Source organism: Billgrantia tianxiuensis (assembly GCF_009834345.1).
Lineage (GTDB): Bacteria > Pseudomonadota > Gammaproteobacteria > Pseudomonadales > Halomonadaceae > Halomonas > Halomonas tianxiuensis.
The window spans coordinates 2271341-2502026 of record NZ_CP035042.1 but is presented as its reverse complement, the minus strand read 5'-3'; the positions used below and the strand labels follow the sequence as shown (position 1 = coordinate 2502026).

The following is a 230686-nucleotide window of genomic DNA, read 5'->3' as shown; positions in this document are numbered from 1 at the left end:
CATAGGCCACTCCCAGACGCTCGAGCAACGGTTCTTGGATCGCCGGGAAATGCTCGTCGGTAAAGCCGACGAAACCAGTTTCGTACTGCTGCGGGTTGGTGCCGGGAATCGGCGTGTACTGGGCGTGGAAGAGGGTCCCTTCATCGAGTTCGCCGCGTTTGATGGCGCTGTCGAGCAGCGCGCCGATCTTGGCCGCGGCCTGGCGCGCCGCTTCGAAGACCTGCTGGTGACGTCCTTCGAGCCGCTGCTGGGCGAGAGCCGCGTCCACCGCTTCAGCGCCTGCCATCAAGGCCCGTGCCTGGCTTGCAAGGCCATGCATGTCACGATTGCCCTGCTCGGCATCCTCCTCCAGCGTACCCAGGGTACCGGCAACCCGCTGGGAGTGCCGGTTGGTGTCTTCCATGGCCTCGGCGATGGAGCGAATCTCCCCCTCCACCTGGTCGAAATGGCCAGTCATCTCGGTGAGCTGTTCACCCACCTTGCTCATTTCCTTGGCACGGTCGCCCACGCGTTGCATCAAGTGGCCGATGGTATCGACCACTCGGTGGCTGCTGTCGCCGATGTCACCCACCAGCGCCTCGACGTTGCGAGTGGCATCGGCGGTGCGGCCGGCAAGCTGACGCACCTCGCCGGCCACGACGGCAAAGCCACGCCCATGCTCACCGGCCCGAGCCGCCTCGATCGACGCATTGAGCGAAAGCAGATTGGTCTGCTCGGCGATCTCTTCGATCAACGCGGTAACGTGACGCACGCTATCCGCTTTCTGGCTCAACATGTTGAGCAGCTCGAGCGCCTCCTCGGAGCGCTCTGCCAGTGCCTGCATCTCCTCAATGACCTGGCCGAGCGATTCGCGACTGACATGACTGGCATCACGCGAGCGGCTGGCCAGCGTGGCCACGTTGGCGGCGCTGGCGGCCACCTGCTCGATCGCCGAAGTGATCGCTGCCATGCTCGACGAGGCTTCACGAACGGTCTGCTCCTGACGCTCCAGCCGCTGGTCCATCCTGTCGGCGTGGTGCGAGACCTCAGCGGAGGCAATCGCCGTGGTGCTGGCCTGACGGATCAGGCCATGCGCCATACGGCGCAGCGAGAGATAGTCGCGCGTGACCGGCAGCCAGGCCTGGAGGCGTCCCTCTACCAGTCCACTCGCATCGGCCCGATACACGGCCACCATACCGCTAAGGGCCCATGCGGCCCCAGACACCAAACCGAACCCAAGGCCGGCATAAGCCTGCCAAGCTGAATCGTTCAAGTACATAAGGAAGAATCCACCGGCCAGTGTAGCTGCGGCCAATAGAAGCATCAGAGTCCGCATGGCGTCAGATCTCTATGTTATTGGAGAAGTTGTTCGAGATTAACGCCATGTAAGCGGCATGCGCATCACCACTTTGGCCTGACATACCAAAGCACGACTCAAGTCGCGAACCTTGCGGCCGATAAGAAGAAAATTGGGCTGTGCTCCGAGCCGGAAAGGAACGAGCCGCCCCGGTCAGGAGCAGCTAGTGTCTGTGTCTTCAGGCCTGGCTCGCGGCGAGTGCCTGGTCGAGATCGGCGATGATGTCATCGACATGCTCGATGCCGATGGAGAGCCGCACCATGTCGGCAGTCACGCCGGCGGCCGCCAGCTCCTCTTCGTTGAGCTGACGATGTGTGGTCGAAGCCGGTATCGATGAGCAGGTCTTGGCGTCACCGATATTGACCAGGCGCAGGATCATGCCCAGCGCATCGTAGAAGCGCGCCCCCGCCTCACGGCCACCCTGAATGCCGAAGCTGAGAATACCGGAAGCGTGACCGTTCATATAGCGCTGCGCCAGCGCGTGATCCTTGTGGCCGGGCAGGCCGGCGTACTGCACCCAAGTCACTGATGGGTGCCCTTCGAGATACTCGGCCACCCGGCGCGCGTTGGCACAGATCCGCTCGATCCGCAGCGACAGCGTTTCCAGCCCCTGCAACAAATTCCAGGCAGCCTGAGCGGAGAGCGCCGCCCCCATGTTGCGCAGCGGTACCACACGGGCGCGGGCGATGAAGGCGGCCTCGCCCACGTCGCGGGTATAGCTCACCCCATGGTAGGAAACGTCCGGCTCGTTGAGCAGCGGGAAGCGCTGCGGATGTTCCGCCCAAGGGAACTTGCCGGAATCGACGATCACACCGCCCACCGTGGTGCCGTGGCCCCCGATATACTTGGTCGCGGAGTGAATGACGATATCCGCTCCGTGCTCGATTGGTCGCCACAGGAATGGCGTGGGCACGGTGTTGTCGACGATGACGGGCACGCCGTGGCGATGGGCGACCTCGACCAGCCTGACCATGTCGACCACGCTCCCCGAAGGATTGCCCACGCTCTCGCAGAATACCGCCTTGGTGCGCGCATCGATCAGCGACTCGATGCCCTCGATGTCATCCTTGTCGGCGAAACGTACCTCGATGCCTTGTCGCGGCAGGGTATGCGCAAACAGGTTGTAGGTTCCCCATACAGCTCGCTGATCGAGACGATATTGTCGCCTGCCTCGGCGATGGTCTGGATCGCGTAGGTGATCGCCGCCATACCCGACGCCACCGCCAACCCGGCGATGCCACCCTCCAGCGCCGCGATACGCTGCTCCAGCACCGCGCAGGTGGGATTCATGATGCGCGAATAGATGTTGCCCTCGACCTTGAGATCGAACAGGTCGGCGGCATGCTGGGCACTGTCGAAGGAAAATGAAGTGGTCTGATGAATGGGCACGGCCACGGCGTGCTGGTCGTTGGGGGCATAGCCATGGTGCAGGGCGATGGTTTCAGGCTTCATGACGTGTCCTGTGAGGTCGAAGAAACATTCGGTTTATATCACTCGATGCTAACCAAGACTCAACCCATCCACCAATATCGTTTAGTCTGGTCGTTCCTACCCCCTGATACGAAGAGACGGGATGCTCAAGCGCTACCTGCCGATCCTCACTTGGTTGCCCCACTATAATCGTCGTCTGGGTGGAGCCGACGTGCTGGCGGGCCTGATCGTCACCGTGATGGTCATACCCCAATCGCTGGCCTACGCCGTGCTGGCCGGCCTGCCGGCCGTGGTAGGCCTCTATGCCAGCCTGTTGCCGGCCATTGCCTATGCCATGCTGGGCACCAGCCGGACCCTGGCCGTGGGGCCGGTGGCCATCGTCGCACTGATGACCGGCGCGGCACTGTCGGGCGTCGCCACTCCGGGCACGCCCGAATACCTGCAAGCAGCGCTGGTGCTCTCCCTGCTCTCCGGCCTGATCCTGCTCGTCATGGGACTGCTGCGCATGGGCTTCGTGGCCAACTTCCTCAGCCACCCCGTCATCGCCGGCTTTCTCACCGCATCGGGAATTCTCATTGCCGCCAGCCAGGTGGGCTACCTGGTCGGCGTCGGGCTCGACGCCCGCGACCTGCTACCTAGGTTGGCGCAACTCATCCGAGCACTGCCTGACGTTCATCTGCCGACGCTGGTCATCGGCATCGGCACCCTGCTGTTCCTGCTACTGCTGCGTCAGTATGGGAGGCCGGTCCTGCGCCGCATCGGCCTCTCCCAGCCCTTGGCCGACCTGATCACCCGGGCAGGTCCCGTCTTCGCCGTCGTGGCGACCACGCTGGTTACCTGGCATTACGAGCTGGCTTCAGCCGGTGTCGCGGTCATCGGCGACATCCCCCAGGGCTTACCACCGCTTACCCTACCCGGCTTCGACGCCACCCTATGGCAGGCACTACTGGTGCCGGCACTGCTGATCAGCGTGGTGGGCTTCGTCGAGTCGGTTTCCATGGGCCAGATGCTGGCCGCACGCCGGCGCGAACGCATCTCGCCCAACCAGGAGTTGGTCGGCCTGGGCGGCGCCAATGTCGTCGCCGCCTTTTCCGCAGGAATGCCGGTCACCGGTGGGCTGACGCGCACGGTGATCAATTACGACGCCGGTGCACAGACTCCGCTTGCCGGTCTGTTCGCCGCGCTCGGCATCGGCGCGGTGACGCTGTTTCTCACCCCTGCGCTTCATCACCTTCCCATTGCCACCTTGGCAGCAACGATCACCGTGTCGATCATTACCCTGATCGACATTCCCATGATCCGCCAAACCTGGCGCTATTCGCGCAGCGATTTCTCGGCCATGGCGATCACCATCCTGCTGACCCTGGTCGAAGGTGTCGAAACCGGCATCATCAGCGGCGTTGCTCTCTCCATCGGCCTGTTCCTCTACCGCACCAGCCGCCCCACAGCGCACTGGTCGGACGTATTCCCGACACCGAACATTTCCGCAACGTCGAACGCCACGAAACCGAGACCGCCAACCACCTGGCCCTGCTGCGCATCGACGAAAGCCTCTATTTCGCCAATGCCCGCTATCTGGAGGACACCGTCTACGACCTGGTGGCCACACGACCGGAGCTGGAACACGTGGTGCTGATCTGCTCGGCGGTGAACCTGATCGATGCCTCGGCCCTGGAGAGCCTGGACGCCATCAATGCCCGCCTCAGGGACTCCCGCGTTACCCTGCACCTGGCCGAAGTGAAGGGGCCAGTGATGGATCGTCTGAAACGAAGCGACTTTCTCGACGACATGACCGGACGCGTGTTTCTCAGCAGCTACGCCGCCTGGCGAGAACTCTCGCGCCCTCCAGAATGACACTGCGGCCGACGGCGAGCAGTGATGCGGGTTCTTCGGCCGCTGAGCTTGCCTAGACCTTTGGTCGTACGAGGCATTTCAGCTCGCAGCTAAAACCACGCCAAGCCTTTATTTTTCTTCACCTATTGCTTACTCCTTGGGCGCTATTTCGCCTAGCGGAAAGCCTATGCCGCCCCATTCGCGAGCATTCGTTGACACCGTCGCGGTGCCTTTCTAGTATCGACTGCAGTTTCGGAATCAAATACCGCATAGCAAAACAACAACCGATACAAGGAGACTCCCATGCGCCAGCTGTCCCAATCCCTCGCGCTTATCGCTCTTCCGCTTTCGCTACTCTCGGCCGGCGTGACCCAGGCCGCCGAGGTCGAGCTGCCGCGCACCATGGCCTGGACCGCCTACGGCACCAACTCCAGCGGCTATGCCCAGGCCGTGGCCATCGGCAACATGCTGCAGAACCACTACGGCACCTCGGTGCGCATCCTGCCCGGCGACAACGACGTTTCGCGCATGACGCCGCTCAAGCAGGGCCGCGTCGATCTGTGCGCCTGCGGTATCGCCAGCTACTACGGTGCCGAGGGTGTAATGATGTTCGCCCACCCCGACTGGGGCCCCCAGCCCATCCGGGTGCTCACGACCTCCACCGCCTCCTTCGGCCTGTCGCTGGCGGTGGCCGGCGATCTCGGCGTCGAGACCCCGGCTGACCTGGCCGGCAAGCGCATCGCCTATATTCGTGGCGACGACGCCCTCAACAAGGGCACCGAGGCCTACCTGGCCTTCGGCGGACTGACCTGGGACGACGTCGAGCGTGTCGATTACCCCGGCTATGCACGCTCCTTCGACGGCATCATCGCCGGCGACGTCGACGCCTCCTTCACCACCACCGTCACGCCACCCGCCCAGCAGCTCGCCAGCAGCCCCCGCGGCGTCAGCTGGCCGGTGCTCGACCCTGACGATGCCGAGGGCTGGGAGCGCATGCTGGCGGTGGCGCCCTACTTCCAGCCCCACGAGGTAACCGCCGGGGCGGGCGACGTCAGCGCCGACAATCCCGTGCCCAGCGCCAGCTACCCCTACCCGATCGTGGTGGCCAACCAGGATCTCGACGACAAGGTCGCCTACGGCCTGATCAAGGCGCTGCAGGACAACTACGACGACTACAAGGATGCCGCTCCAGGCGCGGTGGGCTACGCCCTGGAATACCAGGACCTGACCTGGGTGCTGCCGTTCCACGACGCCGTGGTCGAGTACTACAAAGAGATCGGCGAATGGACCGATGAAATGCAGGCACACCAGGACTCGCTGATCGAACGACAGGAGTTGCTGCTCGAGACCTGGAACGCCTTCATCGAGGATGCACCCTCGGACGAAGAGGCGTTCCGCGACGCCTGGATGCAGGCGCGCGCCACGGCCCTGCGCGACGCCGGCTTCGATCCGGTCTTCGAATGATCGCGTCACCAGCGACTGATTCCGGGGCGGCCATGCCGCCCCTTGCCGCCTCACGGATGCTGCCATGACCACTGCTACTTCGCCCCCGAGTCGCCACGCCAGCTCAAGGAAAAGGTCACCCACGTCCGCCCGCTGCCCACCGCCCTGCGCTGGATACCCGGCGCGGTGACGGTCGTGCTGATGGCCATGACGCTGGACTACCTGTTCAACCTGGGCTGGTTGCGCTTCGTGACCGGACTGGAGACGCAGTTCTACTACGCCGTGGTGGCCCTGCTGTTGCCACTGGTCTATCTGCTGTGGCCGATCCTGCCTTCGCGGCAGCACCAGCCGGTGCCGTGGTACGACTACCTGCTCAGCGCCGTCACCCTGGTCGTCGGTGGCTACTTCGTCTATCACGCCGAATCGATCCTCGAGCGCGGCTGGGCCTTTGCCGCTCCCGATACGGCCATCCTGGCCAGCTATGCCTGGTGGCTGCTGATCGTCGAGGCCGCCCGGCGTGCCGGCGGCTGGCCGATTGCGGTGATCGTGGCGACGTTCTCGCTCTACCCGCTGGTGGCCGATATCGTGCCCGGGCCGATCCAGGCGTTTCCCTCCACTTTGGAGGAGACCGCCATGTACCACACCATGAGCACCGAGAGCATCATGGGCGTACCGCTGCAGGCCTTCGCCGGTCTGGTCATCGGCTTCCTCGTCTTCGGCGTGGTATTGCAGAAGAGCGGCGGCGGCAAGTTCTTCATCGACCTGGCCTTTGCCCTGCTGGGCCACGTACGCGGAGGCCCGGCCAAGGTGTCGATCTTCTCCAGTGGCCTGATGGGCTCGATGAGCGGCAGCGTGATCAGCAACGTACTGACCACCGGCGTGCTGTCGATACCCGCCATGCGCCGCATTGGCATGGGCCGCTCGTTCGCAGGCGGCGTCGAGGCGTGTGCCTCCACCGGCGGCGTGCTGATGCCGCCGGTCATGGGCGCCACCGCCTTCGTCATGGCGATGTTCCTCGACGTGCCCTATGCCGCCGTGGCGCTGGCCGCGGTGATCCCCTCGATCCTCTATTTCCTCGGCCTGTTCATCCAGATCGATGCCTATGCGGCGCGCCACGACATCAAGGGCCTGCCCGCCGTGGAACTGCCCTCGGTGGTGCAGACCCTCAAGGAAGGTTGGTACTTCATCTTCGTCTTCGCCCTGCTGGTGTGGATGCTGCTGGTGATGCAGCGCGAGGCCGTAGCGCCTTTCTATGCCACCGCGCTGCTGCTGGTGCTCAACCAGTTCTCGCGTCGCAACCGCTGGGGGCTACGCGAGCTGGGCGAATCGCTCTCCTCGGCGGCCAAGCTGTTCGCCGAGTTGATCGCGATCCTGGCCGGCGTCGGCATGCTGGTCGGCGCACTGTCGATGACCGGGCTCTCCGGCACCATCGCCAACGACTTCATTCATATCGCTGGCGGCAGCGTGCCGCTGCTGTTGATCATGGGCGCCCTGACCAGCTTCGTGCTCGGTATCGGCATGACCGTCACTGCGGCCTATATCTTCCTCGCCGTGGCCTTGACGCCGGCGCTGATCCAGGGGGGCGGGCTCGATCCCATGGCAGTGCACATGTTCATCCTCTATTGGGGCATGCTCAGCTTCATCACCCCGCCGGTGGCGCTGGGCGCCTTCGCCGCGGCCACCGTGGCCGGCGCCCGCCCCATGGCCACGGGCCTGCAAGCCATGCGCCTGGGTAGCGTGATCTATTTCATTCCCTTCCTGTTCGTGCTCAACCCCGCCTTGATCATGCAGGGGGAGGCATGGCAAATCGGTTTGGTCTTCATTCAGGCCGTGATCGGCATCGTGCTGTTCGCCTCCGCCATGCAGGGCTACCTGATCGGCGTCGGCCGGCTCGGCATCGGCGCCCTGCATGAGATCCCGGCCCGCGGGCTGGTGCTGGTAGCCGGCCTGCTGTTCGCCCTGCCCGGCGGCGGCATGGTGCCGCTCAGCCAGATCGAACTGCTGGGTAGTGCGATGGCCGCCCTGCTGCCTGCCGTGCTTCTGGCGCGCTGGAGCCAGCGCCACGCAGGACCGCGTGTGGCGAAGATGGCGCCTCCCGTCGATTCATGAGGTAGCGTACATGTACCATCCATTCGAACCGAAGCCTGACACAGGGAGCCATACCGCATGACATCCCCCGTCGCCTACCAGCGCCACGACGAGTTTGGCGTGATCACCATCGACAATCCGCCGGTCAATGCCCTGGGCCAGGCCGTGCGCCAAGGACTGATGGAGGCCGTCAGCCAGGGCAACGATGATCCCCAGGTTCAGGTACTGGTGCTTCACGCCCGCGGCCGCACCTTCATCGCCGGGCCGACATCCGAGAGTTCGGCAAACCGCCCCAAGCGCCCCTCCTGCCGGAGGTAATCGCCCATCTCGAGGCCAGCGCCAAGCCCATCGTCGCCGTGCTGCACGGTACGGCGCTGGGCGGCGGGCTGGAGGTCGCGATGGGCTGCCAGCTGCGCGTGGCGCTGCCGGGCACCAAGGTGGGCCTACCCGAGGTCAAGCTGGGGCTGCTGCCCGGTGCCGGCGGTACCCAGCGGCTGCCGCGACTGGCCAGCGTCGAAGCCGCCCTGGATCTGATCACCAGCGGACGCTTCGCCCCCGCCGACGAGGCCCTGTCGCTGGGCATCGTCGACGCCGTGCTCGAGTTCGACGACCCGTTGGAGGCGGGACTGGCGGCGGCGCGCGACGTGCTGGCAGGCACGCGCAGGGCGCGAGTCACCGGCGAACTGCCGCCGCCAGCGGCCGATCCCGAAGCCATCGAACGCTACCGCGCCAAGCTGGAAAGCGAGGTGCCGGAGCTCTACTCCCCCTTCCGCTGCCTCGAGGCCATCGCCGCCAGCAGCGAGGGCAGCCTGGCCGAAGGGCTGCGCCGCGAGCGCGAGCTGTTCCTTTCCTGCATGAAGTCGCCCCAGCGCGCCGGCCTGATCCACGCCTTCTTCGCCGCCCGTGCGCCACACAAGGTGCCAGAGGCGGGCGAGGCCCCCGCCCTGACACGCCTGGCCCTGCTCGGCGAACATCCTCTGTACGTCAAGCTCAAGGACAAGGCCGAGCGGGCCGGTATCGAACTCAGCGAGCGGGCCGACGACGCCACCCAGGCCTGCTTCATCGCTGCCGGAGCCGATGCGACCTGCCCGGCCCACTGCCTGCGTATCGCCTTGCGTGATCTGGAAGAGGCGCACGATCTCGACAGCCTCGACGCCGACCTGGCGCTGATCTTACCTGCCGAGGGCAGACTGGCCGAGCTGGTGGCACTGCGCGCCGATGCCGCTCGCCAGCAGGCCGTGGCCAATCTGCTCAAGGCGCTACGCCAGGAAGTGGCGGTCAGCTGGCAGGGCAGCCTGCTCGCCACCCTGGCGCAAGCCGCATGGGACGACGACGCTAATCCTCACGCCGCCATGGAAGCAGCGAGCCTGATGCTGGCCGAACGTGGCTGGGCCTACCGCACGAGCGACATCGACCTGCTCGCCATCGAGGCACTGGGCTACCCTCGCCACTTGGGCGGCCCACACCGACAGGCCAGCTTGGCAGTAGAAGAGCGGCGCGGCTAAAGGCAGCACAAGTCATTACCAGGCCGCGAGCAGGAACCAACCGGCCAGCAGCGGGATACAAGCGAGCAAGAAGCGCGCATTCCAGCGATAGCCGATGCGGCTCGATGCGACCCCGGTGAAGCGCGACAGGATCAGCATCGAGGCCGTCATCGGCGATGACATCATCGCCAGCGCCCAGCCCACCATCAACGATGCCCCGAGCAGTGCCGGCGGCAGCCCTTCGATGGGCAGCGTCGGCACCAGTCCCACGAGCAGCGTCACGGTGACGATGGGATTGATACCGACCTGCGCCAGCCCCATCACCAGCAGCATGGCCAGCACGGCGTTGGCCGCCCCCAGCGGCTGCACCGCAGCCATCAGCGGCCCAAGGCTCTCCACCGGCACCAGCGCCACGCACAGGTGGCCAAGGTAGCCTGCCGCCCCCAGCACCACGACCTCATTGGCACTCGGTGCCAGAAGCCACGGCAGCTGGCGATGCAGGCTGGCCAGCGCCGCCGGTGCGCCCAGCATGCCAAGCCGCCGCCTCTGCCAGGCGAGCCAGGTGATCGCCGCGAGCGGTGCGCCCATCAGCACGGCGATGGGCAACCGCACCTGCAGCGCCCAGGCCAGCAGGAACACCAGTGAGACGACACCCAACAGCAGCAGGCAGAACTGCCCCAATGGCGCCGCCGAAGGAGCCGGGTGCGACGAGCGTCGCGAGGCAGGGTCCGGGGCGATGACATGAGCGGGATGCGGGCCGGTGACATGATCGACGCCCCACCCCACCAGGAAGATGAGCAGCGCGGCGCCGATCACATAGGGGGCGAGGTCGAGCCAACGCAGCTCGGGCAGGTTGGAGAGCACTACCGCCACACCGATGCCCATGGGCGAGATCAGCGGGGCCAGCGAGAAGCCGCGCAGCAGGGCCAGCATCATCCGTCGCTGGCGTACCTGCCGCACCCAGGCGCGGCCCTGGGCCGCCGCCAGGGTATTGCTCTTCTCGATCATGCCGGCGAACAGGTTGAGTACGCCGATATTGAGGATGATGCCGAACAGCGCCGAACCGGCCGAGAGGATCGGGTAGCGCCGTCCCGGAGGCTGCAGCAGCATCGCCTCGCCGCAGCGGCGCACCAGACGTGAGCGATAGGCGGGCAGGCGCAGCAGGCTGAGCGCCACCACGAAGGTGGCAAAGAAGGCGAAACGGCCGGCCGCCTCGAACAGCAGTCTGCCGGGAGTATCGCTACGCCATAGAACGACCACGCTCAGCGCGGCAGCCGCGGCAAGCAGCCAGCGCGCCATGGACGACAGGTGCCGGGTCACGCCGGCCAGATAGAGGGCCAGCGCCAATGCCGCGATACCCTGCAGCCAGGCGCTGGTGAATATCAGGTGACCGAGGGTCGTCAGGGTCACCAACACCAGCAGGCTGGCACGCAGCCGTGCCGGTGTCACTCGGGGACACCCTCCGGCGACTCGCTGCCAGCGCGCCGACGAAACGCACCTTCGGCCATGGCCATCAGCTCGCCCCCGCTGCCGGTGACCTCGCCACTGGCCATGTAGATCTTGCGCCCGCCGCCGCGCACCCTGCCGGTAGCACGCAGCAGGCCTGGACCGGCAGGCCCGACGAAGGTAGTCGTGAGCGACAGGGTCATGCCGCGCCTTACTCGGCCAGGCAGCTCGCAGTGGAGCCCGGCGAGGCTCAGAGCGCTGTCAAGCATCGAAGTGAGCACCCCACCGTGCACGATGCCGCTGCGGTTGAGGTGACGCTCATCGGCCACCAGCTCGACCACGGCGACCCCTTCCGACCACTCCACCACCCGCATGCCGAGCAGCTCGTGGTAGCCCATCAGGGGCGACTGGCTGGATTCGCTCATGCCGTCCCCTCGCGGTTGGCCAGCTCGCGCAGACGCCCCTTGAGGATCTTGCCGCTGGCGGTGGCCGGCAACGCGTCCATCAATACCAGCCGCGTCGGCCGCTTGTAGGGTGCCAGGCGCTCGGCGATGAAGGCCTTGAGCGCCTCTTCGTCAGCCCTAGCACCGGGTTCGCACTGGATGAAGGCAACCACTTCCTCGTTGCCCTCCACCTGGCGCCCGACCACGGCCGAGAGAGTCACGTCGGGGTGCTCGTTGATCACCGCCTCGACGTCGGGCGGATAGATGTTGAAGCCGGAGCGGATGATCAGCTCCTTGCTGCGGCCGACGATGTAGAGCTGATCGTCGTCGTCGAAGCGGGCGATGTCGCCGGTATTGAGCCAGCCGTCCTCGGTCAGGCAGGCACGGGTAGCCGCCGGCTGGCGGAAGTAGCCCTTCATCACGTTGGGACCGCGCACCCACAGCTCGCCGGCGCCGGCATGGTCGGGTTCGTCCTCGCCGGCATCGCCCAGCGGCTCGAGGCGATACTCCAGCAGCGGCAGCACGCGCCCCACGGTGTTGCTGTCGAAGCTGTCGTCGATGCGGGTCTGGCTGATGGTCGGACTCGCCTCGGTGAGGCCGTAGCCGTTGTGCAGCGTCAGTCCGAACAGCGCCTGCACCCGGCGCTTGAGGTCGCCGTCGAGCGGCGAACCGCCGGCAGAGATGTAGCGCAGCGCAGGGGCCACGAGCGAACGCTTCTCCCGACGCAGCGTCTCGAGCATGCGCGCGAACATGGCCGGTACGCCCTGCAGCACGGTGATGCGCTCCTGTTCCAGGGCCGCCAGCATGGTGGGAGCATCGAAGCGCGGCACGCAATAGAGGCAGGCACCGTTGTAGAGCGAGCCCATGCACACCGACGACAGGCCGAACACATGGGACATCGGCAGCACGCCGTAGACCCGCTCGCCTTCGCACAGGTGGCGCATGCCGCCGGAGAGCGCAGCGATGTAGAGAATGCCGCGATGCGTCAGCATCACGCCCTTGGGTGTGCCGGTGGTGCCCGAGGTGTAGATCATCGCGGCGACCTGGTCGGCGCCATCGGCCGCAACCGGCTCGGGTTCGACCTCGGCCAGCGGTGACAGCCCGAGCCGGCCCAGCGACGGGTGTGCGAACGGCTCGGCGCCATGCCGCCGGGCGTGGGCCTCGGCGTCGGGAGACGCCTCGCTGGTATAGAAGATCCGCCGCGGCTGGCAGTTGTCGCGAATGGTATCGATCTCCTGGGCCGAGAGCCGCGAGTTGACGATGGCCACCCAGACATCACGCTCGCTCGCCGCCAGCAACAGCACGACCAGCGCCCGACAGTTCTCGCTCACGGTCATGATGCGATCGCCAGGGCGAATGCCCAGCGCATCGAGCCACTCGGCGGCGGCGCGTATCTCGCCGCCCAGCTCGGAATAGCGCCAGCGCACCTCGCCGTCGACCAGCGCCGGCCACTCGGCCAGCCGCTCGGCGTTGTCCAGCACGCGGGTACTCAAGCGCTCGGGCAGCTCGGCCACCCGCTCGCTCGCCAGGCGGCCGAAGATCGCCTCATCGGGTGCCTGACGGGGCACTGAGAGAGAGTGGCGCTCAGTTGCGTGAGCCCCCCGCTCGCCATCGAGCGCCATCAGGTCACCTCCCGCACCATGTTGCGTGCGATCACCAGCTGCTGGATCTGGGTGGTACCCTCGTAGATGCGGAACAGCCGCACATCGCGATAGAAGCGTTCCACCGCATACTCCGCCATGTAGCCGGCGCCACCGTGGACCTGAACCGCGCGATCGGCCACCCGGCCCACCATCTCGGCGCAGAACAGCTTGCAGCACGACGCCAGGGTGGAAACGTTCTCGCCGGCATCCTTGCGCCGGGCCGCATCGAGCACCATGGTGCGGCCGGCGTAGGCCTCGGTCTTGCTGTCGGCGAGCATCGCCTGCACCAGCTGGTGCTCGGCCAGCGGCACGCCGAACTGCTTGCGTTCGATGGCGTAGTGGAGCGACTCCTCGACGAGGCGTTCGGCCACGCCCACGCACACTGCCGAAATGTGCAGGCGCCCGCGGTCGAGCACCTTCATCGCGGTCTTGAAGCCCTGCCCCTCGCGCCCGCCGATGATATTCTCGGCCGGCACCCGGCAGTCCTCGAAGATGATGTCACAGGTATGCGCCCCTTTCTGGCCCATCTTGTTGTCGGCCGGTCCGCGCTTGAGCCCTGGCGTGTCGCCCTCGACGATGAAGGCAGTGATACCTCCGGCGCCCTTGTTGCTCGGATCGGTCCGTGCCATCACGGTGAAGACATCGGCTTCGGGGCCGTTGGTGATGAAGCGCTTGGTGCCGTTGAGCACGTAATGGTCGCCATCGCGTATCGCGGTGGTCCGCAGACTCGCCGCGTCGGAGCCGGAGTCAGGCTCGGTGAGGCAGAAAGCGCTGAGCAGTTCGCCGGTGGCCAGGCGCGGTACGTACTTCGCCTTCTGTTCCGGGGTACCGTCGATCAGGATGCCCTGGGCGCCGATGCCGTTGTTGGTGCCGAACACCGAGCGGAAGGCTGGCGAGGTCTTGCCGAGCTCCATCGCCACCAGCGCCTCCTCCTCCATGGTCAGCTCCAGGCCGCCGTACTCCTCGGGGATCGACAGGCCGAACAGGCCGATCTCCTTCATCTCCTCGAGCAGTTCCTGTGGCACCGCGTCCTCTTCCGCCAGGCGTGCCTCGTTGGGAATCAAGCGCTTGCGCACGAAGCGGGAAATGGTATCGATGAGCTGATCGAGCAGTTCGGGGTCGCGAATCATGGCATGTCCTCACGCAGGTGGCGGCTGGCTGTCAGATACTGTGGTTAAGAGCTACGGAATGACCAAGAGCAACGAAGCCCTTGAAGTGACAGGTCTCACCTGCCTTAATTTCGCATAGCAGAATGAAAAACCGCATTAAGTTGTCAGGCAATGTTGCATAGCCTAGGATGGCAGTCAATATACGGAATATCGTTCCGCTAAGCGAAATAAAAGCGATAAAGAGGATTGACTCATGCCGAACGACACGCCAACCCCCTCTTTCCGGACGCTGGGTATCGTCGGTACCGGTGCCATGGGGCGTGGCATTGCCCAGATCGCCGCCCAGGCTGGGCTGACCGTCTATCTCCACGATCTGCGCGAAGGCGCCGTCACCGAAGCTCGGGATTTCATCGGCGGCATGTGGTCACGCGGCGTGCAGAAACAGCGTCTCAGTGAAACCGAGGCCGAGCGCTATCGGGCCAGCCTGAGAGAAGCGTCGACGCTCGCCGACCTGGCCGGCTGCGACATCGTGATAGAGGCTATCGTCGAGAAGCTCGAGGCCAAGCAGGCACTGTTCCAGCAGCTCGAGGAGATTCTCGACGATCGCGCCGTGCTCGCCACCAATACCTCTTCGCTCTCGGTGACCGCCATCGCTGCGAGCTGCCGCCGGCCCGAGCGCGTCATCGGATTTCACTTCTTCAACCCGGTGCCGCTGATGAAGATCGTCGAGGTAATCCCGGGGCTGCGCACCGACGCCGACGTGGCCGAGCGGGTCGAGGCATTGGGCCGAGCCATGGGACACTTCACCGCCCGAACCACCGACACGCCGGGATTTCTGGTCAACCACGCCGGACGCGCCTTCGGCACCGAGGCGCTGCGCATCCTCGGCGAGAGCGTCGCCGACCACGCCACCATCGACCGCATTCTGGTCGACCAGGGCGGCTTTCGCATGGGACCGTTCAGCCTGCTCGATCTCACCGGGCTCGACGTCTCCCATGCGGTGATGGAATCGATCTATCACCAGTACTACGAGGAGCCGCGCTTCCGCCCCTCTCCGCTGACCCGCCAGCGGCTGACGGCCGGCCTGCTCGGGCGCAAGAGCGGCGAAGGCTTCTACCGCTACGTGGAAGGCAAGCCACAGCTGCCTGCTGAGCCACCGCTGCCCCAGGCCGCGCCACGTCCGGTATGGATCGGCACCGAGGACGACGAGGCCCGCCGGCAGCTCAGCGAGCTGACAACCGAGGCGGGTTGGCCGCTGGAGAGCAGTGCGGCCCCCTCGGCCGAGGCGCTCTGCCTGGTCGCCCCGCTGGGCGAGGATGCCACTGCCTGCGCCCTACGCCTGGGCCTGCCCGCAGAACGCTGCGTGGCCGTGGATCTGCTGGCCGGCCTCGATCGTCGCCGCACCCTGATGACCACGCCGGCCACCCAGGCGGACTACCGCAATGCCGCGATGGCCCTGCTGGGCCACGACGGCACCCCGGTCAGCGCCATCGGCGACAGCAACGGTTTCGTGCTGCAGCGGGTGGTGGCATGCATCGTCAACGTGGGCTGCGAGATCGCCCAGCAGGGCGTGGCCGTACCGCACACCATCGATCGTGCCGTGGAACTGGGCCTGGGCTACCCCCATGGACCTCTCGCCATGGGCGACCATTACGGCAGCCGCCGCATCCTCACCATCCTCGACAACCTGCTGGCCGCCACCGGCGATCCACGCTACCGCGCCAGCCCGTGGCTGCGCCGTCGCGCCACCCTTGGCCTGCCGCTGACCGCGGCCTGATGCCTCATAGGAGCTTTGCCATGCGAGACGCCTATATCTTCGACGGTTTGCGCACGCCCTTCGGCCGCCATGGCGGCAGCCTCGCCGCGGTGCGCCCGACGACCTGCTCGGCCTGGTGCTCAAGGCGCTGGTCGAGCGCAACGCCTTCGCCGCCGAGGCTTATGAGGAGGTACTCGCCGGCTGCACCAACCAGGCCGGTGAAGACTCGCGCAACGTGGCGCGCCACGCGGGGCTGCTGGCCGGGTTGCCGGTCGAGGTGGCGGCGCAGACGGTCAACCGGCTGTGCGGCAGCGGTCTCGCCGCGGTGATCGACGCCGCCCGCGCCACCCGCCTCGGTGAAGGCGAGCTGTTCCTGGCCGGGGGCGTGGAGTCGATGTCCCGTGCGCCCTACGTACTGGGCAAGGCGGAGTCACCCTTCGCCCGCAACCAGCCGCTGTACGACACCGTGATCGGCTCGCGTTTCCCCAACCCCTGGATCGCCCGCGAGTACGGCAGCCACAGCATGCCGGAGACCGCCGACAACGTGGCCCACGATCTCGACATCGGCCGCGAGGTAAGCGATGCCTTCGCCGCCCGCTCACAGGCACGCTACGCCGAGGCCCAGGCCCGCGGCTTTTATGACGACGAGCTACTCGCCGTCGAGGTGCCCCAGGGGCGCAAGCAGCCGCCGCTGACGGTGAGCCGCGACGAGCACCCGCGTCCGGGCACCGACGCCGACAAGCTGGCCCGGCTGGGGCCACTGTTCGAAGGCGGCGTGGTCACCGCGGGCAACGCTTCGGGCCTCAACGACGGCGCCGCGGCGCTGATCGTCGGCAGCCTGGCCGCCGGGGAACGCGCCGGCGTCGCCCCTCGGGCGCGTATCGTGGCCAGCGCCGTGGCCGGAGTGCCTCCCAGGGTGATGGGCCTGGGGCCGGTGCCGGCCAGCCATAAGGTGCTGGCGCGGGCCGGCCTCTCCCTCGAGCAGATGGACGTGATCGAGATCAACGAGGCGTTCGCCGTGCAGGTGCTTGGCTGTATCAAGCAGTTGGGCATCGCCGCCGAGGACGAGCGCCTCAACGCCAACGGCGGCGCCATCGCCATCGGTCACCCGCTCGGCGCTTCCGGTGCGCGACTGGTACTGACAGCGCTTCGCCAGTTGGAGGCCAAGGGCGGCCGCTATGCCCTGGTCACCATGTGCATCGGGGTCGGCCAGGGCATCGCCTGCATCATCGAGCGCCTTGACGCCTGACGGCAGCGTTGCCCGGGCCGGCGTCGCCAACGGACCCAGCCCGGGCGATATGCGATACTCCGCCACAACGATCTCGCGACAGGGAACCCGCCATGAACAAGCCTGCACCGCTCGATGACGACCAGACCGCACCGGCCAAGGATCGCAACTTCGTCACCGCCCTCGCCCGCGGCCTGGAGCTGCTGCGCGCCTTCGGCACCGGCGAGGAGTACCTGGGCAACGCCGAGCTCTCCAGCCGTACCGGCATACCGCGACCGACGGTCTCACGCCTGACCTACACGCTGACCCAGCTCGGCTACCTGCGCCACAACACCCGGCTGGAGAAGTACCGCCTTGGGCCCGGCATCCTGGCGCTGGGCTACCGCTTCCTGGCCAACCAGGGCATTCGCGAAATCGCCCGCCCCTTCATGCAGCAGTTCGCCGAAGCCACGGACTGCAACGTCAGCCTGGGGGCGGCCGACAACACCGACATGGTCTACATCGAGAGCTGCCATGGCAGTGGCCCGCTGATCGTGCGCCTCGACGTGGGTTCGCGGCTGCCGATGGCAACCACGGCGATCGGCCGCGCCTGGCTCTGCGGCCTGCCGGAAGTGCGCCGCGAGGCAATCCTGGCGGAACTTGCCAGAGAGCACGGCAGCGATTGGCCCACGCTCGAAAAAGGCATCAGGCGCAGCCAGGAGGAGTACGCCCGCTACGGCTTCTGCCTCTCTGAAGGCGACTGGCAGTCGCAGATCAGCGCCGTGGCCACGCCGCTGATCCTCGAGGATGGCGCCGAAGTGATGGCGATCAACTGCGGCGGTGCCGCCCATCGCCTGAGTCATTCGATCATGGTCGACAACCTGGGGCCGCGACTCAAGGAAGTGGCCAGGCGCATCCTCGGTGAATTGCAGCACGGCAATGCCAGGTAGGCCGCCGCCCGCTGTCGCCTAACGGTGTATGACGATATAGTGATGGGGAGATGCCCAAGGGCACCATTTTGAGGTTTTGAGGGAGAGATGGACGACTCGCCATGCCCGACACCGTTTCCCGTCCCGGCAGGCTGGAGCAGGATGCTCATCGCCTGAGTGCCATAGGCGACTGGACGCTGCCGCACTATGCCAGGCTGCGTGACGCCGTGGCCAGGGTCCATGAGGCCGAGTCGCTAGACCTGGAGCGCCTCGGCGAGCTCGACACCTCCGGTGCCGCCCTGCTGGTCGACCTGCTGGGCCCCGATACCGTACGCGACGTCGCCCAGTGGGCACCGAACCTGCCGGCCGAGCGCCAGGCGCTGCTGAGAGCGGTGGCCGACGCCTCCCGCACTCCCCTGTTCGCGCCTCCTGGGCCTGACAGGGGCCTGTTTGCAGCCTTGGCCGCACTGGGGCAAATCGTCGAGCAACTCGCCCGCCAACAGCTGCAGCTCATCGCCTTCATCGGCCTGACGCTCAGCACGCTGTTGGCCACGCTGGTCACACCCTGGCGCTGGCGAATCACCTCGCTGGTGGCCCATGTCCAGCAGACTGGACTCAACGCCATTCCCATCGTCGCCCTGCTTACCTTTCTCGTCGGTGCGGTGGTGGCGTTCCTTGGCGCCACGGTGCTGCGCGACTTCGGTGCCACCATCTACACGGTCAATCTGGTGACCTACTCCTTCCTGCGCGAATTCGGCGTGCTGCTCGCGGCCATCCTGTTGGCGGGCCGCACGGCCAGTGCCTTTACCGCCCAGATCGGCTCGATGAAGGCCAACGAGGAGATCGACGCACTACGCGCCCAGGGGCTCGATCCCATCGAGCTGCTGGTACTGCCACGAGTGCTGGCGATGACGATCAGCCTGCCGATACTGGCCCTGATCGGCATGCTCAGCGGCATGCTGGGCGGCGCACTGGTATGTGCCCTGGCGCTCGACATTCCACCCAACCAATTCCTCGCCATTCTGCAGCGCGACATTCCGCTACGGCACTTTCTGGTCGGCATGATCAAGGCCCCGCTATTTGCCTTCCTCGTCGCCGTGATCGGCTGCCTGGAAGGCTTCAAGGCCAAGGCCAGCGCCCAGTCGGTGGGCGAACACACCACCTCCAGTGTGGTGCAGTCGATCTTCATGGTGATCCTGCTCGATGCGCTGGCCGCACTGTTCTTCATGGAGATGGGCTGGTGAATCAGAGGGGCGAGGCTATCGTCGAGATCCGTGGGCTGGTCAACCGCTTTGGCCAGCATGTGGTGCATGACGGCCTGGACCTGGACATTCGCCGCGGCGAGATCCTCGGCGTGGTGGGCGGCTCCGGCACCGGCAAGTCGGTACTGCTGCGCAGTATCGTCGGCCTCAAGCGGCCAGACGGTGGCACCATCCGCGTCTTTGGCGAGGAACTGCAGCGCCTGCCTTCCGCCCAGCGGGCCCGGGTCGAGCGCCGCTTCGGCGTGCTGTTCCAGCGCGGCGCCCTGTTCTCCTCGCTCAATCTACAGGAAAACGTTGCCCTGCCGCTGATCGAACATGTCGGACTGTCGCGGGCCGATGCCGAGCGCCTCGCCCGGGTCAAGCTGGCATTGGCCGGGCTGCCGCCAGACGCCGCGCGCCTCAACCCGGCGGAGCTCTCCGGCGGCATGATCAAGCGCGCCGCACTCGCCCGCGCCCTGGCCCTCGACCCCGAAGTGCTGTTTCTCGACGAGCCCACCGCCGGTCTCGACCCGATCGGTGCCGCCGCCTTCGACCGCCTGCTCCTGACGCTGCGCGATGCCCTGGGCTTCAGCGTCTTTCTGGTCACGCACGATCTCGATACGCTGTACTCGAGCTGCGACCGAGTGGCTGTCATTGCCAACAAGCGTGTTCTGGTCGCCGACTCGCTGCCAGTGGTGGAGGATACCGACGATCCCTGGATACGCGACTATTTCCACGGCCCAAGGGGCCGAGCCGCCAGCCAGGCGGCACGACACCATTCGTCACCTAACGGGGAGGAACGCTGATGGAGACCCGCGCGCACCATGTCGTGATCGGCCTGTTCGTCGTGCTGGCGGCCGTCGGCGGCCTTCTGTTCGCACTTTGGCTCAACCAGAGCACACGCGACCAGGCCTATACCCAATACGAGGTTCTCTTCCACCACGGCGTCAGCGGCCTCTCGGAAGGCAACGCCGTGGAGTACAGCGGCGTGCGGGTCGGCGACGTGGTCAGCCTGCGCCTCGACCCCGCCGACCCTCGCAATGTCCTGGCTCTCATTCGCGTGGAGAGTCAGGTTCCCATTCGCCAGGACACTCGCGCGCGGCTCGCCCTGGCCAACATCACCGGGAGCATGTCCATCCAACTGCAGGGAGGAGCGCCGGAAAGTCCGCTTCTGGTCACCCGCGGCGACACGCCGCCACGCATCACCGCCGACCAGTCACCGCTCAGCGCCATGCTCAGCGATAGCGAGGAACTGCTGGGCAACGTCAACCGCGTGCTGACGAGGCTGGAGGAGGTATTGTCAGAGGAGAACGTGGCCAGCATCGAGCGGATCCTGGCCAACCTGGAGCGCACCACGGCGCAGTTCGCCGCTCTCGGCGATGCCCCAGGCCAGCTGGCCGAGCGCATGCTCGAGGTGTCCGAGGAGGCCGCACGCGCCCTCGCTGAAATTCGCGCCCTGGCCGGTCGTACGGGTGGCTTGGTCCAAGGTCAGGCGGAGGAAGTGCTGGGCAATGCCCGTCAGATCACCAGCAGCCTGGCCCGCACGGCCCAGAGTCTGGAGGCGCTGCTGGACGACAACCAGGGGGCACTGGAAAGCGGCCTACGTGGCGTGCAGGGGCTGGGACCGGCCACCCTCGAGTTGCGCAACACCCTCTCCTCGCTCAACCGGCTGGTACGCCGCCTGGAGGAGAATCCACGCGACTTCCTGCTGGGGCGCGAACGCGTCGAGGAGTTCACGCCATGACCCAGCGTGCCCTGCCGCTCCTGGCCATCGTGATAGCGTTCGCCCTGCCCGGTTGCAACCTGGTACCGGAGCGCACGCCCGTCACTCTCTACGAGCTGCCCGCCCAGGCTCTCGATCCCGCCGCGCATGGCAGTTCCTGGAACGGAACTGCCCTGCGCCTGGCCACACCGGATGCCAGCGGGCTGCTGGATGGCGCGCGAATCCTTGTCGTACCTATGCCCAATCAGCCGCAGGTCTATGCCGGCGTACGCTGGGCCGACACCATGCCGCAGCTCATCCGCAACCGTTTGCTCGACGCCTTTCAGGACGATGGCCGCATCCCTAGCCTGGTCCATGCCGACAGCAACGTATCGGCCGATGTGGAGCTGCTGAGTGACCTGCGCTCCTTTCACAGCCGCTATCGCAACGGCCTGCCCGAAGCGACGCTGCGCCTGGACGTCAGGCTGATCGACACCCGGTCCCAGCGGCTTCTGGCCAGCCGGCGCTTTACCCAGCACCAGCCGGTGGGCAGCGAGTCCATCGACGCAGTGGTCGATGCCTTCGGCATGGCAGCGGACAGGCTGGCTCGCGAATTGGTCGATTGGACCGTGAATCGGCTCGAGGACCGCTGATCGCGTCGCTCGGCGGACTGCATCGAATATAGATACTTGGTATAAATGTCGCGCGGTTACCGGCAACGGTAGCGTTTGGTTATCATGCTCGGCAAATACAAGGGAACGACGACAATGACGATGGATAGCTCGCCTCGCCAGAATCTCGGCATCAGCGCCTATAGCTGGCTCAAGCGCGACATTACGCGCGGCGTGTTCCAGCCGGGCGAAAAGCTGCTGATGAGCCGGCTCAAGGAGCGCTATGGCCTGGGCATCGGCCCGCTGCGTGAAGCCCTGTCGCAGCTCGTTGCCGAGCGCTTGGTCGTCGCCATCAGCCAGCGCGGCTATCGGGTTGCCCCGATGTCGCTGGCGGAGTTGGCCGATCTCTACGACGCCCGGGCCCAGCTCGAGGGGTTGATCCTGAAGCTTGCCATCGAGCGCGGCGACGATGCCTGGGAGGCCGAGATACTGGCCAAGGCGCATACGCTATCGAAGATCATGGAGGTCAACAGCCCGGACGAGCTGCTCGATGTCTGGGACACCCGGCACAAGGCATTCCATACCGCCATCGCCAGCGGCTGTCGCTCGCCGCACCTGCTGCAGGTGCGCGAGAGCCTGTTCGACCAGGTCGAACGTTACCGACACCTGTGGCTGCGCGAGACGGTATTCTCCGAAGAAGCCCTCGAGCGCAAGCGCCAGGAGCATGCGGCGCTGGTCGAGGTGATTCTCGAACGCCGCGCCGAGCGCGCCGCCGACATGATGCGCGAGCACCTGATGACCCCGGTGCCGATCATCACCGAAGTGATGACCCGCCGCGGCCTGGCCTGACATTTTCACCAGGACGTCATCCCAGCGTCACCGTGTCGTCACGCCTGGCCGGCAACATCCAGGTGACAGCCTGCACCCGGCGGCTTATGTTGAGAAGAGAGGCCCCGCATGCAACCAATGCTGCCACAGGGCCTAAGGGAGGGGGGAATGCCACATCTGCTTCGGTTTTCACGCGACGTCGAGTCTCGCCTCGAGCGGCTCGCCCAGCGCACCGGCAAGAGCAAGGGAGAGCTGATCGAGAGCTGCCTTGCCGTGGGCATGCACGACCTCGAGGCCCAGTACCTGCTGGAAGAGGCCGTCAGCGCCCCGCTGCCGAACCGGCGCCCGGCGCTCGACCAATTGCTGCGCGAGAGCGGGCTGGGCGCCTGATCGTCCCGGTTCAGTAGTATCAGTTCAGTGGTGCCGGCTCAGCGGAACGCATCCAGGCAACTGCGATAGGATGCCAACGCCCGCTCACGAGAGATCGCCATCAGGCCGACCTCCTTGCCCGGCAGGCACTGCGCCAGGCGTGCGGCAGCCAGCGGTGTCAGCGCCCCCAGGCGTGGGTAGCCGCCAATGGTCTGACGATCGTTGAGCAGCACGATGGGCTGACCGTCCGGTGGCACCTGCACCGCTCCCATGGGAATGCCTTCGGAGACCATGCTACCCAGCCGACAGCGCAGCTCCGGTCCCAGCAGTCGGACTCCCATGCGGTCGGCACGGGTGTCGATGCGCCAGGTCGCATTGAACGCACGGTAGAGACTGGTACCGGAGAAATGGCCGATCTGCGCACCGGGCACCAGCGCCAACCGATTGCCGCGCAGCGTTATTCCCTGGGCTGGATCGAACGGCAAACGACGCCCCCTCACCTGGCGCGGGTTCCACTCCAGCCGGTCGCCACTGCCCAGCGCACTGCCATCCCCACGCTGTCCGCCCAGTTGCTCCCGCGGCGTGGCACTGCGACTGCCCAGCACGACCGGCGTAGCCAGCCCACCAGGCACGGCCAGGTAAGCGCGCAGGCCATCGCGGGGCTGGTGGAAGCTCAGCCGCTGGCCCGCCACGACGGCAAAGGCCATCCCTGGCGCCAGCGGGCGGTCGTCGAGCCGGGCATCGAGATCGGCGCCCGCCAGCGCCAGGGTCGCATCCTGCTCCACCTCCAGCGTCAGGCCGCCGCCAAGCACGATCTCCAGTGCCGCGGCATCCAGCGCGTTGCCGAGCAGCCAATTGGCCCAGTGGAACGAGACCCAGTCGGCGGCGCCCCCCTGGGTCACGCCCAGGTGGCGCACACCGAAGCGTCCACCATCCACCACGAGCGCCAAGGGGCCCGCCTGTACGACACGCAGCAGCGTATGCGTCATATGGCTCACAGGGCGGCCTCCAGCGGTGTGGTGTCGCCACCTTGGCGTTCGAACTCGGCCCGGGAAATCGCCATGAAACGCACCCGATCCCCCGGCAGCAGCAGCGGTTCGCCGCGCCGCGCATGTTCGAACAGGGGCACGGCGGTGCGCCCCAGGATGTTCCAGCCGCCCGGAGACAGCAACGGGTAGATCGCGGTCTGTCGATCGGCGATGCCCACGCTACCGGCCGCCACCCTGCGACGCGGGGTCTTCAGCCGCGGCGTGGCCAAGGTCTCCTCGACCATGCCCATGAAGCTGTACCCCGGAGCAAAACCGAGGGCGAATACGTGATAGTCGCGGCCACAGTGGCGCTGCACGACCTCCTCGACCGACAGCCCGGCGCGCTCGGCCACCCGGCCCAGCTCGGGGCCGACGCTGGGGTCGTACCAGACCGGGATCTCGTGGCGGCGCCCCAGCCCGGCGGCAGCCGGCTCGAGCCGTGAAAGTACGGCCTCGATTCGCGCCAGTGCCTCGTCATGCGTCAGGCGCAGGCAATCGTAGTGCAGCATCAACGTGGTATAGGATGGCACCAGGTCGATCAGCGAATCCCCGAAGGCGTCGCGTAGCGCCCGGTCGGCAGCCACGATCCAGGACATGTTCGACTCGTCGATATCATCGAACAGACGCACCATGAGCACGTCCATGGCCGCCAATTCGATGCGTGCCTCGTGCGTCATGCCGTTTCCAGCGCCTGGAAGGCATCACGAATCGCGCGCACCGCCGCCACCGATTCGGGATTGTCCCCGTGGACGCAGAGCGTGTCGCAGGGCAACTGCAACAGCGTGCCATCGCTGGCCTCGAGCGGTTCACCGCGTGCCAGACTGACGGCCTGGGCCACGATGGTCGCCTGGTCGTGATGCACCGCTCCCGGCAAGCGGCGGGAGACGAGATGACCCTTGGCGTCATAGGCCCGGTCGGCAAAGGTCTCGAACCAGATCGCCATATCCATCTCTTCCGCCAGCCGCCGGCTCGGTTCGGGATCAGCAGTTGCCATCAGCATCAGCGGCAGGTTCGGGTCGAAGCTACGCACCGCTCGCATCACCGCACGCAACAGCTCGGCATCGCGCGCCATGTCGTTGTACAGCGCGCCATGCGGCTTGACGTAGCGAATGCTCGTCCCCTCCGCCTGGCAAATTCCCGCCAGCGCACCGACCTGATACAGCACCAGGTCCTCGACCTCCGCGGGGGAACAGGCCATGGAGCGACGCCCGAAGCCCATCAGGTCGGGATAGGCCGGGTGCGCGCCCACTCTCACGCCATGCTCTACCGCGAGCCGCACCGTTCGGCGCATTACATGAGGATCCGAAGCGTGAAAGCCACAGGCGATGTTGGCGCAATCGACATAGGGCATCACTTCACTGTCGAGCCCCAGCGAATAATTGCCGAAGCTTTCTCCCATATCGCAATTGAGCAGGGGGACGGCCATGCGCTTCTCCTGAACATCGATAACGGTTGTTGTAGTGGAATTCACTATATGGAGGGGCGGTTTTCATCGCCAATCGTTTTTTACGATACTCTATATCGGTATCACCTATCATATTGTTATTAAGTAGAAAAATGGTTGACGAGCCCTCTCTTGAGGATTATCAATGAAACAAAGCGCGACCCTATAACTTCAACAAGAGGTGTCTCCTCATGGCAGTAAAAGATCCGTTCCATTTAGCCGTCCAGGTGCGCGATATCGACGAAGCGCGACGCTTCTACGGCGACTTCCTCGGCTGCCCCGAAGGCCGCTCGTCGGAGAGCTGGGTCGATTTCGATCTCTACGGGCACCAGTTCGTCTGTCACCTCAATCCGGCCCTCAGGAACAACCCGGTTTCCAGCCACAAGAATCCCGTCGATGGGCATGGCGTACCCGTACCGCACTTCGGCGTCGTGCTGGAGATGGAGGCCTGGGAAGCGCTGGCACAGAAGCTGCGCGACAATGGCGTGGCGTTCGAGATCGAACCCTACATCCGCTTCAAGGGCGAACCCGGCGAGCAGGCCACCATGTTCTTCTATGATCCTTCCGGTAATGCCCTGGAGTTCAAGGCATTCAAGAACCGCGAAGAACAGCTGTTCAAGAAGGCTTGAGCCGGTATCAGCATGCTCGATTTCAAAGAGTTGGAAGCGTTCGTCTGGGCAGTCAGGCTGGGTTCCTTCCGCAAGGCGGCCGACCGCCTGCACCTGACCCAGCCCTCGATCTCGGAGCGTATCCTGCGCCTCGAGACGACCGTCGGCGAAACGCTGCTGGAGCGCTCGGCGAGACCCATTCAGCCCACCATGCGCGGCCGTGAGTTCTTCTTGCATGCCGAAGGCCTGCTGCGACAGCGGGATGAAGCCCTGAGGTTGTTCGACGACAAGGAAACGTTCTCCGCTCCGCTGCGCCTCGGTGTCATCGAGACCATCGCGCACAGTTGGCTGACCGAATTCATGCGCGACCTGACCCAGCGCTATCCGCAGCTCACCATTGAGTTGAGCGTCGACTACTCGCCGGCGCTCAACCAGCGGCTGGCCAGGAACGACCTCGACATCCTGTTGGCCATGAACGGCTATCTCGACCCCGAGCGCATCGACCAGGTGCCGCTCAGCCCCTACGAGATGGGCATGTTCGTCTCGCCGGATCATGTCGAGATGCTGGCCAGCTGCGGTGAAGAGTGGCTGACCCGCCTGCCCTTCATCTCCTTCGGCAAGAAGGCCAGGCCTTACGAGGAGCTGCTGGCTTACCTGGCCATGCAGGGAGTGGAATCGCCGCGCATCCATAGCGTGAGCACCTTGATGACTATCGTGCGGATGACCATGGAAGGGCTCGGCATCGGCGCCCTGCCCACCGCCACCGTGCTCGACGAATGGCGCTGCGGCAAGCTGTACCGCATCGAGCTGCCGCTGCCTCTGCCGGAGATGCACTACGACGTGATCTGGCGCAGCGCCAATCATCCGCGTTTCTGTCGCAGCGTCGGGCTACTGGCGCAGCAGTGCGCCCAGCGCTATGCCCAGTCGCGTATCGCGACCATGGCGCAGAGCGACTTTTCCGGCCGTTGGGTGCGGCCAAGACGTCCCACTACACACCCACTGGCAACATGAAGCCAACCTGGCAAATCCAACAAGAGAGAAAAACATGAACAAGTTCCTGTCCCGCTCCGTACTGCTTGCTACCGCCTGCGGCCTTTCCGCCGCGGCCAGCGCCGCCGAATGGACCATGGCCACGCCCTATGGCGATGCCAGCTTTCATACCAAGAACGTGAAGCAGTTCGCCGAGGACGTGGCGGAAGCCACCGGCGGCGAGTTGACCATCAACGTTCACAGCGGCGGGTCGCTGGTGGCCCATGGCGAGATCAAATCCTCGGTACGTCGCGGCACCATCGAAGCCGGCGAGGTCTTCCTCTCGACCCTTTCCAACGAGGATCCGATCTTCGAGGTCGACACCCTGCCGGGCGTGGCTGGCAGCTACGAGGAGGCCTTCGCGCTGTGGCAGGCCACCAAGCCGGTGATCAGCGAGCTGTTCGCCAACCAGGGGTTGATGCCGCTCTACGCCGTCGCCTGGCCGGCCCAGGGCATCTACACCGATTTCGAACTCGACGACCCGGAACGCTTCGAGGGCCTGCGCGTGCGTGCGCCGAACATCAATACCCAGCGCTTCGTCGACTATCTCGGCGGCAACCCCACCGAGACCGAGGAGTCGGACATTCCCACCGCCTTCAGTACTGGCCGGGTGGATGCCATGATAACCTCCAGTTCCACCGGCAACTCGATGACGGCGTGGGATTACGTCTCCCACTACACCGATGCCAACCTGTGGCTGCCGAAGAACATCGTGTTCATCAACCAACGCGCCTTCGATCGCCTCGATGAAGCCACCCAGGAGGCCCTGCTGGAAGCGGCGGCACGCGCCGAGGAGCGTGGCTGGCAAATGAGCCGCGACGACAACCAGGCAAGCCTCGAGGCATTGCAGGCCAACGGCATTACCGTTTCCACGCCCAACGAAGAGGTTGCCGCCGCCCTTCAGGCCGCTGGCGACCGTCTGTTCTCCGCCTGGCAGGATCGTGCCGACGAGCAGGCCCAGCAGGTGCTCGAAGAGTACCAGCAGCAGCGCGGCAACTGAGCGCACCATCCTGACATGACAGCGTGGTGGGCAACTGCCACGCTTCTCTCAGTTCGCCATGAGGCTCCTGTCATGATCTTTAAGTTCAATGCGCTCTATCGCCTGGGCGCCTGGGGTGCCGCTGCCTGCATGGTGGTGATCTGCGCCCTGGTCGCCCTTCAGGTCACCTTCCGCCTGGTCGACGCACTGCTGGTACTGGTGGGCATGCGCCGCCTTGGCCTGGGCATCACCGGCGTGTCGGAGATTGCCTCCTACCTGCTGGTGGGGGCGACGTTCCTCGGTCTCGCCTACACCTTCGTCCACCATGCGCACATACGCGTCACCCTACTGATTTCCCGGCTGCCATCGGCACTGCGCGCCTGGTTCGAGGTGTTCTGCCTGCTGGTGGCGCTCGTCATCAGCCTGTTGCTGGGCTATGGGCTGGTGGAACTTGCCCGGGAGAGCCGTGAATTCAACGACGTCTCCTCGGGCTTCCTGTCGATTCCACTGTGGATTCCCCAGACGGTGCTGGCCACCGGTGTCGGCCTGCTTTGCCTGGCACTGGCCGAGGCCCTGGCGACCACCTTGCGCATCGCCATTCGCGAGCCCCACCGCTTCCGCGAAGAGGCGGCTGTCGACGACAGCGATCTTCCTTGAGCCGCGTCTCAACCACACGGAGACATATCACGTGTTGATACTCAGCCTGGCCACCATCTTCACGCTGGCGATCCTGCTCGGCAGCGGAGTATGGATCGCCTTCGCCCTGATCGGCACCGCGTGGATCGCGCTGGCCTTCTTCAGCCCCTTCGCACCGGGTCCGATCCTCGCTTCCGATTTCTGGGGTGCCAGCTACGGCTGGGACCTGACCGCCCTGCCGATGTTCATCTGGATGGGCGAGATCCTGTTCCGTTCGGGGCTTGCCGACAACATGTTCCGCGGCCTGTCGCCCTGGCTCAACCGCATTCCCGGCCGCCTGCTGCACACCAACATCATCGGCAGCGGCATGTTCGCCGCCGTATGTGGCTCGTCGGCAGCCACTTGCGCCACGGTAGGCAAGATGACGCTGCCAGAGCTGGAACGACGCGGCTACGACAGCAACATGGCCATCGGCACCCTGGCCAGCGCCTCGACGCTGGGACTGCTGATTCCGCCTTCGATCGTGCTGATCGTCTATGGCGTGGTCACCGAGCAGTCGATATCACGGCTGTTCATGGCCGGAATCGGCCCAGGCCTGATGATTTTGGCACTGTTCATGGGTTACCTGGTGGTCTGGTCGCTGCTCAGGGGCAACCGCCAAGGCTTGACCGGTCAGGACGAGTCCTCCGTGTCGCTCGCCCAGAAGCTGCGCCATACCCTGGAGCTGATTCCCATCCTGCTGCTGATCGGCGGCATCATCGTATCGATCTATGGCGGGTTCGCCTCACCCACCGAGGCCGCCGCGGTGGGCGTGGTACTCTCGATGCTGATCGCCCGCTGGAACGGCAGCTTCGGCATTGGCGTATTCAGAGAGTCGCTGTTCGCCGCCGTGCGCACTGCCTGCATGATCGCCTTCATCATCGCCGGCGCCTCGTTCCTGACCTCGGCCATGGGCTTCACCCAGGTGCCGATGCAGTTGGCCCGCGCCATCGGCGAGATGGGCCTGTCACCCACCATGCTGCTGGTGGCGCTCACCCTGCTGCTGCTGGTGATGGGTTGCTTCCTCGATGGTATCTCGCTGATCCTGCTGGTCACCGCCATCATCATGCCGCTGGTCAGCGCGGCGGGGTTCGACCTGATCTGGTTCGGTATCTACCTGGTGATCGTGGTCGAGATGTCGCAGATCACTCCTCCCGTTGGCTTCAACCTGTTCGTCATCCAGGGCCTGACGGGCAAGGACATCGTGACCATCACCAAGGCCACGCTGCCCTTCTTCCTGCTGATGCTGGCGGCGATCGCACTGATGCACGCCTTCCCCCAGATCGCCCTCTATCTCCCCTACAGCATGACGCGCTAAGCGCTGACACCGTTACAGGTGGCGCCCGGCGACTTAGGCCCGGGCGCCACCGTCCCGGGCCTCCTCGCGTGGATTGCGCGGGTAATAGCGCTCGGGCTGACGCTCCACGTGAGCAAAGAAGCGCGTGTCCTTGTAGGGCATCTTCATGAAGCCCGACACCCCCAGTCCCTCGATCAGCCCGACGGCATCGAGAATGTCGTCGAGCCGGTCGCGGAATTCCACCTCGCGTGAAGGATCGAGCAGGCGGTAGTAGCTGTGGATCTTGAGGTGCTGGGGCAGCGCCTCGAAGATGATCATGCCGGTGTGATGGATGTCGTTGAGCGCCTCCAACGAGGTGATGATCGGCTCCGGCAGGACCAGGAACTCCTCGGGATCTGGGCCATCCTCGAAGTAGCTGTGAAGACGGCTGCGATCCTCCAGTTCCGGCACGCCGCTAACCTCGTAGCGCAGCCGCATGCCGGGCTCGATCACGAACGGATGCGCCGGGCTCTCGCGATCCAGGTGCAGGGTGTCGCGCGCATTGAACAGGCAACTCTTGAAGATACCCTGGCGATAGATGGCCCGAGCCAGATTGACCATGTTGTTGACCGCCGCGACGAAAGCCGGCTTGAGCGTGGTGTCGTGCAGATTGAGCGAGGTATCGATATACACGCCCTCGCTTTCCCAGCGCACCGCGAGCCCGCCCACCACCGGGTACTTGCCAAGGCGACTCACCGCCGCCAGGAATGCCTTCTCGGTCTCGCCCATGCCCTGCATGAAGTTCTTGTAATAGCGGTCGAGCTGCACGTCGTTGACGTCGCTGAGCGTCTCGCGGCCGCCCTCCTCGCGCAGGAAGGCCTTGCGCGAACTGTAGACCACGGTGTCGATCTCCCGCGTCGATGGCCTGACCCAGGTCGGCACCAGTGGCGCTTCCGGTGCCTCGGGCAGATCGATCATCACCACCCGGGCCAGGCGCGGCATCTCGCGAATGAAGTGATCCCCGGCCTGGAGCCGAATCCTCGGGTCCGGGTCGAGCATGCCGTCGAGCATCCGCGCGAACTCCATGGGCAAGCCCAGCGAGGTAGCGGGGATGGCACGGTGGCCGAAGCGGCACGATTGCGCGGAGGCCAGCGCATAGAGGGTACCGGCGGCACCCTGCTCGTCGAAGCGCGGCGATGACAGCGCCCCGTTCAACTGCTCCTCGCCGATGAAATAGACGTCGCCGAGGCGGGCATTGGTCTGCTGCAGGTTGTCCGACATCAGCTCCATGACGTTGGCGGCGACGAACTGCTGGTTGGCGTCTAGCTGGGCGAATACCGACGATCCCCAGTCGATCAGTGCAATCGACTCGCGGCGGGCATCGAAGACGAGGTTCGAGGGCTTGATATCGCCATGTACGATGGGTCGCCCCGCCTGCCCGGTCTCGTGGCGCAAGCTGCGCAGGATGTCGGCGAGCTGATCGGCGATACGCACCACCAGGCGTGGAGGAAGGCGCCCTTCACGCAGCGAGACCTCCTCCAGGTTGAGCCCCGGCGCCCGCTGCATTACCAGAATCGACTGGTTGCGCACGCGCTGGTAGGCGATCAGGCGTGGCACCCGGGATGGTCGACCTGTTCCAGCATGAACGCCTCCTCCTCGAGGCGGTCCTGTAGCTGCTGGGGCAGGTTGACCCGGGTGAACTTGAACACGTATTCCTCGCCATGAGCGGTAATGCCGGCGAAGACGAAGCCGTAGGCGCCCTTGCCGATCAGCTCGATGTCACGGTAGCCCAGCTGCTCGAGCTGGGCGCGGCACAGCGCCACCCACTCCTTGAGCTTGCGTGCGTCATCGTGGCTAAGCAGATAGATCGACTGCTCTTCGGGAATGTAGAACTGCTGCAGCGGCGCCTGGGACATGTGGAATTGCCCATCGAAAGGGAGCCGTCCGGACAAGCTCGCCCGGACGGCTCTGCCGGACTAGCCGAGATGCAGGAGCATGGTCTCGGGGCTCTCGAGGTAGCCCTTCCAGGCGTTGCAGAAGCGCGCGATGGTGCCGCCGTCGATGACCCGATGATCACCCGCCCAGGTTACCGTCATGATCGCCCGCTTGACCACTTCGCCGCGCGCGTCGAAGCGCGGTAGCCATTGGCTCTTGCCGATGGCGACGATGGCCAGCTCCGGCGCGTTGATGATCGGCGCCGCGTAGGTGCCGCCAAAGGCGCCGATATTGGAGATGCTGATGGTGCCGCCCTTGAGGTCCTCCTGTGCCACCCGGCCTTCGCGCGCATCGGCCGTCAGGCGCTGGATCTCGCGGGCTACTTCGAGCACGCTGCGCCGCTCCACCTGCTTGACGTTGGGCACGATCAGGCCCGACCGGCTATCCACGGCCATGCCGACATTGACCGAAGGCAGGTAGTGGATCTCGGTGACTTCGGCGTTGAGCCGGGCGTTGAGGATCGGCTCCTTGCGAACCGCCAGTGCCAGTGCTTTCATGAAGAACGGCATCAGCGTCAGGCGTACCTGCTGCGCCTCGGCCACCGGCTTGAGCCGCTCGCGCAGTGCCAACAGCTCGGTGACGTCGATCTCCTCGCCATAGTGGAAATGCGGAATGGTGCTGGCCGATTCCACCATGCGCCGCGCCATTACCGCGCGCACGCCGCGAATCGGCTCGACCCGCACTTCACCCTCCTCTGGCTTCGACGCAGCCGTTCCCTGTTGAGGTATCTCGCTGCGGGCGAACGACGTGACGGCTCGTGCGGGGCGCGCTTCGCCGCCCTCGACCTGGCCGTGCTCCAGTTGCCTATCCAGATAGCGCAGCACGTCCTCCTTGAGCACGCGGCCGTCCTTGCCAGAGCCATCTATCGACTCGAGCGACAGGCCATGCTCGCGCACCAGGCGGCGCACCGCTGGGCTGGCCGGGATGCGCCCATAGGGACCGCGACCGCCGCTGGCCACCGGCATGACGCCCTCCTTGCGACCAGGCGTTTGCGGCACGCCGGGTTCGGCATCAGACACCTCAGCGGTAACGGTTTCTTCGCCCTCCTCGGCATGAGCCGGCACATAGGCGAACAGCGGGGCGTGCACCTTGGCGATGTCGCCCTTGGGCACGTAGAGCTTGCTCACCGTGCCCGCCTCGGGGGCGGTGATCTCCACCAACGCCTTGTCGGTCATCACGTCGACCAGCGGCTGATCCTCCTCGATCGCCTCACCTTCGGCCACGCGCCACTCCACCACTTCGCATTCGACGATACCCTCGCCGATATCGGGCAGTATGAAGTCGCGGGCCGGAACCGCGGCAGTGGGCCGCGCCTCGGCCGAGGATTGCCGTGGCCCAGGTGCCTCGGCCGCCGGGCTTGCCACTTCGTCATCTTCACCAGCGGCGGGACGCGGCGGATCGAGCGTCTCGGTGCTCTCGCCCTCCTCGCCATGCGCCTCATAGGCGAACAGCGGGGCATGCACCTTGGCAATATCGCCCTTCGCCACGTACAGCTTGGTGACGCGGCCCGCTTCGGGAGCGGTGATCTCGACCAGTGCCTTGTCGGTCATGACTTCGACCACCGGCTGGTCCTCGGCGATCTCATCGCCTTCGCTCACGCGCCATTCGACCACTTCGCACTCCACGATACCTTCGCCGATATCGGGCAGCATGAAATCGCTCATCGTTCTCTCCTGTCCTGATATCGGGCGTCAGTACGCCACGGATGCCTTGATCGCCTCGAATATCTTGAGATGATCGGGCAGGTACTCCTTCTCCAGCGTCAGCGGGAATGGCGTATCCAGGCCCGTCACCCGCTCGATGGGCGACTCCAGGTACAGGAAGCAGCGCTCCTGGATAGTGGCGGCGATCTCACCGGCGAATCCGCCGGTGCGAGGCGCCTCGTGAGTGATCACCAGGCGGCCGGTCTTGAGTACCGACTCGACCACGGTATCCTCGTCCCACGGCAGGATGCTGCGCAGGTCGATCACTTCGCAGGAAATACCCTCCTTCTCGGCGAGTTCCACGGCGCGGTCGATCACTTCCATCTGCGCGCCCCAACCGAGCACGGTGACGTCGCTGCCCTCCTTGGTGACCTCGGCCTCGCCGATGGGCAGCTGGTAGTCCTCCTCGGGCACCTCGCCCACCGCAGCACGGTAGAGCCGCTTGGGCTCGAAGAAGATCACCGGGTCGGGATCGCGAATCGCCGACAGCAGCAGCCCCTTGGCCTGATAGGGATTGCGCGGCACCACGATCTTGAGTCCCGGAGTGTGGGCGAAATAGGCTTCCGGCGATTGGGAATGATAGTGACCGCCGGAGATGCCGCCGCCGTATGGAGTACGAATGGTCAAACCACCGACGTTGAACAGATCGCCGGAGCGATAGCGGAACTTGGCCGTTTCGTTGACGATCTGGTCGAAGGCCGGAAAGATGTAGTCGGCGAACTGGATCTCAGCCACCGGTACCGACCCCTGGGCCGCCAGGCCATTGGCGAAGCCGATGATCCCTTGCTCCACCAGGGGCGTGTTGAAGCAGCGCTCGCGGCCGTACTTCTCCTGCAGATGGCTGGTGGCACGGAAAACGCCGCCGAAAACGCCGACATCCTCACCGAAGCAGAGCACCTTGTCGTCCTCGGCCATGGCGATGTCCAGCGCATTGTTGATCGCCTGAAGCATGTTCATCTTGGGCATGTCAGGCTCCTCCCTGTTCGTCGCCGGCCTTGTACTCGCCAGCTGCCGCCTTGACGTCGGGGTCGAGCGACCGCGCCCCCTTCGGATAGGCATCGGGATGCTTGCGGATATGGGTCTTGAGCGCGTCGAGCTGGCGCTGCAGCGCCGGCGTCACGTCGGCGTAGACGTCCGTGACCAGGCTTTCGAGCGGCGGCGGCGGTCGCTTCTCGGCACGCTTCATGGTTTCGAGCACCTCGCGGCGCAAACTGTCCTGGAGTTCTTTCTCTTCCTCTTCGCTCCACCAGCCGCGCTCGATCAGCCAACGCTGCATGCGCAGGATAGGGTCCTTCTCACGCCACGCTTCCTCCTCCTTGCGCGAGCGGTAACCGGAGGGATCATCGGACGACGAGTGCGCCGCCAGTCGATAGGTCATTGCCTCGATCAGCACCGGCTGGTTCATCTCTACGGCAAGCTTGCGCGCTTCCTGCGTGGCGCGATATACCGCCAGCACGTCGTTACCGTCGACACGAATCACGTGCATGCGGTAGCCGAACGCCCGCGGGGCGATGCCGTCGGCGGCGAACTGCTCGCTGGCCGGCGTGGAGATCGCATAGCCATTGTTGCGACAGAAGAAGATCACCGGCACCTTGTGCACCGAGGCCATGTTCAGCGCTGCATGGAAGTCCCCTTCCGATGCGGCCCCTTCGCCGAAGAAGGTGATGGTGCAGTGCCCTTCTCCGGCCAGCTTCTGGCCATAGGCGTAGCCGGTGGCCTGGGGGATCTGGGTGGCCAGCGGTGAGGAGATGGTCATGTAGTGCAGCTTGCGCGACCCGTAGTGGATCGGCATCTGCCGTCCCTTGCCGTAGTCGAGTTCGTTGCCGAACAGCTGGTTCATGAACTCGTCGTAGCTGAAGCCACGGTAGACCAGCGCGCCCTGCTCGCGGTACTGAGCCATGATCATGTCGGCATCGTCCAGTGCCGCGGTGGCGCCGATCACCGCCGCCTCTTCACCGGTACACTGCATGTAGAACGACAGCCGCCCCTGGCGCTGTGCCGCCATCATGCGCTCGTCGAGTACCCGCGTGACGAGCATGGCGCGGTAGATCTTGAGCGCCTTTTCCTCGTCGAGCTCGGGCGCCTCGGCGCCCTCGAACAAGGTGCCATCCTGCTGGAGCAGACGAAACGTGGGGATGTGGAACTCATCGCCGGTCATGAAGCTTGGCGAGTGGACGTCGTGTGTTGTTGTCATCTTCCTGATCCTTGGGTGGTGGCAGGAGGAAATACCGCCCCTCGTGAGGGCAGTGTTGTCTCTAATGTAGCCGTCTGCCAGAGGGTCACTCCAGCAAGTCGCTAACGCTGGAGGAGTTGACGTTAACGTAAGATGAATCTAACCGCATCCATTTTGCCAGCCTATAAGCACTTCGTATAAGAAATTCCCTAGCGAAGCGGCTGCCTGGCGACATGATGCACCAAAAGACACCACCTTCCCGGAAGGATCATCCAAACCAGGAACGGCGCTAGATTAGCGACATCAGGCGTCGGGACGACGCTGCATTCGCTCGAACATGCTGTCGACACACAGGGCAAGCAGCCCAATCAACAGCGCACCCTGCACGATATAGGCGGTATTGCCATTGACGATGCCGGAAATGATGGGATCGCCCAGATTACTGGCACCGACGGTGGCCCCCAGCGCGGCAGTGGCGATATTGATGGTGACGGAGGTACGAATGCCGGCGAGGATCACCGGCGCGGCCAGCGGTAGCTCCACCTGGCGCAGGATCTGCCCTGCCGTCATGCCCATGCCGCGCGCCGCCTCGCGCACCTCGGGGTCGATGCCATCGATCCCGGCCAGGGTATTGCGCACGATCGGCAACAGTCCGTACAGCAACAGGGCGACGATGATCGGCAAGGTACCGAAGCCGAGCGCGGGTACCGCCAGCGCCAGCACGGCAACGGGAGGGAAGGTCTGGCCAATGGAAGCGAGCTGCGACACCAATGGCAGGAAGTCCCGGCCGGCCGTTCGCGTGACGGCAATTGCCGCTCCCACCCCCAGGATCACGGCCAGCAGCGAGGCTGCGCCCACTACCAGGACATGCTGTGCCAGCAGAGTGAAGAAACCGGCACGGCGATAGATCACTTGACGCATGTCCGGCTCGATCAGGCGAAACAGCCATTCCAAGTGGGTCATCCCAACCGTCAGCAGCAGCAACAGCGACAACCAGGCCAGCGGCGCCAGCCAGCGGCGCAAGGAGGCCACCGGCATTCCCGTCACGGCTACCGCCGCCTGGCGATTCATGAAGCCTTGGCCCCGAGCAGGCGGCGTAGCGACAGCTCGCCGATGGGGATGTCCTCTTCGTCGACCACCGTCAGGCGATCCACGCGGTGCCACAGCATTACCGACAGCGCCTGGCTGAGCGGCGCGCCGTAGGCAATTCGCTCACTGGCCAGCAGGCGGGGGCCCAGCGGCAGCATGCGCTCGGATACCTGAATCAGCGCCGCCTCCTTGAGGCCGCGATCCAACCCACCCAGCAGCGACTCGACGAAGGGGTTGGCAGGCTCGTGCAACAGCTCGATGGGCTTACCCTGCTGCACGATCCGGCCCTGATGCATCACCACCAGCCGATCGGCCAGGGCCAATGCCTCGTCCATGTCGTGAGTGACGAAGACGACCGTCTTGTGCAGGCGGGCCTGAAGCTCGCGCATCTCCTGCTGCAGGGTTTCACGAGTGATCGGGTCCAGCGCCCCGAAGGGCTCGTCCATCAGCAGGATGTCCGGATCGGCGGCCAGCGCCCGGGCGACCCCTACCCGCTGCGCCTGCCCGCCGGAAAGCTGACGCGGATACTTGTCGGCGAACTCGGCAACCGACAGGCCAAGCAGGTGCATCAGTTCCTCGACCCGTTCGCGCACCCTGGCCTTGGGCCACTTCAGCAGGCGCGGTACCAGCCCGATGTTACGTGCCACCGTCCAGTGCGGAAACAGCCCGGTACTCTGGATGACATAGCCGATCCGCCGACGCAGCTCGACTTCGTCGAAGTTACGCACCGGCTGGCCATCGAGGTGAATCTCGCCGCCGTCATGCTCGATCAGGCGGTTGATCATGCGCAGCGTGGTGGACTTGCCGCAGCCCGAGGTCCCGACCAGCGCACATAGCTCGCCCTTCTCCACACGCAGCGAGATGCCATCGACCGCGGTCTCGCTGCCGAAGCGCTTGGTCACGTCGAACAGTTCGATCATGCCGCCCCTCCCGGACGCAGGCGTTCACTCAGGGAACCGAACAAGGCATCTGCCACCAGTGCCAGCACGATGATCGGCAAGGCGCCGAGCAGGACCATGTCCATGGCCGCCTGGCCCAGGCCCTGGAAAATGAAGGTGCCAAGCCCGCCGGCTCCGATCAGCGCCGCCACCGCGGTCAAGCCTATCGCCTGGACCGTGGTGATGCGAATTCCCTCCAGCACTACCGGCAGCGCCAACGGCAAGCGAACCTGCAGGAACACCTGGCGCCGGCTCATGCCCATGCCCCGGGCCGATTCGATCACCGCCGGCTCCACTTCCTCCAGCGCCACATGAATGTTGCGCACCATGGGGAGCAGACTGTAGCCGAGCAACGCCAGGAATGCCGGTGCCCAGCCGATACCGCTGACGCCGAACGCCGCCAGCCAGTCAAGCCGCGAACCGAGCCAAGCAAGCGGTGCCAGCAACAACCCGAACAGCGCCAGGCTGGGAATGGTCTGGAGAAAGTTGAGCACAGCGAACCCCGTACGGCGGATTCCGGCATGCCGCCGCATGGCCAGAGCCAGCAGGGATGCCAGCACCAAGCTGGCGCCGACAGCCGCACCGACCAATATCAGATGCACCAGCAACGCACTCATGAACTGGTCGCTACGCGCCTGGTACTCGCGCAGCAGAGCCAGCGGCTCCAGCCATAGCGCGAGCGACAACCACCAGCTCGAGACCATCGGCACCAGCAGCAGCCAGCCCAACGGGCGCGACAACCCGAGCCGGGTGCGCAGCTCGATCGTTGCCAGCAGCAGCAGGAACAGCACCAGCCAGAGGGAGCGACCGATGGCGACACGCGCCTGCGGCATGTCCGGCTCGACCAGCACCGCCGTCGCCGCCGAAAGCCACAGCGGCAGCAGCGCCAACAGCGTCACCACGGCAACCAGCGAGAGCCTCAGCTCCTTGCGACCGGGCTTCCAGGCCAGCACTGCCACGGCCAGCATGGGCAGGGCCAACAGCCAGGCCGGCCAGCCTCCCATGACGCCCAACGCCATGTGGGGAGTGCCGGGTACGATTCGGTTGGGTGCCACGCTCACCGCGTCGAGCGATAGCCACGCGGCTACGGCAGCAAGCATCAGACTCAACAGAACCCAATTGGGAGATTGCCTGCCCTCACCCACGCGTCAGTCCTGCAGCCCGGACAGATACTCCTCGGCAACCTGGCGCGGATCGAGGCCCTCCACCGCGACCCGGGCGTTGAGCTCCTGCAGCGTCTCGAGATCGAGCGACTGGAACAGTGGTTCGAGCAGCTCGGCAATCTGCGGGTAAGCCTCGAGTACTTCCTCACGCACCACCGGCGCCGGCTGGTAGACCGGCTGCACGCCGAGCGTGTCCTCCAACACCACCAGGTCCAGTGCATTGAGCCCACCGTCGGTACCATAGGTCATGGCACCATTCACGCCGCTGGTCTGCTGGGCGGCGGCACGCATGGTGGCAGCGGTGTTGCCGCCGGACAGCACCAGCAACTGGTCGGCGCTCAGTTCGAAACCATAGGCTTCCTGAAATGCCGGTAGCGCCTGCTCCGATTCGACGAACTCCGCGCTGGCGGCGAACTTGAATTCCCCGCCGTCACCAAGATACTCGGCGAGATCCTCCAAGGTCTCGAGGCCATGCTCACGGGCCAGGTCGCCGCGCACGCTCATGGCCCAGGTATTGTTGGCCTGCGCCGGCATCAGCCAGACCAGACCGTTCTCGGCATCCCGCTCGCGCACCGTCTCAAAGGCCTGGTCAGCGTCGTGCCAGACATCGCTGTCGGCCATGTCGAAGAAGAAGGCACCGTTGCCCGTATACTCGGGATAGAGGTCGATTTCTCCGCTCAACAGTGCCTGGCGCACGATGTTCGTGGCACCGAGCTGCAGCCGATCCTCGGTCTCGATGCCACCCTGCTGCAAGCGCTGGATGATCAACTGACCCAGTACCGAACCTTCGGTGTCGATCTTGGAGGATACCGTCACCGGTTCATTGGCCTGCACGCTCGCGGCGAGCAACAGGGAACCGGCAGCCAACGCCGCCAGGCTGGACAAGGAGCGTTTCATCGTCACCACCATCCGTTGTGAATGTCAGTAGAGTATAAGGCGTGTACAGTTTGACTGTCAGACACGATCTCAACGCGGAGCTACACGCCCACCATGTCCGAGGACGATGCCGCCCTGCTCGCCCGTTGCCATCACCCGCTGGTGCGCGATCTGGCCTGGATCGTGCTGGCGCCAGACCTGATCCGCACCCCTTGGCCAGGCAGGCCCAGCCGCGCGGACCTAGGCCTGGAAGGCGATGATCTCCTGTACGACTGGCTCGGCGAGCTCGAGGCCAATCCCCAAGGGTTGGAGCGCCGGGTGGGCGATACGGTCGACGGCCGCATGGGCATTACCACGAGCGCCTGTGGCAGTTCCTGCTCGATACCGCGCCGGGCACTCGCCTGCTCGCCAGCAACCTGCGCGTGCATCAGGGCAAGCGCACCCTGGGCGAACTCGACCTGCTCTATCGTCGACGAGACGACCCCACGCCGGTTCATCTGGAAGTGGCGATCAAGTTCTACCTGGGGTTACCGGAAGGCCCAGGCCCACTTCATGGCCAGGCCCGCTGGATCGGTCCCGGCGGCGCCGACAGTCTGGCCACCAAACGCGAGCACCTCGACCGCCATCAGTTGCGCCTGACGGAGAGAGTCGAAACGCGCACGGCGATCCGTCAGCACACCCATCCTCGCGACATCGGCCCAGCCCCGGAGATCGCCATCCTGCGTCAGCTAGCGATACCCGGCGTGCTGTTCTATCCCTGGCAGGCGCCCATGCCGAAGCCACACGAAGCGGCTTCCGATCACCTGCGCGGTCATTGGCTGCACTGGTGCGACTGGCGGCGACTGCGCGACGGCCTGGCCCGCAACACTCGCGCCGTCTGGCTGGTCAAGCCTCACTGGCTGGCGCTACCGCGGGACGAAGCGTTCCTGCCGCTACATCAGGTCGAGGCGCGCCTCGCCCAGCATTTTTCCCGTCCCTCCGCTCCGGTGCAAATCGCCCTGCTCGGCCCCCGTGCTCGCGACCGCCGTCATCGGCGCCTGTTCATCGTGGATGACAGCTGGCCACTGCAGATACCGCTGCCCCCTCGGCCGCTTGCCTGACCCAGACACGACTGCGCCCGGCCGAAGCCGGGCGCACAGACCTTGAAGCTCCGTTATGGTTTCGGCGACTCGAAGACCCAGCTCGTCCCCTCTCGGGAATCCTTGAGCACGATGCCGAGTGCGGCGAGTTCATCGCGGATGGCATCGGCGGCAGCGAAGTCCCTGGCTTTCTTGGCTTCGGCCCGTTGCACGATGCGCGCCTCGATCTCTTCTTCGCTCAACGGCAGCGCCGCCTGGCCGCCCTTGAGGAAGGCCTGCGGATCCTGGCCGAACAGCCCCAGCACGCCGCCCAGACGACGCAGCTCGGCAGCCAGTGCCGGCGCCTCGTCGGGCGTTTCCTTCCTGGCACGGTTCAGCTCGCGCACCAGCTCGAACAGCACCGAAAGCGCCTCCGCAGTGTTGAAGTCGTCATCCATGGCGGCGGTGAAGCGCTCGGCGAAGCGGCTGTCGACCGTGCCCACGGCGCTCCCGGGCTCAAGACCCTCGAGAGCGGTGTAGAAACGCTCCAGCGACTTGCGCGCCTCGGCCAGCGACTCGGGGGCATAATTGATCGGGCTACGATAGTGGCTGGCCACCAGCAGGTAGCGCACCACTTCCGGATCGTGAACCTCGAGCACCTCGCGGATAGTGAAGAAATTGCCCAGCGACTTGGACATCTTCTCCTGGTTCACCCGCACTGCCCCGGCATGCATCCAGGTGTTGACGTAGGGCTTGCCGGTAGCTGCTTCGGACTGGGCAATCTCGTTCTCGTGGTGCGGGAAAGTCAGGTCCGGGCCGCCGCCGTGGATGTCGAAGGTATCGCCCAGGCAGCAGGTCGACATCGCCGAGCACTCGATATGCCAACCGGGGCGTCCCTCACCCCAGGGCGAGGGCCAGCTCGCCTCGCCTGGCTTGGCAGCCTTCCACAGCACGAAGTCGAGCGGATCCTCCTTGTACTCGTCGACCTCGACCCGGGCGCCGGCACGCATCTCGTCCAGGTTGCGGTTGTTGAGCTTGCCGTAGCCCTCGAACTTGCGCACCCGGTAGTAGACGTCACCGTTGGCGGCCGGATAGGCATAGCCCTTGTCGATCAGGGTCTCGACCATGGCGATGATCTCGGCCACGTGGCCCGTGGCACGCGGCTCGTGATCGGGACGCAGCACGCCAAGACGCGTCTCGTCCTCGTGCATGGCATCGATCATGCGCTCGGTCAGCGCCGCGATGCTCTCGCCATTCTCCTCGGCGCGCTTGAGGATCTTGTCGTCGATGTCGGTGATATTGCGTACGTAGGTGACGTCGAAGCCGCGCCAGCGCAGGTAGCGGGTCACCACGTCGAAGGCCACCATCACCCGGGCATGGCCCAGGTGGCAGTAGTCATAGACGGTCATGCCGCAGACGTACATGCGCACCTTGCCCGGCTCGATGGGGGTGAACGTCTCCTTGCGCCGCGTCAGCGTATTGTAGATCTGCATGTCAGCCCTTCTTCTGGCCATCATTCTTCTGGGCTTCTTGCTTCTGAACCTTGGCCCAGCTGTCCTTCAGCCCAACGGTACGATTGAACACCAGCTTGCCGTCACGACAGGCGTGGCGGTCGGCACAGAAGTAGCCTACGCGCTCGAACTGGAAGCGCGACTCGGGTGCCGTGTCGGCCAGGCTGGGCTCGCCCATGGCCTGACAGACCTTGAGCGACTCGGGATTGAGATGCTCGAGGAAATCGGCGTCCTTGTCCTTGTCGGGTTGCTCGACCAGGAACAGGTTGTCGTACAGGCGCACCTCCATGGGTACCGCATGGGTGGCACTGACCCAATGGATCACGCCCTTGACCTTGCGCCCCTCGGGATTCTTGCCCAAGGTGTCGAAATCCACCGAGCAACGCAGCTCCACGACCTCGCCGCTGTCGTCCTTGATCACCTCGTCGCAGCGGATCACGTAGGAGTTGCGCAAGCGCACCTCTTGACCGGGCGCCAGGCGGAAGAACTTCTTCGGCGGCTCCTCCATGAAGTCTTCCCGGTCGATGTAGAGCTCGCGGGTGAACGGCACCCGGCGCAGGCCCATGTCCTCCCGAGCGGGGTGACCAGGCACTTCGTACACTTCTTCGTGGCCCTCGGCTACGTTGGTCAACACCACCTTGAGCGGGTTGAGCACGCACATGGCGCGCGGCGCATTGTCCTCGAGGTCCGAACGGATGGCATGGTAGAGCATGGCGATGTCGACCAGCCCGCCATCGGCCCGGGTCACGCCGATCATCTCGCAGAACTTGCGGATCGATGCCGGGGTATAGCCGCGGCGGCGCATGCCCGAGATGGTCGGCATGCGCGGATCGTCCCAACCATCGACGATGCCCTCGTCCACCAGCAGCTTGAGCTTGCGCTTGGAGGTCAGGGTGTAGTTCATGTTGAGCCGGGCGAACTCGATCTGCCGCGGCTTGGCCGGCACCGGCAGGTTGTCGAGGAACCACTCATAGAGCGGGCGGTGATCCTCGAACTCCAGGGTGCAAATGGAGTGGGTCACCCCCTCGATGGCATCGGACTGGCCGTGGGCGAAGTCATAGGAAGGATAGATCTTCCACTTGTCACCGGTCTGATGATGGTGGGCATGACGAATTCGGTAGAGGATCGGGTCGCGCAGGTTGATGTTGGGCGACGCCATGTCGATCTTGGCACGCAGCACCTTCCCACCCTCGTTGAACTCGCCGGCGCGCATGCGCTCGAGCAGATCGAGGTTCTCCTCCACGCTGCGCTCGCGCCAGGGGCTGGGCCGTCCTGGCTCGGTCAGGGTGCCGCGGTACTCGCGAATCTCGTCGGGCGAAAGGTCGTCGACGTAGGCCTTGCCCTCGCGAATCAAGTGCTGCGCCCAGGCGTAGAGCTGATCGAAGTAATCGGAGGCATAGCGAACCTCGCCGGCCCACTCGAAGCCAAGCCAGCTGACGTCCTCCTTGATCGCATCGATATAGGCCTGCTCCTCCTTGGCCGGATTGGTGTCGTCGAAGCGCAGGTGACAGTCCCCACCGAACTGCTCGGCCAGGCCGAAGTTCAGACAGATCGACTTGGCATGCCCCACGTGCAGGAAGCCATTGGGCTCCGGCGGAAAACGGGTGACGATCTTGTCGCTACGGCCGGCCTGGATTTCGTCGCGGATCTGGTTGCGGATGAAATTCGGCGCACTGGCGGTCTCGGTGGTCATGTTGGAGCGAAAAGCCTCTGGTTGGAACGCGAATCCGGAGCGCGGGCAAAGCCTGAAAAAACAGCACCGCCCCCAGCCTCGGCAAGCCGATGAATCCGACGCGCTTCGCGCATCGATACAAAACCGCTATTATAACGCCACGCCCTGCACGGCGCCAAGGCGCGCAGCTTTCGAAAAGGAAAACTTCGATGATCATTCTCGAGACCAGCTTCGGCGACATCACCATCGCCCTGAACCATGACCAGGCGCCCAAGACCGCGGCCAATTTCGAGCAGTACGTGCGCGACGGCCACTACGACGGCACTCTCTTTCACCGCGTCATTCCCGGATTCATGATCCAGGGCGGCGGCTTCGACCAGGACTTCAACCAGAAGCCCACCCGCGACCCGATCGAGAACGAAGCCGACAACGGCCTGAAGAACCTGACCGGCACCCTGGCCATGGCCCGCACCCAGGACCCGCACTCCGCCACCGCGCAGTTCTTCATCAACGTGGCCGATAACGACTTCCTCAACCACAGCGGCAAGTCCATCCAGGGCTGGGGCTACTGTGTCTTCGGTGAAGTGGTCGAAGGCATGGACGTGGTCGAACGCATTACCGCCGTGGACACCACTCGCCGCGGCATGCACGCCGACGTGCCCGCCGAGGACGTGATCATTCAGCGCGCCTACGTCAAGGACGAAGCCAGCGACAGCTGATTCCCGTAGGCCTGCACGCCCGCATGGGGCGGGCGTGCGGCGGCTCGCTCCCCCAAGCCGAGAGACATGGCCATGAGCACAACCCTGTTGATCTCCGACCTGCACTTGCACCCCGGCGCTCCTGAGGTCACCGAAGGCTTTCTCGACTGGCTCGACCGGCGCGCCCGCGGTGTCGACACGCTCTATATCCTGGGAGACTTCTTCGAGGCCTGGATCGGCGACGATCTGCTCGATCATGTCGATCAGGATCCCAGCGGCAACGCCGCCCTCGCCCTGCGCGTGGCCACGGCACTGCGCCAATTGACCGACGACGGCACCGCGCTCTACCTGATGCATGGCAACCGCGACTTCCTGCTCGGCCACCGTTTCGCCGATGCCATCGGCGCCAAACTGGTCACCGATCCTGCCGTCCTGCGCTTTGCCGACGAACCGGTGCTGCTCATGCACGGCGACAGCCTGTGCACTCGCGACGAAGCCTACATGGCCTTTCGCGAGCAGGCACGCAACCCGGCCTGGCAAGAGCAGGTCCTGGCCATGCCGCTGGCCGACCGCATCCAACTGGCTACGGCCCTGCGTCAGCAATCCGGCGAGGCGACCTCCAACAAGGCCGAGGACATCATGGATGTCACTCCCGAGGAGGTCGAACGCGTCATGCGCGATCATGGCGTCACCACGCTGATCCACGGCCATACTCACCGCCCTGCGGTGCACGAGATCGAGATCGACGACCAGCCCGCCCGACGCATCGTACTGGGCGACTGGCAGCCCGGCAGGGGCTGGGAGGTCGAGATCGGCCCCGACGGCGACCCGGTGTTGCGCGAGATTGCGCTCCAGCCAGGCCGCTCATGAACGCATGCCGTCCCCGTCCTGTAGGCGGCATGCCTGCAATGCGGACAAAGTCTCCTCGGCGGGCGGCATGAGCTCCAGCTCGCCGATCAGCTCCAGCCGTGAATCCTTGCGCCAGGCACTTGCCGCAAGACTCGTACTCCCCTCACCGCGATTGTAGAGTCGCCATCCCGCGTCCGTGTGCCAGACCCCTTTTACACGCAGCCCGGTAGGCAGGCGATCCAGCACCTGGGTCAAACGGTCGAGATCGAAGACATCCAGCGGATGCCAGCGCCAGCTCAGAGTCTGGTAGCCCAGGGCCCGGCCGCTCTCCTGCTGAGGCTGCCCGGGAGATGGCAAGACTGCGGCAAAGTCATCGAGCAACACTGCTGGCTTCGCTACATCACGCAATGCGGCGTGAGGATCGCTCTGCGGTGCGCCCCCGGCGTCTACCCAATGCCGGCCACCATCCACCAACAGCGCGATCGGCAGCTCGCCGAAAGGCGCTTCTCTCACCCACTTCTTGGGTGGCCACAACGCCTCGGCATGACGCCGGGCAGCGCTCAACTGATCCGGCCCTACCCTGTCGGGCATGGTCAACGCCACCGCATCGGCCATGGTCAATTGGTCGTTGAAGGTTTCGTGCTCACGCGCCCGGGGGTCGTCGAGCCGGGCCGGGTCGAGCAACACGATGACATCGCGTATCTCGAGAACCCCGGCAAAAGCCTCGCCCTGAAGCACATCGAGCAGGCCGGCCGGATGACCAAGCCCCGAAGGTTCGATGATGAGACGGTCGGGCGGTGGCGATGCAGCAGATTGACCAGGGTTGCCTGTAACACGAAGGAGAGCTGGCAACACAGACACCCGCCGGGCAGTCCCTTCACGATCACATCGTCACGCGCCTCGAACATGGCCTGGTCGATGCCGACCTGGCCAAACTCGTTGATCAAGACCGCCCACCGTTCCTCCTCCGGCTTTTGCTCGATCAAGCGTCGAATCAGCGTGGTCTTGCCGCTGCCAAGGAAGCCGGTAAATAAGTGAACGGGTATCGTCGAGAGAGGTGCCGTCCTCATGATGCGCCCTATCTATGGAATTCGTTATAACATAACATATTAGGCGCACCGCTTTTAGCCCTGATTGGTGCTTCGCCTTGAAAAGATAACGGTATAAATGTCGAATAAAAGAGAAAGGGGCTTTTGCCCCCTTCTCTTGCTGCGAGCCCTTCCTTCAACGCCGAGTGATATCGGCCGTCTCACGCAGGTGGGTTCTCAGCCCCTGGATGGTGGCCTGAGCACGCAACTGCTCCGCCATGCGCGCCACGAAGGCTTCGGTTTGCTCGTCCACTTCGCCGACCTCGACCTCATCGAGCGCTATCAGCGCGACGCGGCTGCCATCGCTGGCGTGACCGTAAACGGCAGTGCCGTCTGCGGGCTGCGGCAAACGGAAGGCTGCCTGCAGCACGGTGCGCGGCACGTTGCCCTGCTGGCGGGTTGCTCGCTCCACCTGCTGCCACTCGAGCTCGAGGTCCTCACCGCTACGCAGGCGTTCGAGACGCTCACGAGCAACCTCCAGCAGCGCCTCACGTTGCTTGCGCTGTTCGACTGAAGCCGCCACACGCTCACGCACTTCCTCGAGCGGCAACACCGTCGCCTCGCGGTGCTCCGCCACGCGCAACACCATGCGGCGATCCTCGTCAAGCTCGATGACCTCGCTATTGAAACCTTCGACAAGAACATCCTCGCTGAAGGCCTCGTTCATGATACCGGGCTCGGATAGCACACCCTCGCCGCCTTCACGTGAAACCCACTCGCTCTCGCGCAGCTCCAGGTCCAGACTATCGGCCACGCTGGCCAGATCGTCGGCAGCAAAGCTCTCATCGATGAGCGCCTGGACACGACGATTGAACGCGTCGTTTACCTGGCCTAGCGCAAGCTCCCTTGCAAGGTCGTCGCGCATCGCTTCCAGCGGCGCCTGATCCAGCTCCGTAACCTTGACCAGGTGCAGGCCGTTACTGGTTTCGACAATACCTGACACCTGCCCCGGAGAGAGCGCGAAAGCAGCGTCGTCGAAGGCATCGCCAAAGAAACCGCGGCTGATCACTCCCAGGTCGCCGCCCTGTTCGGCTGTCGAGGGGTCATCGGAGAACTCGAGCGCGAGGTCTTCGAATGACTCGCCGGCGGATAGTCGTTCGCGCACCTCTTCCAGCCGCGCCACGGCCTCGTCGCGACTGCGCTCGCCGTCGAACGTGGCCATGATGTGCGACACGCGACGATCGGCATCCCGGCCGCGCTCTTCCCATGCCTGGCGAATGGCTTCATCGCTGACCTCGACCTGTTCGGCCATTTCCTGACGGTCGACAATGACATACTCCAGACGCACCTGCTCAGGGCGCTGGTAGTTCTCGCGATGCTCCTGGTAATAGGACTCCAGGTCCGCCTCGCTGACTTGCACAGGCTCGGCGAGTTCCTCCGGGCTCAGGACGTGATAGCGGAAGCTGCGTACCTGGCGCTGCAGCGCGGCCAGGCTCTCACGCTCGCTGTCGAGAACGAAATCGCTGACTGCGAGCCCCTGCTGCAGTTGCTGGCGCTTGAGATCGACGCGCAGCGCAGCCCGGAACGAGTTGGGCGTGAAGCCAGCGCTGGCCAGGCGGTTGCGGAACAGGTCGGTATCGAAGCGTCCGTTCTGGTCCTGGAACTCGGGCAGCGTCACGATCACCTGATCGAGCTGCTCGTCGGAGAGGTAGAGTCCACCATCCTCGGCAAAAGCCAGCAGCAGGCGCTCACCGATCATCTCGTCGAGCACCTGCCCGCGCAGAGCCCTTTCCTGCTCGGGCGGCACCTGACCGGAACGGATGGCACGCTGCACTTCCATTTCCAGCTCCTGACGGGTGATGCTCTGCCCGTTCACCTTGGCGACTTCATCGCCTCCGCCACCGAACAGCCCCACCAGGGACTCGATGCCGAACAGCGCCATGGTAACCACCACGGCACCCACGATGATCTTGGCACCCCAGCTTCTGGAGCGATCACGAATACTTTGCAGCATGCAGGCCTCGGTTGCTGATTGTTGGCTGGCTGTGGCGCCACATTATACGTTGGCGGGTCGCCATGGGCCATCTCGACCGCCCTGTCGACCGGTTCATGGCACGGAGCCGCCAAAAAGAAAGCGCACCGCCGAAGCGGTGCGCTCGATCGTTTGCTGCCGATGCGGGACCGTCCCTAGCTGGGACTATATCGGCGCAAATAATCCGTTGACTCAGTTCACAGAGTCTTTCAGAGCCTTGCCGGCCTTGAAGGTAGGCACCTTGGCTGCGCTGATCTGGATCGGCTGGCCTGTCTGCGGGTTGCGGCCGGTGCGGGCGGCACGCTCCTTCACCGAGAAAGTACCAAATCCGACAAGAGATACACTGTCGCCTTTCTTGAGGCTTTCGGTGACGGTGTCGACCATGGCATCCAGTGCGCGAGACGCAGCGGCCTTGGGAATGTCGGCAGACGCGGCGATAGCTTCGATCAGCTCGGATTTGTTCACACTTCACCCCTTGACTGTTTCAGAAAATGGCTCTAATCGGCGTGCCTTTCGCCCGGCAACACGATCACAGCATGGCTGGCAGTTTATAGCAATGCTGTAAAAGAGGTGTCAAGCAACTGCGGCGCCAAACCGCGTCATGTCGGGAATTCCGACCCCGACATGACACAGCAATTATCGTTAATGTGTACTGATCATGCTGGAAGAAGAAGCGGAATCTTCCGTTCGTGTTTCTTCTCCACCATTGCCGGCCCTTTCTGCCAGGGCCGCCTCCAGTACCTCGTCGATCCAACGAACGGGCCGGACATCCAGCGCGTCCTTGATATTATCCGGTACCTCCTTGAGGTCCCGGCGGTTCTCTTCCGGAATGAGCACGATCTTTATACCACCGCGCCGTGCTGCCAGCAATTTCTCCTTTAGCCCCCCGATCGGCATCACCTCGCCCCGCAGGTTCACTTCGCCGGTCATGGCCAGGTCGCAGCGTATCGGACGGCCGGTATACGCGGACACCATGGCCGTGACCATGGCGATACCGGCGCTGGGGCCATCCTTGGGCGTGGCGCCTTCCGGCACGTGGATATGCAGGTCTTCCTTCTCGAAGCGCTCCGGGTCGATACCCAGCGTACTGGCACGCGCCCGCACCACGGTGTGGGCGGCACTGACGGACTCCTTCATCACGTCGCCCAGCGAGCCGGTCTTGTTGATCCTTCCCTTGCCCGGCGTGACCACCGATTCGATATTGAGCAGCTCGCCGCCCACCGAGGTCCAGGCCAGACCGGTCACACGCCCCACCTGGTCCTCCTTGTCGGCCAGGCCGTAGCTGTAACGCCGTACGCCGGCATAGGTCTCGATATCGGCCGCCGCCAACATCACCGGCGCCTGAGCCCCCTTGCCCTCGTGCTCAAGCCGCTCGCGCAGGACCTTGCGACACACCTTGGCGATCTGCCGCTCCAGCTCACGCACCCCTGCCTCACGGGTGTAGTAGCGGATCAGCTCCAGCAGCGACTCATCGGAGAAGCTCAGTTCCTCGTCCTTGAAGCCGTTGGAGTTCAACTGCTTGGGCACCAGGTAGCGGCGCGCAATGGCCAGCTTCTCGTCCTCGGTATACCCCGGCAGACGAATGACCTCCATACGATCCAGCAGCGGGCCGGGTATGTTCATCGAGTTGGCGGTACAGATGAACATCACCTCGGAGAGATCGTAGTCCAGCTCCAGGTAGTGATCGTTGAACTTGTCGTTCTGCTCCGGATCGAGCACCTCGAGCAGCGCCGAGGCGGGATCGCCACGGTGATCCATGCCGATCTTGTCGACTTCGTCGAGCAGGAACAGCGGATTCTTGACTCCGGCCTTGCTCATGCGCTGGATCAGCTTGCCCGGCAGCGAACCGATGTAGGTGCGGCGATGACCGCGGATCTCGGATTCGTCGCGCACGCCACCCAGAGCCAGGCGCACGTACTTGCGGTTGGTGGCCCGAGCGATCGACTGGCCGAGCGAGGTCTTGCCCACCCCCGGCGGCCCCACCAGGCACAGCACCGGCCCCTTGAGCTTCTTGACCCGCTTCTGCACCGCCAGGTATTCGAGGATGCGTTCCTTGACTTCCTCGAGACCGTAGTGGTCCTCGTCCAGCACCTTGTGGGCGTGTATCAGGTCATGCTTGACCCGGGTACGCTTCTTCCATGGCACCGACACCAGCCAGTCCAGATAGGAACGTACCACCGTGGCCTCGGCAGAACTCGGCGACATCATCTTGAGCTTGCCGAGCTCCTGCACGGCCTTGTCGCGCGCCTCCTTGGGCATGCCCGATTCTTCGATCGCACGCTCGTACTTCTCGGCCTCGTTGGGCACGTTCTCGAGCTCGCCCATCTCCTTCTGGATGGCCTTCATCTGCTCGTTGAGATAGTACTCACGCTGGGACTTCTCCATCTGGTCCTTCACGCGGGAGCGAATGCGCTTCTCCACCTGGAGCAGATCGATCTCGGATTCAATCAGCGCCATGAGATGCTCGATGCGCTCACGCACACGATCCATTTCCAGCAGTTGCTGCTTGTCCTGTATCTTGAGCGAGAGATGAGCACAGATCGTATCGACGAGGCGACTCGGGTCCTCGATGCCCGAAAGCGAGTTGAGCACCTCGTTGGGGACTTTCTTGGAGAGCTTGACGTACTGCTCGAACTGATTGAGCAGCACCCGCACCAGCGCCTCCTGCTCACGCTCGCTCAGGGGCTCGCTGTCGCGCAATACCGCCTCGGCCACGCTGTGGCCCTGATCGGTATGGTGAACTTCACGCAAGTCCGCCCGCGACACGCCCTCGATCAGCACCTTGACGGTGCCATCGGGCAGCTTGAGCAGCTGCATGATCTCGGCAACGGTACCGATGGTGAAAAGATCGTCGGTCCCCGGGTCATCCTGCCCAGCCTCGCGCTGGGCAACCAGCAGCACGCGCTTGTCGGCCGCCATGGCCGCATCGAGGGCCTGGATCGACTTCTCGCGGCCGACGAACAGCGGGATCACCATCTGCGGATAGACGACCACGTCCCGCAGTGGCAGTAGGGGCAGACTCAGGGTCTGAACGGCGTTCTGCTGCATCGCAGACGTTCCTCAAACAGAAATCGGTGGATACAGGGGGGATTGGGGCACGGTACCCCCATTACAAGGGGGTGCTGGAGAACATGGAAAGGGGCCGCCCGAGCGACCCCTTTTCGTCATGGGCTGGCAGCGGCTCGCCGCCCAGCTTCAGCCGTCAGTACCGTCGACCCGCTGGTCCTGCTGCGAATAGATCAGCAAGGGGTCGCTCTCACCGGCGATGACCGATGCATCGATGACCACCTTCGAGACTCCCTCCATCGAGGGTATTTCGTACATGGTATCGAGCAGTACCGACTCAAGGATGGAGCGCAGCCCACGGGCGCCGGTCTTGCGCGCCATCGCCTTGGCCGCCACGGCACGCAGGGCGTCCTCGCGGAACTCCAGCTCGACGCCCTCCATGTCGAACAGGCGGGCGTACTGCTTGACCAAAGAGTTCTTGGGCTCAGTGAGAATCTGGATCAATGCATCCTCATTGAGCTCGGTCAGGGTAGCGATGACCGGCAAGCGGCCAACGAACTCCGGAATCAGGCCAAACTTGACCAGATCCTCCGGCTCGACTTCGGCAAGCAGATCACCCACCCCCTTGGTCTCGTCCTTGCTCTTCACCTCGGCGCTGAAGCCGATACCGCCCTTCTCGGCACGATCGCGAATCACCTTGTCCAGCCCGGCAAAGGCACCGCCAACGATGAACAGGATGTTGCCGGTATCGACCTGCAGGAACTCCTGCTGTGGATGCTTGCGGCCACCCTGCGGTGGCACGGACGCCGTGGTGCCTTCGATCAGCTTGAGCAGGGCCTGCTGCACCCCCTCGCCCGACACGTCGCGGGTGATCGAAGGATTGTCCGACTTACGCGAGATCTTGTCGATTTCATCGATGTAGACAATACCGCGCTGGGCCTTCTCCACATCGTAATCGCACTTTTGCAGCAGCTTCTGGATGATGTTCTCGACATCCTCGCCGACATAACCCGCCTCGGTGAGGGTGGTGGCATCGGCGATGGTGAAGGGCACGTTGAGCAGGCGCGCCATGGTCTCGGCCAGCAGCGTCTTGCCACTACCGGTAGGCCCGATCAGCAGAATATTGGATTTGCCAAGCTCCACGTCGTCGCCCTTGATGCCGGCACGCAGACGCTTGTAGTGGTTGTAGACCGCCACGGACAGCACCGTCTTGGCGCGGTCCTGACCGATCACATACTCATCCAGGGTGCGACGAATCTCGCGGGGAACGGGCAGACGCTCCTCATCGCTCTCGGCATCGGCATCGAGAACTTCCTCGCGAATGATGTCGTTGCAGAGATCGACACACTCGTCGCAGATATAAACGGACGGGCCCGCAATCAGCTTGCGCACTTCGTTCTGGTTCTTGCCGCAGAACGAGCAGTAAAGCAGCTTGCCGCCTTCGTCCTTGCCTTTGCCGTCGGCCATTCGCGTACCTCTGTCACTTCGGCGGCCAGATCGGCCGCCGCTAAATCACGTAGTTGAAGCGTGTTTGATTTCACGCTATCAGGATGTGGGCCGCTTATCCAGTACAGCATCGATCAGACCGTATTCCACCGCCTGAGTGCCGCTCATGAAATTGTCGCGGTCGGTATCCCGAGCGATGGTGTCGATATCCTGCCCGGTATGGTGGGCCAGGATACGGTTCAGCTTGTCCCGAATCCCCAGGATCTCGCGGGTATGAATCTCGATGTCCGCCGCCTGGCCCTGGTAGCCGCCCAGCGGTTGGTGGATCATCATGCGCGAGTGTGGCAGCGAATAGCGCTTGCCCGCGGCACCGCCCGCCAACAGCAGCGCACCCATGCTGGCCGCCTGGCCGATGCACACGGTGGAGACATCGGGTTTGATGAACTGCATGGTGTCATAGATCGCCATACCGGCAGTCACGGCACCGCCAGGGGAGTTGATATAGAGGTGGATGTCCTTGTCCGGATTCTCGGATTCAAGGAAGAGCAGCTGCGCCACGATCAGGTTGGCCATATGATCTTCCACCGGCCCTACCAGAAAGATCACACGCTCCTTCAGCAGCCTGGAGTAGATATCGTAGGCCCGCTCGCCACGCGCGCTCTGCTCTACGACCATCGGCACCAGGCCGCCGGCGTTTCGGGTCTCGAACTCGTTGCTCATCAGTGTGATGTCCTTGCATCCGATGAATGGAAAGCGGCGTCTCCGCCGGCCACCAGCGAGGTGGCCGGCAAAAACCTTCAGGCCGCCAAAATCAGCCCTTGGCTTCCTCGCCTTCGCCTTCTTCGCTCTCCTGGTCACCCTGCTGGGCGGCGGCCAGGGCCTGCTGATAGCTCATTTCGACATCCTTGACCGAGGCCTGCTCCAGCAGCTTGTCGACGGCCTTCTCTTCGAGGATAGCCGACTTGACCTGAGTCTTGAGCTGGTCGTTGCCCATATAGTAGTCAATGACCTGCTGCGGCTCCTGATACTGTTCGGCCAGTTCCTCGACCTTGGCGCGGATCTCGTCGTCGCTGGCATCGAGCTCATTCGACTTGATCACCTCAGCCAACAGCAGACCGACCTGAACGCGGCTCTTGGCCTGCTCGGAGAACAGCTCGTTGGGCAGCTGGGAAACGTCGAAATCTTCACCCAGCCCAAACTGCTGCGCTGCCTGACGCTTGAGCGCATCGGTCTCCTGCTGGACCAGTGCTTGGGGCACCGGAATGTCGTTGGCCTTCTTCAGGGCCTCGAGAACCTGCTGCTTGACCCGATTGTCGACGGCCTGCTTGGCCTCGCGGGACATGTTCTTCTTGACCTCGGCGCGGAATTTCTCGACGTCGCCGTCTTCAACGCCGAAGCGCTTGATGAATGCCTCGTCGACCTCGGGCAGAGTCTGCCCCTTGACCGCATGCACCTTGACCTTGAAGGTGGCGTCCTGACCGGCCAGGTGTTCAGCCTGGTAATCCTCGGGGAAGGTGACCTTGATCTCCTTCTCCTCGCCAGCCTTGGCACCGACGAGCTGATCCTCGAACCCGGGAATGAAGTTGCCGGAACCAAGCACCAGATCGTGCCCTTCGGCACTACCGCCCTCGAAGGGCTCGTCGCCCAGGAAGCCCTGGAAGTCGATCTTGACCTGGTCGCCCTCTTCGGCAGCCCGCTCGACCTCTTCCCAGGTGGCGTTCTGCTTACGCAGGGTCTCGACCATCTCCTCGAGATCGGCATCGCTCACTTCCACCACGGGGCGCTCGACCTCGGTACCTTCGATCGAGGCCAGCTCAACCTCGGGATAAACCTCGAGGGAGGCCACGAACTCAAGATCCTTGCCCGCCTCGTCAACCTTGGGCTCGATGCTCGGGAAGCCGGCCGGATTGAGGTTCTGCTCAGTGATGGCACGCACATAACGCTCACGCATCAGCTCGCCCACGACCTCGTCGCGCACGCCGCGGCCGTAACGCTGGCGCACCACGGACATGGGTACCCGGCCCTTGCGGAAACCGTTGAGGCGAATGTTCTTCGCCGTGTCCTTGAGGCGGGCTTCGACGGCCTCGTCGACCTCGGCGGCCGGCACCTGGAACGTGACACGGCGCTCGATCTGGGAGGTCGTTTCGACGGAAACTTGCATGAATGGTCCTCTACCGACTGGGGCGTTCTAGGAAAGCGTGGAATGTAAAAGAGAGATTCTAAGAATCCCGCCCTACGCTGGCAAGCGTTACGCCATACAGAGTGGGGGCGATTGCGGGTTTTACAAGGGGTCGGCAACCTGTTGGACAAGCTCACCGCCAGGCAAGCACATGACACACGAGCATCAACGACCGACACCCGGGCAAGGCGACTCGACCGGGCAGACAGGAAGCACGAAAGGAAACCAGGCAAAGATTGGGTGCAATGGGGTGGATGATGGGGATCGAACCCACGACCACCGGAGCCACAATCCGGGGCTCTACCACTGAGCTACATCCACCATTGCAGCATTAAGCGCATCGCTCAAAGAGATATCGGTCGATTGGGGTGGATGATGGGGATCGAACCCACGACCACCGGAGCCACAATCCGGGGCTCTACCACTGAGCTACATCCACCATATCGACGCTGCGCCACTTACTAATGACGCCTTCAAGTAACGCCACTTCAAGAACGGCACTGCTCGAGCAAACAACACCCGAGACACCACCCTCGAACCGGAGGCCGCCCTGCCTGGAAGCGTGGCACGCCCAGCAGGACTCGAACCTGCAACCTACGGCTTAGAAGGCCGTTGCTCTATCCGGTTGAGCTATGGGCGCATTCTACGTTCCATGCCAACTGACCGCAACCCCGTTTCGCCTTTTTCCCAGCACAAACAAAAGGTTGTGGTCGGGGTGGAGGGATTCGAACCCCCGACATCCTGCTCCCAAAGCAGGCGCGCTACCAGACTGCGCTACACCCCGCCGGCCTTCGCTCGACCTCGGCACCGCAGAGCGGGCCTCACCGAGCGCTGCGTATTCTACGCGAGAATCGACTGCGGTCAATAGCTTCCTGACACAGCGGGGCTTTTGCGCTTTGCCTGGGAGGCGCGTCATGCGAAAATCGGCCCCCTTCGAATTCACCGCCGGCCTCGCCAGCGCCGCACACATCACTCGTCAGGGGGAGACACGATGACCGCCCAACTCATCGATGGCAAGGCCATAGCCGCTCAGGTCCGCGAACAGGTTGCGCGCCAGGTGGAAACGCGCCGCAGCGAGGGCAAGCGCGTCCCCGGTCTCGCCGTCGTCCTGGTGGGCGACGACCCGGCCTCCCACGTCTACGTGAGCAACAAGCATCGCGCCTGCGAGCAGGCCGGCATTCTCTCCTTCCGTCATGCGCTGCCCGGCGACACTTCGCAGCAGGCGCTCGAGCAACTCATCGACGAGCTCAATGCCGACAAGCGCATCGATGGAATTTTGCTGCAGTTGCCGTTGCCCGCCCACCTGGATGCCCGCCCGATCCTCGAGCGCATCCTGCCGCACAAGGACGTCGACGGCTTCCACCCCTACAACCTAGGCCGCCTGGCCCAGCGTCTACCGGTCCTGCGCCCCTGTACGCCCAAGGGCATCATGACGCTGCTACAGGCGAGCGGATTGAAGGTACGTGGAATGGACGCCACCGTGGTTGGTGCATCCAACATCGTCGGACGCCCCATGGCGCTCGAACTGATGCTGGCAGGCTGCACCACCACCGTTTGCCACCGCTTCACGCGCGACCTGGAATCGCACGTACGTCGGGCCGAGCTGCTGGTCGTCGCGGTCGGCAACCCCGGTCTGGTCAAGGGCGAGTGGGTCCGCGACGGGGCGATCGTCATCGATGTGGGGATCAACCGGGAGGAAGACGGACGACTGGTTGGAGACGTGGAGTTCGGCCCAGCCTCCGAGCGCGCTGCCTGGATCACTCCGGTACCGGGAGGCGTGGGACCGATGACGGTCGCCTCGCTGCTGGAGAATACCCTGTTCGCGGCCGAACGCCATGACGCCATGGAGCTGGAAACCGCCTCTTCCTGAACCAGGCCTGACATGAGCCTGCGGCTCGGATAGAATGCGCGCTCCGTCAATATCGGAGAATCGGGAACAAATGAAACGCATTGGCATCATTGGCGCCATGGCCCAGGAGGTCGACCGCCTCGCTGCACGGCTGGAGGGGCGCAGAACTCGTACCCACGTGGGCTGCACCTTCCACCAAGGCAAGCTGCACGGCGCCGATGTTGTGGTGCTCCAGTCGGGCATCGGCAAGGTCAACGCCGCCATCGGCACTACCTTGCTGCTCGACATGTACCAGCCCGAGGCCATCATCAATACCGGTTCGGCCGGCGGTTTTGGTGAAGGGCTGGAGATCGGCGACGTGGTGGTATCGAGCGAGGTGCGCCACCACGACGTGGATGCCGTGGCATTTGGCTACGAGCACGGCCAGGTACCGCAGATGCCGGCCGCCTATCTCCCCGACGAGCGCCTGGTCGCCCTTGCCAGGGAGTGCGTCGAGGAACTGGGCGAGGTCAAAGTGACCGAGGGCCTGATCGCCACCGGCGATGTCTTCATGGCCTGCCCCGAGCTGGTGGCCAAGACCCGCTCGCGCTTCCCCACCATGCTGGCAGCCGAGATGGAGGCCGCCGCCATCGCCCAGACCTGCCATCTGTACGGTTGCCCGTTCGTGGTCATTCGCGCGCTTTCCGACATCCCCGGCAGCGGCGACAACCACATATCCTTCGAACAGTTCCTCGACAAAGCTGCCGCGCACTCGGCGCGCATGGTCGAAGCCATGATTGCACGGCTTGCTCCTCAGGCGGAGCCTGAACTCACCACAGACTGAAGCGAGCGCGGTCCATGGCTGCCGGCCTTACCCTGGTGCATGTGGCAGCGGGCCGCCGATACTTCAGTGGCTCACCAGCCTCCTCCTGTTCAGGTGGCGCTTGATCGTGGCGCGCAGCGAGCCGTTCAGCGTGTGAAAAGCTATCTTCAGACACATCCAGCGATTTCTGAACCCCAGGATCAGCGACAGCAGCAACGACATATCGTAGGGCTCGCGGACATCGCGACAAACATTCATGTACTGGCCGGTATACTGGATGGCCCGCTTCCTGATATGGCGCCGGCAGTCGCGATACGCGGGGTCGCGATACAACGCCAGTAGGGATTCCAGTAACACATGCAACCCCCTCACATGCTTTCTGTTCTTGGACATGGTCATGGTGGAGCCCTGCCGGATCCGGCGCTGGAAGAAGACCTCATCGACCACCACGTAGCGTTCGGCAGCAAAGATCAATGGGTAGAAGACCTCTTCATCCTCGTGGTAATACGCCTTGAACCTGAGCTTGCCCGACCATAGCCGGCGCTGGCTGAGATAGAGGCAGGGACTGCAGGAGCCACCGCCGTGCCTCTCGAATGCCGCGAGGAGGCCGGCAGCGGTGAGATACTCCCCTGCACAGCCACGCCGGTAGGTGCGGACGAAATCCACCCCCTGCGCTCCTTCGTCGAAGAAAGCATCGCCCGAAAAGAAGATGATGTCAGGATATTGCCGGGAGATGATGATTTCCTGCATTTTCTCGATGAAGTCGGGCTCCAGCAGGTCGTCCGCATCGAAGAAGTAGAGATATTCTCCAGAACTCCTGGCGATGGCCAGGTTCCTGGCCCTGCCCTGTCCCTGGTTGTCGGTCGAGATCAGCTCCACTCGGTAGGGATGCGGAAAAGCGCACATCCGCTGCCAAGTATCGTCCTCACTGCCGTCATCGACGATGATGACCTCATGCGGCCGAACCGTCTGTTGGGCCAAGCTGTTCAGTGCGGCATCGATATAGGGAGCCACATTATATGCCGGGATGACGACGCTGATGGTCGGTTCACGCATGTCCATGTCAACATCCGAATTCGCTGAAAGGAAAGGCGGCGACAAGCCGTGCGGGATCGCCGAGATACTTGGTTACCCTGCCCTGCGCCAGCAACTCAGCCATGCAACCGTCGGCTGCCTCCCGATCCATGATCGGCACGATACGAGTGCCGGGAGCCTCCGTGGTGCTGTAGTAATCGTGGAACTTGAATTCGCCCCCGATGAGCCCATCGCTGAACCGCACCCAGAGATTGGGAATGCAGTAACCATCCGAGAGAATCAGCCCATGCAGGGAAGAGGAAACGACCGTTTCGCACTCGCAAATGGCGTCGATAAAGGGCTCGGGCTGCTGCCTCACGTCGATCAGCCTGACACCGGACTGGCTCGCCATGTAGCGCACCATCGGAGCCTCCCGATCCGCATAATGGGGCACCAGCCCTATGCGATACTTCGTGCTGCGTCGCTTGGGGCAATACAGTTGGGGCATCACTAGCGCGGGATCTCCCAACGCCACTGTTGCCACATCCGCCCCATTGGCCGCCAGCAGTTCCAGCGTGAGACGTCCTCTCACGGCAAAGAATCGGGCACTCTCGAGCACATCCCGTCCGGGCAACCATTCAGGGTCGATGATGCCGCTGCCCCACACCAGGCTTCGACGCTTCGCCAGGTGCATGATGCTTCCCACTCCCAGGAGATGGTCGACCGTGTTGGAGCGGACTCGATACGCCACCTTGCCGGTAAGCTTTTCGATCAGATAGGGCGTGAGCGCATCGCCGACATTCAGTTGCCTGTCGAAATACACGGCCGGCACCTTTCCCTTCGCAACGGTCAACAGCAGCGCGAACTCCAGGAATCCTCGCGATGCCTCACGCGCATGCTTGGGAATCAGCTTTGTCATTGCAGGCCATGTCTCCGGGCACGATCCTCAGCCAGCACGCAGCTGGCCGACTGGCAATGCGGTTACAACGGAGATTGCGATAGAGGAGCGCCTCCAGCGCTCCTCCTCACCATAGCCTACCCTCGGACGCTTCGCTGAAAGAATGACAGCTAAATGTCAGCCACCATTGGCGAACAACGCAACGGCCGCCTCAAGGGCGGCCGTTGCGTCAAGAAAGACAAAGGAGTCGTCACTCCTGCAGCTTCCAGGCGAGCGCCTCCCCCGCCTTGAGCGGTACGATGCGCTGGCTGCCGGCATAGGGCAGCGAGTCGGGTAGCGTCCACTCCTCACGCACCAGGGTGATCGTGTCGCCATTGCGCGGCAGGCCGTAGAAGTCAGGCCCGAAATGACTGGCGAACCCTTCCAGCCGACCCAGCGCCCCGGCCTGCTCGAAGGCCGTGGCGTACAGTTCGATCGCCGCTGGAGCGGTATAGGCACCGGCACAGCCGCAGGCCGACTCCTTGTCGCCCTGGGCATGAGGGGCACTATCGGTGCCGAGGAAGAACTTACCGCTGCCCGAGGTGGCAGCAGCCAGCAGTGCCTCGCGGTGGCGCTCACGCTTGAGGATCGGCAGGCAGTAATAGTGGGGCGAATGCCGCCGGCCAGCATATGGTTGCGGTTGAACAATAAATGGTGAGCCGTGATAGTCGCTGCCACATTGGCCGGTGCCTGGGCAACGAATTCAGCAGCGTCCGCCGTGGTGATGTGCTCGAACACGACCTTCAAGGTGGGATGACGTTCGAGCAGCGGCTTCATCACTCGCTCGATGAAAGCGGCCTCGCGGTCGAAGATGTCGATCTCGGCATCGGTGACCTCACCATGCACCAGCAGCGGCAGCCCCAGGCGCGCCATGGTGGCAATCGTTGCGTCGCAGTGCGCGACGTCGGTCACACCCGAGTCCGAGTTGGTCGTGGCACCTGCGGGGTAGAGCTTCACTGCATGCACCCTGCCACTCGCCACGGCACGTTCGATCTCTTCGGCCGGCGTGTTGTCGGTGAGATACAGCGTCATCAACGGCTCGAAGGCTGAGCCTTGCGGGCGCGCGGCCAGGATCCGCTCACGATAGCTCAAGGCCTGCTCGGTCGTCGTGACCGGCGGCTTGAGGTTGGGCATGATGATCGCACGTCCCATCTGACGGGCAGTGGCAGGCACCACGGCCTCGAGCGCCTCACCATCGCGCAGGTGCAGGTGCCAATCGTCGGGGCGGGTCAGGGTGATTGCGTTCACGGCGTATCCTGTGGCTCAGCTGGAATGTCGAAGCCAGAGTATACCGGAAGGTCGCGTCCGGTTGCCCGGATGGCGGGCACTGAGCCGACAATTTCGGCGCGACGGCAGCAAGTCGAGTCGATTTGCCGTATCATCGACGCCGTTTTTACCGCATGAGACCTTGCCAATGCCCCGGGTTCGCCACTACGCCGATATCGTCGCCATCCTGGCTGGGCTGATGTGGGTCGTGTTCTTCTGGTCGATCAGCGTCTCGGCCAGGATGGACAGCGTCGAGCCCACCCTGGCCGCCATCCTCGCTCTCGGCGCCATGATCCTGGTCAGCTTCATGCATCGCCCGTTTCGCGTTCATCTCAGCCGCTACCACGTACGCAAGCGGCGCACCGAAATGTGGATGCATATTCTCGCCCTGCCGATGGCGCTTGCCCTGCTTCTCGGCATGCTCATCGAGACCCTGTTCGCCCCCATGAGCGGCCAGCAGAAGATGCTGCTGTTCAACGTGCTGGCCACCGCCGGCTGGGTGGTCTATGTAATGACCCTGTTGATCAAGTCCATCCACCACCAGTGGCGCCGGCGGCGCAATCGCGCCGGGTGAAAACAAGGGCCAGGACCTAGAAGCGGTCCGCACGGAACGGCGCCATATCGATCGCCGTCGGCTCCCCCTCCATCATCTCCGCCATCAGGCGCCCGGTCACCGGCCCCATGGTAAAGCCCTGGTGGCCATGCCCGAAGGCGAGCCACAACCCCTTGTGGCGCGGCGCGGGACCGATGATCGGTTTCATGTCCGGCAGACAGGGACGCGCGCCCTTCCACGGCACCTCCTCCAGCCGCTCGCCAAGAGCGGGATAGAGCTCTCGAGCCCGGCGTTCGGCGGCATCCAACTGACCTTGAGAAGAGGGCGCATCGAGGCGAGCCAGCTCGGCGCCCGTGGTAAGCCGGATGCCGGCGCGCATCGGCGCAAGGATATAGCCGATGTCGGCGTCGGCGATCCAGTGCCGCAACCGCCTCTCCGTTCAGCGCCGTAGTGCATGTGATAACCCCGCTTGACGAACGCGGGCAGGCGATAGCCCAGGTCCCTGAGCCATCCTCCCGACCATGGGCCCAGCGCTACCACCACCTCGTCGGCCTCGTGGCTGCCGCTGTCGGTCTCGATACGCCAGCCCTGCCCCGCCTGGCTCACCCGCTCGACGTTCGCCTGCAGGAACTCCCCACCCTGGCGCTTGTAGCTTTCGGCATAGGCCGCCACCAGCCCGCCCGGATCGGCCACGCTCCAGGCGTTGGTCCAGTGAATGGCTCCAGCGAGGCCAGGCTTGAGCTCCGGCTCGAGCCTGGCCAGCGCGGCGGCGTCGAGCGCCTCGTGAGTGACACCGAAGCGTACTGCAGCATCCTCGGCCTCCCGCTGGCGACGCTCGAGTTCGGCCTGGCTACGGTGCACTTCCAGCCAGCCCTCCTTGCCGATCAGCCCCGCGGCACCGGCCGCCTCGATCATCGGCGCGTGCTCCTGGGTAGAGAGCATGATCAGCGAAGCGTACTCGGCAACGATACGCTCGTAGTGGCGCGGCGCCGAGTAACGCCAGTAGCCGTACAGCGCTCCGGCAAACTGCAGCATGCCACTCAGCCGGTAGCGGATGTCGACCCGTCGGTTGGGTAGTGCGCTGAGCAATTTGCCGAACTCGCGGGGAAAGGTATAGGGTCGCACCGCCTCGCGCTGGATCAGCCCACCGTTGCCGTAGGAGGTCTCCTGCCCGGGCGGGCGGCGATCGATCAGCAGTACTGAGCGGCCGCGACGAGCCAGGTGCCAGGCGATGGAGACGCCGATCATGCCGGCTCCCAGTACGACGGTTTGACGCGACATGCCACTCCTCCCTTTGCGACCGGCCCTGCCGGAAAGAGCGCATAGTCTAGCAGTGCGACCAGGGCGACGCCGCCCAGAAATCCACCACTTCATGCCCCGGATCAAGGCAACCTACTCGACCTGCCCCTGGACCTGCAGCTTGGTGCGGATGAAGTCGGAATGGCTGACATGCAGCAGCTCGGCCAGACGGCGGATGCGATGCTCCTCGAGCGCGTTGTGGTTGGCATCGGCATTGGCCAGCGTCCACATCATGCGCACCAGCTCGCAGCGCTGGGCATAGTCGTAGTGCTGCTTGATCAGGCTGACGAACTGGTAGTGATCGACCGAGTGCTCCACCTCCTCGCGCGCCATCTCCATCAACTCCTCCACGTCGGCGGCGGGAAGCTGGAAATGGCTCATGAGCAGCTGGCGCAATGCGTCGAGCTGCACCTGATCGGTGTGGTAGTCGGCACGCATCACCTCGCACAACAGCGCGGCGGTGGCACGCTCCAGGGTCGGGGCCGGATCGTCCGAGCGCTCGGGCTCGGCCAGGGCCTGCTGGAAGAAACGTTGGATGGTGTCGAGCATGGCGGATCCCCTGCGACGTTAACGCTTCAGACCCACGGCGGCGCCGGGCGTTCAGTCCCGGGCCGCCGGTTCGTTCCTCTCAATATCCTGTCAGGCGAGGCAGCCAGGTCGCCAGAGCAGGCGTGGCGATGAGGATCAGGATGGTCAGCAGTATCGGAATCAGAAACGGCAGAATGGCGATGACGATCTGCGAGTAGCGCAGCCGCGTGATCCCAACCATCAGGAACAGCACCGTACCGAACGGCGGTGTGATGACACCTACGACAAGGTGATCACCATGACGATGCCGAAGTGAATCGGATCGAGGCCGGCCGCCAGGGCGGCAGGCACGACGATGGGCGTGAAGATCAGGATGCTCTCGATCACCGACATGAAGCAGCCGATCAGCAGGAAGAAGAGCGCGAAGGCCAGCAGCAGCATGAACGTCGGCATGTCGATGCCGGCAACCTGGGCCGCCAGGGCCTGGGGAATGCCGATGCGCACCAGGATCCAGCCATAGAAGCTCGATACGGCGATGATCAGCAGGATCGCGGCACTGAACATGAGCGTGCGCCGGAAGGCATGGAACAGGTCGCGCCACGACAGATCGCGATAGACCAGCCCACCCAGCACCACGGCGTAGAGCGAGGCAATGGCACCGGCCTCGGTAGGCGTGAAGAGTCCGGTCCAGATACCGCCCACGATGATTGCCGGCATCATCAGCGGCAGCAGCGCCCGCCTGCCGGTACGTAGCACTTCCTTGCCGTCGAACGGCACGGGCGGTGGCATGGCCACGCGCTTGCCGGCACCGAGCACCACCGTCATCCCCATGAACAGCAGCGCCATCAGGATACCCGGCACCAACCCCGCCATGAACAGGGCGCCGATGCTCACGTTGGCCAACCAGCCATATACCACCAGCGCAATGCTCGGCGGCAGGATCGGCCCGATGACGCTCGAGGCCGCGGTGATACCGGCCGAGTAGCCCAGGTCGTAGCCACGCTCCTTCATGGCCTTGATCTCGATGCTGCCGAGCCCGGCGGCATCGGCCACCGCAGTGCCCGACATGGTGGCGAAGATCGAGCTGGCGACCACGTTGGCATGGCCCAGGCCGCCTTTGGTAAAGCCTACCAGCGCCGTGGCGAAATCGAAGATCCGCGTGGTCGTCGAGCCGGTATTCATGATATTGGCGGCAAGGATGAACAGCGGTATCGCCAGCAGGGTGAAATTGTTCAGCGTCTGCACCATGCGCAGCGACATCAACTCCACCGGTAGGCCGCCGGTACCGGTAACCGCCAGCGCAATGAAGGAGGTGATACCGATCGCCACGACGACGGGCAGGCCGATGGCCATGAGCAGCAGCAGCCCGCCGACGAAAACCATGAGCTCCTGCATCAGTTGGCCTCCTGCTCGGCCTGAAGGGACTCCTGCCACGACACCGGTCCGCGCAGCGCCTGCCATAGCGCCAGTACGGCCATGCCGGCGAAGGCAATGAAGATACCGTAATAGAGGTAGCTGAAGCTGATGCCCAGCGACACGGTGCGGTTATTGGCGCTGACCGTAGACATCGTGAGAGAGCCATAGGCCGCCAGCACGAAGAAGCCGAATGAGAGCAGCGCTACCAGGCGGTACTGCAAGTGGCGCACCAATGGGCTGAGCCTATGGCTGAAGAGATCGACGACGAGGTGCTCGAAGCGCACCCAGGCCGACAGCGAGCCGAAGGCGACGGCATAGATTGCCAGCATGGAGGCGACTTCCTCCGTCCAGGGCATGCCCAGGCCGATCACGTCACGCGCCAGCACGGCGGCAACGATCAACAACAACACGCCGGCCAGCAGCAGTACGCCCACGATGTCGCAGACCAGGGTAATGCCCCGCAGCAGATGAAACGCAACCCGGTCCAGCCCACTCTCGGGCGGCGTTGAAGAAGACGTCAAGATGCTTTCCTCCAGGCAGGAAACGCCAGCGGCGTCCCGGATGGGGCGCCGCTGACCGTTCGATTCGACACGCGGGCGTCAGTCGGCCGCGCCATTGCCCATGGCATCTTCCATCACGCCATCGGCCATGTCGGCCATGACGCGTTCGATGGCCGGCATGGCCGCCTCGCGGAACAGCGACACATCGGGCTCGATAATGGTCATGCCCGCTTTCTCCAGCTCTTCGAGGTAGTACTCGTCGAACTCACGCTCCACCTCGGTACCATGCTGGCGAGCCACATGGATGGCCTCGGTGATCAGTTCCTGGTCTTCGGCATCCAGTCCGTTCCACCAGCGCGAGCTTGCCACCCAGTTCCACGGAAACATGACGTGGCTGGTCAAGATGATGTGATCCTGCACTTCCCACAGACGCCGGGTATAGGGCGATGACAAGGAGTTTTCGTGGCCATCGACCTGGCGAGTCTGCATGGCCAGGTAGATTTCCGGTGCCGGCACGTTGACCACCTGGGCACCGATCTCCTCCCACACCTCAAGCCATACCGGCAGCGACGGCAGGCGCAGGCGGAACCCTTGTAGGTCGTCGGGGGTGTGAATCGCCTTGTTGGCGGTCATGTGGCGCGGGCCGCGATGCTGGGTGCCGAAATACTTGAGTCCGCCCTTCTCTTCGGCCAGCTCTACCAGGCGCTGGCCCGACGGGCTCTCCATATAGGCATCCACTTCTTCCCAGGTAGAGAAGACGAAGGGCACGGTGATGGCGTCGTATTCGGGAGCATACTGCTGGCGCCAGTTGCCGCCGGTGATGGAGATCTGGGTCTGCCCCAGGTTGAGCAGTTCCAGCACCGCATCCTCGCCGCCCAGGGAGCCGGCCAGGAAGGGGCGTACGTTGAAGCGTCCCGGCGCCTGCTCTTCCAGATACTCGGCGAAGCGCTCGACGGCAGCACTCTCGGAGCCGCCTTCGCTCATGGTGTTGTTGACCTGGATCTCGATGGTATTGGCGAGCGCGAACGGGGCGCTCAACATGCCAAGCGTGGCCAGCGAGGCAAGGAGGGACTTGCGCATGGGTGCTCTCCTGATCGTTATCGTTATGTTGATTGTCGTGATGGCGTGCTGTGATCTTGAAACATGCACCCGCTACGCTCAAATCGATTTTGATGAAGGCTGCCTTCGCCATTGACGATGGCTCTGAAGCCCATCAGGCAAGGCATTCTTCAGTCGCATGAACACAACGCTGCGACTAATGGCTAATATCTTGAGAAAGACGAGCGTCCGTCAATGAAGCTTCACTTCATGAGGGTTCATCATGCACGAAACCGCACCCATCGCTTTCATCACCGGTGCTACCTCGGGCATTGGCCAGGCCTGTGCCGAGACCTTCGCCTCGGCCGGCTGGGGGCTGGTGCTCACCGGCCGCCGCCAGGAGCGCCTGGAAGCACTGCGCCAGCGCCTCGGCAATTCGGTCCCGATCCATGTCGCCGCCCTTGACGTCACCGACCGTCAGGCCATCGAGCGCGTCGTCGACTCGCTGCCCGCCCCCTTCGACGACATCAGACTACTGCTCAACAATGCCGGCCTGGCGCTCGGCAAGGGACCTTCCCAGGATGCCGATCTCGACGACTGGCACGCCATGATCGACACCAACATCAAGGGCTTGGTCACGGTCACGAGACTGCTGTTGCCAAGGCTGATCGCCCATGGCGAGGGCGCCACCATCATCAATATCGGCTCCATCGCCGGCCACACGCCCTACCCTGGCGGCCATGTCTACGGCGCCTCGAAGGCCTTCGTCGAACAGTTCAGCTACAACCTGCGCTGCGATGTGAGCGGCTCAGGCGTACGAGTTACCGACCTTGCCCCGGGCATGACCGTGAGCGAATTCACCGAGGTCCGTATGAAGGGCGACCGGGACTTCGCCGAACGCTACTACGCCGGCACCCGAGCGCTGCAGCCCATTGACGTGGCCGTACAGGCGTTGCATATCGCCGAACTGCCGCCCCACGTCAACATCACCCGGCTCGAAGTCACTCCGTTGTGCCAGCAGTGGTCACCGTTCACCATCCTGCGCAATGGGTGACGCCTCGCGGCCGACCAGATGATCAACCAGGTGCCGCGCGATCACCGGCAACCCTTCGTACTGGCGTATGCCGATCACCAGCTCGCGCCGGGCCCAGGGATCGCTCAGCGGGATGCTGCGCAGCTTGAGGTCGCGCAAATCGCGATAGATGGTCTTTTCGGGCAATACGCCGACGCCCATGCCGTGATGGATCATGCGGCAGATGGCATCGAAGCTGCGTACCTGGATGCGCATGCGCAGGGTCTTGCCCGCCTGACTTGCCTGTTCGTGCAGCAGTGTCTGCAGCGAGGCATCCTGCTGCAGGCCGACGAAATCGTATTGGGTGGCTTCAAGCAGCTGCAGCGACTCGCGCCCGGCCAGGGGATGGTCATGTGGCGTCATCAGTACCAGCCGGTCACTGCGATAAGGCAGGATCTGCAGACAATCGCAGGGCACGTGTCCAGCGAAAATCCCCACGTCGGTCAGGCCGTCGCGCACCGCGGCGATCACTTCGGAACTGACCCGTTCCTGGAGATCGATCTTGATCTGGGGGAACTGGCGGGAGAAGGCGCTCAGGTCCTGCGGCAGGAAGGCGATGATCGCCGAGGTATTGGAGTGGATGCGCACATGGCCGCGAACGCCCTCGCCATACTCGCTGAGTTCGGCGGAGAGCCGCTCGATGTTCTCGAGGATGCGTCGCGCATGATGCAGGAAGGCATGCCCGGCAGGCGTCAGCTCGACGCCGCGGGGACGTCGATAGAGCAGCGCCGTTCCCACCAGCGACTCGAGATCGCTGATGCGCTTGCTGACGGCCGCCAGCGCCATGTGCTCGCGTTCGGCGGCAGCGGTCAAACGCCCCTCGTCGGCGATCGAGACGAACAGCTTGAGGGTGACGAAGTCGAATCGACGCACGGCAGCATCCCCGTGAGTGGTGAAAGCGCCCATGTTACGCCAAGGCTTCGTCATAAACGAATCCAGACTTCCCCTTTCCTTAATTGTTGTGCCCGGTGTTCTCACGCATCCTGACCCCATTCCGCACAAGGAGTCGCTGCCATGGCATTATCGGAAGACCGGCGCCTGCCGCTGGATGGCTTGAAGGTACTCGAGCTGGGCCAGCTGATCGCCGGCCCCTTCGCCACCAAGCTACTCGGCGAATTCGGCGCCGACGTGATCAAGGTCGAACCTCCCGGTACCGGCGATCCTCTTCGTCGTTGGCGAATGATCGAGGACGGCACCTCGCTGTGGTGGCACGTCCAGACCCGCAACAAGCGTTCGGTCTCTCTCGACCTGCGCAGCCAGGAGGGGCAGGATCTGGTGCGTCGTCTGGTTGCCGAAGCGGACGTGCTGGTCGAGAACTTCCGCCCCGGCACCCTGGAGGGCTGGGGGCTCGGCTGGGACGCGCTCAGCGCCATCAACCCGGGTTGATCATGGTGCGTGTCTCGGGCTACGGCCAGACCGGCCCCTACCGCGACAAGCCGGGCTTCGGCGTGATCGGCGAGGCCATGGGCGGCCTACGCTACCTGACCGGTCATCCGGATCAGCCCTCGGTGCGGGTCGGGGTCAGCATCGGCGACTCGCTGTCGGCGCTCTACGCTGTCATCGGCACCCTGCTGGCCCTGCAGGAGCGCACCCGCAGCGGCCAGGGCCAGGTGGTCGACATCGCGCTCTACGAGTCGGTCTTCGCCATGATGGAAAGCCTGCTGCCGGAGTACGACGCCAGCGGCGAGATTCGCCAGCCCAGCGGCAGCGCGCTGCCCGGCATCACGCCTTCGAACGCCTACCGCACGCGTAGCGGCGACTACGTACTGATCGCCGGCAACGGCGACAGCATCTTCAAGCGCCTGATGCAGGTGATCGGGCGCCCGGACCTTGGGACGATCCTGAGCTGGCCCACAACGACGGCCGCGCCCGGCAGGCAGAGCGCATCGATACCGCCATCGAAGCCTGGACCCTCGAGCGCGAACGCGACGACATCCTCGCCCAGCTCGATGCCGCCCGGGTACCGGCCGGCTACCCCTATACCGCCGCCGACATCGCCCGCGATCCTCACTATATCGCGCGCGAAATGATCCAGAGCATCACCCGCCCCAACGGCAAGCCGCTCAAGGTGCCGGGCGTGCTGCCCAAGCTGAGCGCCACTCCCGGACGGCTCGGCGATGGCGGCCCGGAACTGGGCCAGCACACCGACGAGGTGCTCGACGAACTGGGCATCGACGCCGACACACGGGAGAAACTGCGTCAGGCCGGCATCATCTGATCGAGACCGGACAGCCGCCAGGAGAGCTGCATGACAACGCTGCAAATCAATGAAGTGGCGCCCCGAGATGGACTGCAGATCGAGGCCGAATTCGTGCCCACCGAAGCGAAGATTCGCCTGATCGACGCCCTCTCGGCCACCGGGCTGGCGCGCATCGAGGCGACCTCCTTCACCTCGCCCAAGGCGATTCCCAACCTGCGTGACGCCGAAGAGGTGGTGCGCGGCATAAAGCGGCGGCCGGGCGTGGGCATTACCGTGCTGGTGCCCAACCTGCGCGGCTGCGAACGGGCGTTGGCCTGCGGCGTCGACGAGATCAACCTGGTGATGTCGGCCAGCGACTCCCACGGCCTGGCCAATCTGCGCATGACCCCCGAACAGTCGCTCGAGCGCTTCGCCGAAATCCTCGCCGCCACCCGGGGCAGCGGCGTCTTCGTCAACGCCTCGCTGTCGACCAGCTTCGGCTGTCCATTCGAAGGCGAAGTCCCGGAAACACGAGTGCTGGGCCTGGTAGAGCGCCTGCTCGAACTGGGTGTGGAAGGAATCACCCTGTGCGACACCACCGGGATGGCCAACCCCGCCCAGGTCGGCAGGCTGTGCGAAGCGGTGCTGGAACGCTGGCCGGAAGCGCCCTTCACCCTGCACTTCCACAATACGCGCGGCATGGGACTGGCCAATGCGCTTGCCGCCTGGCAAACCGGCATCGTGCGTTTCGATGCCTCGCTGGGCGGCCTGGGCGGTTGCCCCTATGCGCCCGGCGCCACCGGCAACGTCTGTACCGAAGATCTGGTGCACATGTTCGAGCAGATGGGGGTGGCAACCGGTGTGGACCTGGATGCCCTGCTCGCAGTATCGGCAGGCCTGCCCGAGCTGGTGGGTCACGCCACGCCAGGCCAGGTGGTCAAGGCCGGCAAGGCGGATCGCCGCTATCCCATGCCTGCACGGTAGGCTTGGGCGGGCGTCATGACGCCTCGCCGATGCCCTGCACCACGTAGTCCCGTGCCACACCGATGTGGTAGTCGACGGCCTCGCGACACTGCTCTCGATCGCCGCTGGCCAGCGCATCGAGCAGCGCCCAGTGGCACGTGGCAATGCTGTCGGGATCGGCATGGGTCTTGCCGATCAGCGCCATGCACAGCCGCAGTTCGTGGGTGATGTCGTCGAACGCCTTGAGCAGGCGCCGGTTGCCGGCGAAGGCAATCAGCATGCGATGGAAAACGAGATCCTCTTCGATCTTGCGGCTGTCGCTGTCGTTGAGCGCCACCTCGCACATCAACTCGACCTGTCGGCGCAGGGCTTGCTCCTTCTCGGCGTCGTAGTTCTCGACCAGCCGGGCTAGCGCATGGCGCTCCAGGCACAGGCGCAGGTCGAACACATCATTGAGCTCCGCGGCATCCAGGGCCCGCACGAAGAAACCCCGTCGCGGTTGCGACACCAGCAGACCGCGGCTTTCGAGCAGCCGGGCCGCTTCGCGGACCGGCGCACGGCTGACGCCCAGGTCGCGGGCCAGCTGCACTTCCGACAGTCGCTCACCGGGCGCGTAGTGCTGGCTGATGATGGCCTGGGTGAGGAAGTCGGCGACCTGCTCCACCAGATTGCGCTGCTGGATGACCATGCCGCTACCGAAAGCATTGGAAGCTGTCATTCTTCGGGGCTCTTGCAGGTTGACACCGCTAGAGTATGACGCAAGACCAGTTATGTCGACCGTCGATTGACGACTGTCGACAGTTTAGTATCGCACTGCTAAGGTCATATTGCTGATAGACGGCAACTATCCATTCAAGAACAAATCGCCGAGACAACAAGAAGGAACCCGATAATGAGAAAGACGCCCTTAGCCTTGGCCGTCGCGACTCTGGCCTTCACTTCCGCTTTTGCCATCGCCGACGAGCCCAAACGCGGCGGTGTCATCGACACCATCATCCAGCCCGAGCCCCCCGGCCTGGTATTGGGCATGGTACAGAACGACCCCACCCGCAAGGTCGCCGGCAGCATCTATGAGGGCCTGCTGCGCTACACCAACGATCTGGAGCCGATTCCACAGCTGGCCGAGTCGTGGGAAGCCAGCGACGACGGCCTGACCTGGACCTTCCACCTGCGCGAAGGAGTACTATGGCACGACGGTGAGCCCTTCACCGCCGAAGACGTGGTGTTCTCGGCCGACGTCTTCCACCGCGAACTCAATCCCAGTGCCCGTGCCGTGCTGCAGCACGTCGAAAGCATCGAGGCCACCGATGATCACACCGTGGTCTTCACCCTGGCCGAGCCGTTCGGGCCGTTCCTGATCTCGTTCGAGGCTGGCACCTTCACCATGGTGCCCAAGCACATCTACGAAGGCACCGACTTCCGCGACAACGAGGCCAACAACCACCCCATCGGCACCGGCCCGTTCAAGTTCGACAACTGGGATCGCGGCACCGTGATCCAACTGGTACGCAACGACGACTACTACGAGGAAGGCTTGCCCTATCTCGATGGTGTGAATTGGCACGTCATTCCCGACGGCGCTTCCCGGGCGGTAGCCTTCGAGAACGGTACCGTCGACGTACTACCCAACGGCACCGTGGAAAACTTCGACATTCCGCGCCTCTCCGCCATGGAGAATGCCTGTATCACCGACGAGGGCAATGAGTACTTCAGCCCCTTCGCCATGCTTTGGATGAACAACCGCGAAGGTTCCACCGCCGACAAGCGCTTCCGTCAAGCGGTGATGTACGCCATGGATCGTGAATTCGCCCGTGACGTGCTGTGGAACGGGCTCGGCCAAGTTCCGCTCTCCGCCTTCGGCTCCAACGCCAAGTTCCGCCATGACGGCCTCGACCCCTACGATCACGACCCGGATCGCGCCCGCGAACTCCTCGAAGAAATGGGCTACGACGGTGAGGAAGTTCGCCTACTGCCGCTGCCCTACGGCGAGACCTGGAATCGCTGGGCCGAGGCCGTACAACAGAACCTGCGCGAGGTGGGTGTCAACGTGCGTACCGTGGCCACCGACGTGGGCGGCTGGAACCAGCGTCTGGGCGACTGGGACTTCGACCTGGCCTTCACCTACCTCTACCAGTATGGCGACCCGGCGCTGGGTATCACCCGCTCCTACCGCTCGGACAACATCGAGAAGGGTTCGCCGTGGAACAACGTGGAGGGCTACGAGAACGAGCGCATCGACGAGCTGTTCGACCAGGCGGCAACCGCCTACCCGGAGGAGGAGCGCGAGGCGTTCTACCACGAAGCTCAGGAGATCCTGCACGAGGACGTGCCGGTAGGCTGGCTGATGGAACTCGGTTTCCCGACCATCTATCGCTGCGACGTGCAGAACCTGATCACCTCCGGTGTCGGGATCAACGACGCGTTCAGGGATGCTTGGCTCGACCGCTGATCGCTCTAGCGTAACGGGGGCGGCCCCTGCTGGCCGCCCCGCTTTGCACGACAACAAATCGCCGAGCGAGATCGAGCCCCGCGTAACGCAGCGATTCGCTCGCCCAGGCATTTGCGTACCCTCAAGTACCCAGAGGCTTGCTGCATGCTCTATGCCCGCTTGATCGTGATGCGGCTGCTCAAGGCCGTCGTCGTACTGTTTCTGATCATCATCTTCAATTTCGTCCTGATCCAACTGGCACCAGGCGACCCCGCCGCCATCCTGGCCGGTGAAGCCGGTGCCACCGATCAGGAATTCCTGCGCCAGCTGCGCGAGCGCTTCGGTCTCGACCAGCCGCTCTACGTCCAGCTGTGGCGCTACGTCTCGGGCATCGCCACGCTCGACTTCGGCTGGTCCTATCGCCAGGGCATGCCGGTCCTCGACCTGATCCTGGCACGACTGCCGGCCACCCTGCTGCTGACCGGCACCGCCTTCGTCCTGTCGCTGGCGCTGGGCATCGTGCTCGGCTCTATGGCCGCGGCCCGGGTCAAGAAGCCCTCGGGTTCGCTGATCATGGCGCTGGCGCTGATCTTCTACGCCACCCCTCTGTTCTGGGTTGCACTGATGGCCGTGGTGTTGTTCTCGGTCTATCTCGGCTGGCTGCCGGCCTATGGCATGGTCACGGTGGGTGCCGGCCATACCGGCTTCGCCCTGGTACTCGACGTGGCCAAGCACCTGATCCTGCCGGCCACCACGCTGGCGCTGTTCTTCATGGCCATCTATACCCGCATGACCCGCGCCTCGATGCTCGAGGCGAGCCAGCAGGACTACGTCAAGACCGCTCGCGCCAAGGGGCTAAGCCCCCGCGTGATCCAGCGTCGCCACATTCTTAGAAACGCCCTGCTGCCGATCATTACCCTGGCCGGCTTGCAGGCGGGCCAGATGGTCGGCGGTGCCATCCTCACCGAGACGGTCTTTGCCTGGCCCGGCATCGGCCGGCTCATGTTCGAGGCGCTGCAACAGCGCGACTACAACCTGCTGCTGGGGATCTTCTTCTTCTCCGCCGCCCTGGTGATCGTGTTCAACATCATCACCGATCTGGTCTATCGCCTGGCGGACCCGCGCATCAAGGAGGCCTCATGAGCTTCTTCGCCCGATTTGCCCAGAACCGCGGCGCCTTGATCGGACTCGTCATTCTGCTCGCCATCGTGCTGATGGCGATTCTCGCGCCGCTGCTCTATCCCGAGTCCCCCTGGCGTATGGTGCAGCGCCCCTTCCTCGCGCCGATGGAGGTCGAAGGCTTCTGGCTGGGCACCGATACCATGGGTCGCGACGTAGCCGCCGGGTTGATGCACGGCGCCTGGGTCTCACTATTGATCGGCCTTATCTCGACCACGGTGGCCCTTCTCATCGGCGTGCCGCTGGGCGCCGTGGCCGGCTACTACGGCGGGTTGATCGACGACGCCCTGATGCGCTTCACCGAATTCTTCCAGACCATCCCCAACTTCGCCCTGGCCATCGTGCTGGTGGCGATCATGCAGCCGAGCGTGGTTTCCATCGTGCTGGCGATCGCCATCGTCAGTTGGCCACCGGTAGCGCGTCTGGTACGTGCCGAATTCATGTCGCTGCGGCATCGGGAGTACGTGGAGGCCGCACGCCTCGTCGGCCAGACCAACCGCACCATCATCCTCAAGCAGATCCTGCCCAATACGCTATCGCCGATCATCGTGCTCGCCTCGTTGATGGTGGCGACGGCGATCCTGCTGGAATCGGCCCTCTCCTTCCTGGGCCTGGGCGACCCCAACGTGATGTCGTGGGGTTACATGATCGGTGCCGCACGCACGGTGATCCGCCAGGCCTGGTGGTTGAGCTTCTTCCCCGGGGTGGCGATCCTGCTCACGGTATTGGCGCTCAACCTGGTCGGCGAGGGGCTCGACGACGCCCTCAATCCCAAGCTCGCCCGCGAACGCTCATAGGAGAGGGACCATGAACGACAATACCCCGGTACTGAGCATCCGTGGCTTGACCCTGGCCCTGCCCAAGGGAGCGGATCGCGACTACGCGGTGGAGGACGTCAGCTACGACGTGGCGCGTGGCGAGATCATGTGCGTGGTGGGCGAATCCGGTTCCGGCAAGTCGATGGCCGCCAATGCCGTGATGGGCCTACTGCCCAAGGGGGTCCGCCCCACCGCCGGCGAAGTGCTGTTCGACGGCCAGGACCTGCTCGCCCTCAGCGAGAAGCAGCACCGCAAGCTACGTGGCCTGCGCATCGGCATGATCTTTCAGGAGCCGATGACCGCACTCAATCCATTGATGCGTGTTGGTGCCCAGATCGCCGAGGTCTTCGAGGCCCACGGCAAGTACACGAGCCGCGAGCGTCAGGCCAGGGCACTGGCACTGCTCGAGGAGGTCGGCATTCCCCAGCCCGACAGGGCCATTCGCGCCTATCCCTTCCAACTTTCCGGCGGCCAGCGCCAGCGGGTGATGATCGCCATGGCGCTGGCACTGGAGCCGGAGCTGCTGATCGCCGACGAGCCCACCACGGCACTCGACGTCACCACTCAGGCACAAATCCTCGAGCTGATCCGCGACCTGCAGAAGCGCCGCGGCATGGCGGTGATGTTCATCACCCACGACTTCGGCGTCGTGGCGGAGGTCGCTACCCGTGTGTGCGTGATGCGCTACGGCCAGATCGTCGAACTCGGCATGGCCGACGAGGTACTCGACAATCCGCGCCACGAATATACCCGGGCCCTGCTCGAGGCGATCCCCAGCAACGTGATACCCGAAGCGAGAGGCGGCGAACGCCCCGCGCCGCTGCTGGAAGTGCGCAACCTGAACAAGATCTTCCGCTCCCGTGGCGGCCTGTTCAAGCCGGCGCGCGAGGTACGCGCGCTGGACGACGTCTCCTTCACCCTGGCCCCCGGCGAGACAGTGGGCATCGTCGGCGAGTCCGGCTCGGGCAAGTCGACCCTGGGACGCTGCGTGGTGCGTCTCGAGCGGCCCGACAGCGGTACACTCGCGCTGGCGGGTACCGACTTCTCCTCACTTCGCGGAGACGCACTGCGCCGCGAGCGGCATCGCGTGCAGATGATCTTCCAGGACCCCTACGCCTCGCTCAATCCGCGCCACCGGGTCGGCTATGCCATTGCCCAGGGTCCCATGGCCAACGGCGTGCCACGCGACAAGGCCATGCGCCAGGCGGAGGAACTGCTGGAGCTGGTAGGGCTCGGCGCCGTGGCCGTGGATCGCTTTCCGCACGAATTCTCCGGCGGCCAGCGTCAGCGAATCGGCATCGCCCGCGCCCTGGCGCTGAATCCGGAACTGATCGTGGCCGACGAGGCGGTGTCCGCACTCGACGTATCGATCCAGGCCCAGGTGCTCGAACTGCTCGAGGAGCTCAAGCAGAAACTGTCGCTCTCTCTGCTGTTTATTACCCACGACCTACGCGTCGCGGCCCAGATCTGCGACACCATCATCGTCATGCAGCAGGGTCGCATCGTCGAGCAGGGCACGGCCCAGGAAGTCTTCCTCAGCCCGCGAGAGGCCTATACGAAGCAGCTACTCGAAGCCATTCCCGGCCGTGCGCACGAAGCGGCCATGGCCTGAAGTCCAGGCTCGAAGGCCCAAGCTCGAAGGCCCAAGCTCGAAGAACAAGCTCGAAGAACAAGCTCGAAGAACAAGCTCGAAGAACAAGGAAAGCAAAGGATACCGAATGCAAGCACTGCTGAAGGATATCGCCGCCATCGTCGGTCCAGGCAACGTACTCACGGGTAACGACGTGGCCCAGCGCCAGGTCGACTGGATGAGCGGCGCGAGCTGCCGTGCTGGCGCCATCATACGCCCCGGCACCACTGCCGAGCTCGCCGAGGTGATGCGCCTGTGCCATGCCGCCCGTCAACCCGTAGTGACCCACGGCGGGCTCACCGGCCTGGTCCATGGTGGCGAGGCGGCACCCGACGAGCTGGTGATTTCGCTCGAGCGAATGAACGCCATCGAGTCGATCGACCCGGTCGGCGGCACCATGACCGTGCTGGCCGGCACGCCCTGCAACGGGTGCAGGACGCCGCCGCCGAGCATGGCCTGCAGTTCGCGCTCGATCTCGGCGCACGGGGCTCCTGTACCATCGGCGGTAACATCGCCACCAACGCTGGCGGCGTGAGGGTGATTCGCTACGGCATGATGCGCCAGCAGGTTCTCGGCCTCGAAGCAGTACTCGCCGACGGCACCGTGGTCAGCTCGATGAACCGCATGCTCAAGAACAACGCCGGCTACGATCTCAAGCAGCTGTTCATCGGCAGCGAAGGCACGCTGGGTATCGTCACTCGTGCCGTGCTCCGCCTGCACCCCAGGATGGCCAGCGAGCGTACTGCCCTGGTGGCCTGCCCCGACTTCGACGGGGTAGCCGGGCTGCTGGCCCATCTGGGGCGTGAACTCGGCGGCAGCCTTGGCACCTTCGAGGTCATGTGGCGCAACCACTATGCCCTGCTCACCGAGGAGAGCGGACGCAACACGCCTCCCTTGCCGCCCCGCTGGCCCTACTACGCCATCGTGGAGTCGCTGGGCAACGACGACGCGGTCAATACGGCGCAGCTCAGCGCCGCCCTGGAGTCGGCTCTCGAGGCCGGCCTGATCGAGGATGCGGTGCTGGCTCAGTCCGACACCCAGCGCCAGGGCATCTGGAATATACGAGAGGACATCGAGGGGCTGATCCAGCATCTGGCTCCCCTGTTCACCTTCGACGTCAGCCTGCCCATCCCGGACATGCCAGGCTATGCCGCGGAACTCGAGCGGGCCGTGCAGCAGCGCTGGCCGCAGGGGCGCGTCGTGGTGTTCGGTCACCTGGGCGATGGCAACCTGCATGTCTCGGCCAGCGTCGGCGACGACAAGCCGGAGACCCGCCGTGACGTGGAGCGCATCGTCTACGAGCCACTGGCCGAACTGGGCGGTTCGGTTTCCGCCGAGCACGGCATCGGCCTGGAGAAGCGCGACTACCTGGCGCTGTCGCGCACGCCCGAGGAGGTCGCCCTGATGCGTACCCTCAAGCGTGCGCTGGATCCGCTGAACCTGCTCAACCGCGACAAGGTACTGGCCCTGGAGGAGTGACCCCCGCATGCGGACCCAGGCTCCCTCCTCCGCCTCGACGCTGCCGCGTCGCGATCTCACCACGCTGCTGTTGATTGCGGCGATCGGGCTGTTCTGGGGTGGCAATTGGCCGGCGGTGCGCTTCAGCCTGATGGACATCCCGCCCTTCAGCCTGCGCGCGATCGGCTTCAGCGCCGGTGCGCTGATGCTGCTGGGGTGGGCGTGGCTGAAGCGCTGGCCGCTCACCATCGTGCCGGAGGAACGCCTATGGCTGGCCGTGAGCGGATTGTTCACCATCCTTGGCTTCAACCTGGGCACGGCGTTCGGCCAACTGCACATGCCGACGTCCCAGGCCGCCATCGTCGCCTTCACCATGCCCTGCTGGGCGCTGCTGCTGGCCATCGGGCTGCTCGGCGAACGGGTGACGGCGCGCCAGTGGCTCGGCCTTGGCCTGGGGCAGGCGGGCCTGCTGGTACTGCTCGGCCCGGCCGCCTGGCGGGCCGGTGTCGAAGGTCTCGCCGGCCCTGCGTTCGTGCTCGGTGCCGCGCTCTCCTGGGCGTTGGGTACCGTGCTGACCAAGCGCCGCGGTGGCTGGCAGGGCCATCCCGTGGTGATCACGGGCTGGCAGTTCGCGCTCTGCGCCCTGCCGATGATCGTGCTGGCCGCCCTGCTCGAATCGCCGAGTGCACCCGCCAACTGGCAGGACTCGACCTGGATCGGCCTGGGTTATCATCTGGTCTTTGCCATCTGCCTGGCGCAGATGCTGTGGTTTCGCAACGTCAATCGCCTCACCATCGGCCAGTCCACCATCAGCACGTTGATCATTCCGGTGGTTGGCGTTTCCAGTGCCGTGGTGCTGCTGGACGAGCCGCTCACGTTCAGGTTGCTGCTGGCTCTCGCACTGATCCTTTCGGCCGTGGCCATCGTCATGACCCAGCGCAAGCCACCGCCTTGAGTCTGCGACAGCCTTGAGCCAATAAGCAGCCTTGAGCGAATGGCAGCCTGCTGCGACGATCCCTTACATTGCTTCTTGAGTATTGGAGTCTTCCATGCCCCGTTTCCCCGACCACTTGACCGGCCCCGGACCCAGCAACCCCTTTCCCGGCATCAAGGTGCTGGAACGGCGTATCGGCCGGGAGATCCCCCATCGTCTGGGCTCCAACGAAGGGCTCGACATGCCCCACCGGGCACTGCGGGAGCGCTTCGGCGACGCCATGGTGGAGCACGTCTACTGCTACGGCGATTCGGAAGCGCTCGGGGTACGCCAGCGGCTTGCGTCCCTTTATGGCCTGCCGCTGGAGACCACCCTGGTGGACGCCGGCGCCGACAGCCTGATCGCCCTGGCGCTGCGCACCGTGGCCATGCCCGGTTGTACGGTGGTGAGCGCCAGCGGCACCTATCCCACCTTCGGTTACTTCGCCCGTGGCCAGGGCTGCCGCCTCGTCGAGCGGCCCTATCGGGAAGCGCCGGGCCTGCTCTCGCCCGACCTCGAGGCGCTGCTGGCCAGCGCCCACGAGCACCGGGCCCGGCTGGTCTACGTCGCCAACCCCGACAACCCCAGCGGACATCTTCACAGCGACGAGGAGATCCGCCGGCTGCGTGCCGAACTTCCCGATGACTGCTGGCTGCTGCTCGACGAGGCCTACCACGACTTTCGCGACGACGCCGACTCGCCGTTCAGTCGCGAGGTGCTGCCCGGGGTGATCCGGCTGCGCACGCTGTCCAAGGCCCATGGGCTGGCCGGGATGCGCATCGGCTACGCCATTGCCGAGCCGGAAACCCTGGCCATGATGATGAAGGTGCGCATCCACTACGCCGTATCCGCCCTGACGCTGGCCGTCGCCGAAACCGTGCTCGATCACCACAGTGAGGTGGAAGCGCACATTCGTGACGTCAAGCAGCGCCGCGAACGCCTTGCCCGGCATTTTCGCGACCTGGGTGCCGACGTTCTGCCCAGTGCGACCAACTTCATCGCCATCCGCCTGCCCAGCGCGGAGCTGGCGGGGCGACTCAATCAGGAGCTGCTCGAAGCCGGCCGTCTCATCGCCCGCCCGCGCATCCGGATCTCGGCCACGTGCTGCGTATCACCGCCGTGGAGGATGCCCTGGTGCCCGGTCGCTTCGAGATCCTCGAGCGTGCCATCACCACGAACGGGGCCGACTAGGCTTTGTCTGAAAAGTCGACGAGCGATGGTCAGACAAGGCAAAAATCGGTGAAAAGACGGAGTTTACAGGTTGTAAATGAGTACTTTGAGCCGATTTTTAACGCCGTATGGCCGAGCGCAGGCACTTTTCGGATAAAGCCTAGCGTTCGATCCTGAGGCCGTGCCGCTTCAACTTGCGCACCACGCTGGGCTGGCTGACCCCAGCCGCTCGGCAATGGCATAGGTGCTCGCTAGCGTACGGCACATCTCCTCCAGCACGCTGCGTTCGGCACGGGCCAGATAATCGTTCAGGCCTTCGCCCTGAGTCATTGTCGGAACAGCCGCCGTGGCCTGATCGAGCGACGAGACCGCCACCGGAGCCGCCGTCTCGGCGCGGGTCGGTGAGTGAATCAGGTCGCCCGGACTCGACAGCCAGGCGCGCTCCAGCCAGTTCTCGAGTTGGCGCACGTTGCCTGGCCAATCGCCGCCCATCAGCTCGGACCAGGTGCTGCCATGCAACAGCTTGCGCTGGCCATAGCGCTGGTTGAGCCGCTCCAGGCACGCCTCGACCAGGGCCGGAATGTCCTCGCGACGCTCGCGCAGGGGCGGCAGGGTCACCGGAATGACGTTCAGCCGATAGTAGAGGTCGAGGCGAAAGGCGCCGCTCTCCACGCGCCTGGCCAGGTCCTGGTTGGTGGCCACCACCAGGCGGAAGTCGACCCGCCGCGGGCGAGTGTCGCCCAGCCGGGTCACGCTGCCGTCCTGGATCACCTTGAGCAGTTTGGTCTGCATCGGCAGCGGCAGCTCGCCGATCTCGTCGAGAAACAGCGTACCGCCCTCCGCCTGTTCCAGCAGCCCGGCCTTGCCCTGTCGCGCCGCCCCGCTGAAGGCGCCCGGCTGGTAGCCGAACATCTCCGACTCGAACAGGTTCTCCGGTATCGCCCCGCAGTTGACCTCGACGAACGGACCTGCGTGACGCCGGCTCCAGCGATGCAGCTGGCGGGCGAAGGCGGTCTTGCCCACACCCGACTCGCCAAGCATCAATACCGTGGCATCCGACGGCGCCACGCGCTTGAGCAGCAGGGCCAGCTCCCGCATCACGCCGCTGCGCACCTGGAGTTCGTCCAGCGCCGCCTCGAGCTGGCCATCCTCGGCATTGCCGCCGCCCTGGCTGCGCTTGAGGTGCTCACTGAAGCGCTTTTGCAGCAGTGCGTATTCGTCCTGCAGCAGTTGCAGGTCGGTGAGGTCGCGGGAGCGGCTGACGATACGTGCAAGTTTGCCCTCGACGTACACCGGATGGGCCTCGGCAATGACCCGCCTACCCGTACCGGTCACCTGCATCAATTGCGCCGGCTTGCCGCTGCGAATCACCTCCAGGCTGATGGAGGGCTTGAGCACCCCCTCCGCCTCGAGCCGCTGCACGGTACTGCCAATAAGGCGCTCCCGCGCCATGCCGTAGACCGCCGCCGCTCCTGGGCTGACGTCCAATACCAGCCCCTCACCGTCGACGATGAAGAAATGGTCGTTGGCCGTTTCGACGATGGTCCTGATCACTTCCCGGTCGATGTCGCTCATGCCTTCCTACCGATGCAAATATGAATCTCGATTCAATCATGCATCACATGAACGGCGATGGCGATTCAATCATGCATCGCATGGCGCGGCAAAATCCCATGATGGCGGGCCGCACGGGGTTGGCACGAAAGCTGCTATATGCAGGAGAGAGACGTTCACAGACCCAACGTTACGCAAGGAGCCGACCATGCCCGACTTCAACCAGCCGCTCGGCGGCAACGAGATGCCGCGCTTCGGCGGACCCGCCACCATGATGCGCCTGCCCACCCAGCCTACCGCCGCAGGTCTCGACGTGGCCTTCATCGGCGTACCGCTGGACATCGCCACCTCAAATCGTCCCGGCACGCGCCTGGGCCCGCGCCAGATCCGCGACGAGTCGCGCATGCTGCGCCCCTACAACATGGCCACCCGCGCCGCGCCCTTCGACAGCCTGCAGGTGGCCGACATCGGCGACGTGCCGATCAATACCTTTCATCTGCCCAAGACGGTGGACATCATCAGCGCCTTCTACGACGAGGTGCTCGGCCATGGCTGCACACCGCTGACGCTGGGCGGCGACCATGTGATCACCCTGCCGATTCTGCGCGCCATCGCCAAGAGGCACGGTCCGGTGGGGCTGATCCATATCGACGCCCATGCCGACGTCAACGAGCACATGTTCGGCGAACCCATCGCCCACGGCACGCCATTCCGACGCGCCCAGGAGGAAGGGCTGCTGGCCCACGGCAAGGTGGTGCAGATCGGCCTGCGCGGCACCGGCTACGCCGCCGAGGACTTCGACTGGTGCCGCCAGCAGGGCTTCCGCGTAGTCACCGCCGAAGCGTGCTGGTATCGCTCGCTCGAGCCGCTGATGGCGGAAGTGCGCGAGCAGATGGGCGACACGCCGGTCTATGTCACCTTCGATATCGACGGCCTCGACCCCTCCGTGGCTCCCGGCACCGGCACCGTCGAGATGGGCGGGCTGACCTCGGCCCAGGGGCTGGAGATCGTGCGCGGCACCGCCGGGCTCAACATCGTCGGCGGCGACCTGGTCGAGGTCTCGCCGCCCTACGACCCGAGCGGCAACACAGCGCTGATGGGCGCCACCCTGCTCTACGAAATGCTCTGCGCCCTGCCCGGCGTGAAGCGTCGCGACTGACACAAGAGAGCCGCGATTGACACAAGAGAGCCGCGACTGACACAAGCGTCGCGATTGACCCGACACCACCTGATCCTACAACGACAACCCAAAGGGAAACCCCATGTCCTCCACTGATACCACCCAGCGAAACGCTGCCGCCCAGGCGCCTTTCGAGCGCGGCAGCCTGCTGAAATTCCTGCTTCCCTCCGCGCTCGGTGTCGGCCTGTTCCTGATTCCGTTCCAGGTCGGCGACACCATCAACATCGGCATGGGGCTAATGGCCGACGGTCTCAAGGCGCTGCTCGCTGGCGCCCTGCCGGCCATCGCCGTGGTCGTGCTGGTGCTCTCGGTCCTGGCCACCAGCTGGGTCAAGCTGGCCCGCCCGGGCTGGGCCGAGAAAGGCGTGCTGCGCGACATGTTCCACGTCGGACCGGTGTGGTTCGGCATGCGTATCCTGGGGGCCGCCTTCGCCCTGATGACCTTCTTCCAGTTCGGCCCCGAGTTCGTCACCGCCTCGTTCACCGGAGGCGTGATGCTCAACGACCTGGCCCCGGTGCTGCTGACCTTCTTCTTCTTCGCCGCCCTGTTGCTGCCGTTCCTGGTCGAATTCGGCTTCATGGAGTTCATCGGCAGCCTGGTGCGCAAGCCCTTCCGAGCCATCTTCAACCTGCCCGGCCGCAGCGCCATCGACGCCACCGCCTCATGGATGGGCTCGGGCACGGTCGGCGTGCTGATCACCACCCAGCAGTACGAAAAAGGCTATTACAATCGTCGCGAGGCGGCGGTGATCGCCACCAACTTCTCCATCGTCTCGATCGCCTTCAGCCTGCTGATCACCAGCTTCGTCGACATCAACCATATGTTCGTGCAGTTCTATTTCACCGTGGTGGTCGCCGGACTGATCGCCGCGGTAATCGTGCCGCGCCTGCCGCCGCTGTCGCGCAAGCCGAACACCTACTACGAGCCGGTGGGCTGTCAGCTGGCCGAGAAACGCACCGAGGAGATGGGCCTGCTGCGCTACAGCCTGACCCAGGCCGTACGTCGTGCCGAACATGCACCCGGCCCCAGGGAACTGGCGCGTAACGCACTGTTCAACGTCGCCGACATCTTCCTCGCCCTTTTGCCGCTGGTGTTCGCCATCGGTACCGTGGCGCTGATCCTGGCCGAGTTCACGCCGCTCTTCACCTGGCTCTCCTACCCCATGGTGCCGGTGCTGGAACTGCTGCGCATTCCCGAGGCAGAAGCCGCCGCTCCCGCCACCCTGGTGGGTTTCGCCGACATGTTCCTGCCGGCGGTACTGGCAACCAACATCGAGAGTGAGCTGACCCGCTTCGTCATCGCCTGCCTGTCGCTGACCCAGTTGATCTATATGTCGGAAATCGGCGCGTTGCTGCTCAAGTCGAAGATCCCGCTCAAGCTGTGGGAGCTGGTGGCCATCTTCATGCTGCGCACCGCCATCACGCTGCCGATCATTGCCTTCATGGCCCACACTTTCTTCTTTTGATACCGCAAGCAACGGTCTTCGAGCATCGAGCAGTTCGTAGCCCGTAGCCCGTAGCCCGTAGCCCGTAGCCAGAGAGGTTTACCCATGACTTGTGCCCAGTTGCTGTTGCGCCTGTTACGCGATACCTATGGCGTCGACACCGTGTTCGGCATTCCCGGCGTGCACACCGTGGCGCTCTATCGCGGGCTGGAGAATGGCGGCGTGCGCCACGTCACCCCGCGCCACGAACAAGGTGCCGGCTTCATGGCCGACGGCTACGCCCGCGCCACCGGCAAACCCGGCGTGTGCCTGATCATCACTGGGCCCGGCATGACCAACATCGCCACCGCCATGGGTCAGGCGCTGGCCGACTCCATCCCGATGCTGGTCATCTCCAGCGTCAACCGGCGCGATACCCTGGGGCGCGGTCAGGGCCGCTTGCACGAGCTGCCGAGCCAACAGCAACTGATGGCGGGGGTTTCGCGCTTCAGCCATACCCTGCTCGACCCCGTCGCACTGCCGGAGGTGCTGGCCCGCGCCTTTGCGGTGTTCGAGAGCCAACGACCGGGGCCGGTGCATATCGAGATTCCCATCGACCTGTTCGATGCTCCAGTAGCGTTGGTCGAACTGCCGCCACCGGCTCGCCTGTTCCGTCCGGTACCGGATCCCCAGGGGTTGGCCCTGGCCGCCGCTTGGCTACGTGAAGCGCAAAGGCCCCTGGTGCTGCTGGGCGGCGGTTGCGTCGAGGCACCCGCGGCGGTCCGCACCCTAGTGGAGCGGCTCGACGCACCCACCGTTACCACCATCAATGCCAAGGGCGTGCTGGGGCGCGACCATCCTCTCGACCTGGGCGCCAACGCGGCTCTACCCGCCGTGCGCGAGCTGGCCCGCAATGCCGACGTGATCCTGGCGGTGGGCACCGAGCTCGGCGAGACCGACTACGACGTGGTCTTCGACGATGGCTTCGAACTGCACGGCAGGCTGATCCGCATCGACCTCGATGCCCAGCAGCTGGTGCGCAACCAGCAGGTCTCGCTGGGCCTGGTGGGCGAGGCCGGGCGCAGCCTGGCATTGCTCGCCGAGCACTTCCTCGAGCCTCTCTCACGCGCCGGCAGGGAACGCACCGCGGCCACCCTCGCGGCGCTGGGACTCGCTGCCGACCCGGCATTCGCCCCCTTCGTGCCCTTCTATGCCACCCTGCGCGAGGTACTGCCCGAGGCGATCCTGGTCGGCGACTCCACCGCCCCGGTCTATGCCGGCAATCACCTGGTCTCGCAGCCCGAGCCACGCCGCTATTTCAACGCCTCCACCGGCTACGGCACCCTCGGCTACGGGCTGCCTGCCGCACTTGGCGCCCAGTTGGCCCAGCCCACACTTCCCGTGGTGGCCCTGGTCGGCGACGGCGGTGTGATGTTCACCCTCAGCGAGCTCGCCACCGCCGTGGAAGAGCGCCTGCCGGTAGTGATCGTGCTGTGGCACAACCAGGGCTATGAGGAGATCCGCCGCTACATGGATGCCCATGGCGTCGCGCGTTGCGGTGTCGACATCCAGGCGCCTGACTTCCAGACCGTTGCCGCCGGCTTCGGCTGCCTGGCCACCCGGATCGGCAATCCCGCCGAGCTGGCCAGGGCCCTCGCCGCCCGCCCCAGCGACGGCCCCTTGCTGATCGAAGTCGATGTCAACGCCTGGCTCGAGGTCATCAATTCATGAAGGGACTTTCCATGCAGCAACTCGACAGACAATTCATCGACAATCGTTGGGTGTCATCGCGAGGCGAGCGCTACCTGCCGGTGATGAACCCTTACCGCGAAGAGACGATCGCCGAGGTCACCGCTGGCCATCCGGACGACGTCGACGATGCCGTTGCCGCAGCACGTCGCGCCCTACCAGCCTGGCGGGAACTGTCAGGCGCCCAGCGCGCCATCTACCTGGAGGGTTTCGCCGATGGCCTGAGCCGGCGCCGGGAGGAGCTGGTCAGGCTCTCCTCGACCAACAACGGCAAGGTACTGGCCGAGGCCGGCATCGATCTCGATGACGCCATCGCCTGCTACCGCTACTACGCCGGCCAGGCCCGCGCCCTGGACGAGCGCCAGGGCCGGCCCGTCGAGCTGGAGACGGCGGGCGTGGAGGCACGCTGCTATCACGACCCGGTGGGTGTGGTCGGGCTGATCACGCCGTGGAACTTCCCGCTGGTGACCAGCGCCTGGAAGCTTGCCCCGGCGCTTGCCGCCGGCTGCACGGTGGTGCTCAAGCCTTCCGAGGTCACCCCGCTGCCCGAGCGGGTCCTGGCCGAGATCGCCCAGGAGGTCGGCCTGCCAGCCGGCGTTTTCAACCTGCTGTTCGGTGATGGCGGGGGCATCGGTGCACCGCTGGCCGCCCACCCCGGCATCGACAAGGTCTCGTTCACCGGCAGCAACCGGGTCGGAGAAGCGGTGATGCACGCCGCCGCCGAACGCGCCGCCGACATCTCGCTGGAACTCGGCGGCAAGTCGCCGATCCTGGTAATGGAAGATGCCGACCCCGAGCAGGCCGCCGACTGGGTCATGGCCGGTATCTATTTCAATGCCGGCCAGATCTGTTCGGCCACCTCGCGGCTGATCGTCCACCAGGCCGTCGCCGAAAGCCTGTACGACGCCTTGGCGGCACGTATCGACGCCCTGGTGCTGGGCGACCCCCTGGATAAGGCTAGCGACATGGGGCCGCTGACCAGCGCCCGCCAGCGCGAGAACGTCCAGGCCTATCTCGCCGTCGCCGAGCAGGAGGGGCTCAGGGCGGTGCGCGACGCCAGCCACCGCACACTGCCGTCACGGGGCTATTTCCTCGCCCCCACTCTCTACCGCGACGTGCCGGCACATAGCCGCCTGTGGCGCGAGGAGATCTTCGGCCCGGTGCTGTGCGCACGCAGCGTCGCGAGCGAGGAGGAAGCGATCATGTTGGCCAACGACAGCGACTTCGGCCTGGCCGCCACGGTGGTGAGCGCCGGCCGGGAGCGAGCCGCGCGCATCGGCCGAGCCCTGCAGGCCGGCAGCGTCTGGCTCAACAGCGAACAGCTGGTGCTGCCCGAAACCGGCTGGGGCGGCTTCAAGCGCAGCGGCATCGGTCGCGAGCTTGGGCCCTGGGGGCTTTCCGCCTACCTGGCAGTCAAGCATCTCGTTGGCCCGGCCTGACATTGGAGGACGCCCTTTCCACGCTGACATGCCGTAGAATCGGGTCGATGCCAGGTATCAAGGAGGACACCGATGATCCGCATCCGCCCCTACCAGTCGGGTGACTGGCCCGCCATGTGGGATTTCATTGCCCCGGTGCTGCACGCCGGCGACAGCTACGCCGTACCGCGCGACATCGGGAATCCGACGCCTATCGCATGTGGGTCGAGCTGCCGCGCGCCGTGCGCGTGGCCGAGGACGCCCGCGGGCGCGTTCTTGGCACCTATTTCCTCAAGCCCAACCAGCCGGGCCCCGGTGACCACGTGTGCAACTGCGGCTACCTGGTGGCCGAGCAGGCCCGCGGCCAGGGCATCGCCAACAAGCTGTGCGAGGATTCGCTACGTGTCGCGCGCGAGCTGGGTTTCACCGCCATGCAGTTCAACATGGTGGTCTCGACCAACGAAGTGGCGATCCGTCAGTGGCAGAAGCACGGCTTCGAGATCGTCGGCACCCTGCCCTGCGCCTTCCGCCATCCCCAGTTGGGGTTGGTCGACGCCCATGTGATGTACCGCCTACTGTGACACGTCCTACTCTGGCGCATGGGGCTGACGCCCTGTCGGCCAGATTGTTAGCCTATTACTTGATAATGGTCTAATGATTGACCCTGTCGGGCTGGCTGGGGCATCCTCCACAACGGTTTGACCCGACAAAGGAAAATTAATAATGAAAACGTTCGCACGCAGCACGCTGGCACTCGGCATCTCTCTCGCCCTGGTTTCCGCTGCCCAGGCCTCCGATTTCGAGGACATGGATCCCGTCACCCTGCGCCTGGCCCATGTGGTCAACGAGCAGGACGGTTTCCACATCGCCGCGGTCAAGTTCCAGGAACTGGTCGCCGAGCGCACCGATGGCACCATTTCCATCGACATCTACCCCAATGCCTCGCTGGGTGACGAGCGCACCCTGCTCGAGGGCATGCAGATCGGCACCGTCGACATGGGCGTGATCACCAACGGCCCGGTGGCCAACTTCGTCGAGGAGATGGCGGTGTTCGAACTGCCGTTCCTGTTCCCCTCGCCGGAAGCCGCCTACGAGGTTCTCGACGGCGAGATCGGCCAGGAACTGCTCGACAAGCTCGCCGACGTCAACCTCAAGGGGCTGGCCTACGCCGAACGCGGTTTCCGCAACCTGACCAACAGCGAACGGGCGGTACGCAGCCCCGACGACCTCGACGGCCTGCGCATCCGCGTAATGGAAAACCCCGTCTATACCGACACTTTCCGTGAACTCGGCGCCAACGCCATCCCCATGGCCTGGACCGAGGCCTTGACGGCCATGCAGCAGGGCACCATCGACGGCCAGGAGAACCCGGTCAACGTCATCCACTCGTTCAAGCTCTACGAGACCCAGGACCACATGACGCTGTCGCGCCACACCTACGCACCGGCCATCTTCGTCATGGGCATGCCGGCCTGGAACCAGCTGCCGGAAGCCGCCCGGGAGGTGCTGATCGAAGCCGCCCAGGAGGCCGCCGAGCACGAGCGCCGCATGAACGCCGAGATGGAGGCCGACCAGCTCGACGAGCTGCGCGCCGCCGGCATGGAGATCGTCGAGGACCCCGACCTCGAGGCGTTCCAGGCTGCCGTGGAGGGGGTCTACGAGAAATACGGCGACCAGTTCGGCGACTACCTCACCCGCATCCGCGAGGCCCTGCAATAAGTGAACGCTCCGCTGCACGCTCTCACGAGCTTGCTGCAGCGTAGCGAGCGCGCCCTCGACGCCGTCATCCAGCCCATCGTGTTCCTGGGCATGGCGGCGTTGATCGGCGTGATCACGCTGCAGATCGTCTCCCGCGTCTTCTTCACCGCGGTGGGCTGGACCGAGGAAGTCGCGCGCTTCCTGCTGATCTGGATCACCTTCCTCGGCGCCACCCTGGCGTTCCAGCGTGGTCGCCATATCGCCGTGACCTTCGTCGTCGACGCCCTGCCCCCGCGCCTGGCCCAACTGGCGCGTATCGCCGCGGTACTGGTGGCACTGGGCTTCATGATCGCGCTGGTCGTGATCGGCTATCGCTACATGCAGGTGCAAAGCTTCCAGCGCTCGGCTTCGCTACGGCTGTCGATGACCTACGTCTACGCCGTGATACCCCTCGCCGCCGCCATCATGGCCTGGTACGCCCTGGTCGACATCGTCGAGTTCATCGTCAAGGGCCCTCAGGCAGGCGAGACCGGCAGTGGCACCGCCGAGGAGCCGCCGCCATGACCGCCCTGCTGTTCGTGCTGTTCTTCGCCTTCATGCTGCTGGGCGTACCGATCGCGCTCGCCATCGGTGCCAGTTCATTGCTCGCCCTCAACGCCCAGGGTGTGCCGCTGATGGTGGTGACCCAGCAGATGTTCCAGGGCATCAACTCCTTCGCCCTGGTGGCCGTACCGATGTTCATCCTGGCCGGCGACCTGATGGCCCAGGGCAAGGTGAGCGAGAAGCTGGTCGATTTCGCCGACTCGCTGTTCGGCTTTCTCAAGGGTGGCCTCTCCATCGTGTCGGTGGGCGCCGGCATGTTCTTTGCGGCCATTTCCGGCTCCGGCGCCGCCACCACCGCCGCGGTGGGCTCGAGCCTGGTGCCCGAGCTCAAGCGCAAGGGCTACGATCCGGCCTCGGCGGCCAGCCTGATCGCCGCCAGCGGCACCATCGGCGTGGTGATACCGCCTTCGGTGCCGATGATCATCTATGCAGTCATCGCCCAGCAGTCGGTATCGAAGCTGTTCCTGAACGGCATCGTGCCAGGCATCCTGATGGGGATCGGGCTCGCCGCCATCGCCATCGTTCAGGCCTATCGGCGCAACTACCCGCGCGGTACCGCGCTGTCACCGGCGACGATCTGGCGCACCTTCAAGGGGGCGAGCTGGGGCCTGATGACGCCAGTGATCATTCTCGGTGGCATCTTTTCCGGCATTTTCACGCCGAGCGAAGCGGCCGTGGTAGCCGTCAATTACGCCCTGCTCGTCTCGCTGTTCGTCTATCGCAATCTTTCCTTGGCCGACGTCTATCGCATCCTGATCCGCTCGGCGATCACCACTGCGGTGATCATGCTGGTCATCGCCACCTCGGCGGTGCTGAGCTGGACGCTCTCCAGCTGGCAGGTCCCCGGCGCCATCGCCCAGGCGGTGCTGTCTCTCTCGACCAACCCCTACGTGATCATGCTGCTGGTAGTGGCAGTGATCCTGCTCACCGGCGTGTTCATCGAAACCGCCAGCGCCCTGATCATCCTTACGCCGGTGCTGCTGCCGCTGGTCGGCCAGCTCGGTATCGACCCGATCCACTTCGGCATCATCATCGTGATGGGCCTGGCAATCGGCATGATCACGCCGCCGGTGGCCATCAACCTCTACGTCGCCTCGTCGGTGACCCAGCTACCGCTGGAGCGGATCACTCGCGCCATCCTGCCTTACCTGCTGGGCCTGATCGCGGTCCTGCTGCTGGTGGTCTATGTCCCGATCCTGCTGGGCTGGTCGGGATGAAGCCGCTTCAACCACTTGACGACCTTGCGGTCTGGCCTCAGGCTGGCCGCTGAACCACCCATCGAAGGGATTCCACGTGATTACCATGCTGCGCCTCGCATTTCCTCTTGGTCTTGCCCTTGGCCTCGCCCTGCTCGCGGGCTGCACCACCTACACCTACGAAGACGGCAACCGCGAGACCCTATGGGGCGTCCCGGCCGAGGAGGAAACCCGGCGCTACGAGGACGATCGCCAGGCCGAAGGCGTACGCTATCGCGTACCGGGACAGGTCGACGAGACCCGCAGCGAAGCGGAGCAGTGACACCGCTCAGGCATGCAGGCGCAGCACCACGCTGAGGTTGTTGGCCGGCATCTCGACAGTCTGCTCGAGCATGAAGCCATGCGGCTGGGCCTCGCCAACCACCTGTTCCAGGTCACGCACGCCCCATCGCGGATCGCGCGCCTTGAGATCGGCATCGAAGGCGGCGTTGCTTGCTGCGGTATGGCGACCGTCACGGCGGTACGGTCCGTAGAGATAGAGTACCCCGCCCTCTCGCAGCCGCTGCGCCGCTCGCGCCATCAGCGCTTCGGTCACTTCCCACGGCGAGATGTGCACGAGGTTGATCGCCACCACGGCGTCGAAGGGACCGGCCGGCCATATCCCACCGACATCCAGCGGCAAGGGCGCTTGCAGGTTGGCGAGGCCGGCGTGTTCGCGCCAAGCCGAAATCGAATCGCGCGCCTCGGGATTGGGGTCGCTGGGCTGCCACTCCCAGCCAGGTCTTGCAGCGGCAAAGTGCACCCCGTGCTCGCCGCTGCCGCTGGCCACCTCCAGGATCCGGGCCCGTTCGGGCAGGATCACGCTCAGGACATCGAGTATCGGCTGGCGATTGCGAGCCGCGGCTGGGCTCATCATGCGGCGGCTCATGGTCTCGGTCGGCCTCGCTGTTCATGGTTGGTTAATGGATACGAACAAGGCCCCGGTAACTGCCGGGGCCTGAATTTCACGGATGACGACTCACGGATGACGGCGACGCTGGTGCTCTGCCGTCGAGCGCGCCTGACGACCACGAAAGCCGTCGATCATCTGTTTGCCCTTGCGCCTGAGCCTCTCACGATTTTCCGGTTTGCGCAGCCACCATGCTGCCGCGAGTCCTATCAGCTTCTTCATACCTGACCTCCTGTTGTCGGGCGGGTGACTCTTCCTGTATGGACCGCGGCACGAGTCAGGTCAAGCGTAGCGGCCCCTTCCGGCCAGGTCCCGGCCACGCCGTCATTCGCCAAGCATGGCTTCCTCTGCCATGGTTAAGGTGGTCAACCACCATGGAGGAAGTCATGACGCGAACGGCACGTGTCGAGCCGATCAGGGAAGAGAGTCGCGAGGCGGTTCTGGTAAGCGGTTGGCGGGTGCTCGACGTCACCGACCCCGACCTGCCGCAGGAGATCTCGCGCCACGATACCGAACCGGAAGCCATCGAGGCCGCCCGGCAGTACGAGCACGAGACCTCGCTCGAACCCGGGTCACCACCCGACGACACCCAGGATTACGACGCCTCCGATCCCCACGGCGGCAAGGATCTACCTTGAACCTTCACCGAGCCTGAGCCCAGGCCCGGCATGGCCAGTCGTGTTTGCCGGGCCGCTCTTATCGCCTGAAGGGCTGAGCGCGTCGATAAGTCAGGCTGCGCCACAGCCACTCCAGCGGTCCGTACTGGAAATGGCGTAGCCATAGCGCTGCCAGCCACAGCTGCAGCAGCCAGATCGCCAGCACGATGCCCAGCTGTTCACTGCGCTCTACCCGGCCGAACCAGCCCAGGCCATACCCCTGGAAGATCAGGCTGCACAGTACGCTTTGCAGGATGTACTGGCTGAAAGCCGTCCGCCCTACCGCAGCCAGCTTGCGAGTGAGCCCGGGGAGCCACGCCGCCTTGAGCGCCAGCATGACGCATGCGACCCAGCCCAGGCTGACCAGGACGCTGCCCCAGTAGTTGAACTGGGTGCCGACGAACAGCGAGCTCGGCCCCCAGCCGTTGGCGAAATTCCAGTAGATGCCATAGGCAACCACTGGCAGCCCCAGTGTCAGGGCGGCGCCGAGCATGGCCACATAGGTTCGCCTGCCAGCCTGGCCACTCAGCACGCCAAGGCGGTACAGCGCCATGCCTATCAGCATCAGGCCCGCCGCCCGCCACAAGCCCCACACCAGCAGTGTGAAGGTCTGCACCTCGAAGGCCAGCTCAGCGCGGTAAGGGAACTGCTCGAACCAGCCGCTGCGATAGCGCGCTATCTCGGTCTGCAGCTGTTCGACGGGAGGGTGCCACTCCGCCTGCAAGGCGAGCCGCTCGGCCTCCGGCCACATCGACATCGTGCCGCCGAGAAAGAGGAAGATCGCCGAGGCCACCGACAGCAACGTCAGCCCCAGGATCAATTGAATGGCGGGCGATAGTCGGCGACAGGGATACAGCAGCATGCCGCAAACGGCGTAAGTGAAGAGTATGTCGCCGTACCAGATCAGGTACGCATGAACGACGCCGAAGAGCAGCAGCCAGCCTTGGCGGCGGAAATGCAAGGAGCCCACCGGGCGCCCCGCAGCCTCCGCCCGTTCGGTGAACAGCACGATGCCGGCGCCGAACAGCATGGAGAACAGCGCCATCATCTTCTGGTCGGCAAGCAGATGCGAGACCAGCCAGGCGGCCAGGTCGACTCCCTCCAGGCGCCCCCAGGCAGTCGGGTTCATATAGGCGGCCTGGGGCATGGCGAACGCCTGCACGTTCATGACCAGAATGCCAAGCAGCGCTACGCCGCGCAGCACGTCGAGTGCCTCGATACGATCACTCATCTTCGCGCTTGCTTCGAACCTCCGATCGCGGCATGCGCCGCTTGAAGCCGGCGGCGGGCCGCGATCGGATCTCAATCATTCGGTCGCGGCCCGGCATACTCATAGCGCGGTGGGTTGCCCGTCCGCACCTGTCTGGCTGGCCATGGCCTCGGCCATGAACGCCTCGCAGCGGAGATTGGCCGGGCGATCCTTCAAGCCGGCCCAATACGCCTCGAATTCGGGGCGCTTCTCCAACGTACCGAATTGCATGCCCCAGCCGATATGCGAGCCGACATAGACATCCGCGGCGGTAAAGGTATCGCCCGCGATGTACTTGCGCCCCGCCACTGCCCTGGCGAGGGTATCGACGACGGCTTCATAGGAGCCGCAACCGAACTGCATCTCCTGCTCCGCCGTAAGCGAGAAACCGGCATGCTTGAGCGACAGGGCCATCTCCACCGGCCCGGCGGCGAAGAACAGCCAGCGGTAGTAGTCTCCGCGAGCCTCGGGTGCCGGCAGCAACCCGGCTTCAGGGAAGGCCTCGGCGAGGTAGGCGCAGATCGCCGCAGCTTCAGTCACCACGCTATCGCCATGGCGGATCGCCGGCACCTTGCCCATCGGATTGACGGCCAGGTAATCCGGCGACTTCATCGGCGACCCGAACTCGAGCACCTCCATGCGGTAGGGCTGGCCGATCTCCTCCAGCATCCAGTGCACGATGGCGGCCCGCGACATAGGATTGGTATAGAAAACGATGTCGTGTTTCATGGGGTGCTGCTCCCTTCGGTTTGAGGTAGCGACAGCCTACCGCTCGACACTGACAGATTCTGGCAGTAGGGTGTCCAGCCACTCCTTCTCCAATAGCGCTCGCGGCCTTGGGTAACGTTCATCCAGCGAATCGCCCGCTTCGATTCGATCGGCACGAAAGCTGCGAAAGTCCCGTCTCAGCTCACACCAGGCAACGACGAGGCGAGTCGACTCGAAGAAGGCAATGGCGATGGGCCAGATCACGCGCGTAGAGCGCTCCCCTTTCTGGTCGCGATACTCGATGCGCAGCTTGCGCTCGCTGCGAATGGCATGACGCAGCACCTCGAGATCGACCACCTGGGGCTTGTCCCACCCGGGCCCCACCAATAGCGCCGAGTCCTGCATCCTGTGACGCAGTTCGCCGGTAGCACGGCGGCCACCTTGGCCAGGGCATCCCCAGCCGCACGCGACAGGCCATCGTCCGCGCGGCGCTCCACCCACCTGAGCCCCAAGGTCAGCGCTTCGAGCTCCTCTTCCGTGAACATCAGCGGTGGCAGCATCAAGCCGGGGCGGAGCAGGTAACCCATCCCCGGCTCACCCTCGATTTCGGCGCCAATGGCACGTAGCGAGGCGATGTCGCGATAGAGGGTACGCAACGAGACGTCGAGTTCTCGGGCCAGCGCGGTACCGCTGACCGGACGACGATGGCGTCGAAGCACTTGCATGAGATCGAAAAGCCGCGTCGTCCGAGACATGGGAGCAGGTCTATTCCTGGTTCATGGAGACAAAGTTCACCCGCCTGGCTGCCGATCGGCTTGGGCATCACGACGCCGGTTGGCGAAATGCCCGCGCAAGCATCAATCTCCTACGCCCCCATTACGTTCGGAAAACGTCGCCGTTGCAAGCCTCAGCCGGTAAAGAAAGTCAGGCGGGAACTGAGCGTATAGTTCGCTTCCAACGCCATCAAGACTGCCAGGAACAGTAGCGCCGCCGGCGGCAGCAGTACCGTGTAGATGATCGACAGGCGCTCCCAAGCCATGTGCATGAAGAAGGCCACGATCAGCCCTGCCTTTAGCAACATCAACAGAGTGATCAGGCCCCACTTGAGAATACCCTCGAGACCCGAGAGGTCCACCAGGTACGAGAGCACGCTAAGCACGAATAGCCACAGCCAGACATGCAGGTAGACGCGCAATTCGGGCTGCTGATGGCTGCCTTGGTCCATGATGCCTCCTACCACAGATAGAAGAACGCAAAGATGAAGACCCATACCAGATCGACGAAGTGCCAGTAGAGCCCCAGGCTCTCGATCATTCCGTAGTTGCCCTTGCGACCGGTGAGAAAGCCAGGGCGTCCCCCTCCAGGGAACCGCGCATAACCTTGGCCGCCATGATCACGATGAAAATGACGCCGATGGTGACATGAGTGCCGTGGAATCCGGTGATCAGGAAGAACACGGCCCCGAACTGAGCCGCTCCCCAAGGATTCTCCCAGGGACGTACCCCCTCGCCGATGAGCATGGTCCACTCGAAGGCCTGCATGCCGACGAAAGTCGCCCCGAGCAGCGCCGTGATCAGCAGCAGCGCAGCCGTGCGGCGGCGCTCGTTCGCATAGCCGTACTTGACAGCCAAGGCCATGGTGCCGCTGCTCGAAATCAGGATGAAGGTCATGATGGCGATCAGCAGCAGCGGGATCGAATGACCGCCAACACTGAGCGCAAACACTTCGCCGGCATCCGGCCAGGGTTCCACGGTCGACATGCGCAACACCATGTAGCCGACCAGGAAGCAGGCGAAGATGAATACATCGCTGAGGATGAAGATCCACATCATCGCCTTGCCCCAGGGCACATCGAAGACACGGCGCTCCGACGACCAGTCGCTGACCAGGCTGGCCAAGCCCTCCCGAGGTATCGGGCGGGTCAATTTCTCAGGCGTCGACGGATGACCGGGATGCGGGTGTGCCATGATCCTGTCCTCAAGTGGTCAACAGCAGTGCGAAGAGAATCCCCCACACCACCAGCAGGAAATGCCAGTACAACGCGCACAGCTCGACGCTGGCCAGCATTTGTCGCGGTGTAGCGCCCCGGCGCAGGCGAAACAAACTGCGCGACCAGGCAAACAAGCCACCCAGCAGGTGCAGGACGTGCAGGGCGGTCAGCAAGAAGAAGAAAGCATTGGCCGGGTTGGCGGAGAGGTAGATCCCCCTGGCTTGCAGCTGCCACCAGGCCAGCGCCTGGCCCAGGATAAAGGCGATGGTGAAACCACCTCCCACCAGCAGGCCCCGCCGCAACTGCGGCCCGTTGTCACGACGAGCCGCCCCCCAGGCGGACTGCAACGCTATGCTGCCGAGCACCAGGCAGGCGCTGTTCCACCACAGCAGGCCGGGTACCGCCAGCGGCTGCCAGTCATGCCCCATCTCATGGCGCATCAGATAAGCACTGATGGTCAGCGCAAACAGCGACGTGGCCACGGCCAGGAACACCGCCAGCCCCACACGGGAGGCAGTCAGCGCGGGTGGCAACTGGCTGCTCCGTGCATCGGTCTGTGCCACCCAGGGACGAGCGTTGATCGAGTGACTGAACAGCCAGCCGCCGAACAGCGCCATCATCACCGCCAGGAACACCAGCGTCACGCTCATGACGGCAGCCTCCCTTGCGCAATCTCCCGGTCCACCGGATCGGCCATCTCGACCTCGTCGGGCGCCATGTTCTGGGGAATGAAGTCATGCTTGGCGCCAGGAACCCCATAGTCGTAGGCCCAGCGATAGACCACCGGCAACTCGGCACCGAAGTTGCCGTGGCGAGGCGGGGTGTGCTCCGTCTGCCACTCGAGGGTGGTCGCCCGCCAGGGATTGGGCCCCGCCTCGCGGCCACGGAAGTAGCTGCGCACCAGGTTGTAGAAGAACACCAGTTGCACCAGCGCCACGACGATAGCCGCCACGCTCATGAAGGCATTGAGGGTCTGGATCGAATCGGGAATGTAGCTGGTCTCGCCATAGCCGTAGTAGCGGCGCGGCACGCCAGCGAACCCCATGAAGTGCATCGGATAGAAGATCGCGTAAGTGCCCAGGAACGTGACCCAGAAGTGGATCTTGCCCAGGAAGTCGTCGAGCATGCGCCCGGTGATCTTGGGATACCAGTGATAGATCGCGCCGAACACCACCAGTACTGGCGCCACCGCCATTACCATGTGGAAGTGGCCGACCACGAAGTAGGTATCCGCCAGCGGCACGTCGACGGTGACGTTGCCCAGGAACAGGCCACTGAGCCCGCCATTGACGAAGGTAAAGATGAAGCCGATGGCAAACAGCATGGGCACGGTCAGGCGGATATTGCCACGCCACAGCGTGAGCACCCAATTGTAGACCTTGATTGCCGTGGGCACGGCGATGATCAAGGTGGTGGTGGCGAACAGGAAGCCGAAGTAGGGATTCATGCCGCTGATGAACATATGGTGAGCCCAAACCACGAAGCTGAGCACGCCGATGAGAATGATCGCCCAGACCATCATGCGATAGCCGAAGATGTTCTTGCGGGCATGGGTGGCGAGAATGTCGGAGACAATGCCGAAGGCCGGCAGCGCGACGATATAGACTTCCGGGTGCCCGAAGAACCAGAACAGGTGCTGGTAAAGCAAGGGACTTCCCCCCGCGTGGGTCGACTGCTCACCGAGGTTGAGCATTTCCGGCATGAAGAAACTGGTGCCCAGCAACATGTCGCAGAGCATCATCAGGATCGACACCAGCAGCGCTGGAAAGGCCAGTAGCGCCATCACCGTGGCCATGAAAATCCCCCAGATGGTCAGCGGCAGACGCATCAGCGTCATGCCACGGGTGCGTGCCTGAAGCACCGTGACCACATAGTTGAGCCCACCCATGGTGAAACCGGCGATGAATACCCCTAGCGAAGCGAGCATCAGCAACATGCCGCCGTGGATTCCCGGAGTACCGGGGCTGATCGCCTGGGGCGGGTACAGCGTCCAGCCGGCGCCCGTCGCCCCACCGGGCACGAAGAAACTCGCGACCAGGATCAGGACTGCCGCCAGGTAGAACCAGTAGCTCAGCATGTTGAGGTAGGGAAACGCCATGTCCCGTGCGCCACACATCAAGGGGATCAGGTAGTTGCCAAAGGCGCCCAGGAACAGTGCGGTGAGGAGATAGACCACCATGATCATGCCGTGCATGGTCACGTACTGCAGATAGCTGGATGGGTCGATCAGCGAGAAGGTGTTCGGAAAGCCCAACTGCAAGCGCATCAGGATCGACAGCACCAGCGCCACCAGCCCGATGGCAATGGCGGTCAGTCCATATTGGATGGCGATTACCTTGGCATCCTGGCTCCACACGTACTTGCCGATGAAGGTCTTGGGGTGAACCAGCTCCACATTGTCGAATTCGCCCGCCTGGGCATGCGGTACGCTGTGCTGACCGTGCTCCGACATGATTCACTCCTCCACGCCGCCTGGGTTCGCTGCCGCCATTTCCACCCTGGGCTGCGGCAGGGTCATGATGTATGCCACCACGTCGCTGACTGCCCGGTCGTCGACCAGCACCTGGGCCATCTCGACCATCTGGTTGCCATAAGGGTCCTCGCGGTGTCGCCCGCGCACCCCCTGGCGGAAATTCTGCAGCTGCCGCTCCAGATACCAGTCCGATAGGCCCGCCAGGCGTGGCCCATTGGTAGCGCGTATGCCCTGCCCCTGCTCGCCATGACAGTTGGCGCAGGTGCGGTAGCGCCGCGCGCCCCGCTCGGGATCGCCACCGGCAAGGCTGGCCTGAACGGGCTGGTCGGGCAGAGACCCTATATAGGCCGCCACGTCGGCGATCGCCTGACGGTCGGGCAGCATGGTGGCGAACGGCCGCATTTGCTGGCCATGAGTATCGTCCTCGTGGCTGCCGCGGGCGCCGGAGCGGAACAGCCCGAGCTGGCGCTCGAGATACCAGGGATCCAATCCGGCGATCTTCGGCGCATTGAGAGCCTGGTTGCCCTGCCCCTCCGGGCCATGACAGGCGGCACAGCTGGCATAAAACTCACTTCCCGCCTCAGGGTCGCCGGGTGACAGCTGGGCAAGTTCGGCATGGGTAGTGCGTTCGCTCAGCCAGGCATCGAAGGCCTCCTGTTCGACGACCTCGATGCGCCCGCGCATGGCGAAATGAGCAATACCGCAAAGCTGGGCGCAGACGATCTGATACTCGCCAAGCACAGTGGGCGTGAACCAGAAGTAGGAAGTCTGCCCCGGCACCATATCCATCTTGGCGCGGAAGTTGGCCACCTTGAAGTTGTGCAGCACATCCTTGGATCGCAGCACCATCTTGACCGGGCGATCGACAGGCAGGACGAGATGCGGCGTCGTGATCAGGATGTCGTCCTGACCGGCGGGATCGTCGGCCATGCCGAAAGGGTTATGCTCGTCGATGAGGCGATTGTGGACCGTCCCGAATCGGCCATCCTCGCCGGGAAAACGAAAACTCCAATGCCACTGCTGCCCTACCACCTCGACCTCATGGGCATCTTCCGGGGGTGAAACGAAAGAGCCCCAGACAAGCAGTCCGGGAGCTAGCAGGCCAGCGATTCCCAGCGTGGTCAGGCCGGTCAGCCACAACTCGAGCCGCTTGTTCTCGGGGTCGTACTGGGAGCGCCGCCGCCTGTTGAATCGATAGCGGACGACCACATAGGCCAGGAACAGGTTGACGGCCAGGAATACCGCCCCTGTCACCCACAGCGTGATCGTAATGGTATCGTCGATAGTCCCCCAGTTGGAGGCCAGCGGCGTGAGGTACCAAGGGCTGAAGAAGAAGAACAGTACCGACCCCATCGCCAGCGCGATGACCGCAACCGCAATAGCCATGACTGTCTCCTTCCTTCGGCCAAGGAGTAGAAAGAACGGCGATAACGGCGATTCGTGGCCCTAGGAGGCCATCGAATTTGACCGATCATCGCGAGGGAGTCGGTTTTCATTGCAGATCAGCGTCAAGTCTGACGTCCTCCTAGATACCGGTTCCGCAATGATGTCGGCGCTCTTCCGGCGTGACCTTGTCGATGATGACCTCGGGGTGATGGCGATGAATCACTGAGTAGATCATCGACTCACGCTCGTTGGGACGTCCACCATCATCAGATAAGCACCGTGCTCGATCTCTTCCTCGTACTTGTCGACCTTCACGTCGTGCACCGACACTCCCACCATGGTGCTCGTCCAGACACCGAACAGGCCGCCAAAGATGCCCATTGCGATGATCAAGGTGGCGATACCGGCGGTGGTGAAGTCTTCGCCCAGCACGTAGTAGACCACTACCCCGAGCACACACCCCAGAGGAAAGCCGAACAACAGGCCACGCACCGCGGCATGTGCCACATCTGAAGTCTGGAGCAGGGAGGCGCTGTTAACGCCGTTCTCCTCGAGTTTCAGCCACTCACGGCCAGTCACATGAACTTCCTTCTTGGATAACCCCAGGTCGGTCAGTTCATGGGCGATATTGATAGTGGTATTCAGGTCAGGGGTAAGAAAATAGAGGCGCTGCATGGCATGCCCTCCTCGATATGTCAGGGGAGACGCACGCGATTGGGGCGCACTTTCAACTGTGCAGCACTCTTCCTTAATTAACAACTCCTAACCCACCACGGCGTCTTTTTTATAGACCCGTTCCGTTGGGTAATCCCTTTATCAAAGTTGTCTATATTTCGTTTCTAGGCAAGTTTCATTCCGCTTAATTAGCGACACCCGGTTTCCGAGGGACATGTCGAGCGCCTGTCAGGCTAAGGAAGCGCTGAACAAATCGATGAGCGAGATGAAGCGGCTATGGATACCTGGCGGCAGGTGCCTTGTCTCCGCCATCCGGTTAGACTGGGTGCCTAGACAATTCGTTTTTGCCTGAAGGACTCAGCACAGCATGGGCAGCACGCTCCCGCTCTACCTGCAGATTCAGCAGCACCTGCTAAGGAAGATCAACGACGGTGAGTGGCCGGCGCATCACCAGATCCCTCCCGAAGAGCGCCTGGCTCGCGATTTCGGCGTCAGCCGCATGACCGCCAACAAGGCGATCCGCGACCTGGTGCAGCAGGGCTACCTGACTCGCCAGCCGGGGCTCGGCACCTTCGTTACCGATCGCAAGGCGGAGTCGTCGCTGGTCGACGTACACAACATCGCCGAGGAGGTGCGCGGCCGCGGCCACCGTTACGGCAATGACGTGCTGCTCGCCGAAGCCATTGCCGCCGACGATGAAGTGGCGCTGCGCCTGGGCGTTCGCCTCGGGACCCGAGTCTTTCATACGCGCATCGTGCATCGTGAGAACGGCGTGCCGATCCAGCTCGAGGAGCGCTTCGTCAATCCGCGCTGGGTACCCGATTACCTGGAGACCGATTTCAGCCGCCACACGCCCAACGAGGTCCTGGTGGCGGCCTGCCCCATCACCGATATCGAGCACGTGGTCGAAGCGATACGGGTCGACAGCGTTACCGCGGAGTACCTGGAGATCGATGTCTCGCTACCCTGCCTGAGCATGATCCGGCGCACCTGGTCGGGCGAGCACCTGATCAGCTACGCACGGCTGATCCATCCGGGCGATCGCTACAAGTTGCGCTCCGCGGTGCACCGCAGCAACGCCTGAGCGTTGCAGAATGTCGTGACCGGGTGGGTGCCCGGCCACGGAGCTGGGTCGGATCAGGCGCCGCTCATGGCCTGGACCAGGTAACCTGCCGGCACGGCAAGCATCAGGCTCAACGCCACGCGCAGGAACCACACCGCCACGATGCGCCCTACCGAGAGCGGAATGCTGGTCGCCAGGATGCAGGGAATCGAAGCGGAGAAGAACAGCACCGCCGAGACCGATACCACGCCGGCAGCGAAACGGGCGACGAACTCGGCTTCCGTCATCAGCAATGCGGGAAGGAACATTTCTGCCAGTCCTGCCGCGGATGCCTGGGCCAGTGCCATGCCGTCCTCGAGCCCCCAGATCGCCACGAAGGGGTAGAACAGCAGCCCCAGCCACTCGAACAGCGGGGTGTACTTGGCCACCAGCAGCCCAAGCAATCCCACCGACATGATCGACGGCAGGATGCTGATCGCCATTAGCAGCCCTTCCCGCACGTTCAACGCCACGCTTCGATGCAGCCCCGGCGCCCTGTCCGCCACTGCCAGGCCGGTCTTCCACGCGGTGGCCAGCCGCTTGCCGGGTATTGCCTCGGGTTCACCGTCGCTCCGGGCATTGTCCATTCGAGCGAGCGGCGGCAGGCGGACGGTGACGGCGGTGACCACGAAGGTGATCGCCAGCGTCAACCAGAAGTAGAGATTCCATACGCTCATCAGCTCCAGGGTACGCGCCACGATGATCATGAATGTCGCCGAAACCGTGGAGAAGCCGGTGGCGATGATGGCCGCTTCGCGTGCCGAGTACTGCCCCGCCTGGTAGACCCGGTTGGTAATCAGCAGTCCAATCGAGTAACTACCCACGAACGAAGCCACCGCATCGATGGCACTGCGTCCCGGCGTGCGCCAGATCGGCCGCATGACCGGCTGCAGCAATACACCGACCAGCTCCAGCAGCCCGTAGCCGATCAGCAGCGCCAGGAATACCGCACCGATCGGTACGATCAACCCCACCGGTATCACCAGTTTGTCGAACAGGAACGGCAGCATGTCCGGCTCATGCAGTAGCGCTGGCCCCCAGCCCGTCAGCGCCATCACGGCTACCGCCACGCCGGCCAGCTTCAGCACGGTGAAGATGCGTTCGGTCAGGTTGCGCTTCCAGGTCCCCTTCCACAATGGATAAGCCGCGCCGGCCAGGATCAGCGCCAGCGCATACAGGCCGGCGGCTTCGCCCAGCAAGCCTCGGGCCGCGGTGACCATATGGTCCAGCAGGATGGTCTGGCGCCCGCCGAGGGTGACGGGAACGAAGAAGATCAGGATGCCCAGTGCGCTGGGCACGAACAGCTTGGCTGCCGTGATCCAGGCGCCACCATGCAATTTGCGGGTGGCCGGTTCCGGTATCGCCATGGTCGTTTCCTCGCGTTGTGATTGTGGTCGTGGGGCTTGTCCTGCGGGTAGGCAGGGACATGATTATTTGTATATACAATAAAGCTCGACCAAGCACCAAAAACGATTTGCCGAAGCCTCTCATGCTTTAGTCTAAAAACCACACCGCCGCTGCTAAGCAGTCAAACAACAGTCTCCTGTTTCTATTGAATTTAATGGACCTATTGGCGAGCTGGCTACGGTTCGTCGCCGGTGTCGTGCCGGGAGCGGCTTGACCTCACGGCTATGACGATTTAAATGTATATACAATACGAATGACAGGAGCCACCATGACCACGTCCCCACCGATCCGCCGACTCTGGCGCGACGTCACACTGTTCGATGGCATGGATACCCTACCCGAGCCGATGGCGGTCATCGTCGAGGGCGGGCGCATCGTGCGCGTCATGCCTTCCGCCCGGCTCGCCGACGACGAAGCCGCAAACTGCACGCTGCAAGGGACGGGTGGAGTGCTGACCCCCGGCCTCGTCGACTGCCATACCCACCTGGTGTTCGGCGGCTCGCGGGCCGATGAGTTCGAGAGCCGCCTGGAGGGTGCCAGCTACGAGGAGATCGCCCGGCGCGGTGGCGGGATACTGAGCACGGTGCACGCCACACGGGCCGCTAGCGAGGAAGCCCTCTTCCAAGCGGCGAAATCCAGGCTCGAAGCCTTGATGCGCGAAGGCGTGACGACCGTGGAGATCAAGTCCGGCTACGGACTGAGCGTGGCCGACGAGCTGAAGATGCTGCGCGTGGCGCGCCGCCTCGGTGAGGCACTGCCGGTGCGGGTGGTGACCACACTGCTGGGAGCCCATGCCTTGCCGCCAGAATTCAAGGATGACAGCAACGGCTACATCGATCTGGTATGCCGCGAGATGATTCCCGCTGCCGCCGAACAGCGCCTAGCCGATGCCGTGGACGTATTCTGCGAGAAGATTGCCTTCTCCGTCGCCCAGTGCGAGCGCGTCTTCGAAGCCGCCGAAGCCCACGGCCTGCCGATCAAGGCTCATGCCGAGCAGCTCTCGAACCTGGGCGGCAGCGCCATGGCCGCCCGCCACGGTGCACTTTCCGCCGACCATATCGAGTACCTCGACGAGGCCGGCGTCGCCGCCCTGCGTGAGGCCGGCAGCGTCGCGGTGCTGCTGCCCGGCGCCTTCCATACCCTGCGCGAGACGCAGCTGCCACCCATTGCTGCGCTACGTGAGGCCGGCGTGCCCATGGCCATCGCCACCGATGCCAACCCCGGCAGCTCGCCACTGTTCATGCCGACGCTGATGCTCAATTTCGCCTGCACCCTGTTCCGCCTGACACCCCGCGAGGCCCTGGCCGGCATGACCGCCCACGGTGCGCGCGCCCTCGGCCTGCATCGGCAATCGCTCGGACGCATCGCCGAGGGTGCCCCGGCGGACCTGTGCCTGTGGGACGCCAAGACGCCTGCCGAGCTGGCCTATGCCGTGCAGCCCGGCCGGCTTCGCCAACGTATCTACCAGGGAGTGCTGACCCATGGTCAAGACCAGCACTGATCCACATCTGGCCGATCCGGCCATCGACATGTCCATCTGGGCCGGACGCGAGGACCCGGAACCCGACAGCCTGCGCTGGCACCAAGTGATGACTCCGCTGAAGCGGGGCGCCAGCACGGGCATCGCCCTGCTCGGCTTCGCCTGCGACGCCGGAGTGGCACGCAATCAGGGTCGTATCGGCGCTGCCGAAGGGCCGCGTGCCATTCGCCGCGCGCTGGCCCCACTGGCCTGGCATCGGACCGCCCCCGTCTTTGATGCCGGCGACGTGAACTGCCATGGCAACGACGATCTCGAAGCGGCGCAGCAGCGCCTGGCCGAACGGGTCGCCACCCTGCTGGCGGCGTCGCACCTGCCGCTGATTCTCGGCGGCGGTCATGAAGTCGCCTTCGGCAGTTGGTCGGGCCTGGCCCGCCATCTCAAGGCTCAGGGCGAGGCGCGGCCACGCGTCGGCATCATCAACCTCGACGCCCATTTCGACCTGCGCGACCCGGGCCGGACGGCCTCCTCCGGCACGCCCTTCGCCCAGATCGCCGCCGAGTGCCACGCCCGCGGCTGGCCGTTCCGCTACGCCTGCCTGGGGGTCAGCCGAGCCAGCAATACCCGGGCCCTGTTCGCCCGCGCTCGCGAACTCGGCGTGCTGGTACGTGAAGACCGCGAGTTCACGGCGCAGCACCTGGACGCCATCGTTCGCGACTTGCAGCGCTTCATGGCGCACTGCGACCACCTCTACCTGACGGTCGACCTCGACGTCCTGCCGGCCGCCGAGGCGCCTGGCGTCAGCGCGCCCGCCGCCCGTGGCGTATCGCTGGCGCTGCTCGAGCCGCTGCTCGAAGCGGTGCGCGACAGCGGCAAGCTGCGCCTGGCCGACATCGCCGAGCTCAACCCCGGTTTCGACATCGACACCCGCACCGCCCGCGCGGCGGCGCGCCTGATCCACCAGCTCACGCTGGATAGCTGAAGCTAACGCCAAACGCCCATAACGGCCAAACGACACGTAACGAGAGAAGACACGCCCATGAACAGCCACTCCCAGATCGCCACCGACCCGCGCCACGACCCCAACCGCCGCATCGCCGCCCCCACTGGCAGCACGCTCAACTGCAAGAGTTGGCTGACCGAAGCGCCGCTGCGCATGCTGATGAACAACCTCCACCCGGACGTCGCCGAGCGCCCCGAGGACCTGGTGGTCTACGGCGGCATCGGCCGCGCGGCCCGCGACTGGCAGTGCTTCGATACCATCGTCGCGACACTCAAGCGCCTGGAAGACCACCAGACCCTGCTGATCCAGTCCGGCAAGCCGGTGGGCGTGTTCGAGACCCACAAGGACGCCCCGCGGGTACTCATCGCCAACTCCAACCTAGTACCGGCCTGGGCCAACTGGGAACATTTCAACGAGCTGGATCGCAAGGGCCTGATGATGTACGGCCAGATGACCGCAGGCTCGTGGATCTACATCGGCTCCCAGGGCATCGTCCAGGGCACCTACGAGACCTTCGTCGAGGCCGGGCGCCAGCACTACGGCGGCGACCTCACCGGCCGCTGGATCCTCACCGCCGGCCTTGGCGGCATGGGCGGCGCCCAGCCGCTGGCGGCGAGCCTGGCCGGCGCCTGTTCGCTCAACGTCGAGTGCCAGCAGTCGCGCATCGACTTCCGCCTGCGCACCCGCTATCTGGACGAGCAGGCCGACGACCTCGACGACGCCCTGGCGCGCCTCGAGCGCTACACCGCCGAGGGCAAGGCGGTCTCCATCGGCCTGTGCGGTAACGCTGCCGAGGTGCTGCCGGAGCTGGTCAAGCGTGGCGTCAAGCCGGACATGGTCACCGACCAGACCAGCGCCCACGACCCGCTGCATGGCTATCTGCCCGCCGGCTGGCGCTGGGACGAGTACGTCGAGCGCGGCAAGGCCGAGCCCGAAGCGGTGGTCAAGGCCGCCAAACAGTCCATGGCGGTGCACGTGCAGGCCATGCTCGACTTCCAGAAGATGGGCGTGCCCACCTTCGACTACGGCAACAACATCCGCCAGATGGCCAAGGAAGAAGGCGTCGTCAACGCCTTCGACTTCCCCGGCTTCGTGCCAGCCTACATCCGCCCGCTGTTCTGCCAGGGTATCGGCCCGTTCCGCTGGGCGGCGCTCTCCGGCGACCCGGAGGACATCTACAAGACCGATGCCAAGGTCAAGGAGCTGATCCCGACGACCCGCACCTGCACCGCTGGCTCGACATGGCCCAGGAGCGCATCAGCTTCCAGGGGCTGCCGGCGCGCATCTGCTGGGTGGGCCTCAAGGATCGCGCCCGCCTCGGCCAGGCCTTCAACGAGATGGTGAAGAACGGCGAACTCAAGGCTCCTGTGGTCATCGGTCGCGACCACCTCGACTCCGGCTCGGTGGCGAGCCCCAACCGCGAGACCGAAGCCATGCTGGACGGCTCCGACGCCGTCTCCGACTGGCCGCTGCTCAACGCCCTGCTCAACACCGCCGGCGGCGCCACCTGGGTCTCGCTGCACCACGGCGGCGGCGTGGGCATGGGCTTCTCCCAGCATGCCGGAGTGGTGATCGTCGCCGACGGCACGGACGACGCCCACGCCCGCCTGGGCCGGGTATTGCGCAACGACCCCGGCACCGGGGTGATGCGCCACGCCGATGCCGGGTACGATATCGCCAAGCAGTGCGCCCGGGAAAATGGGTTGGATCTGCCGATGCTCAAGTAAACCTCATTCTCATACCTGCTCCGTTGACACGACACCTGACGTTACCGCCATGCCAACAATATGTCGGTAACGTTTGCAGCACCCGGACAATAATTCCTAATAATGGATCTTCCAATGTCAATTCCAATCAAGAAAAGTCTGAACCGAAGCGTATTCATTCCAGCCTTTGCCATCATCTTGCTGGCTGTCACCATTGGTCTTGCTAATAACGAGCTGCTAGTCAGCGTTGCCAGACAGCTGTTCTACCTATCCCTCTCCGATTTCGGCTGGCTCTACCAATTGTTAGCTGTGGCGGCGCTGAGCGTTACTGCCTACATATTCTTCTCCAAGGCCGGCAACATTCGGCTAGGTGGAGAGAACGCCAAGCCGACATTTTCAATGGCAACGACATTCGCCATGGCACTTACCGGCGGCATCGCCACGGGCGTAGTGACCTACTCGGTCAACGAGCCGATCATCTACCTTGGCAACGTCTATGGCGAAATCGGCAATCAAGCCTTCGAGCCCAGCAGTGCCAAAGCCGCGATATTTGCGTTGGCCAGAAGCTTTCACAATTGGAGTTTCATTCCCTATGCCATGTACTCCATCGTCGGCTTGATGATCGGCTACATGCATTTCAATCGACAACAGCGCTTTTCGATCTCGTCGACACTGTTACCCATTCTTGGCAATACCGAACGCAAGCCCTTGGTTCGCGCGGTGGTCGATATCATCTCGATACTGGCTATCGCTCTGGGGCTCGCCTCGTCGCTGGGTGCCGGCCTGGCCCTGATCAGCTCCGGTCTCGAGGTCGAATACGGCATCGCGTCGAACCCCACCACCTGGCTGATCCTTACGTTGATCATTTCCGCCATCTTCATTACCTCGGCGGTCTCCGGGCTCAAGCGCGGCATCCGATTCCTGTCGTCGATCAATGCCTACATCTTCTATGCTTTCGTTGTCATCCTGCTGATTATCGGCCCGCTGAATTACATCCTCAGTCTGTCGGTGACCAGCCTGGGTTATTGGCTCGACAACTTTTTCCTGTGGTCGTTCGACACAAAGGAGTCGGGAGGCGAGGCTCTGGTAACTTGGTGGACCATGTACGACTGGTCGATCTGGATCGCCTATGCACCGCTGATGGGGCTGTTCCTGGCACGCATCTCCTACGGTAGGACACTGCGCGAATTCCTCGTCATCAATTGGATTCTGCCTTCGGCGTTCGGCATCATCTGGTTCGCCATCTGGGGAGGATCGGCCATCAAGTGGCAAATGGACGGAACCCTGGACCTGATCGGAGTAGTTACCGATAGCGGCGCGGTATCGGGGCTATGGGGCTTTCTACAACACCTGCCGCTGTCCGCCCTGCTGATCCCGCTAGCCATCCTGACCTTGATCATCTCCTTCTCCACCGCCGCGGACTCGATGTCATCGACCATCGCTACCATCTGCACCAAGAACATGACGGCGGATGAAGAGGCGCCCCGCAAGCAGAAGATACTCTGGGGTCTCTCGATCGGCGTCATCGCCTACATCATGGTGGCCTTCGGCGGCGGCGCCCAGGGTGTGGATGGCATTAAGTTCCTGGCCGCAGCAGGAGGATTCACCGTGCTGTTCCTGTTTGCGCTGATCGTGGCTGCGGCAGTAAAAACTTTCATTATGCGAGGGGCTCATGAACAGTATCAGCCAGACGCACTGGGCCAATTGGCGGAAACTGCCCGTGAATGAGCATGCCGAATGCGTTGAACTCGGCGCAACGCCGGTTGAATGGCAACAAGTGGTCCGGGTGGCTCGCCACGGCGCGCTCCTGTCGCTATCACAAGGCGCATGGGAGAGGATCGCCGCAGCGCGCCAGGCCGTAGAGGAAATAGCCTCCTCGACGGTGCCGCACTATGGCATCAATACCGGCCTGGGTGCCCTTTGCGACGTAGTGCTCAAGCGAGACGAGCTGCAGCGACTCTCCTACCACACGCTGATGAGCCATGCTTGTGGCGTGGGTACGCCACTGAGGACAGAGCAAGTCCGGGCAATCATCTGCTGCGCCGTTATTAATTACAGCCACGGCTACTCCGGCATCAGCCCTGCAGTCGTCAAAGGGCTGCTACATCTGCTGAACGAACGGATCACCCCGATCGTGCCCTCACGGGGTTCGGTCGGCTACCTCACTCACATGGCACACATCGGCCTGGTGCTGATTGGTCACGGCGAGGTCGAATTCAACGGCCAACGTATGTCGGCCAGACAGGCGCTGGATGCCATCGGGATGGCTCCACTGACCCTCGGTCCCAAGGATGGTCTGAGCCTGGTCAATGGTACTCCGGCCATGACCGGCCTGGCTTGCCTCGCCCTAGAGGATACCGCCCGTCTGGCTGCCTGGGCCGATATTGTCGGTGCCATGAGCTTCGAGGCCTTGGGCGGCCAGTTGGATGCGCTGCTACCCCAAGTGACGGGCCTCAAGCGGCATCAGGGAGTCCGGCACGTCGGCGACAACCTGCACCAACTGCTGCAGTACAGCCGGCGACTCGCACGCTGTCAGGGCCAGCACCTACAGGACGCACTTAGCCTGCGCTCGATACCCCAGGTGCATGGTGCCTGTCGCGATCAATTCGCGCATGCCGCCAGGCAAATCGACCAGGAGTTGAATTCGGCGACTGACAATCCCCTGGTAATTGCGACGGAGGATGGCTACCGCGTCGTGTCGCAGGCCAACCCCCATGGGGCCTCGGTAGCCATGGCATGCGACCTGCTGGCAATCGCCGTGTGCGAGTGGAGTTCGATTTCCGAACGCCGCGCCTATCGACTCGTGACACCGCAGACCAGCCGGCTACCCCCATTCCTGACCGACGAGGTCGGGGTCAAGTCAGGCATGATGATTGCCCAGTACACGGCAGCCTCGCTGGTTGCCGACAACAAGCGCCTGGCCCAGCCCGCGGTCACCGATAATTTCCTGACCTCAGGACTGCAAGAAGATCACCTGAGCCTGGGGGAAAGTGCCGCCCTGAAGCTGGACCAGGCCCTCGACAATGCTTTTCAGGTGATTGCCATCGAATACCTGCTGGCTGCCCAGGCTTTCGACCTGATCGAAGACCAGGACTTCGCCCCAGGCACCGAGTTGGCCTGGAAAGCACTGCGAGAGGCAGTTCCTTTTTATAATGAAGAGCATCCCCTGCATCTAGATCTGCAGACAGCTCGCCACTTGCTTCAGGATACCTCCCGACAGGCCTCCTTCATCACACTTGCCCCCCACCTGTACCCTGGAAAGAGGCAGACATGTCTAATCTCAGTATCAATCCCGGCAGCATGACCCTGGCCCAGGCGCGCCAGGTCTTCGAGGCACCGCTGCGCGTGACGCTGCCCGACAGCGCCGACGCCGCCATCCAACGCGGCGTCGACTGCGTCAATCGCGTCGTCGCCGAGGATCGCACCGTCTACGGCATCAACACCGGCTTCGGCCTGCTGGCCCAGACCCGCATCGACCATGACCACCTGAAGGATCTCCAGCGCTCGCTGGTGCTATCTCACGCCACCGGAGTCGGCGAGCCCATGGAAGACGCCCTGGTGCGTCTGATCATGGTGCTCAAGGTCAACAGCCTGGCGCGAGGCTTCTCAGGTATCCGCCGCGAAGTACTCGACGCCCTGCTCGCCCTGGTCAACGCCGAGGTCTACCCGCACATTCCGCTCAAGGGTTCGGTGGGTGCTTCCGGCGACCTGGCGCCGCTGGCGCATATGAGCGTGGTACTGCTCGGCGAGGGCAAGGCACACCATCGCGGCGAATGGATCCCCGCCCGCCAGGCTCTCGAGATCGCCGGCCTCCAGCCGCTCAGCCTCGCGCCCAAGGAGGGCCTGGCGCTGCTCAACGGCACCCAGGTCTCTACCGCCTATGCGCTCAAGGGCCTGTTCGAGGCCGAGGACCTCTACGCCGCCGCCACGGTATGCGGCGCACTGACCGTGGAGGCCACGCTCAGCTCCCGCGCGCCCTTCGATGCCCGCATCCACGATGCCCGCGGCCAGCGCGGCCAGATCGATGCCGCCGCCGCCTACCGCCACCTGCTGGGCGAACGCAGCGAGATCAGCGACTCCCACGCCCACTGCGACAAGGTGCAGGACCCCTACTCGCTGCGCTGCCAGCCCCAGGTGATGGGCGCGGTGCTGACCCAGATCCGCCAGGCCGCCGAGGTGCTGGCCGTCGAGATGAATGCGGTATCGGACAACCCGCTGGTGTTCAGCGACGAAGGCGACATTCTCTCCGGTGGCAACTTCCATGCCGAGCCGGTGGCCATGGCTGCCGACAACCTGGCCCTGGCACTGGCCGAGATCGGTTCGCTCACCGAGCGCCGCGTCTCGCTGATGATGGATACCCACATGTCGCAGCTGCCCCCGTTCCTGGTGGAGAACGGCGGGGTCAACTCCGGCTTCATGATCGCCCAGGTCACCGCCGCGGCGCTGGCCAGCGAGAACAAGGCCCTGGCCCACCCCCACAGCGTCGACAGCCTGCCCACCTCGGCCAACCAGGAGGATCACGTCTCCATGGCCCCGGCCGCCGGCAAGCGGCTGTGGGAGATGGCCGACAACGTGCGCGGCATCGTCGCCATCGAATGGCTGGCCGCCTGCCAGGGGCTCGATTTCCGGCTCGATGCGAATCACCATCGGCTGGAAAGCACGCCGCGCCTGGAGCGGGCCAGGCAGGCGCTGCGCAACGAGGTTGCCTACTACGACCGTGACCGCTTCTTCGCCCCCGACATCGAGCGGGCCACCCAACTGCTTGCCTCTCGGACGCTCAACGAGCTGGTACCGGTGGAACTGCTGCCGAGCCACTGACCCGGCAGCCCGGCTGAGGTAAGATATGCTGCCCGGCGCTTCGGCCCGGGGCTTTATTCTGCCTGACCCTCATCTCGACATTCGTTCATTCAGCCAAGAGCCGCACATGAATGCCATCGTTCTGGCCATCCTGGTCATGGTCACCCTGAGTCTTGCCCGCGTTTCCGTCGTCTTCGCCCTGATCGCCGCCAGCCTGGTCGGTGGGCTGGTAGCGGGCATGCCGCTGACCGCCATCATGGATGCCTTCAACCAGGGGCTGGGCAACGGTGCCACCATCGCCCTTTCGTACGCCGTGCTGGGCGCCTTCGCCGTGGCCCTGTCACGTTCCGGCATCACCGAGCTGCTCGCCAATCGGGCCATTCGCGGCCTTCACCTGGACGACCAGCCGTCAAGCCGACGCTGGGTCGCCTTCACCCTGCTCGGTGCCCTGCTGGCCACCGCGGTCAGTTCGCAGAACCTGATTCCGGTGCATATCGCCTTCATCCCGGTACTGGTACCGCCGCTGCTCAAGCTGATGAATCACCTGCGCCTGGATCGTCGCGTGGCCGCCTGCGTGATCACCTTCGGCATCACCGCGCCCTACATGCTGCTGCCGGTAGGCTTCGGCTCGATCTTCCTCAACGACATCCTGCTCACCAATCTCAACGAGAGCGGCGCCGAACTGGGCCTCGAGGTCACCCGTGGCATGGTGCCCATGGCCATGCTGATGCCCATCGGCGGCATGGCGTTGGGGCTGGTCGTGGCCGTACTGTTCAGCTATCGCCGGCCGCGCCGCTACGAGGACCGCGACCTGGCCCACGGCGACGAGACGCCGGCTCAGGCCGCGCGCCACCTGGCGCCCTGGCAGATGGTGGTGCTCGGCGCGTCGCTGGTGGGCACCGTGGCGATCCAGTTGCTCTCGGGTTCGATGGTGCTGGGCGGGTTGTTCGGCTTCGCCCTGCTCTCGGTCAGCGGCGTGTTCCGCTGGCACGAACAGGACGACATCTTCACCGAAGGCATGCGCATGATGGCGCTGGTGGGTTTCATCATGATCAGTGCCGCAGGCTTTGCCGGGGTGATGCAGGCCACCGGCGAGGTGCCCGCACTGGTGGAAGGCTCGGCGGAACTGATCGGCGACAACAGGGGCCTGGCCGCCTTGATCATGCTGCTGGTCGGCCTGTTCATCACCATGGGCATCGGCTCGTCGTTCTCCACGGTGCCGATCATCGCTTCACTCTATGTGCCGCTGGCGCTGAGCTTCGGCTTCTCGCCCATGGCCACCATCGCCCTGGTGGGCACCGCCGCCGCCCTGGGCGACGCCGGCTCCCCCGCCTCGGATTCGACCCTCGGCCCCACCGCCGGGCTCAACGCCGACGGCCAGCACGACCACATCTGGGACACCGTGGTGCCGACCTTCCTGCACTACAACGTGCCGCTGATCGCCTTCGGCTGGCTGGCCGCCATGGTGCTCTGACAGGGCTCATCCGACTGGGATCATCCCAGGCCGCAGCAACTCTTGAACTTGCGCCCGCTACCGCAGGGGCAAGGGTCGTTGCGGCCCGGCTTGAGGCGGGTCACGCTGGGCGTACCGTCCAGGTAGTACCAGCGCCCCGCCTCGCGCACGAAGCGCGAATTCTCCTCCAGCACGCCCCAGCGCCGGCCCTCGCGGAAGGTCGCCCGAAAGTGCACGCGGCCCCGATCGCCGTCCTGCCCATGATCCAGCACCTCCAGGCGCACCCAGCGTGTCGAGGCGTCGGGGTCCAGTGCGGGCGGGCGCGTGCTGGCATGCCAGGTCGTCTGCAGGTAGTCGTCAAGGCCAAGGGCGAAGGCGCTATAGCGTGAGCGCATCAGCGCTTCCGGAGTGGGCGCCGGCTCGCCGGCATGAAAGCGGTCGCAGCAGGCGGCCAGCGGCAATAGGCTACCGCAAGGGCAGCGCATCTCTCGAAGCGAAGTCATTGGCTCTCTCGTACCGAACGAGCCACCATCATAACGCAAGCCCTCGCCACCTCGCTGTCGCCGCGATGTCGCCCCTACGTCGCGCATTGACCCGATCCCGCGCGGGCTTGGAACACGTTCCTTGCCCTGGATCACTGCATTGCAACATGGGTGTGTGATACATCTGGCGTTGTCCCTCTCACGTTCTCGGAGGTAAGGGAATGCCTGAACGTCAAATCGCTCCCCGTACCGCCTGGCATGCGCTCAGCGAAGAAGATGTCCTCCATCGACTCGAGTGCGACCGCAATGGCATCGATGACGAACAGGCGGCGTCACGCCTGGAGCGTTATGGCCCCAACCGGCTGCAACAAGCGAAGGGGCGCCCCTGGTGGAAGCGCCTGCTGGAGCAGTTCAACAACATCCTGATGATCATTCTGCTGCTGGCGGCGGTAGCCAGCCTTGGCCTCGGCCATACGATGGACGCCCTGGCCATCGTCGGGGTAGTCATCATCATCGCCCTGATCGGCTTCATCCAGGAGGGCAAGGCCGAACAAGCGCTGGAAGGTATCCGCAACCTGCTCTCGCCCCAGGCGGCAGTGCTGCGCAACGGCCGACGCCAGACCATCGACGCCGAGGCGCTGGTTCCCGGCGACATCGTCATGCTGGAGAGCGGCGATCGCGTGCCAGCCGACCTGCGCCTGCTCGAGGCCAAGCGCCTACGCACCGAGGAGGCAGCGCTGACCGGCGAATCCACGCCGGTCGACAAGCAGACCGACGCGATCGGCGAAGCGGCCGATCTCGGTGACCGCAGCAGCATGGCCTACGCCAGCACCATCGTGGTACAGGGTACCGCCCGAGGACTGGTGGTGGAGACCGGCACCCGCACCGAGATCGGCCGCATCTCCGAGATGCTGCGCGGCGTGGAGAAGCTCAAGACGCCGCTGCTGCAACAGCTCGACCGGGCTGGCCGCGTGCTGGCGGCATTCATCCTGGGCGCTGCGGTCCTCACCGCGGCCATCGGCGTGATCGTCCACGATCAACCCGTCAGCGCCATGTTCATGGCGGCGGTGGGGCTGGCGGTGGCCGCCATTCCGGAAGGCCTGCCCGCCATCGTCACCATCAGCCTGGCCCTCGGTGTCCAGGTCATGGCCCGGCGCAACGCCATCATCCGACGCCTGCCGGCGGTAGAGACACTGGGCTCGATCTCGACCATCTTCTCCGACAAGACCGGCACCCTCACCCGCAACGAGATGACCGCCCAGGCGATCTGGCTACCCGAGGGTGAGTTTCGCCTTACGGGGGTCGGTTTCGCTCCGAGGGCAGCTTGCACCTTGTTTCCGGCGACGCCGGACACGATGAGGACGGTGAGAAGATCGCGCTGGATGGCCATCCGGCGCTGGCTCACTTCCTCGCCGTCGGCGTGCTGTGCAACGACGCAGAGCTGGCCGAGGAGAACGGACGCTGGACCATTCATGGCGACCCCACCGAGGGAGCGCTGGTCGTGGCAGCCGCCAAGGGTGGTATCGACGCCTGTGAGCTTCGCTGCCGGCATCCGCGCCGGGACGCCATCCCCTTCGAGTCCGAGCGCAAGTACATGGCCACGCTCAACGAGCTGGAAGGCAAGCGCCTGCTGGTCAAGGGGGCACCGGACCGACTGCTGGAGATGTGCCACAAGGTACGCACGGCAGACGGCGACGGCGAACTTGATCACGCGGCCTGGGAAGAGCGCATTCATGCGCTCTCCTCACGGGGGCTGCGCGTACTGGCGCTGGCGGAAAAGGTAGCCGACCACATCGACGACGAACTGAACGATAGCCACGCCGAAGAGAGCCTGGTGCTGCTGGGCCTGGTAGGCCTGCTCGACCCGCCGCGTGAGGCCGCCATCGAGGCGGTGAAGCGCTGTCTCCAGGCCGGCATTCGCCCGGTGATGGTCACCGGCGACCATGCCGTGACCGCCCGCGCCATTGCCGAGCAGCTCGGCTTCGCCCATACCGACCGGGCGCTGACCGGCCGCGACGTGGAAGCCATGTCCGACGAGGAACTCGAGCGCTGCATCGTCGAAGTGGACGTATTCGCCCGGGCCGCACCGGAACACAAGCTGCGCCTGGTGAAGGCCATGCAGGCCAGGGGCGGCATCTGCGCGATGACCGGCGACGGGGTCAACGACGGACCAGCGCTCAAACGCGCCGATGTCGGCGTGGCCATGGGCATCCAGGGCACCGAAGCGGCCAAGGAAGCCGCCGAGATGGTGCTGGCCGACGATAACTTCGCCACCATCGTCGGAGCCATCGAAGAGGGTCGCAAGGTCTACGACAACATTCGCAAGACGGTGACCTTCCTGCTGCCAACCAACGGCGGCCAGGGCCTTGCCATCTTGTTGGCCGTGCTGGCCGGCACCCTGCTGCCGATAACCCCGCTACAGGCGCTATGGGTCAACATGGTGGTGGCGGTGACCCTGGGCCTGGCACTGGCTTTCGAGGAAGGCGAGACCGACCTCATGCAACGCCAGCCCCGTGACCCTTCCGCCGCCCTGCTCGACCTGTTCCTGCTATGGCGGGTCGTATTCGTCTCGGTACTGCTGCTGGCGGGCGTGTTCGGCATGTTCAGCTGGATCCTGCTGGCACAGGGCGGCAGCGAGGAGCTCGCCCGTGCCGGCGCCGTCAACATGCTGGTCATGGGCAGTGCCGCCTACCTCATCAACAGCCGTTTCCTGCTCAACAGCGCACTTTCCCTGCAAGGCATCTTCGGCAGCCGTCCAGTGTGGCTTGCCATCGGACTGGTAGTCCTGCTGCAGTTGGGCTGGACGTATCTTCCCTTCATGCAGGTGGTGTTCGGCAGCGAAGGCCTCGGCGTGCAGCACTGGCTGGCCATCGTAGCGGGCAGCATCGCCTTGTTCCTGATCGTGGAGTTCGAAAAATGGGTGCTACGACGGCGCCGCGACGAGGCCACCCGCCACCGGGGCACGGCGTCTTGTAGCGGCGACAGTCAGTCCAGAACACCTGCGCCCGAGCGCTAGCTGTGCTACGCCTGTAGGAAGCATTGGGCAGGAGCCCAGCTAGAGGAGATCAAGGATGAGCGAGCAAAACGAGCGGGAACAAACGCCCTGGCATGCCCTGTCGCCCGAGGAGACACTGGAGCGACTCGATGCCAGCCAGGAAGGCCTAGGGGCCGAGGAGGCGCGCAAGCGGTTCGATCGGTACGGCCCCAATCGGCTCCAGCAGGACGAAGCGACCCCATGGTGGCGCCGGCTGCTGGGCCAGTTCAACAACGTGCTGATGCTGATCCTGATCGTGGCGGCGGTCGCCAGCCTGTTTCTCGGCAAGTTTCTCGACGCCTCGGCGATTCTGGGCGTAGTGATCATCATCGCCCTGATCGGCTTCATCCAGGAGGGCAAGGCCGAGAAGGCGCTGGACAGCATTCGCGACATGCTCTCGCCCAAGGCCAAGGCGCTGCGCGACGGTCACCAGCGCGAGATCGATGCCGAAGAGCTGGTTCCCGGCGATATCGTAAGGGTCGAAGGCGGTGACCGCGTTCCCGCCGATATCCGCCTGCTCGAGAGCAATCGCCTCGAGGCCGAGGAAGCCGCCCTGACCGGCGAATCCACCCCGGTAGACAAGTCCGACGAAGCCGTCGACGAGGAGGCCGATCTCGCCGAGCGGAGTTCGATGCTGTTCGCCGGCACCATCGTGGCCAAGGGCACCGCCACGGGGGTCGTGGTGCAGACCGGTTCGCATACCGAGATCGGGCGCATTTCGGAAATGCTGCGCGGTGTCGAGCAGCTCCAGACCCCGCTGGTACAGCAGCTCGACCGGGCGGGACGCATCCTCGCCTTCTGTATCGTTGGCGCCGCGTTTCTGACCGGCGCCATCGGCGTACTGATTCATGACCAGCCCTGGGCCGACATGTTCATGGCCGGCGTCGGGCTTGCCGTGGCTGCCATTCCTGAAGGGTTGCCAGCCATCGTCACCATCTCACTGGCCCTGGGCGTGCAGTCGATGGCCAACAAGAACGCTATCGTGCGCCGTCTGCCCGCGGTGGAAACGCTGGGCTCGATCTCGACCATCTTCTCCGACAAGACCGGCACCCTCACCCGCAACGAGATGACGGCCCAGGCCATCTGGCTGCCCGAGGGAGAATTTCGTCTCTCCGGCATCGGCTTCGCCCCGGAGGGCAAGTTCCACCTTGCCCCGCAAAACGGCGCGTCGGGTGAGCGCGCTGAAAAAAAGGAGCCGCACGGTAAAGACGAACAGCACGAGGAGAACTACGGCGAGGAAATCTCTCCGGAGGACTACCCCGCCCTCACCCATTTCCTTCAGGTGGGCGCACTGTGCAACGACGCCGAGCTATGCCACGAGGACGAGGAGTGGTCGATAGCAGGCGACCCTACCGAAGGCGCGCTGGTCGTCGCTGCCGCCAAGGCGGGGTTCGATACCCATGACCTCAACGACCAGCACCCGCGCGAGGACGCAATTCCCTTCGACTCCGAGCGCAAGTACATGGCCACCCTCAACGACCTGGACGGCAAGCGCCTGCTGCTCAAGGGCGCACCGGATCGACTGCTGGAAATGTGCGAGAAGGAGCGTGGCCCCGACGGCGATACCGAACTCGACCGCGACACTTGGGAAGAGCGAATACACGAGCTCTCGTCACGCGGCCTGCGCGTGCTGGCCCTGGCCGAAAAGGAAGCCGGTGACGTCTCGGGCGAACTCGAGGACGACGATGTCGAACACGGCCTGATCCTGCTCGGCTTGGTGGGTCTGCTCGACCCCCCACGGGAAGCCGCCATCGAAGCGGTCGCCAGTTGCCAGAAGGCCGGAATTCGCCCCGTGATGGTGACCGGGGATCACGCCGTCACGGCCACTGCCATCGCCGATCAACTGGGTTTTGCACGGACGGAGCGCGCCCTGAGCGGCCATGAGATCGAGGCCATGGGCGACGAGGAGCTGGAGCGGGAGATCACCGAGGTCGACGTCTACGCCCGAGCCGCCCCCGAGCACAAGCTGCGCCTGGTGCAGGCCATGCAGGCGCGCGGCGGCATCTGTGCCATGACCGGCGACGGGGTCAATGACGGGCCGGCGCTCAAGCGTGCCGATGTCGGCGTGGCCATGGGCGTCCAGGGTACCGAGGCGGCCAAGGAAGCCGCCGAGATGGTGCTCACCGACGACAATTTCGCCACGATCGTGGCCGCCGTGGGCGAAGGCCGCAAGGTCTACGACAATATCCGCAAGACCACCACCTTCATTTTGCCGACCAACGGTGCCGAGAGCCTGGCCATTCTTCTTGCCATTCTCGCCGGCATCACCCTGCCGATCACCGGCCTTCAGGTGCTGTGGGTCAACATGATCACGGCCGTCACCCTCGGCATTGCCCTGGTATTCGAGCATGCCGAGGACAACGTGATGCAGCGCAAGCCCCGCGATCCCCATGCGCCATTGCTCGACCTGTTCATGCTATGGCGGGTCATCTTCGTCTCGATCCTGCTGGTCGTGTGCGTGTTCGCCATTTTCAGCTGGATCCTGTACGGCCAGGGCGGCAGCGCCGAACAGGCCCGCAGCGGAGCGGTGAACATGCTGGTGGCCGGGGAAATCGCCTATCTCATCAACAGCCGCTACCTGCTCAACAACACACTCTCGCTGTCGGGCCTGTTCGGCAGCCGCCCGGTGCTGCTGGCGATCGCGCTGGTCGTCGTGGTGCAGCTGGGTTGGACCTACCTGCCCTTCATGCAGCTGGTGTTCGGCATTGAGGGCCTCACGTTGAGCCATTGGGGAGCTATCGTCGTCGCCAGTGTCGCCGTCTACCTGATCGTGGAGGCCGAGAAGTGGGTTCTGCGTCGACGGCAGGCACACACGGAAGACGATGCCGATCGTGTCGCGACCGCTCCCGCCGCCAATTGATCAGGAGCGTCGCTTGGTGCGGGCGGTGGCCTCGGCAGTGGTGGGGTCCTCCGGCCAGGGGTGCTTGGGGTAGCGGCCGCGCATCTCGCGGCGTACCTCGGGGTAGCCGTTGGCCCAGAAGCTAGCGAGATCCGCCGTGACCTGCAGCGGACGCCGCGCCGGCGAGAGCAGGTGCAGCAGCACCGCCACGCGCCCTTCGGCGACACGCGGCGACTCCCGCCAGCCGAAGGTCTCCTGCAGCTTCACCGCCAGCACCGGCGCCCGGCCCTCCAGGCACGGCGTGTAGTCGAGGCGAATCCGGGAGCCGCTGGGTACTTCGAGACGCTCCGGCGCCAGCGCATCGAGGCGGCTGCGCAGCGACCAGTCGAGGCTATCCAACAGAAAGCGGCCCAGCGGCAGCCGCGCCACCGCGTCGAGGCTTCTGACACCGTCGAGGTGCGGCCCCAGCCAGGCGTCGAGATCGTCGAGCAGCGCCGGCAACGACCAGTCGGGCCAATCCTGCTCATCATCACAGTCTTGATCCCCCGAGAGCCCAACTCCTGGCGCAGCAGCGCTACCCTGCCGCGCAGCTGCTCGGCGCTGTCGTCGAAGGGCAGCTCGCCGCGACGTCGCAGGGCGTCGAGCAACGCCTGGCGCACCGCCTCCGGCGGCAGCGACGAAAGCGGCTTGCGCTCGAGCACTACCGCCCCCAGGCCGCGTACCTGCTCGCCGATCAGGCGCCCCTGCTCGTCCGACCACTCCAGGCTCGCCCGCCACTCTCGTGTTTCGGGAAACAGCGCCTCGAGCCGCGCCCGCTCGATGGCCACGCCGCGAAAGATGCGCGCCCCGCTGGCCTGGCCGTCGAGATCGGCGGCCACCAGCAGCTCCGCATGGGCCAGCGAATGGCGTTCCGGCAGCGTCGCCAGCCCGCCCGACGCCAGGCGAAAGCGTCCCGGCCCGGCGTCGTGTTGGATACGCTGCGCCACCCGGTCCGGATAGGCCAGCGCCAGCAGCTCTCCCAACGGCGCCAGGGTCGGCACTTCCAGACTCACGCCGCCAATCCGGGCCAGGCGCTGGGCCTCGCGCTGCCATTGACGGTGATCGGCGGGCTGCGCCAGGCGGGCCTGCAGCGTGCGCTCCAGATCCTGTTCTCCGTCGAGGTCTCGCCCCTCCAGCGCCGCCACCAGGGCACAGGCCAGCGGCACGGCGTCGAGTTCGCCGGCACGCTCCAGCATCGCCGTCAGGCGCGGATGGGTGGGCCAGCGTACGCAGCCGCGGCCCAGCTCGGTGAGCAGGAAGCCGTCGTCCATCAGACCGAGCCGCTGCAGCAGGCGGCGCCCCGCCGCCAGCGCCCCGGCGGGAGGTGGCGTGATCCAGGCCAGCCCGGCCGGATCGACGATGCCCCAGCGGGCCAGCTCGAAGGCCAGCGGAGCGAGGTCGGCCTGCAGTATCTCGGGCTCGCCGTGGGCCGGCAGCGGCTGCTCCTCGGCCCACAGTCGCAGGCAAAGCCCCGGCCCCTGACGCCCGGCCCGGCCGCGACGCTGGTCGGCGCTGGCACGGTTGACGCGACGGGTCTCCAGCCGGCTGAGCCCGCTACGCGGCTGGAACACCGGCACCCGCTCCTGGCCAGCATCGATGACGATGCGTACGCCATCCACGGTGACGCTGGATTCGGCGATGGCGGTGGAGAGCACCACGCGCCGCCGACCGTCGGGCTCGGGTTTCAGGGCGCGGCGCTGCTCCTCCAGCGGCAGCCGCCCGTGCAGCTCGCGCACCGCCAGTTCGGGCCGACGGCTGGCCAGCTCACGCGCCAGGCGGCGAATCTCGGCCACCCCGGGCAGGAACACCAGGGCATCGCCTTCGCTCAGGGCAAGGGCCTCCCCTACCGCTATAGCCTGCTGGCTTGCGGCGTCGTCGCGAGAGCTGGAGTTGGAGTTGGAGTTGGAGCTGGAGCGAAAGTTGAGCGGACGATAGCGGGTCTCCACCGGGAAGCTGCGCCCCTGGCTCTCGAGCAGCAGCGTGGCTTCACCGAGCACGCCGAGCAGGGCCTCGACGTCGAGGGTGGCCGACATCACCAGCAGGCGCAGATCGTCACGCACCGACTGGGCATCCAGCGCCAGGGCCAGCCCCAGGTCGGCCTCCAGGCTGCGCTCGTGAAACTCGTCGAAGACGATGCCGCTCACCCCGTCTAGCAGCGGGTCGTCCTGCAGCATCCGCGTCAGCACCCCCTGGGTGACCACCTCGAGCCGCGTGTTGGGCCCTACCCGGCTCTCGCCGCGCATGCGGTAGCCCACGGTCTCTCCTACTCTTTCGCCCAGGCTTTCCGCCATGAAGCCGGCGGCCAGGCGGGCGGCCACCCGTCGCGGCTCCAGCAGCAGCAGGCGGCCTGCGCCGCGCTCGCCCAGGCACCAGGCTTCGTTCAGCAACGCCAGCGGCACCCGGGTGGTCTTGCCCGCCCCGGGTTCGGCGACGAGCAGCGCACGGGAATGGCCGGCAAGCGCCTGGCGGATCGACGGCAGTTGGGCATCGATGGGTAGTTCGCCGGCTGATGTCATCGAATTGTCATCTCGCTTCATATACGATTTGCCATATATTTCGCCACACGACGTTCACACCCCCGACTCGCTCTCAAGAATGGAGCCCCGACATGACCCTCCGTATCGGCATCAACGGTTTCGGTCGGATTGGCCGCCTGGCGCTGCGCGCCGGCTGGACCAATCCGGACCTAGAGTTCGTGCGCATCAACGACCCGGGCGGCGATGCCGCCACCTTCGCCCACCTGCTGCAGTTCGACTCGGTGCATGGCCAATGGAGCGGCGGCGGCGATGATATCACGTCGACTGAGGACGCCATCGAAGTGGCCGGCAAGCGCATCGCCTTCAGCACCAACCGCGAGATCGCCGACACCGACTGGTCCGACTGCGACGTGGTGATCGAGTGCTCGGGCAAGATGAAGACGAGCGCCAAGCTCCAGGGTTACCTGGACCAGGGCGTGAAGCGCGTGGTGGTCAGCGCGCCGGTGAAGGAGGAAGGCGTGCTCAACGTGGTGATGGGGGTCAACGACCACCTCTTCGATCCCGCCAGCCACCGCATCGTCACCGCGGCGAGCTGCACCACCAACTGCCTGGCGCCGGTGGTCAAGGTGATCCACGAGCGGCTCGGCATTCGCCACGGCTCGATGACCACCATTCACGACATCACCAACACCCAGGTGATCCTGGATAGCCCGCACAAGGATCTTCGCCGGGCCCGGGCCTGCGGCATGAGCCTGATCCCCACCACCACCGGCTCGGCCAAGGCGATCACTGCCATCTTCCCTGAACTCGAGGGCAAGCTGAACGGCCACGCCGTGCGCGTGCCGCTGGCCAACGCCTCGCTCACCGACATGGTCTTCGAGGTACAGCGCGAGACCACCGTCGAGGAGGTCAACGCGCTGTTGAAACAGGCCGCCGAGGGCGAACTGGCCGGCATCCTGGGCTATGAGGAGCGCCCGCTGGTCTCCATCGACTACCGCAGCGACCCGCGCAGCTCCATCGTCGACGCCCTCTCCACCATGGTGGTGGCCGGCACCCAGGTGAAGCTCTACGCCTGGTACGACAACGAGTACGGCTACGCCTGCCGCACCGCGGAGCTGGCCGCCAAGGTGGGGAAAGCCGCCGGGGTCGAGAGCGACAAAGAATGATCGCCCGCGTTGCCGCCCTGCCCCGCGAGGTTCGCCAGTATCTGCTGGTGACCGGCAACTACTGGGGCTTCACGCTCACCGACGGCGCCCTGCGCATGCTGGTGGTGCTCTACTTCCACCAGCTCGGCTATTCGGCGCTGGAAGTGGCGCTGCTGTTCCTGTTCTACGAGTTCTTCGGCGTGGTGACCAACCTGGTGGGCGGCTGGCTGGGCGCGCGGCTGGGGCTCAACCGCACCATGAACCTGGGGCTGGGCTTGCAGATCGTCGCCCTGGCCATGCTGCTCCTTCCCACGGCCTGGCTCACGGTGCCCTGGGTGATGGCGGCCCAGGCGCTCTCGGGCATCGCCAAGGACCTCAACAAGATGAGCGCCAAGAGCGCGATCAAGGGGCTGGTGCCGGCGGGCGACGAGGGGCACACCTCGCTCTACCGCTGGGTGGCGCTGCTCACCGGCTCGAAGAACGCACTCAAGGGGGTGGGGTTCTTTCTCGGCGGATTGCTGCTCACGCTGATCGGTTTCCAGGGCGCGATACTGGCCATGGCGCTGATGCTCGCCGGCGTGCTCGGCCTCTCGCTGCTGCGCCTCGACGCCGACCTGGGCCGCGCCAAGGCCAAGCCCAAGTTCCGCGAGATTCTCTCCAAGAGCCGGGCGATCAACATTCTCTCGGCGGCGCGCATGTTCCTGTTCGGTGCCCGCGACGTGTGGTTCGTGGTGGCGCTGCCGGTATTCCTCGCCACTCAGTTCGGCTGGGACCATTGGCGGGTCGGCGGCTTTCTGGCGCTGTGGGTGATCGGCTACGGGGCGGTGCAGGCGGTGGCACCACGCATCACCGGGCGCACGGCGGGACGCAGCGCCGCCATTGCCTGGGCCGCGGCGCTGGCGGCGCTACCGGCACTGATCGCGCTTGGCCTTCAAGTACAAGGTCTGGAGTGGCTGCCGCACGTGGTACTGCTGGGCGGGCTGTTGCTGTTCGGCGCGGTGTTCGCGGTGAACTCCAGCCTGCACAGCTTCCTGATCGTGCGCATGGCGCGCTCGGACGGGGTCTCGCTGGACGTGGGCTTCTACTACATGGCCAACGCCATGGGCCGGCTGATCGGCACCCTGCTCTCCGGTTGGCTCTACATGACCGGCGGCCTCAGCGCCACGCTGTGGGTGTCGAGCGCCATGCTCATGGCGACGGTGGCGATCAGCCTGGCATTGCCGAGGGAGCCTGACACCTATTGAGGGAAGCGCTCACGAATATTCGCTTCCCCCATCCCGGGCATGACGCTGCCTAGGTTTTCAAGGCCAAAACCAAATTGCAATTAGGCAATTTATTGCCCGGCCGGGCAAGATCTTGCCCGCTCTGGGCAACTTGTTGCCTAATTCTATTTAGGCCTGGTAGTGCAAAATCCCTGATCGCTTTGTTTTTTCTTGTGTTTCTCATATCCGGCACGCTTCCTGCTCCTTATGCACCGTCCATCGGGACATTTCATTCACATCGTCAAGGAGCAGACCATGCCGACTCCCTGCTATATCAGCATCGAAGGCCAGACCCAGGGCAACATCACCGCCGGTGCCTTCACCCCGGACTCCGTGGGCAACATCTACGTGGAAGGCCACGAGGACGAAATGCTGGTCCAGGAGTTCAAGCACGTCGTGACCGTGCCCACCGACCCGCAGTCCGGCCAGCCTTCCGGCCAGCGCGCCCACAAGCCGTTCGTCTTCACCGTGGCCCTGAACAAGGCCGTGCCGCTGATGTACAACGCCCTGGCCTCCGGCGAGATGCTGCCGAACGTGGAACTGAAGTGGTACCGCACCTCCGTCGAGGGCAAGCAGGAGCACTTCTTCACCACCACCCTGACCGACGCCACCATCGTCGACATCAACCTGCGCATGCCGCACGCCCAGGACGCCACCAAGGCCGAGTTCACTCAGCTGATGGACGTCTCCCTGGCCTACCGCAAGATCGACTGGGAACACACCGTCGCCGGCACCTCCGGTTCCGACGACTGGCGCGCCCCGTCCGAGGCCTGATCGTCTAGTGCCTGATACCCCCGCCCGCTCGCCGGGCGGGGGTTTGTAAGACATTGCCGACACGGGCTGTCAGTCTTTGCCGCTTCGTGCGCTTTTGTGCCGTTTCGCTCTTGTCTTGTCGGATACGGCACGTAACCTGCTGTCTCGGCGCGTTCCACCGTCGCGCTGACTCATCCCACATTCATCTTCCAGGAGGGAAGCTTGGCCAACCAGACCGGACTCCAGTTCACCCTTGCACTCGCCGGGGCCGAAACGGCCGAGCTGGCGGTGATCGACTTCACCCTGGAGGAGGCGCTCTCCGCGCCCTTCACCCTCACGCTGCGCTTCGCCAGCCGCGACGGCAGCCTCTCCGCCACCGAACTGCTCGACCGCCCGGTGAGCCTGACCATTTGGCAGGACGGCGAGGCGCTGCGCCGGGTACACGCCATCGTCACCGAGTTCGGTCGTGGCGATCGCGGCCACCGCCGCACGATCTACTCGCTGGTCGCCCGCCCCGCGCTATGGCGCCTTGGCCTGCGCCACAACTCGCGCATCTTCCAGGAGGTCTCGCCGCTCACGGTCATCAATACCCTGTGCGACGAGCGCGGCCTCACCGATATCGCCTTCGCCGCCACCCGCGAACCGCAGCAAAGAGAGTTCCTCGTTCAGTACCGGGAAACCGATCTCGCCTTCGTCGAGCGCCTGGCCGCCGAGGAAGGGCTGTTCTACTTTCACGAGTTCTTCGAGACAGGCGAGGATGCGCCGAACGGCGCCCATCGCCTGGTGTTCGCCGACGCGCCCCAGGTGCTGGCCCACCTGGGCGAGCGTACCTACCACGGCCGTGCCGGCGGCACCCCGCCGAGCCGCCACGTGCGCAAGCTCGAGCAGCTCGCTCGGGTCGCCCCGGCCTCGGTCACGCTCAAGGACACCTCGTTCAAGAACCCGGCCTATGCTCAGTTACATGAATACACTGCTGACGGCCTGGAAGAGCACGGTCAGCGTGGCGTCGGTGATGGAGAGTACGAGCATTTTGACTACCCCGGGCGCTACAAGGCCGACGCCTCCGGCCAGGCCTTCACCCGCATTCGCCTCGAACACCTGAGAAGCGACGCCCTGACCTGCGCCGCCGAGAGCGACCTGCCCGAGCTCGCCCCGGGGGTCAAATTCACCCTCACCGACCACGACCTCGATGAACTCAACCGCGACTGGCAGGTGGTCAAGGTCAAGCATACCGGCAGCCAGCCCCAGGCCCTGGAAGAGGACGGTGTCACCCAAGGTGATGCGGCGGGTTTAGGCCTGCGGGGTCGGGCAGGCTCGGAGGGCATGACCAAGTTCGACAACGAACTGGTGCTGATGCCCGCCGACCAGGCCTGGCGCCCCCAGCCCAACCCCAAGCCCCGCATCGACGGCCCGCAGATCGCCTTCGTCGTCGGCCCCGAGGGCGAGGAGATCTACTGCGACGAGCACGGCCGGGTCAAGGTGCAGTTCCCCTGGGATCGCTACGCCGAGCCGAATGAAACGGCCAGCGCCTGGGTGCGTGTGTCCCAAGGCTGGGCCGGCGGCGGCTACGGTAGCATGGCCATTCCGCGGATCGGGCATGAGGTGGTGATTTCGTTCCTCGAGGGCGATCCGGACCAGCCGCTGATCACCGGGCGCACTTACCACGCCGTCAACACGCCGCCCTACGCACTGCCCGAGCACAAGACCCGCACCGTCATCCGCACCCAGAGTCACAAGGGCGAAGGATTTAACGAACTTCGCTTCGAGGACCAGGCCGGCGAAGAGCAGATCTGGTTGCACGCCCAGAAGGACCTGGAGCTGCTGACCCACAACGACCGCACCGAAGAGATCGGCCACGACAGCTTCCTCACCGTGCACCACGACCGCCTCACTGAGATCGACGGCGACGAGCACCACACCGTGCGCGGCACCCGCCACGAGCAGACCGTTGCCAACCAGCACCTCACGGTACAGGGCACGTTGCACCTCAAGGCCGGCCAGGCCTGGCTCAGCGAGTGCGGCCGCGAGCTGCACATTAAGGCCGGCCACAAGGCGGTGCTCGAAGCCGGCAGCGAAATGACGCTGAATGCCGGCGGCAGCTTCCTCAAGCTCGACGGCGGCGGCGTCACCCTGGTCGGCCCCAAGGTCAAGATCAACGCCGGCGGCAGCCCCGGCTCCGGTTCCGGCCAGGCGGTGGAAGCGCCGCTGCTGCCGGGCAGGGCGGTGCCGGAGGTGCATGATAGGATTGAAGGTGCCGCTCATGATGCAATGTTGACGACTCGGCTCAAAATCCCCGAGGTCTGCGAAGAGTGCTGGAAAAAAGCTGTCACAGAAGGGCAGCATGCCATTCCGGAGGGTAATGGATGAGCGGTCGCTGGATTCCAGGCGTGTGGCTGGATGCAACGCAGCCCAATAATTTGAAGCGTTACGCGCTGGTCGAACTGGCTGCTCTAGCGCCAGCAGTACGCACCACTCTTTTCGAAACATACGCAGGAAGGAGTGATTACTGGCCTCTGATCGATGACGATGCTCAGCCCCACCTGAAGCGTGAAGGCCCATGGCTGCTTGAAGTCAACGACGCTCACCTAAGCGCATGGCACAACCTCGAAGCCATACACTGTGCTCTGCATGCGTGGCTCGAGAGCGAGCTTACAGGGGAGCAACTAGCTCTTCAGCTAGCTCCAGGCATGGTGGTCGAAAGTCCTGAGGGAGCGCGCGCTCTGCTACGCTTTTATCTGCCTGAGGTTATCGAACAGCTGCATGCATCAGCGCCAGAAGAGTGCCGTGATGGGTTGTTTGGCAGCGTCCAACGTTGGTGGTACCGCAATGAGGAGAAGGAGTGGGCTGCGCTGGATGGATTACCAAGCGTAGACTTCCCCAAACCATGGTCACTAAAGGTCAATCATGAGCTTTGGCTATCCTTACACGGGGATGCTGAAGTCATGACGCTAACGACAGAGTTGCTTGAAACCACGCCTGATATCTTTGGAAATGTCTGCGAATGTGATCGACCCCGCCTGGTTGGACAAGTGTTAGAAAAGGCTGATTTTTTTGGTTTGACGCGTCGGTCAGACCGACGAACGTATGCTTATCTGCAGCTAAGCCAAGGAGATGCCGTTTGGCAGGAGGAAGGTATGCATATTTTGTTACAACAAGCCGCAAGCGGAGATGTTCCGCTATTAGAACTCCTTGAAAAGAATTATGGAGAGCCAATCTGATGCTTGCCAATATGGCTATTAGACGCCTCTACCGTCTAATTCCTGCCTGGTTGAAGGTCGTATTATCCGGAGCAATTGTGATAGCTTTGGGTTGGCAAGCATTTTTCCCTAGTTCGGTCAGCGGAAGTCTTGCCGGATACAATCACACTGATCGTCCTATTTTCAGTTACTGGGTTAATGGAAACTGGGGAGGGGATGGCGGAACAACATGCTGCTGGTCTTTCAAAGACGACACGGCTGAAGTCGTTTGGATTCTTAGTATGACCAGCGAGCAAGAGCGAGCAGGTATGGAGGCTGAACGGCACAGTGCAACACTTCCCATGCCTGAGCATTCCCGCGGAGATCAATACTTGCATGTGCACTTTTTGCCTGGCAATAAAGTTGATCTTGTCTGGAGTGAAAATATCAGATCGCCAAAGCTGGAATATTACCGTAGGGAATATGGAAGATGATTGGTCAGAATGAAATTTCCTGTCTTCAATCGCTTAGCTCGCGAGCGGAAAATAAGCTTGGTGCCGTATTGGGCGCTCAGTGCGAAAAGAATTTAGATATTGGTTTTTCTTTGATGGAACGGGACGAAGTCTCGATCAAGACCTTCTCGAGGGAAGAGTCAGCAATATCGGAAAAATGTTTCTTGCCCACTTTTGGAGGAGGGATGATAGCTTCGGCTCTTCTTATCGCAAGCACTATTATTCCGGCCTGGGCACACCTTTCGAAGCAAGTCTTTCAGAGAACTTGACAGGTGCTTTCCATCGCGCGCCAAGTGAAGCTGAGACTACTCGTGATGGCCAGTTAAGGGACAGCGCTATCGATGCCGCAAAAGATGTCGCATCCGGCAACCAAAGAGGGCGTTGGTGGGAGGTATTTGGCCGTTCATTCAAGGGATCTATCACTCGGCCTTGGAACTGGGTCAAGCAGGCTAGAGACTCTGTTGTACGCACAGGGGCTGAGGCCTTTTCGCCTATCCGGGATAACTCTATTGTTGCCAGTGTTCTGATGAGTGGCTCCCATACACGTCAGTCGGCTGCTATTCGCGACTTTCAACAAAGCGTGAACGACGTGAAACAAGGGAGCCAGTTGTCTCTGGCTCAAATCCGCGTTTCCGTTTATGGTTTCGACTTTGGTGCCGCCATAGCCAAGGCCTTTGTACGAGAATTACTGGATAATGTGTGTGAGAAAGAAGGAAGCGGCTATTTCTATGCTGGCACCGAAGTCAAGGTCATATTTGTCGGCTTGCTAGACTGTGTAGATCGTACACACCCCGAGATGGGACCGCTCGACTGGTTCCATCCCCTGACACCCGTGCTTGACGATGGCGGCCCTTTACACCCAGGATGCCAGCGTGCTCTGCATCTTATCGCTGCTCACGAGCGACGCTATTATCGCCGTTGTCGCCCTTTGGGCGGGAGGAACCCTCAATGGCGAGAAGAGCTTTGCCCAGGTATCAGCGAAGATATCGGTGGTGGTCTGGTTGCTGACGAACAAAAAATCAGTGCCGAGCTCTCTCGAGCTGCATTACACCGAATGTACCGCCAGGCGATGAGTTCAGGCGTTTCTTATCCACCCTTGGAACGTCTACGTGAAAGAGACGTCATGACTGCCCAACTCTTCGAGCTCAATGATCGAATTGAAAGTTATTCATTGCTGGCTCTGGCCAGGCATTACCAACGCGAGACAGCGAGCCACAGTTGGCCGACAGGGGATAATTTCCGTTTTCATACGTTAACTTACTTGGCCTGGTTGGCACAGCGTTACCGAAACTATAGCGAAACTTTGGCAATACTGGAAAACCGGGAAGATGCGCTTCCCAACCGCTACTACAACCGTACCATAGGGGCCGTAGCTGCATCCGTCATGGGTAGTCGTGAACAGTGGCAGCTTGAAGAGGTCGAGCGTGGGGAAATCGATGCAGCACGAGAAGAACTTAAGAAATCTTGGGGATGGCTTGAACAAGTCGATAGCGAAGCTATCTATATACGTAGGCGCTTTAACTCGCCAGATGGCAATACTCGGCGTCACGCAAGAGCTGTGCTTGGAGAAAATCGTATTCTGGCGGAAAGTTGGTATCAGTGGACTCGTGAGGTGTCACCACCTGTACTGCCGGAGCCAGTTGACCTGCTATTTTCTTATGGGCTGCATGATAAGCAGCCGGAGGAAATGAACTATCGAAATCACCAACCCAGCCAAATTACCGGCGGGTATCGATTTATGACGTATCGTGGTATCGATCATCCAAGGGAAGAGTCTGCAGCCCAAGCAACAGAGCCACATCCACGCGAGCAACTGTCTGGTTGGGCGATGCGGTAGACCATGCAGAGCATCCGGAATTTCTTCGCCGACCTCTCCCAGCGGCTGGGCCTCGCCGATGACGTCATCGTGCTGTCGCCCAAGCGCCGGGCGGCCCGGCAGCCCATGCAACTGGGCGAGGTGCAGGAGCAGACCGAGCACTACCTGGACATCTCCAGTGGCGCCGAAGAAGGCAAGGGCATGTTGACCGGCGTCTGGGGGATGGGGGCGTTTTACGGTGTGTTGCTTATGTCGCCTGTTATTTTTCAGGATTGGGAGGGTGCGCTCTACGTCTTCACGACCGCCGCTATAATGTTTGGCATTACGTTGGCGGTTTTTCTGCTGGAGGTCTTCTGGCCCTCCTCGTCTCCCATCCGCTTCAACCGCCGCACCCGGGAGGTCTACTTCCAGGACAAGGACAAGCTCTACCATGTGCCCTGGGACGAGGCGGTGGCCTGGATGCAGGAGGCCCGCACGGTGACCCACCACGCCGGGGCCATGACCGAGACCCCGCTGGAATTGCTGCTGCAGCGCCATGGGTGCCCGGAGGAGGTAATCGCCCTGCGCCTCAACCTGCCCATGGGGCGCACTGCGGAAACCCAGGGCATGTTCTGGGAGTACCTGCGCTGCTATATGGAGAAGGGCCCCTGGTTCGATGAGCAGGGGAATCCGCAAGTGACCTCCAACCGCGAGGAGGTGCTGAAGGGTTATCGAAGTAGGCAAAAGAAGGCCACGTTAAACCTGAAAGGCTATCGAGAGTCAGTAAGAGAAGGAGTAACACCTCCCTCACGTGCAGCTATACTAATTTTCGGACTCGCCTTGTTTTACCCGTGCTTCTTCCTCCGTGACCTAACTGCCAAATACGCCCGCCAGCGTGCCGCCCGCAACCAGTGGCACCCACTAGTGAAGGAGCGCTGCCGCCCCGATGGCCCCACCACCCGGCTCTACGACCTGGAAGTGGCCGAGGGGCTGCATCCAGAAGCGTCCAACGCCCCGGCTTCCGTGGCCGACACAGACAGCAGGGAGCATCCGAGCGAGATCCGCTAAGCCCTGCAGAGCTCCAGATCCTCGAGCGCTTCTGGAGACCAGGCTAGCGCTCGAGCCACTTTGCCAGCTTCCTCTCGACCTGTTGTTGGCTTAGAGTCCTCTTGGCTTCAGCACGCTGACTGCCTCGCTGTACCTTTTCCACGACGTCCAGTCTTCATTCGCTGCCAGGCGGCCTCACCCCACAGCCCTTGAGGATCACCTGGGTCAGGAACCGGGTGATGCGCTCGACGTCGGCATCGCTGATCTCGTCCTTGCCGGTAATGCCCAGCACCTGGGCCTCGAAGTCGGCGTAGTGCTGGGTGGCCGACCAGATCAGGAAGATCAGCCATACCGGATCGACCGGATCCATCAGACCCCGCTCGGCCCACTGCTCGAAGATTCGCGCCCGGGTCTGCACCCACTGGCGCAGCTCGCCACGCAGATAGCCCTGCAGGAAAGGCGCACCGCCAAGTATCTCCGCGGCGAACAGGCGCGACCCTTCCGGGTGCTGGCGGGAGAGCTGCATCTTGCTGCGAATGAACGCCTCCAGCACCTCTGCCGGATCGTCCTCTACGCTGATGTCGTCGAGCAAGGCATTCCAGCGCGCCATCATGCGTTCCAGCAGCCGCACGTAGAGACCGCGCTTGTTGCCCATGTAGTAGAGCACGTTGGACTTGGGTAGCCCCGCCTCCTCGGCGATGGCCTGTACGCTGGCGCCACGGTAACCGTACTGGGCAAAGACCCGCTCGGCGGCCTCGAGAATTTCACGTTCGTTGCGCTCACGGGTAGCGCCATTGCTCTCGCTGCCCTGCCGCGAGCGCAGCATGGACTCGGGTTCGGTCACGTCTGTCATCCAAAGGCCCTGCCCTTCGTGAGGTGGTGAGACAAAGCAAGAGAGTGCCCCACCGCGGCAGTTCCTGCAAATGAGACCATCGGCGCCACTGGCGCTTGCAAAGTGCGACATTCTGGCCCATGCTGACAACATCCTGACCATTTGGTCAGAACCTGCAAGACGGACACAAGGTCAAAAAGAGACCGTTACAAGTTCTTGGAAGAGCCCTTAACAAGAGTTCTTAACAAAGAGTCCTTAACAAGAGACAAGGCGATGATCGACTTCATGCTCAACGGGCAGCCATGCCGGAGCGAGGCCTCTCCCGAAACCAGCGTGCTCGAATTGTTGCGCGAAACGCTGGCTGTCACGGGGACCAAGGAGGGCTGCGCCTCGGGTGATTGCGGTGCGTGCACGGTAGCTATCGGTGAACCCGGCCCTGACGGCGAGCTGCACTATCACAGCGCCAATGCCTGCATTACCCCTGCCCACCAGCTCAATGGACGCCATCTGGTCACCGTGGATGGCCTCGCCCAGGGCGATGCGCTGCATCCGGCCCAGGCGGCCATGGTCGCGTGCCACGGCAGCCAGTGCGGCTTCTGCACCCCGGGTATCGTCATGTCGCTGTTCACCCTGCACGAACAGCAGCGTCAGGCACCGGCACCGCTGACGCCCCAGCGCCTGGAAGCCACGCTGGGCGGCAACCTGTGCCGCTGCACCGGCTATCGTCCGATCCGCGATGCCGCCTTGAGCATGGACTCTCATCCCGACAATCGCCCCCTGTGGCTCGACGCCGCCGCGCCCCGCGACAGCGAGGCAGACAAGACCGACCTCGATCTCGACGCCGCCTTTCTGCAGCCCTCCACGCTTGCAGCACTCACCGATTGCCTGAAGCGGCACCCCAAGGCGCGGCTCGTCGCCGGTGCCACCGACCTGTGGCTCGAATCGACCCAGCGCCTGGTACGCTTCGAGCACGTCATCGACGTGACCCGAGTGGCCGAACTCAACGTCGTCGAGGAAACCGAGCTGCAAGACGGCCGCCGCGGCTGGTGGATCGGCGCCGCCGTCACCTACTCGCGCCTCGAACCGCTGCTGGAAGAACACTACGACGCCTTCGCCCACCTGCTGCACCGCCTCGGCTCCCAGCAGGTACGCAACCGCGGCACCCTGGGTGGCAACGTCGCCAACGCCTCGCCCATCGGCGACACCCCGCCGGTGCTGCTGGCGCTGGGCTCGCGTTTGCGTCTGGTCGGCCCCGAGGGTGAGCGCGAGCTGCCCCTTGAAGAGTTCTTCCTCGACTACAAGCGCACTGCGCTGCGCGAGGGCGAGGCCATTCGCGCGATCTTCCTCCCCCACCCCGAGGCGGGCCAAACTCTCAAGGTGTGGAAGCTGTCGAAGCGTCGTGAGGATGACATCTCGGCGGTGCTGGGCGCCTTCGCCTACCGCCTGGAGAACGGCGTGATGCGCGACGTGCGACTCGCCTTCGGCGGCATGGCGGCCATCCCCAAGCGGGCCGCCAATGCCGAAGCGGCGCTTGAGGGTCAGGCTCCCGATGCGGCCTCCTTCCGCGCCGCCCGCGAGGCCTTGGCCGAAGACTTCCAGCCCATGTCCGACGTGCGCGGCAGCGCCGAATATCGCCGGCTCTCCGCCGCCAACCTGCTCGAGCGCCTGCGTCTTGTGATCGCCCAGGCCGAGACCGATAGCCCCGGGAGGTGATGCTCCATGCGTACGCTCACTAAGTTGAAAAAAGATGCCGACGACATGAGCACGGACTCCGCCGTGGCGCGCGAGGAACTCAGGGGCGAAATCAAGGGTTCGAGCCCGCTGGCACGCGATACCGTGCACACCACGCCGCACCCTCACGCCCGAGCCCACGAGAGCGCGCTCAAGCACGTTACCGGCCGCGCCGCCTATATCGACGACCTCAAGGCACCGGCCGACGCCCTGCACGTGGCGCTGGCCCTCTCCCCCGTCGCCCATGGCCGCCTGACCCGGCTCGATCTGGAAAAAGTGCGCGCCATGCCCGGCGTGGTCGATGTGGTCGGCTTCCACGACGTGCCGGGACACACCGATATCGGCCCCGTTTTCCCGGGCGACCCCATCTTCGTCGAGGAGGAGATCAGCTACGTCGGTCAGGTACTGTTCGCCGTGGCGGCCGAGAGCCATCGCGCCGCCCGCAAAGCGGTGAACGCGGCTCTGGCCCAGGGTATCGCCGAGATCGACGAGCAGCCGGCCTGCCTCGATCCGGTGGCCGCCGCCGAGCGCGGCGAGTTCGTGCGCCCCACCCACGTGCAGCAGAGCGGCGATTGGGAACAGGCCCTGGCCAGCGCCGCCCATGTGGTCGAGGCGGAGCAGTTCGTCGGCGGTCAGGAACACTTCTATCTGGAAGGTCAGGCCTGCCTGGTGCAGCCCACCGAAGACGAAGGCGTGATCGTGCACACCTCCAACCAGCACCCCAGCGAGACCCAGAAGCTGGTGGCCGAGGTGCTCGGCATCCCCTTCCACGCCGTGACCGTGGAAGTACGCCGCATGGGCGGCGGCTTCGGCGGCAAGGAGACCCAGGCCTCGCCCTGGGCCTGCATCGCCGCGCTGATCGCCCGGCGCACCGGCCGTACCACCCGCGTGCGACTGCCCCGCGCCGACGACATGCGCGTCACCGGCAAGCGCCACCCGTTCCACAACCGCTACCGCCTCGGCGTGGATGAGCAGGGCGTGATCCAGGGCGGCGAGATCACCGTGATCGGCGACTGCGGCTACTCCCCCGATCTCTCGGACGCCATCGTCGACCGCGCCATGTTCCACAGCGACAACGCCTACTCGCTGGGCGAGGCCCGGGTGACCGGCCACCGCGCCCGCACCCACACCGCCTCCAACACCGCCTTCCGCGGCTTCGGCGGCCCCCAGGGCATGATGGTGATCGAAGCGGCGATGGACGACATCGCCCGGCGCATCGGCGAAGACCCGCTGACGGTGCGCAAGCGCAACTTCTACCGCCCCGGCCGGCAGACCACCCACTACGGCCAGCAGGTGGATCAGATCAAGCTGCTGCGCGAGCTGGTCGAGCAGTTGGAAACCAGCAGCGAGTACTGGGCACGGCGGCGTGCCATCACCGAGTTCAACGCCGAGAGTCCGATCATCAAGCGAGGCCTGGCGCTCACCCCGGTGAAGTTCGGTATCTCCTTCACCGCCAAGCACCTCAACCAGGCCGGTGCCCTGCTGCACGTCTATACCGACGGCAGCGTGATGATCAATCACGGCGGCACCGAGATGGGCCAGGGCCTGCACACCAAGATCTGCCAGGTGGTGGCCCGCGAGCTGGGGCTCGACGTCGACGAGGTGCGCATCACCGCCACCCGTACCGACAAGGTGCCCAACACCTCGCCCACCGCGGCCTCCAGCGGCGCCGACCTCAACGGCCAGGCCGCCCGCGACGCCTGCGTGAAGCTCAAGCAGCGCCTGTTCGACTTCGCCCACGAGCACCTCTACAAGGATCAGGGTCTCGACCGCGAAGAGATGCGCCTGGAAGCCGGCCACCTGGTGGCGGGCCACGGCGAGAGCGAGCGCCGCATTCCCTGGGGCGAGCTGGTCCAGGCGGCCTATCTCAACCGCATCTCGCTCTCCGAGAAGGGTTTCTACGCCACGCCGCTGATCCACTACGACCGCAACTCCGGCCAGGGCCGCCCCTTCTACTACTACGCCTTCGGCGCCGCCGTGGCCGAGGTCAGCGTCGACACCCTGACCGGCGAGTACCAGGTCGATCGGGTCGATATCCTGCACGACGTGGGCGACTCGCTGAACCCGGCCATCGACATCGGCCAGGTGGAGGGCGGCTTCATTCAGGGCATGGGCTGGTTGACCAGCGAGGAGCTGAGGTGGAACGAGGCCGGCCGGCTGATCTCCGACGGCCCCGCTACCTACAAGATCCCGACCTATGGCGATCTGCCGCCGGTGTTCAACGTCAAGCTGATGGAGGGCCACCCCAACTCCATGGCCAGCATCTACCGCTCCAAGGCGGTGGGCGAGCCGCCCTTCATGCTCGGCATGGCGGTGTGGTCGGCGCTGCGCGACGCCCTGGCGAGCCTCGCCGACTACGCCGAAGCGCCGCGACTCGACACCCCGGCCACACCGGAGCGGGTACTGATGGCCGCCGAGGAGCTGCGTAGCCGCTACGACAGCGCGCAGCTGGAACGAGGCGCGCCGTAATGAACGCGCCACGGCCCACTCCCTGGCACGAAGCGCTACACCGGCTGCAGCGCGAGGGACTGCCCCACGCGCTGGCCACGGTGGTGACCAGCGCCGGCTCCACCCCCGCGAGCCCGGCGCGCGCATGGTTATCAGCGAGAGCGAAGTGTTCGACACCCTGGGTGGCGGCACCTTCGAGTTCCAGGTGATCGACGCCGCCCGCGAGAAGCTGGCACAGGGCGAAGCCGGCATGAGCCTCGAAGCCTTCGCCCTGGGCGGGCGCAGCGGCCAGTGCTGCGGCGGCTTCGTCAACGTGCTGCTGGAGGTGTTCCCCGGCAGCGCGGCCACGCTTGCCATCTTCGGTGCCGGCCACGTCGGCACCGAGCTGGTACGCCTGGCCGCCCCGCTGCCCTGGCGTGTGCTGTGGCACGACAGCCGTGAGGGCGTATTCCCGGCCTGGACCAAGGAACAACCACGCCTGGCCTGCCGCCATGCGCCGGACCCGCAGGCCGCCGTGGCGGCGCTGCCGGCGGGCAGCCACGCGCTGGTACTGACCCATGATCATGCAGAGGACCGCGCCCTGGTCGACGCCCTGCTCCAGCGCGACGACATCGCCTCCATCGGCTTGATCGGCTCCAAGAGCAAGTGGGCCAGCTTCCGTTCGCGGCTCACCGATGCCGGCCACGACGACGCGGCCCTGGCCCGGGTGCGCTGCCCCATCGGCATGACCAGAGACGCAAATGGCGAACCAATCAGAGGCGGCGACAAGACGCCCTACGCCATCGCCATCGCCGCCCTGGCCGAACTGCTGCCGATGGTGGGCAACGCCGAGCGCACCGATCAGCGCGGTCTGGAGCCAGCAGAGCTTAGAGCACTGTTCAGCGAACAATCACGATGATGCATAGCAATGCCAAGACTAGGGGCGCCGGGGACAGACCGTAGGGGAGGTCCTTCGCCATGGATGGCGAAGGTAGCGCCCAGGGACGGGTTCACAGCGCCTCCCCGAAGGTCTGTCGCCGGAACAGCCCCAGCCATCGTATCCATTAAGGCCCTGACAAGATGAACCAGAACGACACCCGCGTGATACGCGCCGAACTGCTGAGCTTCGATGCCGATCCCGGCGAAGGCGACAGCCCCGCCGAAGGCAGCGTGCGTCACTACGCCGACGGCGCGCTGTGGCTGGAGAATGGCCGCATCAAGGCCATCAACGACTACGCAGCGCTGGCGCCACACCTGCCCGAAGGCATCGAGACGGTGGATCATCGCGGCAAGCTGGTGATGCCCGGCTTCATCGACAGCCACGTGCACTACGTGCAGCTGGAGATCATGGCTTCCTACGGGCGTCAGCTGCTGGACTGGCTGAACGAGTACACCTTCCCCGAAGAGTGCGGCTTCGCCCAGCGCGAGCGGGCCGAGGTGATCTCCAATGCCTTCCTCGACGAGATGCTGCGGGTCGGCACCACCACCGCCCAGGTGTTCTGCTCCAGCCACCCCACCTCGGTGGAAGCCTTCTTCACGGCCTGCCGCGAGCGCGACCTGCGCATGCTGGCCGGCAAGGTGCTGATGGATCGCAACGCCCCCGAGGCGCTGTGCGACGACACCTACGGCGGCATTCGCGACACCGAACTGCTCATCGGCGAGTGGCACGGCAGAGGGCGCCTGGGCTACAGCCTGACCCCGCGCTTCGCGCCCACCTCCACCCGCCAGCAGCTCGACGCCACCGGCGGCCTGCTGCGCAACGACCCGAGCCTGTGGCTGCAGACCCACCTCTCCGAGAACCCCGGCGAACTCGACTGGGTGGCCGAACTGTTCCCGAGAGCCGCGACTATCTCGAAGTCTATGAGCAGTCCGGGCTGGTCGGCCCGCGCAGCACCTTCGCCCACGGCATCCACCTCGACCAGGAGATGCGTTGCAGGCTGGCCGAGCGCGGCGCCAACATCGCCTTCTGCCCCAGCTCCAACATGTTCCTCGGCAGCGGCCTGTTCGACCGCCTGGCGGCACGCGAGGTCGGCCTCAACATCACCTACGCCAGCGACATCGGCGGCGGCACCGACCTCTCCGGCCTCGCCACGCTCAAGGCCGGCTACCAGGTAGGCCAACTGCGCGGCCAACCGCTCACCGCCTGGCAAGGCCTCTACGGCCTCACCCTGGGCAACGCCAAGGCGCTCTCGCTGGATGACAAGATCGGCCGCCTCGCCCCCGGCATGGAAGCCGACTTCGTGGTGATCGACCCGACGGCTCGCCGCTGCTTGGGCGACGTCACGCGCGTTGCAAAACCCTCGGCGAGCGGCTGTTCGCCCTGATGATGCTGGGCGACGACCGCAGCATTCTGGAAACCTGGGCCAGCGGACGCTGCCAGCACCAGCGCGACCAGGCCTAGGCTAAGCCTGAAACGAAAATGGCGAGTGGCTCTCGGAATTCATGAGGACCACTCGCCAATGAGAAAACGCTCAAGTAGCTTCGTGCGCGGGGAGGCGCTACCAACGTCGCTGTCTGTCGATTCAGCCCATCATGGCCGGTAGCGCCTCAGTTAGAGCCTCGACCGCGAGACGCACCCGACGCGGGAGGTGGGGCGTCGGCAGCCACATGGCATAGGCGTCGTAAAGGAAACAGGGCTCCTCGGGCAGCAACAGTATCAAGTCACCAGATTCGATACGTTCGCGCACAAGCCAGTAAGGGAGCCACGCCATCCCCATGCCTAGGGTCGCCGCATCGGCGACGGCGGCGAGATCGTCGAAGCGCATGCGGTGGATGGGGGTTATCGCCGCTGCCGGCAGGTCTTCTTGGGGAAACAACCAAGGACGGACCCTGCCGGAGCGCCGGTAGATGACCGCCTGGTGACTGGCGAGCTCATTGACCTGCTGCGGCTCACCATTCCGTTCGATGTAGCTGGGCGACGCGCAGACGACCATACGCTGCTGTGCAACGCGGCGGGCGACCAACCCCGGGCTTGTCTCCGAGCTGCCGGTGCGAATCGCCAGATCATAGCCATCATCGGCAAGATCGGTGAAGCGATCGTTGAACGATAGATCCAGCTCAAGTGCTGGGTATTGCTGAGCGAGCTTCAGCAGTACCGGCGCCACACAGCGGCGGCCGAAATGCACGGGCATGGTCACACGTAACTTCCCGTGTGGCTCGTTCAATTGATCGATGACGAGTGCATCGGCCGCATCCGCTTCTGCCAGCACCATCCGGCATCGCTCGTAGTACGCCCGCCCGAAGTCCGTCAAGCTCTGGCGGCGCGTAGTTCGGGCGATGAGTCGCACACCCAGGCGCTCCTCAAGAAATCTCACGTACTTGCCAACCATCGGCCCGGAGAGTTCCAAAGCTTCCGCGGCAGCCGTGAAGGAGCCCAGCTCAACGGCTTTGACGAAGACGGCCATGCTTGTAAGTCGGTCCATATTAAAAACCAGTGGTTTCTACTGTTCTACCTGATAGCAGATTTATCCGTTAATGACACCGCCTCATAGTCTATTCGTTTCATTCATTCAGGAGTCGAAACGAGATGACACGTGTCATTCGCTTTTACGAACATGGCGGCCCGGATGTCCTTCGCATCGAGAACATCGAACTGTCGCCCCCTGCACAGGGAGAGGTTCAGATCCGGGTAAAGGCGCTGGGACTGAACCGCGCAGAAGCGTTGCTGCGCGCAGGAAAGTACATTGAAACGCCGACACTGCCCTCAGGCCTTGGGCTAGAGGCAGCCGGCATCGTCGAAGCAACCGGTGAGGGCGTGGTGGGCTTCGCTCAGGGCGATGCCATCAGCGCGGTGCCACCGTTGTCGATGGTCCGGTGGCCAACCTATGGCGAACGAATCAACTTCCCAGCCGAGTTCGTCGTCAAGCACCCTGCCTCACTCGACTGGGCGACCGCCGCTGCCGTTTGGATGCCGTACCTGACTGCTTACGGTGCGCTGATCAACATTGCCGGACTTGGCAAAGGCGAGCACGTCGTGGTGACAGCCGCTTCCAGTAGCGTAGGGTTGGCCGCGATACAGATTGCTAACAGTATTGGCGCTATTCCCATCGCCGTTACCCGCACATCCGCCAAGCGGGATGCCCTGCTCGAACAAGGGGCAGCCCATGTTGTGGTTTCAGGTGAGGAAGACCTGGCGGCACGATTGTCGGCGATTGCCGGGCCAGAGGGAGCAAGGGTTGTGCTGGACCCGGTAGGCGGCTCGATCTTCGAACCACTGACGGCCGCGATGGCTCGTGAGGGAATACTGATCGAATACGGCGGCCTGAGCAACGAACCCACGCCATTCCCGTTGTTTACCGCACTGAGCAAGTCGCTGACTCTTCGCGGCTACCTTGTCCACGAGATCACCGGGAATCCGGCGCGACTCGAGGCCGCCAAGCGCTTCATTCTCGACGGGCTCGCCTCTGGGGCGCTAAAGCCGGTCATCGCCAGAACCTTTGAGTTCGACCAGATTGTTGAGGCACATCGCTACCTGGAATCGAACGAGCAGCTCGGCAAAGTCGTCGTTCGGGTTTGAATTAGGGGCTGGTGCCTGGCATGGAAACCGGCTTCGTGGTGCTCGCACCCGACGGCTCGCCGCCACGCACGCTGCAAGCTCCTCAGCGAGCGGCTGTTCGCGCTGATGATGCTCGGCGACGACCGCAGCATACTGGAGACCTGGGCCAGCGGACGCTGCCAGCATCGCCGCGACCAAGCCTAGGCTAGGTCTGAAACGAAAATGGCGAGTGGTTCTCGATATTCATGAGGACCACTCGCCACGATTTGAAATTCAGTGTGAAACCCAGTTGTGAAACCTACTGCTTCGAGGGCCATACCTCCCCACTATCCGGATCGAAGATCCAGCGCTCGCCACCCACCCGGAAGAGCAGCTCTCCGTTGCTCCACGCCAGCGCCTCGTAGATGCGCTCCTCAGGTGCCAGCTCATCATGCTCGGGGCTGCGCACCGGCATGGCACCCTCCTCCACCGTTTCTCCCAGCCGCTCAGCATCAACCACCGTCAGCGTGCGACCGCCCGCAGGGCCTTCCTGCACGAAGACCAGCCGACGCGAATCTTCGCTCCATAGCCCGATAGTGATGTTGCCGCCGTACTGGAATGCAGCCGGCCTTGGCTGCCGCGCATCCATTCGGACAAGCCAGCCGGCGCTGTGTGCCGCCCCCGTGGTGACCACGGCTAGCCAGGCACCGTCCGGCGAAATCGTGGCCTCTTGAAAGCGATCCGCAGCGCCAAACTCAGCCTGTTGATCCACGCGAATGGTATTCGGCACATCGTCTATGCCAACCAGCACGGACCCATCCGCCGCCCGGATCTGCTCGTCACCTACCTCAAGCGGAGCAAGAGCCGCTTCAGGTTGAGAGGTATCGGCTGTTTCGGCCTCCGGTGGCGGCTCGCCATCCCCCGGCGACGGACAGCCGCTGAGCACGAGCGCAGCGGTTGCGATTGTGAGAGCGAGCGGGAGCCTGCGTGGAGCCATGAAGCCTCCTGATGCCGAATTGAATGCTTCATCTGCACGGCAGTGTAGGTGCCAGGGAACACCTGTAAACCTTAGAAGCTAACGCCTTGCTCACCGGAAAATTGGGAGCGTAGCGACTAACTTTTCCAAGTTCAGAAACTTGTTATGCCTTTGTTGCTAGCTGATCGTAGCCAATTAAAACCGACGGGCTAAATGACTCAAACTGCCACCTTGGCAGTCGCTGACGATCTGTCTTATAAGCTTCCATTAATTCACTTAGGTCAGAAGGGCTATCTATACCTAGGACACACTTAACTTTCTCAAAATATGATTTTGATGATGCTCGAGCAAAGATTTCAAACGCACTATGAAATCTACCAACGTACAACAGCGTATCAGGAAACCAACGAGAATAAAAGTCAGCTTGCATTATTTCTGACCGCATAAACAGCACAAAGTCAGCCTGCATCAGATAACGAAACTCTATGCCAGAATGCTTACTTCTTTGCTCAAGAAGATCCGCATGAACAGATAACCGCCTTAGCTCTAGCCGATTATTCCTGTGCTCCAATGAACGTAAATATTCCCAAAAAGCGTCATAGCCAACCATTACATACTTACCATAGTCGGATCTTCCAGCCACATAGTACTGCTGTGTCAACAACAGATTTACCTCATCAAATCTTTCATGCTTGATGAGGATCGCAATCGCATATAAAAAAATTTCATGAACAATAAATTTGAAGTTGTCGAAATCCCATTCGCTCCAGCTATTAACATTTTCTGGCCTACTCATATACGGGATCAAGGATTCGAAAAATCGGTGAATTTTCTGTATGCTTTCTTCTTCTGGAGCATATTGAGCAAGAGTGACAAACAAACTAATCAATTCATTCCGACAAGGAAGAAACTTTTCGATACTATCAATAACCTGATCGTCAAACTCACCTTCCTTTTCTGTGATTCGGAACCTTTCAAGATTGCTAACAAAAGTGGACAAATACTCATCTAGCGCCCCTGATGCGAACGACTTCCTTTCTTTGATAGCCGAAATAGCCCGTTTGTGTGCCGCCGCAGTCCCCAAAGATATTCCGTCTGACTCGTCAAGAAAGGATGGTCGCTTACCTATTTCTGGCCTAGTATATAGGGGTTTATCATATATCCAACGCAGCAATTTTTCGAAATTGTCTGCATAGTTATCAGGCTCACTTAAATCGATATATATTCTCGATTTGTAGTATGTGGGTAAGTACGCCTTACCTTGTGCATCTCTCTCGGGAATTATGGCTACAAACTTTCCTTGTTCCTGATTTTCATACACCTCACGTGAGATAATTTGAGTTTCTGTGCCCACACCACCGGATCTGCCATCTGCCTTCGATGCATATACCTCGTCACATATCATAGCCACCTTGGTTATCTGCGGGTCGGTAACCATTTTTTCCATAAAGGAAACCGAATCATGTCCTTCTTTAAGATCCCATTTATCAAGAATTACGTGAACACCTGATTCGGCCAGTTCGTTAGCTAAATCAATCACCCACTGCTCATGCGTTGGATTAGACCAGCTATATGAAATAAATAATTTTGGGGCTTCCATCTATTTGCAGATCCTCAATTAGGCATAACGCCGCGCTCTGTGGCAATTTTGGAGCGCAGCGGAAAAATTGTCCGACAGCAGCGCATTGTTATGTGATGTGACGATTTTAGAAGTAGTCACTGAATTTCCTTTATCATTTTCTTAATGATCATATTCTCCAACTTTCCAGATATAGCTGCTTCATTATTCTTCCAGTGCATTCCGTCGTTATAAATAATACCCAACAAATAGAATGACTCTGGCACAGCAACACCCTTGCTTTCAGCAAAGCTCAATTTATTTGGTGTTTTATGTGTAGTAAGAAATTCTGCCTTTGAATCTTCACTATTCAATCTATCATAGGCATATTTTTCGACTTTCTTGCGTAATGCGCAACAGACTGCAAATGGGTCGTAAACAGACTCATCGGCTATATATTTTGCAAACTCTGAAAATACATACTGGTCAAAAACGGAAGAATCGCCCCAAGTTGGCTTTAGTCCTAAAGTCTCAAATGCTAGCCGAATATTTATTGGTTGGGGTTCGTAATGTAAATGATATTTAGATACATCGCCCTCAATCTCAGGTTTTTCTCTGTTTAAAAGCAGTTTCTTCAAGTGAGGATTAACTTTTGCATCTCGCCTCTCAAGATAAAAAACCTTCTGATTGCTAAATGTATAATTTCGAAAAAAAGCAGGATCCAGATGTGTAAGGATAATAGGGTAAAACAACTTACCATCTTCTTTAAACTTCGCTATAAGCTGAGTAACATAATATTGAACTGCTATAAGGTTAGCATCATCAAGATAATCAAAAACCTCGTCTATTACCAGAATATTCCTTTTCTTGGTTAGACTAAGCTCTGCCTTTTTGAGAAGTGCTATGAAGCACATTACATCCCTTTGCCCATTCGAGACCTGGTGAACCTTAGGCATCTCTACAACTAACTTTCCATCTTTTTCTTTAGGCTTAAATTCTTTCCAGCTAGAATTGAAATCATCAAAAAGTCGCTCATAGGCAGACTTTCCAAACTCATATATTGTTCTTTTTACAGCCTTTCTAAACTCGAGTGGATTTTCATTGAAGTCTGATGCCATCTGAATAGCAGCCAAGTAGTTCTCGGCTGTATTTGTGAAGCCCAAATCAAATGAAGCGCATACATCAGCGATGTTTGAAAGGTTATTGGTTCCCTCTAAGAATTGTATCTCATTCTGATCAACCCAGTCTAATAGATTGGCTCGTGATCCGTTTTGATCATTTAACCTTTGGATAAATGAACTTATTCTTTCTTGGACACGCTGACCAGAAATTCTCTCAAGATAAACGAGGTGGTTGTTTAACTCGGTTATAAATTTTCCGTTCTGATAAACACTTTGGATATTAGGCAAAACTTTTCCATTTTTCCCAATTTTATCCTTTTGATTATTAATCGAGTAATTGAGGACAGTTTTTTCTGGTATGCTGCTAGATAATACAATTGGAGGTATCTCTAGTGAAGCAGAGGCAATAACATGACCACCAATTCTATTCTTTTTCACTTTAGCGAAGACTTGGCTGTTAATTACAAAATAGTCAAAAGTATTACTAATTTCATTTGTAATATTATCAGCGAAAGCAACTTCTATGTTTCCATCATCATCCAAATACGAGATTTCTAATCTAGGAGATAAATCATCTTTTCCTTGATGATAGTCATTTTTATGAAGATCAATCTTTTTGCTTTTAAGTGATTTAAACGCAGTAGCCAAAGAGCTTTTCCCAAACCCATTTGGCGCGACTAAAATACTAGGCTTGTTTTTCGGAATATCAAATTCATATAGCCCATTGCTCGTGCCATCACCAATCCCTTTAACATTAGTGATTGCAATCTTTTTTATCACTCAAACTCTCCCTCACATAACGCCGCGCTCTGCGGCAACTTTGTAGCGCAGCGGAAAAGTTGTCCGTCAGCAGCGCTTTGTTAAATTCTTACATGATGAGCGACTGGGACTCATTTGCATATTTTTTTATTAATTTTGATAAGCCATCCAATTTCTGGCTTGCATATATTTGATTCTGCGCTGCTCTCGCTGTTCCAGTATTTAACCTTCTAGAATTAACTTTATCCAGTTGATAAGTGTTGAAATTTCCACCAGTTCTGGGCGGCGTACAAACTAACGCGAGATCAGATCTCAGATTCACAATTATTTCGACTGCAGGATGACCAGGGCCTGCCATTATATTCCCAGCAGACTTAGGTAATGAAAAATGGACAGGATTATCTGAAGTTATTAGCTTTACATCATTATGAGGAACGAAAAATTGCCACTCTTTAGATAGGCACGATTCAGATATCCTATCTGCTGCCTCCAGCATGGGTCTCAAGCTAACCCACTCCTTTGCTGTCGCTTTAATTCCGTATTTTTCTAGCCCCGCTGCGATAAAAGGCTCGTGGGTTGCAGCCACTTCCAGCATCCGCTGAGCGATTTGTGTATGAAGCTCATTGATACCATCACGAAAACTAGGAACTCTCGTGAAAGAGAGCCCAATAAAATAGGCAAGTATTCCAATATACTCATCTGACAAAGCTACCTTAGTATTAGGTTTTGCCTCGATACTTTGGATTATTTTAGGAACCTCATTATCTAACGTTTGAGCAAAAATTGTTTCTAAGGTATCAGTATCTTTTTCTCCTTCGTCATTTTCCTGCGCGTAGTAAAAAGAGCTCCAAGCAACAGACTTCGTTGACACAAGCCTTGGTGGGTTGTCATATCGTTTCTCATACTTCCATATCATTTTTCCACTAGGATATTCTGGATCGGAAAACCCCTTAAGAAAACCTTGTGGTACGAAGTGTTGTCTTTTTATAGCCATAAATTTAACAGTGATTGGACCGCGCGTCCTGATATTGGATGAACACCCCTGCGCGTTCAACAATATTATCTGGCGCGCTCCTTTTCTTCCAAATCGTTGACTTTTCTAGTATCTAACTATAATTCGGCCACCTATGCAGTATTCGCGCGCATGCTCGTTTTGTCGGCATTGATATACCGCCTGCATATCTGCTGATCCAAAAATGCTAAGTGAGGAGGCACGCACCTGAGCCAAAAGCTCATGAAGAAGTTAAAGGCCACCAATGGCGTAAAGCACCCAGCCCCCGTACCGAGAAAAGCCGCGATGTAACGCATGCGCTGGCAAAGGTTTGTCGGGGTACGTAGCCCGCTGTGCTGAGCCGTGACTTCCAGGGACGCTACCGCCCTGCTGGCAAAATGGATGACGTTTTCCATCATCCCTAATGCGGCATCCCTGAGTACGTCTTGGTTACGTAAGCCATCTCTGCAGCTTTTTTCTCAACGTAACCGAGAGAAACGTTGAGGGCAACGCCAACCAAAGCACGACACCAAGGCAGCACCATTGGCGCAAGCGCATCCGCCATCAGCTTGACGCAGATCAAACATCTCGCTGCCTACGCCTAGGCCGGCTAGTGAGTACTAGATTTCTCATGCATATTGAATCATTACAAACGATAACTAGGGTCGTTCGTGCTCCCTCTGCCCACTTTGCTTCGACAGCCGTTGCCCTATTCCCGCCTGACGTTGGCGTGCCTGCTGTGTCTCGCCAGCCTGTTCGCCTGGGCGGATGAGCACGTGGCAGTCGAGCCCAGCGACGAGCTGTTGGCTTCCCTTCACCAGGGCGGCTATGTGTACTACATGCGCCATGGGCCGACTGACACGACACTTCCCGACCGGGTGCCGGTCGACTTCGACGACTGTGCTACCCAGCGGCCCCTGAGCGACGAGGGCCGTGAACTCATGGCGACTGTCGCCGAGCACATGGCGCGGCACGCCTGGCCCATCGAGGATCCCGTTCTCGTCTCGCCCTTCTGCCGAACGCAGGAGACCGCTCGGATCCTGTTCCCGAACAAGCCCCAGCAGATCGACGAGCTGCTGCGCTATACCGCCGCGATGACGGACGACGAGAAGCAGCCCGTGAGCGAGCACACTGACAGGATGCTCTCGCTGCCGGTCGAGGGCAGCGCCAACCGCATGATCGTGGCCCATGGCCCCAATCTCGCCGACCTCATGGAATACTTCCCAGCCGAAGGCACCCTGGTGATCTTCTCGCCGCTCGGTGAGGCGGGTTATCTCTACCGTGCCAGCATTCCACCGGAGCTGTGGCCATCGCTGGCCTCCCAAGCACCGTAAGGTTGCCCATGAAGTCGAACCGACCGCTCATCTGGATCTTTCTTCTGCCCACTCTGGTGGTGCTGATCCCTGCCCTGCTGTTCGGTCTTGCCTCGGTGCAGGTGCTCAAGGAAAAGATGACTCAGAACCACGCCGTTCAGTCGGCGGACATGGCCGCTCTGCTGCAGGCCGCCAACTACACTCAGAGCCTGGGCGAGCTACATCAGGGCGTAGTGGACATGCTGCAGCAGGCCGACCGGGGCGAGCTGTCGGCGCTTGCCAGCTATCGGCTGCATTCGAGCTTCGTCAACGAGCTTGCCACCCTGGGCGGGCAGATACAGACGTTGACCGAAACGCCGCTGATGATCGATTTGAACCACGGCAGTGCCCAACATTTGCGCGAGGCTTTCGAAGGCTATCGGCGCTTCATCATCATGGCCGGCGACATCGCCACCGTGGATGCCACCCGAGCCCGACATTACCTGGACGAGGCACAGCATGAATTCCTGCGCTTCTCCATGCTCACGGGGCACCTTTCGTCCAAGCTGGCGCAGCGCAGCGGCGAGCGCACCAGCGATGCCTATCAGGACACTCTTGGGCACTTCAACACGCTGCTGCTGTTTGGCGGGGCGATCCTGGCACTGATGCTGGTCGCCGCCTTTTACTCCGCCCGGATCCTGAATCGTCACCTGCTGATCATCGCCGAAGGGCTGCTCGCGCTTTCCCATCCCCACCGTGAGGTTCCCGAGCTGCCGCGAGTTCAGCGTCTTGCCGAACTGGGGCGGGGTCAGTTGCAGCAGCTTGCCCTGGCGGTGCTGCGGCTGCGTGAAAGCGAGGCACGTCGACTCGTAGCCGAACGCAAGGCGCACCAGTTGGCCCACTTCGATGGCCTGACGGAACTGCCCAACTGGCGCATGATGAGCGAGCACCTGGCGCATTCATTGATGCTGTGTCAGCGCAACGGCCAGCATGGGGCGCTGATCTACCTGGATCTCGATCTCTTCCAGCAGATCAACGACAGCTACGGCCATCGTACCGGCGACCGCTTGCTGCGCGAGGTTGCCCAGCGACTGCGCACCTTCCAGCAGGAGGGGTGTATGGTTGGGCGGTTGGGCGGCTGGGCGGCTGGGCGGCGATGAGTTTCTCCTCATCATCGACTCCCTGCCCAAGCAGCCGGACAAGGCGGCCAATCTGGCGGAAGAGCTGGCCGATCGAATCCGGATCGTCGTGGCCGAGCCCTACTCCATCGATGGGATTCAGCACTTCCTCTCGGCAAGCCAGGGCGTGGCGATGTTCGACGGCTCGAGCGACGTCGAGACCCTGTTCAAGCTGGCAGATGCCGCCTGTCACCATGCCAAGCTGGCCGGTCGCGACACCATTTGCTTCCATGACGATGCCACCCAAGCCGTCATGGAAGCGCGCAACGAAACCAGGCGCGATCTGCGCTTAGCCCTACAGCGTGGCGAGTTCCGACTCGTCTATCAGCTTCAGTACGACGCCGATCATCGGCCGCTGGGAGCCGAGGCGCTGATCCGCTGGCAGCACCCGTCTCGCGGTATGGTGTCGCCGGCGGAGTTCATCCCGCTGGCTGAGGAGAGTGGCCTGATCGTGCCCCTCGGCGATTGGGTTCTCGAACAGGCGTGTCGGCAGCTGGTGGCCTGGCAGCAGCAAGCGGCTACGGCACATCTGACCCTGGCCGTGAACGTCAGCGCCCGACAGTTCAAGGAACCGGATTTCGTCGAGCGTATTGAACGGGTACTCACCGCTAGTGGCGCCAATCCCCACCGCTTGAAACTGGAGCTGACGGAGAGCAGCCTGCTGGACGACGTCGAGGCCGGAATCGACAAGATGCGGCGCTTGAAGCGTCTCGGCATCCGGTTCGCCCTGGACGACTTCGGCACCGGCTACTCTTCGCTGCAGTACCTCAAACGGCTACCGCTGGATCAGATCAAGATCGACCAGAGTTTCGTCAACGATCTGCTGCTGAGCGGCGATGACATGGCCATCGTGCGAACCATCATCGCCATGGGAGTATCCCTGCAGCTCGAGGTAGTGGCTGAAGGCGTGGAAACCGCCCACCAGCTCGGCTGGCTCGTCGAGGCGGGCTGTCATGTGTTCCAGGGCTATTACTTCTGCAAGCCGCTTCCTATCGACCAAATCGAGCTGCCACTAGCTCCAATCGCGGTGAGCTGAGCCAGAGACTGGCCTCACGCTAGGCTCAAGCGCAGTCTGTTACGCAGCCAGGAACAGCAGAACGAGACCCAGCGCAGCGGGAACCGCTTGAATGAGGAGAATCTTCTTGTTTGCCGTCAGGCCGCCGTAGACCCCAGCGACGAAGACGCAAAGCAGGAAGAAGACTTTGATGGAGAATCCAGCTTGGCCAAGGGCAAGGCCCCAGAAGAGCCCTGCCGCCAGGAAGCCGTTGTACAGGCCTTGGTTTGCCGCCAACGTCTTCGTCTGCACTGCGAAATCGGCGCTCAAGCCAAAGGCCCTTCTCCCCAGCGGCTTGTCCCAAAAGAACATCTCCAGGATGAGGATGTAGACGTGCAAGGCTGCGACAAGGAATACAACGATATTGGCGGCGATGATAAGCACTCGGTGCTGCTCCGAAATGGGTAGGATTGACGTGGAAGTGACGCGGCTCGGCGGTAATTCAACTTAGATGACATCTAACCGTTCCGCTTGAGCCGCGACTTGGCCTAGAGCGCAGCGGAAGGGTAAGCCGTCGGACTCAAAGCGGTTGTCAGCCGTTCCCATCGAAGCGCACCCCGGCCTGGGGATCATAGAGAGGACAGCCGAATTCAGCCCCTAAATCGATAAGTCGGTTCATGTCCTCACCCCTCATACCGTAGCAGTCGACTCTAAAAAACTGCGGTGTGGTAAAGATCTGAAAAGCGCCCCGCTTCTCATTCTCCCAAGTAGTCTCATCTACCTGACGCCACCCATCGGCGAAGAGATCTTTTAAGCGTTCCAGCATCGCCCCAATCGGAAGCTCTTCAAGCCCTTCCACATGTTTTCCATCGCTCAATCTCTCGTAAACCACTTGATGTTCGAGGGCGATACCATCGTTGTACTTCCAAAAATTCAAGTCGTAGCTCATAGTTCCTCCTTAACGACTAAGGCAGAGTTATGCGGCAATTTGGAACCAAGAAGCGGTGTAAAATTGTCCGTCAACAGCGCATTACTATGTATTCCTTCCCGCTGCATAAATCCAACACTCTTTACCAGACTGTAGACAAGAGTACGAACATAGTTGTTAATAGTTTTTGGATCGCACATAGAATTACAAACTTTGAAACTTCTCTCTTGTTTCTTGCGGGCTTTTCCGGAACCTGCTTGAGTCACTGGGCCAAGCCAGAGCGTTCATCGATCGTTGGATTCGGCACTACAACGAAGAACGGTCAAATCAGTCTTTGGGCCATGTGGCGCCCTAAGCACCCTCGGCATTAGCCGCGTAGGTGCGCAGAAACCAAGGGGCATTACACAAGCCCTTTACCCATGAAAATTGATGAGTCCGGGCATAGCCCAGAAAATTGCTGTGTCTCAGTGATGACGTTTGGAGCCTCCGAGCGAGTTAGTACCTCGTAGCCCAAGCGCTTGAAGAAATTATCAGCTGTGTTTGTCAGAAGATATAGCGCTTTTAGGCCAGAGCAAGTTGCCCACTCTTCAGAAAATGCCACAAGCTTCTGACCAAGGCCATTTCCTCGATGGGTTGCAGAAATAGCGAGCGAGCGAAGCAGTCCATAATCACCGCATACCTCAACCCCTATGACGCCCACTAGATCACTTTGATGACGAAGGCCAAAGAAACAAACGCCGCCATCATCCCGCAAATCAGCAACTGGCAGGTCACAAGCAACCAAGAGATCTCTAACTTCTTGGCTGTAGGCAATTTTCTCCATGAACTCTCCTTAATCGCCAACCTCACCAACACGTGAAGATTTGTAGTGAAGGTGCAACCGCAGCGAAAAATCTATAGCCGTGCTTGGCCTTGCAAACTGCCCAGCACATGTTTAAAGCACTGAACTCTTGGGTCACTCAAGACTGGTCCTTTCAGTATCAGAATATGAGCATTCACATGCTCACGATACGAAGCATAATCTCCCACAACCTCGTGAGGAATCAACAATGCTTCAAGGACATTGAAGTCCTCGTCGTAAATTATGGCCGCCAGAGCATCAAAGTCCTTCTCAGCGTACTTCCTGATAGCACTTAGCTGACGTGAATCATTTCCGGGGGTCACACGACGCCCCTTTATCTGAATACGCACACCATCCTTGGTGATGCCGTCATATCCCGCCATTGAGTTGGCCTGAAGCTCAAGACCCAAGGCCTCTGCCACCAGCCACTCTGTATAATCACCCAGCGGATTATTTTGAGTTCTGACTATACCCCTGACTCTAAGCTCATTGGTCGCGGCAGCCTGAAGCTGCAGAAGTTCTTTAATTGTCAGCTCACTGAGATGCATCTTCCCTCCCATTCGGCTATTGTCAACCGAAACCTCGTACGGAAGAATGCCGTAACGCGTCGGATTGAGCGTGGGCTTAGGCGTCACGGCATCTGGCAGCCGTTCTCTACGAAGCCAGGAACAGCAAAACGAACTGCTCGCTGTTAGTGCAGCGGAGGCTTAACGCCGGACGTGAGCGGCGCCTGGCAGCAGACAAAGCCCGCTGGAAGGCGTCCGCTCGATGGGCGGGATAGCCGCCTTCATGCAGGACGCTTTGCGAGGAGTGCCCACACGCCAGCTGCTGAGAGCAGCGAACCACCTGCCAGGTTGAAGCGTCGTTGCGCCCGTGGCGAGGACAGAAACTTTCGCGCCGAGCCAGCAAATACTGCATACAGCGTTGCGTTGAGCGCGGCCATTGCTACGAATGTGACTGCCAAGACCCAAAGCTGTTGCGTGACGGCCAAGCTTGGATTGATGAACTGCGGCAGAAAGGCAACGAAGAATACGATGCCCTTCGGATTGAGCGCGGTGACCAGGTAGGTGTTCGCGAACAGCTTCCAACGTGATCCCGGCGCAGCCGGCGCAGACAGCTCCACGGCAGAAATGCCAGCGCGCAGGAGCTTGATGCCAAGGTAAAGCAAATACAGTCCGCCAGCCCATTTGACGACCGTAAACCAGAAAGCCGAGGTTGCCAGGAGTGCACCTAAGCCGAGGAGAGATACCACCAAGGCCGTTGAGTCGCCGAGAGCAACGGCAGCGACGAGCGGCACATTCGCACGCCGGCCATGCGTCATGGAGTAGCTTATGACCGTGAGGATGGTCGGACCAGGAATGATGAGAAGCACCGCAGATGCGGCAACGAAGGCAAGCCATAGCTCGATTGACATGGTAGTACTCCCCTTTTAGCGGCTAACGACGAAGCTGAGCTGCGCTTAAGGCTGGCGCGGATTTGGGGCAACAAGGCCGCTACAGGGCCGAGCGTCGGGCTGCAGCGTCCTTGTTATGCATCAAATCCATTCTTGGTCTTCGGCGGAGACCGTAACATCAGTCTTGAGGTCGCCAGTATGCGCCGTGCTTCCAGGCTCAATCATCATAAAGTGTGTCCCTGGTTCCGCCAATGGACAATGCTCAACCCCCTTTGGCACAACGAACATTTCATTTGGACCTAAAGTAACATCTCCTTCATGCATCTGTATGGTGAGCTGCCCTTTAAAGACGATAAACAGTTCATCTTCGTTTTCGTGCTTGTGCCACACAAGCTCGCCGCTTCCCTTTGCAAGCTTTACAAGCTGGCCGTTAGTTTCGGCGATTATCTTAGGAGTCCACTCCTCGTGAAACAGACCAAATTTCTCGCCAATCGAAATTTTTTTCATGTATCTACTCCGAATGCATAACGCCTGCAGCATGCGCGCCCTTGGAATGTAGCCGAAGGTGCAATGGAAAGGGCGCCGCGTGCCTGCATTGGTTATGCAACATTTCCCGAAAGCACAGGATACTCTGCATTGGACACCACAGCAGAAAACTCGTGCTTGAATTCGTAGTCCCCAACGTAAGCCTGTGCGATCAAGCCTGCCCAGAAAATTTTGAATCTCAGTGTGTTACCAATTCGTTCAAATCTAATTCGGTGTTTCGCGACCGCATCATGCCCCAGTAGATATATATGAAACGCTAGATCATCGTAATTATCGATTGTTTCAAGGCTCGGGTCGACAAGTAGCTCAAGGCCGTCCAAAAACTCAGGCGTGCACTCTGCTTTTGAGCAAACTCTGAAACCGCCATGGTGCCAGTAGTTAGAAGACAAGATACATGAGTGGTAATTACTCCACACCGCTGGCGCCGTCCAGTCTGATGGATAACCTTCGTCTTCATCGTCTTCTATGTCCCGTTCCGCGTAGTAGTCAGCAGACTCCAGATGCATGTCAAACCATATGTCGCCGTCTATCTCTTTTGCCGACCATGCGAACCTTTTGATCGGGTGCCCCTCAGGCCAAGGGTTGTCTTTGAAGTAGATTCTGTTAGGTTCCATCTATAGTCTCTCTTGGTGCATAACGCCGCGTTCACCGCCTTGTCCAGTGCAGCGCTTGGTTAGCGCCAAGCCTTTTGCCCATGAAAATCGATGACCCCGGGCATAGCCCAGAATACTTTAACACCAATATTCAACGGCACCCTTTGCGTAACGAAGCAGAGAAAAAGGCCGTCCGCTGGAGGCCCGTCAGGGCCGGAGTGAACTAAAATGGATTGTTAAGCAGTAGCAATTATGACACTCTGACGAATTTCTCAAATTTCCTTCCATTCAAAAGGCACTCGCGCTCGACTGAGCGGACAGTTCGCCCAACGACTGAAAACATATGAATTACAAGATGTGCATATGAGATCCCCAACCAGCGGCTCTAAAAACTCGATACTGCCACATTCTTCCGTTTCCACAGCAAACATTCTCTGCACGCTAATTGGCACTCTTCTCTTTAGAAATCCTGGCACCTCAGATTGAACTTTATACTTTCCTGAGACCATATTGAGTTTCGCCTCACCAGAAACAATGAAAACATCATATGTATTAGTTTTTGCTTTCGCAATGTACCCCCCTGCGGTAGGTTTTTATAACGTTCTGTTGAATCATCAGCGCACCCTGCAGCCAATAAAAGAAATAATACAGAGATAAAGTCGTTACGGCGCTTGCGGCGGCTGACCTCATCCTGTTCCTTCAGCTGCTTCTTGGCGTCTGGCGGTACCTTCGGCTTGCTCATGGCAAATTCCCCTTCCCGGTATTCCTTGCGCCAGCGTGACAGCATGAAGGGGTGGATATCCAGTGCTTCGGCTACGCCTTTGACACCCCGGTGAGGCTGATGACTCCACTGAACTCCATTCAGATTGAATTCAACCGAGTACTTTGGGGTGTTCTTCCCCGTATTCATGGCCGGCATCGTCTACCTCCATAGCGGTTAGCGATGCGTGTCCACTGAAGTGGGGGAAGTTCCACTGTCGGCTCCACGCCCTGGTTAGGCTCTTCTTACACAGGCTTTTCACGATAAACACGGTTCAGTAAAAGTCATAGTAGAGCACCCACTCGCCAGTGCCCTCATGCTTCCAGAGCATCAGGCTTCCGTTGCCTACCACGTTAAGACCCACCTTCGAGTCGGACGAGAGCTGGAAGACAAACTCGAAGCCCTCGCCCGGATCAACGCCCGACTGACAAAATGATGGGTACCCACCAATCTTGTGCTCATACGTGTGGGAGATGATATCGTAATAGCTTTCAATCTCGCCGGCGCGCTCCAAACGTAGGACCTCCTCCTCCAACTCCGGCGGCACACCACCATCCCATAGCGGGAAATCCGCGCCGACCAACTCGGCCCTTAGCGGAAATGGCTTGAGAGATGGCACTGGAACGGGTTCTTCTCTGCGCTCCAGGCGCTCATGAGAACCGTACTCCCTTATGAGCCAGTTCCTGCCCATCTCCTCGAACTGCTCGGGAAAGGTCCTCGACATAAACAGCGTGAGGACGCGCGTATCGCTCAGGAGTGGGCTACAGAAGGGAAGGCCGGGCAGATAGAACTGTGCAAGAGGAAGCATTTTCTCGCCCGACTCATCAAGCGGAACAGCTTCATCTGGCCGATAGAGAAAGACCTTGCCGATCCAACTCTCGTCATCCAGGCCAGTCGGCCTGAAGCCCCCGTGATGAATTTGGTGGCCGGCTTCGCCAACCGGCGCTTGATCTCTGGTATGTCCATCGTCGTTCCGATGATGTTTCCCGACCTAACAGTAATTAGGTTCATTGTCGCATCGCAAACTGCAGCACCACCTGCGTGTTTTCCAAAATTACCCAGGCGATCAGTAGCGCGGCAAGACCGTATAATGTGACGGCGGCCAAACGTGCGCTTGGGAGGTGTTGGTTTACCATCTTCTGGACCGACCAAAACATTCGGTTTAGTTTTTCCTCTGGCGTATCCTCATTCTCCGGATTAAAGAGATTCGCGTCGCGACGAATCCTGTCCCAATCCAAATTCGCCGCCAGAGCATATTCATAGAGGTGCTGCACCCCTTTTCCGGCATCTTTGAACTCGGTAGGCGTGGCATGATCTCGGATGAATTGTGGACAGTACATGAAAAAGAACAGGTTACCAAGTACAAAACAAAGTGCACTGCCGTAGAAGAGATGCCAGGAAAACGGCAATGTCGTGACAAGCTCAAATGTATGACCAAGAATAGTTATCCTCACAAATTCTTCTATTCTGTGCAGACTCTTGGCAGCAACTGGCACGATAAACAGCCAAACGTACATGGTTTGAACCACCTTTAGCTGATGAACTTGCTTCAATCGGGACCAGCTTATCTCTTCGCGTAAAAAACGAAATCCTGGTTGGCGCATGAACCAGCTCTTCAAGTGTTGGGATGGGTTTCTCATTCGTTTCAGCATGATTAAACCTAACGCCCGCTTAATAGGCGCGAGTTTGCGAGCGTCCTAATTGACGCGATTTTTATCCGTAAGATGCTGGCAATCGCTATTGATCCAGGGGTATTCGCGGCGTTGCATCGTTGACCCCATCCGTGATAGACACTGAGTTAGCTGCTTCGATTGCCTTACCATTTCACTAGTATTTATTGAAGAGCCCGAGATAGCGATGATTTTCACAAGCTCGGCGGTTTGCGTGTCAGTTAATCCACCATTTGCAGAAATCTGGCATAAATAAAACATACCTAAATCCAGAAACGTTGTTCGCTCCGTTGACGTTGTCAATAGAGTCGCCGTTTGTTTTAAGGACGCAGCTACATTTGCAAGGTCAGCACTGTCACCACCTTTTGCTGCATCTTGAGAAGCTTCAGCTAATGCAAGCATAGCTTCTGAAACTTTTATAGTAGCCTTTGCATCGATAGTCGTGATAGCAAGGGCTCTCTGCATACATATTTGGCCCGTTTCGTAACCAACGGCTGCTGACATCTCTGCGTTTCATATCGAAAGACTTCCCCCGGAATTTTTTACAAATGCGACCGATGACCGCTTGCCCCACGCGGCGCATCCTGCAAGCGACAGAACTATTGCAAACATGAGTGTGATTTCAATTGTTTTTTTCATTGTAAGACCCGATTATTCTTCCTAAGAACAGACGGCTAACGCTTAATGTAAGCCGCGCGAGCTTGCGAGCGTCGGGCGAACGATGTGAGCGGACTTAATGTGATTGTTAAGTATTCTAGCACCGAATAAAATCAACTACAGATACTATTGCCATGATCACTGTTGACGCAGCTGCAGCGATTGCTGAACAGTTTACCCACCATTGCAGCTTCACCTTTTTCTCGGTTACGACAGGCTTTCCGTTCCAGTAAAGCTGACCATCGTCATCAATCCCGAATTCACCGCCTCTACCATTTTCAGCGGCAGCACCAAAAAGGATTTGAATATCTTTCTTCATGAATTCACCAATTACACTTAACGCCCGGCTCAAGCGCCGGTTTCGAGCCGCGAAGCGGCGGAAAATCGGTCACTGCGCAGCCGATTGTTAAGCTTACCAATCATGCTTGTAGGCATGGTGCCAATCGACTTCTTCCTGCATCGTCTTGTTGAAGCGGATCATGGCGGTACACCACTCAGGAATATTCAAATCTACCTGCCAGCCTTTACCTCTACTTTCACCGAAGAGCTCGTAGACACCGCTCCAATACTCTACCTCAGGCTTATTCTGGGAGTTCATCCAGTGCATTCTTGCTTCTGTCGCATGAACGATTTTGTTGCAGGACTCACGTAAACTGAGGGGCGTAGATAGTCCAGAGATAGATCCTATGACCAATCCATGTCTTGCCTCTCTGTCGAAAGCCTTTACATCAAGCTCATCATCGTCATGTTTCGCAAAGTCTTGAACCATTCTCAGCTTAATTGCTGACTCTATGATTTTGTTGCCTACGTAGCTTTTTAACAGCCCTTTGTATTCCCACCATTCGTAGTCGCCGTCATCACAATCCATATTGAGATCGAATTTTTCGCAAAACTCCCGGCTGCCATACGCAGTATGCTGAAGGACAAAAAGATCGTGCTCCAATCCATCAAAATCTATGAGGTGAGGCATATTTCCCTTCTGCTTAACGCTTTTGTTTAGCGGTGCCCTGACAAGAGCGTCCGGTGGAGGCCATAGACTGGAACAAACTACAACAGCTTGTTAGGTATCTATTCGGACACAGGTTGCTCTGAGTTCTTTTGGTACTCAGCGTAAATCTCATCTAAAACAGAATTCGAGATTTGGTTCCGCTTATCTTTTTCCTTGACAAACTTCATGATTTTCAACCACATATATAAGCCATGAGAATTGGCTATCCTCACAAGGGAATTCTTTATAGCCGTCTCACACTGATCGAGACCCACCTCATAAACTGAAAGCAAAAAGATGTATTTTTGCTCTTCTCTAGAGCTTCCTAACAGCTTTACATTTTTATGCTTAGTAATCAGCCGCATCAAACCTCGAAGTTTTACTGCCTCTAAAGGCTTGTACTGAGAATATTCATCTATCAGAGTATCTAGGGCGCTCAAACTGTCGCCTGAGGAAAGAAAATGCTTGCCGACGACATATTGCCGAAGCTTCTCATGGCTTTCCCAATCCTCTGATATATCTTTCAAAGGTTCTGTTATCGACTGCAACATTAGCAAGTCTTCATAAATGTAGATGATTCTGGTGAGCAATTTCGCAGTGACGCGCTTCCTCTCAAGGCGCCCTCTCCATCCAGCCGAAATTCCAGCTAACAACCACCCAAGCACAATTCCTACAATTGGCCAGATGTACTTAAAATCCATAAACATCTTCCTACCTAACGTTGCCAACACGCGCAGATTTGGAGTGTAGGCGGAGCCGCAACGGAAAAGCTGTCACTGTGATTGGCCTGGTTATGTGCTTTGCTCATCATATTCGATGAAATCCCAAGGAATTTCTCTTTTTTCCTTGGTGTCGTCTCGAAAGATTTTTAGGGAAATATCATCACCCTCAAGCACCTCAATACCTATTCCACCACTTTCGCCGCTAACGTCACTTTGAACTGCATAGTTGCCGACAAGTGGGAAGTCTTTATCAATCAAGATGAGGCATCGTTTGACACGTAACAGCGATTGGGCTGCACGTCCTGGTATTGGATGAAAACTCCTGCGCATTTCATATTATTATTTAGTGCGCCTTCCCCACCCAACCTATTGATTCCTATAACTCCAAAGCATAGCTCAGCTACCTATGCAGAATTCGCGTGCATGCGCGATTTGTCGAAACCAATATATCTTATGCATGCTTACTTATATAAAAATCACGTATAGTGGCACACACATGCCCTAAAACTCATTAATAAGATAAAGGCGACCATGCGCCTAAAGCCCGACTGCCCCGGCCCAGGAAGATCTATGGAGCGGAGGCATGTGCTGGGCAAAGGCTTTGCCGGGGTGCGTAGTCCGCTGGGCTGAGCCGTGATTTTCAGGGACGCTACCGCCCTGCTGGCAGAATGGATGACGATTCCCATCATCCCTAATGCGGCATCCCTGAGTACGTCTTGGTTACTTAGCCATCTTCTGCAGCTTTTTACCCACCGTAACCAAGCGAAACGTTGAGGGCAACGCCTAGGCGAGTCTTGTCCTCTCTCCTCTCATCCCCTATCCCGACCTCCTTGTCACGACTCTACGACGTTAGTCGCAACCCACCTGTCCAATCGGTCAAATAACGTCTAGGCTGTAGCCGTGCACAGCCTGACCAAACGGTCAGGCTTGTCGCTGCGGCACCCAACAACGCTTATTCGACAACGCCATCCAACAACAACGGACACAAGCTATGGAACCGACTTCCTCCTCCCTGGCCGAAAAGGCAAGCGGCCAGTCGCTGGGCCAAGGCAACTGGTTGGACGCCTACTTCGGCGTGAGCCGGCGCGGCTCGACCGTCAAGACGGAGATCCTGGCCGGTATCGCCACCTTCCTGGCTTCGATGTACATCATCGTGGTCAACCCGGCGATTCTCTCCCATGCCGGCATCCCCTTCTCGGCTGCGCTCTCCGCCACCGTGCTGATCAGTTTCATGAGCAGCCTGGCGATGGGCCTGTATGCCCGCAACCCGATTCTGGTGGCGCCGGGCATGGGCATGAACGCGCTGTTCACCTACACCCTGGTGCAGGGCGCCGGGCTTTCCTGGGAGGTGGCGCTGGGCTGTGTGTTCTGGTCCGGCGTGCTGTTCGCCACCCTGGCGATGTTCAACGTGCGCGAGGCGATCATCAATGCGATTCCGCCTTCGCTGCGCTATGCCATCACCTGCGGCATCGGCTTGTTCATCACCTTCATCGGCTTCAAGAACGCCGGCTTCATCGTCGGTAGCGATGCGACCCTGGTCACCCTGGGCAGCATGGACGCCTCGCTGATCACTTTCTTTATCGGCATGATGGCCACCGCCATCCTGGTGATCATGCGCTTCAACGGCGCGCTGATTCTGGGCATTGCGCTGACCACCCTGCTGGCCACGCCCATGGGGCGGCTGTGGGGCGGAGACGTGGTGGTGGAGTGGAGCGGTATCGCCGCCTGGCCGGACTTCAGCGCGGTGATGCAGGTGGATATCTGGGGCGCGCTCAAGGTCGCTTACCTGCCGTTCATCTTCGTCATGCTGTTCACCAACTTCTTCGACGCGCTGTCGTGCTTCATGGCGCTCTCCGAATCCGCCGATCTCAAGGACAAGGACGGCAATCCGCGTAACCTCAAGCGCTCCATGACCGTGGACGCCTTCGCCTCGATGATTGCCGCGCCGCTGGGCACCAGCGCCGCCCAAACCTTCATCGAGTCCGGCGCCGGCGTGGCCCAGGGCGGCCGTACCGGCCTGGTGGCGGTCACCATCGCCCTGCTGTTCCTGCCCTTCCTGTTTCTCTCGCCGCTGCTGTCGCTGGTGCCCGGTATCGCCACCGCGCCGGCCCTGGTGCTGGTCGGGTTGTTCATGCTGGCACCGGTGAGCAAGATCGACTGGTCGCAGTTCGAGCAGGCCTTCCCGGCTTTTCTGGCGATCATCCTGATGCCGCTGACCTACTCGATTACCCTGGGCATTGCCTTCGGTTTCCTGAGCTTCGTGTTAATCAAGCTGGCCACCGGCAAGCTCTACGACATCAAGCCGGCGATGTGGGTCTCCGCCGCGCTCAGCGTGGTGATGCTGGTCACCACCCACTGACCAAACGGGGCCGGCACAAGCCGGCCCCGTTACCCGTCTTATTGAACGGCTATCGAGGATCACATTCAGGGGCCTGAAGACAAGCGTTTGTTCGCCCGCAAGGGACGGAACGAAGCAAAGTTTGACCCACCTCAATAAGCACTCCATTCCGACCATTTCACTTGGTTGATACGGCTCAAGACGCATCCGTAACCTGATGTTGCATAACAGGCTAAAACCGTCTCTAGCTTGCAACCAAGGGGATTCGTCATGACACATCACGCTCTCGTCCGGCCGGCCCGTCTCGCCGCCGCAGTGTCGCTGAGCGCCGCTCTGGCGGCTACCGGTGCCACCGCCGACGACGGCCTCGGCAATTATCGCGACCGCTTCGAGCCGCTGCCCCACCTGCCGCCGATCCCGGCGGAAAATTCGCTCACCAGGGAGAAGGTCGAACTCGGCAACATGCTGTTCTTCGAGCCGCGCATCTCTTCGAGCGGCGTGATCAGTTGCGCCACCTGCCACAACCCGGCGCTAGGTTGGAGCGACCGGATTCCTCGCGCTACCGGCCACGATGGCCAGATCGGCGAACGCAACACGCCGACCGTGCTGAACTCCGGCTTCCTCGGTGCCCAGTTCTGGGATGGTCGCGAGCCCGATCTGGAAGGCCAGGCGCTCGGCCCGATCCAGGCCGACATCGAGATGGCCATGGCTCTCGACATGGCCCTGGAGCGCCTCGAGGGGTTCCCGCTCTATCAGGAGAAGTTCGCCGAGGCATTCCCGGAGGACGAGAGCCCGATCAACGCCAACAACCTGGCCATGGCCATCGCCAGCTTCGAGCGCACGCTGAACACGCCGAACTCACCGTTCGACCGTTATCTGCGCGGTGACCTGAATGCGCTGAATCAGCAGGAAAAGGATGGCATGGTGGCCTTCGTCGACAGCGGTTGCATTGCCTGCCACCGTGGCCCGGCGCTGACCGACAGCAATTTCTACGCCATCCAGGTGCCCGGCTCCACCGACGTTGGCCGGTACGAGGTCACCGGCGAAGAAGCCGACATGCACAAGTTCCGCACGCCCACCCTGCGCAACGTCGGCGTGACCTACCCGTACATGAACAACGGCGCTACCGAGACCCTCGAGGAGGCCGTGGCGATCATGGGTCGGGAGATGCTGAACCGGGAGTTCGAGGATGAGGTGATTGCCGATATCACCGCCTTCCTGCATACCCTGACCGGCGAGATGCCTGAGTTCCAAGTACCGGCACTGCCGTAACTGGGTATCGGCGCGGCCCACTCGCACCCGAATTCCCCCGGCCCAGGCCGGGGGAGCTCTTTTATGTTCAGCTCTTCATGTAACGTTCAGACGCTCTCGGCCAGCTGCCGATGCAGTTCCAGGCGACGCTTGTCACTCATAAAGGCGGATTCGATGGCGGTGCCGGCCAGTTGCACGAAGGTCTCCTTCGACCAGCCAAAGGCATCGTGACAGGCCATGAAGTTGTCGAGCATGCCGCCACCGAAATAGGCCGGGTCGTCCGAGTTGAGCGTCAGGCGCAATCCCGCCTCGAGCAGTAGGGGTAGCGGGTGCTCCTCGATGCGTTCCACGACTTTCAGGCGCACGTTGGAGAGCGGACACACGGTGAGCACGACGCCTTCGTCACGCAGCCGCTCGACCAGGGCCGGGTCCTCCAGGCAGCGCACCCCATGATCGATGCGACACACCTCGAGCAGATCGAGGGCCTCGCGGATGTACTCGGCAGGCCCTTCCTCCCCGGCATGGGCGACTCGCGGTATGCCCAGCATCTTGGCGCGCTGGAACACCTCGGTGAACTTGGAGGGCGGATGGCCGCGCTCGGCGCTGTCGAGCCCGACGGCATCGAGCATCTCCCAGTAGGGGGCGGCGCTGTCCAGCACCTTCATCGCCTCATCCGCGGGGCGATCGCGCAGGAAGGCCATGATCAGCGCGGTGGACATGCCCAGCTCGCGCTCGGCTTCGCGGCGAGCGAGGCTCAAACCCTCCATGACCGCTTCGAGCTCGACGCCGCGCGCCAGATGGGCCTGGGGGTCGAAGTGCATCTCCACGTGCACCACGCCCTCGGCGTGTGCGCGGCGGAAGTAGTCCATCGCCAGGTCGTGGAAGTCTTCGGCGCGCCTGAGCACGCTCATGCCCTGGTAATACACTTCGAGAAATGAGGAAAGGTCCTGGAAGTCGTAGGCGGCGCGTACTTCTTCGATCGACGCATAGGGCAGCTCGACTCCGTTGCGGCGCGCCAGAGCGAACATCAGCTCCGGCTCCAGGGAGCCCTCGATATGCAGATGGAGTTCGGCCTTGGGCAGCCGCTTCAGGAAATCGCGCATGGTGCACCTCATCGGCTTTATTTCCTTATCCTGATGGATACCCGGGTTTTGCGCAAACGGTCAATTCACCCTGCTCGAGGCGCCTGACCTCGGTGATGCCCGGCGGATCGAAAGCCCCGCCATCGAGCTGGTGCACCAGGTAGAGCACGCTGCGCCCGTGCAGCCACTCATCCAGCCGCTGCGATAGCCGGGACACTGTCGCGGCATCCAATCCGGCGAACGGCTCGTCGAGAATGACCAGCCCCGGATCGCGCAGGTGCAGCCGGGCCAGCGCCAGGCGCCGCGCCTGCCCTCCCGACAAGGCCCGCCCTCCTTCGCCCACTTGCGTTTGCAGGCCATGCGGCAGGCTTTTCGCCCACGCTTGTAGATCGACCCAGGCCAGGGCCTGCCAGAGCCGCTCATCGTCGGCTTCCGGCGCTGCCAACCGCAGGTTGGCCGCCAGGCTGTCCTGGAACAGGTCGATGCGCTGGCCGAGAATGGCCACGCGTTCGCGCAGCGAGCCCTCGTCGAGTCGATCGAGCGGCACCCCGGCCAGCTCGACCGCTCCCTGGCTGGGCGGCAGACGCCGGGTCAACAGGGCCGCCACGCTGCTCTTGCCCGCGCCGGAAACGCCGGTCAGGGCCAGCCTCCGCCCCGGAGCCAGCTCGAACGCCAGCCCGGCCAAGGCCGGCGCCAGCGCGTCGGGATAGTGCAGCCCAACGCCTTCGAAGCGTACCGACAGCGGGCCGGCCGGCAAGACACTATTTCCCGTGCCGTACCCGCCCCCACTCGACCGCTCTACCGCATTGAGCCGCTCGGCCGCCCCACGGCTGGCGCCCAGCCGGGTGAATGCCGCCGGCAGCGGAGCCAGTGCCTCGCCCAGGGCGAGCACCGCCAGCGGCAGCATGACCATCACCGGCCCGCTGATCGCCCCCTGCTGCCAGGCCGCCGCTCCCAGCCACAGCACGGCGACCAGGGCCAGCCCGATCGCCAGGTTGACCAGCGCGATGCCGAAGCCCGCCACGTTACCGATGCGGCGCAGGTCGCGATTCAGCGCCGCCTCGCGTCGGCTCAAGCCACTGCGATGCCAGCCCTGACTGCCGTAAGCCTCGAGTTCCGCCATCCCACCCAGATGCTCTATCGCCTGGCTGCGCAAGCGCTGCATGTGTCCCACCTGTCGCCGGCTCGCGGCCATGCCCAGCCACGCCTGGCCGAAGGTCAGCCAGGCCCAGGCGGGCAGCAGCAGCGCCAAGACCACCAACCCCGCCGCCGGAACCCACAGGGCCAGGAAAGCCGCTACCAGCAGGATTGCTGCCAGCGCCACCAGCGGCGGCGCCAGCAGGCGCAGGTAGAGGCTGTCGAGGGTATCGATATCGGCAGTCAGCCGGTTGAGCCAGTCGCTGGCCCGCTGGCGGGCCAGGGTGCGGTCGTCGAGCCGGGCCATGGCGGCAAAGAGGCGGCCGCGCAGGTCGGCCAGCAGGCGCAGCACGGTGTCGTGGTTGTAGAGGCGCTCGAGGTAGCGCGCCACGGTGCGGCCCACGGCGAAGAAGCGTATCCCGCCGCCCGGCACATAGACATCGAGACTTACCGCCAGACCGAGCGCCAGGGCCATGCCGGTGAGCGCGCTGGCGGTGATGAACCAGCCCGACAGTGCCAGCAGGCCGATCGCCGCGAATACCGTCGCCACCAACAGCGCCACGCCGATGGCAAGCCGCCGCCGGCGCTGTCCGAGCAGCCGCAGCCAGGGTGCGAACACTTTCAGCCAGGACTCGTTCATGCCTTCTCCTTGCCGGAAGCGGTGCCGGTACGATCGACCGGGCGCCCTTCGCATAGCTCGAGCCGCCGGCTCCCCATGGCCATCAAGGCGGGGTGATGGGTGGCGATGACCAGCGTCCTGCCCTCCCCGGCCAGGGTCGCCAGCGCTTCGATGACCCGCGCCTCGGTCGCCTCGTCGAGGCTGGCGGTCGGCTCGTCGAGCAGCACCAGCTCGGCATTCGAGAGGAATACCCGCGCCAGCGCCAGGCGCTGCGCCTGGCCTCCCGAGAGGCCCGAGCCGCGCTCGCCCAGCGGCGTGTCGATGCCCTGTGGCAGCGTCGCTACCAGTTCGCCCAGACCGGCACGCTCGAGGGCTCGATGCAGGTCGTCGTCATTGGCCTCGGGGGCTGCCAGGCGCAGGTTGTCGGCCAGGCTGCCGTGGATCAGCACGGGGCGCTGATCCATCCAGGCGATCCTCAACTCCCGCTGTGCCCGCCGCTGCCCCTCGTCGGGCGTCACGAAGCCCGCCAGCAGCTGCAGCAGCGCCGATTTACCGGCGCCGGAGGGGCCGGTAACGACCAGCGTCTCGCCGACTGCCAGCGCGAGGCTCAGCGGCCCCAGCACCCGACCGCGACCCGGATGGGAGAGCGAGACGTCTCGCAGCGCCACCAGGCCATCCATCGGCGGCACCTCTTCTCGCCCAGCGGCTGGATGGCGCACCGGCTCGTCCAGCAGCGCCAGCATGCCATCCGCGGCTCCCAGCGCTGCCGCGCGATCGTGGTAGTGCTGGGCCAGGGTACGCAGCGGCTGGAAGAACTCCGGCGCCAGCAGCAGCACCAGCAGGCCGCTGAATAGCGTCAGCTCCCCTGCTGGGCCGAACTCGATGTAGCCCAGCAGACCGAAGCCGACATAGATGGCGACCACGGCGATCGCCACCGAGGCGAAGAACTCGAGCACTGCCGACGAGAGAAAAGCCACGCGCAGGGTACGCATGCTCAAGCGCCGATAACGATCCGCCGCTGCATGTACCTCGGCGGTGGCTTCCGCCGTGCGATGAAACAGCTGCAGCGTGGCGATCCCTCGCACGCGGTCGAGAAAATGCCCCGAGAGCCGGCTGACGAGAGCGAACTGGTCGCGATTGAGGCGCTCCGCCCCATCCCCACCAGGGCCATGAACAGCGGTATCAAGGGCGCGGCGAGCAGCAGGAAGAGTGCCGCCAGCCAATCGAGCGACAGCACGACCAGTACGATGAGCAGCGGTATGACTGCGCACAGGCGAAGCTGGGGCAGAAAGCGCGCGAAGTAGCCATCCAGCGCCTCGACCTGCTCGACCAGCTGACTGGCCAGCGCTGCCGTATGGCGGGAGCCGGCACGCACCGGCCCCATTGCCGCCAGGTGATCGAGCAGCTCGGCGCGAACCGATTCGCGGATACGCAGGCTCGCTTCCTGGCCGGCCAGCTCCTGCCCCCACTGGCACATGGCCCTGAGCAGCAGCACGCCCACCAGCGCGATGAAGGCCCCGCTCAGCGTGACAAGAGCATCGCCGTCGACGAGCAGGCGGCTGACGATCCAGGCCAGCAGGGCCATCTGGACGATCGTCAGCGCCCCGGCGGCGATGCCGGCCAGGGCGGCCAGCCCCAGCCAGCCCCGTTGGCGAGCGGCATGCGCCGCCAGCCATCGGCGCGGCGACGCGCGTAAATCGTGGCTCATGGGCTCAGTGGTAACCCTCGCCCGGACGCACCTTGCCGCGGAACACCCAGTAGGACCAGAAGGTATAGCCCAGCACGAAAGGCAGCACGAACAGTACGCCGAGCAGCAGGAAGAGCTGCGATTCGGGGGCCGAGGCGGCGTCCCAGATGGTGTAGTTGGGCGGTACAAGCCAGGGCCACTTGCTCACCACCAGGCCCAGGTAGGTGAACAGGAACATGCCCAGCGTGGCCATGAACGGCAGTAGCTCGCGTCGCTGGCGCACCGCCCAATAGACGCCGAACATGCAGAGTAGCGTGAGGGCCGGCAGGATCCAGATCACCTGCAGGTGGCCGAACCAGCGCTCCCGCACGACTTCGTTCACCAGCGGCGTCCAGATGCTGATGATGCCAAAGATCACCAATACCGCCAGCAGCAGTGGCGTGGTGAGCTTGTAGGCCCAGGCCTGGATGTAGCCCTCCGACTTGAGGATCAGCCAGGTGGTGCCCAGCAGCGCGTAGCCGATCATGATGCCGATCCCGGTGAGCACCGTGAATGGCGTCAGCCAGTCGAAGGCGCCACCGACGAAGACGCCGTTCTGGGTTTCGAAACCCTGGATGTACGTTCCTACCACGGCGCCCTGGGCGAAAGCCGCCACCGCCGAGCCGCCGCTGAAGGCCAGGTTCCACAGCCTCCGCCCGCGGCGTTCGCGGCGCGACTTGAAGCGCAGCTCGAAGGCCACGCCACGGAACACCAGCCCCGCCACCATCAGGAACACGCCGATATAGAGCGCCGGCAGGAATACCGTGTAGACCAGTGGGAACGCGGCCAGGAAACCCGCTCCGCCCAGTACTAGCCAGGTCTCGTTGCCGTCCCACACCGGCGCCACCGTGTTCATCATCACGTCGCGGGCATCCTCGTCGGGAGCGAACGGGAAGAGGATGCCGAGCCCCAGGTCGAAGCCATCCATCAGCACGTACATCATGATGCCGAAGCCGATGATGAGCGCCCAGATCACAGATAGATCGAACATTTCCATGGCTCAGGCCTCCCCCTTGGCGGGATTGTCGTCGAATGGCGTGTGGGTGGCCGACCAGGGCCGCTTGGGCGTCTCGAAATCGTCGACCAGCAGCTCCTCTTCCTTCGGCTGCATGCCGTAGCGGATGACTCGGGTCAGGTAGTAGGTACCGGCATAGAAGATGATGCCGTAGACCGTGATGTAGCCGATCAAGGTAAACAGTGCCATGCCGCCGGTCAGCGAGGGCGTGACGCCCTCGGCGTGGGTCATGATGCCGTAGACCAGCCATGGCGCACGTCCCGATTCGGTAGTGATCCACCCCGCCAGCACGGCGATGAAGGGTGTGACCGACATCAGCCTCAGGGTCTGCAGATAGCGCCTGGCGTGGTAGAGCCTGCCGCCACGCCGCAGATAAAGGCCCAGCAGCGATACCGCGATCATCAGCAGGCCGAGGCCAACCATCACGCGAAACGACCAAAAGACGATGGCGACCGGCGGCTGCTCCTCGGGAGGCGCCTCGATAATGCCGGGAATCTCGCCGTGGAGTTCGTGGGTCAGGATCAGGCTGGCGGCATAGGGAATGCCGATCTCAAAGCGGTTCTGCTGTGCCGCCTGGTCGGGCCAGGCAAAGAGCAGGAAGGGAGCGCCTTCGCGGGTCTCCCAGTTGCCCTCCATGGCCGAGAGCTTGACCGGCTGATACTCGAAGGTGTTGAGCCCATGGAAGTCTCCCACCAGCGCCTGGGTCGGTGTCAGCACCAGCAGCATCCACAGGCACATCGACAGCGCCTTGCGGTTGGCCTCGACGTCGCGGCCGATCAGCAGGTACCAGGCGCTGACCCCGGCCACCACGAAGCCGCCGGTGATGAACGAGGCCATGGCCATGTGAGCGAAGCGATACGGGAACGAGGGGTTGAAGATCGCCTCCGTCCAGGAGGTGACACGGAAGACACCGTTGGTGAAATCGACACCGGCCGGGGTATGCATCCAGCTGTTCGCGGCCAGGATCCAGAAGGTCGAGATGAAGGTTCCCAGCGCCACCATGGCAGCGGCGAACAGATGCACCCCCTGCGGCACCCGCCCACGGCCGAACAGCAGCACGCCGAGGAAGGCGGCTTCGAGGAAGAAGGCCGTGACGACCTCATAGCTCAACAGCGGCCCGATGAAGTTGGCGCTTGCCTGGGAGAAGTTGCTCCAGTTGGTGCCGAACTGGAAGGACATCACGATGCCCGACACCACCCCCATGCCGAAGGCGACGGCAAATACCTTCGTCCAGAGATAGGCCAGGCGGTCCCAGGCCGGATTGCGCGTCTTGTAGAACAGCGCATGAAGCACGGTGATGTAGGACGCCAGGCCGATAGTGAAGACGGGAAAAATGGCGTGAAAGGAGACGACGAAGGCGAACTGCAATCGCGATAGCAATACGGGATCAAGCTCCATGACGTACCTCTTGGCTGCGAGAGAGTCAACGTCTCGAGGGATGCGAAAGCACACTGAGTGCCATTGTCGTGCCTCCGGCATGTCCCTCCTGGACATGTCGTGGCGCATTTCACCTCGACACAGCTAGAGCCTAGAACAGTGAGCCTTGCCGGGCGTCGTCGCTTACAAAAGCCTACGCGCCGAAACACTGTCCCAGGTCAATGCATTCCGTTACGTCTTGTGCTTGTATCCGCAAAGCCTACTAGAGCGCGGGCACTGAGTCCCCGCTTCTTGCTGTGTCGGGTTGTCGCAGCGCCCCCACTACAGCTCCCCCTAGAGTGCACCCGCACTGCTTACGACCAGGTGCACCATGAACGCGGTGTAGCCCACGAACAGCGTCAGCAGCATGGCGCCCTCGAGCCGATTGATGCGTCCCGGCCGGCCCTTCCAGCCAATCGCGAAGACCGTCATCAGCAGCGTCATGACGGTCATCAGGCTCCAGTCCCGCAGCAGCACCTCGCCCCCCACCGCAATGGGATGAATGACCGCCGCCAGCCCGACCACACCGAGCGTGTTGAACAGGTTGGAACCGACCACGTTGCCGACCACCAGGTCGTGCTCCCCCTGCGCAATGCGCTGAAGGAGGAGGCCAGCTCCGGCAGCGAAGTACCGACGGCGACGATGGTCAAGCCGATGATCAGGTCGCTGACGCCAAAGCCGATCGCGATCTCCACCGCCCCCATACCAGTATTCGGGAACTCAGCACCAGCAGGGCCAGCCCCACCAGGGTCCAGATCACCCCGGCCCGCAGCGACATGGGATGGGCCTGCAGGCTCTCCTCCGTTTCGGCGCCCAGGACATCGCTGCTGGAGCGGCGCGCCTGCCAGATACTGAAACCGATCATGGCCGCCAGCAACGTGAGTAGCAGGCTGCCTTCGAGCCGGCCGATCACCCCACCCCACATCAGCAGTGCCGACAAGAACGTCACCGCTACCAGGATCGGCAGCTCGCGACGGATCACGCTCGAATGCACCGCCAGCGGCGAAATGACCGCCATGAGCCCCAGGATCAAGCCGATATTGGCGATGTTAGAACCGTAACCGTTGCCCAATGCCAGGCCGGGATTGCCTTGTCCCGCCGCCAGGGATGAGACCATCAGCTCGGGGGCCGAAGTGCCGAAACCGATGACCAACATGCCCACCAGCAGCGGGGAAACCCCAAGCCGCCGGGACGTCGCCGCCGCACCGTCGACGAAACGCTCGGCACTCCAAACCAGCAGCACAAGACCTGCCGCCACGGCCATTAGGGGAAGCAACAATTTCATCTCCTCGGGAACATTCAGGGTCGAATGTTTGTATATGGTACGCGCGGCGTCAACGTGTCACACTTCAGTATGCCTTTCCAGGTCATACGTGCGGACAGGCACTCCTCGCATCGTTCAGTCGTCGGGTCGTCTCTCACGTGCTCAATCAGCCTCTTCGCTTCCTGCCCGCCCCAGGCGAACCCCAGGTGGACCACACGCCACCCGAGGCGCGCGTCTCGCGTCGTCGCCTGCGCGCCTGCCACGAGTGCGACTGGCTGGTGGCACTACCGCCGTTGCGCCCAGGGCAGCAGGCCGACTGCCCGCGCTGCGGACATACCCTGGTCACCCGGCATCACCGGCCGGCCCAACGCAGCATGGCGCTGGCCATGGCGGCCATGGTCGCACTGCTGCTGGCAATCTCCTTCCCCTTCGTCAGCTTTAGCGTCGGCGGCCTGGGCAACCGCATCGAACTGACCCAGACGGCCACCACGCTGATCGGCTTCGATCAGCCGCTGGTGGCCATTGCCGTGATCATGACGATTGCCGTGCTGCCCGGCCTCTACCTGCTGGGCGTCATGTGGCTGCAACTGGGCCTGCTGCAGGGTCAGCCGCTGCCGGCCAGCCGTGGCATTGCCCGCACGCTGGCCCATCTTAACCCGTGGATGATGGCCGACGTGTTCATCATTGGTGCGCTGGTGAGCCTGATCAAGGTAGCGGATCTGGCCCAGATCGAACTGGGGCTCTCCTTCTGGGCCTTCTGCGCCTTCGCCCTGTTGCTGTTGGCCACGACCCAGTCCATCGACTCGGACTGGATGTGGTTCTCTCTGGCCGGCGAACCACTGGCTCCCGAAGGCGCCCGCACTGGAGCGACAGCCGCCGGCCAGGGTCTGACCGGCTGCTCCACCTGCGGGCTGGTCAATCGCCTGGAGGCCGACGGGCGCGGATACTGCCGCCGCTGCGGCGAGCGGCTGCATGCACGCTTGCCGCACAGCCTGCAACGCACCTGGGCGCTGATCGCCGCCTCCGCGCTGATGTACATCCCGGCCAACGTCTACCCCATCATGACCACCACCAGTCTCGGGCATAGCGCCCCCTCGACCATCATCGGCGGCGTGGTGGAACTGATCCAGATGGGCTCGTGGCCGGTCGCCACGGTGATCTTCGTCGCCAGCGTGATCGTCCCGGTGGGCAAGCTGGTCGCCCTCTCCTGGCTCTGCCTGGTGGTCAGCCGCAGCAGCGAACTCAATGCCGTGCACCGCACCCGGCTCTACCGGCTGACCGAGTTCATCGGCCGCTGGTCGATGGTCGACGTCTTCGTGGTGGCCATCCTGGTGGCCCTGATCCGCGCCGGCTCGCTGATGTCGGTGACGCCCGGCCCTGCCGCGCTGGCCTTCGGCGCCGTGGTGGTGTTGACCATGCTGGCCGCCATGACCTTCGACCCAAGACTGATCTGGGACACACCGCTGCCGCGTGATCCCGACGCAACGCAAGGAACCCCTGGATGAGCGACACTCCTCGCGACAACGAGGCCAACCAAGACATGCATCGCGCCCGCGCCACGCCGCAGCGCCGCCTGTCGCCGATCTGGATCGTGCCCATCGTGGCGATGCTGATCGGGCTATGGCTGGTCTATGACAACTATCGCAGCCGCGGTCCGCTGATCACCCTGACCATGAGCAATGCGGAAGGCATCGAGGCCGGCAGCACGTTGATCAAGACCCGCAACGTCGAAGTGGGGCGCGTGGAGCGCGTGCAGCTCTCCGACGATCTGTCGCACACCGTGATCACTGCCCGCATGTCACCGGATACCGAAGCCATGCTCACCGAGGGCAGCCGTTTCTGGGTGGTCAAGCCACGCATCGGTCGCGAAGGCATCAGCGGCTTGGGCACCGTTCTCTCGGGTGCCTACATCCAGCTTCAGCCGGGCAGCGGCGACCCCGGCGTGCGCGAATTCGAGGTCAGCGACCAGCCGCCCATCGCCCCCGCCGATGCCGCCGGGCTGCGCATCAACCTGATCAGTCAGCTCGGTAACTCGCTGCGCCCTGGCGACCCCGTGACTTATCAGGGCTACACCGTGGGGCGTGTCGAGGAGGCTCACTTCGATGCCGATACCCGGCGCATGACCCAGCGCATCTTCATCGAGAGCCCCTACGACCGCCTGGTCACCGACAGCACGCGCTTCTGGTCGGCCAGCGGCATCGACCTGCGCCTCGATGCCGACGGCATTCGCATCAACGTGGAGTCGCTGGAGGCACTGCTCGGCGGTGGCGTCACCTTCGGCGTACCCGAGGATCTCCCCCGGGGGCGCCCGGTCGAGAACGACACCACCTTCAACCTCTACCCCGACGAAGAGAGCGCCCGCCAGGGCACCTTCAACCGTTATCTCGAATACGTGTTGCTGGTGGAAGACAGCGTACGCGGCCTCTCGCGCGGCGCCCCGGTGGAGTTCCGCGGCGTGCGCATCGGCACCGTAGCCTCCGTGCCCTGGCAGTTCACCGCCAGCCAGCCAGGCAATCGCGGCGGCTTTGCGATCCCGGTGTTGATCCGCATCGAACCGCAGCGCCTCGGCATCGAGAACCAGCAGGTCGACCTCGAGGAGTGGGATGAGCGCTTCAAGCGCCTGTTCGGCGTCGGCCTGCGCGCCTCGCTCAAGTCGGGCAACCTGCTCACCGGGGCGATGTTCGTCGACATCAACTTCTACCGTGACGAAGCGGACGATTATCTGGCGGAAACCTTCAGCGAGCGCACCGTGTTCCCCACCACCTCGACCGGGTTCGCCCAGATCGAGTCCCAGGTCACGGCGCTGCTTGAGAAGCTCAACGCGCTCGAGATCGAACCGCTGCTCGCCGGCCTGGAGCGCAACCTGACGGCTTCCGAAGCCATGCTCGGCGAAGTCCGCGAACTGAGTGCCTCGCTGCAGGGCATGCTCGACGACCCGGGCACACGCAACCTGCCGGCCAACCTCAACGCCTCGCTGGAAGCGCTACGCGAGACGCTGGAGGGATTGTCACCGGACTCCAGCGCCTACCGGGAGCTGACCGGCGCCGCCGAACGGCTGGAGCGCACCCTGCGCGACCTGCAGCCGGTGACGCGCACGCTCAACGAGAACCCGAGGGCGCTGCTGTTCGATAGCCTCGACGCCGAGGACCCGCTGCCCCGGGCACCGCGCGGCGATCGATGAGGCAGCCGCCCATGAAAAGCTATGCTGATGCAACTCGTGATAGGGAGTCATGCATGAAGTGGATGTCCTGGCCCGTCCTGCTGACGGCCTTGCTGCTGCTCACCGGCTGTGCGTCGCCAAGCGCCCCGGCCAATCGTTACATGCTGCCGGACACCGGCGTGGCCCTGCCGGCCACCAGCCCGGCCGCGGGGCACCTGCTGGTGGTGCAGTCGCCACGCCTGGCGCACTACCTGGACGTCGACGGTATCGTGCTGCAGCTCGACGACATTACGCTCAACGCCGCCCGCCAGCATCTCTGGGCCGAACCGCTGGGGCGCCAGCTGGAGCGTGGCCTGCGCGCACGCCTGGCCGAGCGGCTGCCGGATACCCGCGTGATGCGCGACGAGGCCAGCCTCGGGCGCAGCGAAGCACTGCGCCTGCGCATCGAGGTGGATCGCTTCCAGGGGCGCCATGACGGACTGGCCATTGCCAGCGGCCAGTGGCAGCTGCTGGCTCCCGACGGACGCCTGCTGGCCATGGAACGCTTCCATAGCGAAACAGAGCTCGACGACGACGGCTACCCTGCCCTGGTACGCGCCCTGGGCAGCAGCTGGGATCAGGTCGCCGCCGAGATCGCCGCCGGCATCCGGCAGGTGCGGTGAAGCACGGTCTTACTGCATGTTCGATATGGCTGTGTCATACTGGCGCCTCGCGGCGATTCGTGGTCCCTCCTGCCGCGCCCCTGAACCGAATTTCTCACGTCTTGGCCCGGGACTGGTCATGTGCCGCTGCACATGGCATGGCGAAGACGTATCTGCGGAGACCGCATGACCCTTTTTTCCGAACTCGGCCTGCGTGCCGAACTGCTGCGTGCCGTCGAGGCCCAGGGCTACACCACCCCAACCCCAATCCAGCGCCAGGCCATTCCCGCCGTGCTCAAGGGCGGCGACCTGCTGGCCAGCGCCCAGACCGGCACCGGCAAGACCGCCGGCTTCACCCTGCCGATGCTGCAGCGCCTGGCCGACGGGCCGCGCCCGGGCCAACGCCAGATACGCGCACTGGTGCTGACACCCACGCGCGAGCTGGCCGCCCAGGTGGGCGAAAGCGTCGCCGACTACGGCCGCCATTTGACGCTGAAGAGTCACGTCATCTTCGGCGGCGTGGACCAGCAGCCCCAGGTGGATGCCATTCGCCCCGGGCTCGACGTGCTGGTGGCCACCCCCGGCCGCCTGCTCGACCTGCAACAGCAGAAACACGTCGATCTCTCGCGCGTGGAGATCCTGGTACTCGATGAAGCCGACCGCATGCTCGACATGGGCTTCATCCACGACATTCGCAAGGTGCTGCGCCTGCTGCCCGATAAGCGCCAGAACCTGCTGTTCTCGGCGACCTTCTCCGACGAGATCCAGGCACTGGCCGACAAGTTGCTCGACAACCCCGAGCGCATCGAAGTCGCGCGTCGCAACACCACCGCCGAGACCGTCGACCAGGCGGTCTACCGCGTCGACCGCGACAAGAAGCGCGAACTGCTCGCCCATCTGATCACCCGCCACGCCTGGCATCAGGTGCTGGTCTTCACCCGTACCAAGCATGGCGCCAACCGCCTGGCCGAACAGCTCTCCAAGCAGGACATTCCGGCCATGGCCATCCATGGCAACAAGAGCCAGTCGGCACGCACCAAGGCGCTGGCGGCCTTCAAGAGCGGCGACCTGCAGGTGCTGGTGGCGACCGACATCGCTGCCCGCGGCCTGGACATCAGCGAACTGCCCCATGTGGTCAACTTCGAGCTGCCCAACGTCGCCGAGGATTACGTGCACCGTATTGGCCGCACCGGTCGTGCCGGCAGCGACGGCCAAGCCGTCTCGCTGGTCTGCGTCGATGAACACGGTCTGCTGAAGGGTATCGAGCGACTGATCAAGCGCGACCTGCAAAAGCACATCGAACCCGGCTTCGAGCCCGACCCGAATGCCAAGCCCGAACCGATCGAGAACGGCCGCAACCGACGCGGCGGTCGCAGCCAACCTCGCCAGGACGGCGCCAATCGAGGTCAGTCCGGTCAGCGCAACGGTAACGGCAACGCTGCCAACGGTAATGGCAACGGTGACGGCCAGGCACCGCGCCGTCGGCGCAGCCGCGGCGGCCAGCGTGCACGTCGCGCCTGAGCGGCTTATCCGCTAGAGGCCTGGTAGCGGACGAGGTAGCGGGAGAGATTTTGGGAATTGCTCGTCGCGGCGAGGGGTTTTTCAGCGACGGCAATGAACAGGAGAACCGACAAGTGGCAAGGCCATGACGACTGACGCCAGACCCGATCCTCGTCGCATTGCGCTGTTTCTGTTGCTGATGGTTCTCGTCGGCCTCAACCTGAGGCCGGCGCTTTCCTCCCTCGCTCCGCTGCTGGTCCGGATCAAGGCGGACACCGGCCTGTCGCCATTGGCCATCGGTGCCCTGACCACCCTGCCGGTACTCTGCCTGGGTATCTTCGCGCCGCTGGCGCCCTGGCTTGCCAAGCGCACGGGGCCCGAGAACACCCTGGCCCTGGCTCTCGGCCTGTTGATTCTCGGGCTGATGTTGCGCGGCGCACCGCCGCTCCCGCTACTGTTCGGCGGCACCCTGCTGGTGGGCGCTGCCATCGGCGTCGCCGGCACGCTGCTTCCGGCCCTGGTCAAGCGCGAACTGCCCGGCGGAGCGGACCTGATGACCGGGGTCTACACCATGGCCCTGTGCCTGGGTGGCGCCCTCGGCGCCGGCTTGAGCATCCCCTTGGCCGATGCCATGGGCAGCTGGCGCTGGAGCCTGGTGAGCTGGGGGCTGCTGGCCGCGGTGGCCCTGCTCGCCTGGGTGTCGCTGATGCCGCGCGCGCCTCGCAACCTGCCCGCGCCGCCCCCCGGCGGCAGCATGCGCGAGCTGCTCGGGCAGCCGTTGGCCTGGCAGGTGATGCTGCTGATGGGCACGCAATCCTCTCTTGCCTATATCGTCTTCGGCTGGCTGCCGACCCTGCTCCAGAGCCGCGGTTATAGCGAAGCCGAAGCTGGCTGGTTGATGGGCGCTTCGGTCATGGTGCAGCTGATCTCGGCACTGGGCGCGCCATGGCTGGCGCGCTTCGGTCGCGACCAGCGCCCGGCGCTGCTGCTGGTGTTGGGCTGCGTAGCGGGCGGCCTGTGGCTACTCCTGCAGGCCGACGTTCAATGGCGCTGGCCGGGCGTGGTGCTGCTGGGGCTCGGCCAGGGCGGCAGTTTCAGCCTCGCGCTGACCCTGATCGTGCTGCGTACGGCCAATTCACGCCTGGCAGGCAAGCTCTCCGGCCTGGCCCAGGGCGGCGGCTACACCCTGGCCGCCATGGGGCCCCTCGCGGTAGGCGTGCTGCTGCAGCTCGAAGTGAGCATGGGCACGGTCACCGCCGTGCTGCTGTTGATCGTGGCCGCTGCCGCCGCCTTCGCCCTGCTGGCCGGGCGCAATCGTCGCCTGGATCTGGATCAGAGCGGGAAGCTATTCACGCATTAACCCCCGCCAACCTGAACGCGGCTTGACCTCGATCAACACCGTATCGGCGCCTTGGCGTGCTAGCCTGTTTCTATTCTTTCTCCACGAGGCAGCCCCTACGTCATGTCCCGCGTCGTGTTCCAGGCCCGCGGCCTGAAGCGCTTCTACCCGATGGGTGAAATCACCATCCAGGCGCTGCGCGGCGTCGACCTGGAGCTGCATGCGGCGGAGCTGGTGGTGATGCTGGGGGCTTCCGGCTCGGGCAAGTCCACCCTGCTCAACATTCTGGGCGGTCTGGACAGCCCCAGCGAGGGCTCGCTGCTTTACTATCCGAGCGACCCACGCGACTCTCAACACTCCGCCCCTCGCCACCCCGCTTCTCGCCACTACAACTCCAATAGGGCTTCGCCCGCACAGGCCCAGGGCATTGACCTGGCACGCGCCAACCAGCGCGAGCTGACCCGCTTTCGGCGACATCATGTCGGCTTCGTTTTCCAGTTCTACAATTTGATCTCGAGCCTCACCGCGCGGGAGAACGTCGCCGTCGTCACCGATATCAGCCGCCACCCGCTGTCCCCCGAGGAGGCCCTGGCGCTGGTGGGCCTCGAGCACCGTCTCGACCACTTCCCTTCGCAGCTCTCTGGCGGCGAGCAACAGCGGGTGGCCATTGCCCGCGCCGTGGCCAAGCAGCCTGACGTGATGCTATGCGACGAGCCCACCGGCGCCCTCGACTTCCAGACCGGCATCCGGGTGCTGGAAGTCCTCGAGCGCATCAACCGCGAAACCGGCACCACCGTGGCGATCATCACCCACAATGAGGTGATCGGCGACATGGCCGATCGCATCGTGCGCCTGCGCGACGGCAGGGTTGAGCAGTTGCAGGTCAATACCCAGCGCCGCATGCCGCAAGAGCTGCGCTGGTAGCGCCGGCGGCAAACGCCATGCAGACACTCGACCGCAAACTGTATCGCGACCTATGGCGCCTCAAGGGACAGGCACTGGCCATTGCCCTAGTCATCGCCAGCGGCGTGATGACGCTGATTCTCGCCGTGACCACCCTGGAGGCGCTGTCCGGTGCCCGCGACCGTTTCTACGCCAGCCATCACTTCGCCAAGATCTTCGTCGAGGTCAAGCGCGCGCCCCTGGGCGTGCTGGAGCAGCTGCAGCGACTCGATGGCGTCAACCTGATCGAGCCTCGGGTTCGTGCTGCGGTTCGGCTGGCGGTACCCGGTTTCGGCGATCCGGTACGCGGCCAGTTGCTGTCGCTGCCCGACGGCCGCCAGCCGCTGCTCAATCGACTCCACCTGCTGAGCGGCAGCCTGCCGGAAGCCGGGCGCGACGACCAGGCGGTCGTTTCGGACGCCTTTGCCGAGGCGCATGGCCTGCGACCGGGCGACACCTTGGAGGCGATCGTCAACGGCCGTCATACCCGGTTGACGATCTCCGGTATCGCGCTGAGTCCCGAGTTTCTCTATCAGGCCGCTCCCACCGATCTGATGCCGGACTATCGCCGCTATGCGGTGCTATGGATGAACCAGCGTTCGCTATCCCGCGCCTACGGCATGGAAGGAGCCTTCAACAGCCTCAGCCTGACGCTGCAGGCCGGGGCCAGTCAGGACGACATCATCGACGCCCTCGACCTGGCGCTGGCCCGCTATGGCGCCACCGGGGCGCAAACCCGCCATGACCAGCAGTCGCATCGCTTCATCGAGGAGGAGCTCAACCAGCAGCGCATCATGGCCACCGTACTGCCGACGATCTTCCTGACAGTGTCGGCCTTCCTGCTCAACGTAGTGATGGGGCGCATCATCCAGACCCAGCGCGAGCAGTTGGCCATCCTCAAGGCCTTCGGCTATCGCGACACCGAACTGGCTCGGCACTACGGCCTGCTGGCGGCATCGATCGTCATGTTCGGCTGGGCCATGGGCGTTGCGCTGGGTGGCTGGGCCGCCAGCGGTCTGGCCGAGGTCTATCGGGCGTATTTCCGCTTTCCCGAGATGCGCTTCGGCGTACCAGCCTGGGCATTGGCCCTGTCGTTCGCGGTGACGCTATGCGCCGCCCTGGCTGGCACCTGGCATGCAGTATGGCGGGCGGTCAGTCGCCCACCTGCCGAAGCGATGCGTCCGCCGGCACCGCACCGCTTTCGCCGCAGCTGGCTGGAGCGTTGCGTTCCCCCGCCCTGCTCGGCAACGAAGGACGTATCGTGCTGCGCAACCTGGCCCGGCATCCCGCCAAGGCCGGCTTCTCCATCGTGGGTATTGCCCTGTCTGCCGGCCTGCTGATGATCGGCGCCTATCAGCTCGCCGCCGTGGACAAGATGATCGATCAACAGTACCGCCAGGTACTGCAGATGGATGTCGAACTCACCTTCAACGAACCGACGCCGGCCCGGGCCGCCGGTGAACTGCGCCACCAGCCTGGCGTACTGGCGGTGGAAACCTGGCGCCGGGTGCCGGCGACGCTGATCCACGGCCACCGCGAGTACCGTACCAGCCTGTTGGGAATGGAGCCGGAGCCACAGCTGCGCCGGGTGCTCGATTCCCGTGGCCAGGCTCAACCCGTGCCCGAAGCGGGGATCATGCTGACGCGCCACCTGGCCGGGATACTCGACGCCAGGGTCGGCGATACGCTGGACGTGGCGGTCATGGAGGGGCGGCGCGAGCGCCTGCGCCTGGCTCTCGTCGCCGTGGTGGACGAACCGCTGGGTGTCGGTGCCTATTTGCGCCGCGACACCCTCAACGCACTGATGCATGAAGGTCCTGCGGTGAGCGGCGCCTGGCTGCTGATGGACCCAGCACATACCGCCGAGCTGCATGCCGCACTGTGGGAGATGCCCAAGGTGGCCTCGATCGGCCTGCTCAACGAGGCCGAGCGCGGCATTCGCGACTACATGGACGAGACCCTGCGCATGTTCGCCGTGATCTTCGTTGCCATCGCCTCCTCCATCGCCTTCGGCGTGATCTACAACAATGCCCGTATCGCCTTTGCCGAGCGCGCCCGGGAGCTGGCGACCCTGCAGGTGCTGGGCTACACCCGGGCGGAGGTCGCGCGGATACTGCTGGGAGAGATCGCCCTGCTCACCCTGGCGGCCATCCCGCTGGGCTGGGCCATCGGTACCGTCTTCGTTCGCCTGCTGCACCAAGCCTTCAGCAACGACCTGTTCCGCATACCGCTGGTATTCACCTCCCAGGTCTTCGGCTTTGCGGCCGCGGGCGTGTTGATCGCTTCCGTGGTAGTCGGCGTACTCGTTTTCCGCCGCCTCGGACGTCTCGACAAGCTGCGCGTCCTCAAGGCCGTGGAGTGACGATCCATGGCTCCAGCACAACAGGGAAGAGCATGAATGGGGGAAGAGCATGAATAAAGGTCGCAGTTGGATACGCTACGCCATCTGGGCCGCGCTGGGACTCGGGCTGCTCGCCTTGCTGGCCTGGGCGTTGCGCCCCATGCCGGTGCCGGTCAACGTGGCGCGGGTCAGCGTGGGGCCTTTCACCGATTCGATCATCGAAGAGGGCCGTACCCGCCTGCGCGATACCTGGAACGTCTCGGCACCGATCGCCGGCTTTCTCCAGCGCGTGACGCTCGAGGAGGGTGACCGGGTTGCGGAAGGCGATACGCTGTTCCGCCTCGAGCCAAGCCCCGCGCCAGCGCTGGACGTGCGGACGCGACAACAAGCAGAAGACAGCCTGCAGGCCGCTCAGGCCCGGCTGCGTGCCGCCCAGGCCAACCTGGAGACGGCCCGTGCCGACCGGCGCTTCGCCGAGGCCGAGTATCAGCGCTACCGCCAGCTTCATGAGCGCAACCTCATCTCCACCGCCGAGCTGGAGCAGCGCCAGAACCAGCGTGACCGGCTCCGGGCGCTGGAAAATTCCGCGGCATCCGGGGTCGAGGTCGCGCGCTTCGAGGTGGAGAGCGCCAGGGCACTGCTCGCCGTGGCCAGCGGCCAGCGTAGCGAGTCGGACCAACCGGTATTGCAGGTGCGTGCTCCGGTCTCGGGCTGGTGTTGACCCGCTACCGCTGTTGCGAAGGCAGCGTCTCGGCCGGCGATCCGATCCTCGAGCTGGGCAGCCTCGACGACCTGGAGATTCAGGTCGACCTGCTCTCCATGGACGCCGTACGCCTGCGTCCCGGCATGACCGTCAACATCACCGGCTGGGGCGGCGAACCGCTGACAGGCCATGTCAGACGCATTGCGCCTTCCGGTTTCACCCGCACCTCGGCACTGGGCGTGGACGAACAGCGGGTCCCGGTGATCGTGGACTTCGCCGATGGGCTCGATCTGGCCACGCTGGGCCTGGGGAGCGGCTTTCGCGTCGATGCCGAATTCGTGGTCTGGGCGGCCGATGAGGTCCTGCAGATGCCTACCAGCGCGCTGTTTCGCCACCAGGGAGAGTGGAGCGTATTCGTGATCGAAGCGGGGCGCGCCATGCGCCGGCCAGTGGAACTGGGGCGACGCCAAGGGCTCGTCAGCCAGGTGCGCGCCGGGCTAGAGGCGGGCGAAACGGTGATCATCCATCCCGGCGAACGAGTCGCGGAAGGCGTCAGAGTCAGAGCCGACGAGTGAGTTCCCCGGCGAGTCCCGCTATCATGTCGCTCGCGCGCCCAGCCGCGCCCTCGAACACGACAACGCAGGAGCTGCCATGAACGAGTCCACCTTCGCCGATCGCCCCGTGCTGGTACTGTACACGGGAGGCACCCTGGGCATGCTGCCCAGCGCCCAGGGGCTGGCACCCGGTGGAGACATCGAGGCTCGATTGCGGCGCGCCCTGGCCACCCTTCCGCCCACGCGCCAGGCCCGCCTGCCCCAATTCACGGTACAGGCGGTGGACGATCCCATCGACTCGAGCGCGGCGACACCGCGTGACTGGCAGCGCCTGGGAGGGACCATCGCCGCCCAAGTGGGTGAATATGCCGGCGTGGTCGTACTGCACGGCACCGATACCCTGTCGTGGACCGCCTCCAGCCTGGCTTATCAGCTTCAGGGCCTGGACCGCCCCGTGGTAGTGACCGGGGCCATGCATCCGCTCGAGGCCGAGGGCAGCGATGCCCTGGACAACATCGAGCTCGCCCTGCGCTTCGCCGCCAGGCCGGAACTGCAGGAAGTCGCCGTGGCCTTCTGCGGACGCCTGCTGCGGGGCGTGCGCACCCGCAAGACGCACAGCGAGGCCGACGACGCCTTCGCCAGCCCCAACTACCCGATTCTCGGCGAGCGCATCGAAGATGACGTGATCCTCTATCCCGGCCGCGGACTCGAGACCCAGCAGCGCGGCGCTCCCCGTTTCGAACTCCCCGACTATACGGCACTGGCCGATGGCGGCGTGGTACGCCTCGTGCTCTGGCCCGGCATCCAGGCCTGGCAGCTCGACGCCTGGCTGGACGATGCCCGTGTGCGCGGCGCGCTGCTCGAAGTCTGGGGCGGGGGCAACATCCCGGCGGACCCTGAACTGATCGGCGTGCTGGCCAAGGCCAGCGGTGAGGGCAAGCTACTCGCTGCGATCAGCCAGTGCCCCTTCGGTGGTATCGCTCCCGGCCACTATGCTGCCGGCCAGGGCCTGGTACAGGCTGGCGTTCTCTCGGGTGACGGCATGACCGCCGAAGCCGTCATGGCCAAGCTCGTCCACCTCCTGGCCCAGCCTCTGGACGAGCAGGAGCGGCGGCGACGCTTCCTCGCTCCGTTGGTCGGCGAGCGCTGAGCGTGGCGCCCATGCTCGATAAGCAACCCTGCATGTCCGTTCGACACGAGCTAAGTTGAATCTAGGAAAGATCGACAATCACGGCCTGCATGCCGTCTGGAGCGCAACATGGAACACCCTGTCCATCCCTTCACCGAACTCTTCGAACAGCTGGGGTTACCCGCCGATGAAGCCTCGATCAAGGCGTTCATCGAGCGCCATGCTCCACTGCCCCGACCATGGCGCTCTACGAGGCGCCATTCTGGAATCACGCGCAGGCCGAGTTTCTCGAAGCCGCTCTGGAAGAGGACGCCGACTGGGCCGAAGTCGTCGATCATCTTGATACATCGTTGAGGAAAGCTTAAGGCCTCAAACGTATGAATATTGGCCATTCTGCTAGGCTTGGCCGAGGACAACAAGAATCAGCATAGGCGGGAAAACATGTCGATCGATAGGATATCGACTGCGGAAATCTCTGTCGCGCCTGGCCCCGCCGAACTGGGCCTTCCTCCACTACCCGACACCCTGCGTTCCCGCCTGGCCGAGTGCCGTACCTTGCCCAGCCTGCCGGCAGCGGCGGCACGCGTGATCGCCATTGCCCGCTCACCCGAGCCGCGCCTGGCAGATTATGCCCGCACCTTCGAGCAGGACCCGGCGCTGGCCTTGCGCCTGCTCTCCATGGCCAATAGCGCGTTCTATTCACGCAATGGCAACCCGGTCTCCTCGAGTCTCGATGCCGTTTCGCGCATCGGCCTCGACGCCACCCTGGCCATTGCCTTGAGCTTCGGCTTGCCCCGCCCACGTGCGGGGGGAAATCTCGACCATGAGTACCTGTGCCAACGGGCCATCATTGCCGCCTCGGCCACCCAGGAGCTGGCCCAGCATCTCTGTCCGGACCACGCTCCCCAGCTCTTCACCACCGCGCTGCTCCAGGATATCGGCATACTTGCTCTCGAGGCACTGGATGGGGAAGCCTACGTCGCCAGCCTTCCCGACCTGCACCAGCATCAGAAGCTGGCCGAGGCCGAACGTCAGCGCTACGGCTGCGATCATGCGCTGATCGGCGCCTGGCTCGCCGCCAGCTGGGGCGTACCCGGCCCCATAGCGGCCGGTATCATCGACAGTCATGGACCGCTGGCAGACGGCGATCCACGACAGCTCTGCCTGCGCCTCTCCTGCCGCATCGCCGATTGCTGGCTGGCGGCGGATTCCGCTACCGCCTTCAGTGCCCTGCTGCGCCAGTTGGCCTCGCTCGCGTCGCTGGACATCGTCATGCTGATGACGGTAATGCAAGAACTACAGCATCGCCTGCCCTCCCTGGCGCGCCTGTTCGAAATCACCTGTCCTCCAGCCATCGACAGCGCTCACCTGCTAGCCGAGGCCAAGGAGCTGTTGTTCGAGCAGAACCTGCGCATGACCATCCGGCTCGCCGAGCAGCAGCGTGAGCTAGAAGCACTGCATGCCAGCCATGTGGTCCTCGACGAGCAGCATCGCACCGATCACCTGACCCAACTGGCCAACCGCCCCTGGCTGGAGAAGCGGCTCACGCAGCACTTCGACTGTGCTCGCCAGACCCGGCAGCCGCTCACGGTGATGTTCATCGACCTCGATCACTTCAAGCGCATCAACGACCGCTTCGGGCATCGCTTCGGCGACGAAGTGCTGATCCACTTCGCCGCGGCACTCAACAACATGGTGCGCGAAAGCGATATTGCCGGCCGCTATGGTGGGGAAGAGTTCCTGGTCATCATGCCCAATACGCGGCGCCAACAGGCAGGCATCCTGGCCGACCGTATCCGCGAATACTTGGCCAGCCAGCCTTTGGCTCAGGCCGATGGCGAGCCGCTTCACGTGACGGCCTCAATCGGCATCGCCGACCTGGAGGATGGCGAGTTCGAGGATGCCACCGCCCTCGTCGACGCAGCCGATCAGGCCATGTACGGGGTCAAGCATGGCGGCCGCGATGGCGTGGGCCACTACGAGGAGCCGGACTCTTCCACGTAGCGACTGACTCGACACGCTCCCGATAGAGCCTCGAAACGCAAAGAGGGCGGCCTGCTGGCCGCCCTCATTCGTTGCTCGGTCACCTCTGGATGAAAGCCCAGGTGACTAGTCGTGCAGGTCACGCATCAACAATGCAAACTCGATCCGCTCCGGCGCGATGGGCTCACCCGGCACCGGGATGCGCACCACATGGCCGGAGCCTGGGGCTGCCTGAACCGATTCGCCCCGCTTGTCCTGGATGTGCTCGAGCCTGAAGCGCCGGTTGCCGCCAGGCAGCATCAGTTCCATGCCATCGCCGACCTCGAAGCGGTTCTTGACCTCGATCTCCAGCATGCCACGATCCGGATCGTAGCCAGTCACCTCGCCGACGAACTGCTGGTGCACCCCGACCGAATTGCCGCGCTCGTAGTTCTGGTATTCATCGTGCACGTGGCGACGATAGAACCCTTCGGTGTAACCGCGGTTGGCCAGGTTGTCGAGCTCGTCCATCAGGCGCATGTCGAAGGGTCGTCCGGCCACCGCATCGTCGATGGCACGACGATAGACCTGGGCGGTGCGCGCCACGTAGTAGTGCGACTTGGTGCGCCCTTCGATCTTGAGCGACGTCACCCCCATCTCGGTGAGCCTGGGCACGTGCTGCACGGCGCGCAGATCCTTCGAGTTCATGATGTAGGTGCCGTGCTCGTCTTCGAAGATCGGCATCAGTTCGCCCGGCCGGGTGGCATCCTCGATCAGCGCCGAAAGCTCGTCCTGCCCCTCCACGCCGCCGGCCGTGGCCGTGCTGTGGGTGGTACTGCCGCCTCCCGACGCAATCAGGCCACTCTGGCCCGGGCTCCAGATGCCGCTTGCCGCATGCGCTGCCGCCGAGTTGGCCGGCACCAGGTCACCGGTCTCGTCCTGGGCGGCGGCCACGGTGTTGTACTTCCAGCGACAGGCGTTAGTGCAGGTACCCTGGTTGGGGTCACGGTGATTGAAATAACCGGAGAGCAGACAGCGGCCCGAATAGGCGATGCACAGCGCACCGTGCACGAAAGTCTCGATCTCGAGGTCCGGGCACTCGGCGCGGATCTCGGCAATCTCCTCGAGCGACAGTTCCCGCGACAGGATGATGCGGCTGATGCCCTGCTGCTGCCAGAACTTCGCCGCCGCCCAGTTGACCACGTTGGACTGCACCGAGAGATGAATGACCTGCTCCGGCCAGCGCTCGCGGATCATCATGATCAGTCCCGGGTCGGACATGATCAGCGCGTCGGGGCCGGCCTCGATGACCGGCTCCATGTCGCGCAGGTAGGTCTTGAGCTTGCTGTTGTGCGGCGCGATGTTGGAGGCCACGTAGAACTGCTTGCCCCGCTCATGGGCATAGGCAATGCCGCGGTGGAGGTTCTCGAGCTTGAAGTCGTTGTTGCGCACACGCAGCGAATAGCGCGGCTGGCCGGCGTAGACGGCATCGGCGCCATAAGCGAATGCATAGCGCATGTTCTTGAACGTCCCCGCCGGGGAGAGCAGTTCGGGAGCTTTCATTGGAGTCACCGTTTTCAGGACGATGGCGAGTCACTGCCTGAAAACTGGCTGCGCTAGCCGACTTTTCAGACAGCGCCTGGGCGCTGATATGGGGCCGCATTATATCAGCTGGGCACCTCGCCAGCACCACCAAGCCACGTGCACTTGTCTTTCCGGTCAAGTAGAATGATGCGCGCCGGACCGGATCCCGGCACCCCGCCTTGGCGGGAGTAACAAATTCTCCGACTCAGAGTCTCACTATGCCCAATGCTTCCCCAACGCCACCGTGGTGATCTACTCCGGCGGCATGGACTCCTACACCGTACTTCATCGCGCCCTGAACGAGGGCCGCGACGTTCACGCCCTCTCCTTCGACTATGGCCAGCGCCACGCCCGCGAGCTGGAGGTCGCCGCCCGTGTGTGCTCCGCACTCGGCGTGCCGCACCAGGTAGTGGACATCCGCGCCATCCATGGCTTGATCGACAACTCGGCGCTGACCGATACCAGCCGCGACATGCCCGAAGGCGACTATGGCGAGGAGAACCTCACCGCCACCGTAGTGCCCAACCGCAACATGGTGCTGCTGTCGCTGGCCATCGCCAAGGCGGTAAACATCGGCGCCAGGCGGGTCGACTACGGCGCCCACGGCGGCGACCACGTGCTCTATCCCGACTGTCGCCCCGAGTTCGTCGACGCCATGAACGCCGTGGCCGGTATCGCCAACTTCGAGCCGGTCGAGATCCACGCGCCCTACCTGCGCTCGAGCAAGGCGGAGATTCTTGCCGATGGTCTGGCCATGGGGCTCGACTACGCCAACACCTGGACCTGCTATCGCGGCGAGCAACTTGCCTGCGGCCGCTGCGGCAGTTGCCGCGAGCGCCTTGCGGCCTTCGCCGCCAATGGCGTGGCCGATCCCCTCGGGTACTTTTCTCAGCGGCCCGAAACCGCCGCACAGCGGCCCGAAGCCGCCGCCCTTCTGCAGCCCGAAGCCAACAACGGCGGATCAGCGGGAGATGGCGTCTGATGTATCACGTCAAGGAGGCCTTCTACTCGCTGCAGGGAGAAGGCGCACGGACCGGGCGCGCCAGCGTCTTCTGTCGTTTCAGTGGCTGCAACCTATGGTCGGGACGCGAGCAGGACCGGGCCCAAGCCGCTTGCCGCTTCTGCGATACCGATTTCATCGGCACCGATGGCCAGCACGGCGGTCGCTTCGCTACCGCCGAGGCGCTGGCGGACCACCTGGCGGCGCTGTGGCCAGCGGAAGGCGGCGTGGCGACACCTTACGTGGTGTTCACCGGTGGAGAGCCGTTGCTACAGCTCGACGAATCCCTGATCGAGGCCATGCATGCGCGCGGCTTCGAAGTCGCGGTGGAAACCAACGGCACCCTGCCTGCCCCAGCGGGCATCGACTGGCTGTGTGTCAGCCCCAAGGCCGCCACTCCGCTGGTCATTACGGAAGGCGACGAACTCAAGCTGGTCTATCCCCAGCCGGAGGCCTTGCCCGAACGCTTCAGCGAATTCGCGTTCCGTCATTTCTTCCTGCAGCCCATGGATACCGCGGTGCTGGGCGACGACACCAGCCACCTCGACGCCACACTCGCCTACTGCCTGGCCCATCCGCAGTGGCGGTTGTCGCTACAGACCCACAAGATCACGGGAATCGACTGATGACTCTCTTCGTCAATCGCCTGACCCAGCTCGACGCTTCGCTGTGGTGCCCGCAGCGCGGACTGACCGGAGTCAGTTGGTTCGTCGACGCCGAACTCGACGGCGAACTCGGCGAGGATGGCATGCTGTTCGACTTCGGTGAAGTCAAACCATGGATCAAGTCACGCCTGGACGCAGGCGCCGATCATACGTTGCTCGTGCCAATCCGCGCGCCGGGCGTCACCACCAGCGAGTGCAGCGAGGGGCTCTGCGTACGCACCACCGCCCCTTATGCCATGGAGGTGCGCGCGCCACGTCAGGCGTTCACCCTGCTGCCCTGGACCGAGGTCACTCCCGACCGGCTCGCCGAGCGTCTCGCCCGCGAGCTGATGAAGCGTCCTCCCCCTCGGGTCAGCGACATTCGCCTGCGCCTGCGCACCGAGACCATCGATGGCGCCGCCTATACCTATAGTCACGGCCTCAAGCACCACGCCGGCAACTGCCAGCGCATTGCCCACGGCCACCGCTCGCGCCTGCACGTCTGGCAGCGTGGTCAGCGTTGCCCTGAGCTCGAGGCCCAATGGGCCGATTTCCTCAACGATCGCTACCTGGTCGACAAGAGCGATATCGTCCGCCAGGTCGAACCTGAAATTCGCCCCAGCCTGACCAGCCGCTACCGCGCCGGCCAGGGCCGTTTCCACATACGGTTACCGCTGGAACGCTGCATCGTGATGAACGTACCGAGCACGATAGAGCACATCGCCGCCTGGCTGGCTCAACAAATAGCAGAAGAGACCGGCAAGACGACTCGCGTACAGGCCTTCGAGGGAATCGACAAGGGCGCCATCGCCGAGGCCAAGCCATGAGCCAGCGAGCTGCCGCCGGTGCGGCCGAGGCGTGTCGCCCCGGCTGCGGCGCCTGCTGCATCGCCCCATCGATCAGTTCCCCGATACCCGGCATGCCGCATGGCAAGCCGGCGGGAATCCGCTGCGTTCAGCTCGATGCCCACAACCTGTGCCGCCTGTTCGGCGACCCGCGCCGCCCCGAGGTGTGCAGGAGCTTCTCCTTCGACACCGAGCTGTGCGGCCAGAGCCGCACCGAGGCCCTGCAGCGAATCGCCTTCCTCGAATGCGGCACGTCAGGCCAAAGCGGTTAGCCGTTACCGACCGCCACGCGCCCTGCCATGCTGCTCGACTGCGGCAACTGCCGATCAAGTAGCGTGCGCCAGCGGATCAGGATCGGCGCATCACTGTGACTCACGCTGTCGAGCAGCGCACGGAACTGTTCGCGTATCCCTTCGTCGTGCTTGTCGACCAGCGTCAGCCAGGCCTCCAGCGCACATAGCTCCTGATGCCGGTTCTCATGCAGGCGCGAGCACTCCAGGGCCTGCTCCACCAGCAGACGCACCTCATCCGCGGGGCGCCCGAGGCGATGGCGAATACAGGCGAGCTGGACACCCAGCTCGGGTACGAACAGCGTGCTGCGCTCACGAGCGATCAACAGGCACTGATCCAGGTAATCTTCGGCCCTGGCGAGCTCATCCAGCGCCATGCAGGCATCGCTGTACCACAGCGTGGGGCGATGGTAACGGTCGCGCCCGGTAATCTCGCCGAGTTCCTCCTGAGCCAACTCCATCATGGTCAGTCCATCGCGGTCGCCCGACAGCGCTCGGCGCCAGCCGAGAATTCCCTGGGCCGATACCTGCCACAGATGGAGGTCGGGAGTCTCGGTCAAAGCCACGGCCTGCTCGGCACGGCGCGCTGCCAGGTGCACATGGCCGAGCTGCCGGTAGAGGGAGGCGGCGAACAACAGCGCCATCGCCAGTGACCCCGGATGACCGATCCGTTCGGCCAGACGAATTGCCGCCTCGACCTGCTGCTCGGCACGCCGGTAGTCGCCGCGCAAGCAGATGGCCCAGCCCTGGAAGCAGGCGGCAGCCACCTGGGGATGCTCGGAGAACGGCAGCCATTCGATCATCATCGGCTGCTCGAGCGGAGCGATCTCGTCGAGATGCTCGTAGGCCTGGCCGATGCGCCCGGCCCAGTATTCGCAGTTCGCACGAGCGTAGTCGGCCAGGCGCCGGTAGCGCGGGTCCTCGAGCCGGGCGGCAATGCTGGCCAGGCTGGCGGCCAACGAAAAGGCATCCGCATGCGCATGGCGCTGACTACAGCCGACCCACAGGCCCCACTTGACCAGGAAGGCCTGCTCCAGGTCCTCGGCATCCTCGGCGTGGCAGCCGCCATGCTGAACCAATAGTTCACGGGCCCGCACGAAACTCTCGTGGGCGGTCGGCGAGCCATGGCCCTCGAGGGCGAAAGCGGCCTGGCCACGTACCGTCAGCAGGCTGATCTCGCGCTCTTCCTGCCCTTCCACGTGACGCAGACTGGCGAGGCCGAAATCGGCCATCTTCAGCGCGGTACGGTTGGCACTGACCTTGAGCGCCTCGCGCGCCGCCAGCTCGAAGTAGCGGGCTCCGCGAGCGTAGTGTCCGCTACGCCGCAGGTGGGTGGCGAAATCGCCCGGGTGCCGGCCGATCCACATCGGGAAACGCTCCTCGATGAGGCTGACGACCTGGCGGTGGATACGTACCCGGACGTCGCGGGGACAGGAGAGATAGGCGGCTTCCTGCAACAGTTGGTGGCTGAACTGATATTCGCGACAGCCGCCCTCGCCCCCGGCGGGCTCGATGATCTCGAGCCGGCGCATCTGCTCCAGGGCGCGGTTGAGCTGGTTCATGTCCCAGCCGCTGCACTCCGCCAGGAAATCGAGGCGGAAGCGGCGGCCCAGTACCGCGGCGACATGCGCCACCTCACGATCGCCGTCGAGCTGATCGATACGACCGGCCAGCAGGCCGAGCAGGCCCCGCGGAAGCTCGTCGAGGTGCACGCTACGCCCCTCGCGCCGGTCCATCTCCAGGCGCCGGCAGATCTCCTGCATGTAGAGCGGTACGCCATCGCAGCGCTCGATGATCTGGCCACGCAGACGCGGGCTCAGGTGCAGCCGGTAGCGCCTGGCCAGTTGCGACAGCAGCCGCGACGACTGCATGGCATCGAGGTGGCTCAAGGTGACCTGCTGATCCCAGTGCAGGCGCGTGGGCAGCGCCTCGCGGCCGTGGTGGCTGGCCACCAGCATGAAAGCGCAGTTGATCGGCAGGCGCGCCTGTAGCCCGGCCAGCACGCGGAACGAAGGCTCATCAAGCCACTGCAGGTCATCGATCATCAGCACCTGGGTGCGCTCGATGGCCTGACGCTCGATGACCCGGCACAACATGGCAACGACGAGATCGACCGCCTCGCCGCTCTTGGCCAGTTGCACCACCTCGGTCGCCTCCTTGACTCCCAGCGCCTCTTCCAGCAAGCCCAACTGCTCGGGGCTCAGCGAGAGGTCGCTCTTGGCAATCAGTTCCTCGAGACTGTGCTGGTCGAGTTTTCCGTCCAGCCGCCAGCGCAACAGCGTGCGCGCGACACCATAGGGCTCCAGCACCGACAGGCGGGTCGTGGGCTGCCAGCAGATAGCCGCGTCGCGACTCAGCTCGAGCTGACGGAAGCCGACCATCAGCGCCGACTTGCCCATGCCGGACGCTCCCCGCACCAGCACACTTTGGCGCAGGCCGATACCGGCACGCGCCAAGGCATCGCGCAGCACGCGTAGCGACGCCTCGCGTCCCACCAGGCTCGGCGGCATGGCATCGCGCCCGCCCTCATTGTGGCCCAGCACCAGGGCACGCAGCCTCACGCGGCCGTCGCTCGCCACCAGCCGCGAGGAGAGACGCGGCTGCAGGTCCAGCGCCGGCGGCATATGCTGGCTTGCCTCCTGGGAAATGACCAACTCGCTGCCTTCGGCGGCACTCATCAGGTCCAGTGACCCCTGGGTCACCTGACCCAGCGGATCGACCAGCTGTCGCTCGGGCAGATAGACCACCCGGCCGCTGTTGAGCCCGGCCGCCAACTCGATGCGCGGCGGCTCGTCCTCTCCGCTCCAGTGGCGCGCCACCTCATCGGGCAGCACGCGCCGGCAGTGTTCGTAGAGTGCCACCAGCTCCGCCAACTGATGCGCGGGACCGTGGGTGCCGAAGCAGGCCAGCCCCAGCCCTCCGGTGGCGCCGGGAAGCCAGAAGCCCCCCAGGTGGTGGCACTGCTGCTCCAGCCAACGCATCAGTTCGATCTGCAGCGCCAGGCAGGCGCGGGTCTCGTCGCGAGCCGAGAACTCTCCCTTCACTCGCAGGCGGATCGCCATCACCGACAGCTGGCGCTGTTCGATCTCGTCCTCGCGCAGCGGCGAGCTGCCGGCCGCCAACGTGCGCGAGAAGGCGCCTTGCGGCGAGAGGCTTTGCAGATCGGGGCTGCCATCCGACCAGTAGCGCGCCAGCTGCAGAAAATTGGGCTCAGGCTGCTGGCCGGAGAGAGCCAGCAGCTGCAGGTAGGCGTTGTACTGCTCATGCGCGGCGGCCAGTTGTCCCTGCTCGGCGAGCTGACGCACCAGGCGCTCATGGAACGGCCCATAACCGGAGAAGCGGCTGACCAGCGTCTGCAACAGCGCATCGGGTACTTCGTCGTTGCGCTCGAGCACCCCCTCGGCGAAGCGGATGACCCGCTGGCGCCACTCGTTGCGCAGTTGAACCAGCCAGCGCTGGAATTCGGTACAGGCGGGTAACTGCAGCTCTTCCACCAGGTCGCCGCGATAGCGCTTCAGGAGCTGCTCGAGGGTGGCGACGTCCTGCTCCCCTTCCAACAGCTGCTGCAGCTCGTGGAGGTCGAAGCGCCAGCTCTCGGGTCGGCGAAAGGCAATGGTCTGGCGCGATACGACCAGCACCTGCTCGGCCTGCTCGCCCAGCGACTGACGCAGGCAGTGCAGCGCGTGGCGCAGGTTGGTGCGCCCCGAGGAGAGCCCCTGGTCGGGCCACAGCAGTTCGGCCAGACTGGCCCGGTTGACGGGTTGCTGATGAAGCAACAGATAGACCAGCAGCGCCTTGACCTTGTCGTAGCTGAACTGGGTCAGAACGTCATCACCCAGCGCCAGCGAGAACTGGCCGAATAGCGCCAGATGATCGCTGTCATCACTGTGTTGCACCATTACTGAAGCGTCCTGCATGACGGAACCCTGCATGGCAAAGTGGCGGCGTCAGGCCGGCACGCCACTATGGAAACGAAACGCCGTGTCCGGCGTGACTATTAGTTGTGCTTCGCATTCGGCAAAGAAATCCACCCGCTTGTCAATGGGATCCGACGAAATATGCTGCGCCAGCATGAGATAATCTTCGTAATGTCGCCCTTCGGACTTGACCAGCGAGCGATAGAATCTAGCCAGCTCGGTGTCGAGATGGGGTATGAGCCTCGCGAAGCGTTCGCAGCTTCTCGCTTCGATGAATGCCCCGATGATGAGGATATCGACAAGCCTGTCGGGTTCTTGAGGGCGAACGTGCCGGCGTAGCGATTCGGCATAGCGCGATGCACTCAGGTGGCGATACTCGATCCCCCGCGCCTCCATCAGCTTGACCACCTGCTCGAAGTGCAGCAGCTCCTCCCGCGCCAGCTGCGACATCTTGGTCAGCAGCAGCGGCTGGTTCACATAGCGGTAAAGCAGGCTCATGGCGGTGGAAGCCGCCTTCTTTTCGCACTGGGCGTGATCGATGAGCAGCAGCTCGGGATTCTTCAGTGCCCATTCCACCCAGGCATCGGGCGTGGGACAGGCAAGAAAGGCGAGCAGGCTCGGTGGCAGCTCGACGTCACTCAGGGTCGCTTCCAGGGTATCGGACATGTTTTCAGCTCGGAATTCTGGGTCAGGCAATCAACAGTGGGAGTCCGTACACGCTTGCAGCGCGCGTCGGCGTCTGCTCGCCTCCTCCAGCAATCGGGCACTCAGGCGCTCGTGAAGTTCAGCGGCAGTGAGGCCCACGGCGCCTTCCAGCGGTACCAGCCCATAGCACTGCAGGTCACGTATGCGGTCTCGGCCAACCCGCAACAACTCCACCGCACGCGACAGCGGCGGCTGCTCGGGACGGAAGCGGATGCGGTGGCGCTTCAGCTGTGCCTCCAGGCGGGCTTCGTCGTCGATGCGCAGGAAGCGGCCGGCCACTCGCTCACGCAGGCCGTCCAGCTCCACCATGCGGCTATCGCGCTGTTCGGCGGGCAGCGCCATCCATTCGCTAATCTCATCATCGGTACGCTGACACCCTCGGCATACGGAGTCGCCAAGCGTCGTCGAGCAGAGCCCCACGCAGGGCGAGGCGATACGCGCGCACATCTACCTATCCCCTGTCGTTTTACCGGCCCATGGTAACGCGACCCGCTCCGGGTGGCACGCTGTAGTTCGGCGAACATCGCGACGACCAAAGTCTAGGCCCTCGCCAGGAGGCCCAACTTAACATTGTCGACAGTTTCCCGTAGAATCGCGCCACCCAGTGACTACGGTTGTTTCACCAACCAAAGCGGGCATTTCGCCGATGTTCATCGACTATCGCCCCGCTTTGGGCAACACACCAGATGAGGGCCCCAACGTGCTTGAAGCCTATCGCCAACATGTCGAAGAACGCGCCGCCGAGGGCGTCCCGCCGAAGCCCCTGAATGCCGAACAGGCCGCCGCGCTGGTCGAACTGCTGAAGAACCCGCCTGCCGGCGAGGAGGAGTTCATCCTCGACCTGCTGACGAACCGCGTTCCCCCGGGCGTCGACGAGGCCGCCTACGTCAAGGCCGGCTTCCTCACCGCCATCGCCAAGGGCGAGGCGCAATCGCCGTTGGTCGACAAGGTACATGCCGTCAAGCTGCTGGGCACCATGCAGGGCGGCTACAACATCGCCACTCTGGTCGAGCTGCTGGACGACAGCGAACTGGCCAAGGAAGCCGGCGAGCAGCTCAAGCACACCCTGCTGATGTTCGATGCCTTCCATGATGTGGAAGAGCGCGCCAAGGCCGGCAACGCCGTGGCCAAGGACGTGCTGCAGTCCTGGGCCGACGCCGAGTGGTTCCTGTCCAAGCCGGCGCTGGCCGAGAAGATCAGCCTCACTGTGTTCAAGGTGCCGGGCGAGACCAACACCGACGACCTCTCCCCGCGCCTGACGCCTGGTCGCGCCCCGACATCCCACTGCATGCCAACGCCATGCTCAAGAACGAGCGCGAAGGCATCGTGCCTGAAGTGCCCGGTACCACCGGCCCGCTCAAGCAGATCGAAGAGGTGAAGGCCAAGGGCTTCCCGGTCGCCTACGTGGGCGACGTGGTCGGCACCGGTTCCTCGCGCAAGTCGGCCACCAACTCCGTGCTGTGGTTCTTCGGCGACGACATCCCCAACGTGCCCAACAAGCGCGCCGGCGGTTTCTGCTTCGGCGGCAAGATCGCCCCGATCTTCTTCAACACCATGGAAGACGCTGGCGCCCTGCCCGTCGAGATGGACGTCTCCAAGCTCGAAATGGGCGACGTGATCGACGTCTACCCCTACGAAGGCAAGGTGTGCAAGCACGGCACTGATGAAGTGGTCTCGACCTTCGAGCTCAAGACTCAGGTGATCCTCGACGAAGTGCGTGCCGGCGGCCGTATTCCGCTGATCATCGGCCGCGGCCTGACCGGCAAGGCACGCGAGGCGCTGGGCCTGCCCCAGTCCGACGTGTTCCGCCTGCCCGAGCAGCCCAAGGACACCGGCAAGGGCTTCACCCTGGCCCAGAAGATGGTCGGCAAGGCCTGCGGCATGGAGGGCGTACGCCCGGGCATGTACTGCGAGCCGAAGATGACCACCGTGGGCTCCCAGGACACCACCGGCCCGATGACCCGTGACGAGCTCAAGGACCTGGCCTGCCTGGGCTTCCAGGCCGACCTGGTGATGCAGTCGTTCTGCCACACCGCCGCCTATCCGAAGCCGGTCGACGTGGAGACCCATCACACCCTGCCCGACTTCATCATGAACCGCGGCGGCGTCTCGCTGCGCCCGGGCGACGGTATAATCCACAGCTGGCTGAACCGCATGCTGCTGCCCGACACCGTGGGCACCGGCGGCGACTCGCACACCCGCTTCCCGCTGGGCATCTCGTTCCCGGCCGGCTCAGGCCTGGTTGCCTTTGCCGCCGCCACCGGCGTGATGCCACTGGACATGCCGGAATCGGTGCTGGTGCGTTTCAAGGGCAAGCGCCAGCCGGGCGTCACCCTGCGCGACCTGGTCCATGCCATCCCCTACTACGCCATCCAGGAAGGCCTGCTGACCGTCGAGAAGTCGGGCAAGAAGAACATCTTCTCCGGCCGCGTGCTGGAGATCGAGGGCCTCGAGGATCTCACCGTCGAGCAGGCCTTCGAGCTCTCCGACGCCTCCGCCGAGCGCTCCGCCGCGGGCTGCACCATTACCCTGGGGGAGGAAAGCGTCACCGAATACCTGAAGTCCAACATCACCCTGCTCAAGTGGATGATCGCCAACGGCTACGGTGACAAGCGCACCATCGAGCGCCGTATCCTGGCGATGGAGGAGTGGCTGGCCAACCCGAGCCTGATGCGCGCCGACAAGGACGCCGAATACGCCGCGGTGATCGAGATCGACCTGGCCAATCTCAAGGAGCCGGTGCTGTGCGCCCGAACGACCCGGACGACGCCCGCCTGCTCTCCCAAGTGGCCGGCGAAAAGATCGACGAGGTCTTCATCGGTTCGTGCATGACCAACATCGGTCACTTCCGCGCTGCGGGCAAGCTGCTCGAGAAGCAGCCCGCCGGTAGCCTGAAGACTCGTCTGTGGCTGGCCCCGCCGACCAAGATGGACCAGCACCAGCTGACCGAAGAGGGCTACTACGGTATCTACGGTCGCGCCGGCGCGCGCATGGAGATGCCGGGCTGCTCGCTGTGCATGGGCAACCAGGCCCGCGTCGCCGCCAAGAGCACCGTGGTCTCCACCTCCACCCGCAACTTCCCCAACCGCCTGGGCGACGGCGCCAACGTCTACCTGGCCTCGGCGGAGCTGGCCGCAGTGGCTGCGGTGGAAGGTCGCCTGCCGAGCGTCGAGGAGTACCAGCGGTACATGGGCGAATTCGACGCCATGGCCGGGGAGATCTATCGTTACATGAACTTCCATGAGATCGAGGAGTATCAGAACGCCGCTTCCAACGTGATTCCGGTCGCTCAGGAAGCCTGATACCCCCGGGTTCTGATAGCATCAGGTTCGACTCCGATGCTCGCAACATCGATGGTGCCTTGCAGAAGGCACCGGAGCCGATGAACGAAGCGCCCTCCCACGAGGGCGCTTTTTTTATAAGCCTTTGTATTAACTCACCTTAATGTCGCCACGAAGCGACGCCTCGCTACGATTCTTTACCTGCCCCACCTTGAGAGCCGCTCCCGGCGAGTCTAACTTTAAAAAGCCTTCGTGCGCTGGCGGCATGGAGCCGTCCAGGCATGAGAATAAGAGGGATTCGAGAGGCCAAGGGACATTCAAGGAGTCAGAACATGTCGAAGAGAACACTCCTCACCGCAACGCTCGCCTCCACCACGCTGCTTTTCGTCACTGGAGCACAGGCCCAGACCAACGATCCATATGAACGCTACGCCTATCTGGGTCTCGGTACCGGCTTCAGTTCGCTGGAAAACGACCGCGAGGAGGTGGACAACTTCATCGAAAGCGGGGGTCGCAATTTCAGCGTTGACGACGACGACAACGTCTGGAAGGGCTTTGCCGGCTACCAGTTCAACCGCTATCTGGCAGTGGAAGCCTTCTACGCCGACCTGGGGCGCGTACGCTTGCGCGGTACCGACGGAGCCAGCACCGATCTAGAGTCGACCGCCTACGGCGCCAGCCTTGTTGGTCAGCTCCCCGTCACGACCTGGTTCACCCCATTCGCCAAGGTCGGCGCAGCCAGTTGGGAGACGGAGGTGAAAGGCAATCTGGGCGATGCCGAACTCGACCTTCAGGACAATGACGGCTTCGATCCGGTCTATGGTCTCGGTGCCCAGTTCAACTTCAATCCGGTGCTGATCCGAGCCGAATACGAGCGCTACGATTTCGATAGCGACTACACCATCGATACCTTCACGGCCTCGGTAGGGCTGCGCTTCTAGTCAGTCCCACTTCGCGCCATCCACCTGCCCCTCCGGCACCGGACCATGCCCGGTGCCGGCGATCTCAGACGAACCGACGAAAGCCACCCACGACCGAGTGTGGCATCATGTTTGGGCTTTCCACTCTCGTCGGCAAGGAACCCCCATGAGTGCCATCATCACGCCCGATATCTGCGATGCCCATCCGGAAGTTCAGGTTCTCGATCCGATCTTCATCAATTTCGGCGGTCGGGACGCCTTCTGCGGGCCGATTCGCACGGTCAAGTGCTTCGAGGATAACTCCCTAGTCAAGCAGGCAGTCAGCGAGCCTGGCGAAGGTGCCGTGCTGGTGGTCGATGGCGGCGGTTCCCAGCGCTGCGCCATGCTCGGCGACATGTTGGCCGAGCAGGCCGTGGACAATGGCTGGTCCGGTGTCGTCATGTACGGCTGCGTGCGCGATGTGGATGTCCTGGCCGAAACCGACCTGGGCGTGCAGGCGCTGGGGGCTCACCCGCGCAAGAGCGAGAAACGTGGCGAGGGTAGCCGCGACGTGGCCGTCACCTTTGCCGGCGTGACCCTGCGGCCGGGCCAGTGGCTCTACGCCGACAACAACGGCATCGTGGTGGCCGAGACGCGCCTGCCGCTCGACAGCTGATCGGCACGCACGGCGGCACTTGCTCTTCATGCGGCGGCGATGCCACGCTAATGGCATGAGCCTTCACCGAGAGCCTGCAGATCGATGACGTCATTAGGCGTGGATGTGCTACGCAGCCTGCGAGAGCATCTGCGTCCGCTGGTGGCGTACCATCTGTTCTTCACCCTGCTCGCCTCCAGCCTGCTGCTGCCGGCCGTGGCCTGGACGCTGACCAGCCTGCTCAGGCGCTTCGACCGCCCGGTCATCACCAATGCCGAACTGCTCAACCTGCTGCTCAGCCCGGGAGGAATCCTGTGGCTCTTGGCCGCGATCGGCCTGACGTTTCTGCTGCTCTACCTTCAGCAGGCCGGCATGATCCTGGTGGCGATCAAGCGCCGCGACAACCATTACCGGCTAGCCTTCATCGCCCTCTGGCAAACCTTGCGCCGCCTGCCCGCCCTGGCTGGGCTGGTGGTACTGCAAGTGGGGGCGCATCTGCTGCTGCTGCTACCTGTGGCACTGTTGCTGGGCTGGCTCTATGAGCTGATCATCGGCGGACTCGATCCCTACTACGTCATGCGCATGCGTCCACCGGCGCTGTGGTATTTCCTGGCGGCGGCGGCACCGGTTGCCTTCGCCTGGGCGCTGATCGCCGCTTGGCTCTATGTCCGCTGGATCCTGGCATTGCCGGTGGCCACGCTGGAAAATCTTTCCGCCCCCGCAGCTCTCAAGCGCAGCCGGGAGCTGACCCGCGGGCAGCGCGGCAAGGTCGCCTTGGTGGTGATCTCCGTGCTGCTGGTCATCGTTGCCTTGCCTTTCGCCACCAGCACCCTCTTCGATCGCGTCTTCACGCCCATGCTATGGTGGCTGCCGGAACGCAATGCGGTACTGATCCCCGCCATGCTGGCCTACATGACCGGTTATGTCCTCGTCACGCTGGCCATTACCTTCATCGGCATTGCGGCAAACTCACTGCTCTCGGCCTGTCTCTACCTGCGCCTGGCGCACCGTGAACCTCGTCCCGCCCCACCACCACCCGACGCCCACCCGGGGCGCCTGGCCTGGGGGGTCGAGCTAGCCGTCCTGCTCTTTGCCGTGGCCCAGGCCTGGTGGATCGTCAATAGCTTCGAGCTGCGTGACGACGTGACGATCATCGCGCATCGCGGCAGTTCCGTGGCCGCGCCCGAAAATACCCTGGCGGCGATCGAGCAAGCGATCGAGGACCGCGCCCACTACGTCGAGATCGATGTTCGTCTGACGGCCGATGGCGAGGTGGTGCTCTATCACGACCGCAGCCTGCAACGCCTGACGGGAGACCCACGCAATCTGCAGGAAATGACGCTGGAAGAGCTGCGCACATTTGACGTCGGCAGTTGGTTTGGCGACGCCTTCGTCGGCGAGCGCATCCCCACCCTCGACGAGGCCTTCGCCGCGGTACGCGGCAGCAGTGCCCTGATGATCGACATGAAGCCGGATCCCGGGGCCGAAGCCGCGCTGGTGGAAGCCGTGCTGGCCGCGCTACAGCGGGAAACCGAAGCGCGGCGCACCTGTCTGACGCGAGTCGCCCCGGCCGAGGCATCGCGCTGCGGCAACCCAAATGTGGCCGGAGAGACTCGCCTCGCCGTCATGTCGGCCAGCGTGCTGGAGATGATCAAGGAGCGGGAGCCTGACCTGCGCGTGACCCTGCTGGCCCAACTGGTCATGCCGGGCACCTTGGATCGACGCAGTTTCGATGCGCTGGGACTGCGCCACAACCGCATCACCGAGAACGAGATCCGGCTGGCGCGGGAGCTGGGCTACGAAGTGCACGCCTGGACGGTGAACGACCGCGCCCGCATGTCGCAGATGATCGATCTGGGAGTGGACGCGATCATTACCGATCATCCGGATCGTCTCGCCGAACTCATCGAGGAGCGTGGCGAACTCAGCGACGGTGCGATCCTGCTGGTGAAATTGCGCAATTGGCTGCGACGCTGACGAGTGGCGCCCGCGGGCGCCATTCGCCGAAACCTCGACTCGCCCATGAGTTTCTACTCGCCCATCACCACGCCTTCACGACGCGGGTCGGCGCCGCCGAAGAAACCCTCTTCGGTGCGCTGGATCGCCTGCAAGCCGCTTGTCAGCTCGCGCTCGCTGGCCTCGTGACCCAGCTCGTTGAGCGCCTCGATCACCTCGGCGGGGAAGCGTCCTTCCTCCAGGTAAGCCGGCCCGCCCAGGTGATGGCGTGAGGCAGGTTGAGCGCCTCTTGAGCATCCAGCCCCCAGTCGAGCATGGCAACAAGCGCTTTGGCGGTGTAGTGAATGATTGCCGCTCCGCCCGGCGAGCCGAGGCTGGCAACGAGTTCACCGCTGTCGCGATCGAACACCAGCGTCGGGCTCATGCTGGAACGCGGCCGCTTGCCGGCCTCGACACGGTTGGCGATCGGCGAGCCATCGCTGTCCAACGGCCGGAACGAGAAATCGGTCAGCTCGTTGTTGAGCAGATAGCCCCCGCCAGGCCGGTACCACCATCGGCCATGATACGTGAGCCGAACGCCGCCTCGATGGTCGTGGTCATGGCCACGGCATTGCCCTCTTCATCGACGATGCTGATATGGCTGGTACCGTACTCGGGCTGCAAGGGCTGCACGGCCCAGGCCATTTCCACCTCGCCGGGGTTGCCTGCTTCGGCCCCGTCGGGGCCCATGCTCTGCTCGCCTATCAACTCGGCGCGCTCGGCCAGGTACTCTTCGTCGAGCATGCTGTTCCAGTCGCCCCCGGGAGGATTGACGAAATCGGGGTCGGCAATGAATTTGCCGCGATCGGCGAATGCCAACCGCGATGCCTCGAGGAAACGATGCAGCCACTCGACGCTTGGCCGATCTTCGTCCAGCGGCTCGTCGAGTTCCGGCAAGTGCTCCATGACCCCCAGGATCTGCATGATGGTGAGGTGTCCCGACGAGGGCGGTGGGAAACCGCAGACCCGATACGCCTGCCAGTCGGTGCACAGCGGATCTCGCTCCTTGGCGACATAGGTCGCCATGTCCTCCAGGCTGATCGCTCCCGGGCGCACGGGATGGTTCTGCACGCGCTGTACCAGATCCTCGGCAATCGATCCGGTATGCAGCGCCTTGCTGCCGTTCTCGGCGACTTCCCTCAGGATGGCGGCCAATGCCGGGTTCACGAGGCGATGTCCCTGGGGCAGGGGCTCACCCTCCTCGGTGTAGTAAAAGGCACCACCGAGCGGATCGTCGCGCAGCCGCTCTTCGGCGGCAAGGCTCGTATGCAAGCGCGGGCTGACCTCGAAGCCTTCCTCCGCCAGGGTGATAGCCGGAGCGAACAGCTCTGCCCAAGGCAACTTGCCATGCTTCTCGTGAGCCATCTCGAGCATGCGCACGGTGCCTGGAACGCCAACGGAGAGGCCACTGGCCGCCGCATCCATGAACTCCAGGGGCTCGCCCCCACCATTCAGGAACAACGATTCGCTGGCGGCGCGGGGAGCGGTCTCACGGCCATCGTAGGCCTTCACTTCGCTGCCGTCGTAATGCATCAGGAATGCCCCGCCGCCGATTCCGCTCGACTGGGGCTCCACCAAGGTAAGGACCATCTGTACGGCAATGGCGGCATCCACCGCCGAGCCGCCCGCCTTGAGCACCTGATAGCCGGCATCGGTGGCCAGCGGGTTGGCAGCCGCCACGGCAAAGCGCTCGGTACTCCAGCCGGGCTTCTCCTGGTAGCCGGAAGCGGCTTCCGGTTCGATGGCCGGAGCTTCATACTGAAAGGCCACCTCGGCAGTCGCCATCAGCGGCATGCTCAACGCGCTGACGGAGATAACGAAAGCTAACCAGCGCCTACGCCAGGAAACTGAACGATTGTCCATTTGAGTGCCCCTCGGTAACTCCATGTAAGAGGTGTACAGCATAGGCGAAAAAAAGCCCGATTGAGAGGCCTCAATCGGGCAAGTTTGTAACGTTAAGCGGAATTAACTACGCCAATGTCTCACCCGCCAGCATGAACCAGGTTTCCAGCACCGCATCGGGGTTCAACGACACCGAATCGATGCCCTGCTCCATGAGCCACTTGGCCAGGTCGGGATGATCGGACGGACCCTGCCCGCAGATCCCGACGTACTTGCCTTGGGCCTTGCAGGCCTGGATGGCCATGGCCAGCAGACGCTTCACCGCCGGGTTACGCTCATCGAACAGGTGCGCCACGATGCCCGAGTCGCGATCCAGACCGAGCGTCAATTGGGTCAGGTCGTTGGAGCCGATCGAGAAGCCGTCGAAGTGCTCGAGGAACTCCTCGGCCAGCAGCGCATTGGCCGGCAGCTCGCACATCATGATCACCTTGAGCCCGTTGTCGCCACGCTTGAGCCCGTTGGCCGCCATCAGCTCGACCACCTCGCGCGCCTCGTCGGTGGTCCGCACGAACGGCACCATTATCTCGACGTTGTCGAAGCCCATCTCGTCACGCACCCGCTTGAGCGCACGGCACTCGAGCTCGAAGCAGGGGCGGAAGGCATCCGAGATGTAGCGGGAGGCGCCGCGGAAGCCGAGCATGGGATTCTCTTCGCCCGGCTCGTAGAGCTTGCCGCCGATCAGGTTCTCGTATTCGTTCGACTTGAAGTCGGATAGCCGCACGATCACCCGCTGGGGGTGGAACGCCGCCGCCAGGGTCGAGATGCCCTCGACCAGCTTGTCGACGTAGAAGTCCACGGGGCTGGCATAGCCGGCGGTGCGCAGGTTGATAGTCTGCTGGAGATCCAGTGGCAGCGTGTCGTACTCGAGCAACGCCTTGGGGTGCACACCGATCATGCGATTGATGATGAACTCCAGGCGAGCCAGACCGACGCCGGCGTGCGGCAGGCTGGCGAAGCTGAAGGCACGATCGGGGTTGCCGACGTTCATCATGATCTTGAACGGGATCTCGGGCATCGAGTCGACGCTGGTGACGCGACGGTCGTAGTCGAGCAGCCCCTCGTAGACATGGCCGGTGTCGCCCTCGGCGCAGGAGACGGTGACATCGCGGCCGTCCTCGAGGATCTCGGTGGCGTCGCCACAGCCAACCACCGCCGGGATGCCCAGCTCGCGGGCGATGATCGCCGCGTGACAGGTACGGCCGCCGCGGTTGGTGACGATCGCCGAGGCGCGCTTCATGATCGGCTCCCAGTCGGGATCGGTCATGTCGGTGACCAGCACGTCGCCGGCGTTGACCTTGTCCATCTCTTCCGGGGTGAACACGATCTTCACCGCACCACGACCGATGCGCTGGCCGATGGCGCGGCCGCTCACCAGAGTGCGCCCCTTCTCCTTGAGGTGGAAGCGCTCCAGCTTGCCCCCTTCCTGCTGCGAAACCACGGTTTCCGGACGCGCCTGGACGATGTAGAGCTCGCCGTCATCGCCGTCGAGCGCCCACTCGATGTCCATCGGCCGGCCGTAGTGCTCTTCGATGGTCACCGCCTGGCGCGCCAGGGCCATCACCTGATCGTCGCTGATGCAGAAGCGCGCGCGATCCTTGAGCGGCACGTCGACAGTGGAGACCGACTTGCCGGCGCTGGCATCGTCGCTGTAGATCATCTTGATCAGCTTGGAGCCAAGGTTGCGGCGCAGCACCGCCGGGCGCCCCGCGGCCAGGGTCGACTTGTGCACGTAGAACTCGTCGGGATTCACCGAGCCCTGTACTACTGTCTCGCCCAGGCCCCAGGAAGCGGTGACGAACACCGCCTCGCGATAGCCCGATTCGGTGTCGAGGGTGAACATCACGCCGGACGCACCGGTCTCGGAGCGCACCATCTTCTGGATGCCCGCCGACAGCGCCACGTTCTCGTGGGCATAGCCGCGATGCACACGGTAGGAGATGGCACGGTCATTGAACAGCGAGGCGAACACCTCGTGCACGGCACGCTTGACGTTGTCGAAGCCCTCGATGTTGAGGAAGGTCTCCTGCTGCCCGGCGAATGAAGCGTCCGGCAGGTCCTCGGCGGTAGCCGAACTGCGCACCGCCACCTTGAGGTTGGGATGCTGGCTGGCAAGTTTGTCGTAGGCGCTACGCAGGTGCGTCTCGAAGGTGGGCGGCAGCGGAGTATCGATCACCCACTGGCGAATCTGGGCGCCGACCCGGGCAAGTTCGCTGACATCGTCGACGTCGAGTCGTGCCAGGGCCTGGTTGATCCGCTCGTTGAGCCCTTCATGGGCGAGGAATTCACGATAGGCATGGGCGGTGGTGGCAAAGCCGCCAGGGACGGTGACGCCGGCTCCCGAAAGGTTGGAGATCATCTCGCCGAGCGAGGCGTTCTTACCGCCCACCCGCTCCACATCGTCCATGCCGAGTTGATCGAACCACAGGATGTAATCTTCCACGTAACCCCCTTTGATTTTCGTTGCCGAGGCCCTGCCGCCGTTGCGCCGCTTGCGCTTGCCGATTTCTCGGGCAGAGCCGCCTCAGGCGAAAAACGCAATGCTGCCCACCTTAAACGCAAGCGGCCATATTCGCCATTGGTCTAACATCGAAGTCACTGGAGGTTTTTTACAACAACGGCACGATTTGCGCGTTTTCTGTAGTCGGGACAGGCGGCAAGGCAGCTCCGCCTTGCCGCCAACGACACCAGCCACGACAATAGGTGGTCCAATCGTAATGGACCTTGCCGACGCCATGTCCCGTACCGCCTTCTTCATCTCCGACGGCACCGGCATCACTGCCGAGAGCCTGGGCCGTAGCCTGCTTGCGCAGTTCGAGAACGTTGACCTGCGCATGCTGACCAAGCCCTACATCGATACCATCGACAAGGCCCGCACCCTGGTCGAGATCATCGAAAACACCGCCGTCCGCGATGGCGAGCAGCCGATCATCATCGACACCATCGTCGATGAGTCCATCCGCGAAGTGATCCGCAGCGCACCGGGCTTCAAGGTGGACATCTTCTCCACCTTCCTCAAGCCACTGGAGAAAGAACTCGGCACCCACTCGAGCTACACCGTGGGCCGCACGCACTCCATCGGTCAGGATGAGGTCTACATGGACCGCATCCACTCGGTCCACTTCGCCCTGGACAACGACGACGGGGCCCGCACCCACCAGTACGACCAGGCCGACGTGATACTGGTCGGCGTGTCGCGCTGCGGCAAGACGCCCACTTCGCTCTACCTGGCCCTGCAGTTCGGCATTCGCGCCGCCAACTATCCGCTCACCGAAGACGATCTCGACGAAGACGGAACCCTGAAGCTGCCTCGCGCCCTCGCCCAATACCGCCACAAGCTGTTCGGGTTGACGATCGACCCGCGCCGGTTGGCCGCGATTCGCCACGAGCGGCGGCCCAATAGCCGCTACAGCTCGCTGGACCAGTGCGTACAGGAAGTGGAACAGGCCGAAGGACTCTACCGCCAGATGCACATTCCCTACATCGACACCACGCGCTTCTCGGTGGAAGAGATCTCGACCCGCATGATTGCCGAGACGGGGCTGACGCGACGCTTCTCGCCGCGCTGAACGAGAGAGCCACGCCATGCTCAAGCTGTTCGTTGGTGTGCTGATCCTGATATCGCTGCTGGCCGGCGGACCGCTCTACATGTGGGGGTTCGGGGATATCGACACCCGCGGCGACTGGCGCAGTGCCGACCGCAGCAGCATGGGACTGGCGCCCGACCCGAGCCAGACCCACGAAGCGGTGGTACAGGTCTACTCGGCGCGGGCCTTCAACTGGCGCGGCATCTTTGCCGTACACGCCTGGGTGGCCACCAAGCCGGAAGGAGCCGCAAGCTATACGCTGCATCAGGTGACGGGCTGGGGTCGTCCCGCGCTCTCCTCGCGCGTCGGCATGCCCGACCGCGCCTGGTTCGGCAGCTCGCCCACCCTGCATGCCACACTGTGCGGCAGCACCGCCGAGCGCGCCATCGAGCGCATCGAGACCCTGCTGCCGGACTACCCCTATCGCGACCGTTACCGCGCCTGGCCTGGCCCCAACAGCAACACCTTCGTGGCCTGGCTGATCCGCGAGGTACCCGAGCTCTCCGTGACACTGCCCTCCAGTGCCATCGGCAAGGACTACCTGGGCGGGGGCGTATTCGCCGCCACCCCAGCGGCACGGGGGTACAGTTCTCACTTGGCGGCGTGCTGGGTGCTGCCATCGGGTTGCAGGAGGGGGTCGAATTCAATCTCGCCGGCCTGGTACTTGGCATCGATCCGGCAGCGCTCGGCGTCAAGCTGCCCGGCGTCGGCACGCTGGGCCTGCTGCCTTCCGCCCATGGCCAGGCCTTGGGACAGTGCCCGGCCCCCACGGCCGCCTGAGCCTATCGCACGCGCCGGCACGCTAGCGCACGATGCCCTCGCGCCGCAGGCGAGCGATATCGTCGGCGGTCAGGCCCATCTCGGCGAGTATCGTGTCGCTGTCCTGGCCCAGCCGGGGCGGGGCCACCTCGCTCAGTGCAGGCTCGCTGTCGAAGCGCAGCGGACAGGCCACCTGAGGCACGTCGAGTTCGCCACGCTTGAGCGAACGCTGCATGCCGCGGTGTTTCACTTGAGGGTCGTCGAACACTTCAGCAATGGTGTTGATCGGCCCGGCGGGAATGCCTCGCGCCTCCAGTTCGGCCAGCCACTCGTCGCGCCGACGGGTGAGGAAGATCGACTGGATCAGAGATACCAACTGCTCACGATTGCCCACCCGGGCAGCATTGGTGGCATAAGCCGCATCCCGGGCCCACTCAGGATGGCCCAGCAGCTCAGCCAGGCGTGAGAACTGGGCGTCGTTGCCCACGGTGAGCACCAGATGCCCATCAGCACAGGCAAAGGCCTGGTAAGGCACGATGTTGGGGTGGGCGTTGCCGTGACGCTCGGGCGACACCCCGCTGACCAGGGCGTTGAGCGCCTGGTTGGCGAGCGCCGCTACCTGCACGTCGAGCAACGCCACGTCGACGTGCCGCCCTTGCCCGGTGCGCACACGCTCGTACAGTGCCGCCAGCACGCCGATGGTGGCATATAGCCCCGTCATCACGTCGGTAATGGCCACGCCGGTTTTCATCGGCATGCCTTCCGGCTCGCCGCCGATGCTCATCAGCCCGCCCATGGCCTGGATCATGAAGTCGTAGCCGGCGCGGTGCGCATAGGGGCCATCCTGGCCGAAGCCGGTGATGGAACAACCGATCAGCCGTGGGTTGAGCGCCTTCAGGCTGGCGTAGTCGAGGCCGTACTTGGCCAGGCCGCCGACCTTGAAGTTCTCGAGCATGACGTCGGCACCGGCGGCGAGCTGGCGGATCAGCGCCTGACCCCGCTCGCTCGCAACGTCCACTGCCAGCGACTGCTTGCCGCGGTTGGCGCACAGGAAGTAGGCCGCCACGCGCTCGACCTCATCCTCAGCGGCCAGCCATGGCGGCCCCCAGCCGCGAGTGTCGTCACCGCGTTCTGGATGCTCGATCTTGATCACCCGCGCCCCGAGGTCGGCGAGCAGTTGGCCGGCCCAAGGGCCGGCCAGTACCCGCGACATGTCGAGCACCGTGATGCCTTCAAGAGGTCCACTCATCTTGAGATCCTTGCTCACTCGGGGCTGATCCGGCAACAAGCCTTCGGGGAGGCACTGTGAATACATCCCTGTACGCTACCGACGCCATCCCTGGCGTAGGACCTCCCCTTCGACTTGTTACCGACGCCCCTCGTTGGCTCAATTGTGTGAATGACCTTTCAACCGGAGAAAGCCTGAATACCTGTCTGCGCCCTACCCAGGATCAGCGCATGCACGTCATGGGTGCCCTCGTAGGTATTGACCGCCTCGAGGTTCATCATGTGGCGAATCACATGGTACTCGTCGGCAATGCCGTTACCGCCGTGCATGTCGCGGGCGACGCGGGCGATGTCGAGCGCCTTGCCGCAGTTGTTGCGCTTGATCAGCGAGATCGCCTCCGGCACCAGTTGGCCCGCGTCGATCATGCGGCCCACCCGCAGCGCCGCCTGCAGGCCCAGGGCGATCTCGGTCTGCATGTCGGCGAGCTTCTTCTGGATCAGCTGATTGGCGGCCAGCGGGCGGCCGAACTGCTTGCGATCCAGGGTGTACTGGCGGGCGGCGTGCCAGCACGCCTCGGCGGCGCCCATGCTGCCCCAGGCGATGCCGAAGCGGGCGCGGTTCAAACACGAAAACGGTCCCTTGAGTCCGGTCACGCCCGGCAGGCGCTGCTCGTCGGAGACTTCCACGTCCTGCATGGCGATCTGCCCGGTAATGGAGGCACGCAGGCTGAACTTGCCCTCGATCTTGGGCGCCGAGAGCCCCTTCATCCCCTTCTCGAGGATGAAGCCGTTGACCACGCCTTCCTCGTCACGCGCCCAGACCACGAAGACATCGGCGATGGGCGAGTTGGTGATCCAGGTCTTGGTGCCGTTGAGGCGCCAGCCGTTCTCGGTGCGCACGGCGCGGGTGGACATGCCGCCCGGGTCGGAGCCGTGGTCCGGCTCGGTGAGGCCGAAAGCCCCTACCCACTCGCCGGTGGCCAGCTTGGGCAGGTACTTCTCGCGCTGGGCTTCGCTGCCGAAGGCGTGGATGGGATACATCACCAGGCTCGACTGCACGCTCATGGCACTGCGGTAGCCGGAGTCGACGCGCTCCACTTCGCGGGCAATCAGGCCATAGCTGACATAGTTCATGCCGGCGCAGCCGTAACCATCAATGGTGGCGCCGAGCAGGCCCAACTCGCCCATCTCGTTCATGATCTCACGGTCGAAGCGCTCATGGCGGTTGGCCTCGAGCACGCGCGGCATCAGCTTGTCCTGGCAGTAGTCGTGGGCGGTTTGCAGGACCATGCGCTCGTCTTCGTCGAGCTGGTCGATCAGGCGGAATGGGTCTTCCCAAGTGACGGGGGTGATCTGGCTCATGGTGACTCTCCTGAAATAATTTCTACATTTTCGTCGAATGTAGACCAATAAGAGAGCAATGCCAACCCCCGCCGTGCTTTTTTCTCACCCCCTGTGAGCGTGACCTGATGCATCCGCATGCATGGCATCGAGCCGCCGGCGAAGCGCGCGCCACGCCACCAGCCCCACCAGTACATTGGCCAGAAACAAGCCGACGAAGATGCCCTGGGTGCTACCCAGCACACCCCCCAGCCAGGCTAGCGGCACCGTGAGCAGGAACAGCCGGATCACCGAGAGACGCATGGCGCGCGCGGGCTCATGCAGCGCATTGAAAGACGACACCGCCAGAATGACCACGCCCTGGGCGCCCAGGCCCAGCGGCACCCACCACAGGAAGCTGCGCAGTACCTCGGCCATCTCGTCGCCCGTGGCATAGCTGGCCATCAGCCAGGGGGCGAGCAGCTGCAGCAGCAGCCAGACGCCGAACTGCCACGCCAGCACGAAGGCGAAGCAACCGAAGATGGCCCGCCGCACACGCTCGTGCTGCCCAGCCCCGGCGTTCTGACTGACCAGCGGCGGCAGGGTCATCGAAAGCGCCAGCACGCCGATCTGGGCGATGGCCTCGATGCGTGTACCCACGCCATAGCCCGCCACCGCATGGTGGCCATGCCCGGCGACGATGCGTGTGACCAGCGCCAGGGCCAGCGGCGTGAAAACGCTGGTGATCGCCGCCGGCACGGCAATACGGCCCAACTCACGCCACGACGCCATCAACCCGCTCGGTGTGAGATGGCGCAGGTCGAGACACTCGCGCAGCTCGCGCTGGAAGAACAGCGCCGCGGTCATGGCGCTCCAGCTCAGCACCGTAGCCAGGGCTGCGCCCTGTACGCCCAGCGCCGGCAGCGGCCCCACGCCGAAGATCAGCAGCCAGTCGAGCAGTCCGTTGAGCAGCGCGGCCAGTGCCATCATCAGCCCGGGGATCAGGGTGTTGCCCTGGGCGCGCAGCACGCTGTTGAGCACTCTTGGCACGATCACCGCCGCCGCGCCCAAGTACCAGATGCCCATGTAGTCGCGGATGTGCGGCATCAGTGCGGCGTCGGCTCCGAGCAGGCGGAACAGCGGCTCGAGGGTGGTCAGGCCCAGCACGCTCAGCAGCACCCCGACCGCCAGCGCCAGCAGCGCGGCATCCGTCGCCCTTCGCCGCACCGTGTCGTGATCGCCCCGCCCCAATAGCCGCGCCACCACTGCCGAGGTGCCGATGCCCAGGCCGATGGCCAGGCTGATCACCGCGAACACGACGGGAAACGTGAACGACACCGCCGCCAGTGGCTGCGGCCCCAGCCGCGCGATGAACCAGGTATCGACCAGGTTGAAGCTCATCATGGCGATCATGCCGCCCACGACGGGAAGGCACTTGCGCAGCAGGGTCAGGGCAATGGGACCTTCGAGCAGCTCACGCCGCATGGGGCGTCGCGAGCCGCCTTCAGCCGTGGAAGGCGACGTTGGCATGGGACCTCGAAACGAGAAACGGGCACAAGATTGTGCCCGTTTCTCGCCAAGCTGCCAAAAGGGGGTTCAGCTCTCCTCGCCCGAGCGGTAAAGCTTCTGAATACTGGAAAAGTCCAGCCCGCCGTTGCCCTGGGCCGCGTGCAGCGCAAACAGGTTGCGCGCCTGGGAGCCCATCGGCACCGTGGCCTTGCAGCCCAGCGCCAGCTCCCACGCCAGCCCGAGATCCTTGGCCATCAGGTCGGTGAGGAAACCGCCTTGGTAGTCGCGCGAGGCAGCGGAGCCCTCCATCACCCCGGGCCAGGGGTTGTAGACGTTGAGCGCCCAGTTGCCGCCGCTGCTCTGCTTCATGATCTCTGAGAGCACGGCGGGGTCAAGGCCGTTCTTGACCCCAGGGCCAGGGCCTCGGCGGTGCCGCTCATGAGGATGCCGAGCAGCATGTTGTTGCAGATCTTGGCCACCTGCCCGGCGCCGATCTCACCGGCGTGGAAGATGTTCTTGCCCATGCCTTCCAGCACCGGCCTGGCCTGCTCGAAGCCGGCCTGGCTGCCACCGACGATGAAGGTCAGGGTGCCGGCCTGGGCGCCACCCACGCCGCCGGAGACCGGGGCATCGAGGTAGGTCAGTCCGCGCTCGGCGGCAGCCTCGCCCACGGTGCGTGCATCCTGCGGCGAAATGGTGGAGGCGTCGATAATCAGCGGCTTGCCTTCGAGTGCATCGAACAGTCCCGACGAGTCCGACTGACCGATGTAGAGGCGGCGAACGTGCTGGCCGGCCGGCAGCATCGAGATGACCACCTCGGCCCCGCGGGTCGCGTCCTCGGCACTGGCACCGGCCCGGGCTCCGGCCTCTTCGAGGCGCCGCATGGCGGAATCGACCAGGTCGAAAACGCTGACCTCATGGCCGGCCTTGACCAGATTGAGGGCCATCGGGGCACCCATGTTGCCCAGGCCGATAAAGGCGATTTTCATGCGAGCTGCTCCTGATTGTCGTTATGAAAGAAAATGCGTCGTTCGGTCACTGACTCCGCTTGTCGCGACCGAGGTCGCGCAGCGGGTGCTCCTCCTCGCTCCATAGCGGCGCCAGCAGTGCCTGGAGGTCCGCCTCGGGAACGCGAGCAACGCTTTCGTGCTGCCACTTGGGGCTCTTGTCCTTGTCGATCAGCAGGGCCCTGACACCCTCGGCGATATCGCCCCGCCGGCAGCACTGCACCGAGAGGTTCAACTCTTCGCGGAAAGCATCGGCCAGGCTGGTGTGGCGATGTCGTTCGAGCATGCGCCAGACCAGATGGGCGCTTAGTGGGCTACCGGCCTCGAGCCGCTTGCGGTTGGCCGCAAGCCAGGCGTCGTCACGGCGATCCTCGAGGATACGTGCGACCGCGGCGACGGCATCGACCTGTCCGACCAGCGCCTGAAGATGATCGAGCAGCGGCGCCACCTGCGGCGCGGGAGCCTGGTCGCGCGCCTCGAGTTCGTCGAGGACCCGCTGCACTCCGGCCTGCAGTTCGCGGGGGCTGCGCGTGCCGTAATCGGTCTCGCCCAGCGCTTCCAGCAAGGCCTCACGCCGCTCGCGCGGCACGAAATGATCGGCCAGCCCCAGGTCGAGCGCATCGCGGGCATTGAGCTGGCCCCCGGTGATGCCCAGGTAGGCGCCAACGCCCGGCGGCATGCGATTGAGGAACCAACTGGCGCCGATGTCCGGATAAAGGCCGATGGTGATCTCGGGCATGGCGATTAGCGTGGTCTCCGTCACCAGACGCCGCGACGCTCCTGCCATGAGCCCTAGGCCGCCCCCCATGACGATGCCGTCACCCCACACCAGGATCGGCTTGGGATAGGTGTGAATGCGGTAATCGAGGCGATATTCCGTGGTGAAGTAGGTCTCGGCAAAGAGGCTGTCGCGCCCAGCGCCGGGATCGTCGCCCTCCTCGGTCATTGAACGGTACAGCGCTACCACGTCGCCGCCGGCGCAGAACGCCTTTTCACCGGCCCCCTCCAGCCATACCGCGACGATACTGCGGTCCACCGCCCAGGCCTCGAGCTTGGCGTCGAGCTGTCGCGCCATCTCCAGCGACAGGGCGTTGAGCGACTTGGGCGAGTTGAGGGTGGCGACACCGATCCGCCCACCGTCGCGGGTCGGCAGCTCATCGAAGATGACCGCTAGCTCCGTCATGCCTGCTTTCTCCTTATGCTCATAGCCGCTAATGCTCATTGCAACGCTTCGATCACGCCGTCCGCCAGCAGGCGGCGAGCCACGATCACACGCATGATCTCGTTGGTGCCCTCGAGAATCTGGTGCACGCGGGTGTCGCGCACCATGCGCTCCAGGGGAAACTCCCTCAAGTAACCATAACCGCCATGCAGCTGCAGCGCCTCGTTGCAGACGCTGAAGCCCATGTCGGTGGCGAAGCGCTTGGCCATGGCGCAGTAGGCCGTGGCTTCCGGATCGCCCTGGTCGAGGCGCCAGGCGGCGTGACGAACCATCAGCCGGGCCGCCGCCAGTTCGGTCGCCATGTCGGCCAGCTTGAACTGCAGCGCCTGGAATTGCGCCAGTTCACGGCCGAACTGCTTGCGCTCTTGCAGGTAATTTCGCGACAAGGTCAGCGCATGCTGAGCGGCGCCCAGCGAACAGCTGGCGATATTCAGCCGGCCGCCGTCAAGCCCCTTCATCGCCAGCTTGAAGCCTTCACCCTCTTCGCCCAGCCGGTTGCCCACCGGCACGCGCACGCCGTCGAAGCTGATCAGCCGTGTGGGCTGGCTCTTCCAACCCATCTTCTCTTCGTTCTTGCCATACTCGATGCCTGCGGCATCCGCCGGCACCAGGATCGCCGACACTCCCCCGGCCCCGCTGTCGGGCGCACCGGTACGCGCCATGACCACCAGCACGTCATTGGCCCCGGCACCGGAGATGAACATCTTGGAGCCGCTGATGACATACTCGTCGCCCTCACGCACGGCCTTGGTCCGCAGGCTGGCGGCATCCGAACCGGAACCCGGCTCGGTCAGGCAGTAGCAGCCCAGGCACTCGCCGCTGATCAGACGCTCGACCCAGCTTTCGCGCAGTGCCTCATTGCCCCAGCTGGCCACCATCCAGGCCACCATGTTGTGGATGGTAAGATAGGCGGTCGTCGAGATGCAGCCCTGAGAGAGCTGCTCGAAGATCAGCGAGGCATCGAGCCGCGACAGCCCCAGGCCGCCACGCTCTTCGGGGATGTAAATGCCAAGGAAGCCCGCTTCTCCCGCCCGGCGGATGACATCGACCGGGAAGTGGGAGGTGGCGTCCCATTCGGCGGCGTGGTCGGCCAGCTCCGCCCGCGAAAAATCCGCGGCGGCCTGCACGAGCGCCTTCTGATCGTCGGTTAGGGAGAAATCCATTGCGCTGTCCTCTGAATGTTGGGCGGACCGTTCGTCCAGCAAAAGATGGCTGGCATTGCCATGCAGACCTGGCCTGCTCGCCAACCAACCTAGCACTTGCTAGGTTTTATCGCATACCTCCCTTGGTCGACAACCACTTTACGTTAACGTTAACGTCGTCTAGTGTTGCGATTAGTGGAGGACACCGCACGACGGCCCGTCCAACTCATAGGAAAAACAGCGATGAGCACATCCAAAGCGGAAGCTACCACCCGGTCAACGGCAGCCTGACACGCCAGCGTCGTACCTATTCGATAGGCGAATTGGCCCGGATGTTCGAGGTGACCCCGCGCACCATCCGCTTCTATGAGCAGGAAGGGCTGTTGGCGCCGGAGCGTCGCGGCCAGACCCGCATCTATCACGAGAAGGATCGGGTTCGTCTCAAGCTGACCCTGCGCGGCAAACGCCTGGGCTTCTCGCTGGCCGAGATCCGCGAGGTCATCGAGATGTACGACGCCATGCCCGACGGCAACGCTCGGCAGCTCAAGCGCCTGCTGGAGATCCTGGCAGACAAGCGCAGCAACATGGAGCGCCAGCTGGAGGACATTCGCCTGATGCAGCGCGAACTCGATGATGTGGAAATGCGCGCCCGCGAGGTGCTCGAGCGCCTCGGCCAGGACTAGGTTTCGCCATCGGACAAGCCCACTCCATGGCCGCCGCAACGTGACGTCCCGACCACGCCGTTCAACGGATGGGCGCCCAGCCACGGCGCCCATCGGCAATCGACTACCGCAGCCAACTGCACAACAAGACGGGTAATACGATGACACGCCAAGCACTTCAAGAACGCGTCCCGAACAGTTACGTCAGCGGCATCAGCGATACGCCACTCAAGGGCGAAACCATCGGCGACTGCTTCGACGCGACCGTGGCACGCTTTCCCGATGGCGAGGCCCTGCTCAGCCTGCATCAGGGGCTGCGCTACACCTGGAAAGAGCTGCAGCAGGCGGTGAACCAGGCCGCCCGGGCCATGCTCGCGCTGGGCGTGAAGAAAGGCGACCGGGTTGGCATCTGGTCACCCAACTGCGCCGAATGGACCATCACCCAGTTCGCCACGGCGAAGATCGGCGCCATCCTGGTCAATATCAATCCCAGCTACCGCACCCATGAACTCGAATACGCGCTCAAGCAGTCCGGCACTTCCACGCTGATCCTGCAGGGCAAGTTCAAGACCTCCGACTATGTCGCCACCTTAGCGGAGCTGGCGCCCGAGTTGCGTGACGGCGCACCGTCCACCTTCTCCTGCGCCAAGCTGCCCGAACTCAAGCGCGTGGTATGCCTCGACGCCGACCGCGCCTTGACCGGCATGTTCAGCTGGCAGAGCATGCTGGCCCATGCCGACGAGGTCTCGGAAGAACACCTTGCCGACGTCCAGGCCACGCTGCAGTTCGACGAGCCGATCAACATCCAGTACACCTCGGGCACCACCGGGGCGCCCAAGGGAGCCACCCTCTCCCACCACAACATCCTCAACAACGGTTTCTTCGTCGCCCGCACCATGGGCTTCTCCGAGAAGGACCGCCTGGTGATCCCGGTACCGCTCTACCACTGCTTCGGCATGGTGATGGGCAACCTGGGCTGCATGACCCACGGTGCCACCATGATCTATCCGGGCGACGGCTTCGACCCGGAGGCCACCCTCAAGGCGGTATCGGACGAGAAGGCCACGGCGCTTTACGGCGTGCCGACCATGTTCATCGCCGAGCTGGAACACCCCGACTTTGCCCAGTACGACCTCTCCACCCTGCGCACCGGCATCATGGCGGGCTCGATCTGCCCCATCGAGGTGATGCGCAAGGTCATCGACAAGATGCACATGGAGGACGTGACCATCTGCTACGGGATGACCGAAACCAGCCCGGTCAGCTTCCAGACCCAGACCGACGCCCCGCTGGACAAACGCGTGACCACGGTGGGCACCATCCACCCCCATCTCGAGGTCAAGCTGGTCAGCCCCGAGACCGGTGCGGTGGTGCCCCGCGGCGAGACCGGCGAGCTGTGCACCCGAGGTTACAGCGTGATGCTCGGCTACTGGAACAACGAGGAGGCCACCGCCAAATCCATCGATAGCGCCGGCTGGATGCATACCGGCGATCTCGCCACCATGGACGAAGAAGGCTATGTGGCCATCGTCGGCCGCATCAAGGACATGATCATTCGCGGCGGCGAGAACATCTACCCGCGCGAGATCGAGGACTTCCTCTACACCCACCCATCCATCTCCGACGTCCAGGTGATCGGCGTGCCCGACGAAAAATACGGCGAGGAGGTCATGGCCTGGGTCAAGCTCGGCGAGGGCCAGAAGCTCACTGCCGACGAGCTCAAGGAGTTCTGCAAGGGCAAGATCGCCCACTACAAGATCCCGCGCTACGTGAAGTTCGTCGACGAGTTCCCGATGACCGTCACCGGCAAGATCCAGAAGTTCAAGATGCGCGAGGAAGCCACCCACGAGCTGGGCCTGGCCTGAACCGCTGACCAGGCGACGCCTTGCCGACCGTCACGCCCCTGCCTCGGCAGGGGCGCTTGCGTTTCGCCGTCAGACGATGCGCTCGCGTATCCAGTCGATAAAGGCGCGCACCTTGTAGAGATCCGCCATGTGCTCCGGGTAGGCCATGTAATAGGCGTCCCGGCTCTTCAGGCTGAACGGCCAGGGAACCACCAGCTTGCCCTCGTCGATCTCCTCCTGGACCAGGAAGCGCGGCACCAGCGCCACGCCGCAGCCGGCCTGCGCCGCACGTAGCGCCATGTAGAACGTATCGAAACGCGGCCCATGGTAGCTGTGCTCGGTGTACTGGCCCTGGGCATCGAACCAATCGTGCCACGCCTCGGGACGGGTGGTGCTCTGCAGCAGCACAAGCCGCGTCAGCGCCAGCGGTTCCTCCACCCTCATGCCCTCCAGCGCCTGCGGCGAGCAGACCGGCACGATCTCCTCCTCGAGCAACCGGATGCATTCGGCCTTGGGCCAGGCCCCGTGACCGAAGAAGAACGCCACCTCCACCCGCTCCTGCTGCATGTCGAACGGCTCGACCCGGTTGCTGATGTTGAGGTTGATATTGGGGTGGCGAAAGCGGAAACCGTTGAGCCGCGGAATCAGCCAGCGTGCACCGAAGGTGGGCAGGGTCGCCACGTTGAGCACGTCCGCCTCGCCGCCATAGGACTGCATGTAGCGCGTCGACATCTCCACCTGGGCGAGGATCTTGCGCGCCTCGCCGAGGTAGATCGCTCCCTCGGGGTGAGGTGCAGGCGCCGACGGATGCGCCGGAACAGCGGGTGCTCCAGGATCGACTCCAATTGTGCGACCTGCTTGCTCACGGCGCTCTGGGTCAGGCTCAGCTCATCTGCCGCACGGGTGAAGCTCAGATGGCGGGCCGCCGCCTCGAAGCATTGCAGCCCAGCCAGGGAAGGAAGGTGTCGACGACTCATTTCGCCCGCCTAGCATGAAATTAAGGAATGATGTGTGTCGTAATCGTCGCTTGTTGCCGCTCGGCAGCGGTGGCGATACTGAGCGCCACGACATTCTCGGATGATAACGATAGGAGAAAGAATGATCGACTCCCTGATGCAGCGCCTCGGCGTGGCGCCTGAACAGTACCGAAACGGCGATATCGCGGTCGCCACTCCCATCGACGGCAGCGAGATCGGTCGTGTGCGCACGGCCACTGCCCAGGAGATCGACACGGCCATCGCCAACGCCCAGCGCGCCTTTGAAGCGTGGCGCCAGGTGCCCGCCCCGCGTCGCGGCGAACTGGTGCGCCTGTTCGGCGATCAGCTGCGCCGCCACAAGGAGGACCTGGGCGCACTGGTCACCTGGGAGTGCGGCAAGATCCTCCAGGAAGGGCTCGGTGAAGTACAGGAGATGATCGACATCTGCGACCTCGCCGTTGGGCAGTCCCGCCAGCTCTATGGCCTCACCATCGCCTCCGAGCGTCCCGGACACCATATGCGCGAGAGCTGGCACCCGCTCGGCCCGATCGGGTTGATCACCGCCTTCAATTTTCCGGTCGCCCCCTGGGCCTGGAACGCGGCACTGGCCCTGGTATGCGGCGACAGCCTGCTGTGGAAGCCCTCCGAGAAGTCCCCTCTCACCGCCCTGGCCTGCCAGGCACTGCTCGAACGCGCCATGGCCGAGTTCGGCGATGACGCGCCCCAATACCTCAGCCAGGTGATCATCGGCGAGCGCGCCGCGGGCGAGCAACTGACCGACGACGCCAGGATTCCCCTGATCAGCGCCACCGGCAGCACGCGGATGGGCCGTGAAGTAGGGCCGCGCGTGGCCGCCCGCTTCGGTCGCAGCATCCTCGAACTGGGCGGCAACAACGCCATGATCCTGACGCCCAGCGCCGACCTGGACATGGCCGTGCGCGCCATTCTCTTCTCGGCGGTGGGGACCGCCGGCCAGCGCTGCACCACGCTGCGCCGCCTGGTCGTGCATCACTCCATCAAGGAAGAGGTCGTTACCCGGCTCAAGCAGGCTTATGCCGGCATCAGTATCGGCGACCCACTCGAAGGCAACCTGATCGGCCCGCTGATCGACCGCCAGGCCTTCGACACCATGCAGGCGGTGCTGACCCAGGCCCGCGAGCAGGGTGCCAACGTATTCGGCGGCCAGCGCCAGCTCGCCGAGCAGTATCCCGAGGGCTACTACGTGGCGCCGGCCATCGTCGAGGTCGAAGGCCAGAGCGACCTGGTGCGGCACGAAACCTTCGCACCGATCCTCTACGTGATCGGCTACGAAGCGCTCGACGAGGCCATCGCACTCAACAACGACGTGCCCCAGGGTCTTTCCTCCTGCATCTTCACCACCGACGTGCGCGAGGCGGAAACCTTCGTCTCCGCGGTGGGCAGCGACTGCGGTATCGCCAACGTCAACATCGGCCCCAGCGGTGCCGAGATCGGCGGCGCCTTCGGTGGCGAGAAGGAGACCGGTGGCGGCCGCGAATCGGGCTCCGATGTCTGGAAGAGCTACATGCGCCGCCAGACCAACACCGTCAATTATTCCCGGGAGCTGCCGCTCGCCCAGGGCATCAAGTTCGACTGATCGGCAGGGCAACCACGGCCTCGGCGCAGCGGCTCGCCGAGGCCTTCCCCATCACCCGATGTACGGGAGGCACAATGAAGGAACGCTGTCTCTGGCACGACACCTCTCCGGAGCCGCCCCTGGAGCTGGCCATGCTGCAGGGCGATCACCGCACCGATGTGCTGGTGATCGGCGGAGGGATTACCGGTCTCAGCACCGCCCTGCACCTGGCCGAGGCTGGCGTCAGTGTGACCCTGATCGAAGCAGGCGACGTACCCAGCGGCGCTTCGGGACGCAATGTCGGCCTCGTCAATGCGGGACTGTGGATTCCACCGGATGACATTCTTGCGGTGCTTGGTGAGGAGATCGGCGAGCGCGCCAACACCATCCTCGGCGGCGCACCCGCGGTCGTCTTCTCGCTGATCGAACGGCACGGCATCGCGTGCCAGGCGACCCGTACCGGTACCTTGCACCTAGCACACAATGGCAAGGGCGAGCAGGAACTGGCACGACGAGCGGAGCAGTTGCAACGGCGTGGAGCCCCCGTGGAACTGCTCGAGGCAGCGGCCTGCCGGGAGCACGTGGGCACCCGGCGCATCCGCCGCGCCCTGCTCGACCACCGCGCCGGGACCCTGAACCCCGCCGCCTACACCCGCGGCCTGGCACGTGCCGCACAGGCGGCCGGCGCAAGCCTGTACACCCATAGCGCCGCCACCGCCGTCGCCCGGGCGAGAGACGACTGGCGGATCACCACCGCTCACGGCAGCATCCAGGCCCAGCGCCTGGTGCTTGCCACCAATGCCTACACCGAGGATCGCTGGAACGAGGTCCGCCGCCATTTCTTCGTCGGCCACTTCTACCAGGTCGCCTCCCGGCCGCTATCCGGCACGGCTGCCGATGAGATCCTGCCGGGGCGCCAGGGCGCCTGGGATACCCGCATGGTGCTGAGCAGCATCCGTCGCGATGCAGAAGGCCGACTGATTCTCGGCAGTCTCGGCAAGGGGGAAAGCAAGCCCGCCGCCTTCCTGCGTTGCTGGGCCAACCGCATCCAGCGTCACTATTTCCCTCGGTTGGGCAGCATCGAGTGGGAATACAGCTGGACGGGACGAATCGGCTTCACGCCAGATCACACGCTGCGCCTCTTCGAACTCGCCCCGGGCGTGCTGGGGGTTTCCGGCTACAACGGGCGCGGTATCACCACTGGCACCGTGGTAGGCAAGGGTTTCGCCCAATATCTGATGACCAACGAGGACGACGCCCTGCCCCTGCCGATTCGCACACCCCGGCCGATACGGGCCAGGGCGCTACGCAGCTCCGGTTACGAAAGCGGCTTCACGCTCTATCACACGGGGCAATGCCTGAGAGTGTTGAGTTGAGAAGCTTACGGCTGGAAGTAGTTATCGATGGGAACCGGCACCGTCACTTCGTCTTTTACCAGCTCCATCACCACGAAGGAGTGCGTTTGATGGACATTCGGCAACCGGCCGATCTGCTGGACCAGCACGGCCCGGTAATGGGAGATATCGTGAGTTCTCACCTTGAGCATGTAATCGAAGTTTCCCGCCACCATGTAGCAGCCCTGCACCTCGGGGATGAGGCGCACGGCCTCGTTGAAACGATCCAGGGCGTCTTCGCTGGTCTTTTCCATCGTCACCAGCACCACCAGCACGTGGCCCGCCCCAGCTGCTCGGGGTCGAGGTCGGCACGGTAGCCGCGGATGATGCCGGCCTGCTCGAGCCGACGCACCCGCTGAGCGCAAGGCGTCTTGGTCAGATTGACCCGGCTGGCGAGTTCGACGATGGAAAGCCGCCCATTCTCCTGCAGTTGGTTCAGGATCCGACGGTCTATGCGGTCCAGCTTGGTAGCCATATTGCCTACTCATATTTGTTTTTAAGGACAAAGGTAAAACAATTTAGCGTTATTTGGAGCCAATTCCTATCAAGATTGGCCAACAATTAGGCCTGAAGGACGGTGCTCATGACAACAAGCGACAACGACCCGAGGAGGTGAGCCCAAGACGACTCCAGGAGCAAACCCAGTGATCGGCCCTGCCGCCTGCCCATGGCGATGAGGGTTGGGAATCAGCGTAATGCTTATCGATTAAGTCGTGCTTATCGATGAATAAGCAAACAAAGAACAACGCACATTGGTCCCAAGGTAAAGTTTAATATGAAAAGTTCAACGCCCATCCAGTACCAGCAGCCAAGTCTGGCGCTGGCGCTGACTCCCGTCGTCCTGACACTGCTGGTACTGGCAGTGCAGCTGTTCTACTTCGGCGATTTCACGCCCCATATCCCCCTGGCCATCGGCCTGGCCATCACGGCGCTCGTCGGCGTCAAGCTCGGCTTCCGCTGGAAGCAGATCGAAGAAGGCATCTTCCACGTCATCCACGTGTCGCTGCCCTCCGTCTCCGTGCTGATCTGCGTCGGCATGATCATCGGCGTCTGGATCGCCAGCGGCACCGTGCCGACCCTGATCTACTACGGCCTGACGATCCTCTCGCCGACCATCTTCCTGGCCGCGGCCATGCTGCTGTGTTCGATCGTGTCGCTGGCGCTGGGTACCTCCTGGGCACCGTCGGCACGGTGGGCCTAGCCCTGATGGGTATCGGCGCCGGCTTCGACATCCCGATGTACTGGACCGCCGGAGCGGTGGTCTCGGGCGCCTTCTTCGGTGACAAGGTCTCGCCGCTGTCTGACACCACCAACCTCGCCCCGGCGGTCACCGGCACCGACATCTTCTCGCACATCAAGAACATGATGCCGACGACGGTCCCGGCCATGCTGATCGCCTTCGCCATCTATCTCGGTGCCGGCTTCGCCCTGATCGACGACAACTCCGCGTCCTTCGAGCGGATCGACGCCATTACCTCGGCACTGCAGGCGAACTTCACCATTTCCGCCTGGCTGCTGTTGCCGGCGGTGCTGGTCATCGTGCTCGCAGTCAAGCGCATGCCGCCCATCCCGTCGCTGTTCGCCGGCGCCCTGGCCGGTGCGGTCACCGCCATGCTCGTGCAGGGAGTCGGCGTGCATGACGTGCTGACCTATGCCAATAGCGGTTACTCGATCGATACCGGCATCGCCGCCATGGACAGCCTGCTCAACCGCGGCGGCATCCAGTCGATGATGTGGACCATCTCACTTGTGCTCATCGCGCTGGGCTTCGGCGGTGCGCTGGAGAAAACCGGCTGCCTGGAGGCGATCATCCGTGCCATCATGACCAAGGTGCGTAGCTTCGCCGGACTGCAGACCTCGGCCGTTCTGACCTCGGTTTCCACCAACCTGGTCGCCGGCGACCCCTACCTCTCGATCGCCCTGCCCGGCCGCATGTATGCCCCCACCTATCGCGGCATGGGCTATTCGACCCTGAACCTGTCGCGTGCCATCGAGGAAGGCGGCACACTCATTTCGCCCCTGATTCCGTGGAATGCCGGCGGCGCCTTCGTGATCAGCGCCCTGGCACTCGGCATCGCCGACGGCAACGTAGAGAACCTGCTCTATATCCCGCTGGCCTTCGCCTGCTGGCTCTCTCCCGTCATCGGCCTGCTCTATGCCCAGACCGGCCTGTTCTCACCCCGCGCCACCGAAGAGGAGCGCCAGCTTTGGGAAGAGCAGGGAGAAGCCATCGCGACCGACCTCGGCGCCGCTGGCGAGGCTTCCGTAAGCGCCACCCCGGCAACACGAACCAGCTGACCTTCTCGCCTCGGTGGGATTGTGTTCAGCTACCCGGCAGGCCAAGCCTGCCGGGTTTTTTCATTCGCCTTTTTGCAACCGCCGCAGCTCTTCGAGGTAGGTTTCCAGCACCAGGTTGGGCGGGGCGCCCTTGCGGGTGATGGCGCTGTAGTGGGTGAGATAGTGCCAGCGCGCGGGTTCAGGGCCCGCATCCGGCCACTACCCACCCAGCGTTCGGCATAGTGGGTCGGCAGGTAGCCGATGTAGCGGTTGGAGAGAATGAGAAAGGCGATCCCTTCCCGATCGGTGGCCGAGGCAGCGGCCCTGAGCGGCTCGTGCAGCGCCTTGACCTCTGGCGTCTGAGCATAGGCCGGAACCACCGCGTCGCAGTTCGCCAACTGGTGCTCGGTCACGTCTTCGGCCTCGAACAATGGGTGGCCCGAGGCGCAATAGAGCTGGGAGGTTTCCGCGTACAGCGGGAGATAGTCGAGTCCCGGCAGGGTCTTGAGCGACGGTATCACGCCGGTATGCAGGCGACCATCGAGCACGCCCAGCTCGATTTCACTGGGCGGGATCATGCGAATGTTGATGCGCACGTCCGGACCGCGCTCCTTGAGTGCGCTGAGGGAATTGGTGATATGCATCTGCGGCATGGTCACCAGGTTGTCGGTGATACCGATGTTGAGCTCGCCCTTGAGCCAGGCATGCAGGCCATTGACCCGGGTGCGAAACCCTTCGACCGCAGCCAGCAGCTGCAAGGTCGCCTGGTAGACTTCCGCGCCTTCATCGGTCAGTGAAAAGCCACTGCGTCCACGCTGACACAGCCGCAGGCCGAGGCGCGTCTCGAGGTCGTTCATCGCCATGCTGATCGCGGCGCGGCTGATGTTCAGCTCTACCTCGGCAGCAGAAAAGCCGCCGCACTCCACCACCTTGCGGTAGATCTTCAGCAGGCGCAGATCGGCATCGCCGGGCTGGGCCGACAGGGCCTCCTTGCGGCGTGACATGGGCCGTTCCCTTCGTTCATGACGTTCGCCTTCGAGAATATCGCCGCCCGGACGAAAAGTTAAGCAAGCGCTTGCGTAAGCTTAAAAAGATCTGGATTTAACTTATCCTCACTTCGACCTAGCCTGCTACTAAATGCCACCAATAACGGCAATGCCAACCGAGGTACTGACATGTCTGTTCAAGAATCGCTGCGCGCCGGCCTGAGCCAGGAGCAGTTGGACGCCTACTGGATGCCCTACACCGGCAACCGCCAGTTCAAGCGCGACCCACGCATCATCGTCGGCGCCAAGGGTAGCTACCTGACCGATGCCCAGGGCCGCCGGGTCTTCGACGGCCTATCGGGACTTTGGACCTGCGGTGCCGGTCACTGTCGCCCCGAGATCACCGAGGCGGTGGCCCGCCAGCTAGCCGAGCTGGACTATTCGCCAGCCTTCCAGTTCGGCCATCCCAAGGCCTTCGAGCTGGCCCATCGGCTCCGTGGGTTGACGCCCCAGGGCCTCGACCATGTGTTCTTCACCGGCTCCGGCTCGGAGAGTGCCGACACCGCACTGAAGATCGCCCGCGCCTACTGGCGCAAGAAGGGCAAGCCGACCAAGACCAAGCTAATCGGTCGCGCCAAGGGTTATCACGGGGTCAACTTCGGCGGCTTCAGCCTGGGTGGCATCGGCGCCAACCGCACCATTTTCGGCCAGGGCGTCGATGCCGACCATCTGCCCCATACCCTGCTGAAGGAAAACGCCTTCACCAGGGGCATGCCCGAGCGTGGCGTCGAGCGGGCCGAGGAACTGCTGGAGCTGATTGCGCTGCACGATGCTTCCAACATTGCCGCGGTGATCGTCGAGCCGCTGGCCGGCTCGGCCGGGGTGATTCCGCCGCCCAAGGGCTACCTGCAGCGGCTGCGAGAAATCTGCGATGCGCACGACATTCTGCTGATCTTCGACGAGGTCATCACCGGCTTCGGCCGCATGGGTGCCATGACCGGCGCCGAGGAGTTCGGCGTGGTGCCGGATATCCTCAACGTGGCCAAGCAGCTGACCAATGGCGCGGTGCCCATGGGCGCAGTCATCGTGCAGGGAGAGATCTATCACACCTTCATGGAGCAGGGCGGGCCCGACTACATGCTCGAACTGCCCCACGGCTACACCTACTCGGGGCATCCGGTGGCCTGTGCCGCTGCGCTGGCGGCACTCGACGTGCTCGAGAACGATCGCCTGATCGAGCGCGTACGCGAGATGAGCCCGGTATTCGAGGAGGCCCTGCATGGGCTCAAGGGCACCCGCTATATCAGCGACATTCGCAACTACGGGCTCGCCGGGGCCCTGCAGATCGAGCCCTACCCCGGCGAGCCGGCCCGGCGCCCCTTCGAGATCGCCATGAAGTGCTGGGACAAGGGCTTCTATGTGCGCTACGGCGGCGACACCATTCAGCTCGGCCTGCCCTTCATCGTCGAGCGCGACGAGATCGACCGTCTCGTGAACGTGCTTGGTGAGACCCTCGGCGAACTCGACTGAAGACAACAGACACTCGTTTTACCTAGAGGCAATGCAATGACTACGCTCGGCCATCTGATTGACGGCGCACGAGTCGCCGGCGAAGGACGCACCCAGGACATCTTCAACCCCTCCACCGGCGATGTGAGCGGCCAGGTGAGTCTGGCCGGCAAGGCCACCGTCGAACAGGCCATCGCCGCCGCCCAGGCTGCCTTCCCGGCCTGGCGGAACACGCCGCCGGCCAAGCGCGCCCGCGTCATGTTCCGCTTCAAGCAGCTGCTCGAAGAGCATGCCGACGAGATCTGCCGGCTGATCGGCCAGGAACACGGCAAGATCGTCCACGATGCCAAGGGTGAACTCTCGCGCGGCATCGAGAACGTGGAGTATGCCTGCGGCGTGCCGGAGCTGCTCAAGGGCGAGTACAGCAAGAACGTCGGCCCCGGCATCGACTCCTGGAGCGAGTTCCAGCCGCTGGGCGTGGTGGCCGGCATCACGCCGTTCAACTTCCCGGCCATGGTCCCGCTGTGGATGTACCCGATGGCCATCGCCTGCGGTAATACCTTCGTGCTCAAGCCCTCCGAGCGCGACCCGACCTCGGCCCTGTTCATCGCCGAACTGGCGCTGGAAGCGGGCCTGCCCGCCGGGGTGCTCAACGTGGTCAACGGCGACAAGGAAGCCGTCGATACCCTGCTCGACGACCCGCGCGTCCAGGCCGTCAGCTTCGTCGGCTCCACGCCGATCGCCGAATACATCTACGCTCGCGCCAGCGCCAACGGCAAGCGTTGCCAGGCGCTTGGCGGCGCCAAGAACCACGCCATCGTGATGCCCGACGCCGACATGGACAACGTGGTCGATTCGCTCACCGGCGCCGCCTTCGGCTCCTCCGGCGAACGCTGCATGGCCCTCTCCGTGGCGGTGGCCGTGGGCGACGCTGCCGCCGACGCCCTGGTCGCCAAGATGCGGGAGCGTTTGACGTCCCTCAAGGTCGGTCCCTTCTCCGACGCCGGGAACGATTTCGGTCCGGTGATCACCAAGGCTCACCAGGAGAAGGTGTGCGGCTACATCGACAGCGCCGAGGCCCAGGGCGCCGAGATCGTGGTCGATGGCCGCGGCGTGCAGGTACCGGGCTTCGAAAACGGCTTCTATGTGGGTGGCACCCTGATCGACCGCGTGACCGCCGAGATGACCTGCTACCGAGAGGAAATATTCGGGCCCGTGCTGCTGGTGGTGCGCGCCGGCTCCATGGAGGAAGCCATGAAGCTGATCGACGACCACGAGTACGGCAACGGTACCTGCATCTACACCCGTGACGGCGAAGCGGCCCGTTACTTCAGCGACAATATCCAGGTGGGCATGGTCGGCATCAACGTGCCGCTGCCGGTGCCGGTCTCCTACCACAGCTTCGGCGGCTGGAAGCGCTCGCTGTTCGGCGACCTGGCTGCCTACGGGCCGGATGCCGTGCGTTTCTATACCAAGCGCAAGACCGTCACCCAGCGCTGGCCGTCAGCCGGAGTTCGCGAGGGCGCGCAGTTCTCCTTCCCCTCTTGACGGCAGGCGATGGCATGAAGCCGAACCAAGTCTCCTGGTTCGGCTTTTCATTGCCGCCATTCTCACGGCTTGAGCGTTCGGGTGACAGGTGCTGCTCAGCGCCCCAAGGCTTGAAGCACCGCCTCGCGGGAGGCCCGCTCACGCTCGGCATAGAGTGCCAGCTCATCGCTGACCGGCGCCCCCAAGGCCTGCTCGAAGGCCTCGCGATTGGCGTTGCCGGCATAGGCCCCATTCTGCCCGCCCCCCAGGTTCGATTGGAAGATCCCTGCCGCACTGACCGGCAGAAAGTCTTCGTAGGTGAGTGGCAACGCCTCCACCAGGCCCTGGGCGATCAGCGCCTCCAGGCTGGCGCCCTCCACACGATCCGCCCCCGTTCCGGCATCGGTCAGACGGTAGTGGAAGAAGGCCAGCCCCTCGCGTCGCAGAACAGTCTCGTCATCGGGGAAGTCGGCGAAGACTTCTTCGAGCACGCGCTGATGTGCCTCGTTGTCGAGACCGGCGGTGCGGCGCCGCGCTTCGCCAAGCAGGCTGTCGTAGCGCTCACGCCCCCTGGCGGTCAACGCCATGCCGCGCTGCTCGATTTCACCGAAGCGGGCGGTATGGGTCCCCTGCCGCTCACCGGCAAAACGGATTCCCTCCTCCAGCGCCTTGAAGCTGGTCTGGCGCAGCAGGATGGGACATGCGCGACGGGGCGGCCCCTCGATCACCGCCTTGGGCTGCATGCCGGCGTCGGGCATGCGCCGTTGCACTTCGTCGATATCCAGCGTGCGCGGCGTGAGGTGATTGATATGCGGGCCACGGAAGCAGACCACATCGGCGATCAGCCGGTGCTCGGCATGCAGCGCCTGGTAGGTGTCCAAGTCTACCGTGGCGTCGCGATGCCAGCGGAACGTCTCCAGGGCCTCGCCGATGAAGCGCTCGGCCTGCTCTTCATCGAGCCCGCCCTGCGCTTCATGGAGTTCGATCAGCTGGCGACAACCCGGGGTGAAGATATCGCGGCCGGCAAGAATGGCTGCCGCCCGCTCCCGCAGTGCCGGGCTCTCGATCAGCTCGAGGCGTAGCAGCGACGTGAAGATGCGGAAAGGGTTACGCGCCAGCGCCGCGTCATCCACCGGGCGGAAGGCCGTGGAGTGTACCGGCACGCCGGCTTCGGAGAGGTCGTAGTAGCCCACCGGATGCATGCCCATGACGGCGAACAGACGGCGCAGCATGGCCAGCTCCTGGGCCGTGCCCACGCGGATGGCACCATGGCGTTCGGCATCGAGCCGTTCCAGCTCGCCCTGACTGGCAAGGCGCCCAGCCAGGGCGGGATCGGCTTCCAGGACTTGCCGGTTGACGCGCTCGACCAGATCGAGCAGCGCCCCGTACTGCGGCACCTCAGCCTGGTACATCGCCGACATGGCCCGGGAAAAGCGATCGCGGATCTCATCGGAAGAAAGATAGGGGGCAGGCAATTCAGGCCTCCTCGGTATTGGGTTGAACGAGCGATTCCAGGGCGCGCTCGATGCGCCTGAGTCCTTCTTGCAGGGTGTCGGGCTCGGCGGTCAGCGGTGCCAGCAAACGCAGCACGTTGCGCCGTCGGCCGCTGGGCATCAGCAACACGCCGGCCTCGCGCGCCGCCGTCAGCAGCGCAGCCAGGTGCTCGGCACCGCTGGCCCGGTCGGTATCCTCGAAGACGACCCCGCGCATGGCTCCCACGCCGGTGAGATTGCCCAGCATCGGGAAGCGCCCACTGGCCTGCCAGCGTCGATGGGTCTCGACGATCAGCGTCTCCTGGCGCGTTCCCCAGCTCGCCAGGGCCTCTTCGCTCATCAGGGCCATCACCGTACGCGCCGCGGCGCAGGCCAGGGCGTTGCCCGAATAGGTACCGCCCAGCCCGCCCTTGGGCACGGCGTCCATGAACTCCGCCCTACCCGCCACCGCCGCCAATGGCAGCCCCGCCGCTATGCTCTTGCCCATCAGCAGCAGATCGGGCTCGACGCCCAGCCGTGAGAAGGCGAAGCGGGTCCCGGTACGCCC

General features: G+C 63.5%; 183 protein-coding genes, 4 tRNA genes and 26 pseudogenes (2 of these 213 cut by a window edge). 106 read left to right on the top strand and 107 right to left on the bottom strand.

Features of this window, described 5'->3' with window-relative positions; all coding sequences use genetic code 11:
* Window positions 1-1174: the 5' portion of a methyl-accepting chemotaxis protein gene (locus EKK97_RS11645; RefSeq protein WP_159552027.1), read on the bottom strand. 278 nt of this gene lie to the left of the window's left edge; only the first 1174 of its 1452 coding nucleotides appear in the window; its start codon is at window positions 1172-1174; its stop codon lies beyond the left edge, outside the window.
* Between the two features lie 340 nt (window positions 1175-1514).
* Window positions 1515-2788: pseudogene (locus EKK97_RS11640) on the bottom strand (O-acetylhomoserine aminocarboxypropyltransferase/cysteine synthase family protein).
* Window positions 2789-2909: 121 nt separating this feature from the next.
* Here EKK97_RS11640 and EKK97_RS11635 point away from each other — a divergent pair.
* The 5 genes and pseudogenes from EKK97_RS11635 (at window position 2910) to EKK97_RS11620 (ending at window position 9636) form a co-directional block, all read left to right on the top strand.
* Window positions 2910-4621, top strand: a pseudogene (locus tag EKK97_RS11635) (SulP family inorganic anion transporter).
* 282 nt (window positions 4622-4903) lie between these two features.
* Window positions 4904-6064 carry a TAXI family TRAP transporter solute-binding subunit gene (locus EKK97_RS11630; RefSeq protein ID WP_159552024.1) on the top strand — a complete coding sequence of 387 codons (1161 nt, stop codon included), beginning with the start codon at window positions 4904-4906 and terminating at the stop codon, window positions 6062-6064.
* Window positions 6065-6106: 42 nt separating this feature from the next.
* Entirely contained in the window at window positions 6107-8152 is a 2046-nt protein-coding gene (locus EKK97_RS11625) for a TRAP transporter permease (protein ID WP_201297080.1), read from the top strand.
* A 57-nt stretch (window positions 8153-8209) separates the two neighbouring features.
* The gene (locus EKK97_RS25410; protein WP_277987346.1) at window positions 8210-8449 is read left to right on the top strand and encodes an enoyl-CoA hydratase-related protein; all 240 of its coding nucleotides are present in this window, start codon (window positions 8210-8212) and stop codon (window positions 8447-8449) included.
* 38 nt (window positions 8450-8487) lie between these two features.
* The gene (locus EKK97_RS11620; protein ID WP_277987345.1) at window positions 8488-9636 is read left to right on the top strand and encodes an enoyl-CoA hydratase-related protein; all 1149 of its coding nucleotides are present in this window, start codon (window positions 8488-8490) and stop codon (window positions 9634-9636) included.
* A gap of 15 nt (window positions 9637-9651) precedes the next feature.
* Here the strand turns inward: EKK97_RS11620 and EKK97_RS11615 are convergent, their stop codons facing one another.
* Genes EKK97_RS11615 through EKK97_RS11600 form a run of 4 tightly spaced genes read right to left on the bottom strand, consistent with a single transcriptional unit; the run spans window position 9652 to window position 14277 of the window.
* Window positions 9652-11064: a hypothetical protein gene (locus tag EKK97_RS11615; RefSeq protein WP_159552022.1), complete on the bottom strand. Its 1413-nt coding sequence runs from the start codon at window positions 11062-11064 to the stop codon at window positions 9652-9654.
* A complete protein-coding gene (locus EKK97_RS11610; protein WP_159552020.1) occupies window positions 11061-11486 on the bottom strand; it encodes a PaaI family thioesterase in 426 nt (141 codons plus the stop codon). The genes EKK97_RS11615 and EKK97_RS11610 overlap by 4 nt, the downstream gene beginning before the upstream one ends.
* Complete coding sequence (locus EKK97_RS11605) at window positions 11483-13126, bottom strand: class I adenylate-forming enzyme family protein (RefSeq protein ID WP_159552018.1); 1644 nt, start codon at window positions 13124-13126, stop codon at window positions 11483-11485. Before EKK97_RS11605 ends, EKK97_RS11610 begins: the two co-directional genes overlap by 4 nt.
* Window positions 13126-14277, bottom strand: coding sequence for an acyl-CoA dehydrogenase family protein (locus EKK97_RS11600; protein WP_159552016.1), 1152 nt, complete (start codon window positions 14275-14277; stop codon window positions 13126-13128). Before EKK97_RS11600 ends, EKK97_RS11605 begins: the two co-directional genes overlap by 1 nt.
* Before the next feature lie 232 nt (window positions 14278-14509).
* Here EKK97_RS11600 and EKK97_RS11595 point away from each other — a divergent pair, with 232 nt between their 5' ends.
* The 9 genes and pseudogenes from EKK97_RS11595 (at window position 14510) to EKK97_RS11555 (ending at window position 22920) form a co-directional block, all read left to right on the top strand.
* Window positions 14510-16033, top strand: a complete 1524-nt coding sequence (locus tag EKK97_RS11595; RefSeq protein WP_159552014.1) for a 3-hydroxyacyl-CoA dehydrogenase — start codon at window positions 14510-14512, stop codon at window positions 16031-16033.
* Between the two features lie 20 nt (window positions 16034-16053).
* Window positions 16054-17261: pseudogene (locus EKK97_RS11590) on the top strand (3-oxoadipyl-CoA thiolase).
* A gap of 92 nt (window positions 17262-17353) precedes the next feature.
* Window positions 17354-18169: an IclR family transcriptional regulator gene (locus EKK97_RS11585; RefSeq protein ID WP_159552012.1), complete on the top strand. Its 816-nt coding sequence runs from the start codon at window positions 17354-17356 to the stop codon at window positions 18167-18169.
* 101 nt (window positions 18170-18270) lie between these two features.
* Complete coding sequence (locus tag EKK97_RS11580; RefSeq protein ID WP_159552010.1) at window positions 18271-19392, top strand: MlaE family ABC transporter permease; 1122 nt, start codon at window positions 18271-18273, stop codon at window positions 19390-19392.
* Window positions 19389-20195, top strand: a complete 807-nt coding sequence (locus EKK97_RS11575) for an ABC transporter ATP-binding protein (protein ID WP_201297079.1) — start codon at window positions 19389-19391, stop codon at window positions 20193-20195. The genes EKK97_RS11580 and EKK97_RS11575 overlap by 4 nt, the downstream gene beginning before the upstream one ends.
* Complete coding sequence (locus EKK97_RS11570) at window positions 20195-21133, top strand: MlaD family protein (RefSeq protein ID WP_159552008.1); 939 nt, start codon at window positions 20195-20197, stop codon at window positions 21131-21133. Before EKK97_RS11575 ends, EKK97_RS11570 begins: the two co-directional genes overlap by 1 nt.
* On the top strand, window positions 21130-21744 hold the full coding sequence (locus EKK97_RS11565) for an ABC-type transport auxiliary lipoprotein family protein (protein ID WP_201297078.1): 615 nt from the start codon (window positions 21130-21132) through the stop codon (window positions 21742-21744). Before EKK97_RS11570 ends, EKK97_RS11565 begins: the two co-directional genes overlap by 4 nt.
* A gap of 120 nt (window positions 21745-21864) precedes the next feature.
* The gene (gene csiR / locus EKK97_RS11560) at window positions 21865-22551 is read left to right on the top strand and encodes a DNA-binding transcriptional regulator CsiR (protein WP_422673554.1); all 687 of its coding nucleotides are present in this window, start codon (window positions 21865-21867) and stop codon (window positions 22549-22551) included.
* Between the two features lie 147 nt (window positions 22552-22698).
* Entirely contained in the window at window positions 22699-22920 is a 222-nt protein-coding gene (locus tag EKK97_RS11555) for a hypothetical protein (protein WP_159552004.1), read from the top strand.
* A 38-nt stretch (window positions 22921-22958) separates the two neighbouring features.
* Here EKK97_RS11555 and EKK97_RS11550 read toward each other — a convergent pair whose 3' ends face one another.
* Genes EKK97_RS11550 through EKK97_RS11540 form a run of 3 tightly spaced genes read right to left on the bottom strand, consistent with a single transcriptional unit; the run spans window position 22959 to window position 25353 of the window.
* Complete coding sequence (locus EKK97_RS11550; protein ID WP_159555774.1) at window positions 22959-23888, bottom strand: 5-oxoprolinase subunit C family protein; 930 nt, start codon at window positions 23886-23888, stop codon at window positions 22959-22961.
* A gap of 5 nt (window positions 23889-23893) precedes the next feature.
* Window positions 23894-24604 carry a 5-oxoprolinase subunit PxpB gene (gene pxpB, locus EKK97_RS11545; RefSeq protein WP_159552002.1) on the bottom strand — a complete coding sequence of 237 codons (711 nt, stop codon included), beginning with the start codon at window positions 24602-24604 and terminating at the stop codon, window positions 23894-23896.
* Window positions 24601-25353 (bottom strand): 5-oxoprolinase subunit PxpA, encoded by a 753-nt coding sequence (locus EKK97_RS11540; RefSeq protein WP_159552000.1) that lies wholly within the window; start codon window positions 25351-25353, stop codon window positions 24601-24603. Before EKK97_RS11540 ends, pxpB begins: the two co-directional genes overlap by 4 nt.
* A gap of 209 nt (window positions 25354-25562) precedes the next feature.
* On the opposite strand from EKK97_RS11540, the gene EKK97_RS11535 reads away from it, so the two are divergent.
* The 5 genes from EKK97_RS11535 (at window position 25563) to EKK97_RS11515 (ending at window position 29980) form a co-directional block, all read left to right on the top strand.
* A complete protein-coding gene (locus EKK97_RS11535; protein ID WP_159551998.1) occupies window positions 25563-26000 on the top strand; it encodes a VOC family protein in 438 nt (145 codons plus the stop codon).
* Between the two features lie 12 nt (window positions 26001-26012).
* On the top strand, window positions 26013-26990 hold the full coding sequence (locus EKK97_RS11530; protein ID WP_159551996.1) for a LysR family transcriptional regulator: 978 nt from the start codon (window positions 26013-26015) through the stop codon (window positions 26988-26990).
* A 34-nt stretch (window positions 26991-27024) separates the two neighbouring features.
* Window positions 27025-28008: a TRAP transporter substrate-binding protein gene (locus EKK97_RS11525; RefSeq protein ID WP_159551994.1), complete on the top strand. Its 984-nt coding sequence runs from the start codon at window positions 27025-27027 to the stop codon at window positions 28006-28008.
* Between the two features lie 72 nt (window positions 28009-28080).
* A complete protein-coding gene (locus EKK97_RS11520) occupies window positions 28081-28644 on the top strand; it encodes a TRAP transporter small permease (RefSeq protein WP_159551992.1) in 564 nt (187 codons plus the stop codon).
* Between the two features lie 31 nt (window positions 28645-28675).
* Window positions 28676-29980, top strand: coding sequence for a TRAP transporter large permease (locus EKK97_RS11515; protein ID WP_159551990.1), 1305 nt, complete (start codon window positions 28676-28678; stop codon window positions 29978-29980).
* Window positions 29981-30013: 33 nt separating this feature from the next.
* Here EKK97_RS11515 and EKK97_RS11510 read toward each other — a convergent pair.
* From EKK97_RS11510 to osmF, 9 genes and pseudogenes are all read right to left on the bottom strand, one after another.
* Window positions 30014-31854, bottom strand: a pseudogene (locus tag EKK97_RS11510) (protein kinase domain-containing protein).
* Window positions 31855-31914: 60 nt separating this feature from the next.
* A complete protein-coding gene (locus EKK97_RS11505; RefSeq protein WP_422673568.1) occupies window positions 31915-33210 on the bottom strand; it encodes a 2-oxo acid dehydrogenase subunit E2 in 1296 nt (431 codons plus the stop codon).
* Window positions 33211-33390: 180 nt separating this feature from the next.
* A pseudogene (locus EKK97_RS26110) lies at window positions 33391-33585 on the bottom strand (biotin/lipoyl-containing protein); the annotation flags it as partial.
* A 39-nt stretch (window positions 33586-33624) separates the two neighbouring features.
* A complete protein-coding gene (locus EKK97_RS11500) occupies window positions 33625-34602 on the bottom strand; it encodes an alpha-ketoacid dehydrogenase subunit beta (RefSeq protein ID WP_159551986.1) in 978 nt (325 codons plus the stop codon).
* 1 nt (window position 34603) lies between these two features.
* Window positions 34604-35830 carry a thiamine pyrophosphate-dependent dehydrogenase E1 component subunit alpha gene (locus EKK97_RS11495; RefSeq protein WP_159551984.1) on the bottom strand — a complete coding sequence of 409 codons (1227 nt, stop codon included), beginning with the start codon at window positions 35828-35830 and terminating at the stop codon, window positions 34604-34606.
* 282 nt (window positions 35831-36112) lie between these two features.
* Window positions 36113-36880 (bottom strand): ABC transporter permease, encoded by a 768-nt coding sequence (locus EKK97_RS11490; RefSeq protein ID WP_234286269.1) that lies wholly within the window; start codon window positions 36878-36880, stop codon window positions 36113-36115.
* Window positions 36877-37818, bottom strand: coding sequence for an ABC transporter ATP-binding protein (locus EKK97_RS11485; protein ID WP_159551982.1), 942 nt, complete (start codon window positions 37816-37818; stop codon window positions 36877-36879). The genes EKK97_RS11490 and EKK97_RS11485 overlap by 4 nt, the downstream gene beginning before the upstream one ends.
* On the bottom strand, window positions 37815-38936 hold the full coding sequence (locus tag EKK97_RS11480; protein WP_201297077.1) for an ABC transporter permease: 1122 nt from the start codon (window positions 38934-38936) through the stop codon (window positions 37815-37817). Before EKK97_RS11480 ends, EKK97_RS11485 begins: the two co-directional genes overlap by 4 nt.
* Before the next feature lie 48 nt (window positions 38937-38984).
* Complete coding sequence (gene osmF, locus EKK97_RS11475) at window positions 38985-39896, bottom strand: glycine betaine ABC transporter substrate-binding protein OsmF (protein WP_159551978.1); 912 nt, start codon at window positions 39894-39896, stop codon at window positions 38985-38987.
* Window positions 39897-40147: 251 nt separating this feature from the next.
* Here osmF and EKK97_RS11470 point away from each other — a divergent pair, with 251 nt between their 5' ends.
* On the top strand, window positions 40148-40975 hold the full coding sequence (locus EKK97_RS11470; RefSeq protein ID WP_340162979.1) for a DUF1853 family protein: 828 nt from the start codon (window positions 40148-40150) through the stop codon (window positions 40973-40975).
* A 53-nt stretch (window positions 40976-41028) separates the two neighbouring features.
* On the opposite strand, the gene cysS is transcribed toward EKK97_RS11470, so the two are convergent.
* Both cysS and EKK97_RS11460 read right to left on the bottom strand, forming a co-directional pair.
* Window positions 41029-42426 (bottom strand): cysteine--tRNA ligase, encoded by a 1398-nt coding sequence (gene cysS, locus EKK97_RS11465; RefSeq protein ID WP_159551976.1) that lies wholly within the window; start codon window positions 42424-42426, stop codon window positions 41029-41031.
* 1 nt (window position 42427) lies between these two features.
* On the bottom strand, window positions 42428-44137 hold the full coding sequence (locus EKK97_RS11460) for a glutamine--tRNA ligase/YqeY domain fusion protein (protein ID WP_159551974.1): 1710 nt from the start codon (window positions 44135-44137) through the stop codon (window positions 42428-42430).
* Window positions 44138-44325: 188 nt separating this feature from the next.
* On the opposite strand from EKK97_RS11460, the gene EKK97_RS11455 reads away from it, so the two are divergent.
* Window positions 44326-44835 (top strand): peptidylprolyl isomerase, encoded by a 510-nt coding sequence (locus EKK97_RS11455; protein ID WP_159551972.1) that lies wholly within the window; start codon window positions 44326-44328, stop codon window positions 44833-44835.
* A gap of 72 nt (window positions 44836-44907) precedes the next feature.
* Window positions 44908-45684, top strand: a complete 777-nt coding sequence (locus EKK97_RS11450) for a UDP-2,3-diacylglucosamine diphosphatase (protein ID WP_159551970.1) — start codon at window positions 44908-44910, stop codon at window positions 45682-45684.
* On the opposite strand, the pseudogene EKK97_RS25815 reads toward EKK97_RS11450, so the two are convergent.
* The 11 genes and pseudogenes from EKK97_RS25815 to EKK97_RS11395 all read right to left on the bottom strand — a co-directional run bounded on the left by EKK97_RS25815 (window position 45679) and on the right by EKK97_RS11395 (window position 56138).
* Window positions 45679-46733 (bottom strand): annotated as a pseudogene (locus EKK97_RS25815) (CobW family GTP-binding protein). The gene EKK97_RS11450 and the pseudogene EKK97_RS25815 sit on opposite strands and share 6 nt — an antisense overlap.
* 154 nt (window positions 46734-46887) lie before the next feature.
* Window positions 46888-48705, bottom strand: coding sequence for a SurA N-terminal domain-containing protein (locus tag EKK97_RS11440; protein ID WP_159551968.1), 1818 nt, complete (start codon window positions 48703-48705; stop codon window positions 46888-46890).
* 210 nt (window positions 48706-48915) lie between these two features.
* Entirely contained in the window at window positions 48916-49188 is a 273-nt protein-coding gene (locus EKK97_RS11435; RefSeq protein WP_086509724.1) for an HU family DNA-binding protein, read from the bottom strand.
* Between the two features lie 177 nt (window positions 49189-49365).
* On the bottom strand, window positions 49366-51771 hold the full coding sequence (lon, locus tag EKK97_RS11430) for an endopeptidase La (RefSeq protein WP_159551966.1): 2406 nt from the start codon (window positions 51769-51771) through the stop codon (window positions 49366-49368).
* 147 nt (window positions 51772-51918) lie between these two features.
* Window positions 51919-53196 (bottom strand): ATP-dependent Clp protease ATP-binding subunit ClpX, encoded by a 1278-nt coding sequence (gene clpX, locus EKK97_RS11425; protein WP_159551964.1) that lies wholly within the window; start codon window positions 53194-53196, stop codon window positions 51919-51921.
* 78 nt (window positions 53197-53274) lie between these two features.
* Complete coding sequence (clpP, locus tag EKK97_RS11420) at window positions 53275-53895, bottom strand: ATP-dependent Clp endopeptidase proteolytic subunit ClpP (RefSeq protein WP_159551962.1); 621 nt, start codon at window positions 53893-53895, stop codon at window positions 53275-53277.
* Window positions 53896-53986: 91 nt separating this feature from the next.
* Window positions 53987-55336 (bottom strand): trigger factor, encoded by a 1350-nt coding sequence (tig, locus tag EKK97_RS11415; protein ID WP_159551960.1) that lies wholly within the window; start codon window positions 55334-55336, stop codon window positions 53987-53989.
* A gap of 264 nt (window positions 55337-55600) precedes the next feature.
* Window positions 55601-55675, bottom strand: a tRNA-His gene (locus tag EKK97_RS11410).
* 43 nt (window positions 55676-55718) lie between these two features.
* Window positions 55719-55793 (bottom strand) — tRNA-His (locus EKK97_RS11405).
* A gap of 124 nt (window positions 55794-55917) precedes the next feature.
* Window positions 55918-55994 (bottom strand) — tRNA-Arg (locus EKK97_RS11400).
* Window positions 55995-56061: 67 nt separating this feature from the next.
* Window positions 56062-56138, bottom strand: a tRNA-Pro gene (locus tag EKK97_RS11395).
* Window positions 56139-56345: 207 nt separating this feature from the next.
* Here EKK97_RS11395 and folD point away from each other — a divergent pair.
* On the top strand, window positions 56346-57224 hold the full coding sequence (gene folD / locus EKK97_RS11390; protein ID WP_159551958.1) for a bifunctional methylenetetrahydrofolate dehydrogenase/methenyltetrahydrofolate cyclohydrolase FolD: 879 nt from the start codon (window positions 56346-56348) through the stop codon (window positions 57222-57224).
* A gap of 70 nt (window positions 57225-57294) precedes the next feature.
* Window positions 57295-58026 (top strand): 5'-methylthioadenosine/S-adenosylhomocysteine nucleosidase, encoded by a 732-nt coding sequence (gene mtnN / locus EKK97_RS11385; protein WP_159551956.1) that lies wholly within the window; start codon window positions 57295-57297, stop codon window positions 58024-58026.
* A gap of 63 nt (window positions 58027-58089) precedes the next feature.
* On the opposite strand, the gene EKK97_RS11380 is transcribed toward mtnN, so the two are convergent.
* The 3 genes and pseudogenes from EKK97_RS11380 to pyrC all read right to left on the bottom strand — a co-directional run bounded on the left by EKK97_RS11380 (window position 58090) and on the right by pyrC (window position 61204).
* On the bottom strand, window positions 58090-59067 hold the full coding sequence (locus EKK97_RS11380; protein WP_159551954.1) for a glycosyltransferase family 2 protein: 978 nt from the start codon (window positions 59065-59067) through the stop codon (window positions 58090-58092).
* A 1-nt stretch (window position 59068) separates the two neighbouring features.
* Window positions 59069-59938: a polysaccharide pyruvyl transferase family protein gene (locus tag EKK97_RS11375; protein ID WP_159551952.1), complete on the bottom strand. Its 870-nt coding sequence runs from the start codon at window positions 59936-59938 to the stop codon at window positions 59069-59071.
* A 229-nt stretch (window positions 59939-60167) separates the two neighbouring features.
* Window positions 60168-61204 (bottom strand): annotated as a pseudogene (gene pyrC / locus EKK97_RS11370) (dihydroorotase).
* Window positions 61205-61370: 166 nt separating this feature from the next.
* On the opposite strand from pyrC, the gene EKK97_RS11365 reads away from it, so the two are divergent.
* Entirely contained in the window at window positions 61371-61796 is a 426-nt protein-coding gene (locus tag EKK97_RS11365) for a hypothetical protein (protein WP_159551950.1), read from the top strand.
* A gap of 16 nt (window positions 61797-61812) precedes the next feature.
* Here the strand turns inward: EKK97_RS11365 and EKK97_RS11360 are convergent.
* The 6 genes and pseudogenes from EKK97_RS11360 to EKK97_RS11340 form a co-directional block, all read right to left on the bottom strand.
* Window positions 61813-63056: pseudogene (locus EKK97_RS11360) on the bottom strand (NAD(P)/FAD-dependent oxidoreductase).
* A gap of 111 nt (window positions 63057-63167) precedes the next feature.
* Window positions 63168-63623: a tellurite resistance TerB family protein gene (locus EKK97_RS11355; protein WP_159551948.1), complete on the bottom strand. Its 456-nt coding sequence runs from the start codon at window positions 63621-63623 to the stop codon at window positions 63168-63170.
* A 79-nt stretch (window positions 63624-63702) separates the two neighbouring features.
* Window positions 63703-63843 (bottom strand): hypothetical protein, encoded by a 141-nt coding sequence (locus EKK97_RS24620; protein WP_236551437.1) that lies wholly within the window; start codon window positions 63841-63843, stop codon window positions 63703-63705.
* Window positions 63844-63881: 38 nt separating this feature from the next.
* Window positions 63882-64997, bottom strand: a complete 1116-nt coding sequence (locus EKK97_RS11350; RefSeq protein ID WP_236551436.1) for a TRAP transporter large permease — start codon at window positions 64995-64997, stop codon at window positions 63882-63884.
* Window positions 64997-65539, bottom strand: a complete 543-nt coding sequence (locus tag EKK97_RS11345) for a TRAP transporter small permease (RefSeq protein ID WP_159551946.1) — start codon at window positions 65537-65539, stop codon at window positions 64997-64999. The genes EKK97_RS11350 and EKK97_RS11345 overlap by 1 nt, the downstream gene beginning before the upstream one ends.
* A gap of 78 nt (window positions 65540-65617) precedes the next feature.
* Window positions 65618-66598, bottom strand: a complete 981-nt coding sequence (locus EKK97_RS11340; protein WP_159551944.1) for a TRAP transporter substrate-binding protein — start codon at window positions 66596-66598, stop codon at window positions 65618-65620.
* A 241-nt stretch (window positions 66599-66839) separates the two neighbouring features.
* Here EKK97_RS11340 and EKK97_RS11335 point away from each other — a divergent pair, with 241 nt between their 5' ends.
* Window positions 66840-67610 carry an SDR family NAD(P)-dependent oxidoreductase gene (locus tag EKK97_RS11335; RefSeq protein ID WP_159551942.1) on the top strand — a complete coding sequence of 257 codons (771 nt, stop codon included), beginning with the start codon at window positions 66840-66842 and terminating at the stop codon, window positions 67608-67610.
* On the opposite strand, the gene EKK97_RS11330 is transcribed toward EKK97_RS11335, so the two are convergent.
* Complete coding sequence (locus EKK97_RS11330) at window positions 67581-68501, bottom strand: LysR family transcriptional regulator (protein WP_159551940.1); 921 nt, start codon at window positions 68499-68501, stop codon at window positions 67581-67583. The genes EKK97_RS11335 and EKK97_RS11330 overlap by 30 nt on opposite strands.
* Before the next feature lie 141 nt (window positions 68502-68642).
* Between EKK97_RS11330 and EKK97_RS11325 the strand changes: the two are divergent.
* Window positions 68643-69846: pseudogene (locus EKK97_RS11325) on the top strand (CaiB/BaiF CoA transferase family protein).
* A gap of 30 nt (window positions 69847-69876) precedes the next feature.
* Entirely contained in the window at window positions 69877-70791 is a 915-nt protein-coding gene (locus tag EKK97_RS11320; RefSeq protein ID WP_159551937.1) for a hydroxymethylglutaryl-CoA lyase, read from the top strand.
* 13 nt (window positions 70792-70804) lie between these two features.
* Here the strand turns inward: EKK97_RS11320 and EKK97_RS11315 are convergent, their stop codons facing one another.
* The gene (locus tag EKK97_RS11315; protein WP_159551935.1) at window positions 70805-71488 is read right to left on the bottom strand and encodes a GntR family transcriptional regulator; all 684 of its coding nucleotides are present in this window, start codon (window positions 71486-71488) and stop codon (window positions 70805-70807) included.
* Between the two features lie 174 nt (window positions 71489-71662).
* Here EKK97_RS11315 and EKK97_RS11310 point away from each other — a divergent pair, with 174 nt between their 5' ends.
* The 7 genes and pseudogenes from EKK97_RS11310 to EKK97_RS11280 all read left to right on the top strand — a co-directional run bounded on the left by EKK97_RS11310 (window position 71663) and on the right by EKK97_RS11280 (window position 80447).
* Window positions 71663-73219 (top strand): ABC transporter substrate-binding protein, encoded by a 1557-nt coding sequence (locus EKK97_RS11310; RefSeq protein ID WP_159551933.1) that lies wholly within the window; start codon window positions 71663-71665, stop codon window positions 73217-73219.
* 144 nt (window positions 73220-73363) lie between these two features.
* Complete coding sequence (locus EKK97_RS11305) at window positions 73364-74341, top strand: ABC transporter permease (RefSeq protein WP_159551931.1); 978 nt, start codon at window positions 73364-73366, stop codon at window positions 74339-74341.
* Window positions 74338-75174, top strand: coding sequence for an ABC transporter permease (locus EKK97_RS11300; protein WP_159551929.1), 837 nt, complete (start codon window positions 74338-74340; stop codon window positions 75172-75174). The genes EKK97_RS11305 and EKK97_RS11300 overlap by 4 nt, the downstream gene beginning before the upstream one ends.
* 10 nt (window positions 75175-75184) lie before the next feature.
* Entirely contained in the window at window positions 75185-76807 is a 1623-nt protein-coding gene (locus tag EKK97_RS11295; RefSeq protein WP_159551927.1) for an ABC transporter ATP-binding protein, read from the top strand.
* A 106-nt stretch (window positions 76808-76913) separates the two neighbouring features.
* A pseudogene (locus tag EKK97_RS11290) lies at window positions 76914-78304 on the top strand (FAD-binding oxidoreductase).
* 7 nt (window positions 78305-78311) lie between these two features.
* Window positions 78312-79238 (top strand): DMT family transporter, encoded by a 927-nt coding sequence (locus EKK97_RS11285; RefSeq protein ID WP_159551925.1) that lies wholly within the window; start codon window positions 78312-78314, stop codon window positions 79236-79238.
* Window positions 79239-79332: 94 nt separating this feature from the next.
* A pseudogene (locus tag EKK97_RS11280) lies at window positions 79333-80447 on the top strand (pyridoxal phosphate-dependent aminotransferase).
* Between the two features lie 168 nt (window positions 80448-80615).
* On the opposite strand, the gene EKK97_RS11275 reads toward EKK97_RS11280, so the two are convergent.
* Entirely contained in the window at window positions 80616-82001 is a 1386-nt protein-coding gene (locus EKK97_RS11275; protein WP_422673553.1) for a sigma-54 interaction domain-containing protein, read from the bottom strand.
* Between the two features lie 187 nt (window positions 82002-82188).
* On the opposite strand from EKK97_RS11275, the gene speB reads away from it, so the two are divergent.
* The 9 genes from speB to EKK97_RS11230 all read left to right on the top strand — a co-directional run bounded on the left by speB (window position 82189) and on the right by EKK97_RS11230 (window position 91569).
* A complete protein-coding gene (gene speB, locus EKK97_RS11270; RefSeq protein WP_159551923.1) occupies window positions 82189-83139 on the top strand; it encodes an agmatinase in 951 nt (316 codons plus the stop codon).
* 103 nt (window positions 83140-83242) lie between these two features.
* A complete protein-coding gene (locus EKK97_RS11265) occupies window positions 83243-84625 on the top strand; it encodes a YjiH family protein (protein WP_159551921.1) in 1383 nt (460 codons plus the stop codon).
* Between the two features lie 84 nt (window positions 84626-84709).
* The gene (locus EKK97_RS11260; RefSeq protein ID WP_159551919.1) at window positions 84710-86314 is read left to right on the top strand and encodes a 5-guanidino-2-oxopentanoate decarboxylase; all 1605 of its coding nucleotides are present in this window, start codon (window positions 84710-84712) and stop codon (window positions 86312-86314) included.
* Window positions 86315-86325: 11 nt separating this feature from the next.
* On the top strand, window positions 86326-87771 hold the full coding sequence (locus EKK97_RS11255) for an aldehyde dehydrogenase family protein (RefSeq protein ID WP_159555772.1): 1446 nt from the start codon (window positions 86326-86328) through the stop codon (window positions 87769-87771).
* 116 nt (window positions 87772-87887) lie between these two features.
* On the top strand, window positions 87888-88331 hold the full coding sequence (locus EKK97_RS11250; RefSeq protein WP_236551435.1) for a GNAT family N-acetyltransferase: 444 nt from the start codon (window positions 87888-87890) through the stop codon (window positions 88329-88331).
* 142 nt (window positions 88332-88473) lie between these two features.
* Window positions 88474-89469 (top strand): TRAP transporter substrate-binding protein, encoded by a 996-nt coding sequence (locus EKK97_RS11245; protein WP_159551917.1) that lies wholly within the window; start codon window positions 88474-88476, stop codon window positions 89467-89469.
* A complete protein-coding gene (locus EKK97_RS11240; protein WP_234286280.1) occupies window positions 89470-90012 on the top strand; it encodes a TRAP transporter small permease in 543 nt (180 codons plus the stop codon). It abuts the gene before it with no gap.
* Entirely contained in the window at window positions 90009-91268 is a 1260-nt protein-coding gene (locus tag EKK97_RS11235; protein ID WP_159551915.1) for a TRAP transporter large permease, read from the top strand. Before EKK97_RS11240 ends, EKK97_RS11235 begins: the two co-directional genes overlap by 4 nt.
* A gap of 85 nt (window positions 91269-91353) precedes the next feature.
* The gene (locus EKK97_RS11230) at window positions 91354-91569 is read left to right on the top strand and encodes a hypothetical protein (RefSeq protein WP_159551913.1); all 216 of its coding nucleotides are present in this window, start codon (window positions 91354-91356) and stop codon (window positions 91567-91569) included.
* Between the two features lie 6 nt (window positions 91570-91575).
* On the opposite strand, the gene EKK97_RS11225 is transcribed toward EKK97_RS11230, so the two are convergent.
* Together EKK97_RS11225 and EKK97_RS11220 are read right to left on the bottom strand one after the other, a co-directional pair.
* Complete coding sequence (locus tag EKK97_RS11225; RefSeq protein ID WP_234286281.1) at window positions 91576-92163, bottom strand: DUF938 domain-containing protein; 588 nt, start codon at window positions 92161-92163, stop codon at window positions 91576-91578.
* Between the two features lie 102 nt (window positions 92164-92265).
* The gene (locus EKK97_RS11220; RefSeq protein ID WP_159551909.1) at window positions 92266-92418 is read right to left on the bottom strand and encodes a hypothetical protein; all 153 of its coding nucleotides are present in this window, start codon (window positions 92416-92418) and stop codon (window positions 92266-92268) included.
* 164 nt (window positions 92419-92582) lie between these two features.
* Here EKK97_RS11220 and EKK97_RS11215 point away from each other — a divergent pair, with 164 nt between their 5' ends.
* Window positions 92583-92834 (top strand): hypothetical protein, encoded by a 252-nt coding sequence (locus tag EKK97_RS11215; protein ID WP_159551907.1) that lies wholly within the window; start codon window positions 92583-92585, stop codon window positions 92832-92834.
* A 58-nt stretch (window positions 92835-92892) separates the two neighbouring features.
* On the opposite strand, the gene EKK97_RS11210 is transcribed toward EKK97_RS11215, so the two are convergent.
* The 10 genes and pseudogenes from EKK97_RS11210 to EKK97_RS11170 all read right to left on the bottom strand — a co-directional run bounded on the left by EKK97_RS11210 (window position 92893) and on the right by EKK97_RS11170 (window position 101333).
* Window positions 92893-94083 (bottom strand): DUF418 domain-containing protein, encoded by a 1191-nt coding sequence (locus EKK97_RS11210; RefSeq protein WP_159551905.1) that lies wholly within the window; start codon window positions 94081-94083, stop codon window positions 92893-92895.
* A gap of 99 nt (window positions 94084-94182) precedes the next feature.
* Window positions 94183-94830, bottom strand: coding sequence for a glutathione S-transferase family protein (locus tag EKK97_RS11205; protein ID WP_159551903.1), 648 nt, complete (start codon window positions 94828-94830; stop codon window positions 94183-94185).
* A gap of 36 nt (window positions 94831-94866) precedes the next feature.
* The gene (locus EKK97_RS24615; RefSeq protein WP_236551434.1) at window positions 94867-95214 is read right to left on the bottom strand and encodes a helix-turn-helix transcriptional regulator; all 348 of its coding nucleotides are present in this window, start codon (window positions 95212-95214) and stop codon (window positions 94867-94869) included.
* A 233-nt stretch (window positions 95215-95447) separates the two neighbouring features.
* Window positions 95448-95534 (bottom strand): annotated as a pseudogene (locus tag EKK97_RS24610) (HTH domain-containing protein); the annotation flags it as partial.
* A gap of 182 nt (window positions 95535-95716) precedes the next feature.
* Complete coding sequence (locus tag EKK97_RS11195) at window positions 95717-96034, bottom strand: cytochrome C oxidase subunit IV family protein (protein WP_159551901.1); 318 nt, start codon at window positions 96032-96034, stop codon at window positions 95717-95719.
* Between the two features lie 85 nt (window positions 96035-96119).
* Window positions 96120-96776: a cytochrome c oxidase subunit 3 gene (locus tag EKK97_RS11190; RefSeq protein ID WP_236551433.1), complete on the bottom strand. Its 657-nt coding sequence runs from the start codon at window positions 96774-96776 to the stop codon at window positions 96120-96122.
* 10 nt (window positions 96777-96786) lie between these two features.
* Complete coding sequence (locus tag EKK97_RS11185) at window positions 96787-97449, bottom strand: cytochrome c oxidase subunit 3 (RefSeq protein WP_159551899.1); 663 nt, start codon at window positions 97447-97449, stop codon at window positions 96787-96789.
* Complete coding sequence (locus EKK97_RS11180) at window positions 97446-99251, bottom strand: cytochrome c oxidase subunit I (RefSeq protein WP_159551897.1); 1806 nt, start codon at window positions 99249-99251, stop codon at window positions 97446-97448. Before EKK97_RS11180 ends, EKK97_RS11185 begins: the two co-directional genes overlap by 4 nt.
* A 3-nt stretch (window positions 99252-99254) precedes the next feature.
* On the bottom strand, window positions 99255-100658 hold the full coding sequence (locus EKK97_RS11175) for a c-type cytochrome (RefSeq protein ID WP_159551895.1): 1404 nt from the start codon (window positions 100656-100658) through the stop codon (window positions 99255-99257).
* 231 nt (window positions 100659-100889) lie between these two features.
* Window positions 100890-101333, bottom strand: a complete 444-nt coding sequence (locus EKK97_RS11170; protein ID WP_236551432.1) for a DUF1269 domain-containing protein — start codon at window positions 101331-101333, stop codon at window positions 100890-100892.
* Between the two features lie 367 nt (window positions 101334-101700).
* Here EKK97_RS11170 and hutC point away from each other — a divergent pair, with 367 nt between their 5' ends.
* Window positions 101701-102417: a histidine utilization repressor gene (gene hutC, locus EKK97_RS11165; protein ID WP_159551893.1), complete on the top strand. Its 717-nt coding sequence runs from the start codon at window positions 101701-101703 to the stop codon at window positions 102415-102417.
* A gap of 53 nt (window positions 102418-102470) precedes the next feature.
* Here hutC and EKK97_RS11160 read toward each other — a convergent pair whose 3' ends face one another.
* Window positions 102471-103802, bottom strand: coding sequence for a YjiH family protein (locus tag EKK97_RS11160; protein ID WP_159551891.1), 1332 nt, complete (start codon window positions 103800-103802; stop codon window positions 102471-102473).
* 308 nt (window positions 103803-104110) lie between these two features.
* Here EKK97_RS11160 and hutI point away from each other — a divergent pair, with 308 nt between their 5' ends.
* The 7 genes and pseudogenes from hutI to EKK97_RS11125 all read left to right on the top strand — a co-directional run bounded on the left by hutI (window position 104111) and on the right by EKK97_RS11125 (window position 114299).
* Entirely contained in the window at window positions 104111-105343 is a 1233-nt protein-coding gene (hutI, locus tag EKK97_RS11155; RefSeq protein ID WP_159551889.1) for an imidazolonepropionase, read from the top strand.
* The gene (hutG, locus tag EKK97_RS11150; protein WP_201297076.1) at window positions 105324-106301 is read left to right on the top strand and encodes a formimidoylglutamase; all 978 of its coding nucleotides are present in this window, start codon (window positions 105324-105326) and stop codon (window positions 106299-106301) included. The genes hutI and hutG overlap by 20 nt, the downstream gene beginning before the upstream one ends.
* Before the next feature lie 153 nt (window positions 106302-106454).
* Window positions 106455-108049, top strand: a pseudogene (hutU, locus tag EKK97_RS11145) (urocanate hydratase).
* A gap of 114 nt (window positions 108050-108163) precedes the next feature.
* The gene (locus tag EKK97_RS11140) at window positions 108164-109756 is read left to right on the top strand and encodes a BCCT family transporter (RefSeq protein WP_159551887.1); all 1593 of its coding nucleotides are present in this window, start codon (window positions 108164-108166) and stop codon (window positions 109754-109756) included.
* Complete coding sequence (locus EKK97_RS11135) at window positions 109701-111332, top strand: HAL/PAL/TAL family ammonia-lyase (protein ID WP_159551885.1); 1632 nt, start codon at window positions 109701-109703, stop codon at window positions 111330-111332. Before EKK97_RS11140 ends, EKK97_RS11135 begins: the two co-directional genes overlap by 56 nt.
* Complete coding sequence (gene hutH / locus EKK97_RS11130) at window positions 111299-112846, top strand: histidine ammonia-lyase (protein WP_159551883.1); 1548 nt, start codon at window positions 111299-111301, stop codon at window positions 112844-112846. The genes EKK97_RS11135 and hutH overlap by 34 nt, the downstream gene beginning before the upstream one ends.
* Window positions 112847-112952: 106 nt before the next feature.
* Entirely contained in the window at window positions 112953-114299 is a 1347-nt protein-coding gene (locus EKK97_RS11125; protein WP_159551881.1) for a Na+/H+ antiporter family protein, read from the top strand.
* Between the two features lie 20 nt (window positions 114300-114319).
* Here the strand turns inward: EKK97_RS11125 and EKK97_RS11120 are convergent, their stop codons facing one another.
* The gene (locus EKK97_RS11120; RefSeq protein ID WP_159551879.1) at window positions 114320-114781 is read right to left on the bottom strand and encodes a YchJ family protein; all 462 of its coding nucleotides are present in this window, start codon (window positions 114779-114781) and stop codon (window positions 114320-114322) included.
* Between the two features lie 200 nt (window positions 114782-114981).
* Here EKK97_RS11120 and EKK97_RS24605 point away from each other — a divergent pair.
* The 3 genes and pseudogenes from EKK97_RS24605 to EKK97_RS11110 form a co-directional block, all read left to right on the top strand.
* Window positions 114982-115974, top strand: a pseudogene (locus EKK97_RS24605) (cation-translocating P-type ATPase); the annotation flags it as partial.
* A gap of 206 nt (window positions 115975-116180) precedes the next feature.
* Entirely contained in the window at window positions 116181-117776 is a 1596-nt protein-coding gene (locus tag EKK97_RS24600) for an HAD-IC family P-type ATPase (RefSeq protein ID WP_236551431.1), read from the top strand.
* A 55-nt stretch (window positions 117777-117831) separates the two neighbouring features.
* Window positions 117832-120654 (top strand): cation-translocating P-type ATPase, encoded by a 2823-nt coding sequence (locus tag EKK97_RS11110; protein WP_159551877.1) that lies wholly within the window; start codon window positions 117832-117834, stop codon window positions 120652-120654.
* Here EKK97_RS11110 and EKK97_RS24595 read toward each other — a convergent pair whose 3' ends face one another.
* Together EKK97_RS24595 and hrpB are read right to left on the bottom strand one after the other, a co-directional pair.
* A complete protein-coding gene (locus EKK97_RS24595) occupies window positions 120655-121062 on the bottom strand; it encodes an ATP-dependent helicase C-terminal domain-containing protein (protein WP_236551430.1) in 408 nt (135 codons plus the stop codon).
* 182 nt (window positions 121063-121244) lie between these two features.
* Window positions 121245-123188, bottom strand: a pseudogene (gene hrpB, locus EKK97_RS11105) (ATP-dependent helicase HrpB); the annotation flags it as partial.
* Between the two features lie 92 nt (window positions 123189-123280).
* On the opposite strand from hrpB, the gene EKK97_RS11100 reads away from it, so the two are divergent.
* The 8 genes from EKK97_RS11100 (at window position 123281) to EKK97_RS11065 (ending at window position 132860) form a co-directional block, all read left to right on the top strand.
* Window positions 123281-124315 carry an ArsJ-associated glyceraldehyde-3-phosphate dehydrogenase gene (locus EKK97_RS11100; protein ID WP_159551875.1) on the top strand — a complete coding sequence of 345 codons (1035 nt, stop codon included), beginning with the start codon at window positions 123281-123283 and terminating at the stop codon, window positions 124313-124315.
* Entirely contained in the window at window positions 124312-125538 is a 1227-nt protein-coding gene (gene arsJ, locus EKK97_RS11095) for an organoarsenical effux MFS transporter ArsJ (RefSeq protein WP_159551873.1), read from the top strand. The genes EKK97_RS11100 and arsJ overlap by 4 nt, the downstream gene beginning before the upstream one ends.
* Before the next feature lie 273 nt (window positions 125539-125811).
* A complete protein-coding gene (locus EKK97_RS11090; protein WP_111414347.1) occupies window positions 125812-126330 on the top strand; it encodes an Hcp family type VI secretion system effector in 519 nt (172 codons plus the stop codon).
* 201 nt (window positions 126331-126531) lie between these two features.
* On the top strand, window positions 126532-128676 hold the full coding sequence (locus EKK97_RS11085) for a type VI secretion system Vgr family protein (protein ID WP_159551871.1): 2145 nt from the start codon (window positions 126532-126534) through the stop codon (window positions 128674-128676).
* Window positions 128673-129527, top strand: coding sequence for a DUF4123 domain-containing protein (locus EKK97_RS11080; protein ID WP_159551869.1), 855 nt, complete (start codon window positions 128673-128675; stop codon window positions 129525-129527). The genes EKK97_RS11085 and EKK97_RS11080 overlap by 4 nt, the downstream gene beginning before the upstream one ends.
* A complete protein-coding gene (locus EKK97_RS11075) occupies window positions 129527-129979 on the top strand; it encodes a DUF3304 domain-containing protein (protein WP_201297075.1) in 453 nt (150 codons plus the stop codon). The genes EKK97_RS11080 and EKK97_RS11075 overlap by 1 nt, the downstream gene beginning before the upstream one ends.
* Before the next feature lie 79 nt (window positions 129980-130058).
* Window positions 130059-131834, top strand: a complete 1776-nt coding sequence (locus tag EKK97_RS11070; RefSeq protein WP_236551429.1) for a DUF2235 domain-containing protein — start codon at window positions 130059-130061, stop codon at window positions 131832-131834.
* Between the two features lie 3 nt (window positions 131835-131837).
* Window positions 131838-132860 (top strand): DUF6708 domain-containing protein, encoded by a 1023-nt coding sequence (locus EKK97_RS11065; protein ID WP_159551867.1) that lies wholly within the window; start codon window positions 131838-131840, stop codon window positions 132858-132860.
* Window positions 132861-133014: 154 nt separating this feature from the next.
* Here the strand turns inward: EKK97_RS11065 and EKK97_RS11060 are convergent, their stop codons facing one another.
* Complete coding sequence (locus EKK97_RS11060) at window positions 133015-133692, bottom strand: TetR/AcrR family transcriptional regulator (RefSeq protein ID WP_422673552.1); 678 nt, start codon at window positions 133690-133692, stop codon at window positions 133015-133017.
* A 252-nt stretch (window positions 133693-133944) separates the two neighbouring features.
* On the opposite strand from EKK97_RS11060, the pseudogene xdhA reads away from it, so the two are divergent.
* The 4 genes and pseudogenes from xdhA to guaD all read left to right on the top strand — a co-directional run bounded on the left by xdhA (window position 133945) and on the right by guaD (window position 140230).
* A pseudogene (gene xdhA / locus EKK97_RS11055) lies at window positions 133945-135407 on the top strand (xanthine dehydrogenase small subunit).
* Window positions 135391-137871 (top strand): xanthine dehydrogenase molybdopterin binding subunit, encoded by a 2481-nt coding sequence (gene xdhB, locus EKK97_RS11050; protein ID WP_159551865.1) that lies wholly within the window; start codon window positions 135391-135393, stop codon window positions 137869-137871. The pseudogene xdhA and the gene xdhB overlap by 17 nt, the downstream one beginning before the upstream one ends.
* A pseudogene (gene xdhC, locus EKK97_RS11045) lies at window positions 137871-138748 on the top strand (xanthine dehydrogenase accessory protein XdhC). Before xdhB ends, xdhC begins: the two are co-directional and overlap by 1 nt.
* Before the next feature lie 161 nt (window positions 138749-138909).
* A pseudogene (guaD, locus tag EKK97_RS11040) lies at window positions 138910-140230 on the top strand (guanine deaminase).
* Window positions 140231-140351: 121 nt separating this feature from the next.
* Here guaD and EKK97_RS11035 read toward each other — a convergent pair.
* Window positions 140352-141233 carry a LysR family transcriptional regulator gene (locus EKK97_RS11035; protein ID WP_201297074.1) on the bottom strand — a complete coding sequence of 294 codons (882 nt, stop codon included), beginning with the start codon at window positions 141231-141233 and terminating at the stop codon, window positions 140352-140354.
* A 122-nt stretch (window positions 141234-141355) separates the two neighbouring features.
* On the opposite strand from EKK97_RS11035, the gene EKK97_RS11030 reads away from it, so the two are divergent.
* Window positions 141356-142345: a zinc-dependent alcohol dehydrogenase family protein gene (locus tag EKK97_RS11030; RefSeq protein WP_159551861.1), complete on the top strand. Its 990-nt coding sequence runs from the start codon at window positions 141356-141358 to the stop codon at window positions 142343-142345.
* A gap of 277 nt (window positions 142346-142622) precedes the next feature.
* Here EKK97_RS11030 and EKK97_RS11025 read toward each other — a convergent pair whose 3' ends face one another.
* The 4 genes from EKK97_RS11025 to EKK97_RS11010 form a co-directional block, all read right to left on the bottom strand.
* Entirely contained in the window at window positions 142623-143114 is a 492-nt protein-coding gene (locus EKK97_RS11025) for a TolB-like translocation protein (protein WP_234286292.1), read from the bottom strand.
* A 328-nt stretch (window positions 143115-143442) separates the two neighbouring features.
* The gene (locus tag EKK97_RS11020) at window positions 143443-144879 is read right to left on the bottom strand and encodes an SEFIR domain-containing protein (RefSeq protein WP_159551857.1); all 1437 of its coding nucleotides are present in this window, start codon (window positions 144877-144879) and stop codon (window positions 143443-143445) included.
* A gap of 116 nt (window positions 144880-144995) precedes the next feature.
* The gene (locus EKK97_RS11015) at window positions 144996-146738 is read right to left on the bottom strand and encodes a hypothetical protein (RefSeq protein WP_159551855.1); all 1743 of its coding nucleotides are present in this window, start codon (window positions 146736-146738) and stop codon (window positions 144996-144998) included.
* Between the two features lie 88 nt (window positions 146739-146826).
* Complete coding sequence (locus tag EKK97_RS11010) at window positions 146827-147774, bottom strand: DUF4238 domain-containing protein (protein WP_159551853.1); 948 nt, start codon at window positions 147772-147774, stop codon at window positions 146827-146829.
* A gap of 638 nt (window positions 147775-148412) precedes the next feature.
* Here EKK97_RS11010 and EKK97_RS11005 point away from each other — a divergent pair.
* From EKK97_RS11005 to EKK97_RS10995, 3 genes are read left to right on the top strand one after another with little or no spacing between them, the layout of a single operon-like run.
* The gene (locus EKK97_RS11005) at window positions 148413-149042 is read left to right on the top strand and encodes a histidine phosphatase family protein (RefSeq protein WP_159551851.1); all 630 of its coding nucleotides are present in this window, start codon (window positions 148413-148415) and stop codon (window positions 149040-149042) included.
* Window positions 149043-149050: 8 nt separating this feature from the next.
* A complete protein-coding gene (locus EKK97_RS11000; protein WP_159551849.1) occupies window positions 149051-150160 on the top strand; it encodes a sensor domain-containing diguanylate cyclase in 1110 nt (369 codons plus the stop codon).
* The gene (locus tag EKK97_RS10995; RefSeq protein ID WP_159551847.1) at window positions 150123-151214 is read left to right on the top strand and encodes a putative bifunctional diguanylate cyclase/phosphodiesterase; all 1092 of its coding nucleotides are present in this window, start codon (window positions 150123-150125) and stop codon (window positions 151212-151214) included. Before EKK97_RS11000 ends, EKK97_RS10995 begins: the two co-directional genes overlap by 38 nt.
* 39 nt (window positions 151215-151253) lie before the next feature.
* On the opposite strand, the gene EKK97_RS10990 is transcribed toward EKK97_RS10995, so the two are convergent.
* Window positions 151254-151616 (bottom strand): DUF1304 domain-containing protein, encoded by a 363-nt coding sequence (locus EKK97_RS10990; protein ID WP_159551845.1) that lies wholly within the window; start codon window positions 151614-151616, stop codon window positions 151254-151256.
* 148 nt (window positions 151617-151764) lie between these two features.
* Window positions 151765-152121, bottom strand: a complete 357-nt coding sequence (locus EKK97_RS10985) for a hypothetical protein (RefSeq protein ID WP_159551843.1) — start codon at window positions 152119-152121, stop codon at window positions 151765-151767.
* A gap of 232 nt (window positions 152122-152353) precedes the next feature.
* On the opposite strand from EKK97_RS10985, the gene EKK97_RS26105 reads away from it, so the two are divergent.
* Window positions 152354-152455: an integrase core domain-containing protein gene (locus tag EKK97_RS26105; protein WP_159555767.1), complete on the top strand. Its 102-nt coding sequence runs from the start codon at window positions 152354-152356 to the stop codon at window positions 152453-152455.
* A 45-nt stretch (window positions 152456-152500) separates the two neighbouring features.
* On the opposite strand, the gene arsN2 is transcribed toward EKK97_RS26105, so the two are convergent.
* The 13 genes from arsN2 to EKK97_RS10915 all read right to left on the bottom strand — a co-directional run bounded on the left by arsN2 (window position 152501) and on the right by EKK97_RS10915 (window position 160528).
* Window positions 152501-152923, bottom strand: a complete 423-nt coding sequence (gene arsN2, locus EKK97_RS10975) for an arsenic resistance N-acetyltransferase ArsN2 (protein WP_159551841.1) — start codon at window positions 152921-152923, stop codon at window positions 152501-152503.
* 71 nt (window positions 152924-152994) lie between these two features.
* Window positions 152995-153489: a DUF6998 domain-containing protein gene (locus tag EKK97_RS10970; protein WP_159551839.1), complete on the bottom strand. Its 495-nt coding sequence runs from the start codon at window positions 153487-153489 to the stop codon at window positions 152995-152997.
* Between the two features lie 239 nt (window positions 153490-153728).
* On the bottom strand, window positions 153729-154355 hold the full coding sequence (locus EKK97_RS10965; RefSeq protein WP_159551837.1) for a LysE family translocator: 627 nt from the start codon (window positions 154353-154355) through the stop codon (window positions 153729-153731).
* Window positions 154356-154475: 120 nt separating this feature from the next.
* On the bottom strand, window positions 154476-154841 hold the full coding sequence (locus EKK97_RS10960; protein WP_159551835.1) for a cupin domain-containing protein: 366 nt from the start codon (window positions 154839-154841) through the stop codon (window positions 154476-154478).
* Between the two features lie 92 nt (window positions 154842-154933).
* Window positions 154934-155494 (bottom strand): hypothetical protein, encoded by a 561-nt coding sequence (locus EKK97_RS23780; RefSeq protein WP_201297073.1) that lies wholly within the window; start codon window positions 155492-155494, stop codon window positions 154934-154936.
* 439 nt (window positions 155495-155933) lie between these two features.
* Window positions 155934-156392 (bottom strand): transposase, encoded by a 459-nt coding sequence (locus EKK97_RS24590; RefSeq protein WP_236551428.1) that lies wholly within the window; start codon window positions 156390-156392, stop codon window positions 155934-155936.
* Between the two features lie 115 nt (window positions 156393-156507).
* Window positions 156508-157041, bottom strand: coding sequence for a YwqG family protein (locus EKK97_RS10945; RefSeq protein ID WP_201297072.1), 534 nt, complete (start codon window positions 157039-157041; stop codon window positions 156508-156510).
* Between the two features lie 199 nt (window positions 157042-157240).
* Window positions 157241-157837, bottom strand: a complete 597-nt coding sequence (locus EKK97_RS10940; protein ID WP_159551833.1) for a hypothetical protein — start codon at window positions 157835-157837, stop codon at window positions 157241-157243.
* A gap of 93 nt (window positions 157838-157930) precedes the next feature.
* Window positions 157931-158407 (bottom strand): hypothetical protein, encoded by a 477-nt coding sequence (locus EKK97_RS10935; RefSeq protein WP_159551831.1) that lies wholly within the window; start codon window positions 158405-158407, stop codon window positions 157931-157933.
* Window positions 158408-158657: 250 nt separating this feature from the next.
* Window positions 158658-158879, bottom strand: a complete 222-nt coding sequence (locus tag EKK97_RS10930; RefSeq protein ID WP_159551829.1) for a hypothetical protein — start codon at window positions 158877-158879, stop codon at window positions 158658-158660.
* A 93-nt stretch (window positions 158880-158972) separates the two neighbouring features.
* A complete protein-coding gene (locus EKK97_RS10925) occupies window positions 158973-159530 on the bottom strand; it encodes a hypothetical protein (protein ID WP_159551827.1) in 558 nt (185 codons plus the stop codon).
* A gap of 98 nt (window positions 159531-159628) precedes the next feature.
* A complete protein-coding gene (locus EKK97_RS10920) occupies window positions 159629-160249 on the bottom strand; it encodes a hypothetical protein (RefSeq protein WP_159551825.1) in 621 nt (206 codons plus the stop codon).
* A gap of 90 nt (window positions 160250-160339) precedes the next feature.
* On the bottom strand, window positions 160340-160528 hold the full coding sequence (locus EKK97_RS10915; RefSeq protein ID WP_159551823.1) for a hypothetical protein: 189 nt from the start codon (window positions 160526-160528) through the stop codon (window positions 160340-160342).
* Between the two features lie 733 nt (window positions 160529-161261).
* On the opposite strand from EKK97_RS10915, the gene EKK97_RS10910 reads away from it, so the two are divergent.
* Both EKK97_RS10910 and EKK97_RS10905 read left to right on the top strand, forming a co-directional pair.
* Window positions 161262-162629 (top strand): NCS2 family permease, encoded by a 1368-nt coding sequence (locus EKK97_RS10910; protein WP_159551821.1) that lies wholly within the window; start codon window positions 161262-161264, stop codon window positions 162627-162629.
* A gap of 249 nt (window positions 162630-162878) precedes the next feature.
* Entirely contained in the window at window positions 162879-163880 is a 1002-nt protein-coding gene (locus tag EKK97_RS10905) for a cytochrome-c peroxidase (RefSeq protein WP_159551819.1), read from the top strand.
* 86 nt (window positions 163881-163966) lie between these two features.
* Here EKK97_RS10905 and EKK97_RS10900 read toward each other — a convergent pair whose 3' ends face one another.
* The 7 genes and pseudogenes from EKK97_RS10900 to EKK97_RS10875 form a co-directional block, all read right to left on the bottom strand.
* Window positions 163967-164962 (bottom strand): adenosine deaminase, encoded by a 996-nt coding sequence (locus EKK97_RS10900; protein WP_159551817.1) that lies wholly within the window; start codon window positions 164960-164962, stop codon window positions 163967-163969.
* 25 nt (window positions 164963-164987) lie between these two features.
* Window positions 164988-166718, bottom strand: a complete 1731-nt coding sequence (cydC, locus tag EKK97_RS10895) for a thiol reductant ABC exporter subunit CydC (RefSeq protein ID WP_159551815.1) — start codon at window positions 166716-166718, stop codon at window positions 164988-164990.
* On the bottom strand, window positions 166715-167782 hold the full coding sequence (locus EKK97_RS25810; RefSeq protein WP_340162958.1) for an ABC transporter ATP-binding protein/permease: 1068 nt from the start codon (window positions 167780-167782) through the stop codon (window positions 166715-166717). The genes cydC and EKK97_RS25810 overlap by 4 nt, the downstream gene beginning before the upstream one ends.
* Window positions 167692-168405 carry an ABC transporter transmembrane domain-containing protein gene (locus EKK97_RS25805; protein WP_340162957.1) on the bottom strand — a complete coding sequence of 238 codons (714 nt, stop codon included), beginning with the start codon at window positions 168403-168405 and terminating at the stop codon, window positions 167692-167694. The genes EKK97_RS25810 and EKK97_RS25805 overlap by 91 nt, the downstream gene beginning before the upstream one ends.
* Before the next feature lie 4 nt (window positions 168406-168409).
* Entirely contained in the window at window positions 168410-169420 is a 1011-nt protein-coding gene (cydB, locus tag EKK97_RS10885; RefSeq protein WP_159551813.1) for a cytochrome d ubiquinol oxidase subunit II, read from the bottom strand.
* Between the two features lie 3 nt (window positions 169421-169423).
* Entirely contained in the window at window positions 169424-170836 is a 1413-nt protein-coding gene (locus EKK97_RS10880) for a cytochrome ubiquinol oxidase subunit I (RefSeq protein ID WP_159551811.1), read from the bottom strand.
* 312 nt (window positions 170837-171148) lie between these two features.
* Window positions 171149-172133 (bottom strand): annotated as a pseudogene (locus EKK97_RS10875) (calcium/sodium antiporter).
* Window positions 172134-172324: 191 nt separating this feature from the next.
* Here EKK97_RS10875 and EKK97_RS10870 point away from each other — a divergent pair.
* The 13 genes and pseudogenes from EKK97_RS10870 (at window position 172325) to EKK97_RS10820 (ending at window position 186431) form a co-directional block, all read left to right on the top strand.
* Window positions 172325-173623 carry a paraquat-inducible protein A gene (locus EKK97_RS10870; protein WP_234286298.1) on the top strand — a complete coding sequence of 433 codons (1299 nt, stop codon included), beginning with the start codon at window positions 172325-172327 and terminating at the stop codon, window positions 173621-173623.
* Window positions 173620-175299, top strand: coding sequence for an intermembrane transport protein PqiB (pqiB, locus tag EKK97_RS10865; RefSeq protein WP_159551807.1), 1680 nt, complete (start codon window positions 173620-173622; stop codon window positions 175297-175299). Before EKK97_RS10870 ends, pqiB begins: the two co-directional genes overlap by 4 nt.
* Window positions 175300-175352: 53 nt before the next feature.
* Window positions 175353-175940 (top strand): PqiC family protein, encoded by a 588-nt coding sequence (locus EKK97_RS10860; RefSeq protein ID WP_159551805.1) that lies wholly within the window; start codon window positions 175353-175355, stop codon window positions 175938-175940.
* A gap of 165 nt (window positions 175941-176105) precedes the next feature.
* Window positions 176106-177440 carry a DEAD/DEAH box helicase gene (locus tag EKK97_RS10855; RefSeq protein WP_159551803.1) on the top strand — a complete coding sequence of 445 codons (1335 nt, stop codon included), beginning with the start codon at window positions 176106-176108 and terminating at the stop codon, window positions 177438-177440.
* A gap of 124 nt (window positions 177441-177564) precedes the next feature.
* On the top strand, window positions 177565-178779 hold the full coding sequence (locus EKK97_RS10850; protein ID WP_159551801.1) for an MFS transporter: 1215 nt from the start codon (window positions 177565-177567) through the stop codon (window positions 178777-178779).
* A 102-nt stretch (window positions 178780-178881) separates the two neighbouring features.
* The gene (locus EKK97_RS10845; RefSeq protein ID WP_159551799.1) at window positions 178882-179682 is read left to right on the top strand and encodes an ABC transporter ATP-binding protein; all 801 of its coding nucleotides are present in this window, start codon (window positions 178882-178884) and stop codon (window positions 179680-179682) included.
* A 17-nt stretch (window positions 179683-179699) separates the two neighbouring features.
* Complete coding sequence (locus EKK97_RS23775; RefSeq protein ID WP_201297071.1) at window positions 179700-181040, top strand: ABC transporter permease; 1341 nt, start codon at window positions 179700-179702, stop codon at window positions 181038-181040.
* A complete protein-coding gene (locus EKK97_RS23770) occupies window positions 180962-182062 on the top strand; it encodes an ABC transporter permease (RefSeq protein ID WP_201297070.1) in 1101 nt (366 codons plus the stop codon). Before EKK97_RS23775 ends, EKK97_RS23770 begins: the two co-directional genes overlap by 79 nt.
* 49 nt (window positions 182063-182111) lie before the next feature.
* Window positions 182112-182762 carry an efflux RND transporter periplasmic adaptor subunit gene (locus EKK97_RS23765; RefSeq protein WP_201297069.1) on the top strand — a complete coding sequence of 217 codons (651 nt, stop codon included), beginning with the start codon at window positions 182112-182114 and terminating at the stop codon, window positions 182760-182762.
* Window positions 182756-183319, top strand: coding sequence for an efflux RND transporter periplasmic adaptor subunit (locus tag EKK97_RS23760; protein WP_201297068.1), 564 nt, complete (start codon window positions 182756-182758; stop codon window positions 183317-183319). Before EKK97_RS23765 ends, EKK97_RS23760 begins: the two co-directional genes overlap by 7 nt.
* Window positions 183320-183395: 76 nt before the next feature.
* Complete coding sequence (locus tag EKK97_RS10830; protein WP_159551797.1) at window positions 183396-184448, top strand: asparaginase; 1053 nt, start codon at window positions 183396-183398, stop codon at window positions 184446-184448.
* Between the two features lie 108 nt (window positions 184449-184556).
* Window positions 184557-184792 (top strand): annotated as a pseudogene (locus EKK97_RS10825) (DUF2789 domain-containing protein).
* Window positions 184793-184868: 76 nt separating this feature from the next.
* Window positions 184869-186431, top strand: coding sequence for a sensor domain-containing diguanylate cyclase (locus EKK97_RS10820; RefSeq protein WP_159551795.1), 1563 nt, complete (start codon window positions 184869-184871; stop codon window positions 186429-186431).
* Between the two features lie 105 nt (window positions 186432-186536).
* Here the strand turns inward: EKK97_RS10820 and trhP are convergent, their stop codons facing one another.
* Window positions 186537-187952, bottom strand: a complete 1416-nt coding sequence (gene trhP / locus EKK97_RS10815; protein ID WP_159551792.1) for a prephenate-dependent tRNA uridine(34) hydroxylase TrhP — start codon at window positions 187950-187952, stop codon at window positions 186537-186539.
* A gap of 286 nt (window positions 187953-188238) precedes the next feature.
* On the opposite strand from trhP, the gene queC reads away from it, so the two are divergent.
* From queC to EKK97_RS10795, 4 genes are read left to right on the top strand one after another with little or no spacing between them, the layout of a single operon-like run.
* Window positions 188239-188955, top strand: a complete 717-nt coding sequence (gene queC / locus EKK97_RS10810) for a 7-cyano-7-deazaguanine synthase QueC (RefSeq protein ID WP_159555765.1) — start codon at window positions 188239-188241, stop codon at window positions 188953-188955.
* Window positions 188955-189599 (top strand): 7-carboxy-7-deazaguanine synthase, encoded by a 645-nt coding sequence (gene queE / locus EKK97_RS10805; RefSeq protein WP_159551790.1) that lies wholly within the window; start codon window positions 188955-188957, stop codon window positions 189597-189599. Before queC ends, queE begins: the two co-directional genes overlap by 1 nt.
* The gene (locus EKK97_RS10800; RefSeq protein WP_159551788.1) at window positions 189599-190444 is read left to right on the top strand and encodes a 6-carboxytetrahydropterin synthase; all 846 of its coding nucleotides are present in this window, start codon (window positions 189599-189601) and stop codon (window positions 190442-190444) included. The genes queE and EKK97_RS10800 overlap by 1 nt, the downstream gene beginning before the upstream one ends.
* Window positions 190441-190734 (top strand): YkgJ family cysteine cluster protein, encoded by a 294-nt coding sequence (locus EKK97_RS10795; protein ID WP_159551786.1) that lies wholly within the window; start codon window positions 190441-190443, stop codon window positions 190732-190734. The genes EKK97_RS10800 and EKK97_RS10795 overlap by 4 nt, the downstream gene beginning before the upstream one ends.
* Here EKK97_RS10795 and EKK97_RS10790 read toward each other — a convergent pair.
* Genes EKK97_RS10790 through EKK97_RS10780 form a run of 3 tightly spaced genes read right to left on the bottom strand, consistent with a single transcriptional unit; the run spans window position 190731 to window position 195821 of the window.
* The gene (locus EKK97_RS10790; RefSeq protein WP_159551784.1) at window positions 190731-194669 is read right to left on the bottom strand and encodes an ATP-binding protein; all 3939 of its coding nucleotides are present in this window, start codon (window positions 194667-194669) and stop codon (window positions 190731-190733) included. The genes EKK97_RS10795 and EKK97_RS10790 overlap by 4 nt on opposite strands.
* A gap of 30 nt (window positions 194670-194699) precedes the next feature.
* Complete coding sequence (locus tag EKK97_RS10785; protein WP_159551782.1) at window positions 194700-195335, bottom strand: MiaE family protein; 636 nt, start codon at window positions 195333-195335, stop codon at window positions 194700-194702.
* Between the two features lie 30 nt (window positions 195336-195365).
* Window positions 195366-195821 (bottom strand): DUF1289 domain-containing protein, encoded by a 456-nt coding sequence (locus EKK97_RS10780; protein ID WP_159551780.1) that lies wholly within the window; start codon window positions 195819-195821, stop codon window positions 195366-195368.
* Between the two features lie 253 nt (window positions 195822-196074).
* On the opposite strand from EKK97_RS10780, the pseudogene acnB reads away from it, so the two are divergent.
* The 4 genes and pseudogenes from acnB to EKK97_RS10760 all read left to right on the top strand — a co-directional run bounded on the left by acnB (window position 196075) and on the right by EKK97_RS10760 (window position 202186).
* Window positions 196075-198676, top strand: a pseudogene (acnB, locus tag EKK97_RS10775) (bifunctional aconitate hydratase 2/2-methylisocitrate dehydratase).
* A 311-nt stretch (window positions 198677-198987) separates the two neighbouring features.
* Window positions 198988-199596: a porin family protein gene (locus EKK97_RS10770; RefSeq protein WP_159551778.1), complete on the top strand. Its 609-nt coding sequence runs from the start codon at window positions 198988-198990 to the stop codon at window positions 199594-199596.
* A gap of 145 nt (window positions 199597-199741) precedes the next feature.
* Window positions 199742-200230, top strand: coding sequence for a ribonuclease E activity regulator RraA (gene rraA, locus EKK97_RS10765; RefSeq protein ID WP_159551776.1), 489 nt, complete (start codon window positions 199742-199744; stop codon window positions 200228-200230).
* A gap of 84 nt (window positions 200231-200314) precedes the next feature.
* Window positions 200315-202186, top strand: coding sequence for a glycerophosphodiester phosphodiesterase family protein (locus EKK97_RS10760; RefSeq protein WP_159551774.1), 1872 nt, complete (start codon window positions 200315-200317; stop codon window positions 202184-202186).
* A 53-nt stretch (window positions 202187-202239) separates the two neighbouring features.
* On the opposite strand, the gene EKK97_RS25800 is transcribed toward EKK97_RS10760, so the two are convergent.
* The 4 genes from EKK97_RS25800 to ppsA all read right to left on the bottom strand — a co-directional run bounded on the left by EKK97_RS25800 (window position 202240) and on the right by ppsA (window position 206546).
* On the bottom strand, window positions 202240-202380 hold the full coding sequence (locus EKK97_RS25800; protein WP_236551427.1) for a hypothetical protein: 141 nt from the start codon (window positions 202378-202380) through the stop codon (window positions 202240-202242).
* Entirely contained in the window at window positions 202377-202676 is a 300-nt protein-coding gene (locus tag EKK97_RS25795; RefSeq protein ID WP_340162978.1) for a gamma-glutamyltransferase, read from the bottom strand. Before EKK97_RS25795 ends, EKK97_RS25800 begins: the two co-directional genes overlap by 4 nt.
* Window positions 202673-203989 carry a gamma-glutamyltransferase family protein gene (locus EKK97_RS10755; protein ID WP_340162956.1) on the bottom strand — a complete coding sequence of 439 codons (1317 nt, stop codon included), beginning with the start codon at window positions 203987-203989 and terminating at the stop codon, window positions 202673-202675. Before EKK97_RS10755 ends, EKK97_RS25795 begins: the two co-directional genes overlap by 4 nt.
* 184 nt (window positions 203990-204173) lie before the next feature.
* On the bottom strand, window positions 204174-206546 hold the full coding sequence (gene ppsA / locus EKK97_RS10750; protein WP_159551772.1) for a phosphoenolpyruvate synthase: 2373 nt from the start codon (window positions 206544-206546) through the stop codon (window positions 204174-204176).
* Between the two features lie 292 nt (window positions 206547-206838).
* On the opposite strand from ppsA, the gene ppsR reads away from it, so the two are divergent.
* The 3 genes and pseudogenes from ppsR to EKK97_RS25785 all read left to right on the top strand — a co-directional run bounded on the left by ppsR (window position 206839) and on the right by EKK97_RS25785 (window position 208470).
* The gene (gene ppsR, locus EKK97_RS10745; RefSeq protein ID WP_159555764.1) at window positions 206839-207672 is read left to right on the top strand and encodes a posphoenolpyruvate synthetase regulatory kinase/phosphorylase PpsR; all 834 of its coding nucleotides are present in this window, start codon (window positions 206839-206841) and stop codon (window positions 207670-207672) included.
* A gap of 16 nt (window positions 207673-207688) precedes the next feature.
* Window positions 207689-208171: pseudogene (locus tag EKK97_RS25790) on the top strand (DUF3750 domain-containing protein); the annotation flags it as partial.
* 122 nt (window positions 208172-208293) lie between these two features.
* Window positions 208294-208470 carry a hypothetical protein gene (locus EKK97_RS25785; protein WP_340162992.1) on the top strand — a complete coding sequence of 59 codons (177 nt, stop codon included), beginning with the start codon at window positions 208294-208296 and terminating at the stop codon, window positions 208468-208470.
* Window positions 208471-208492: 22 nt separating this feature from the next.
* Here EKK97_RS25785 and EKK97_RS10735 read toward each other — a convergent pair whose 3' ends face one another.
* The 6 genes and pseudogenes from EKK97_RS10735 to EKK97_RS10710 all read right to left on the bottom strand — a co-directional run bounded on the left by EKK97_RS10735 (window position 208493) and on the right by EKK97_RS10710 (window position 215897).
* A complete protein-coding gene (locus EKK97_RS10735) occupies window positions 208493-209698 on the bottom strand; it encodes a CaiB/BaiF CoA transferase family protein (RefSeq protein WP_159551770.1) in 1206 nt (401 codons plus the stop codon).
* A 158-nt stretch (window positions 209699-209856) separates the two neighbouring features.
* A complete protein-coding gene (locus tag EKK97_RS10730; RefSeq protein WP_159551768.1) occupies window positions 209857-211038 on the bottom strand; it encodes an acyl-CoA dehydrogenase in 1182 nt (393 codons plus the stop codon).
* Between the two features lie 84 nt (window positions 211039-211122).
* Window positions 211123-212526, bottom strand: a complete 1404-nt coding sequence (locus tag EKK97_RS10725; RefSeq protein ID WP_234286306.1) for an MATE family efflux transporter — start codon at window positions 212524-212526, stop codon at window positions 211123-211125.
* A gap of 66 nt (window positions 212527-212592) precedes the next feature.
* A pseudogene (gene mmsB / locus EKK97_RS10720) lies at window positions 212593-213494 on the bottom strand (3-hydroxyisobutyrate dehydrogenase).
* Window positions 213495-213540: 46 nt separating this feature from the next.
* Window positions 213541-214695, bottom strand: coding sequence for an enoyl-CoA hydratase/isomerase family protein (locus EKK97_RS10715; RefSeq protein ID WP_159551766.1), 1155 nt, complete (start codon window positions 214693-214695; stop codon window positions 213541-213543).
* A gap of 35 nt (window positions 214696-214730) precedes the next feature.
* Window positions 214731-215897 carry an acyl-CoA dehydrogenase family protein gene (locus EKK97_RS10710; RefSeq protein WP_159551764.1) on the bottom strand — a complete coding sequence of 389 codons (1167 nt, stop codon included), beginning with the start codon at window positions 215895-215897 and terminating at the stop codon, window positions 214731-214733.
* Window positions 215898-216208: 311 nt separating this feature from the next.
* On the opposite strand from EKK97_RS10710, the gene EKK97_RS10705 reads away from it, so the two are divergent.
* Together EKK97_RS10705 and EKK97_RS10700 are read left to right on the top strand one after the other, a co-directional pair.
* A complete protein-coding gene (locus tag EKK97_RS10705; RefSeq protein WP_159551762.1) occupies window positions 216209-216559 on the top strand; it encodes a MerR family transcriptional regulator in 351 nt (116 codons plus the stop codon).
* A 140-nt stretch (window positions 216560-216699) separates the two neighbouring features.
* Window positions 216700-218403: an AMP-binding protein gene (locus EKK97_RS10700; protein ID WP_159551760.1), complete on the top strand. Its 1704-nt coding sequence runs from the start codon at window positions 216700-216702 to the stop codon at window positions 218401-218403.
* Between the two features lie 69 nt (window positions 218404-218472).
* Here EKK97_RS10700 and gcvA read toward each other — a convergent pair.
* Window positions 218473-219359 (bottom strand): annotated as a pseudogene (gcvA, locus tag EKK97_RS10695) (transcriptional regulator GcvA).
* 121 nt (window positions 219360-219480) lie between these two features.
* Between gcvA and amaB the strand changes: the two are divergent.
* Entirely contained in the window at window positions 219481-220974 is a 1494-nt protein-coding gene (gene amaB / locus EKK97_RS10690; protein WP_159551758.1) for an L-piperidine-6-carboxylate dehydrogenase, read from the top strand.
* Between the two features lie 74 nt (window positions 220975-221048).
* Window positions 221049-222329 (top strand): L-pipecolate oxidase, encoded by a 1281-nt coding sequence (gene amaA / locus EKK97_RS10685; protein ID WP_159551756.1) that lies wholly within the window; start codon window positions 221049-221051, stop codon window positions 222327-222329.
* A 5-nt stretch (window positions 222330-222334) separates the two neighbouring features.
* On the opposite strand, the gene EKK97_RS24580 is transcribed toward amaA, so the two are convergent.
* Together EKK97_RS24580 and EKK97_RS24575 are read right to left on the bottom strand one after the other, a co-directional pair.
* Window positions 222335-222622, bottom strand: coding sequence for an Lrp/AsnC ligand binding domain-containing protein (locus EKK97_RS24580; RefSeq protein WP_236551426.1), 288 nt, complete (start codon window positions 222620-222622; stop codon window positions 222335-222337).
* The gene (locus tag EKK97_RS24575; protein WP_236551425.1) at window positions 222604-222822 is read right to left on the bottom strand and encodes an Lrp/AsnC family transcriptional regulator; all 219 of its coding nucleotides are present in this window, start codon (window positions 222820-222822) and stop codon (window positions 222604-222606) included. Before EKK97_RS24575 ends, EKK97_RS24580 begins: the two co-directional genes overlap by 19 nt.
* Before the next feature lie 300 nt (window positions 222823-223122).
* On the opposite strand from EKK97_RS24575, the pseudogene nhaC reads away from it, so the two are divergent.
* A pseudogene (gene nhaC, locus EKK97_RS10675) lies at window positions 223123-224645 on the top strand (Na+/H+ antiporter NhaC).
* 60 nt (window positions 224646-224705) lie between these two features.
* Here nhaC and EKK97_RS10670 read toward each other — a convergent pair.
* A pseudogene (locus tag EKK97_RS10670) lies at window positions 224706-225628 on the bottom strand (LysR family transcriptional regulator).
* Between the two features lie 171 nt (window positions 225629-225799).
* On the opposite strand from EKK97_RS10670, the gene aptA reads away from it, so the two are divergent.
* Together aptA and EKK97_RS10660 are read left to right on the top strand one after the other, a co-directional pair.
* Window positions 225800-227140, top strand: a complete 1341-nt coding sequence (gene aptA / locus EKK97_RS10665) for an omega-aminotransferase AptA (RefSeq protein WP_159551754.1) — start codon at window positions 225800-225802, stop codon at window positions 227138-227140.
* A gap of 36 nt (window positions 227141-227176) precedes the next feature.
* Window positions 227177-228667, top strand: a complete 1491-nt coding sequence (locus EKK97_RS10660) for a CoA-acylating methylmalonate-semialdehyde dehydrogenase (protein ID WP_159551752.1) — start codon at window positions 227177-227179, stop codon at window positions 228665-228667.
* A 95-nt stretch (window positions 228668-228762) separates the two neighbouring features.
* On the opposite strand, the gene hglS is transcribed toward EKK97_RS10660, so the two are convergent.
* Window positions 228763-230121 carry a 2-oxoadipate dioxygenase/decarboxylase HglS gene (gene hglS / locus EKK97_RS10655; RefSeq protein WP_159551750.1) on the bottom strand — a complete coding sequence of 453 codons (1359 nt, stop codon included), beginning with the start codon at window positions 230119-230121 and terminating at the stop codon, window positions 228763-228765.
* A gap of 1 nt (window position 230122) precedes the next feature.
* On the bottom strand, window positions 230123-230686 hold the 3' portion of the coding sequence (locus EKK97_RS10650) for a 2-aminoadipate transaminase (RefSeq protein ID WP_159551748.1). The gene runs 708 nt beyond the window's last position; the window shows 564 of its 1272 coding nt (coding positions 709-1272); its start codon lies off the right edge, out of view; it ends in the stop codon at window positions 230123-230125.

Coding starts and splice junctions, on each gene's coding strand:
- EKK97_RS11440 (WP_159551968.1), bottom strand. CDS start 48,705: ATGCTGCAAAGTATTCGTGATCGCTCCAGAAGCTGGGGTGCCAAGATC.
- EKK97_RS11190 (WP_236551433.1), bottom strand. CDS start 96,776: ATGGCACACCCGCATCCCGGTCATCCGTCGACGCCTGAGAAATTGACC.
- EKK97_RS11305 (WP_159551931.1), top strand. CDS start 73,364: ATGCTCTATGCCCGCTTGATCGTGATGCGGCTGCTCAAGGCCGTCGTC.
- amaB (WP_159551758.1), top strand. CDS start 219,481: ATGATCGACTCCCTGATGCAGCGCCTCGGCGTGGCGCCTGAACAGTAC.
- arsJ (WP_159551873.1), top strand. CDS start 124,312: ATGATCGCCCGCGTTGCCGCCCTGCCCCGCGAGGTTCGCCAGTATCTG.
- EKK97_RS11580 (WP_159552010.1), top strand. CDS start 18,271: ATGCCCGACACCGTTTCCCGTCCCGGCAGGCTGGAGCAGGATGCTCAT.
- EKK97_RS11550 (WP_159555774.1), bottom strand. CDS start 23,888: ATGACGCATACGCTGCTGCGTGTCGTACAGGCGGGCCCCTTGGCGCTC.
- EKK97_RS11295 (WP_159551927.1), top strand. CDS start 75,185: ATGAACGACAATACCCCGGTACTGAGCATCCGTGGCTTGACCCTGGCC.
- EKK97_RS11275 (WP_422673553.1), bottom strand. CDS start 82,001: ATGAGCGACATCGACCGGGAAGTGATCAGGACCATCGTCGAAACGGCC.
- EKK97_RS23765 (WP_201297069.1), top strand. CDS start 182,112: ATGAATAAAGGTCGCAGTTGGATACGCTACGCCATCTGGGCCGCGCTG.
- EKK97_RS10930 (WP_159551829.1), bottom strand. CDS start 158,879: ATGAAGAAAGATATTCAAATCCTTTTTGGTGCTGCCGCTGAAAATGGT.
- pxpB (WP_159552002.1), bottom strand. CDS start 24,604: ATGACGCACGAGGCACGCATCGAATTGGCGGCCATGGACGTGCTCATG.
- EKK97_RS10970 (WP_159551839.1), bottom strand. CDS start 153,489: ATGCATCTCAGTGAGCTGACAATTAAAGAACTTCTGCAGCTTCAGGCT.
- EKK97_RS10860 (WP_159551805.1), top strand. CDS start 175,353: ATGAAGTGGATGTCCTGGCCCGTCCTGCTGACGGCCTTGCTGCTGCTC.
- EKK97_RS25410 (WP_277987346.1), top strand. CDS start 8,210: ATGACATCCCCCGTCGCCTACCAGCGCCACGACGAGTTTGGCGTGATC.
- speB (WP_159551923.1), top strand. CDS start 82,189: ATGCCCGACTTCAACCAGCCGCTCGGCGGCAACGAGATGCCGCGCTTC.
- EKK97_RS10725 (WP_234286306.1), bottom strand. CDS start 212,526: ATGCCAACGTCGCCTTCCACGGCTGAAGGCGGCTCGCGACGCCCCATG.
- EKK97_RS10700 (WP_159551760.1), top strand. CDS start 216,700: ATGACACGCCAAGCACTTCAAGAACGCGTCCCGAACAGTTACGTCAGC.
- aptA (WP_159551754.1), top strand. CDS start 225,800: ATGTCTGTTCAAGAATCGCTGCGCGCCGGCCTGAGCCAGGAGCAGTTG.
- ppsR (WP_159555764.1), top strand. CDS start 206,839: ATGTCCCGTACCGCCTTCTTCATCTCCGACGGCACCGGCATCACTGCC.
- tig (WP_159551960.1), bottom strand. CDS start 55,336: ATGCAAGTTTCCGTCGAAACGACCTCCCAGATCGAGCGCCGTGTCACG.
- EKK97_RS11570 (WP_159552008.1), top strand. CDS start 20,195: ATGGAGACCCGCGCGCACCATGTCGTGATCGGCCTGTTCGTCGTGCTG.
- EKK97_RS11555 (WP_159552004.1), top strand. CDS start 22,699: ATGCCACATCTGCTTCGGTTTTCACGCGACGTCGAGTCTCGCCTCGAG.
- EKK97_RS10715 (WP_159551766.1), bottom strand. CDS start 214,695: ATGACGGAGCTAGCGGTCATCTTCGATGAGCTGCCGACCCGCGACGGT.
- EKK97_RS10985 (WP_159551843.1), bottom strand. CDS start 152,121: ATGAGCTACGACTTGAATTTTTGGAAGTACAACGATGGTATCGCCCTC.
- EKK97_RS11185 (WP_159551899.1), bottom strand. CDS start 97,449: ATGAGCGTGACGCTGGTGTTCCTGGCGGTGATGATGGCGCTGTTCGGC.
- csiR (WP_422673554.1), top strand. CDS start 21,865: ATGGATAGCTCGCCTCGCCAGAATCTCGGCATCAGCGCCTATAGCTGG.
- EKK97_RS11180 (WP_159551897.1), bottom strand. CDS start 99,251: ATGTCGGAGCACGGTCAGCACAGCGTACCGCATGCCCAGGCGGGCGAA.
- EKK97_RS11340 (WP_159551944.1), bottom strand. CDS start 66,598: ATGCGCAAGTCCCTCCTTGCCTCGCTGGCCACGCTTGGCATGTTGAGC.
- EKK97_RS10935 (WP_159551831.1), bottom strand. CDS start 158,407: ATGTCAGCAGCCGTTGGTTACGAAACGGGCCAAATATGTATGCAGAGA.
- EKK97_RS11225 (WP_234286281.1), bottom strand. CDS start 92,163: ATGATGAGCCCAGCCGCGGCTCGCAATCGCCAGCCGATACTCGATGTC.
- EKK97_RS10965 (WP_159551837.1), bottom strand. CDS start 154,355: ATGTCAATCGAGCTATGGCTTGCCTTCGTTGCCGCATCTGCGGTGCTT.
- EKK97_RS11565 (WP_201297078.1), top strand. CDS start 21,130: ATGACCCAGCGTGCCCTGCCGCTCCTGGCCATCGTGATAGCGTTCGCC.
- folD (WP_159551958.1), top strand. CDS start 56,346: ATGACCGCCCAACTCATCGATGGCAAGGCCATAGCCGCTCAGGTCCGC.
- EKK97_RS10830 (WP_159551797.1), top strand. CDS start 183,396: ATGAACGAGTCCACCTTCGCCGATCGCCCCGTGCTGGTACTGTACACG.
- cysS (WP_159551976.1), bottom strand. CDS start 42,426: ATGCAGATCTACAATACGCTGACGCGGCGCAAGGAGACGTTCACCCCC.
- mtnN (WP_159551956.1), top strand. CDS start 57,295: ATGAAACGCATTGGCATCATTGGCGCCATGGCCCAGGAGGTCGACCGC.
- EKK97_RS11525 (WP_159551994.1), top strand. CDS start 27,025: ATGAACAAGTTCCTGTCCCGCTCCGTACTGCTTGCTACCGCCTGCGGC.
- EKK97_RS11535 (WP_159551998.1), top strand. CDS start 25,563: ATGGCAGTAAAAGATCCGTTCCATTTAGCCGTCCAGGTGCGCGATATC.
- xdhB (WP_159551865.1), top strand. CDS start 135,391: ATGCGTACGCTCACTAAGTTGAAAAAAGATGCCGACGACATGAGCACG.
- EKK97_RS11530 (WP_159551996.1), top strand. CDS start 26,013: ATGCTCGATTTCAAAGAGTTGGAAGCGTTCGTCTGGGCAGTCAGGCTG.
- EKK97_RS11235 (WP_159551915.1), top strand. CDS start 90,009: ATGACCGCCCTGCTGTTCGTGCTGTTCTTCGCCTTCATGCTGCTGGGC.
- EKK97_RS11210 (WP_159551905.1), bottom strand. CDS start 94,083: ATGAGTGATCGTATCGAGGCACTCGACGTGCTGCGCGGCGTAGCGCTG.
- EKK97_RS10900 (WP_159551817.1), bottom strand. CDS start 164,962: ATGCGCGATTTCCTGAAGCGGCTGCCCAAGGCCGAACTCCATCTGCAT.
- EKK97_RS11080 (WP_159551869.1), top strand. CDS start 128,673: ATGAGCGGTCGCTGGATTCCAGGCGTGTGGCTGGATGCAACGCAGCCC.
- EKK97_RS24575 (WP_236551425.1), bottom strand. CDS start 222,822: ATGGCTACCAAGCTGGACCGCATAGACCGTCGGATCCTGAACCAACTG.
- EKK97_RS11285 (WP_159551925.1), top strand. CDS start 78,312: ATGCGGACCCAGGCTCCCTCCTCCGCCTCGACGCTGCCGCGTCGCGAT.
- EKK97_RS10845 (WP_159551799.1), top strand. CDS start 178,882: ATGTCCCGCGTCGTGTTCCAGGCCCGCGGCCTGAAGCGCTTCTACCCG.
- EKK97_RS11100 (WP_159551875.1), top strand. CDS start 123,281: ATGACCCTCCGTATCGGCATCAACGGTTTCGGTCGGATTGGCCGCCTG.
- EKK97_RS11060 (WP_422673552.1), bottom strand. CDS start 133,692: ATGACAGACGTGACCGAACCCGAGTCCATGCTGCGCTCGCGGCAGGGC.
- EKK97_RS10660 (WP_159551752.1), top strand. CDS start 227,177: ATGACTACGCTCGGCCATCTGATTGACGGCGCACGAGTCGCCGGCGAA.
- EKK97_RS11265 (WP_159551921.1), top strand. CDS start 83,243: ATGTCCTCCACTGATACCACCCAGCGAAACGCTGCCGCCCAGGCGCCT.
- EKK97_RS11320 (WP_159551937.1), top strand. CDS start 69,877: ATGACAACGCTGCAAATCAATGAAGTGGCGCCCCGAGATGGACTGCAG.
- EKK97_RS11490 (WP_234286269.1), bottom strand. CDS start 36,880: ATGAATCGCCAGGCGGCGGTAGCCGTGACGGGAATGCCGGTGGCCTCC.
- EKK97_RS10780 (WP_159551780.1), bottom strand. CDS start 195,821: ATGTGCGCGCGTATCGCCTCGCCCTGCGTGGGGCTCTGCTCGACGACG.
- EKK97_RS11215 (WP_159551907.1), top strand. CDS start 92,583: ATGACGCGAACGGCACGTGTCGAGCCGATCAGGGAAGAGAGTCGCGAG.
- EKK97_RS11540 (WP_159552000.1), bottom strand. CDS start 25,353: ATGGCCGTCCCCCTGCTCAATTGCGATATGGGAGAAAGCTTCGGCAAT.
- EKK97_RS11205 (WP_159551903.1), bottom strand. CDS start 94,830: ATGAAACACGACATCGTTTTCTATACCAATCCTATGTCGCGGGCCGCC.
- EKK97_RS11110 (WP_159551877.1), top strand. CDS start 117,832: ATGAGCGAGCAAAACGAGCGGGAACAAACGCCCTGGCATGCCCTGTCG.
- hutC (WP_159551893.1), top strand. CDS start 101,701: ATGGGCAGCACGCTCCCGCTCTACCTGCAGATTCAGCAGCACCTGCTA.
- EKK97_RS10880 (WP_159551811.1), bottom strand. CDS start 170,836: ATGGAGCTTGATCCCGTATTGCTATCGCGATTGCAGTTCGCCTTCGTC.
- EKK97_RS10730 (WP_159551768.1), bottom strand. CDS start 211,038: ATGAGCCAGATCACCCCCGTCACTTGGGAAGACCCATTCCGCCTGATC.
- EKK97_RS11220 (WP_159551909.1), bottom strand. CDS start 92,418: ATGAAGAAGCTGATAGGACTCGCGGCAGCATGGTGGCTGCGCAAACCG.
- EKK97_RS10800 (WP_159551788.1), top strand. CDS start 189,599: ATGACTCTCTTCGTCAATCGCCTGACCCAGCTCGACGCTTCGCTGTGG.
- EKK97_RS10795 (WP_159551786.1), top strand. CDS start 190,441: ATGAGCCAGCGAGCTGCCGCCGGTGCGGCCGAGGCGTGTCGCCCCGGC.
- hutI (WP_159551889.1), top strand. CDS start 104,111: ATGACCACGTCCCCACCGATCCGCCGACTCTGGCGCGACGTCACACTG.
- EKK97_RS11485 (WP_159551982.1), bottom strand. CDS start 37,818: ATGATCGAACTGTTCGACGTGACCAAGCGCTTCGGCAGCGAGACCGCG.
- EKK97_RS11380 (WP_159551954.1), bottom strand. CDS start 59,067: ATGGACATGCGTGAACCGACCATCAGCGTCGTCATCCCGGCATATAAT.
- cydB (WP_159551813.1), bottom strand. CDS start 169,420: ATGGAAATGTTCGATCTATCTGTGATCTGGGCGCTCATCATCGGCTTC.
- EKK97_RS11195 (WP_159551901.1), bottom strand. CDS start 96,034: ATGGACCAAGGCAGCCATCAGCAGCCCGAATTGCGCGTCTACCTGCAT.
- EKK97_RS11125 (WP_159551881.1), top strand. CDS start 112,953: ATGAATGCCATCGTTCTGGCCATCCTGGTCATGGTCACCCTGAGTCTT.
- EKK97_RS24590 (WP_236551428.1), bottom strand. CDS start 156,392: ATGCCGGCCATGAATACGGGGAAGAACACCCCAAAGTACTCGGTTGAA.
- EKK97_RS25805 (WP_340162957.1), bottom strand. CDS start 168,405: ATGAGCCACGATTTACGCGCGTCGCCGCGCCGATGGCTGGCGGCGCAT.
- EKK97_RS23775 (WP_201297071.1), top strand. CDS start 179,700: ATGCAGACACTCGACCGCAAACTGTATCGCGACCTATGGCGCCTCAAG.
- EKK97_RS11090 (WP_111414347.1), top strand. CDS start 125,812: ATGCCGACTCCCTGCTATATCAGCATCGAAGGCCAGACCCAGGGCAAC.
- EKK97_RS10710 (WP_159551764.1), bottom strand. CDS start 215,897: ATGGATTTCTCCCTAACCGACGATCAGAAGGCGCTCGTGCAGGCCGCC.
- trhP (WP_159551792.1), bottom strand. CDS start 187,952: ATGAAAGCTCCCGAACTGCTCTCCCCGGCGGGGACGTTCAAGAACATG.
- EKK97_RS11135 (WP_159551885.1), top strand. CDS start 109,701: ATGAACAGTATCAGCCAGACGCACTGGGCCAATTGGCGGAAACTGCCC.
- EKK97_RS10945 (WP_201297072.1), bottom strand. CDS start 157,041: ATGCTTCCTCTTGCACAGTTCTATCTGCCCGGCCTTCCCTTCTGTAGC.
- EKK97_RS11520 (WP_159551992.1), top strand. CDS start 28,081: ATGATCTTTAAGTTCAATGCGCTCTATCGCCTGGGCGCCTGGGGTGCC.
- EKK97_RS10790 (WP_159551784.1), bottom strand. CDS start 194,669: ATGCAGGACGCTTCAGTAATGGTGCAACACAGTGATGACAGCGATCAT.
- EKK97_RS10755 (WP_340162956.1), bottom strand. CDS start 203,989: ATGGCGACTGCCGAGGTGGCCTTTCAGTATGAAGCTCCGGCCATCGAA.
- EKK97_RS11170 (WP_236551432.1), bottom strand. CDS start 101,333: ATGCAGCGCCTCTATTTTCTTACCCCTGACCTGAATACCACTATCAAT.
- EKK97_RS11000 (WP_159551849.1), top strand. CDS start 149,051: ATGAAGTCGAACCGACCGCTCATCTGGATCTTTCTTCTGCCCACTCTG.
- hutH (WP_159551883.1), top strand. CDS start 111,299: ATGTCTAATCTCAGTATCAATCCCGGCAGCATGACCCTGGCCCAGGCG.
- EKK97_RS11020 (WP_159551857.1), bottom strand. CDS start 144,879: ATGGAAGCCCCAAAATTATTTATTTCATATAGCTGGTCTAATCCAACG.
- EKK97_RS10920 (WP_159551825.1), bottom strand. CDS start 160,249: ATGGATTTTAAGTACATCTGGCCAATTGTAGGAATTGTGCTTGGGTGG.
- EKK97_RS10820 (WP_159551795.1), top strand. CDS start 184,869: ATGTCGATCGATAGGATATCGACTGCGGAAATCTCTGTCGCGCCTGGC.
- EKK97_RS10960 (WP_159551835.1), bottom strand. CDS start 154,841: ATGAAAAAAATTTCGATTGGCGAGAAATTTGGTCTGTTTCACGAGGAG.
- EKK97_RS11175 (WP_159551895.1), bottom strand. CDS start 100,658: ATGGCTATTGCGGTTGCGGTCATCGCGCTGGCGATGGGGTCGGTACTG.
- EKK97_RS11255 (WP_159555772.1), top strand. CDS start 86,326: ATGCAGCAACTCGACAGACAATTCATCGACAATCGTTGGGTGTCATCG.
- EKK97_RS11595 (WP_159552014.1), top strand. CDS start 14,510: ATGCCGAACGACACGCCAACCCCCTCTTTCCGGACGCTGGGTATCGTC.
- EKK97_RS24620 (WP_236551437.1), bottom strand. CDS start 63,843: ATGGTTGGGATCACGCGGCTGCGCTACTCGCAGATCGTCATCGCCATT.
- EKK97_RS11365 (WP_159551950.1), top strand. CDS start 61,371: ATGCCCCGGGTTCGCCACTACGCCGATATCGTCGCCATCCTGGCTGGG.
- EKK97_RS10850 (WP_159551801.1), top strand. CDS start 177,565: ATGACGACTGACGCCAGACCCGATCCTCGTCGCATTGCGCTGTTTCTG.
- EKK97_RS24615 (WP_236551434.1), bottom strand. CDS start 95,214: ATGCAGGACTCGGCGCTATTGGTGGGGCCCGGGTGGGACAAGCCCCAG.
- EKK97_RS11075 (WP_201297075.1), top strand. CDS start 129,527: ATGCTTGCCAATATGGCTATTAGACGCCTCTACCGTCTAATTCCTGCC.
- EKK97_RS11495 (WP_159551984.1), bottom strand. CDS start 35,830: ATGACAACAACACACGACGTCCACTCGCCAAGCTTCATGACCGGCGAT.
- EKK97_RS11350 (WP_236551436.1), bottom strand. CDS start 64,997: ATGCAGGAGCTCATGGTTTTCGTCGGCGGGCTGCTGCTGCTCATGGCC.
- EKK97_RS11030 (WP_159551861.1), top strand. CDS start 141,356: ATGACACGTGTCATTCGCTTTTACGAACATGGCGGCCCGGATGTCCTT.
- EKK97_RS10785 (WP_159551782.1), bottom strand. CDS start 195,335: ATGTCCGATACCCTGGAAGCGACCCTGAGTGACGTCGAGCTGCCACCG.
- EKK97_RS11375 (WP_159551952.1), bottom strand. CDS start 59,938: ATGACAAAGCTGATTCCCAAGCATGCGCGTGAGGCATCGCGAGGATTC.
- EKK97_RS11335 (WP_159551942.1), top strand. CDS start 66,840: ATGCACGAAACCGCACCCATCGCTTTCATCACCGGTGCTACCTCGGGC.
- EKK97_RS11315 (WP_159551935.1), bottom strand. CDS start 71,488: ATGACAGCTTCCAATGCTTTCGGTAGCGGCATGGTCATCCAGCAGCGC.
- EKK97_RS11230 (WP_159551913.1), top strand. CDS start 91,354: ATGCTGCGCCTCGCATTTCCTCTTGGTCTTGCCCTTGGCCTCGCCCTG.
- EKK97_RS11065 (WP_159551867.1), top strand. CDS start 131,838: ATGCAGAGCATCCGGAATTTCTTCGCCGACCTCTCCCAGCGGCTGGGC.
- EKK97_RS11600 (WP_159552016.1), bottom strand. CDS start 14,277: ATGATTCGCGACCCCGAACTGCTCGATCAGCTCATCGATACCATTTCC.
- EKK97_RS10925 (WP_159551827.1), bottom strand. CDS start 159,530: ATGCCTCACCTCATAGATTTTGATGGATTGGAGCACGATCTTTTTGTC.
- EKK97_RS10940 (WP_159551833.1), bottom strand. CDS start 157,837: ATGCGCCAACCAGGATTTCGTTTTTTACGCGAAGAGATAAGCTGGTCC.
- EKK97_RS11500 (WP_159551986.1), bottom strand. CDS start 34,602: ATGCCCAAGATGAACATGCTTCAGGCGATCAACAATGCGCTGGACATC.
- EKK97_RS10910 (WP_159551821.1), top strand. CDS start 161,262: ATGGAACCGACTTCCTCCTCCCTGGCCGAAAAGGCAAGCGGCCAGTCG.
- pqiB (WP_159551807.1), top strand. CDS start 173,620: ATGAGCGACACTCCTCGCGACAACGAGGCCAACCAAGACATGCATCGC.
- EKK97_RS11610 (WP_159552020.1), bottom strand. CDS start 11,486: ATGAGCGAATCCAGCCAGTCGCCCCTGATGGGCTACCACGAGCTGCTC.
- EKK97_RS11035 (WP_201297074.1), bottom strand. CDS start 141,233: ATGGCCGTCTTCGTCAAAGCCGTTGAGCTGGGCTCCTTCACGGCTGCC.
- EKK97_RS10770 (WP_159551778.1), top strand. CDS start 198,988: ATGTCGAAGAGAACACTCCTCACCGCAACGCTCGCCTCCACCACGCTG.
- rraA (WP_159551776.1), top strand. CDS start 199,742: ATGAGTGCCATCATCACGCCCGATATCTGCGATGCCCATCCGGAAGTT.
- EKK97_RS11310 (WP_159551933.1), top strand. CDS start 71,663: ATGAGAAAGACGCCCTTAGCCTTGGCCGTCGCGACTCTGGCCTTCACT.
- EKK97_RS11460 (WP_159551974.1), bottom strand. CDS start 44,137: ATGACCACCGAGACCGCCAGTGCGCCGAATTTCATCCGCAACCAGATC.
- EKK97_RS11260 (WP_159551919.1), top strand. CDS start 84,710: ATGACTTGTGCCCAGTTGCTGTTGCGCCTGTTACGCGATACCTATGGC.
- cydC (WP_159551815.1), bottom strand. CDS start 166,718: ATGAACGAGTCCTGGCTGAAAGTGTTCGCACCCTGGCTGCGGCTGCTC.
- EKK97_RS10855 (WP_159551803.1), top strand. CDS start 176,106: ATGACCCTTTTTTCCGAACTCGGCCTGCGTGCCGAACTGCTGCGTGCC.
- EKK97_RS11630 (WP_159552024.1), top strand. CDS start 4,904: ATGCGCCAGCTGTCCCAATCCCTCGCGCTTATCGCTCTTCCGCTTTCG.
- clpX (WP_159551964.1), bottom strand. CDS start 53,196: ATGGCCGACGGCAAAGGCAAGGACGAAGGCGGCAAGCTGCTTTACTGC.
- lon (WP_159551966.1), bottom strand. CDS start 51,771: ATGCAGCAGAACGCCGTTCAGACCCTGAGTCTGCCCCTACTGCCACTG.
- EKK97_RS11480 (WP_201297077.1), bottom strand. CDS start 38,936: ATGCTTGCTGCCGTAGCCGCGTGGCTATCGCTCGACGCGGTGAGCGTG.
- amaA (WP_159551756.1), top strand. CDS start 221,049: ATGAAGGAACGCTGTCTCTGGCACGACACCTCTCCGGAGCCGCCCCTG.
- queE (WP_159551790.1), top strand. CDS start 188,955: ATGTATCACGTCAAGGAGGCCTTCTACTCGCTGCAGGGAGAAGGCGCA.
- EKK97_RS11160 (WP_159551891.1), bottom strand. CDS start 103,802: ATGGCGATACCGGAACCGGCCACCCGCAAATTGCATGGTGGCGCCTGG.
- EKK97_RS11605 (WP_159552018.1), bottom strand. CDS start 13,126: ATGGCGCTCGATGGCGAGCGGGGGGCTCACGCAACTGAGCGCCACTCT.
- EKK97_RS11140 (WP_159551887.1), top strand. CDS start 108,164: ATGTCAATTCCAATCAAGAAAAGTCTGAACCGAAGCGTATTCATTCCA.
- EKK97_RS10760 (WP_159551774.1), top strand. CDS start 200,315: ATGACGTCATTAGGCGTGGATGTGCTACGCAGCCTGCGAGAGCATCTG.
- EKK97_RS11355 (WP_159551948.1), bottom strand. CDS start 63,623: ATGCTCGACACCATCCAACGTTTCTTCCAGCAGGCCCTGGCCGAGCCC.
- EKK97_RS10705 (WP_159551762.1), top strand. CDS start 216,209: ATGTTCGAGGTGACCCCGCGCACCATCCGCTTCTATGAGCAGGAAGGG.
- EKK97_RS10905 (WP_159551819.1), top strand. CDS start 162,879: ATGACACATCACGCTCTCGTCCGGCCGGCCCGTCTCGCCGCCGCAGTG.
- EKK97_RS10735 (WP_159551770.1), bottom strand. CDS start 209,698: ATGAGTGGACCTCTTGAAGGCATCACGGTGCTCGACATGTCGCGGGTA.
- EKK97_RS11585 (WP_159552012.1), top strand. CDS start 17,354: ATGAACAAGCCTGCACCGCTCGATGACGACCAGACCGCACCGGCCAAG.
- EKK97_RS23780 (WP_201297073.1), bottom strand. CDS start 155,494: ATGGAACCTAACAGAATCTACTTCAAAGACAACCCTTGGCCTGAGGGG.
- queC (WP_159555765.1), top strand. CDS start 188,239: ATGGACTCCTACACCGTACTTCATCGCGCCCTGAACGAGGGCCGCGAC.
- EKK97_RS11120 (WP_159551879.1), bottom strand. CDS start 114,781: ATGACTTCGCTTCGAGAGATGCGCTGCCCTTGCGGTAGCCTATTGCCG.
- clpP (WP_159551962.1), bottom strand. CDS start 53,895: ATGAGCAACGAGTTCGAGACCCGAAACGCCGGCGGCCTGGTGCCGATG.
- arsN2 (WP_159551841.1), bottom strand. CDS start 152,923: ATGGAGAAAATTGCCTACAGCCAAGAAGTTAGAGATCTCTTGGTTGCT.
- hutG (WP_201297076.1), top strand. CDS start 105,324: ATGGTCAAGACCAGCACTGATCCACATCTGGCCGATCCGGCCATCGAC.
- EKK97_RS11245 (WP_159551917.1), top strand. CDS start 88,474: ATGAAAACGTTCGCACGCAGCACGCTGGCACTCGGCATCTCTCTCGCC.
- EKK97_RS11450 (WP_159551970.1), top strand. CDS start 44,908: ATGAGCACAACCCTGTTGATCTCCGACCTGCACTTGCACCCCGGCGCT.
- EKK97_RS11455 (WP_159551972.1), top strand. CDS start 44,326: ATGATCATTCTCGAGACCAGCTTCGGCGACATCACCATCGCCCTGAAC.
- EKK97_RS11300 (WP_159551929.1), top strand. CDS start 74,338: ATGAGCTTCTTCGCCCGATTTGCCCAGAACCGCGGCGCCTTGATCGGA.
- osmF (WP_159551978.1), bottom strand. CDS start 39,896: ATGAAACGCTCCTTGTCCAGCCTGGCGGCGTTGGCTGCCGGTTCCCTG.